The sequence below is a fragment of the Tellurirhabdus bombi genome (genome assembly GCF_021484805.1).
Lineage (GTDB): Bacteria > Bacteroidota > Bacteroidia > Cytophagales > Spirosomataceae > Tellurirhabdus > Tellurirhabdus bombi.
Genome location: NZ_CP090557.1, coordinates 4,670,173 through 4,900,858, shown reverse-complemented (window position 1 = coordinate 4,900,858; position 230,686 = coordinate 4,670,173). Strand labels below are relative to the sequence as shown.

At 48.8% G+C, this 230,686-nt stretch carries 188 protein-coding genes (2 of these 188 running past the window's edge); 101 read left to right on the top strand and 87 right to left on the bottom strand.

Annotated elements, in window-relative coordinates:
* The 10 genes from galE to L0Y31_RS20760 form a co-directional block, all read left to right on the top strand.
* Positions 1 to 186, top strand: the 3' end of a protein-coding gene (galE, locus tag L0Y31_RS20805) for a UDP-glucose 4-epimerase GalE (RefSeq protein ID WP_234735011.1). Its footprint begins 831 nt before the window's first position; 186 of the gene's 1,017 nt are visible here — the last part of the coding sequence; its start codon lies beyond the left edge, outside the window; its stop codon occupies positions 184 to 186.
* Between the two features lie 64 nt (positions 187 to 250).
* On the top strand, positions 251 to 1,309 hold the full coding sequence (rfbB, locus tag L0Y31_RS20800; protein WP_234735010.1) for a dTDP-glucose 4,6-dehydratase: 1,059 nt from the start codon (positions 251 to 253) through the stop codon (positions 1,307 to 1,309).
* 95 nt (positions 1,310 to 1,404) lie between these two features.
* Complete coding sequence (gene rfbA / locus L0Y31_RS20795) at positions 1,405 to 2,265, top strand: glucose-1-phosphate thymidylyltransferase RfbA (protein WP_234735009.1); 861 nt, start codon at positions 1,405 to 1,407, stop codon at positions 2,263 to 2,265.
* A gap of 423 nt (positions 2,266 to 2,688) precedes the next feature.
* Positions 2,689 to 3,114, top strand: a complete 426-nt coding sequence (locus L0Y31_RS20790) for a hypothetical protein (protein WP_234735008.1) — start codon at positions 2,689 to 2,691, stop codon at positions 3,112 to 3,114.
* A 48-nt stretch (positions 3,115 to 3,162) separates the two neighbouring features.
* Complete coding sequence (locus L0Y31_RS20785) at positions 3,163 to 3,783, top strand: hypothetical protein (protein WP_234735007.1); 621 nt, start codon at positions 3,163 to 3,165, stop codon at positions 3,781 to 3,783.
* Positions 3,784 to 3,904: 121 nt separating this feature from the next.
* On the top strand, positions 3,905 to 4,282 hold the full coding sequence (locus tag L0Y31_RS20780) for a hypothetical protein (RefSeq protein WP_234735006.1): 378 nt from the start codon (positions 3,905 to 3,907) through the stop codon (positions 4,280 to 4,282).
* A gap of 26 nt (positions 4,283 to 4,308) precedes the next feature.
* Complete coding sequence (locus L0Y31_RS20775) at positions 4,309 to 5,004, top strand: hypothetical protein (protein WP_234735005.1); 696 nt, start codon at positions 4,309 to 4,311, stop codon at positions 5,002 to 5,004.
* Between the two features lie 37 nt (positions 5,005 to 5,041).
* The gene (locus L0Y31_RS20770) at positions 5,042 to 5,731 is read left to right on the top strand and encodes a hypothetical protein (protein ID WP_234735004.1); all 690 of its coding nucleotides are present in this window, start codon (positions 5,042 to 5,044) and stop codon (positions 5,729 to 5,731) included.
* A gap of 120 nt (positions 5,732 to 5,851) precedes the next feature.
* On the top strand, positions 5,852 to 6,670 hold the full coding sequence (locus L0Y31_RS20765) for a sensor histidine kinase (RefSeq protein ID WP_234735003.1): 819 nt from the start codon (positions 5,852 to 5,854) through the stop codon (positions 6,668 to 6,670).
* A gap of 54 nt (positions 6,671 to 6,724) precedes the next feature.
* Positions 6,725 to 7,381 carry a response regulator transcription factor gene (locus L0Y31_RS20760; RefSeq protein ID WP_234735002.1) on the top strand — a complete coding sequence of 219 codons (657 nt, stop codon included), beginning with the start codon at positions 6,725 to 6,727 and terminating at the stop codon, positions 7,379 to 7,381.
* A 49-nt stretch (positions 7,382 to 7,430) separates the two neighbouring features.
* On the opposite strand, the gene L0Y31_RS20755 is transcribed toward L0Y31_RS20760, so the two are convergent.
* Positions 7,431 to 8,180, bottom strand: a complete 750-nt coding sequence (locus tag L0Y31_RS20755; RefSeq protein WP_234735001.1) for a GLPGLI family protein — start codon at positions 8,178 to 8,180, stop codon at positions 7,431 to 7,433.
* 29 nt (positions 8,181 to 8,209) lie between these two features.
* A complete protein-coding gene (locus L0Y31_RS20750) occupies positions 8,210 to 11,089 on the bottom strand; it encodes an outer membrane beta-barrel protein (protein ID WP_234735000.1) in 2,880 nt (959 codons plus the stop codon).
* A gap of 214 nt (positions 11,090 to 11,303) precedes the next feature.
* Between L0Y31_RS20750 and L0Y31_RS20745 the strand changes: the two genes are divergently transcribed.
* On the top strand, positions 11,304 to 11,630 hold the full coding sequence (locus tag L0Y31_RS20745; protein WP_234734999.1) for a nucleotide pyrophosphohydrolase: 327 nt from the start codon (positions 11,304 to 11,306) through the stop codon (positions 11,628 to 11,630).
* 76 nt (positions 11,631 to 11,706) lie between these two features.
* Here L0Y31_RS20745 and L0Y31_RS20740 read toward each other — a convergent pair whose 3' ends face one another.
* Positions 11,707 to 13,074, bottom strand: coding sequence for a M28 family peptidase (locus L0Y31_RS20740; RefSeq protein WP_234734998.1), 1,368 nt, complete (start codon positions 13,072 to 13,074; stop codon positions 11,707 to 11,709).
* A 267-nt stretch (positions 13,075 to 13,341) separates the two neighbouring features.
* Between L0Y31_RS20740 and L0Y31_RS20735 the strand changes: the two genes are divergently transcribed.
* A complete protein-coding gene (locus L0Y31_RS20735) occupies positions 13,342 to 14,442 on the top strand; it encodes a fatty acid desaturase family protein (RefSeq protein WP_234734997.1) in 1,101 nt (366 codons plus the stop codon).
* A gap of 62 nt (positions 14,443 to 14,504) precedes the next feature.
* Here the strand turns inward: L0Y31_RS20735 and lpdA are convergent, their stop codons facing one another.
* The 6 genes from lpdA to rsmA all read right to left on the bottom strand — a co-directional run bounded on the left by lpdA (position 14,505) and on the right by rsmA (position 23,423).
* Positions 14,505 to 15,905, bottom strand: a complete 1,401-nt coding sequence (gene lpdA / locus L0Y31_RS20730; RefSeq protein ID WP_234734996.1) for a dihydrolipoyl dehydrogenase — start codon at positions 15,903 to 15,905, stop codon at positions 14,505 to 14,507.
* A 136-nt stretch (positions 15,906 to 16,041) separates the two neighbouring features.
* Positions 16,042 to 17,646: a 2-oxoglutarate dehydrogenase complex dihydrolipoyllysine-residue succinyltransferase gene (odhB, locus tag L0Y31_RS20725; RefSeq protein ID WP_234734995.1), complete on the bottom strand. Its 1,605-nt coding sequence runs from the start codon at positions 17,644 to 17,646 to the stop codon at positions 16,042 to 16,044.
* A gap of 110 nt (positions 17,647 to 17,756) precedes the next feature.
* Positions 17,757 to 20,537, bottom strand: coding sequence for a 2-oxoglutarate dehydrogenase E1 component (locus L0Y31_RS20720; protein ID WP_234734994.1), 2,781 nt, complete (start codon positions 20,535 to 20,537; stop codon positions 17,757 to 17,759).
* 228 nt (positions 20,538 to 20,765) lie between these two features.
* The gene (gene dtd, locus L0Y31_RS20715) at positions 20,766 to 21,218 is read right to left on the bottom strand and encodes a D-aminoacyl-tRNA deacylase (RefSeq protein ID WP_234734993.1); all 453 of its coding nucleotides are present in this window, start codon (positions 21,216 to 21,218) and stop codon (positions 20,766 to 20,768) included.
* Positions 21,215 to 22,567 (bottom strand): magnesium transporter, encoded by a 1,353-nt coding sequence (mgtE, locus tag L0Y31_RS20710; protein ID WP_234734992.1) that lies wholly within the window; start codon positions 22,565 to 22,567, stop codon positions 21,215 to 21,217. Before mgtE ends, dtd begins: the two co-directional genes overlap by 4 nt.
* Positions 22,568 to 22,637: 70 nt before the next feature.
* Positions 22,638 to 23,423 (bottom strand): 16S rRNA (adenine(1518)-N(6)/adenine(1519)-N(6))-dimethyltransferase RsmA, encoded by a 786-nt coding sequence (rsmA, locus tag L0Y31_RS20705; protein ID WP_234734991.1) that lies wholly within the window; start codon positions 23,421 to 23,423, stop codon positions 22,638 to 22,640.
* A gap of 98 nt (positions 23,424 to 23,521) precedes the next feature.
* Between rsmA and L0Y31_RS20700 the strand changes: the two genes are divergently transcribed.
* The 7 genes from L0Y31_RS20700 to L0Y31_RS20670 all read left to right on the top strand — a co-directional run bounded on the left by L0Y31_RS20700 (position 23,522) and on the right by L0Y31_RS20670 (position 33,816).
* The gene (locus tag L0Y31_RS20700) at positions 23,522 to 24,169 is read left to right on the top strand and encodes a hypothetical protein (RefSeq protein ID WP_234734990.1); all 648 of its coding nucleotides are present in this window, start codon (positions 23,522 to 23,524) and stop codon (positions 24,167 to 24,169) included.
* Between the two features lie 13 nt (positions 24,170 to 24,182).
* Entirely contained in the window at positions 24,183 to 25,460 is a 1,278-nt protein-coding gene (locus L0Y31_RS20695; RefSeq protein WP_234734989.1) for a hypothetical protein, read from the top strand.
* A 15-nt stretch (positions 25,461 to 25,475) separates the two neighbouring features.
* Positions 25,476 to 25,850 (top strand): hypothetical protein, encoded by a 375-nt coding sequence (locus tag L0Y31_RS20690; RefSeq protein ID WP_234734988.1) that lies wholly within the window; start codon positions 25,476 to 25,478, stop codon positions 25,848 to 25,850.
* Between the two features lie 120 nt (positions 25,851 to 25,970).
* Entirely contained in the window at positions 25,971 to 27,461 is a 1,491-nt protein-coding gene (locus tag L0Y31_RS20685; protein ID WP_234734987.1) for a tubulin-like doman-containing protein, read from the top strand.
* Between the two features lie 70 nt (positions 27,462 to 27,531).
* The gene (locus tag L0Y31_RS20680) at positions 27,532 to 31,068 is read left to right on the top strand and encodes a hypothetical protein (RefSeq protein ID WP_234734986.1); all 3,537 of its coding nucleotides are present in this window, start codon (positions 27,532 to 27,534) and stop codon (positions 31,066 to 31,068) included.
* 21 nt (positions 31,069 to 31,089) lie between these two features.
* Positions 31,090 to 32,505 (top strand): hypothetical protein, encoded by a 1,416-nt coding sequence (locus L0Y31_RS20675; RefSeq protein WP_234734985.1) that lies wholly within the window; start codon positions 31,090 to 31,092, stop codon positions 32,503 to 32,505.
* A gap of 90 nt (positions 32,506 to 32,595) precedes the next feature.
* Positions 32,596 to 33,816, top strand: coding sequence for a hypothetical protein (locus tag L0Y31_RS20670; RefSeq protein ID WP_234734984.1), 1,221 nt, complete (start codon positions 32,596 to 32,598; stop codon positions 33,814 to 33,816).
* A 3-nt stretch (positions 33,817 to 33,819) separates the two neighbouring features.
* Here L0Y31_RS20670 and L0Y31_RS20665 read toward each other — a convergent pair whose 3' ends face one another.
* From L0Y31_RS20665 to L0Y31_RS20655, 3 genes are read right to left on the bottom strand one after another with little or no spacing between them, the layout of a single operon-like run.
* Positions 33,820 to 34,533 carry a hypothetical protein gene (locus L0Y31_RS20665; RefSeq protein ID WP_234734983.1) on the bottom strand — a complete coding sequence of 238 codons (714 nt, stop codon included), beginning with the start codon at positions 34,531 to 34,533 and terminating at the stop codon, positions 33,820 to 33,822.
* 11 nt (positions 34,534 to 34,544) lie between these two features.
* Positions 34,545 to 35,294 (bottom strand): hypothetical protein, encoded by a 750-nt coding sequence (locus tag L0Y31_RS20660; RefSeq protein WP_234734982.1) that lies wholly within the window; start codon positions 35,292 to 35,294, stop codon positions 34,545 to 34,547.
* An 8-nt stretch (positions 35,295 to 35,302) separates the two neighbouring features.
* Positions 35,303 to 35,635: a PKD domain-containing protein gene (locus L0Y31_RS20655; RefSeq protein WP_234734981.1), complete on the bottom strand. Its 333-nt coding sequence runs from the start codon at positions 35,633 to 35,635 to the stop codon at positions 35,303 to 35,305.
* A gap of 246 nt (positions 35,636 to 35,881) precedes the next feature.
* Between L0Y31_RS20655 and L0Y31_RS20650 the strand changes: the two genes are divergently transcribed.
* Positions 35,882 to 39,625, top strand: a complete 3,744-nt coding sequence (locus tag L0Y31_RS20650) for a PAS domain S-box protein (protein WP_234734980.1) — start codon at positions 35,882 to 35,884, stop codon at positions 39,623 to 39,625.
* Between the two features lie 54 nt (positions 39,626 to 39,679).
* On the opposite strand, the gene L0Y31_RS20645 is transcribed toward L0Y31_RS20650, so the two are convergent.
* On the bottom strand, positions 39,680 to 40,114 hold the full coding sequence (locus L0Y31_RS20645) for a WapI family immunity protein (protein ID WP_234734979.1): 435 nt from the start codon (positions 40,112 to 40,114) through the stop codon (positions 39,680 to 39,682).
* A gap of 381 nt (positions 40,115 to 40,495) precedes the next feature.
* Between L0Y31_RS20645 and L0Y31_RS20640 the strand changes: the two genes are divergently transcribed.
* Together L0Y31_RS20640 and L0Y31_RS20635 are read left to right on the top strand one after the other, a co-directional pair.
* A complete protein-coding gene (locus tag L0Y31_RS20640) occupies positions 40,496 to 40,873 on the top strand; it encodes a response regulator (protein WP_234734978.1) in 378 nt (125 codons plus the stop codon).
* Positions 40,874 to 40,974: 101 nt separating this feature from the next.
* A complete protein-coding gene (locus L0Y31_RS20635) occupies positions 40,975 to 41,736 on the top strand; it encodes an MBL fold metallo-hydrolase (RefSeq protein WP_234734977.1) in 762 nt (253 codons plus the stop codon).
* Here the strand turns inward: L0Y31_RS20635 and L0Y31_RS20630 are convergent.
* A complete protein-coding gene (locus L0Y31_RS20630; RefSeq protein WP_234734976.1) occupies positions 41,733 to 42,920 on the bottom strand; it encodes an AGE family epimerase/isomerase in 1,188 nt (395 codons plus the stop codon). The genes L0Y31_RS20635 and L0Y31_RS20630 overlap by 4 nt on opposite strands.
* A gap of 78 nt (positions 42,921 to 42,998) precedes the next feature.
* Positions 42,999 to 43,271, bottom strand: a complete 273-nt coding sequence (locus L0Y31_RS20625) for a hypothetical protein (RefSeq protein WP_234734975.1) — start codon at positions 43,269 to 43,271, stop codon at positions 42,999 to 43,001.
* 94 nt (positions 43,272 to 43,365) lie between these two features.
* Here L0Y31_RS20625 and L0Y31_RS20620 point away from each other — a divergent pair, with 94 nt between their 5' ends.
* Positions 43,366 to 44,967: an NFACT RNA binding domain-containing protein gene (locus L0Y31_RS20620; protein ID WP_234734974.1), complete on the top strand. Its 1,602-nt coding sequence runs from the start codon at positions 43,366 to 43,368 to the stop codon at positions 44,965 to 44,967.
* Positions 44,968 to 44,979: 12 nt separating this feature from the next.
* Here L0Y31_RS20620 and L0Y31_RS20615 read toward each other — a convergent pair whose 3' ends face one another.
* The 3 genes from L0Y31_RS20615 to L0Y31_RS20605 are packed head-to-tail and all read right to left on the bottom strand — an operon-like array spanning position 44,980 to position 48,157.
* Complete coding sequence (locus L0Y31_RS20615) at positions 44,980 to 45,399, bottom strand: VOC family protein (RefSeq protein WP_234734973.1); 420 nt, start codon at positions 45,397 to 45,399, stop codon at positions 44,980 to 44,982.
* A 44-nt stretch (positions 45,400 to 45,443) separates the two neighbouring features.
* Positions 45,444 to 47,444, bottom strand: a complete 2,001-nt coding sequence (locus L0Y31_RS20610) for a M1 family aminopeptidase (protein WP_234734972.1) — start codon at positions 47,442 to 47,444, stop codon at positions 45,444 to 45,446.
* Positions 47,445 to 47,455: 11 nt separating this feature from the next.
* Complete coding sequence (locus tag L0Y31_RS20605; RefSeq protein ID WP_234734971.1) at positions 47,456 to 48,157, bottom strand: DUF4230 domain-containing protein; 702 nt, start codon at positions 48,155 to 48,157, stop codon at positions 47,456 to 47,458.
* An 85-nt stretch (positions 48,158 to 48,242) separates the two neighbouring features.
* Between L0Y31_RS20605 and L0Y31_RS20600 the strand changes: the two genes are divergently transcribed.
* The 3 genes from L0Y31_RS20600 (at position 48,243) to miaA (ending at position 53,184) form a co-directional block, all read left to right on the top strand.
* Complete coding sequence (locus tag L0Y31_RS20600) at positions 48,243 to 49,157, top strand: hypothetical protein (RefSeq protein WP_234734970.1); 915 nt, start codon at positions 48,243 to 48,245, stop codon at positions 49,155 to 49,157.
* Positions 49,158 to 49,232: 75 nt separating this feature from the next.
* Positions 49,233 to 52,190 (top strand): sialate O-acetylesterase, encoded by a 2,958-nt coding sequence (locus tag L0Y31_RS20595; protein WP_234734969.1) that lies wholly within the window; start codon positions 49,233 to 49,235, stop codon positions 52,188 to 52,190.
* A gap of 70 nt (positions 52,191 to 52,260) precedes the next feature.
* Complete coding sequence (miaA, locus tag L0Y31_RS20590) at positions 52,261 to 53,184, top strand: tRNA (adenosine(37)-N6)-dimethylallyltransferase MiaA (RefSeq protein ID WP_234734968.1); 924 nt, start codon at positions 52,261 to 52,263, stop codon at positions 53,182 to 53,184.
* A 22-nt stretch (positions 53,185 to 53,206) separates the two neighbouring features.
* Here miaA and L0Y31_RS20585 read toward each other — a convergent pair whose 3' ends face one another.
* From L0Y31_RS20585 to L0Y31_RS20550, 8 genes are all read right to left on the bottom strand, one after another.
* Complete coding sequence (locus L0Y31_RS20585) at positions 53,207 to 53,500, bottom strand: rhodanese-like domain-containing protein (RefSeq protein ID WP_234737216.1); 294 nt, start codon at positions 53,498 to 53,500, stop codon at positions 53,207 to 53,209.
* A gap of 42 nt (positions 53,501 to 53,542) precedes the next feature.
* A complete protein-coding gene (locus tag L0Y31_RS20580) occupies positions 53,543 to 55,465 on the bottom strand; it encodes a T9SS type A sorting domain-containing protein (protein WP_234734967.1) in 1,923 nt (640 codons plus the stop codon).
* 2 nt (positions 55,466 to 55,467) lie between these two features.
* The gene (locus L0Y31_RS20575; RefSeq protein WP_234734966.1) at positions 55,468 to 56,253 is read right to left on the bottom strand and encodes a PASTA domain-containing protein; all 786 of its coding nucleotides are present in this window, start codon (positions 56,251 to 56,253) and stop codon (positions 55,468 to 55,470) included.
* Between the two features lie 55 nt (positions 56,254 to 56,308).
* Positions 56,309 to 56,899, bottom strand: coding sequence for a riboflavin synthase (locus tag L0Y31_RS20570; RefSeq protein WP_234734965.1), 591 nt, complete (start codon positions 56,897 to 56,899; stop codon positions 56,309 to 56,311).
* Between the two features lie 65 nt (positions 56,900 to 56,964).
* Positions 56,965 to 57,741 carry a class I SAM-dependent DNA methyltransferase gene (locus tag L0Y31_RS20565; RefSeq protein WP_234734964.1) on the bottom strand — a complete coding sequence of 259 codons (777 nt, stop codon included), beginning with the start codon at positions 57,739 to 57,741 and terminating at the stop codon, positions 56,965 to 56,967.
* 77 nt (positions 57,742 to 57,818) lie between these two features.
* Positions 57,819 to 58,748, bottom strand: a complete 930-nt coding sequence (locus tag L0Y31_RS20560) for a glycosyltransferase family 2 protein (protein ID WP_234734963.1) — start codon at positions 58,746 to 58,748, stop codon at positions 57,819 to 57,821.
* Positions 58,749 to 58,759: 11 nt separating this feature from the next.
* The gene (locus L0Y31_RS20555) at positions 58,760 to 59,851 is read right to left on the bottom strand and encodes a DegT/DnrJ/EryC1/StrS family aminotransferase (protein WP_234734962.1); all 1,092 of its coding nucleotides are present in this window, start codon (positions 59,849 to 59,851) and stop codon (positions 58,760 to 58,762) included.
* Positions 59,848 to 60,219, bottom strand: coding sequence for a sugar 3,4-ketoisomerase (locus L0Y31_RS20550; protein ID WP_234734961.1), 372 nt, complete (start codon positions 60,217 to 60,219; stop codon positions 59,848 to 59,850). The genes L0Y31_RS20555 and L0Y31_RS20550 overlap by 4 nt, the downstream gene beginning before the upstream one ends.
* Before the next feature lie 203 nt (positions 60,220 to 60,422).
* On the opposite strand from L0Y31_RS20550, the gene L0Y31_RS20545 reads away from it, so the two are divergent.
* The 5 genes from L0Y31_RS20545 (at position 60,423) to rny (ending at position 66,209) form a co-directional block, all read left to right on the top strand.
* Positions 60,423 to 61,046, top strand: coding sequence for a DUF1684 domain-containing protein (locus tag L0Y31_RS20545; protein ID WP_234734960.1), 624 nt, complete (start codon positions 60,423 to 60,425; stop codon positions 61,044 to 61,046).
* Between the two features lie 140 nt (positions 61,047 to 61,186).
* Positions 61,187 to 63,616 (top strand): phenylalanine--tRNA ligase subunit beta, encoded by a 2,430-nt coding sequence (gene pheT / locus L0Y31_RS20540; RefSeq protein ID WP_234734959.1) that lies wholly within the window; start codon positions 61,187 to 61,189, stop codon positions 63,614 to 63,616.
* 146 nt (positions 63,617 to 63,762) lie between these two features.
* Positions 63,763 to 64,110, top strand: a complete 348-nt coding sequence (locus tag L0Y31_RS20535; protein WP_234734958.1) for a hypothetical protein — start codon at positions 63,763 to 63,765, stop codon at positions 64,108 to 64,110.
* Positions 64,111 to 64,219: 109 nt separating this feature from the next.
* Complete coding sequence (locus tag L0Y31_RS20530) at positions 64,220 to 64,510, top strand: cell division protein ZapA (protein ID WP_234734957.1); 291 nt, start codon at positions 64,220 to 64,222, stop codon at positions 64,508 to 64,510.
* Between the two features lie 130 nt (positions 64,511 to 64,640).
* On the top strand, positions 64,641 to 66,209 hold the full coding sequence (gene rny / locus L0Y31_RS20525; protein WP_234734956.1) for a ribonuclease Y: 1,569 nt from the start codon (positions 64,641 to 64,643) through the stop codon (positions 66,207 to 66,209).
* A gap of 72 nt (positions 66,210 to 66,281) precedes the next feature.
* On the opposite strand, the gene L0Y31_RS20520 is transcribed toward rny, so the two are convergent.
* The 6 genes from L0Y31_RS20520 to fucP form a co-directional block, all read right to left on the bottom strand.
* Complete coding sequence (locus L0Y31_RS20520; protein WP_234734955.1) at positions 66,282 to 68,204, bottom strand: tetratricopeptide repeat protein; 1,923 nt, start codon at positions 68,202 to 68,204, stop codon at positions 66,282 to 66,284.
* 300 nt (positions 68,205 to 68,504) lie between these two features.
* On the bottom strand, positions 68,505 to 68,975 hold the full coding sequence (gene lysM / locus L0Y31_RS20515; RefSeq protein ID WP_234734954.1) for a peptidoglycan-binding protein LysM: 471 nt from the start codon (positions 68,973 to 68,975) through the stop codon (positions 68,505 to 68,507).
* 395 nt (positions 68,976 to 69,370) lie between these two features.
* Positions 69,371 to 69,706, bottom strand: a complete 336-nt coding sequence (locus L0Y31_RS20510) for a winged helix-turn-helix transcriptional regulator (RefSeq protein WP_234734953.1) — start codon at positions 69,704 to 69,706, stop codon at positions 69,371 to 69,373.
* Positions 69,707 to 69,972: 266 nt separating this feature from the next.
* On the bottom strand, positions 69,973 to 72,243 hold the full coding sequence (locus L0Y31_RS20505) for a S41 family peptidase (RefSeq protein ID WP_234734952.1): 2,271 nt from the start codon (positions 72,241 to 72,243) through the stop codon (positions 69,973 to 69,975).
* A 113-nt stretch (positions 72,244 to 72,356) separates the two neighbouring features.
* Positions 72,357 to 74,498, bottom strand: a complete 2,142-nt coding sequence (gene scpA, locus L0Y31_RS20500) for a methylmalonyl-CoA mutase (RefSeq protein ID WP_234734951.1) — start codon at positions 74,496 to 74,498, stop codon at positions 72,357 to 72,359.
* A gap of 176 nt (positions 74,499 to 74,674) precedes the next feature.
* Positions 74,675 to 75,928 carry an L-fucose:H+ symporter permease gene (fucP, locus tag L0Y31_RS20495; RefSeq protein WP_234734950.1) on the bottom strand — a complete coding sequence of 418 codons (1,254 nt, stop codon included), beginning with the start codon at positions 75,926 to 75,928 and terminating at the stop codon, positions 74,675 to 74,677.
* Between the two features lie 285 nt (positions 75,929 to 76,213).
* Here fucP and L0Y31_RS20490 point away from each other — a divergent pair, with 285 nt between their 5' ends.
* The 6 genes from L0Y31_RS20490 to L0Y31_RS20465 all read left to right on the top strand — a co-directional run bounded on the left by L0Y31_RS20490 (position 76,214) and on the right by L0Y31_RS20465 (position 87,274).
* Positions 76,214 to 76,885 (top strand): RNA polymerase sigma-70 factor, encoded by a 672-nt coding sequence (locus L0Y31_RS20490; protein WP_234734949.1) that lies wholly within the window; start codon positions 76,214 to 76,216, stop codon positions 76,883 to 76,885.
* Between the two features lie 55 nt (positions 76,886 to 76,940).
* A complete protein-coding gene (locus tag L0Y31_RS20485) occupies positions 76,941 to 77,957 on the top strand; it encodes a FecR family protein (protein WP_234734948.1) in 1,017 nt (338 codons plus the stop codon).
* Positions 77,958 to 78,043: 86 nt separating this feature from the next.
* Complete coding sequence (locus L0Y31_RS20480) at positions 78,044 to 81,448, top strand: SusC/RagA family TonB-linked outer membrane protein (protein ID WP_234734947.1); 3,405 nt, start codon at positions 78,044 to 78,046, stop codon at positions 81,446 to 81,448.
* 39 nt (positions 81,449 to 81,487) lie between these two features.
* Positions 81,488 to 83,152 (top strand): RagB/SusD family nutrient uptake outer membrane protein, encoded by a 1,665-nt coding sequence (locus L0Y31_RS20475; RefSeq protein ID WP_234734946.1) that lies wholly within the window; start codon positions 81,488 to 81,490, stop codon positions 83,150 to 83,152.
* Between the two features lie 90 nt (positions 83,153 to 83,242).
* Positions 83,243 to 85,264, top strand: a complete 2,022-nt coding sequence (locus tag L0Y31_RS20470) for an FAD-dependent oxidoreductase (RefSeq protein WP_234734945.1) — start codon at positions 83,243 to 83,245, stop codon at positions 85,262 to 85,264.
* 120 nt (positions 85,265 to 85,384) lie between these two features.
* A complete protein-coding gene (locus L0Y31_RS20465; RefSeq protein WP_234734944.1) occupies positions 85,385 to 87,274 on the top strand; it encodes an FAD-dependent oxidoreductase in 1,890 nt (629 codons plus the stop codon).
* Positions 87,275 to 87,281: 7 nt separating this feature from the next.
* Here L0Y31_RS20465 and L0Y31_RS20460 read toward each other — a convergent pair whose 3' ends face one another.
* Positions 87,282 to 88,670: a methylmalonyl-CoA mutase family protein gene (locus L0Y31_RS20460; protein ID WP_234734943.1), complete on the bottom strand. Its 1,389-nt coding sequence runs from the start codon at positions 88,668 to 88,670 to the stop codon at positions 87,282 to 87,284.
* Positions 88,671 to 88,950: 280 nt separating this feature from the next.
* Here L0Y31_RS20460 and dnaA point away from each other — a divergent pair, with 280 nt between their 5' ends.
* From dnaA to L0Y31_RS20445, 3 genes are read left to right on the top strand one after another with little or no spacing between them, the layout of a single operon-like run.
* The gene (dnaA, locus tag L0Y31_RS20455) at positions 88,951 to 90,360 is read left to right on the top strand and encodes a chromosomal replication initiator protein DnaA (protein ID WP_234737215.1); all 1,410 of its coding nucleotides are present in this window, start codon (positions 88,951 to 88,953) and stop codon (positions 90,358 to 90,360) included.
* Positions 90,361 to 90,387: 27 nt separating this feature from the next.
* Entirely contained in the window at positions 90,388 to 91,359 is a 972-nt protein-coding gene (locus L0Y31_RS20450) for a GNAT family N-acetyltransferase (RefSeq protein ID WP_234734942.1), read from the top strand.
* A complete protein-coding gene (locus tag L0Y31_RS20445) occupies positions 91,356 to 92,333 on the top strand; it encodes a hypothetical protein (RefSeq protein ID WP_234734941.1) in 978 nt (325 codons plus the stop codon). The genes L0Y31_RS20450 and L0Y31_RS20445 overlap by 4 nt, the downstream gene beginning before the upstream one ends.
* Positions 92,334 to 92,337: 4 nt before the next feature.
* Here L0Y31_RS20445 and L0Y31_RS20440 read toward each other — a convergent pair whose 3' ends face one another.
* Positions 92,338 to 93,135, bottom strand: coding sequence for a DUF3108 domain-containing protein (locus L0Y31_RS20440; RefSeq protein WP_234734940.1), 798 nt, complete (start codon positions 93,133 to 93,135; stop codon positions 92,338 to 92,340).
* Between the two features lie 21 nt (positions 93,136 to 93,156).
* Entirely contained in the window at positions 93,157 to 94,206 is a 1,050-nt protein-coding gene (locus tag L0Y31_RS20435; RefSeq protein ID WP_234734939.1) for an aminopeptidase, read from the bottom strand.
* 320 nt (positions 94,207 to 94,526) lie between these two features.
* Here L0Y31_RS20435 and recA point away from each other — a divergent pair, with 320 nt between their 5' ends.
* The 7 genes from recA (at position 94,527) to L0Y31_RS20400 (ending at position 101,772) form a co-directional block, all read left to right on the top strand.
* Positions 94,527 to 95,600, top strand: a complete 1,074-nt coding sequence (recA, locus tag L0Y31_RS20430) for a recombinase RecA (RefSeq protein ID WP_234734938.1) — start codon at positions 94,527 to 94,529, stop codon at positions 95,598 to 95,600.
* A gap of 184 nt (positions 95,601 to 95,784) precedes the next feature.
* Positions 95,785 to 96,678 carry an SAM hydrolase/SAM-dependent halogenase family protein gene (locus L0Y31_RS20425; RefSeq protein ID WP_234734937.1) on the top strand — a complete coding sequence of 298 codons (894 nt, stop codon included), beginning with the start codon at positions 95,785 to 95,787 and terminating at the stop codon, positions 96,676 to 96,678.
* Between the two features lie 313 nt (positions 96,679 to 96,991).
* On the top strand, positions 96,992 to 98,107 hold the full coding sequence (locus L0Y31_RS20420; protein WP_234734936.1) for a sensor histidine kinase: 1,116 nt from the start codon (positions 96,992 to 96,994) through the stop codon (positions 98,105 to 98,107).
* A complete protein-coding gene (locus L0Y31_RS20415) occupies positions 98,104 to 98,796 on the top strand; it encodes a LytR/AlgR family response regulator transcription factor (protein ID WP_234734935.1) in 693 nt (230 codons plus the stop codon). The genes L0Y31_RS20420 and L0Y31_RS20415 overlap by 4 nt, the downstream gene beginning before the upstream one ends.
* 79 nt (positions 98,797 to 98,875) lie before the next feature.
* A complete protein-coding gene (locus L0Y31_RS20410) occupies positions 98,876 to 99,808 on the top strand; it encodes a M20/M25/M40 family metallo-hydrolase (protein ID WP_234734934.1) in 933 nt (310 codons plus the stop codon).
* 74 nt (positions 99,809 to 99,882) lie between these two features.
* Positions 99,883 to 100,623: a porin family protein gene (locus L0Y31_RS20405; protein WP_234734933.1), complete on the top strand. Its 741-nt coding sequence runs from the start codon at positions 99,883 to 99,885 to the stop codon at positions 100,621 to 100,623.
* A gap of 681 nt (positions 100,624 to 101,304) precedes the next feature.
* Positions 101,305 to 101,772 carry a response regulator gene (locus tag L0Y31_RS20400; RefSeq protein WP_234734932.1) on the top strand — a complete coding sequence of 156 codons (468 nt, stop codon included), beginning with the start codon at positions 101,305 to 101,307 and terminating at the stop codon, positions 101,770 to 101,772.
* A 16-nt stretch (positions 101,773 to 101,788) separates the two neighbouring features.
* Here the strand turns inward: L0Y31_RS20400 and L0Y31_RS20395 are convergent, their stop codons facing one another.
* Positions 101,789 to 103,867: a tetratricopeptide repeat-containing sensor histidine kinase gene (locus L0Y31_RS20395; RefSeq protein WP_234734931.1), complete on the bottom strand. Its 2,079-nt coding sequence runs from the start codon at positions 103,865 to 103,867 to the stop codon at positions 101,789 to 101,791.
* Positions 103,868 to 104,181: 314 nt separating this feature from the next.
* Here L0Y31_RS20395 and L0Y31_RS21080 point away from each other — a divergent pair, with 314 nt between their 5' ends.
* Positions 104,182 to 104,418, top strand: a complete 237-nt coding sequence (locus L0Y31_RS21080; RefSeq protein ID WP_407084048.1) for a cysteine-rich CWC family protein — start codon at positions 104,182 to 104,184, stop codon at positions 104,416 to 104,418.
* A gap of 19 nt (positions 104,419 to 104,437) precedes the next feature.
* Here L0Y31_RS21080 and L0Y31_RS20390 read toward each other — a convergent pair whose 3' ends face one another.
* Positions 104,438 to 104,923 carry a GNAT family N-acetyltransferase gene (locus L0Y31_RS20390; protein ID WP_234734930.1) on the bottom strand — a complete coding sequence of 162 codons (486 nt, stop codon included), beginning with the start codon at positions 104,921 to 104,923 and terminating at the stop codon, positions 104,438 to 104,440.
* Positions 104,924 to 105,136: 213 nt separating this feature from the next.
* Here L0Y31_RS20390 and L0Y31_RS20385 point away from each other — a divergent pair, with 213 nt between their 5' ends.
* Positions 105,137 to 105,451, top strand: coding sequence for a LytR/AlgR family response regulator transcription factor (locus L0Y31_RS20385; protein WP_234734929.1), 315 nt, complete (start codon positions 105,137 to 105,139; stop codon positions 105,449 to 105,451).
* Positions 105,452 to 105,803: 352 nt separating this feature from the next.
* Here the strand turns inward: L0Y31_RS20385 and L0Y31_RS20380 are convergent, their stop codons facing one another.
* Positions 105,804 to 106,469, bottom strand: coding sequence for an arginine-tRNA-protein transferase (locus L0Y31_RS20380; protein ID WP_234734928.1), 666 nt, complete (start codon positions 106,467 to 106,469; stop codon positions 105,804 to 105,806).
* Positions 106,470 to 106,568: 99 nt separating this feature from the next.
* Complete coding sequence (locus L0Y31_RS20375; RefSeq protein WP_234734927.1) at positions 106,569 to 107,777, bottom strand: DUF6371 domain-containing protein; 1,209 nt, start codon at positions 107,775 to 107,777, stop codon at positions 106,569 to 106,571.
* A gap of 180 nt (positions 107,778 to 107,957) precedes the next feature.
* On the opposite strand from L0Y31_RS20375, the gene L0Y31_RS20370 reads away from it, so the two are divergent.
* Together L0Y31_RS20370 and L0Y31_RS20365 are read left to right on the top strand one after the other, a co-directional pair.
* On the top strand, positions 107,958 to 109,862 hold the full coding sequence (locus L0Y31_RS20370) for a YgiQ family radical SAM protein (RefSeq protein WP_234734926.1): 1,905 nt from the start codon (positions 107,958 to 107,960) through the stop codon (positions 109,860 to 109,862).
* Positions 109,863 to 110,057: 195 nt separating this feature from the next.
* Positions 110,058 to 110,435, top strand: coding sequence for a hypothetical protein (locus tag L0Y31_RS20365; protein WP_234734925.1), 378 nt, complete (start codon positions 110,058 to 110,060; stop codon positions 110,433 to 110,435).
* 476 nt (positions 110,436 to 110,911) lie between these two features.
* On the opposite strand, the gene mnmE is transcribed toward L0Y31_RS20365, so the two are convergent.
* From mnmE to L0Y31_RS20345, 4 genes are all read right to left on the bottom strand, one after another.
* The gene (gene mnmE / locus L0Y31_RS20360) at positions 110,912 to 112,285 is read right to left on the bottom strand and encodes a tRNA uridine-5-carboxymethylaminomethyl(34) synthesis GTPase MnmE (RefSeq protein ID WP_234737214.1); all 1,374 of its coding nucleotides are present in this window, start codon (positions 112,283 to 112,285) and stop codon (positions 110,912 to 110,914) included.
* A 52-nt stretch (positions 112,286 to 112,337) separates the two neighbouring features.
* Positions 112,338 to 113,333 carry an oxygenase MpaB family protein gene (locus L0Y31_RS20355; RefSeq protein WP_234734924.1) on the bottom strand — a complete coding sequence of 332 codons (996 nt, stop codon included), beginning with the start codon at positions 113,331 to 113,333 and terminating at the stop codon, positions 112,338 to 112,340.
* Positions 113,334 to 113,392: 59 nt separating this feature from the next.
* Complete coding sequence (locus L0Y31_RS20350; protein WP_234734923.1) at positions 113,393 to 113,869, bottom strand: hypothetical protein; 477 nt, start codon at positions 113,867 to 113,869, stop codon at positions 113,393 to 113,395.
* 146 nt (positions 113,870 to 114,015) lie between these two features.
* Positions 114,016 to 115,260, bottom strand: coding sequence for an ABC transporter permease (locus L0Y31_RS20345; RefSeq protein ID WP_234734922.1), 1,245 nt, complete (start codon positions 115,258 to 115,260; stop codon positions 114,016 to 114,018).
* 154 nt (positions 115,261 to 115,414) lie between these two features.
* Between L0Y31_RS20345 and ggt the strand changes: the two genes are divergently transcribed.
* Both ggt and L0Y31_RS20335 read left to right on the top strand, forming a co-directional pair.
* Positions 115,415 to 117,211, top strand: coding sequence for a gamma-glutamyltransferase (gene ggt / locus L0Y31_RS20340; RefSeq protein ID WP_234734921.1), 1,797 nt, complete (start codon positions 115,415 to 115,417; stop codon positions 117,209 to 117,211).
* Between the two features lie 70 nt (positions 117,212 to 117,281).
* Positions 117,282 to 117,890: a DUF6624 domain-containing protein gene (locus L0Y31_RS20335; RefSeq protein WP_234734920.1), complete on the top strand. Its 609-nt coding sequence runs from the start codon at positions 117,282 to 117,284 to the stop codon at positions 117,888 to 117,890.
* 57 nt (positions 117,891 to 117,947) lie between these two features.
* Here the strand turns inward: L0Y31_RS20335 and L0Y31_RS20330 are convergent, their stop codons facing one another.
* The 6 genes from L0Y31_RS20330 to L0Y31_RS20305 all read right to left on the bottom strand — a co-directional run bounded on the left by L0Y31_RS20330 (position 117,948) and on the right by L0Y31_RS20305 (position 123,187).
* The gene (locus tag L0Y31_RS20330) at positions 117,948 to 118,307 is read right to left on the bottom strand and encodes a DUF1801 domain-containing protein (RefSeq protein ID WP_234734919.1); all 360 of its coding nucleotides are present in this window, start codon (positions 118,305 to 118,307) and stop codon (positions 117,948 to 117,950) included.
* 91 nt (positions 118,308 to 118,398) lie between these two features.
* Positions 118,399 to 119,577, bottom strand: a complete 1,179-nt coding sequence (fahA, locus tag L0Y31_RS20325; protein ID WP_234734918.1) for a fumarylacetoacetase — start codon at positions 119,575 to 119,577, stop codon at positions 118,399 to 118,401.
* 31 nt (positions 119,578 to 119,608) lie between these two features.
* Entirely contained in the window at positions 119,609 to 120,046 is a 438-nt protein-coding gene (locus L0Y31_RS20320) for a MarR family winged helix-turn-helix transcriptional regulator (RefSeq protein ID WP_234734917.1), read from the bottom strand.
* A 65-nt stretch (positions 120,047 to 120,111) separates the two neighbouring features.
* The gene (phhA, locus tag L0Y31_RS20315; protein ID WP_234734916.1) at positions 120,112 to 120,855 is read right to left on the bottom strand and encodes a phenylalanine 4-monooxygenase; all 744 of its coding nucleotides are present in this window, start codon (positions 120,853 to 120,855) and stop codon (positions 120,112 to 120,114) included.
* Between the two features lie 4 nt (positions 120,856 to 120,859).
* Positions 120,860 to 121,996, bottom strand: coding sequence for a 4-hydroxyphenylpyruvate dioxygenase (gene hppD / locus L0Y31_RS20310; protein WP_234734915.1), 1,137 nt, complete (start codon positions 121,994 to 121,996; stop codon positions 120,860 to 120,862).
* 15 nt (positions 121,997 to 122,011) lie between these two features.
* Complete coding sequence (locus tag L0Y31_RS20305) at positions 122,012 to 123,187, bottom strand: homogentisate 1,2-dioxygenase (protein WP_234734914.1); 1,176 nt, start codon at positions 123,185 to 123,187, stop codon at positions 122,012 to 122,014.
* A gap of 254 nt (positions 123,188 to 123,441) precedes the next feature.
* Here L0Y31_RS20305 and L0Y31_RS20300 point away from each other — a divergent pair, with 254 nt between their 5' ends.
* Positions 123,442 to 124,341: a nucleotidyltransferase family protein gene (locus tag L0Y31_RS20300; protein WP_234734913.1), complete on the top strand. Its 900-nt coding sequence runs from the start codon at positions 123,442 to 123,444 to the stop codon at positions 124,339 to 124,341.
* A gap of 389 nt (positions 124,342 to 124,730) precedes the next feature.
* On the top strand, positions 124,731 to 125,093 hold the full coding sequence (locus L0Y31_RS20295) for a hypothetical protein (protein ID WP_234734912.1): 363 nt from the start codon (positions 124,731 to 124,733) through the stop codon (positions 125,091 to 125,093).
* Between the two features lie 70 nt (positions 125,094 to 125,163).
* On the opposite strand, the gene L0Y31_RS20290 is transcribed toward L0Y31_RS20295, so the two are convergent.
* Positions 125,164 to 126,867 carry an AMP-binding protein gene (locus L0Y31_RS20290; protein WP_234734911.1) on the bottom strand — a complete coding sequence of 568 codons (1,704 nt, stop codon included), beginning with the start codon at positions 126,865 to 126,867 and terminating at the stop codon, positions 125,164 to 125,166.
* A 231-nt stretch (positions 126,868 to 127,098) separates the two neighbouring features.
* On the opposite strand from L0Y31_RS20290, the gene L0Y31_RS20285 reads away from it, so the two are divergent.
* Entirely contained in the window at positions 127,099 to 127,320 is a 222-nt protein-coding gene (locus L0Y31_RS20285) for a hypothetical protein (RefSeq protein WP_234734910.1), read from the top strand.
* A gap of 46 nt (positions 127,321 to 127,366) precedes the next feature.
* Here L0Y31_RS20285 and L0Y31_RS20280 read toward each other — a convergent pair whose 3' ends face one another.
* Both L0Y31_RS20280 and L0Y31_RS20275 read right to left on the bottom strand, forming a co-directional pair.
* Positions 127,367 to 130,975 carry an ABC transporter permease/M1 family aminopeptidase gene (locus L0Y31_RS20280; protein ID WP_234734909.1) on the bottom strand — a complete coding sequence of 1,203 codons (3,609 nt, stop codon included), beginning with the start codon at positions 130,973 to 130,975 and terminating at the stop codon, positions 127,367 to 127,369.
* 5 nt (positions 130,976 to 130,980) lie between these two features.
* A complete protein-coding gene (locus tag L0Y31_RS20275; RefSeq protein ID WP_234734908.1) occupies positions 130,981 to 131,865 on the bottom strand; it encodes an ABC transporter ATP-binding protein in 885 nt (294 codons plus the stop codon).
* 556 nt (positions 131,866 to 132,421) lie between these two features.
* Between L0Y31_RS20275 and L0Y31_RS20270 the strand changes: the two genes are divergently transcribed.
* Positions 132,422 to 133,474, top strand: coding sequence for a FecR family protein (locus L0Y31_RS20270; RefSeq protein WP_234734907.1), 1,053 nt, complete (start codon positions 132,422 to 132,424; stop codon positions 133,472 to 133,474).
* Between the two features lie 126 nt (positions 133,475 to 133,600).
* On the opposite strand, the gene L0Y31_RS20265 is transcribed toward L0Y31_RS20270, so the two are convergent.
* Positions 133,601 to 134,470, bottom strand: a complete 870-nt coding sequence (locus L0Y31_RS20265; RefSeq protein WP_234734906.1) for a mechanosensitive ion channel family protein — start codon at positions 134,468 to 134,470, stop codon at positions 133,601 to 133,603.
* A gap of 287 nt (positions 134,471 to 134,757) precedes the next feature.
* Here L0Y31_RS20265 and L0Y31_RS20260 point away from each other — a divergent pair, with 287 nt between their 5' ends.
* From L0Y31_RS20260 to L0Y31_RS20245, 4 genes are all read left to right on the top strand, one after another.
* On the top strand, positions 134,758 to 135,675 hold the full coding sequence (locus L0Y31_RS20260) for a sugar phosphate isomerase/epimerase family protein (RefSeq protein WP_234737213.1): 918 nt from the start codon (positions 134,758 to 134,760) through the stop codon (positions 135,673 to 135,675).
* Between the two features lie 53 nt (positions 135,676 to 135,728).
* Positions 135,729 to 136,472, top strand: coding sequence for a 3-keto-disaccharide hydrolase (locus L0Y31_RS20255; protein WP_234734905.1), 744 nt, complete (start codon positions 135,729 to 135,731; stop codon positions 136,470 to 136,472).
* 136 nt (positions 136,473 to 136,608) lie between these two features.
* The gene (locus L0Y31_RS20250; RefSeq protein WP_234734904.1) at positions 136,609 to 137,955 is read left to right on the top strand and encodes a Gfo/Idh/MocA family protein; all 1,347 of its coding nucleotides are present in this window, start codon (positions 136,609 to 136,611) and stop codon (positions 137,953 to 137,955) included.
* Positions 137,956 to 138,064: 109 nt separating this feature from the next.
* Complete coding sequence (locus L0Y31_RS20245) at positions 138,065 to 139,093, top strand: DUF6807 domain-containing protein (RefSeq protein ID WP_234734903.1); 1,029 nt, start codon at positions 138,065 to 138,067, stop codon at positions 139,091 to 139,093.
* A gap of 75 nt (positions 139,094 to 139,168) precedes the next feature.
* On the opposite strand, the gene L0Y31_RS20240 is transcribed toward L0Y31_RS20245, so the two are convergent.
* The 3 genes from L0Y31_RS20240 to L0Y31_RS20230 form a co-directional block, all read right to left on the bottom strand.
* Positions 139,169 to 139,576, bottom strand: coding sequence for a hypothetical protein (locus tag L0Y31_RS20240; protein WP_234734902.1), 408 nt, complete (start codon positions 139,574 to 139,576; stop codon positions 139,169 to 139,171).
* Positions 139,577 to 139,809: 233 nt separating this feature from the next.
* Positions 139,810 to 140,634: a serine hydrolase gene (locus L0Y31_RS20235; protein ID WP_234734901.1), complete on the bottom strand. Its 825-nt coding sequence runs from the start codon at positions 140,632 to 140,634 to the stop codon at positions 139,810 to 139,812.
* Complete coding sequence (locus L0Y31_RS20230; protein ID WP_234734900.1) at positions 140,631 to 141,575, bottom strand: NAD(P)-dependent oxidoreductase; 945 nt, start codon at positions 141,573 to 141,575, stop codon at positions 140,631 to 140,633. The genes L0Y31_RS20235 and L0Y31_RS20230 overlap by 4 nt, the downstream gene beginning before the upstream one ends.
* Before the next feature lie 144 nt (positions 141,576 to 141,719).
* On the opposite strand from L0Y31_RS20230, the gene pdxA reads away from it, so the two are divergent.
* Entirely contained in the window at positions 141,720 to 142,901 is a 1,182-nt protein-coding gene (pdxA, locus tag L0Y31_RS20225) for a 4-hydroxythreonine-4-phosphate dehydrogenase PdxA (protein WP_234734899.1), read from the top strand.
* Between the two features lie 17 nt (positions 142,902 to 142,918).
* Complete coding sequence (locus tag L0Y31_RS20220) at positions 142,919 to 143,809, top strand: YicC/YloC family endoribonuclease (RefSeq protein WP_234734898.1); 891 nt, start codon at positions 142,919 to 142,921, stop codon at positions 143,807 to 143,809.
* Between the two features lie 43 nt (positions 143,810 to 143,852).
* Here the strand turns inward: L0Y31_RS20220 and L0Y31_RS20215 are convergent, their stop codons facing one another.
* On the bottom strand, positions 143,853 to 144,929 hold the full coding sequence (locus L0Y31_RS20215) for a saccharopine dehydrogenase family protein (protein ID WP_234734897.1): 1,077 nt from the start codon (positions 144,927 to 144,929) through the stop codon (positions 143,853 to 143,855).
* A 153-nt stretch (positions 144,930 to 145,082) separates the two neighbouring features.
* Here L0Y31_RS20215 and L0Y31_RS20210 point away from each other — a divergent pair, with 153 nt between their 5' ends.
* Positions 145,083 to 145,676 (top strand): DNA-3-methyladenine glycosylase, encoded by a 594-nt coding sequence (locus tag L0Y31_RS20210; protein ID WP_234737212.1) that lies wholly within the window; start codon positions 145,083 to 145,085, stop codon positions 145,674 to 145,676.
* 2 nt (positions 145,677 to 145,678) lie between these two features.
* Here L0Y31_RS20210 and L0Y31_RS20205 read toward each other — a convergent pair whose 3' ends face one another.
* Both L0Y31_RS20205 and L0Y31_RS20200 read right to left on the bottom strand, forming a co-directional pair.
* Entirely contained in the window at positions 145,679 to 146,362 is a 684-nt protein-coding gene (locus tag L0Y31_RS20205; RefSeq protein ID WP_234734896.1) for an START domain-containing protein, read from the bottom strand.
* A 91-nt stretch (positions 146,363 to 146,453) separates the two neighbouring features.
* A complete protein-coding gene (locus L0Y31_RS20200) occupies positions 146,454 to 148,394 on the bottom strand; it encodes a CocE/NonD family hydrolase (protein ID WP_234734895.1) in 1,941 nt (646 codons plus the stop codon).
* A gap of 139 nt (positions 148,395 to 148,533) precedes the next feature.
* Between L0Y31_RS20200 and amaB the strand changes: the two genes are divergently transcribed.
* Positions 148,534 to 150,021: an L-piperidine-6-carboxylate dehydrogenase gene (amaB, locus tag L0Y31_RS20195; RefSeq protein WP_234734894.1), complete on the top strand. Its 1,488-nt coding sequence runs from the start codon at positions 148,534 to 148,536 to the stop codon at positions 150,019 to 150,021.
* 52 nt (positions 150,022 to 150,073) lie between these two features.
* On the opposite strand, the gene L0Y31_RS20190 is transcribed toward amaB, so the two are convergent.
* The 5 genes from L0Y31_RS20190 to L0Y31_RS20170 form a co-directional block, all read right to left on the bottom strand.
* On the bottom strand, positions 150,074 to 151,027 hold the full coding sequence (locus L0Y31_RS20190) for an aldose 1-epimerase (RefSeq protein WP_234734893.1): 954 nt from the start codon (positions 151,025 to 151,027) through the stop codon (positions 150,074 to 150,076).
* A 103-nt stretch (positions 151,028 to 151,130) separates the two neighbouring features.
* Positions 151,131 to 151,901: a TIGR02757 family protein gene (locus L0Y31_RS20185; RefSeq protein WP_234734892.1), complete on the bottom strand. Its 771-nt coding sequence runs from the start codon at positions 151,899 to 151,901 to the stop codon at positions 151,131 to 151,133.
* A 62-nt stretch (positions 151,902 to 151,963) separates the two neighbouring features.
* Complete coding sequence (locus L0Y31_RS20180; RefSeq protein ID WP_234734891.1) at positions 151,964 to 152,188, bottom strand: hypothetical protein; 225 nt, start codon at positions 152,186 to 152,188, stop codon at positions 151,964 to 151,966.
* An 80-nt stretch (positions 152,189 to 152,268) separates the two neighbouring features.
* A complete protein-coding gene (locus tag L0Y31_RS20175; RefSeq protein WP_234734890.1) occupies positions 152,269 to 153,408 on the bottom strand; it encodes a LysM peptidoglycan-binding domain-containing protein in 1,140 nt (379 codons plus the stop codon).
* Between the two features lie 5 nt (positions 153,409 to 153,413).
* Positions 153,414 to 154,238, bottom strand: a complete 825-nt coding sequence (locus tag L0Y31_RS20170; protein ID WP_234734889.1) for a hypothetical protein — start codon at positions 154,236 to 154,238, stop codon at positions 153,414 to 153,416.
* Positions 154,239 to 154,277: 39 nt separating this feature from the next.
* Here L0Y31_RS20170 and kdsB point away from each other — a divergent pair, with 39 nt between their 5' ends.
* Positions 154,278 to 155,015 carry a 3-deoxy-manno-octulosonate cytidylyltransferase gene (gene kdsB, locus L0Y31_RS20165; RefSeq protein ID WP_234734888.1) on the top strand — a complete coding sequence of 246 codons (738 nt, stop codon included), beginning with the start codon at positions 154,278 to 154,280 and terminating at the stop codon, positions 155,013 to 155,015.
* A gap of 173 nt (positions 155,016 to 155,188) precedes the next feature.
* Positions 155,189 to 156,760, top strand: coding sequence for a T9SS response regulator signal transducer PorX (porX, locus tag L0Y31_RS20160; protein WP_234734887.1), 1,572 nt, complete (start codon positions 155,189 to 155,191; stop codon positions 156,758 to 156,760).
* 41 nt (positions 156,761 to 156,801) lie between these two features.
* On the opposite strand, the gene L0Y31_RS20155 is transcribed toward porX, so the two are convergent.
* Both L0Y31_RS20155 and fsa read right to left on the bottom strand, forming a co-directional pair.
* Positions 156,802 to 157,482, bottom strand: coding sequence for a cell division ATP-binding protein FtsE (locus tag L0Y31_RS20155; RefSeq protein ID WP_234734886.1), 681 nt, complete (start codon positions 157,480 to 157,482; stop codon positions 156,802 to 156,804).
* A 76-nt stretch (positions 157,483 to 157,558) separates the two neighbouring features.
* Positions 157,559 to 158,218, bottom strand: a complete 660-nt coding sequence (gene fsa / locus L0Y31_RS20150) for a fructose-6-phosphate aldolase (protein ID WP_234734885.1) — start codon at positions 158,216 to 158,218, stop codon at positions 157,559 to 157,561.
* 278 nt (positions 158,219 to 158,496) lie between these two features.
* On the opposite strand from fsa, the gene L0Y31_RS20145 reads away from it, so the two are divergent.
* Together L0Y31_RS20145 and L0Y31_RS20140 are read left to right on the top strand one after the other, a co-directional pair.
* Positions 158,497 to 159,267 carry a tetratricopeptide repeat protein gene (locus L0Y31_RS20145; RefSeq protein ID WP_234734884.1) on the top strand — a complete coding sequence of 257 codons (771 nt, stop codon included), beginning with the start codon at positions 158,497 to 158,499 and terminating at the stop codon, positions 159,265 to 159,267.
* A gap of 24 nt (positions 159,268 to 159,291) precedes the next feature.
* The gene (locus L0Y31_RS20140; protein WP_234734883.1) at positions 159,292 to 159,645 is read left to right on the top strand and encodes a transmembrane 220 family protein; all 354 of its coding nucleotides are present in this window, start codon (positions 159,292 to 159,294) and stop codon (positions 159,643 to 159,645) included.
* A gap of 66 nt (positions 159,646 to 159,711) precedes the next feature.
* Here L0Y31_RS20140 and L0Y31_RS20135 read toward each other — a convergent pair whose 3' ends face one another.
* Positions 159,712 to 160,227, bottom strand: a complete 516-nt coding sequence (locus L0Y31_RS20135; protein ID WP_234734882.1) for a lipocalin family protein — start codon at positions 160,225 to 160,227, stop codon at positions 159,712 to 159,714.
* A gap of 201 nt (positions 160,228 to 160,428) precedes the next feature.
* Between L0Y31_RS20135 and L0Y31_RS20130 the strand changes: the two genes are divergently transcribed.
* Positions 160,429 to 161,745, top strand: a complete 1,317-nt coding sequence (locus L0Y31_RS20130) for a sensor histidine kinase (RefSeq protein WP_234734881.1) — start codon at positions 160,429 to 160,431, stop codon at positions 161,743 to 161,745.
* Between the two features lie 178 nt (positions 161,746 to 161,923).
* Positions 161,924 to 162,244, top strand: a complete 321-nt coding sequence (locus tag L0Y31_RS20125) for a heavy metal-binding domain-containing protein (RefSeq protein ID WP_234734880.1) — start codon at positions 161,924 to 161,926, stop codon at positions 162,242 to 162,244.
* A 2-nt stretch (positions 162,245 to 162,246) separates the two neighbouring features.
* On the opposite strand, the gene L0Y31_RS20120 is transcribed toward L0Y31_RS20125, so the two are convergent.
* Positions 162,247 to 163,176, bottom strand: a complete 930-nt coding sequence (locus L0Y31_RS20120) for a porin family protein (protein ID WP_234734879.1) — start codon at positions 163,174 to 163,176, stop codon at positions 162,247 to 162,249.
* 191 nt (positions 163,177 to 163,367) lie between these two features.
* On the bottom strand, positions 163,368 to 164,888 hold the full coding sequence (locus L0Y31_RS20115) for a P-loop NTPase family protein (protein ID WP_234734878.1): 1,521 nt from the start codon (positions 164,886 to 164,888) through the stop codon (positions 163,368 to 163,370).
* Between the two features lie 131 nt (positions 164,889 to 165,019).
* Here L0Y31_RS20115 and L0Y31_RS20110 point away from each other — a divergent pair, with 131 nt between their 5' ends.
* Complete coding sequence (locus L0Y31_RS20110) at positions 165,020 to 166,570, top strand: IPT/TIG domain-containing protein (RefSeq protein ID WP_234734877.1); 1,551 nt, start codon at positions 165,020 to 165,022, stop codon at positions 166,568 to 166,570.
* Between the two features lie 35 nt (positions 166,571 to 166,605).
* Here L0Y31_RS20110 and L0Y31_RS20105 read toward each other — a convergent pair whose 3' ends face one another.
* The gene (locus L0Y31_RS20105; RefSeq protein ID WP_234734876.1) at positions 166,606 to 167,709 is read right to left on the bottom strand and encodes a vWA domain-containing protein; all 1,104 of its coding nucleotides are present in this window, start codon (positions 167,707 to 167,709) and stop codon (positions 166,606 to 166,608) included.
* Between the two features lie 207 nt (positions 167,710 to 167,916).
* On the opposite strand from L0Y31_RS20105, the gene L0Y31_RS20100 reads away from it, so the two are divergent.
* Positions 167,917 to 169,254: a sensor histidine kinase gene (locus L0Y31_RS20100; RefSeq protein ID WP_234734875.1), complete on the top strand. Its 1,338-nt coding sequence runs from the start codon at positions 167,917 to 167,919 to the stop codon at positions 169,252 to 169,254.
* Positions 169,255 to 169,359: 105 nt separating this feature from the next.
* Here L0Y31_RS20100 and L0Y31_RS20095 read toward each other — a convergent pair whose 3' ends face one another.
* From L0Y31_RS20095 to L0Y31_RS20080, 4 genes are all read right to left on the bottom strand, one after another.
* Positions 169,360 to 170,643: a citrate synthase gene (locus L0Y31_RS20095; protein ID WP_234734874.1), complete on the bottom strand. Its 1,284-nt coding sequence runs from the start codon at positions 170,641 to 170,643 to the stop codon at positions 169,360 to 169,362.
* 228 nt (positions 170,644 to 170,871) lie between these two features.
* The gene (locus L0Y31_RS20090; protein WP_234734873.1) at positions 170,872 to 171,276 is read right to left on the bottom strand and encodes a hypothetical protein; all 405 of its coding nucleotides are present in this window, start codon (positions 171,274 to 171,276) and stop codon (positions 170,872 to 170,874) included.
* 33 nt (positions 171,277 to 171,309) lie between these two features.
* Positions 171,310 to 171,921 (bottom strand): LysM peptidoglycan-binding domain-containing protein, encoded by a 612-nt coding sequence (locus L0Y31_RS20085; RefSeq protein ID WP_234734872.1) that lies wholly within the window; start codon positions 171,919 to 171,921, stop codon positions 171,310 to 171,312.
* 96 nt (positions 171,922 to 172,017) lie between these two features.
* Positions 172,018 to 172,914 (bottom strand): LysR family transcriptional regulator, encoded by an 897-nt coding sequence (locus L0Y31_RS20080; protein ID WP_234734871.1) that lies wholly within the window; start codon positions 172,912 to 172,914, stop codon positions 172,018 to 172,020.
* Between the two features lie 99 nt (positions 172,915 to 173,013).
* Here L0Y31_RS20080 and L0Y31_RS20075 point away from each other — a divergent pair, with 99 nt between their 5' ends.
* From L0Y31_RS20075 to uvsE, 3 genes are read left to right on the top strand one after another with little or no spacing between them, the layout of a single operon-like run.
* Positions 173,014 to 174,672: a glycerol-3-phosphate dehydrogenase/oxidase gene (locus L0Y31_RS20075; RefSeq protein WP_234734870.1), complete on the top strand. Its 1,659-nt coding sequence runs from the start codon at positions 173,014 to 173,016 to the stop codon at positions 174,670 to 174,672.
* A 20-nt stretch (positions 174,673 to 174,692) separates the two neighbouring features.
* Complete coding sequence (locus L0Y31_RS20070) at positions 174,693 to 175,211, top strand: NADPH-dependent FMN reductase (RefSeq protein WP_234734869.1); 519 nt, start codon at positions 174,693 to 174,695, stop codon at positions 175,209 to 175,211.
* 51 nt (positions 175,212 to 175,262) lie between these two features.
* Complete coding sequence (gene uvsE / locus L0Y31_RS20065) at positions 175,263 to 176,177, top strand: UV DNA damage repair endonuclease UvsE (RefSeq protein ID WP_234734868.1); 915 nt, start codon at positions 175,263 to 175,265, stop codon at positions 176,175 to 176,177.
* A 21-nt stretch (positions 176,178 to 176,198) separates the two neighbouring features.
* On the opposite strand, the gene L0Y31_RS20060 is transcribed toward uvsE, so the two are convergent.
* Positions 176,199 to 177,518: an acetylxylan esterase gene (locus tag L0Y31_RS20060; RefSeq protein ID WP_234734867.1), complete on the bottom strand. Its 1,320-nt coding sequence runs from the start codon at positions 177,516 to 177,518 to the stop codon at positions 176,199 to 176,201.
* Between the two features lie 706 nt (positions 177,519 to 178,224).
* Here L0Y31_RS20060 and L0Y31_RS20055 point away from each other — a divergent pair.
* The 4 genes from L0Y31_RS20055 (at position 178,225) to L0Y31_RS20040 (ending at position 183,380) form a co-directional block, all read left to right on the top strand.
* On the top strand, positions 178,225 to 178,707 hold the full coding sequence (locus L0Y31_RS20055) for a hypothetical protein (RefSeq protein WP_234734866.1): 483 nt from the start codon (positions 178,225 to 178,227) through the stop codon (positions 178,705 to 178,707).
* 360 nt (positions 178,708 to 179,067) lie between these two features.
* Complete coding sequence (locus tag L0Y31_RS20050) at positions 179,068 to 180,990, top strand: glycoside hydrolase family 88 protein (RefSeq protein WP_234734865.1); 1,923 nt, start codon at positions 179,068 to 179,070, stop codon at positions 180,988 to 180,990.
* Positions 180,990 to 182,048 (top strand): pectate lyase, encoded by a 1,059-nt coding sequence (gene pelA, locus L0Y31_RS20045; RefSeq protein ID WP_234734864.1) that lies wholly within the window; start codon positions 180,990 to 180,992, stop codon positions 182,046 to 182,048. Before L0Y31_RS20050 ends, pelA begins: the two co-directional genes overlap by 1 nt.
* 123 nt (positions 182,049 to 182,171) lie before the next feature.
* Entirely contained in the window at positions 182,172 to 183,380 is a 1,209-nt protein-coding gene (locus tag L0Y31_RS20040; protein ID WP_234734863.1) for a hypothetical protein, read from the top strand.
* Positions 183,381 to 183,453: 73 nt separating this feature from the next.
* On the opposite strand, the gene L0Y31_RS20035 is transcribed toward L0Y31_RS20040, so the two are convergent.
* The gene (locus L0Y31_RS20035) at positions 183,454 to 184,479 is read right to left on the bottom strand and encodes a LacI family DNA-binding transcriptional regulator (RefSeq protein WP_234734862.1); all 1,026 of its coding nucleotides are present in this window, start codon (positions 184,477 to 184,479) and stop codon (positions 183,454 to 183,456) included.
* 451 nt (positions 184,480 to 184,930) lie between these two features.
* Here L0Y31_RS20035 and L0Y31_RS20030 point away from each other — a divergent pair, with 451 nt between their 5' ends.
* From L0Y31_RS20030 to rhaM, 12 genes are all read left to right on the top strand, one after another.
* Positions 184,931 to 186,436: a tagaturonate reductase gene (locus tag L0Y31_RS20030; RefSeq protein WP_234734861.1), complete on the top strand. Its 1,506-nt coding sequence runs from the start codon at positions 184,931 to 184,933 to the stop codon at positions 186,434 to 186,436.
* Positions 186,433 to 188,085 (top strand): UxaA family hydrolase, encoded by a 1,653-nt coding sequence (locus L0Y31_RS20025; protein ID WP_234734860.1) that lies wholly within the window; start codon positions 186,433 to 186,435, stop codon positions 188,083 to 188,085. The genes L0Y31_RS20030 and L0Y31_RS20025 overlap by 4 nt, the downstream gene beginning before the upstream one ends.
* Positions 188,086 to 188,105: 20 nt before the next feature.
* A complete protein-coding gene (gene uxaC / locus L0Y31_RS20020; RefSeq protein ID WP_234734859.1) occupies positions 188,106 to 189,599 on the top strand; it encodes a glucuronate isomerase in 1,494 nt (497 codons plus the stop codon).
* Positions 189,514 to 190,524, top strand: a complete 1,011-nt coding sequence (locus L0Y31_RS20015) for a sugar kinase (RefSeq protein WP_234734858.1) — start codon at positions 189,514 to 189,516, stop codon at positions 190,522 to 190,524. The genes uxaC and L0Y31_RS20015 overlap by 86 nt, the downstream gene beginning before the upstream one ends.
* A 125-nt stretch (positions 190,525 to 190,649) precedes the next feature.
* Positions 190,650 to 191,318: a beta/alpha barrel domain-containing protein gene (locus L0Y31_RS20010; RefSeq protein ID WP_234734857.1), complete on the top strand. Its 669-nt coding sequence runs from the start codon at positions 190,650 to 190,652 to the stop codon at positions 191,316 to 191,318.
* On the top strand, positions 191,315 to 192,628 hold the full coding sequence (locus L0Y31_RS20005) for an MFS transporter (RefSeq protein ID WP_234734856.1): 1,314 nt from the start codon (positions 191,315 to 191,317) through the stop codon (positions 192,626 to 192,628). Before L0Y31_RS20010 ends, L0Y31_RS20005 begins: the two co-directional genes overlap by 4 nt.
* A gap of 398 nt (positions 192,629 to 193,026) precedes the next feature.
* Complete coding sequence (locus L0Y31_RS20000; RefSeq protein WP_234737211.1) at positions 193,027 to 194,103, top strand: glycoside hydrolase family 88/105 protein; 1,077 nt, start codon at positions 193,027 to 193,029, stop codon at positions 194,101 to 194,103.
* A 52-nt stretch (positions 194,104 to 194,155) separates the two neighbouring features.
* The gene (locus tag L0Y31_RS19995) at positions 194,156 to 197,005 is read left to right on the top strand and encodes a glycosyl hydrolase (protein WP_234734855.1); all 2,850 of its coding nucleotides are present in this window, start codon (positions 194,156 to 194,158) and stop codon (positions 197,003 to 197,005) included.
* A gap of 177 nt (positions 197,006 to 197,182) precedes the next feature.
* A complete protein-coding gene (locus L0Y31_RS19990) occupies positions 197,183 to 198,724 on the top strand; it encodes a sialate O-acetylesterase (protein WP_234734854.1) in 1,542 nt (513 codons plus the stop codon).
* Between the two features lie 86 nt (positions 198,725 to 198,810).
* Positions 198,811 to 199,758 (top strand): UTP--glucose-1-phosphate uridylyltransferase, encoded by a 948-nt coding sequence (locus L0Y31_RS19985; RefSeq protein ID WP_234734853.1) that lies wholly within the window; start codon positions 198,811 to 198,813, stop codon positions 199,756 to 199,758.
* A gap of 3 nt (positions 199,759 to 199,761) precedes the next feature.
* Entirely contained in the window at positions 199,762 to 203,097 is a 3,336-nt protein-coding gene (locus tag L0Y31_RS19980) for a UTP--glucose-1-phosphate uridylyltransferase (protein ID WP_234734852.1), read from the top strand.
* Between the two features lie 153 nt (positions 203,098 to 203,250).
* Positions 203,251 to 203,565 (top strand): L-rhamnose mutarotase, encoded by a 315-nt coding sequence (rhaM, locus tag L0Y31_RS19975; RefSeq protein WP_234737210.1) that lies wholly within the window; start codon positions 203,251 to 203,253, stop codon positions 203,563 to 203,565.
* A gap of 3 nt (positions 203,566 to 203,568) precedes the next feature.
* Here rhaM and L0Y31_RS19970 read toward each other — a convergent pair whose 3' ends face one another.
* Positions 203,569 to 204,348, bottom strand: a complete 780-nt coding sequence (locus L0Y31_RS19970) for a LytR/AlgR family response regulator transcription factor (RefSeq protein WP_234734851.1) — start codon at positions 204,346 to 204,348, stop codon at positions 203,569 to 203,571.
* Between the two features lie 440 nt (positions 204,349 to 204,788).
* On the opposite strand from L0Y31_RS19970, the gene L0Y31_RS19965 reads away from it, so the two are divergent.
* The 6 genes from L0Y31_RS19965 (at position 204,789) to L0Y31_RS19940 (ending at position 218,480) form a co-directional block, all read left to right on the top strand.
* Entirely contained in the window at positions 204,789 to 205,991 is a 1,203-nt protein-coding gene (locus tag L0Y31_RS19965) for a hypothetical protein (RefSeq protein WP_234734850.1), read from the top strand.
* Positions 205,992 to 206,017: 26 nt separating this feature from the next.
* On the top strand, positions 206,018 to 206,818 hold the full coding sequence (locus L0Y31_RS19960; protein ID WP_234734849.1) for a carboxypeptidase regulatory-like domain-containing protein: 801 nt from the start codon (positions 206,018 to 206,020) through the stop codon (positions 206,816 to 206,818).
* Positions 206,819 to 206,989: 171 nt separating this feature from the next.
* Positions 206,990 to 210,172, top strand: coding sequence for a SusC/RagA family TonB-linked outer membrane protein (locus L0Y31_RS19955; RefSeq protein WP_234734848.1), 3,183 nt, complete (start codon positions 206,990 to 206,992; stop codon positions 210,170 to 210,172).
* A gap of 13 nt (positions 210,173 to 210,185) precedes the next feature.
* On the top strand, positions 210,186 to 211,682 hold the full coding sequence (locus tag L0Y31_RS19950; protein WP_234734847.1) for a RagB/SusD family nutrient uptake outer membrane protein: 1,497 nt from the start codon (positions 210,186 to 210,188) through the stop codon (positions 211,680 to 211,682).
* 72 nt (positions 211,683 to 211,754) lie between these two features.
* On the top strand, positions 211,755 to 215,420 hold the full coding sequence (locus L0Y31_RS19945) for a DUF4450 domain-containing protein (RefSeq protein WP_234734846.1): 3,666 nt from the start codon (positions 211,755 to 211,757) through the stop codon (positions 215,418 to 215,420).
* A 150-nt stretch (positions 215,421 to 215,570) separates the two neighbouring features.
* On the top strand, positions 215,571 to 218,480 hold the full coding sequence (locus L0Y31_RS19940; protein ID WP_234734845.1) for an exo-beta-1,4-galactosidase: 2,910 nt from the start codon (positions 215,571 to 215,573) through the stop codon (positions 218,478 to 218,480).
* 70 nt (positions 218,481 to 218,550) lie between these two features.
* Here the strand turns inward: L0Y31_RS19940 and L0Y31_RS19935 are convergent, their stop codons facing one another.
* The 5 genes from L0Y31_RS19935 to L0Y31_RS19915 are packed head-to-tail and all read right to left on the bottom strand — an operon-like array spanning position 218,551 to position 223,525.
* Positions 218,551 to 219,507 (bottom strand): transketolase family protein, encoded by a 957-nt coding sequence (locus L0Y31_RS19935; RefSeq protein WP_234734844.1) that lies wholly within the window; start codon positions 219,505 to 219,507, stop codon positions 218,551 to 218,553.
* A gap of 45 nt (positions 219,508 to 219,552) precedes the next feature.
* Positions 219,553 to 220,410 (bottom strand): transketolase, encoded by an 858-nt coding sequence (locus L0Y31_RS19930; protein WP_234734843.1) that lies wholly within the window; start codon positions 220,408 to 220,410, stop codon positions 219,553 to 219,555.
* The gene (gene bcp, locus L0Y31_RS19925; protein WP_234734842.1) at positions 220,410 to 220,859 is read right to left on the bottom strand and encodes a thioredoxin-dependent thiol peroxidase; all 450 of its coding nucleotides are present in this window, start codon (positions 220,857 to 220,859) and stop codon (positions 220,410 to 220,412) included. Before bcp ends, L0Y31_RS19930 begins: the two co-directional genes overlap by 1 nt.
* Before the next feature lie 7 nt (positions 220,860 to 220,866).
* Positions 220,867 to 222,864 carry a M23 family metallopeptidase gene (locus L0Y31_RS19920; protein WP_234734841.1) on the bottom strand — a complete coding sequence of 666 codons (1,998 nt, stop codon included), beginning with the start codon at positions 222,862 to 222,864 and terminating at the stop codon, positions 220,867 to 220,869.
* A gap of 49 nt (positions 222,865 to 222,913) precedes the next feature.
* A complete protein-coding gene (locus tag L0Y31_RS19915) occupies positions 222,914 to 223,525 on the bottom strand; it encodes a fumarylacetoacetate hydrolase family protein (RefSeq protein ID WP_234734840.1) in 612 nt (203 codons plus the stop codon).
* A gap of 162 nt (positions 223,526 to 223,687) precedes the next feature.
* Here L0Y31_RS19915 and L0Y31_RS19910 point away from each other — a divergent pair, with 162 nt between their 5' ends.
* Complete coding sequence (locus L0Y31_RS19910) at positions 223,688 to 224,512, top strand: M48 family metallopeptidase (RefSeq protein WP_234734839.1); 825 nt, start codon at positions 223,688 to 223,690, stop codon at positions 224,510 to 224,512.
* A gap of 82 nt (positions 224,513 to 224,594) precedes the next feature.
* Here the strand turns inward: L0Y31_RS19910 and sucC are convergent, their stop codons facing one another.
* Positions 224,595 to 225,818 carry an ADP-forming succinate--CoA ligase subunit beta gene (gene sucC / locus L0Y31_RS19905; protein ID WP_234734838.1) on the bottom strand — a complete coding sequence of 408 codons (1,224 nt, stop codon included), beginning with the start codon at positions 225,816 to 225,818 and terminating at the stop codon, positions 224,595 to 224,597.
* 156 nt (positions 225,819 to 225,974) lie between these two features.
* On the opposite strand from sucC, the gene L0Y31_RS19900 reads away from it, so the two are divergent.
* Positions 225,975 to 226,637 (top strand): ABC transporter ATP-binding protein, encoded by a 663-nt coding sequence (locus L0Y31_RS19900; protein WP_234734837.1) that lies wholly within the window; start codon positions 225,975 to 225,977, stop codon positions 226,635 to 226,637.
* Between the two features lie 316 nt (positions 226,638 to 226,953).
* Here L0Y31_RS19900 and groL read toward each other — a convergent pair whose 3' ends face one another.
* Both groL and L0Y31_RS19890 read right to left on the bottom strand, forming a co-directional pair.
* Complete coding sequence (groL, locus tag L0Y31_RS19895) at positions 226,954 to 228,585, bottom strand: chaperonin GroEL (RefSeq protein ID WP_234734836.1); 1,632 nt, start codon at positions 228,583 to 228,585, stop codon at positions 226,954 to 226,956.
* Between the two features lie 88 nt (positions 228,586 to 228,673).
* On the bottom strand, positions 228,674 to 228,970 hold the full coding sequence (locus L0Y31_RS19890) for a co-chaperone GroES (RefSeq protein ID WP_234734835.1): 297 nt from the start codon (positions 228,968 to 228,970) through the stop codon (positions 228,674 to 228,676).
* Positions 228,971 to 229,231: 261 nt separating this feature from the next.
* On the opposite strand from L0Y31_RS19890, the gene L0Y31_RS19885 reads away from it, so the two are divergent.
* Complete coding sequence (locus L0Y31_RS19885) at positions 229,232 to 229,945, top strand: hypothetical protein (RefSeq protein WP_234734834.1); 714 nt, start codon at positions 229,232 to 229,234, stop codon at positions 229,943 to 229,945.
* A gap of 56 nt (positions 229,946 to 230,001) precedes the next feature.
* Here L0Y31_RS19885 and secG read toward each other — a convergent pair whose 3' ends face one another.
* Together secG and L0Y31_RS19875 are read right to left on the bottom strand one after the other, a co-directional pair.
* The gene (gene secG / locus L0Y31_RS19880; RefSeq protein WP_234734833.1) at positions 230,002 to 230,388 is read right to left on the bottom strand and encodes a preprotein translocase subunit SecG; all 387 of its coding nucleotides are present in this window, start codon (positions 230,386 to 230,388) and stop codon (positions 230,002 to 230,004) included.
* Between the two features lie 40 nt (positions 230,389 to 230,428).
* Positions 230,429 to 230,686 carry the final stretch of a hypothetical protein gene (locus tag L0Y31_RS19875; protein WP_234734832.1) on the bottom strand. 612 nt of this gene lie beyond the right edge of the window, so 258 of the gene's 870 nt are visible here — the last part of the coding sequence; the start codon falls outside the window, past its right edge; the stop codon is at positions 230,429 to 230,431.

Sequence of the window (230,686 nt, the reverse complement as noted above, 5' to 3'; positions counted from 1 at the left end):
ACATTTGAGGAAGTCAACGACCTGAAACTGAATTATTCCCTTGGACCCCGCCGTCCGGGTGACGTTGAGAAAATCTACGCAGAGGTTGATAAAGTAAATAACATCATGGGCTGGAAAGCGGAAAAAACGCTGGCCGATAGCCTGCGCGATGCCTGGCGCTGGCAACAAAAATTAACCTCAAAATAAGGAAGGCCGTTCGGCAGGTTGGTAAAAGCTGCCTCCGCACCGGTCAACTTCAAATCCATACTTTATGAGCAAAAATATTCTGATTACCGGTGGAGCAGGCTTCATCGGTTCCCACGTGGTCCGCTTGTTCGTCCAAAAATACCCGGATTACCAAATTTACAACCTCGACGCGCTGACCTACGCCGGTAACCTGGCCAACCTGACCGATATCGAGCAGGCTTCCAACTATACCTTCGTCAAAGGCGACATCACCGATGCCACGTTCCTGGAGCAACTCTTCGCCCAAACCGCCTTTGATGGTGTGATTCACCTGGCCGCCGAGTCCCACGTCGATCGTTCCATCACTGATCCCATGGCTTTCGTGCTGACCAATGTGGTGGGTACAGTTAACCTGCTTAACGCCGCCAAAAACAGCTGGAAAGGGGCCTTTGAAGGCAAACGCTTCTACCACGTCTCCACCGACGAAGTTTACGGCTCGTTGCATAATCCCGAGGATTTCTTCACCGAAGAGACGCCTTACGATCCACAGTCGCCTTACTCGGCTTCCAAAGCAGCCTCCGACCACTTTGTGCGGGCCTATGGCAACACCTACGGACTGCCCATTGTGCTGTCTAACTGTTCCAATAACTACGGGCCTAATCACTTTCCCGAGAAGCTGATTCCGTTGATGATTCATAACATCCAGAACAACAAGCCACTGCCGGTCTACGGCAAAGGCGAGAATGTGCGCGACTGGCTGTATGTGATTGATCACGCCCGAGCGATTGACACTATTTTCCACGATGGTAAGAACGGAGAAACGTATAACATCGGTGGCTTTAACGAGTGGAAAAACATTGACCTGGTGCACCTGCTGTGCCAGATTATGGACCGCAAGCTAGGTCGGCCCGAAGGGACGTCAGTGCAATTAATTACTTATGTCACCGACCGCGCGGGCCACGATCTGCGGTATGCCATTGACGCGCACAAGATTATGCGGGAGCTGGGCTGGGAGCCTTCGTTGCAATTTGCCGAAGGGTTGGAGAAAACCGTTGACTGGTTCTTAGCCAACCAGGAGTGGATGGACAACGTGACTTCGGGTCATTATCAGCAGTATTATCAGGACATGTACGCCAACCGGTAACTAAAGAGAGAAAGCGGTAAAGAGCGAAAGAGTGAATTGCTGGCGCAACCTGGCATTCGCTCTTTCACTCCTTCGCTCTCTCGCTCATTCAAACTATGAAAGGTATTATTCTGGCCGGGGGCTCCGGCACACGTCTGCACCCGTTGACTCTGGCTGTTTCGAAGCAGTTGATGCCGGTGTATGACAAACCCATGATTTATTACCCGCTGTCAATTCTGATGTTGGCCGGGATTCGGGAGATTCTCGTTATCTCGACACCGCATGATCTGCCGCACTTCAAGAAACTGCTGGGCGATGGCTCAAAGGTGGGCTGTTCGTTCAGCTACGCCGAGCAGCCTGAGCCTAACGGTCTGGCGCAGGCTTTTGTGATTGGGGCTGATTTTATTGGCAATGACAAGGTGGCTCTGATTCTGGGGGACAACATCTTCTACGGTTCGGGCTTGTCGAAGCTGTTGCAAGCCAACAACGACCCCGATGGCGGAGTGGTATTCGCCTACAAGGTGCACGATCCGGAGCGTTACGGAGTGGTGGAATTTGACGACCACAAGAAAGCGTTGTCGATCGAAGAGAAGCCGGCTCAACCTAAATCGAATTATGCCGTGCCGGGTTTGTATTTTTACGACAACGAGGTGGTCGAAATTGCCAAGCAACTCAAGCCTAGCCCGCGCGGGGAGTACGAGATCACGGATGTGAATAAAGTGTACCTGGAGCAAGGTCGGCTGAAGGTCGGCATTCTGGACCGGGGCACGGCGTGGTTGGACACGGGCACGTTTGCTTCGTTGATGCAGGCAGGTCAGTTTGTAGAGGTGATTGAAGAGCGTCAGGGCTTGAAAATTGGCTCAATTGAAGAAGTGGCCTATCGGATGGACTACATCAATGATGAGCAACTGCAAGCCATTGCCCAGCCGCTGGTCAAGAGTGGTTATGGGCAGTATCTGCTCAACTTATTGAAGTAATAGTTTACTAGATTATATAAAAGGCGCCGGGGAAACTTAGGCGCCTTTTCTTATGGATTAAAAATCAAAAAAAGCTCCGACAATCTGTCTGAGCTTTTTCCCTTGACCTAACCTATGAGATAAGAAATAATGGAGTACGCCTTGCGGCGACGATTACAACCAATCCTATTGCAAAATAGCCATCAAAAAAGCACTATCGGTAGCGCATAAACACCTGATTATGCACTAAATTCAAGTGATAAAATACAAGGGTATCTACTTGTGAACCTACGTAGTTTTACGTGTTTTTGAGAATTATTGATCGGTAAAAGTGTTGATTTTTAGGTAGTTATATAATAAATTCTTGGTGTCGCCTGTTTGGGGGCTTGATGTTTGTGGGTAAATTGTAAGGACAAAGAAGGTTTACCGCTTATTGCTCTAGCCATGAAACGCACTAAATACGATGGAAATGTTGGGCGGTTTTTAACCGCAGCTGATGCCAAAGCGCGTACCAAACTATTCCGTAGAACGGCTAGAACGACCCAGCTTTGTCTTGAAAAGGAAGGTATCCAAACAGGGGAGGTGATTCGGGCGGAATTTTTTGGCATCAATCGTATCAACAAGCTGCTGGGCCGTACAGAATGCGTAGGCATACGAATTTACTACGGGAATCGGTGGGAAGATGAAAATGGAGATCCTACATCGGATGGCAAAGGAGAGTTAAAAAATCGCTTGGTTCTTGTGGGTGTTCGCTCAGACGGATCAGATATTTTCGAAGATGGGGAAGGACTTAAGGGCGGTGGTGACGGCGACGCGCTTGGCGATGGGCTACCCTGTCCACAGAATTGCGCTTCTAATCATAAGGTTTAGATGATCGATAGAATCATTGAGATTTACATAAGGTACCCGTTGGAGTTAATGGCAAACCTAGCTACGTTTATGCCATTAGTAATGGGTATCATTTACTATAAATGCCTTCCACTGGGAATAAAATACTTGCCTTATTTTTTCAGTTTTGTTTTAGCCAGAGATATAACTACTTTAATTTACGGCGTCTATCGATTAAATAACCTTTACTTATACAATTTATCAGCCATTTTAGAAGCTATTTTTTTTAGCTATATATTTTATCTTTCAATCAATAAAACTCAATTCAGAAAAGGAATAGCAATCATTTTATTAATTGTTTTAATCACGGATATTTTTTTCTGGATGCCTGATGATTTCTCTCCCATCATTTTAACGCTAACCCGGGTTGTGGAAATAATAGTAACCTTGTTGTATTTCATTGAATTAATTAGTGATTTAAAAGCAAGTAATATATTGGTTCACTCTTATTTCTGGCTCAGTAGCGGTTTAATGTTGCAGGCATCCGGTACTTTTTTTGTTTCCTTATTTTCTAGTGTAGTCTTATCCAAAGTAATCAATCACGCTGATTTTAATTACTACTGGAATGTGAATCTAATAATGTATATACTATTTTGTTTTTTTGCTACAACTTCATTCTGGGTTAGTAAATATGAATACGTAATTAAATAAGTTATCAGCTACTAGATCGTATGTGGCAATGACCGGTAAATCAAAGCCTTAGCTATAAATTGTTAAAATTTCCACATCTTTGCGATGACTATTTTTTTATCTACCATAATCTATACTTAACATGTTTAACGGTAATGAAGGCCGCTTTGTACAAGCAGGTGAAGCAAAAAAATTGAGACAAACTTACCGCGAAAAGAAAACAAATTTATCAGATTATGAATGTGTTACAGCAGAATTTTTCGGAGCTAATAACATAAAAAAGCTGCTGGATCAACCTAACTGTGTGGGTATTCGTATTTACCATGCGAAGCGGGAGGAAGAAATAAATGGCAAAACGCACCTTATACCCCGTTTAGTATTAATAGGTGTAGACGCAAATGGAAAAGATATTCGCACCCAGGACGAAAAGAGACAGATAGGATTAAAAGATATGCCAGGAGAAAGCAACAGGGATGAATTGGCTGATGGTCCAGTTTGTCCGCCTGCGTGCACTCCATAATTTTTACTAAATTGAGCCTTTCTACTATGCTTGAGCCGTACATCCGATTATTTATTAATTACGCGGATTGGTTCATTTCAGATCTGTTCCTTTTGATTGCATTAGGGACAGGTCTAATTTGTTATAGATACGTATACGGTGGTGCCCGTTGGTTATTCTGGTTGCTGGTACTTAGCTTTTTCGTAGAATTACTGCTAATTCATTACGCCGCCTTGAGTAAAAATAATCACTTCTTATTAAATGTAAGTTCGATTATTGAAACTGCCTGTTTAGCGGGAATGTACTACTCTATTATTATGAGAAAATGGAGTAGGATATTTATTGTGGTCTCTTTTTTGATTTACTTATCAATATCTATTTATTCCTTTGAATGGTTGCGTATTGCTGATTACATGCTGGGTGTGCAGCGGCTAATGATGATTGTCTATGTGATTCTTTATTTTCAGTATTTGCTTTCTGAACTCAAAGTTGATTATTTAATGGGGCATTCGTTTTTCTGGATCAGTGCGGGGGCCTTGTTATATGCTTCGGGAACACTATTTATTTTTCTATTCGTTAAAATTACATTTGGCAATCCAAACGACGGCGATTTCAGCTGGTATATGCACTTTGCTCAGGCATTCAATTCATTTTTCTACATAACGCTGGCCGTCGGTTTCTGGCTCCAGCGCCGTGAAATACAGCTTGAGCAAGCAAAACAGGGATATAAGTTAGGGCGTTGATGAAGGAGAAAAGGGATTATTGTGCAACTTGCTACCGATGCTTGATCCGTATCTGAACTTAATTCTGAAATACCCATTCAGCTTCCTGCAGGATTTATGCTTGCTGGTCGGCTTATTATCAGGGATAGTAAACTACCGGAAACTCGATGCCGCAAACCGAACGGTCTTTGGCCTGATTGCCATTACGTTTGGGATTGAGCTTGTTTTGATCCACTACGCGGCCTTTGGGCGTAATAACCATTTTTTAGTTAACATCACATCGCTGGTTACCGTCATTGGTCTAGGGCAGAGTTATGCTTTGGAAATAAAGAAGGCTTCTTATAGCCGGTCCATTTATGCACTTACGGCTGTCTATGCAGCGATTTTTCTATACGCCTTTCAGTGGACCAGGGTAATTGAATACATACTGGCTATCGAGCGTTTGCTACTAATTGGGTTTGTGGCTATGTATTTTCACCGCTTGCTGTCTAGTTTGCTGGTTGAAAACCTGTTGCAACATGCCATGTTTTGGAACAGTGTTGGTGTTGCGCTGTATGCTTCGGCAACCTTGTTTATTTTACTTTTTATTCGCTTTCCTTTTTTTAACGAGGCTCTTTATAGGAAAGAATATGCCTTTTATTGGGAATTGACACAATATGCGTCCTCTTTTTTGTACATGACTCTGGCAACGGGCTTTTGGGTACGGCGTCAGGAAGTATCCCAGTCGGTCGTAAAATCGTTTTCGTAAACGGTATTCAAATAAATTGCAGAAATACAGATCTCTTACTAACTTTCCGATACAGAGGGGCTTCCGGGTTGGATGGGCTGTTCTGGATCGCCTAAGCATCAGGATATAGTGGACGCTTACATGAAATTATACATTGCGGTAGGAACAGCCGTATTGCTGGTTATGGCGATATTTATTATTGTCTTTGTGGCCTATTATCAGCAAAAGCAGATCCGCCAGCAATTGGTCATGAAAGACATGCAGGAGACCTACCGCAAAGAGCTGATGACGGCCACGCTGCAAGGCCAGGAGCAGGAACGGCGGCGCATTGCGCAGGATTTGCACGATGAGATTGGTACAATGCTTTCTGTTACGAAGTTAAGCCTGAATCAGTTGGGGCGTAGCATTGAAAAGACCGATCCCGCTTCGATTATACTGGTACAGAAAACTCGATCGCTGCTCGACGAAACCATCTCCAATGTACGCCGGATTAGCCGTGACCTCGTTCCAACAACCCTCGAACGCTTTGGCTTAGTAGCGGCGCTGGAAGAACTAGCCGAAAAAGTAATCAGTCAGGGGGATATTCACATTGAGATAATTTGCCCCGATACAGTCACTTCGTTGCCATCAAGTTTAAATCTGATGCTGTTCCGAATTGCGCAGGAACTGACCAATAATGCCATTAAACACGCAAAGGCCGAAACCATTCAGATTCAGTTGAGTTGCGAGCCAGGACAATTAAACTTGTCGGTTATTGACGATGGTCATGGCTTTGACCTGGATGAAGTACTGAGTGACAAGCGGCGCGGACTGGGCCTGCGGAACATTGAAAGTCGCCTATCGGTGGTGGATGGCAGCGTGACGTTTGATGTTGCCAAAGGTCGCGGATCCCGGGTATATGTGCAGGTGCGGACACCCCAGTTTGTACCTGAAGAGGTGTTGGAGCCTATACAGGCCTGATAGAAATTACACAATGGATAAGGTAAGCTTTGTCGCTTAGGCCAAGCTCAGACTATGAAAAAGATACGCATTGCCCTAGCCGATGACCATAATCTGTTCCGTAAAGGAATGGCTTCTGTACTAAGTCAAATTCCTGATTTTGAATTAGTCCTGGAAGCCAGTAACGGGCAGGAATTGATTGACAAGTTAACGCGTCGGATTCCGGACGTAGTTTTACTGGATCTCGAAATGCCTGTTATGGATGGCGTAGCCGCCACCGAATACATTCGGGAGCATCATCCCGATATTAAAATCATCATGCTAACTATGCACGATGAAGATCGCTTTGTGCTGCACTTGCTGGAGAAAGGCGTGAGCGGCTATGTACTGAAAGATGCAGATTTGGATGAGGTCGAGAAGGCCGTACACCGCGTTATGCAGGATGGCGTTTACCTGAACGATTTTGTCTCGAAGGTGATGCACCGTAAGATGACAAGCAAAGCAACGGTAGTGAAGCAACCATCGCTCTACAACAGTAAAGTGGTGCTGTCGGAGCGGGAAAAAGAAATTCTAAAACTGATCTGCGAAGGCCTCTCCACGGCGGAAATTAGCGAGAAGGTCTTTCTGAGCCCCCGCACGGTGGAGGGCCACCGGTTGCGCATTCTGGAAAAGACCGCTACGAAGAATACCGCCGGTATGGTGGCGTATGCGTTTAAGAATAATCTGGTATAATAGAACACTGAAACAAAATAAAAAAGGGCCGCTCAGCGGCCCTTTTTGCTTAGTATCGAATTGCCCAGAACGGATTTCGGTGGGCCTTCATGCTATCCCGGATATGCTCCGAAATGAGCTTGTTGTAATCACTGTTCTTGATTTTCTTCCCTTTTAGCTTGGCCGGTAATGCCAGGTCTTTTTTGGCATCTTTGAACTCCACTTTTGTGGCCGTAATAACCACTGCACCGTCATTCAGGTCCAGTTCCATAATTAAACCCGGTAAGCCATACGATTGCTCGGGACCGGCAGGAACCAGAATGTCGCTGGAAAACCAGGCGGTCAGCTTATGCCCTTTGAGGGGATCTTTTGCTTCAGCTTTCATGCAAACATAGCCCGCAATGTCTTTCAACTGGTTCAGTACCTTCCATTTAGGCGTTTGTAACGAGTCTTCAAGAATGTAGGTTCTACCCAGCATTTCAATGATTTCCGTTTTCTTCTCTTTTTCGAAATCGCGTTGGATGATGTAGTCATCCTGCCGCCAGGAATAGGTGCCATCTTCGCTTTGGCCCTGGTCACTTAAATACGTATACAAACTTTGCGTCGGGCTGAAAGCCAGTTTCATCTTTGTTTTATATACCTCGTCGTTCTTCCAGGTTTGCGCCATCCGCTCTTTTTCTTCCTTGCTCAGGAAAGTGAGCTGGGAGTTCATTTTAACCCAGTCGGTAGCGTGTTCGTAGGTGACTACACCCTCGGATTTGTCTTGAGCCAGCGCGGTCAGACTAAGTAGACAGCAGGCTATGAGCAATAGTTTTTTCATTTTGATGACTCTGTTAATGATGACCAATCTTACCGGCGAATCTGGGTTCTCATCCCGCGAATGTTATACGAGAAGCTCAGCATGAAGTACCGGGAAAGCGTTTGTACGCGCTCCGTTGAAACGAAATTTAACGAAGCATTTTGATTAACCCCTAAGTTACGTTTGAAAACATCGTAGGCTGTGAAGCGTAGCTCTCCGCGATTATCTTTCAGGAATATTTTATAAACCGATAAGTTCAGGATGGGCAAACGCTGATCGAAAGCAAAGCGCCGGTTAATGGACACCTGATAGTTGAAATTCCCGTTCAGGTAGAAATTAGAAGGTAGCTTTAAGTTCGCATCGGCACTGTATCGGTAGTTATAGAGACGCTGGTTCTGTGTCGTATTGATCGAGTAGCGCGTGTTCGTAATGTTCCAGTTGGCGTTTGCGTAAAAGGTGAAATTGTCCGTTGGCGTTAAATCCAGTCGTGTACCAAAGCCATAGTTATTGGAATTGGTTTCGTTACGCACGTTGTTCACAAAAACTGGATTCTGCCCAAAGTTTAACGACGAGTTGAAGTTCATCGTAGCTTTGGTTTTTTTCAGCGGGAATCCAAAATTCAGGTACGTTCCGTAGTTCTGACCACCCGACGAAATATTACCGGGTATGACGGTAGTGACCAGTGTTTCGGTGTCGACTAGCTGATTGTAAACAATCTGATTTTGATTGTAGCTATAGTTTAGGCTGGCACTTATGTTCATAAACGTAGCAGGGTTGAACATGTGAAAACCTCCGTAAACCCGGTGCGTCATTTGGGGAAGCAGGTTCGGGTTTCCTTCACGGATGTAGCGCGGATTGCTGTTGTCAATAACTGGTTGCAAATCGCGGGAATTAGGCATCTGAACATCTGCCGAGTAATCTACATAAGTATACCGGTTGTTTTTCAAATCGTAGCTAAATCCAAAACTAGGTACGAAGGTATTGAACGTACGGTCAACTTTCTTAAAATCGGTAGAAGTTTGGTCTGCCGCAAACTGGCCATTGAGGCGGAACTGCTGTCCGGCCAATCCAACCGAAACGTTTAGCCCTTTGTAGCTGTAGCGAAGACCTGTACCTAAGCGGTTGTAGAGGTAATCGTTTGTGTAATAACGGCTTAACGTATCGTTGCGAACGGGGCGCTCACCACCTTGGTTGAACACATCGCGGTCTACTTCGTCATACCGGAGACTAAAATTGTAGAATGACTCCCAGGTAAACCGTTTGGAAAGCGGCTCAATGAACAAAAGGCTTGATTTGAACTCGTTCTGGCGGCTGTCTGTCGCATTGGATTGATTGATATTTGGCAACGTTTCGGTACTCGTTGTTGACCCAATATAACGGCTTCTCGAAATTTGATTGCCTGAACCTTCGGTATTGTTATAGCTGAACGAGCCGCTGGCAGCAAACTGGCGACCTTTTTTCTTGAATTTATGCCGGTAGATGAGCGAGGTAATAAAAGCGAGTGAATTATACTGGTTGTTATTGTTTATCTCCGTCTCACTGGTTTGTCTAGCCAGGCTATCCGGGTTTGCCCGACGGGAGAAAACCTGTTGGCTGCGGTAGGTATCATTCCCATTATTCATCCGGCCATTAGCGATCAGAATCAGCGTGTTGAGCGAATCAATGTTTTGCTCGACCCGTAGGGAAAAACGGTGGTTCGCGCTAAAGTTGATCCGGCTATTGTTATCGTTGGTGCCAAAGGAACTTTTATCAGGCAGGAAATTCTCGCGGTTATTTTCGGCATTGAGCGTCTGGCGCATCTGGTTATAGAAGTAACTCGAACTTGCTTTGAACTTCTTGGTGTCGTAATTGTAGTTGGCACCACCGGCAAAGTTGTTGGAGAAGCCCCGGCCCCGGTTGTACGATTGAGGAATTGAAAAACCACCGTCCCCATCGTCGGAGAAATAGACAACCCGTCCGCCATTGCTGAAACCAAAATCAGCATTATCGCCCCAGTTATAAGATTGGCTACCTCTAAAATCTTGATAATCACCGCCGGACAAGCCCGTTTGGTTGACGTTGTTCCCCATGCCGATCACGGAGAATTGTTCTTTCGTGTTAAATCGGTTGTAGTTTCCGCGAACTTCGGTCCGGGCAACGCTTTGCGCTCCCGCGACTTTTGATTGCGGACCGGCACCCGCCGTAAACTTGCCGAAGCCACCTTTTTTATGGCTTTCTTTCAGTTCCAGGTTGAGCGTCTTTTCGATTTTACCGTCATTAATGCCCGTCAGCTTTGACTGTTCCGTTTTATCATTGAAGACTTGTACGCGGGAAAGAGCTTCGGCGGGCAGGTTTTTTGTGGCTTGTTTGGGGTCGCTGCCGAAGAAAAGTTTTCCATCAACAGTCACTTTATTAACACTCTGGCCCTGCGCCTGAATGTTACCATCCTGGTCAACGCTCACACCCGGTAGCTTCCGAAGCAGATCCTCCACGGTTGCTCCCGGCGGAACTTTGAACGAACTCACGTTATATTCAATTGTATCGCCCCGAATCATCAAAGGTGCTTTGGCAGCCTTGATGACAACCTCAAATAACTCTCTGGTGATGGGCTTTAATTTGATGTTACCCATATCCATGATTTGATCAGAGCCCGGGTGGATTTCCTGTTGGTAGGGTAAATAACCGACAAACGTGATTTTTAACAGGTAAGAGCCTGCTTTCACGTTTCGGAACTCAAAAGTACCTTTGTCGTTTGTGCGGCCAAAATTTACGAGAGTAGAGTCTTTGGGGGTTAGCAACATGACCGTCGCAGCTGGCAAAGCCGCGTTGACGGTGTCTACTACGGTTCCTTTGATGTTTACTCGCGGAGCCGTCGAGACTCGTCCGGCCTGCTGGGCCATGGCCGTACCTATACTGACTGCCAGTAATAGGAGAAGGAGAAGTTTACGCATGATGAATTAAGAGGAAAGAGATTACTGATAGGTATGCAATATGGGATAAATCAAATTAGCTGCTTTAAAATTAACATTTTTTAGCAAAAGCAAACTAGTAGTATAGTTAGATAATTAAAATTTTAGTTGAGCGGTAAATATTCCGAGTTGATTGGCAAATTAAGGATGGACGTTGTTTGTAAATGTTGCACTGAACCTATATAAAATTTTTTGTATGACCATTAATGAAGCACAAACTACGGTTGACCGTTGGATAAAAACCATTGGCGTCCGTTACTTCAATGAGCTAACCAACATGGCGATGCTGACAGAAGAAGTTGGGGAAGTGGCGCGAATCATCGCTCGGCGCTACGGAGAGCAATCGGAGAAAGAGTCAGATAAGGCCAAAGACCTGGGCGACGAGATGGCTGATGTCTTATGGGTATTGATCTGCCTGGCCAACCAGACAGGCGTTGACTTGACGGAAGCATTTCAGAAAAATTTAGAGAAGAAAACCATCCGGGATGCAACCCGCCACCAGGAAAACGAGAAGTTGTTGTAACCAATTCGTCTCCTGCGACAAAGTCGCAGGAGACGAAAACCAGTTGGCAAAAATCACTTTCCTGCAAAGCTCGGACTTAATTCAATCCATGCTGATCAATTAAATACAGGAGGGCTGTCATGGAAGCGGCCCCTAGTTCCAATTCTCGCTTGTTGATCGCTTCGAAGCGGTCGGCGTCGGTATGGTGAAAATCAAAATAGCGCTGGGAATCGGGTTTGAAACCAAAAAGGGCCGTCCCCGACTGCGCCAAGGGGCCAATATCAGCGCCGCCACTGCCGGGTCCAATCTCGTGAAGTCCATAGGGAGCGAGCAGGCTTTTCCAACTCATGGCCTTGGCTTTTTCACTGGCGGTTCCAACGATGCCGAATCCCCGGGGCGTAAAGCCACCGTTATCCGACTCAATGGCCGCAATGTGCTTTTCCCCGCCTTTTTTAGCGTAGTCGGCGTAGCCAATGCCTCCTTTCAGACCGTTTTCCTCGTTCATAAACATCACCGCCCGAATGGTTCGCTTAGGTTTGTAGCCTAAAGCCTTCAAAACCCGCAATACCTCGACGGACTGCATGCAACCCGAACCATCGTCATGGGCACCCTGGCCTAAATCCCAGGAATCCAGGTGGCCACCGACCACAATTATTTCGTCAGGTTTCTCACTTCCCCGAATTTCTCCCACCACATTATACGATTTTGCATCGGGCAGGGTTTCGCAGGACTGCTTAAAAAAGAATGTTAGAGCGGGGTTTTCTTTAAGTAACTGGCTCAATTTCTCCGCGCCCTTTGTGCTGATGGCGGCGGTCGGAATCAAGGGAACGCCCGACGCGTAACGCATGGAACCCGTGTGCGGAATATCGTCTAATCCAACCGCCATCGACCGAACAATGGCACCAACGGCCCCGAACTTGGCGGCAAAGGTAGCTCCATTAGCCCGTTGCTCGACGGCACCTGCGTAGGCTTCAAAGGTGTTTATTTTGGTGGGGTCCATCGGGCGGTTGAAAAAGACAATTTTGCCTTTCACTTTTGCGGCTCCCAATTCTTCCAGCTCTTTAAAGGTTTTTACTTCCACAACGCCAGCTTCAACGCCTTTGGTAGGGGTTGCCACGGAACCACCCAGGGCCGCAATCGGAACGTTGGTTTTTTGTTTGCCAGATTTAATATAGGATTCTTCTTTCGCTCCCCGTACCCAGTGCGGAACCATCACTTCCTGTAAGAAAACGCGGTCGAAGCCTTCTTTTTCCATGAGTTGCTTCGTCCAGTCAACGGCTTTCTGCGCACCGGCGGAGCCACTCAGACGCGGCCCAATCTGCTGGGTTAAATGACGAAGCCACTCATACGCTTTTCCACGGGCCAGGGTTTCGTCATAAATTTGCCGGATAAAAAGAGAGTCGGCATTCTGGGCAAAGACAGGCGCAGAAAAGAGGAGTAATAGAGCGTAAAGAATGTATTTCATAGAGTGGTAGGTTAATTTGTGGTCTTAAGAACGCGGTGTTGATTTAATTCTTAACAGAAAAGTTTTGAAAAGGAAGGCCCTTTTTTCCACGCGAATGCGTTATACTTATGAAAAGAATTCAGAATAGGGCGAGGCAATTTCACTAGTTTTAATCCCTTTTTATTTTCTGAAACCGTAAAATTAGAGTAATAAAGCGGATTTTTGCTAGCTACGAAGGACGGAGTTGCTGAAAAGATTCGCGGCGCTTTTTTTACTTAACCTATACGTATGAAAATACTTGGAGCTATTCATGACCCTGTTTTTGTTGCCAAACCCCAAAACGCGACCGACCGTTTTTTTCTGAAGTACATCAAAGATGAACGAGATTTGCCGTTTGTCTATCTAACCATTCAGATTACCTTCACAATGATTTTGTGCGGTGTTCTGCTTTATATGCCTTTTGTAACGGGCTGGCTTTGGTGGGTTATTGCCTTTATTTATACAGCACTGAATAACGCTCGCTTCAAGGGCCCTTTTGGCTTGATGATGCACTGCACAAGCCACCGACCGTTGTTTAAAAATGAGTATAAGATTTGGAATAAATACCAGCCGTGGGTTGTAGGGCCCTTTTTCGGACAGACACCGGAAACGTATTATAGTCATCATATTGGCATGCACCATGCCGAAAATAACCTTACTGACGATGACAGCAGCACAATGGCTTACCAGCGCGACAGCCTGAAAGATTTCCTGCGTTATTATTTTGACTTTCTGTTTACAGGCTTAGCTGGACTCGTTAGCTACCTGAACTGGAAGAACCGGCGAAAACTGGCGAGTCGGGCTTTCATTGGCGAGATGACTTTTTTTGCGGTTTGTATTGGGCTGAGCTTTGTCAATTTTGCGGCTACCCTGATTGTTTTTATTCTGCCTTTCGTAATTGCCCGAATCATTATGATGCTGGGTAACTGGACGCAACACTCTTTTATCGATGCCAAAGATCCAGGGAATCCCTACAAAAACAGCATTACCTGCATCAATGTAAAGTATAACCATAAGTGCTGGAACGACGGCTACCACATTAGCCACCATGAGCGCCCGGCCATGCACTGGACCGAACACCCTGTTCATTTCCAAAAGACGCTGGCTAAGTATGCCGCTAACAAAGCGGTCGTCTTTGATGGATTGGATTACGGACGAATATTTTTATGTCTGATGCAAAAACGGTATGATGTTCTGGTGAAGCATCTCGTCAATATTGACAGCACGTTTAAAAGCGATGAGGAAGCCATTGCTTTTCTAAAAGAACGGACCCAGCGCATTGGGACGCCAATTCTTCAAGCCCACAGTCGCTCAGAGAAAAATCTAAGGCCCGCTACGGTAAATGCCTAAAAAAAGCCCGGAGAAATAAATTTTCTCCGGGCTTTTTCTTTAAGCTGAGTACAAGCCAGCGCTTACATATGAAGCGCCCGGTTTTCAGTAGCAGCCAGACAAGCTTCCTTGATGGCTTCTGTATAGGTCGGGTGAGCGTGTGAGATCCGGCCAATGTCTTCCGCCGAAGCCCGGAATTCCATCGCCACCACGGCTTCCGCAATCATGTCGGCAGCGCGGGCACCAATGATGTGAACGCCCAGAATTTCGTCGGTTTGTTTGTCGGCTAAGACCTTCACCAGACCATCGGTATCCATCGACGCCCGGGCGCGGCCCAGCGCTTTGTATGGAAATGATCCTGATTTGTAAGCTTTGCCTTCTTGTTTCAATTCTTCTTCAGTGAAACCTACACTAGCCACTTCTGGCCAGGTGTAGACGACGCCCGGGATCAGACGGTAGTTGATGTGTGGTTTCTGACCCGCAATGGTTTCAGCAGCAAAAACGCCTTCTTCTTCCGCTTTGTGGGCTAGCATCGCTCCTCGAATTACATCGCCGATGGCGTAAATATGGGAAACTTTAGTCTGAAGGTGATCATCTACTTCAATCCGACCACGGCTATCGGCTGCCAGACCGGCTGCTTCGAGATTCAGATTGTCGGTGTATGGACGGCGACCAACGGAAACCAGACAGTAGTCGCCTTCCAGCGTGATTTGCTCACCTTTGGGGGTGTCCGCCTTGACGATAACGCCTTCGCCGGTATTTTCAACGCTGGTTACTTTGTGGCTAAAATAGAAGTCAGTACCGAGTTTTTTCACCGCTTTCTGCAACTCCTTACCCATGGTTTTGTCCATCGTCGGAATCATCGAATCAGCAAATTCAACGAACGATACTTTTGATCCAATTCGGGCGTAAACCGAACCCAGCTCAGCGCCGATAACGCCCGCACCAATCACGATCAGGTGCTTCGGTACTTCTGTCAGCGTCAGTGCTTCGGTTGAGGTAATAACCCGTTTTTTGTCGATGGGCATCGACGGAAACGAAGACGGTTTTGACCCCGTTGCAATGATAAAGTTCTTGCCCGTAATCTGCTCATCGCTGCCATCGTCCTTTTTGACGTTCAGGGTATTCGCATCCACAAATGAACCGAACCCCTGATGAACTGTAATTTTGTTCTTTTTCATCAGGAATTGAATACCGGTAACATTCGCTTCGACTACGCCCTCTTTCCGCTTGATCATCTGGGGGAGATCCACTTGCAGATCGGCTAATTTGATGCCGTGTTCAGCGAAGGTATGGGCAGCGTTGTAAAAGTGTTCGGACGAATCAAGTAAAGCTTTAGAAGGAATACAGCCGACGTTTAGGCAAGTACCGCCCAGCGTCTTATATTTTTCAACGATTGCGGTTTTAAGACCAAGTTGGGCACAGCGGATAGCCGCTACGTAACCACCGGGACCTGAACCGATTACAATGACATCGTATTGCATAAAGGCAGGAAGTTTTAATACAAAAGCAAGTTAGGCTTCTATAAAGCGATAGTGCTACCGACTGGCAGCACTATCGCTTTATACAAATGAAGTTATTTTATCAAGTGAGCTTGACCAATAGCCAATCAGTTAACACTTATACATCCAATAAAATTCGGGTTGGATCTTCCAGCAACTGCTTAACGCGTACGAGGAAACTAACCGATTCTTTACCGTCAATAATGCGGTGGTCGTACGATAGGGCAATGTACATCATAGGCCGGGCAACAATTTGACCATTTACCACAACCGGACGCTCAATGATATTGTGCATACCAAGGATGGCCGACTGCGGCGCATTGATGATTGGCGTTGAAAGCATCGAACCGAAAATACCACCGTTTGTGATGGTAAACGTACCGCCCTGCATTTGGTCGATTGTCAGTTTGTTATCCCGCGCTAAACCAGCCAGTCGGATAATTTCCTTCTCGATCTGGGCAAAGTTCATTTGCTCCGCATTCCGAACGACCGGAACGACCAGACCACGCTCCGTAGATACGGCAATCGAAATATCGCAGTAGTCATTGTAAACCAGCGAATCGCCGTCAATCATGGCATTAACTGCCGGGAATTCCTGAAGGGCAATGCAAATGGCTTTGGCAAAGAAAGACATGAATCCAAGACCTACGGCGTGCTTGTCTTTAAATTTATCCTTGTATTTGGCCCGCAAATCCATGATCGGCTTCATATCAACCTCATTAAAGGTTGTTAGCATGGCCGTCTCATTTTTCACGGCTACCAGACGCCGGGCGATGGTTTTGCGCAGGGAAGTCATACGTTCCCGGCGTTGTCCCCGTTCTCCCTGAGCAGGCGCGCTTGGAGCCGGAGCCTGCGGAGCCGCTTTAGCAGCTGCGGGGGCAGGAGCTGGTGCAGGAGCAGATTTTTCAGCCTTCTGAGCGTCCTCTTTGGTGATCCGTCCACCAACACCGCTGCCGTTCACTTCTTTAGGATCAACGCCTTTTTCCGCCAAGATTTTGCCCGCTGCCGGAGATGGGTGGTTGGCTGCGTAGGTAGTTCCTTGCGCTGGAGCTGCCGTTTGAGCAGGTTGCGCGGCCGGAGCTGCTTGAGCCGGAGCAGAGGCGCCCGCAGCCGATTGGCCTACTTCTATTTTACAGATGGTCGCGCCAATGGCTAACGTCGTGCCAGCTTCGGCCACAATGCGCAAAGTGCCCGCTGCTTCGGCAGGCAATTCAAACGTTGCTTTATCAGATTCCAGTTCGCAAAGAACTTCGTCTAACTCTACGTGATCTCCATCTTTTTTGCTCCATGCCGCGATGGTTACTTCCGTAACAGATTCACCAACGGTTGGCACTTTCATTTCAATAACTTTGCTTTCCGCAGCGGCTGGGGCAGCTTCAGCAGCGGGAGTTGGTTCGGCGGCTGGCGCTGGCGCTTCTTCTTTTGCTTCAGGAGCTGGAGCCTTGGCTGGTTCGGCGGCCGGAGCAGGGGCTGCACCATCAGATGAGCCTTCACCATCAATTGAGCAGATCACGGCACCAATCGGAAGAACATCGCCTTCCTGGGCCATAATATGAAGTACGCCGTTGGCTTCGGCAGTTAATTCAAAGGTCGCTTTGTCGGAATCAAGGCCACAAATAACCTCGTCCATCTTTACTGTATCTCCTTCTTTTTTATACCAAGTTCCTACCGTTACTTCGGTAATCGATTCCCCAACGGGGGGCACTTTCATTTCATTTGCCATATCTAGTATGTTTCAAGTTCCGAGTTGACGGGTTTCGTGTTGCAGGCAACGGGTTGTTACTCAGGATAACAACCCGAAACCCATAAATCCAAAACAAAGAAAACTCTTTATTATTCAAATGCGCGACGAATAATGTCGGCTTGTTCCTGCGTATGAATTTTGGCAAAACCAGTTGCCGGCGATGCACTCGATTTCCGGGTAACACCGTGCAATTTAACTTCTGGCAGCGACCGCAACAAGAACGTCCAGGCGCCCATGTTAGCTGGTTCTTCCTGTACCCAGAACAACTCTACGTCTTTGCTGTATTCGGCCAGAAGCGCATTGAGCTGCTTGAGCGGGAACGGATGAAGCTGCTCTACGCGAACAATGGCTACGTCTTCACGCTTGTCAGTTTGCTGTTTTTCGAGCAGTTCGTAGTAAATCTTACCGGTGCAAAGCAGAACGCGTTTTACTTTCTTGGTTTTAGCGTACGCATCGCCCAGCACTTCCTGGAACGAACCTTTGGTCAGGTCTTCCAGCGGGGAAACAACTTGTGGGTGACGAAGCAGCGATTTCGGTGACATCACAACCAGCGGCTTCCGGAATGGCCATGCCAATTGCCGACGCATCAGGTGGAAGAAGTTGGCCGGAGTCGTTACGTTGGCTACAATCATGTTGTATTCCGCGCAAAGTTGCAGGTAGCGTTCTGGACGGGCATTCGAGTGTTCGGGTCCCTGGCCTTCATAACCATGTGGTAATAAAAGAACCACCCCGTTCATCAGTCCCCATTTGGATTCGCCCGCGGAAACAAACTGGTCCATAACGACCTGCGCGCCGTTGGAGAAGTCGCCAAATTGGGCTTCCCAGATGACGAGTGCCTTCGGATTGGCCAGCGCGTACCCGTATTCAAAGCCTAAAACACCGTATTCAGAGAGCAGTGAATTATAGATCTGCAACTTCTGCTGTTCTTCCTGAATGTGGTTCAGGGAGGTATACGAATCGTTGGTCTGGGCATCGTGCAGAACGGCGTGGCGGTGTGAGAATGTACCGCGTTGCACATCCTGACCACTTAAACGAACCACTTCGTTCGACGCCAGAAGAGAGCCATAGGCCAGCAATTCGGCGGTTCCCCAGTTGACCTGCTTCGATTCGAAAATCATCTGCTGGCGGTCTTTCAGCAGCTTGTCAATTTGCTTCAGGGGTTTGAATCCTTCTGGAATAGTCACTAACGCTTTACCGACTTTTTCCAGAACCTCCAGAGGAACCCCCGTTTCCGGCGACTGGTCGAAATCTTCCGGCGTGGCATACCGTAGTTCGGCCCATTCCCGGTCCAAACGCAAGGGTTTGTATGGAATCTCAGCCTTTTGTTTCACCATATCAAGGCGATCCTGAAGCTGCTTTTTGAACTCAGTATCCAGATTAGCGGCCAGCTTGGCATCAACATCACCCCGCTCGATCAACTGCTTGTTATACACTTCGCGTGGGTTGGGGTGCTTATCAATCAGCGCGTATAACGTTGGCTGCGTGAATTTCGGCTCATCCGATTCGTTGTGGCCGTGCCGACGGTAGCAAACCATGTCGATAAACACGTCGCGATTGAACTTCTGACGGAATTCAACGGCCAGTTTGGCCACGAAGAAAACCGCTTCCGGATCGTCGCCATTAACGTGGAAGATAGGCGCATCGATGATTTTGGCTACATCTGAGCAGTAAATCGACGAGCGTGCATCTTCAAAGTCGGTGGTGAAACCAACCTGGTTATTAATGATGAAATGAAGCGTACCGCCCGTGTGATAACCGGCCAGTTTCGCCATTTGGGTTACTTCATAGACAATGCCCTGACCAGCCACGGCGGCATCACCGTGGATGAGAATCGGAACAATTTTATCAAAATTACCCTGATATTCTTCGTCGGCCTGTGCCCGCACAAATCCCTCAATGACGGGGTTTACGGCTTCTAGGTGCGAAGGGTTAGGGGAGAGCTTAACGCTGATTTGTTTTTGCGAAGGCGTTTCGATGAGGCTGGAATAACCAAGGTGGTATTTTACATCACCGTCGCCATAGCCCTGGTTTGGAACGTTGCCTTCGAAGCCGTCAAAAATGCTTTCGTAGGCTTTGCCGAGAATATTGGCGAGTACGTTCAGACGACCCCGGTGGGCCATTCCAATCATAACTTCTTGAACACCCAGTTCAGCCGAGCGGTTAATGATGGCATCCAGAGCAGGAATTGTCGTTTCGCCACCTTCCAGTGAAAAACGTTTCTGTCCTAAAAATTTAGTGTGCAGGAAGTTTTCAAAAACAACGGCTTCATTCAACTTCTCCAGGATGCGTTTTTGCTCCGCAGCGGTAGTTTTGAACGTCAGTGCTTCTTTCTCAATTTTATTCCGCAACCAGTTTTTAACGTCGATTTCGCGGATATACATGTACTCGAAACCGATGGCTCCGGCGTAGATCTTCTCCAGCGACTCCAGGATTTTCCGCAACGAGGAAGCGCCAATACCCAGCAGTTCGCCGGCGTGGAATACCGTGTCGAGATCCGCATCGGACAAACCGTAATCGGACAGTGTTAAGCGGGGATTTCGGTTTTTACGGGGGCGAACAGGGTTCGTTTTGGCCAATAAGTGGCCTCTGGAACGGTAAGCTTTGATTAAACTGGCTACTGAAACCTCTTTTTCTGCGTAGCTGGCATCAACAGTAGATTTACCCGTTGCAGCGTTGCCGTTTGCGCCATTACCGTTGGCTGAGGGAGTAGCCTCACCGCCGGATTCTTCGCTGTATGTTTGTGAAAAATCGAAACCTTCAAAAAATTTTTGCCAGCTTTCATCAACAGAATTAGGGTCTTGTTTATAAGACTTGTATAAGTCGTCAATGTAAGCTGCTTCTGAATTAGCTATATACGAATATTTGTCCATGATGGAAGCATGCCTTGTTTAAAGGACAAAGGTAAGTAAGTCCATAAAAGTTTAGTACAATTTACTAGCAGATTCTCTATTAATTGAGCAAAAAAAAAGCATGCGGGAACTTCCTGCCAAAAACTCTTTAAATCGGCTCTTTTTAGAACGGAGTCTGCGTTAAAATCATACTCTAAAAAGAGCTGTTGATGCGCTTTAGTTCAATAATATCTGGCAACGAGTCAATTCCTACTGCCGGTTTTTGGAGTCAATGAGAATGGTAACGGGTCCGTCGTTGAGCAAGGAAACTTTCATATCAGCACCAAATTCGCCGGTCTGAATGGGTTGACCCAGGTCCAGCGTGAGTTGCTGAATCATCTGTTCGTACAACGGAATAGCTACTTCGGGGCGGGCGGCTTCAATAAAGCTGGGGCGATTTCCTTTCTTCGTGCTGGCGTGAAGCGTAAACTGACTGATGAGAAGAATATGGCCATTGACCGTTTTCAGGTCGAGGTTCATTTTGTCTTCTGCATCACTAAAAATGCGCATACCCACAATTTTCTTGCTCAACCACTCAATGTCTTCGCGGGTATCGGTATGCGTAATTCCCAGTAAAATTAAAAAACCAAGACCGATCTGGCCTTTGATTTGTCCTTCAATGGTAACCGAGGCTTGCGTTACGCGCTGGATAACGGCAATCATAATTCAGAAAGTAAAAGATCTGCAATCAGAAAATAGACACCAATGCCAATTAAGTCGTTGGCGGTGGTAATGAAGGGACCGGAGGCAACGGCGGGATTGATCCCGATTCGGTTTAAGAGCAATGGGGTTACTGTTCCCATGAACGAAGCCAGTAAAACAACGGCCAAGAGTGAGGCTGCCACCACAAAAAAGAGCCTTTGTTCACCAATCAGAAAGGTATAAAGTCCCGCAATCAGGCCAACCACCAGCCCATTAAGCAGCGACACCAGAAGCGTACGCAGCAGCCGCTGGCCGATTGTCGTAGACAGGCCGGAGGTATCAGTCAGACTTTGCAGAATCAGCGAAGACGTTTGAATGCCGACATTGCCACCCGTCGAACCGATGATCGGAATGAAAGCAGCCAGGGCGGCTACTTTACCCAACTCACTCTGAAAACCATTGATCACCGTCGCGGCCAATAGGCTACCGACTGCCCCGGCAATGAGCCACGGCAACTGCACTTTGGCCCGTTCCCAGACGCTGTCGGTTTCTTCCACCTCACCCGACAAACCCGAAATGGCCTGAATGTCTTCTTCGGCCTGTTCGGTAATAACGTCTACAATGTCATCAATGGTGATTCGGCCCAGCAGTCGCCCCTGTACGTTCACGACGGGGATGGTTTCCAGGTCATAACGCTGCATCACTTCGGCTACTTCCTGCGCTGGGCGGTAGGTTTCCACAAAGTGAATGTCTTCTTCGTAGATGTCGGCGATTTTGGCGTTTTTCTGCGAAAGAACTATTTTTTTCAGCGAGACAAAGCCCAGCAGTTTGCTGCTATCGTCCACCACATACACCACGTTGACGTTTTCGACATCCTCGGCCTGCTGCCGGATTTCCTCAATACACTGATTTACGGTGAGGTTGACGTTGATCTTGATTAATTCTTTCTGCATCAAACCGCCAGCCACGTCTTCGTCGTAGTGAAGCAGGTCGAGAATGAAACGGGCCTGTTCGCGGTCTTCCAGCAGGGCAATTACTTCTTCACGCAGTTGAATGGATTGCTCGTTCAAGATATCAACCGCATCATCCGAGTCCATGTTTTCGATGAACGGGGCCAGTTCGGTAGATTGGAAACTCTTCAGAAAATCAACGCGTTCGGACGGGTCGAGATTGGCCAGAATCTCGGCCCCCACTTTTTTATCTAGCACATTGAGCAGATACCGCGCCGACTCGTTATCCAATTCATACAAAATGCTAGAAATATCGGCGGGGTATAGCTCATCCATCTCGGCCAGCAGGGTCGAATCGTCACGGGCTTCGATGGCAAGTTGAAGGCTTTCTAAATATTCTTTAGTTAGTTCGAAAGTCATGATCGTAAGAAGCAACCAATAAGAATGCTGTTCGTGCCCGCTTCCTGGCGGTTGCCGCGCGGTTCATTCCTTATTGTTCGGGGGTCATCAACTGCGTTAGCTTCACAAAATCGGCTACACTTAATTGCTCGGCTCGTTTATCTAACAGCGGGTTGGAAAGCATTGTTTCGGGGGGATTGAGCGGCTTGAGTGCATTGCGCAGCATTTTCCGGCGGTTATTAAACCCCTGTTTGACCACCTGAACAAACTTCTTTTCATCACAGGGAAGCGCCTCGACGCTGTTTCGCTTTAATCGGATCACGCCCGACTGAACCGCTGGAGGTGGTTGAAAAACGCTGGCATCGACCGTAAATTCGTAAGTAATATCGTAGTAAGCCTGTAAAAGCACGCTTAGAATTCCGTAATCTCTATTGCCCGGAGGGGAAGCAATGCGCTGGGCTACCTCTTTCTGAAGCATGCAAACCACTTCTGGAATCTGCGCGCGGTACTCCAATACCCTAAAAAAGATCTGGGAGGAAATATTGTAAGGAAAATTGCCAATGATCGCCACGGGCTCCTGAAACAGTTTGCGCAAATCCATCTGGAGAAAGTCGCCGTCGATAATGCGCCCCCTCAAACTGGGAAAATGCTGCTGCAAATAGGAAATCGATTCGCGGTCAATTTCGATAACATGCGTTTCGAACTGCTCATTGGGGAGGAGATACTGGGTCAAAACGCCCATCCCCGGTCCAATTTCCAGTACCTTTTTATAAGCATTATGACCTGATAACAAGCCCGCGATTTGCTGGGCAATGGACAGATCTTTCAGAAAATGCTGACCCAGGTGTTTTTTGGGCCGTACAGAATGGTTAGACATAGGCTAAAGAATTGCAAAAGCCCAAAGGTACAACCCTGCGTCCATTAATAAGACTTATCGTCAAACCATCCTAAATCTTTAGCAAATATTTGGGTCATTTGCTACTTTTACCCGCTTTCACGGCTATCCATTCCATGCGGGGAACCATTATTCATTATGACGAACTAAGCCAGTGCGGCCTTTTACGGGATGAAACCGGCCAGACGCATTACTTTCGGCACGAAGAATTGACGGCTGGAATGATCATAACAGATAATCAAACGGTCGATATAAACGTTAGAGAAGAAAGCCCGGTGCAGATTTTACCTTATGCCGAAGCGGCCCCCGTAGCGAGAACCGTCGCTTATGTGCCCAGACAAACGGTTGGTGCACCCGTAAAACAGAGTGGCTGGCTAAACTGGCCGGGTGTGCTGATTTCCGGGCTATCCCTGATTGCGCTGTTGCTGGCGGGTGGCGAGGAAAACCGGGTTCGGGGCGGTCAGACACCGAAGCTGATCGAATCCATCTGGGCAATTCTGGCGGCTATATTGCTGGTTATTGAAGCCAATTTTTTTCGTACAGGAGCGAAACGCTGGCGAGTGCGGGCGGTTGTGTGGCAAATCGTTCTTTTTTCGTTAATCGCCTACGGACTACAAAGCTGCGATGGTTTTCAGGCTGACGACGCTACCCGCACGTACGCCTACCTGCTTGGCGCATTGCTCGTAGCGGCTTACTTGTTACCTTACCAGCGAAAAGAAGATAACTGATAGATTACAAAGAATGACTATACGATTATTTCGAGCTGTTTATGGGCTCTTGGTGTTGACGCTTTTGCTGGCTGGTTGCGGCGGCTCACGCGAAAAAAAAGAAGAAAAGAAAACGGCTGCCCCGGCGGCGGCTTCCCTGAAGGAAGTTCATTTCTTTATGGAAACTTCTGCCAGTATGGGGGGGTATCTGCGGGGCGGTACGGAGTTTAAAGACGTGGTTTCCGACGTGGTGACGAAAGCCAATACCATCAAGCCCCTCAAAGTCTGGACCATTACCGAAAAACCGCAAGCCTATACCGGCGATGCCCGCCAGTTTGTGGAAGGCCTCGCCACCACGCCGCTGGCTACCGGGAAAAGCTCCAAACTGCACACCATTTTCGAGCAGGTAGGGCAAAAGGCTGGTACGTCCAACATCGCCATGCTGGTAACCGACGCGATTTTGTCGTTTCCCGATAACGAGATCAAAGCAAATCCTGAAATCAACCGGGAAAATGCGTCCAGCGTGCTGAAAAACCAGATTTACGATCAGTTTTCCAAGCTCTCCCAGAAAGGCGTTGGGGCCACCGTTTACGCCTTTACCTCGCAGTATAACGGAACGTATTACGACTATCGGAATGCCAAGCAGAAGCTTTCCGGCGAACCGCGCCCGTTTTACATCTGGCTAATCGGGAAGCAGGAATTGCTCAATGATTTTAATCAGAAGCTTCAGGGCATGCTGTCGGTGCAACCCGCCAAGGTTTTGAATTTCGGTACGGGTACGGCACTAACCGATTATGAGTTATTTTTCTCGCTGAACAAAAAAGGCAAGTGGCGGGCCGAGCGGGGCAGCCTGGCCGACATGCGGGCGCGCAGCGGAAATCCCGAAGAATTTGCCATTGGGCTGGATTTGGGAAATCTGCCCGCTTACGCCCAGTCGGAAGACTATTTGCGGAAAAATCTGACAGTCAATGCGAAGGAAGCCGCCGTTAAACTGGCGACCGTTCAGCGCAAAGACGACCTCTCGAACACGGCAAAGCTGAGTGAGCGCGAGGAGAAAATCCTCAATGGAGTCACGCATGTTCTAACATTTCGGGTCGATAACTTGTATGGTAATGAAGCAACCGTAGCGATCAAATTGCCCGTGCGGTTCGACAACTGGTACGAGAAAGACTGGACTACCCTGGATGACCGGACTGCTGCCGGGCGGCGGGGCAAAACATTTGCCCTGCAATACCTGATGAGCGGGGTCAAGGAAGCCTACCAGTCATCGACCAACGATTTTCTGAATCTGACCATTAAACTGAAAAAATAAACCACCGCACTCCGCATGTTTACTTCCCTGTATGAATTGATTTTAGGCCAGAATAACGACCCCATTTATAGTGAAGAAATTTTTGGTCCCGTTGGATTCATGACGTTGATGCTGGCGCTCGTCGTGGCGGCGGTGTTTTATGTCTTGCTGGGGCGCTGGAAGCCGGTTTTCGATAACATTGTGCATTGGGTCATTACGCTGATTGCCGTGGGTATTTTTGGGTTTGGCTATGCACTCTGGTTTGCGCTGGACCGGACGGGAGCCGACGAAACAGATGGGTACATGCAGGGATTTGGCGCCGTAAATGCGTTGTACGCCCTTATTTTCTTTTTCGCATTTTCCGTCATTCTGAAGCGGTTTTCCATCTTTGCCAAACGGACTCCGTTTTGATTTTAGGCGCTAGATAAATGTTGGGATAGGGGCGAAAGGTGCTGTTATTAAAGAACTAAAAAAGAATCTCAAGACGCCTCGGCTTCATATGCAGGAGCCGGGCTGAGGGAATCAAAGCTTATGAAATTATTTCTTTTCGGTATAGGGGGAACGGGTGCTCGGGTGCTGCGTTCGCTGACAATGTTGCTGGCGGCTGGCGCGAAAGCCCCCGCCGATTTAACCATTATTCCGATTCTGCTGGACATGGACATGCAGAACGGCGATACCGAACGGGCATTGCGATTGGTGGAACAATACCGAACCATCCGACGCATTGCCTACAAAGATACGGCAGCCAGCCAGGGTACGCAGACGGAACGACGGACGTTTTTTGCCACGCCGCTGCAACCGCTCGGCACCCTACAGGCCGAAAATGCGCAGGAACGAATCGGCGATTCGGTATTGCCTAAACTGACCGAGCACCAGGGAACTTTCGAGGAGTTTTTGCAGGTCAGTAGCATGGAAGAAATTGACCGCGAGTTTCTGAAACTATTTTACGACAACTCGGCCAAGCCAACCAGTACGGAGCTAAAGCTGAATCTGTCGGTTGGCTTCAAAGGAAATCCCAATATCGGAAGTGTGGTGTTTAACTCGCTAGAGGATTCGGCGGTTTACAAATACTTCACGGGGGCGTTCAACAATGAAACGGATCGGGTCTTTATCATCAGTTCTATTTTTGGCGGAACGGGTTCATCGGGCTTTCCGCAACTGGTGAAGCTGTTGCAGCATCCCAGCCAGAAAATGCACATCCGCAATGCCCGTAAAGGGGCCGTGACGGTGATGCCTTATTTCGCGCTGGAAGAAAATACCCAGAGTTCGATTGATCAGAACCGCTTCCTGTCGAAAACCAAAGCGGCGCTGTCTTACTACCAGAACCAGATTGACCTCGACGCCTTATATTATATTGGTGATAAACCGGGCAGCAAGCTTTACCCGAACGTAGAAGGCGGCTCGCAGCAGTTGAACAACGCCCACGTGGTGGAACTGCTGGCGGCGGAATCGATTCTGCATTTTGCCAGCAAACACAACGACGATTTTACGGAAAACAAGCGCTTCTACGAATACGGCCTTAAACGCAACGACCGGCGTCTGGATTTGCCTCATTTTCACGATTCAACCTACCACGGCGTGCTGGAGCCCTTGATTCGGTTTACCTACGCAACGAAGTTATTTACCGATTTTGTCCCGGCGAACTTGGGAGAAGCGTTTGCGAAAAATCTGGCGTTGCCGCAAAACCTGAATACCAGCACATTCTACCAGGCATTACGGAACTTCCTGGGCCACCATTATAAAGAGTGGTTGCGCGAAATGGCGGAGAATGACCGCAGTTTCCACCCCTTTGACCTGGGCGCTGAATTCAATTCAGTAGTGCGGGCCAAACGCATCGAAACCAGCTTTTTCGATAAGGGCATAAGCGACCGTTTCCTCCGCGAACAGGCGGGTCGGATTGAACATAACCTGCAAGGCTCCTTTCCGCAAACAGAGCAGCGCTTCATGCAACTGCTGATTGACATGGCGGAGAAATGCCGCGATAAACTCGGTGCATTGAACCGCGAATTAACGGATGTTTAGCCTCCGCTTGTTCGTGAAAATTCTATTTATTCATTGACGTTAAGCGAATTAAGTTCGCAGATACATACATATGGCGCATATCCTTCGTATTGATAACGACCCCAACGTTAGCCAGCAGAACCACCAGGGTTGGACGGGTTCTCACAGTGGTCTGGTTGGTAACCGCATTGAACACATTCCGGATACGCTTTCGGGAACCATGAGTGCGGCGGTGGCAGCCAAGGCCGGAACCTCTATTCCGTCGCCGTTTGCCCGCCTGTATTTGTTCGATACGGCGTTTCGGATGGTGAAAAATAACCTGATTCCCCGCGAGCTTTCCCTCTATCATGTGCTGGTATCGCACTGTCTGGATATGCTGGAACTGCTTTTTCAGGCGGGTAACAGCAACGATCTGACGTACCGGGTATGGAATCGGGCGGAACGTTTGGGGGCGTTGAACCAGCGCAATAACGGGGGCACGACGGCGGGTCGGCATCCGCACCAGATTCTGGCCAAAGCGCTGGAACTGGATATGCGGAACGAATTGACGGGGATTCAGCAATTTACCCTGATTTATTACAAAGGGGCGCTTCTGGGTAGTACGTCGCCGCTGACACTCGTATTTACGTCGCCAAACTGGGAACAGGAACGGCAGAGCAAATACATTGATCCGCCAAAAAGTACGACGGGCCGAATTCTGTTCCAGAACGAATACGTTCCGCTTTCGGAGCGCGACGAGGCTTTTGTGACCTACCTGCGACGGCTCTACGACCAATATGGTAGTTCTCTACTGTCGGGGGGCTTCAAAGAATATTTATACCGCGTTTTCTTCGATAGCCAAACCAATCTGCCCATTGCGGGAGGGACAACGCTGGAAAGCTTCGAGCCCATCCAGACCGGCGGCGAAGGCAATTCGACCCTACAGGTTATGCCCGGGTTGATGCTCTACAAAGTACGCGAAGCCGACGTGCTGGAAGACATTGAAACGAACAGCGATTTCGTCATTCAGCCAACGGTTTTCTATTACCAGCAGGAAGCACGCGCTGGGGCCTCTACCAACATGCGGCGTCCGCTGGTGTTGGCTTCCCGTATGGATATACCCGGTCGTTACGTCAAAAGCACCAACTGGAATCCGCAAACGGTGGTATTTAAAACCTCGCTGACTCCTTTGCTGGTCGAGCGGTTTTTGCCGGGCGTCGACAACGTGCGTTATCCGTTCGTAACTACCGACGATTTTCTGGAAGATTTTCTGATCCGTCTGCCGTTTGTGGTCAATAACGACCGATTCATGACCGGCATGAGTGGTGACAGTGAGTTTATGCTGCCCATTCGGAAAGAGTATTTTAATTTTTTCCGTCCGGAAGATTTGCAGCAGTACCTCACCATGCGGGAAGATGTTCGCGGGATGGGACGGGTTATCACGGCGACATTGCGGGTTCCGATTCGGAACAATCGGTTTGTGGAATTTCGGAAAGAATACGATTTGTCGAAGCCCGAAACGGTGTTGGATTTCCGGTCGGGAATGGCCTTTTTCCCGTTCTACCGCACCACGGTGCCCGATCCTTACTGGCAGAGTCTGAACCAATATACGGTGATGCTGGCCGACGAAAGTGATCCGCAGTGCAATTTCCGCCCTGACTCGGTGAGCTTTTTTGAATACGCCAACATCATTCATAACAAACCCATTATTGTACCAACGCCGGAGGGCCGCTCGCCAAAAGCATCGCCTTTTGTAGGTACGTATTATTACAAAGTGCCCCAGGCATTTGACCTGATCGAACTGCGGCTCGAACGAAATGGAATTCCGTACCGGGGTTTGGTGGTGCCTAAGTTTACGGTGATAAGCCAGCCCGGTTACAAAGCGTTTACATTTGGGATTGACTTTGGTACATCCAACACGCACATTGCCTACATGGAAGCCGGTCCGGGGAGCATCGAACCGCAGGCACTGACCATCAGCGATCAGAAAATTGTGCTGAACCAGGACGAGTTGCAGATGGTGTCGCTGAACAAGCCCTACACGGGTTACGAAGTGAAATCCATGTACGACAAGTACGAAAAGCGGGTGAGCTTCGGGCAACTGATCCAGATGGAATCGCACATCCGTCGGGAATTTATGCCGCCTATCATTGGTAAAGAGTTTGGCTCTCCCTTCTCGTTTCCGCTGCGGACCACCGTTTACGAGAAAAGTGGCTTCTCCGACAGTGGCGACAACCTGTTCACCAAAGTCAATTTAGGGTTCAATATTGACCTGGAAGAAGGCGATACGGGTGTTAACCACTACATCACCAACCTGAAGTGGCTGTTCGAAAACCAGCCGGGAGATTCGCTGAACCGCCCCCGCGTAAGGGCTTTCTTTGAAACCCTGATGCTGATGATTCGGAATAAAATTCTGCTGAATCAGGGCGATATTCAGAAGGCTAAAATTGTCTGGCTGGCTCCATCAAGCATGCGGGCTGTCAACCTGGAAAAGCTGGAAGATGAGTTTAGAAAGGCTGTCCAGTCAGTGTTTCAAACGACGCGGAACTTTGAGCCAAACCCCATACCAGAATCGCTGGCGCCTTATTTTTATCTGGTTCGAAACGGCGTGATGGCCTTTGCTGACACGGTGAACGTGGATATTGGCGGTGGCACAACGGACATCATGATGTTCATGAAGCAGCAGAATCGGTACTTAAATACGTCTTTCCGGTTTGCTGGCTACGACATCTGGGGCGGTGGGCTGGACCAGTACGGGCATCCGTCGCACAGCAAAGACAACGGCTTCCTGAAAAATTACTGGCAGTATCGTCGCTCGCTCAACCAGGTGCCGACGCGGGAGGACAACATTCTGGAAACCTTCCGGGCCAAGCAGGAATTAACGGCGGAAGACATCGTTAGTTTGCTGTTCAAATACAACGATCATTTCAAGTTTGTTCAGTCGATTCAGGATGGTCGCCCGACGCTTCGGTTGGTGCTCTACCTGCATTACAGCGCGATTGTTTACCACCTGGTGCAGCTCATTGAACACCACGGTCTGACGTTGCCGCGCTTCCTGACTTTTACGGGTCGTGGTAGCCAGTACCTGCGGTTGATGTGCTCAGAATCAAGGCTTAATGAGTTTACCCGGCTTTTGTTCAAAGCGTATTCAAACCTGCCTGTGCCAAGTGATTTCCGGGTGTTACTGACCCCGAATCCAAAAGAAACGACAGCTAACGGCGCCGTTTTATTTGCGCAGGAAAGCACGGACCGAACCCCGTATGAGCGGCGGGAAACCACGGCTTATTGGGGAAATGAACCCGATAAACCAACCACGCTGGAATTTAAACGAACAGAGATTGGCGAAACCCGGACCCAGAATGAGTTCCATGAGTCGGTGCTGCACAATGTCGAGACTTTCCTGAAAAAGACACTGCAAGACCGGGACATTGCCTATTTCCTGAGTGAGTACAACATCACAACGCCGGAAAAATACCTCGAATTTCTCCTGGGTTCTGACGTAACGCGGGGCGGTCGCCTATTCGATAGTTACATGCTGGCTCGGGTCGGGTTGGAACAGAATGCCAACGAGCGACTGTCGGAAACGTTCTTTTTCCTACCGCTAAAAAATGCATTGTACGAACTTTCAAAGCATATTGCCGAATCATAGCGATTATTTATTGGGTAGCTTATGAGATATCGCAATTGGGGTATAGTTGTTCTGGTTTATGGATTGATGCTGGCGCAGCCAGCATCGGCTCAGTCCAGTGAAGAGGTTGTTAGCGCGGTCAATGGAGGGACGTTGCAAATGTTGAAGGCCACCGTTGAGTTTTTGGCAACGGACCGGCAAACATTTCCCAACGCCCGGCAGACCAAATGCGCCGATTGTCAGACAGAGGCGCAATTACGGGCTTTCATTTCGGCCAACAGGCTGGAAGGTGCTGACGGCTTGGTAGGACGCGTTCAGAAAAGCAAAGTAGATTTACTGGCCTCTTACCGGAAGAAAAAAGCACTGAATCGGCAGGCTACGAAGTTAATTCTGAATGATTTACAGAAATACATTCAGAAGGAGATAATTCAAAACCGAAATCGGGCTTACCGCGCTCAGTTGCCTGCCTACGCTACCTTCACGCAGCAGTTGAATCAGATTGAAGCGGCCCCAGTAGCGCAGGCTGCGGCGGCCTCAGAACCTGCTGGAAGTTACCAGGAGGCCGGTATAGGCCCGCTTCCGGCGGATGAAGTCGGCGCGGATTCATCTGCTTATAATGCTGATAGTTTACAATCGAGAGATGCTGTTCCCCCCCAAGAAACCATGACAAACGAATCAACTTTTCCGTACGATATAGTGGCGCTTATTCTGGCGGTAATCAGCCTGTTGTTTGGTATCTATCTGTACCTACGCGGTCGGCGGCAGGGCGTTCCAGCGCCAAGCTTTAACGCACCATCCGTGGATCATACGTCGTCGATCAGGGATTTGGAGCGGCAAGTTCGGGCATTGCAAACAGAAGTGAAACGCTTGCAGGGTGTTGAACAGGCAGCTTCGGCGTCAACCTGGAATCCGCAGCCAAATGTTTTGGAGCAGATGCCCCACAGCGTTCCTAAGCCCGCGCCAGCTCCACCAACTGTGTCGGTGAATCCACCGCCATCCGCTTACCCAACCCACGCGGTTCCGCTGGACACGGCTGAAAACCCTCAACCGCAGGCGGCACCACCAACGCCACCACAACCTCGTCAGGAACCTGTGCCTGCGCCCGTATCGGCCCCAACACAAGCACCAGCCCAGCCCCGGCAGTTGGCAACGTTGTATGGTCGGACGGCTGACTTAGGCGATGGATTTAGCACGCGGGGTCTCTCGCCATCACCTGATCGGGATACTGTGTTTGAAATCGCCCGCCATAGCGACGTGTTAGCCGTGTTTCGGGTGAGCGATAATCCCGAACTACAGCGGCTGGCCTTGTCAGACCCTTATTCGTATCTGAACGATACCTGTACTTATCTGACGCAGCCTCGGCCCGGTAGCCGCATCGTAACCACACAGCCAGGGCGGTTGGTTTTGCAGGGAGAAAAGTGGGTAATTACCGAAAAAGCGCAGATTAATTTTCAGTAATAAGTTTTAAAGTCTACGCGCTAAGAAATTTTATGATTCCTATGTCGATACATCAGTAGATCGACAAGCCAGCCTGTTATATTTGCAATTATGACGCTGGAAGAATTACGGGAACGGGTTAAGGAAGAAATAATTCTACATGAGGGCGATGTAGCTGATTGGGAGTGGCAGAAAAAAGGCTTAACGACCGAAGCGACTCAGTTGGGCTTGTCAGCTGACGCCTTTGCGCGACTGGTTCATCAGGTAAGCTACAGCGTGCAGCCAGATTTTGGCCGTATTCTTGATCTAAAAGAGCGCGTCATCGAGTTAGCTACCAGCCAGCAAAACCAGCTATCGCCGCAGGACATTCGCCGCCTGACTGAAGAAGGAGAACGAATACAGATGTCCCGGGCCTTCATGACGGAAAAGTGGATTCCAGATATTCTGGCTGATTTACCCCAGTCGGCCCCGGTTCCCGCCATTACGCCGCCCGCTCCGGCAACGGTAGCCACACCCGTAGCTACGCCGGTTACGCCAGTCAGCACGAGCGAGTCGACTGAGAAAGTTCGTCGGAAAATTAAAGAGATTCTGGATGATTATGATCGGCATATTCCGGCGCAGAATCTACGCTTCCTGTTCAAAGCCATTGATTACGACGAGCAGGGGTTGGCCCGGGAAATTCTGGCTTACTTATCCGAGCATTTTTATGCTTCCGTAAAACCTCCAAAAGGAGCTAGCTTGAAAGAAAAGTTACTGTCAACCGATTGGCGGCACTTAAGCTGGTGGGAAAAAGAAACAAACGAAAGCGAAGCCGCGCCAAAACCGTCCTTGCCGTTAGGGCCTGTCTTGCAGGATTTTAAGGCGGTTCCGTCGGAGATTCGGCAGGGCGAAACCGTCCGATTACATTGGAAAGTAGCCAACGCAACCGCCGTAACGATAGTGGGTGTTGGGCAAAACCTGCCGCCGGAAGGCAGCCGAATGGTGGTGCCGAACAAAAGCAATACGTATACGCTGAACGACGCCAACGGGAATCGGCTTGGTGTGGCTGCGGTAGAGGTTTCTCACTCCCGCCTGAGAGATTGGTCGGGCTTTTGGGGGATTTTACTCGCTATTCTAATGCTGGCCCTGACGATCTGGGTAATTTATTACGAACCGGAGTCGGAGCAACCTGTCAAAAAGTCCCAGAAGACCGAGGAAGTCCAGAAGCAAACCCCTACCGAAAAAAAAGCGACCAAGAAGAAGCGTCCGACTAAAAAATCAAAGCCAAAAAAGGAGGAGACCGAAGACGAAGCATTCCGGGAAGAGGACATACCCGCTTCGGAGGAAGTTTAACTGTTACCGATTCGGAGTTACAATAACCGACAAGTTCCGAAAGGCAGTCCAGACACCCGAGGAAATAAAGCCAATTCCATCTCCTGAAAAAGGGCGGAAAGGATACGGACTACTCTCTACTTCTTTGCCGTTGATGTAAAAATGCAGGCGCTCTTCCCGCTTCTCGAGCCGAAGCCTGTTGTGACCCGACTGAATAAAACCACCCATGTCGATGCTCTGACCAGGCATGTAGTTGGCGTAAGTTGTGTTGTTAATGAGCGCTTTAATAATAACTTCCCGGCGACTGGTCAGCATGAACTGCGTATAGTTAAGCGAATCTTTGACACCAAGCAGTAAGCCAGCATCCGGAACAACGCCGGGGTCAGTGAAAACATCTACTTGAATAACGAACGTTTTAGCCAGATTCAGACTAATGGCCGTGGGCAGTGGAATGTAGCTCAGAGCGGGTTGCATGGTGTTCGTGCGTCTACGGAATTGGTAACTATTGCCCCCAACCTCATACGCGTAGGCGCCAACATCGCCGGATTTCCACTGATTCTGATTATCTCTAAAGGTATCTGTAAAGCTAAAATCAGCTTTTGGACTGATTGGCGCAGCAGGTGGCTTGGCCGTTCGAATGCGTGTCCAGGCGCTACTGGCGGAGGAGGCAGCGCCTTTGCGTTGTGCAAAACCTGATTGATATCCTGCTAGAAGGAAAATAAGCACTATAAAACGCATAATCATTATACTTAAAACGTATACCGAACAACGGCTACGGGCTGACCAATCTGATAATCCATTCGCACGGCCAGCGCTCGGTTTTGCCGTTGGTTACGCGCCCCTTTCAGAAAAGTGGCTACTACATCGGAGGCCCAAATGACGGCTGCGAGCCGAGTGGCGATGTAATACCGCTGATGCGCCTTATTCGCTCGTTCGTAATACGGTTGCGCATCCGTAGTATTTTTTTGATCGAGGTACAAATCGTATTCTTTCCGGGAATCCCGGTGCTGGTTGATGCCGTAAATTATGAGGCCATAAGTCGCAACAGTCAGTAAAGGCCGCACGCCTATTTTGGGGCTTGGGTTTTGGACAAAAATATTTCCAATGCCGGGAGCAAGTGCCGATAAAAGAGCATAACCCGGTCCGCCGGGGCGTTTCAGGCGGCTGGTCCAGGCATGAACGGTCACCTGAATCTCATCGGTCAGTTCAAAGCCTTCCGCAAAAATATTCCAGCGTATACGCCGATTGGTTCCGTCCGTTATGCCCTTGCCATAGTCACCGGAAACCGCTTTTCGGCGGGGATAAAGTATGCTGCCATTGCGCTGTTTTACAGCAAAATAAACCGAGTCCGTTGGGGAAGCTCCGGTGATATCGTATAGAATTTCCAGCGAGGTATCGTCAATTGGTTGAACGCGAACATTGCTTACCTGTACCTGCGCCCAACTGGAAGATTGAAGTAAAAGCAACGATAAAAAGAGTGGCCAGAAAAAGTGTTTCATCCTAGCAATTAATTGGTTACGGTTATGGTACGGGTGGTTGTGAAGGTATCGTTGCACTGATTGGCCAGCGTAAGATTGACGGTGTATGTGCCAGGTTTAGTATAGATGTAGGTGAAGCGATTGCCAATTTTGCGTTGCCCATCGCCTAGGTCCCAGCCAACGGCGCCAATGTCGCCCTGCGGATCTTCCACGAAAAATTCAACTTGCAGACGAAACGCATTTTGGCCGATTTTGGCCGTCGGTTTTGTACAGGTTGCAAACTCTTTTTTCTCCAGATTAAAAGGCTCGCAGGAGGTACAAATCAATAAAAGAATAGAGAAAATAGGTACAATTTTAAGCATCACGGAGGGTTTTACGCAAGACTAAATTACGAAACTATTCCTGGATTTTAAACGCAGCTTCCAATAAAAGGAATCGCTGAAAACGGTTACTTAACCCTGAAAAAGCAAATTTTTATTCGATTCAGGCTATTTTTTGTATCTTCACTAGATGCATCAATGAGTAAGTGAATCGTTGGAAAGGCTGGGTTGCAAAGCTGGGTTTTTTACTTACTCGTTGAACTCATATTAAATTGAAAATTAGAAAACGTGCGCTGGTCTGCTAAAACAAAGGAAGAACTAGTCACCGAAATTCGGCGACTAAGTAAAGAACTTGATATTTTGAATACGCTGGATGAGTCAGCCCGGGCGCAGAACTTGCCTTTGTTTGATGTCCGAAAAACAGTTGACCAACTGAATTTGATTGGGTTAACCATCGAGCGGGACGGTACCGTTACGTTTGCCAATCAATATACCCTGCGCATTACGGGCTGGTCGAAGGAAGACATCGTTGGGACAAACTTCTTTGAAACGTTTATTCCAGACAGTGAACGGCTTCAAATCGAGCAGGACTTTGATGAAGCCATTGAACGGGGGGGCTTGCTGGAACAAAAGGAAATGAACCTGCTGGCTAAAAGTGGTGCGCTGCGGCATGTCCACTTGAACTCCTTCATTATCAATAATGTGGCCGGTGTTATTGCGTCATTTACGCTCATTGCGGAGGACGTGACCAACAAAAAGCGTGTAGCCTCGGCGCTGTCTTACTCCAACGCCCAACTTCAGGATTTGGTGGATAATACCAGTGACCTGATTCAACTGGTGACGTTGGATGGCAAATTTGTGTTTGTTAACCGCGCCTGGCGTGAAGTTTTAGGATACAGTTCGGAGGAAATTGCTTCGTTGACGTTAACCGACGTCCTGCACCCGGATTTTGCCGAAAGCACCTTGCAGCGGCTCAAGCGCGTGCAGGCGGGCGAAAAATTTCCTTATTTCGAGACGGTTTTTCGAAGCAAAAGCGGTAAAGTTATTTTTCTGTCGGGCTCAGTCAACTGTCGCTATGACCAAGGAAAACCGACCGTCTTTCGGTGTATTTTACACAATATTACGAGTCGGATTCGGGCCGAAAAAGCGCAGAAACTGTATTATAGCATCGCCAACTGGACCCTCAACACCCCTGATCTCGACGACCTTTACCAGAAAATTCACGACGAACTGGCTAATATCATCGACGCTCAGAATTTTTTCATCGCGTTGTATGACCAGGGCAAAAGTTACCTTTATTTTCCCTACTACGTTGACGAATATTTCCGGGGAAATGTGCGCTTTACGAAGCGTCGGCTTGGCAATGGATTAACGGAATATACCATCCGTGAAAACAGACCTCTGTTTCTGTATGAGCAGGATATTCAGAAGCTGGCCGATACGCACAACATCTATTTATACGGGCAGATTCCAAAAGTAATGCTCTGCGCACCGCTGCGGATTGGCGACCGGATTACGGGAATTATTGGCGTTAAGTCCTACGACAACGTAACGGCTTACAACACCCGCGATCTTGAACTGCTGGAATTTATCTCGGGACAGGTGGCACTGGCCATCGCCCGGAAGCAGGACGAAGCGGCACTGGGTAAGCAAACGGCCCGTCTGAATGCCATTTTCGATAGCAGTTCGCACTTGATCTGGTCGGTAAACAAAAGCTACCAGCTCACCTCTTTTAACCGAAATTATTCCCGGCTCATTGAAACGCGTTTGGGTGAAGTTCCGCAACTCAATATCACGACGGAAAAGCTGGGCTGGCGACTCATCGGTACCGCTAACCGGAAACTGCTAGAAGAGCGGTACCGCATGGCGTTCAGGGGATTACCGCAGAGCGTGGAGCTTCATTTCGACAGCTCAAAGAACGGTCGACACAATGGAAATGATGGGGAAATATGGCTGGAAGTAAACCTGAATCCGATCCTGCTGTCGGGTGGAATCATTGAGGAAGTATCGGGAATTGCCCGGGACATAACGGTGCGGAAGCGGACAGAACTGGAGCTGCGGGAAAGTGAAGAAAAATTCCGAGGCATCTTTGTTAACCTGCAGGATATTTACTGCCGTGTTGACCGTCATGGCCGGATCACAATGATTAGTCAGTCGGTTCTGAAACGGACCGGATATAGACCCGAGGAAGTAATGGGCCAGCCGATTATTAACTACGTTGACAAGCACGACGTTAAGCGGGCTTTGCTACGGGTTATTCGGCACAAAAGTTTACGGAATTTTGAAGCAACCATTCGCCGGAAAGACGGCACGGAGCGGCAATTCATGTTCAACATGCTCACCCTTTCAGACAACGGAGGGCGGGTTACGGAAGTGGCAACGCTGGCGCGTGATATCACCGAGTTGAAGCGGAATGCACAAGAGTTGATGCTGGCCAAAGAAGATGCCGAGCGTTCATTGAAGGTAAAAGAGCGGTTCCTGGCCAACATGAGCCACGAAATCCGCACGCCCATGAACGGCGTTATCGGTATGATTGATTTGCTAAATGACACACCTCTGGATCAAGAGCAGAAAGATTACGTCCAGACCATCAAACGCTCGTCGGAAACACTGCTTAATATTCTGAACGATATTCTGGACTTATCGAAAATCGAAGCCGGAAAAATGCAGTTGCACGAAGCACCGTTGCCTTTGCAGGAAATTCTGGATAAGCTGGTCGCTTTATTTGGGCAGCAGGCAAATGCCAAAGGCAATAAACTGATCTACAAGCTCGGACCTGACCTGCCCCAGTATGTCATTGCCGACCAGACGCGGCTTTTGCAAATTCTCTCAAATTTAACTTCAAACGCGATCAAGTTTACCGAAAACGGTGCTGTTACCATCCATGTATCGTTGCAGGAAAAACGGGGCAAGTTCAACCGCATCAAGTTTAGTGTGCAGGATACGGGGATTGGAATTGCGAAAGAAGACTTAGGGTTGCTCTTTAATTCTTTTAGTCAGGTAGATACGTCTTCGCGGAAATCTTTTGGTGGAACGGGGCTTGGCCTGGCCATTTCGAAAGAACTGGCGGCGCTCATGAAAGGCTCCATTGGGGTGGACTCGGCGGCGGGCCAGGGCAGTGTGTTCTGGTTTACCATTGAGGTGAAAGAAACGGCTATCAGCCCGTCGGCCAACATGGCGAACGAAGTGGATGTGCCCCTGCAAAACGTTTTCTCGACGTATAAGCCAGCTATTCTGCTTGTTGATGATAATGCCGTGAACCGGAAGGTAGCCAGCGAAATTCTCAAAAAATCGGGCTGTCGCGTCGATACCGCCTCCAGTGGTATGGAAGCCATCGAGCGGGTGGCGGCTTCGCTGGCGGTCCAGGGAATGGCCTACGATGTCGTCTTTATGGATATTCAGATGCCGGATATGGATGGCGTTGAAACCACGAAGCGATTGCGCGAGCAGTTTGGGAAGGAATTGCCGCCCATTGTAGCCATGACGGCCTACTCCATGCGCGAAGACCGCGACCGCTTTTTAAGCCAGGGGCTGGATGATTACATTGCCAAGCCAATTCGGGCCCAAAGCCTGATTGCCAAAGTCAAAGAAATTGCGGAGGCAGGAAAAACATTCCGGGAAGCGGCCGAGCTTCGATCCGCCCAGCAGCAATTTGTGCAGGAACTGGTGGTTCCTATGATTGATGCGGACACAATTGCTCAGTTAGCTCAGTTGGGCGGCCCAGACCTGGTCCTGTCGATTTACGAAGATTTTCAGGAAGAAGCAACGATGCTGGTGCAAGGTTCGCTGGATGCCTTTGCCATTGGTGATATCGCAACGGTTAAAAGTAACCTACATACGCTCAAAGGAAGCGCAGGAACGATTGGCGTCACCCGTGTTGCCGATGTAGCGCGGATTGCGGAAGCAAAACTGAAAACCAACGATACGAATACACTGGCCGAAGACCTGATCCAGTTGGAAAAAACGTACAAAGAGTTTTTAAGGGATTATAGCCCCGTCCTGAACGAATTACTGGCCACCGAAAAGTCGTAGCCGGAAAGAAACGGGCTCATCGGCCAACCGGTGCCGGTGGGTCCGTTTAAAAAATTACTCCCGAACCGGAAATTGCTGGAGCTGATTTTCCAGATCGTGAATGGCCATTTCTAATTCTTCGGGACAAGGGGAGACGGGAAGGACAAAAGGGCCTCCGTCTGACCAGTCCGGCGTCGCTTCACAGTCCAGTTTGATGTTTAGAATACGGGTTGGCTGTTCAGTGGTGACGGCGCTAAAACCCAGACAAGGTTCGGTAAAGGTCAATTTAGTCAGGGATTTGCACTGGTTCGCAATGGAGCGCATCCACTTGATGAGCATCTCAACTTCCCAGGTGGATAGGAGGGGTGCCGTTGTTGTGCTTTCCTGGTTTTGGAAGCGGGTTTTCAGGCTGACGTGTAGCCAGTTACGATCCAGAAAATGCTTGGCGTCGTTATACTCGTAATCCAGTATATCCAGCTCAAAGTAAGTGTTTGGTCCAGTTAGTTTCATAACGCGTAGAAGAAGGTTCAAGAGGATTTTTTAGACTTCGCGCTGATGAATTCTCTCTTCTGAAAACCGGGCGGAGTCGTTGTTACGAGGCTTGGGTTTCTAGGGGCGAATTACTTCCTGCGATTCAGTGCCAAAAAATAAATATACACATCCTTTCCCTAAATTGTTAATATTTAATATTAAATTTTTAAGAATAAATTGTGATATTGTCTTTTTGATAAGGAGTACCTTTAAATAGCTTCCTGCGTAAGTAGCAAAGTTTTTTTTGTCTTTCTGGAATAGTGACTAATTTCACCTGCTCAAACAATCTAAACCCATTGAGTTGCTCCCAGCGAGCCAAGGAAATGGGGACGGACCTACATAACATTACTGATAGCCGACATGTCAGCCAAACGCGTACTAATTGCCGAAGATAGCTCTGTTATTCAGAACCTAGCCCGCAAAATTCTGGAATTCCAAAACTACGACATCACCTCTGTAAAGAACGGTGAGCAGGTTTTGCAGATTCTGGACAAAGAAGATTTCAGCATTTTGCTTCTGGACATTAACATGCCCATTATGGACGGTATGGAGTGCGTTCGTCGTGTACGGGCCTTACCAGATAGCAAAAAAGCCAATGTGCCCATCGTGGCCATCACGGGCAATGCTAAGAATTACACAGAAGAAGAATTTAAATCTGCTGGCTTCAACGATGTGCTGGTAAAACCATTAAACTTCGATCGTTTGGTTGAAGTAGTCAATCAGTTGACAGATAAGTAGCTAAAGAAAAGAACTGAAACACCGGAGTAAGGGTACACGAACAGGTCGTTGTCCGTTGCTCCGGTGAGTCAGGTTGCTACTTTATCCTTTTGCCACTCATTATGCTCGTCACGCTGCTTGGAACCGGTACTTCATCCGGGGTGCCACAGATTGGCTGCGACTGCGTCGTTTGCCGGTCCGTTGATTTTCGGGATAAACGCCTGCGGACATCTATCCATGTTTCGGTGGATGGCAAAAGTTTTATCATTGATACGGGTCCCGACTTTCGTCAGCAAGTCCTGCGCGAAGGCATTCGGCACTTGGACGCGGTGATTTTTACGCACGAGCATAAAGACCACACCGCTGGCCTGGATGATATACGGGCTTATAATTTTCGGCAGGGATACGACATTCCGATCTACGCGCGTAAGCGGGTGCTTGATCAAATTCAAACCGAGTTTGCCTATGTATTCGCCGAAAAAAGATACCCCGGCATTCCCAGTGTTCGGCTGAACGAGATTGATACCGAGCCTTTTGAGGTGGCGGGTGTCCGTTTTACGCCTATCGATGTGCTGCATCATCGGTTGCCCGTACTGGGCTTTCGCATCCATGATTTTACGTACCTGACCGACCTCAATTATATTTCTGATCAAGAGTTAGAAAAAGTGTATGGAACGCGGGTTCTGGTGCTGGATGCGCTGCAACGTCAGCCGCATTTATCCCATTTTACGCTGGACCAGGCGGTTGCCCTCGTAGAACGGATTCGGCCAGAAATGACTTATTTCACGCACATTAGCCATAAACTAGGGTTGCACCGCGAAGTAGAACAGGAACTACCACCTTACATTCGTTTGGGCTTCGATGGGCTGAGAATCAAACTCTAACTCATCCGGTCGAGCAACTCCATGCAGGCTCTTGAGTTATGGTACGGACACTTCCACATGCTGATTTTCGCATCACCCAGCACGGCGTGATTGGCATCCACTCCGCTGAACCATTCGCCTTTTTTTGTGTCCAGTAAATATTTCTTGGTGAACTCCCAGCTTTGCAGCGCCTTATCAAGAAATTGCTTTTCGTTGGTTAATTGGTACGCGTTGTAAAACCCGACCATCGCTTCGGCCATCACCCACCACGACCGTTCCCGGTTGACATGACCCGTTTTCGGATCGTATTCATAATTTAAACCACCGTCGGCTTCGAGGCCAGTTGCTGCCGCCCGTGCCATCTTGATCGAAAGGTCTTTTATTTGCTTGATGAGCTTTTCATCGTGTAAAACCTCCGCCGACTCAAGCAGGAGCCAGGAGGCCTCAATGTCATGCCCGTAGGAAACCGCCGTGCGGCGCACGCGCCAGTCATCGTCCATAAATAAATTCATGCGGTAGGTTTTTGGATCGATGATATGCGTCAAAAACGAATCGATCAGGCCACGCACCTGTTTTCGCAGCCCCTCGTCAGGCCAAACGCGGTACAAGTTTGTAAACGCTTCCAGAATGTGCAGGTGCGTGTTCATGGTTTTCGTCTCCCGCTCGGCCTTATTACTTAAAATATAGTCGTCTGCTTCCGACCAGTCGCGGGCAAAAGCCTCGTGAAAGCCGCCTTTTTTGGCGTCAAACCCGTGTTTTACCATGAGTCCGTAAATTTCTTTGGCAAAATCAAGCGCTGGCTGGTGCTTGGCAACGCGGTAATATTCGCTCAGTCCATAAACCGCAAATGCCTGACCATAAAGCTGTTTTACAGGTACGAAAGGGCTGCCTTTGGCATCAACCAGCCAGTAGACGCCGCCAAATTGCGGATCTCTAAAATACGTTGTCAAGTATTTGAAAGCGCGTTCGGCGTGGGGGAGGTATTGATCGTGGTGCTGCGTATGCCGGGCGGCAGCCGCAAACGTCCAGACGATTCGGCTATTCAAAACTATGCCTTTGGGCGCGTCAATTTTGGGGGCATTCTGATAATCGACCTGGCCGTAGTAACCACCATTTGGGTCAGGGCCGTAGGTCTGCCAGTAAGCCAGAATATCCTTTAGCTCCTGGTTGAGCTCCTGGCGGATAAGGCGTAAATCGGGAAGCATGAAGGATTAAGGTTTAGCGTTTGAAAGCAAATGTATGAATTGCCTGGTTCAAACGTTAAACCCTGACGCTGGAATTGATTACTTACCGCCACCGCTATCACTGCCACTGCGTGAGCTGCTGTGTCCGCTTCGGCCATGCCCGCCACGTTCGTGTTCTAGCTCAGTCTTCGTTTTGCCCTCTGCACTATCTGGCTCATTATCACCCTGCACGGTTTTATCTCGGTTGGAACGCTCTTGCTCCATGTTCGGCTTTTGGCCGGATGTATCTCGTGCGTCAACGTTGCGATTGCGGTCCGAATTTGGTTGCTTGTTGTCCGAACCAGGTTGGTTCGTGGTTTTGTTGTTTGCCATAACGTTGTGCGAAAATGGTTATGGGAAATAAACGGTTAGCGGACTGAATTGTTCGGGATAGTGTACCTTTGCTGCCAGTAAAACGCTTACCTCTGTGCACACCAATTATTATTTTCTTCGTCAGTTGGCTCCAGCGCTGCAAACGCAACTGGTTGGTTTAAAATTGATGGAATGTTTCAGCCAGGATCGCGACGAACTGGTGATGGTATTTGCTCAGGCGAGAGGAAAACTGAATTATTACCGACCTTTCTACCTCAAAGCAACCTTACGGCCTGATTTTTCGGGGCTATTTTTTCCGGAGCAGGTTCAGCGAGCGCGTACCAACAGTGTCGATTTATTCGATGAGCTAACCGGCATGGCGGAACGGGGCGAAGAAGTTGATGGGAAGGTTGTAACGGGAGTGCGATCCTTTTTAAATGAGCGCTGTCTGGCCATTGAACTGGAAGACGGGTTTTCTATTCTGTTTAAATTTTTCGGTAACCGGCCCAATCTGGCCATTTTTCAGGGCGACAAGGTGATCGATTTGTTTAACAGCAAATTGGTGGAAGATAACAACCTGGTTTTATCCCACCTGGATCGGCCAATCGATCAGTCGTGGGAGGCATATGTGCAGGCCGGATATGATCACCGCAAGTTGTTCCCGACGTTTGGTAAAGTGGTTAACGCACACGTGCAGGCCCATCTGGGAAAAGACGAAGCGGAGCGTTGGGGCCTGATTCAGCGGACGGTGCAGCAGCTTGAACAACCGCGCTATTACCTCGTTCGCTTCGAACATAAGCCTACCCTGTCTTTACTTCTCCCGGATGACCCGGCGGCAATCAGTCAGGAATTTGACAATCCACTGGAGGCAACAAATCGCTTTTATTCGACCTTCATGGGGCGCAATACCCTGGATCGCGAAAAAGGAGAAGCCTTGCGGTTATTGGAAAAGCGGCTCAAACGCACGCAAGCCTATATTGACACCAACATGGACAGGCTTGTTGGCTTGGACGAAGCAGGGAAGAACGAGCAAATTGCGAATATTTTGATGGCCAATCTGCACCAGATTCCTGAGCGGGCTGATAAAGTGGAACTGTATGATTTTTACCGCGATCAACCCATCGTTATCAAGCTGAAACCTGATTTAAACCCGCAGAAAAATGCCGAGTCTTACTACCGGAAGGCTAAAAACGAAAAAATAGAACTGGAAAAAATCCAGGAGGGTATCGAGCGTCGGGAACAGGAATTGGCCGAAATTCAAGAACAGATTGCGGCGCTTCAGGCCATTGAGAACCTGCGGGAGTTGCGTAAATACCTGAAGAATACCAAGATTCTGAATGAGAAAGCGGCTACGGCTCCCAATCAACTTTTCAAACTAGTGGAAGTCGAAAACTTTGTCATTCTGATCGGGCGCAATGCCAAGAACAACGATTTACTAACCCAGCAATACAGTTTTAAAGAAGACCTTTGGCTGCACGCCCGCGACGTGTCGGGTTCGCACGTGCTGATCAAGTACCAGGCGGGTAAAAAGTTTCCGAAAACGGTTATCGAACGGGCGGCACAACTCGCGGCCTGGTACTCAAAACGGCGGACTGATACGCTTTGTCCGGTTATTGTGACGCCCAAAAAGTTTGTTCGAAAACCAAAAGGACTGGCTGAAGGCCAGGTTGTGGTTGATAAAGAAGAGGTTGTTCTGGTTGAGCCTAAAGGCGAATAAACACAGTGCTTGTTACTTCCCTCCCTGATTCAGCTCAATAAGGTAACCGTCGGGATCAGGAAAGTAAATTTGAACAACGCCGTCGAAACGAACCTGTTTGTGGAAGGTTACATTTTGCGCTTTCAAAAACTGCTCGGATTTGTCGATTGATTCCACAAAGAGCGCGATGTGGCTCCCGTTACGGTCGTGAAAAATAGGCTGAGTCCGTCCGGCCAGGAGGTGAACTTGCTGACCGTTGCCAATGCTAAACCAGGAGCGGATGGCTTTCAGATTGTCCGGAACCGGAATGGGTGCCAGCCCGACAATATCGCGGTAAAATGCAGTACTCGCCTGAATGTCTTTTACTTGCAAAGCCAGGTGGTTGTGGCCAGTGATGCCTAACTTGGCGGGTGCCGTTTGCGAAAAAGACACCGTCGCTGTAAGTGTACTCAAAAGAAAGAGGCAAAAAACTTTTTTCATCGAAAAGGAAAATAGGGTTATTTAACAACTAATACAGTTTGGGTCAGGCGTTTTTCGCCATTGTTAATCAGGAGCGTATACCGTCCCGTGGGTAAATGCATTACGTCCCAGTCGACCAATTTGCGGCCCGTGGGAAATGTTTGTTCTGGTAAGGCTGCCACTTCACGACCCAATATATCAACCAGAGCCAGCCGGGATTTGAACGTTTGGGTAGCCGCTACCTCAACACGAAGTAGACCAGTAACCGGATTGGGCAAAACTGTTATCGCAGTAGCCAAAACAGGCTCATTCGTATTGGTAACCAATGGGGGTGAGGCGTCTGTAACGGATGCGACACGCTTCAAAATCCAGTTGTTGGGATCCAGAACGATGGCCCTAGGCTGGGCTTTTACGGTAAAGTTGAAAGTCTGGTCGGCGCTGGCGTTGAAAACCGTCATGGTTGTGTCGCCTGCGGTGGTTGCAACCCGGACCTGAATGGGCATCATAAAGGCGGTTGGGTTGGTAGTATTGGTTGTTTGTTCCAACCGCAACTGCAAAGCCCATTGGTTGGGGTCTCCGGTGGGGGTGCCACTCCAGGTGACGCGGTAGGTTGGGTAGCTTTCGCCGTAAATCCATTGCTTGAAAAAATAGTCAAGTGACCGCCCATATACCTGAAAGACAATACCAGCAAAGTCTTCTGTAGTAGCCGTACTATAGGCACGTGACGATCTGGAATAGCTCTTTAGGATCTCTTTGAACTTGATGTCACCAACCATACCCCGAAGCATGTGGAGCACCACGGCCCCTTTGGCATACGTGCGGTTGGAGTTAAAGATTTCGTTCACGCTATTGATATTCTGCACATACAGCGTTCCCCGCGCGTTGTAAGCCTGGTTCATAAAACTATTAATGGTGGCCTGGTAGCCAGCCTGTCCGCGCACCGACTCCTGGTACAACGCTTCGGCGTAGGAAGCAAAGCCTTCGTTGAGCCAGATGTGTTCCCAGGTCTGGCAGGTGATTTTGTCGCCAAACCACTGGTGAGCAAGTTCATGCGCGATCAAGTTTTGCGTAAATCCGCCCATGGAGCTGATCGTCTGGTGTTCCATTCCACCGCCAAAACCGCATTGCGCATGGCCATACTTTTCTTTCAGAAAGGGGTAAGGGCCAAAATAATCGGAGAAAAAACTCAGCATACGCGTTGTTTCTTCCACGCTGGTCCGCAGCAGGGCAGTCGCTGCTTCCGGGTAAACATAATGCGTCACCGGCATCGAGTCTGTAGGCGTAGGACGAAACGTTTGGTCGATGCGGGTGTAATTACTCATGGCAACCGAAATCAGGTAGGGCGCGATGGGGTAGCGGTTGCGCCAGCGGTAAGTTCGGCTACTGTCGGCGTTGTTGATGATGCCTTCCAGCGTGCCGTTGGAGACCGACGTAAAGAAGCGCGGAGCCGTAATCCAGATATCGGAGGAGTCCGCTTTGTCGGCGGGGGTATCTTTGCAGGGAAACCAGTCGCGGGCACCGTAAGGCTCACTCAGGCTCCAGATTACCGGGTCGTTGTTGGGGCCGTGCGTTCCGAATGAAAAACTGCCCTGGCTGTTGTCGGGTTTCCCCTGATAATAAACAACCACGGTTACAAACTCGTCTTTAGCCAGAGGACGTGTCGGCGTGATAAGAAGCTGGCCTTTGTCTACTTGGTAAGTCAATTTTGCAGTCCCGGATTTTACGGAATCAACGCGCAGTACATTATTGAAATCCAGGTAAAAATAGGTGAGGTTGGCGTTAAGAGACTTGATCTTGACGGTGGCTACGCCCCGCAGGTATTGGGGAGTATACGTAATGTTAAGATCTAGTTTATAGTAATTAACATCAATGCTTGCATCGCCGGGATACTGCATTCGGGCGCCCTGTGCCCCTTTTTGCAAACTTCCAAAGCTACGTACTTTAGCTTCGCGACAGGCCTCTATGGCATCACTGGGCGTTTGGGCGCTGGTGACGAAAGGAATAACAAGAAAAAGAAATAAGTAAAGATAAGTACGCATAATCTGATCCGTTATTCAGGTGTCAATGTATTGTCGGGCAGCGCCTTTGGGTGAGCCTTGAGTTCATCGTAATGCTCGGTGAGGCTGTCAAGCTTTTGTTGTTCAGCAGGAGGAAGTTCAATCTGCCAGCCCATTGAATCAGCCAACTGGTAAATCATATATTGAATCTGATTGTTTGCAATGCGGGGCAGATCGCTTTGCATGGCCCGTTCGTACATGGTTTTTTTGGCTTCGTCGAGGAGGCGGGTGTAGTCTTCGCTCTTGAAATAATTCAGGTAACCCGGATCGATGTCGTAAAATTTATAGTCGGTATCAATGGACAGAATTTCGGGCTCGGGAAAATACTCAATAATGAGTTTTTTTGAATCGGAATTAGGGTCTACTTGCCGAAAGCGCATTTTCCCGAAATCATACCCAACCAATACCTTGGCTTTGGCAATGATCAGCGCTTTTTTTTCATCGTTCAGAATACCAAGAATTTTCTTGACATCCTGGTAACTCAAGATCTCCGAAAAGTAGCCTTCAGCCATTACTACCTTAAAAACTTTTTCGATACGTTCCAGCAAAAGGGTGGCTTCAATACGGGTTTCACGGGTCTGTAAGCCACTTTTCAGAGTCGATTTCTTTTGCTGAAGCCAATTATTGACCGCTATACCACCAACGCTTCCTAAAGCTAGCGCGAGTAGTATAACTAGAAAATTCGATGATTCCATTGAAAGATGGTAGGATAGTTGACGAAAGGTACTGAGATTTGCAGTTCTACCCAATACAGAAGTAGGGTTTTATAAACGTTTGCCTATGCGCTTATCAATCTATACGTCTCTATTACTGGCGGTGCTTATTTCATTGGCTTGCAAGCGTGATCGGGATCGGACACCACCCGAAGACCGTCTGGTTAGCGATCCAACCAATTTACCGCACCCATCTGCAACCTGCCGGATTGTGAAGGAAACGTTCAAAATGGCCATGAAAGATGGTGACAATTGGCCTGATGCCGAAACAATTACCCTGGATGGAGGTCAGAAAATAAAGGTTGGCCGGGTTCATACATTCACGTACCGCTACGACAGCCAGGGCAGAATCAGTGAGATTCGGACGGAAAGCAGTGGCGTTAACGAAGTCCTGAGTTTTGGTTATACTGCTACGACAGTTTCGCAACACCTGGTTTCCAAGCGCACCGATGGAACTGTTTTGACCGACGAAACTACAGTTGCGCCAATTAACAGCAAAAGTCACGTGACCGCCATGCCCAAAAGAGCGGGCGAAGCGCAGGATGTTTTTTATGAATACAACGCACGGGGCCAACGGACCAAAACGTATTATGGGAGTGTCAGTCTGCCAACGGGGCGCTTATACGAACACAATTTATACGAAGCGGGTAACCAAACGCAACAGATTTGGCTGTCAACGTATGCCACTGGCGATTCGCTGATTCGGTCGTATATCTACAACACGAGCCGGCCTAACCTGCCCTCAATCAATACAACCAATGGAAATAGTAGCCAGAATCTGCCCATGAGCGTTTTGCTAAGTAGCAAAGGCAATGGCTTTGGAGATGGCCTTCTTTTCGAAACGCATTACCACTACCTGTTTGATCAAAAAGGGTTAGTTCGCCGACAGATTACCACTGGTCTGGTGCGCAATCCGCAGTATCTGATCGAAGAAGTAAGGGGTGGGGTCAACGTGAGGGGTTTTGAATACGAGTGTCCGTAGCGTTTAATAAGTTTTAAATGACCTAATCGCCAGAGTCCGGTCATTTCAACAATCTTTGCAATTTAACTTAGTACTATGAAGCACATTTTACGAACCTTATTTTTCGTATCGTTTATCTGTCTGATAAGGCCACTTCAGGCCCAGACCCTTACCGTTAGCTCCCCTATTGAAGGCGCTGTTTATCAGCGTAATGCGCAGGATCAAGGCAAAATCATTGTGCAGGGAGACTTAAATTCACTTTCTTTCTCGCAGGGTTCTTATACAGCTACTGCCTCGCTTCGGAAATTGAGTCTTGATAACGGAGCGCCAACCGGCGATGCACCCATTACCATTACTTTAACCCAGCAGGGAACAATCTTTACCGGCGAGCGAACCGTAGCGAAAGGCTGGTATGAGCTTACAGTTCGGGCAGAACCAGGCTCGGGCAACCCTTGTAACAAACCCATCTACGAGAACAAACGGAAAGTGGGCGTTGGGGAAGTGTTTATCATTGCGGGCCAGTCCAATGCGCAGGGACTTAACGGCATGATGGCTCCCAGTACGCAGCTGCTGGATGCGGTTCGGGTATCGCCCGACCAGATTCCAGATTTTGAAAAAGAAGATCCGACGCGCCTGCGAGAATCCTACCGACGCATTAGCCGGATGGTTTCGGTGAAAGAGGCGGGAAAAATAGGACCTTTGGGCAACTCACTTTGGTATTGGGCGGCTGTGGGCGCTAAGGTTGCCCAGGCTTGTCAGGTACCGGTTGCTTTCCTTAATTCTGCTTACTACGGAACAACCATCACGAATTGGGCTACTTCAACAGACCCCAAAGCCCGTACGTCCGGTTTTGGTCAATCGGCAGACAATACGGTTGAGTCCAGAGGGTTTCAGCGTTACCGGCCTGGTGCGCCTTTCCACTTTTTTTCAAGTTTGTTCCAGGTTTATGCCTCGACGTATGGGCTACGGGCAGTGCTCTGGATGCAGGGCGAAACAGACACAAAGGCCGCTCAGGAAAAAGAACCTAGCTGGGCAGATCGCATCCTTTACGACGAAGCGTTGACAACGCCGCTGGCACCGTTGCCCCTGGGTTCAGGAAATGGCAATGCAGAGAAACGTTACATTCGCAACGCTAGCGAATACCAGCAGAAATTCAAATGGGTAATTGAGAAAACCCGCCAATTATTACCTAATCATCCCGTCCCTTGGGTAGTAGCCCGGACATCTTATATTGAAGGCAATGCCTCAGCAAGTGTAATTGGTGGCCAAAATGCGGTTTTAACCTCATCGGGTCTTAGCCAGATTTACGCCGGTCCCGAAACGGACGTATTTGGTCCTGCCTATCGCCGTACTGGTGGTGGTGAACCGACGCACTTCAACGAGCTTGGACTGGATTCAGTAGCAGCACGCTGGGCCAGGCCGATCATCAGTTTGTGTACCAATCCAGGCAGCGGTCTGGTTACGGTGCAAGATTTAGGGACTGAGCCCAGAAGCCTGCGCATTGCTGATAACGGAAAAACAGTGGAAGCGCCAGCAGGTTTCTCCTCTTATACGTGGGGAAGGGATTTCGATGTATTTGATGGGGATGCTCCCGTTCGGGCCAGCGCCACGTTTACCAGTCAGGCTAGTGATCCGCAGCAAACCGGCTTTTTAAAGGGTAAATACCGCGCCCTCTTGCGAAATAGAGAAGGGAACTATGTCCTGACGCAGTCAATAAATTACCCTTATGTTATTATGAATGATACGGGCGGTTGTACGCCTGTAAGTACGATGGGCCACGTGGACGGGGCTAACTGTGATGCCGTCAGTGGCTGGTCATTTACTTCTGGAGGAGGCTACTCCAACCTGGATATCTACATCAATAATCAGAAGGTGGCGACCATTACCGCTAATCAGACCAATCGGGCGGATGTGCGGGCTGCGTTTGGTAATGATGCGGGTATTCCCATCAATTGCGGGTTCCTCTGGCAGATTCCAGCGCAATACAAAACGGGTCAGCCATTGACTATTCTGGTTCGGCCAACGGGCAGCACGACAGCTCAACTAGGCGGCTCCAACCCAACGACAACGGCAGCTTGTCCGGGTACAAGCACACCACCGCCGCCAACGCCAGAACCACCAACACCGCAGCCACCGACAACAACTCCGGTTCCAACGACGGGTCATGTGGACGGGGCGAACTGTGATGCCGTGAGTGGCTGGGCATTTAAGAACGGCGGAGGCTATGTAGACCTTGATATTTATATCAATAATCAGAAAGCCGCTACGATCAAATCCAATCAGGTTAGTCGGGCAGACGTGCGGGCGGCCTTTGGTAACGATGCCGGAATTCCAATCGATTGCGGATTCCTCTGGCAAATTCCAGCACAATACAAAACGGGCCAGCCGATTACCATTGTCGTACGTCCGGCAGGAAATACGTCGGCTCAACTGGGCGGCTCTAATCCAATGACAACGGCAGCCTGTCCGGGTACAAGCACACCACCAACGCCACAGCCGCCGACTCCGCAACCACCAACGCCGCAGCCACCGACTCCAGAACCGCCAACGCCGCAGCCGCCAACCACGCCGAGCTGTAACTTTACGCATGGTCAATACCTGTTGACGACGAGTTGGGGTGAAGCAATTTATGCTCATGTTCACAACGGAATTCTGTTTGCGGCTCTACAGGGTGGCCAGAGTTTCAAGCCGCCTCATTGGTTGCAAGCGGTTGGTTTTGCGCAATATGCCTGTTTTGCTGCCAGCGATCCGCGGGCGCGCCGTGCCGCAGCGGGTGCAAGCGTTGAGATGCCATTCGCTGCCGACGAATTAAGTGTGTCGCCAAATCCGTCCAATGGTCGATTTACGGTGCAGTTCTTTGCGCCACGCAATCAGAAAATGACGGTTCGGGTGGTTGATCTAATGAGTCACCTGCTCTGGAAGCAAGAGCTAACGGGCGACGGAACGTACCACAAGCAGGAAATCCAGTTGGGTGAGTCCGTTACGGGTGTGGTGCTCGTACAGGTACAAACCGAAACAGATTCAGGAACGCGCCGTGTAATCATTGTGCGCTAAGCTTCGGTTGAATATTGCCTGCAAACCCCGCCTTTTCAAAAGGCGGGGTTTTGTATTTTTGTCCTCACGTATGACTAAGACCTTACTTGTTGTTGCCGGCCCCACGGCGGTCGGAAAAACGGCGCTCTGTGTTCAACTGGCGAAAGATTTACAGACTGCTGTTGTTTCGGCGGATTCGCGGCAGCTTTACCGGGAACTAACGATTGGCACGGCCAAGCCAAGTCCAGAAGAAATGCAGGGCGTACCGCATTATTTTATCAATTCACACAGTATCACGGATTTGGTGGGGGCGGGGCATTACGAACGGGAAGCGTTGGCCGTATTGGATCAATTGTTCCAGGAAAAAGAGATTGTTATCCTCTCTGGCGGGACAGGATTGTATATCAATGCGGTTTGCTTTGGCCTGGACGATATGCCGCAGGTTGACCCGGCAATTCGGCAAGAGTTGATGCAACGTCTCGAAAAGGAGGGACTAGAGCCACTCCAGCAGCAATTGCGCGAGCTAGACCCGACGTATGCGCAAACCGCCGATCTGCAAAACACGCAACGAGTGATTAGAGCGCTGGAAGTCGGGTTGGCTGCCGGAAAACCCTTTTCCTCTTTCCGGCGAAAGGAATCAGATAACCAACAGGGATCTACCCGACCTTTCAGAGCCATTTTTATTGCCCTTGACCGGCCGCGAGAAGAATTGTACGCCCGGATTGATCACCGGATGAACATCATGCTGGCGAATGGACTCGTTGATGAAGTCCGCTCCTTAACGCCTTACCGGCATTTAAACGCGCTACAAACGGTGGGCTACAAAGAAGTATTTGATTATTTAGATGGGACGTATGACGAACAGAAAATGGTTGAATTGCTCAAACGCAATTCCCGACGTTACGCCAAACGCCAACTTACCTGGTTTCGTCATCAGGGAGATTACCGGTGGTTTCAAGCCGACCACTACCAGGAAATTCTAGATTTTGTGGAAAAAAGCAGGACAGAATCATGAGCAATTCTGTCCTGTTAAAGGCTTAGAGCGCCCGGTAAGCCAAAATGCCGCCCGTTAGGTTACGAACATTGGTAAATCCGTTTTGCTCCAGGATTTGCTGGGCCATGGCGCTCCGTTTTCCCGAGCGACACTGAACGATAACTTCTTCGTTCTGAAGGTTTTCCAGCTCATCGATGCGGCTGGGGAGATCGCCTAGCGGAATGAGTTGGCCTCCCAGATTATCCTCATCATATTCGTAATCTTCCCGCACGTCAATAAGGTTCACCTGTTCTCCTTTGTCGAGGCGTTCTTTAAGTTCTTGCACCGTAATATCCATAGCTAGTTCTTTTATCGTTGCGTTGTAAAGGCAAAAATACATTTACTTTCTAATTATCAACTTCTGCACAACTGCCCTTTTTCCATCCGACAGCCGAAGCAGGTAAAATCCATCCGCCAGTTGGCTGAGGTCGGCCTGCTGCTGGCCGGCATGTGGGCGTATATCAAGCATCCTGCGACCGCTTAAATCCAGCACCTCCAGTTGATTTAAAAACTGATTATTCCAGGAGACTAGCCCTGTACTAGGGTTGGGGTAAACCTCCAATTGGGAAGCCGCATCTTCAACACCCGTAATAATTTCAGTGGCAGTGCCTCCCATAACCGGACGAATCATGGGCACGCCCCGAATGCCTTGCCGATCCGTTCCATACCAACCGGAGCCTTCATTGAACAAAAACTGGTTGGAAAAAGAACTATTTTTATCAAAACCGACCGCAAAGCCTTCGTTTCCCACCTGGATCTGCGTCCAGCCTACAAAAAAAGTGTCACTTACCGCCACTCTCGCATTAAGCGGAAATTCAACAAACTGGTTTCTGCCCGCTGGATACTGAAGCAGAACGGACTGCTGCGTTAATACCGTTCCGGGTTGGCCCTGATTGTTAGACATAACGGCAATCGCAAAAGGCTGATTTGCCGCGTCGGTTAGGTAAGGCACCAGATACATCCGAATGGCCGAAACAACATCAGGTTTATTTAGAACAAAGCGCATCATGAAACGCGTGTATTGGCGACCGCTCTGAATCGCGTATTCGGCCGTTCCGTCGTCATAAGCGTAGTAATTATCCAGAACAGTTACACCCGAGATGGTATCATTCCGGCGCAGGTTGATGGTTGGAATCGAAGGATTCTGGTCGTCCGTGGTCAGAATATCAAATTTGGAGCGTAAGACCGCCCGTTCACCCGAAAAAGTAGCGGGCAAAGGCGTCGGTTTAACAACCATTTTGGGCTGTGAGCTCAACGAACCAATACTTTGGGAGGCTGGCTCCTGAAAATTCTGAATAACCTGACCACTCACTTCATCCCGAACCGAAAACCGCAAGGTTGTAAAGTTGAAGTTGTTGAAGAGGTTGACAATATCGGTGCGAATGGTATCGGTCGTTTCAGCCGCTGGATTGACGAGGTATTGCTTCAGCGGCATGGCCGAATACCGCTTCAAATAAGGCGTAACTGCCTGACGGACGGCAATATCTTTGATGTAAATATCCCGCATGGAACGACCCTGGTTGAGGTAGATATAATCCAGGTGCCACATATCGAACGGACCGGAAGCCCGCCCAAAGGCCTCAAATCGAAACTGAAAACCCGCGTGGAAAAAAGCTGGATCGCGAACAGGTATAAACGTTTGGGTAAAGGTCGTGGTCGAGGTGCTGTCGGGGCCTTTCCAAACGGTTACCCACTGGTTCCGGTCGTTCAAAAATTGCAGCCGGAGCGAATCTTCTTCGTCGGGAAGTTCACCCAGGCCACGGCGTTGCCAGTAAAAACTGATGTAAATGGAGTCACGGGCAGCTCGACCCGCCAAATTGATCGGGAGCGAGGTTAAGGTATCGGTCGCCTGGTTACCCAGCGGCGTTCCCAACCCGTAAGGAACCCCATTGCCATTCAGCCCGTCAAAAGTAGCCACGTTAACCGACGGATGGTTGAGAGGTAACGTATTGTTGATGTAGACGCCACCGCCACTTTGCCAGAGAGCAGGGTCTGGGCGGTTGGTTGCTGTCGAAAAATCATCGAAAAAAGGAAGTCCCAGCGCAGCAGGACGCGCCGAAGCGGCCGGCGAATGTTTGTAATCTAGGGGGGGAGTAACCGGCACAAGCCGCAGCTGGGCGAAGGCTGCGTTGTTACCGATTATAAGCAGGAAAAAACTAAGCAGGCTCCAGCCAACAAATCCATAAAAACGGACAACCCGCGCCAGACTAGTTGGGTGTGGCGCGGGTTGTCTATGTAGAGTTAACGTAAAAAAATGTTTCATCCTTACTGGGTGTCATCGTTTTCCGCCGGACCGACGATCCATATATCAATGGTTTCACCGACACGGATCGTAGCTCCCGAACGGGCTTCAGGGTTTTGTCGAACCACGGTGCCGACTTCCTTGTCTGGAGCATCTACCGACAAAACACTGCCGAGTTGCAGGTTCGATCCTTTAATGACAGCGGTGGCTTCGTCACGTGGCATACCTACAACGTTAGGAACCGGGAACTTAGTATTCCCCAATCCATCACCAATATCCAGATCAATGTACGAACCTTTAGCGATGGGCGTTCCGGGAAGAACCTCATTGCCTTTGTGGAATTGTTTGATCACCGTTCCTTCGGCAATATCGGGTACATAACGAATCTTGCCAGGAAGTAACCCGCTGCTTTTGAGCACGTACTGCGCACTTACGTACGTCTGGTCAACCAGCTTGGGCATTGGGATACTAGGTGGATTCTTGGCAATGATGGTAACGTAAATCTTGCGCCCTTCTTTGACTTTCGTCCCCATTCTGGGATACTGGGAATAGACCGTCAACGGCTCTGCATTGACAACATACGTACAATCACTTTCCACTTCGAAACGCAGATTATGATCACTTAAAAAATCACCCAGCTCGGCAGTACTCATACCCTTCAGGTCGGGTACGGTAATGGTTTGGCCGTGATTGGTGGTGTAAGGTAACCAGACAAAGAAGAAGCCTAAAAAGAGAACTGCTATTAAACTAACAACAATCCCGATATGTATGAATAAGTCGGTTTTGGTCCGCGTGCTGATCTTCGCCATGCAATTTTAAAATGGGGGTACTTTTTGACCCGCAAAATTAACGGATTCAGAGGGTTTACTGGTATTGATTTAGCATTTTTTTTATATACTTCCCAACAATGTCAAACTCCAGATTAACCTGATCGCCCGGTTGAAGATCCCGAAATGTCGTGTGCTCATACGTATACGGAATGATTGCCACCCGAAACGAATCAGGCTGAGAATTGAAAACGGTCAGGCTAACGCCATTAATGCAAATCGAGCCTTTTTCAACGGTAATGTTATTTTGGGCAGGATCATACTGAAAATCAAAAAGCCAGCTCCCGTCCTGATCCGCTACGGCGGTGCAAATTCCGGTCTGGTCTACGTGCCCCTGCACGATGTGTCCGTCGAAGCGTCCGTTGGCCGACATGCAGCGTTCCAGATTGACGCGGCGGCCAATGGCTAGCTGGCCAAGATTGGTTTTTTTTAAGGTTTCTTCCACAGCCGTCACTGTATACGTGTCGTTTGCTACCTCCGTAACGGTCAGGCAAACGCCGTTGTGGCTCAGACTTTGGTCCACTTTCAATTCGGGAGCCAACTGGGAGCGGAGGCGAAACGTCAGATTCGTGCCTTCTGCCGTTGTTTCAATCACTTCGCCAATGGCTTCAATAATTCCGGTAAACATAGCTAATGCGTGAATGGGGCCACTGCGTGTTGCCTTATATTTCAAACAATTACAGCGTTGGCCAACTAGTGGTTAAAGACAGTAAACAAGGAACTTCCGAAAGGGGTTCGGGGAAGCAGGGTTTGCTCTGTCCGAACGATGCGGTAAAGCGTTTCGTTGACGAAGTTACCGGGAAAATAAACGTCCGAAGCGGGTTTGTCTGCCGATTGAAGCCCAACCTTAAGCTGGAACGATTGCCAAAGCCGAATGCCCAGAATCAAGGGCGAAAGAGCTAGACTCCAGTAGGTCGAATCTTTGATACGAAGGTTTGCTTTAGGGGCGAGATTTTCAAAGTCAGCCCGGACAAAGCGGCGCTGGCTGCCGATGGCCTGGTCGTGCGAGCCCCGAAAAATGTCGAAGGCGTTGTTGTTAGAGATGAGAAGGCCACCGGGACGAAGCCGCCGGGCGAGCTCCTGCATCAGCCGAATCAGGCCCGGATCGTCAAAATAGCAGAAGACATCGTTGCAAATGATCACATCAAATGTCTGGCCGGGCTGGAAATTAACCAGATTGTTCAAATTAAGCAGGCTTACGTCCAGGCCCCGCTCTCTGGAAAAGGCAACGGCATCTTCCGAACCGTCGATTCCCCGGAGGTCGGTATAGCCCGCATTGCGCAGGTAGAACAGTAAGCCGCCTGTGCCGCAGCCAGCATCCAGAATGCGAAGCGGCGCGCCTTGGCGGGTAAATTGTTTCCCAAACTGCCGCTGAATAGCCTGTAAAACCCGACCGTGCAGAATGCGATACCACCACAGCCGTTGCTCCAGCCGAAACATTTTTTCGTATTCGTCGCGCTTTCCAATCATTTTTCTCTTGTCTCTGATCGCCGTTCACCGGGCAACGAATTATAAGCTGCCGATGCTGAGGTTGGGTTATTTTGCGGCTAGGCGCCGCTTTTAGACTGAGTTACTACTTTTTTAACTACGTAAGGCGGTAAGCCGCTCTGCATCATAAAGAGCTTTCCTAGATACTCACTCATTACGCCTAAAAAGACGCTGAGGAAACCCGTTAGCAGAAACAGAGCCGCCAGGATAATTGCCCAGCCCGCCACTGGAAAGCCGCTCAAAGCGGTAATGGCAAGCCCGATCATGGCCATTATACCTAACCCAAACAACAACAAACCTAAAATCGTAAACAAGCGTAGAGGCAAAGGAGAATAACAGACCAATACGTTAATAAACAGGGAAATAAGCTTGTTGAGTGTGTAGTTAGATTGCCCTTCCTGTCGTTTTTGGTGCACCACTTCAATCGTACCAACATTGCGGGTAACCCGAAAAATGAGTCCATCAATGTAGGGGTAAGGCCCGGTATATTTTCGAATCTCGTCAATCACCTCGCGGCGAATCAACTTGAAACTGGATAAATAAAGATCCTTTGGCTTTTTAAGTAAGTAAGTGGCTAGTGCGTTGGTCAGGTCGCTGCCTAAATTGCGAAACCAGTGGTGCTGTTTGGAGGCATAATAGCTGTAAACAACGTCGTAATTGCCTTGCTGGGCAGCCTGAACCAGTTTCAGAATTTCTTCCGGCGGGTTTTGGAAATCATCGTCAATAACAACGGCAAAATCCCCGCTCGTGTGATTCAACCCGCACAAAACGGCATTGAACTCCCCGAAATTTTTTCGTAGCGCCACAAAAACGACATTTGTATAGCGATTGGCCAACTCTTCGCCGACCTGCTCGGAGCGGTCACGGCTGCCATCATTCACCAAAATTACTTCAAAAGAATACCCCGCCAACGCTGTCTGGAGTTTGTCAACGAGAGGAGCCAGCGTTGTTTCACTGTTATAAACGGGTATGACGACAGAAAGCAGCAAATAAGTATGGATTAGACAGAAAAACGGTTAATTGCTTCGATGACCTGAAGAATTTCCTCATCACGATGAACGGGGCTAAGCGGCAGGCTAATGACTTCCTGGTGGATTTTCTCCGTGATGGGGAGCGAAAAATCCCGCCACTCGGCATAGGCCTTTTGCTGGTGCGGGGGCACCGGATAATGAACAACAGTCTGGATTCCAAGCTCTTTCAGGTAATCAATCAGTTGTTCGCGTTTTGGATGACGAATCACAAAGATATGCCAGGCGTCCTGATCCAGGGTAGTGCGGGCAGGGAGCGTAACATCAGGGTGGTTGATTCCATCCAGATACAACCGGGCCTGCTGCTGGCGCCGTTGATTTTCGGCTTCTAAAAACGGCAGTTTAGCGGATAGAATGGCGGCCTGAATCTCGTCCAGACGGCTATTCAAACCGATATAATCATTAAAATACTTGACGTTGGACCCGTAATTGCGGAGGTAACTCAGCCGTTCGGCCAGCGCCGGGTCATTGGTCGTAATGGCCCCGCCGTCGCCTAACGCGCCCAGATTTTTACTCGGATAAAAACTAAATCCGGCGGCATCTCCCAGGTTGCCAGCTTTCTTACCCGCGTAGCGAGCACCGTGGGCCTGGGCGGCATCCTCGATTATTTTTAGACCATATTTTTGCGCCAACTGCTGGATTGGCTGCATGTCGCAGCATTTTCCGTACAGATGTACAGCCAGGATGGCTTTGGTTTTAGGCGTAATTTTGGCTTCAATTAACGCCGGGTCAATCAGGTACGTGCTTAGATCCGGTTCCACCAGAACGGGGGTCAGACCCGCGTGCGTCACGGCCAGAATGGAAGCAATATAGGTATTGGCAGGGACAATGACTTCACTCTCCGGCGGAAACTCGTAGGCTTTTAAAATTAGCGTCAGGGCATCAAGGCCATTGGCAACGCCAACACAATACTGGGTCTCGCAATAAGCGGCGAAGGCCTCTTCAAAAGCCTTTCCTTCTTTGCCTAAAATGTACCACCCCGATTGCACTACCCGTTCAATAGACCCATCGATGCGTTCCCGATGGGGCGCATTGACCTGATACAAATCCAGAAAGGAAATCATGCGTTTTCGTATTTCTCGTAAATATAATCGGCTTTGTCATAGACTTCGTTTGACAAAACCAGAAGGATAGAACCTTCACTGAAATTATCCATGAAGTGCCAGTCTTTGGGTTCTAGAATTAAACATTTGTGCGGTTTATCCAACCAGATGTGTTCATCGGTTTGGCCGTCGTTGACGTAGACGCGGCAGCTGCCATTGAGGCAAATCAGGGCATTCCAGGTCTTGTGGTGTCGGTGCCCGGCCCGGACGCAATCGTCAGCTCCGTAGATGTAAAAGGCTCGTTTGATAGCACCCGGAATGATCTTTTCAAATACGGTTAAATTACCAGAGTCAGACGAAAAAGTACTTAATTCTAGAAGTTGAGCCATAAGCAAGGAAGTGGCCGAAGAAGATTACAAAGTTAGACTAAGAGTGGAAATTAGCACGAAAGTCACTAAAATCAGCGCGTTGGCTACTTTTTTACCTAATGGCCCAAGGTCAACGCTACGGATAATGTAGTTAACTTGCAGGCGAAAAAAACAGTTAATCAGGTTTATTTTCCTAGTAATAATTTGTCAATCAATGCTCTGCTATGTTTCGAAAGTCGTCAATCATCGTATTACTACTCATTGTTGGGGGGCTTCTTTATTTTTTTGTTATCCAGCCGAAAGGCACTGCCGACTCAGGTGTTGATCCCCAAAAATATAAACAGGAGCTAACCCAGCAGCGCGTCGAAAAAGATGAATTTTATCGTACCAGTGCCGAATCCCCAATTATTGACAAAGCCAAATTTACAGGGTTGACTTATTTTGAGGGAGATCCGGCGTACCGGGTCACGGCAAGGCTGGAGCTTTTCGCCGATAAAACGCAAAAAATGGTTGTCACGCTGACCGATGGCAGTGAAGAAGTATACGAAAAATACGCCCATGCGGTTTTTAGCCTGCAAGGCGAAATCTGTCGGTTGCTGCTGCTGAAGCACGATAATACGCTGTCGATTCTCTTCAAAGATGAAACGAGCGGAAAAGAAACCTACGGCGGGGGCCGCTACGTAGACATTCCGGTCGATAAGGTGGAAGGCAACAGCCTGGTTATTGATTTTAACACGGCTTATAACCCCTATTGTGTCTTCAATCATGAATACGCCTGCCCGTTGCCACCCGCCGAGAATAAACTGCCGATTGCGGTACGAGCCGGAGAAAAATACGTTGAACGTTGATTTTAGCAGTAAAAGCAGAATTTATTCGCTTCATATTGTGGCATAGTTCGTTCATTAATCAGCAGAATCCCAGTTCAAGAATTATCTTTGCACCCTAATTCATTAAGCCGCCCGCTGGCGGTTATTACTTTGCCTATTTTATGGAAATCTCGTATAAATGGTTGCAAGACCTGATTGATCTGCCAGAATCGCCCGAAGAAGTGGGCAAAATTCTGACAGGTACAGGCCTTGAAGTAGAAGGAATCGAACCAATTGAAGCGATTCCGGGCGGCCTGCAAGGAGTTGTCATTGGGGAAGTCCTAACGTGTGAAAAGCATCCCGAAGCCGATAAATTAAGCCTGACTACCGTCGATGTTGGACAGCCAGCGCCCCTAAACATTGTCTGCGGTGCTTCAAACGTAGCCGCTGGTCAGAAAGTGATTGTTGCCCTGGTAGGTGCTACCCTGCGTCCAACGGGGGGCGAGCCATTTACGATTAAGAAAGCAAAAATCCGGGGGGCAGCCTCCGAAGGCATGATTTGCGCTGAAGACGAGATCGGGGTAGGAACTTCGCATGCCGGGATTCTGGTGCTGGACACAGACCTGCCAAATGGAACGCCAGCGGCTAACTACTTTGGTCTGGAAGATGACTACGGAATCGAAATAGGACTAACACCCAACCGGGCGGATGCGGCCTCGCACATCGGCGTCGCGCGGGATTTAAAAGCCGTTTTAGGCCGGGAAATTCGTTGGCCGTCGGTAGACGCATTCAAGGTTGACAATCAGGATTTTTCGTTGTCGGTAACGGTAGAAAATGCCGAAGCTTGTCCCCGTTACGCGGGTCTGACCATGACTGGTTTGACCGTGAAAGAGTCGCCGGACTGGTTGAAGAAACGCCTGCAAGCCATTGGCCTTAGCCCAATCAACAACGTAGTGGATGTCACGAATTACGTCCTGCATGAACTGGGCCAGCCTCTTCATGCATTCGATGGGGACGCCATTGCGGGCCGCCAGGTGATTGTCAAAACGGTTGCCGAAGGAACGCCTTTTTTTACTCTGGATGGGGTGGAGCGCAAGCTGGCGGCTACGGACCTAATGATCTGTAATGCCGAAGAGCCTATGTGTATTGGCGGCGTATTTGGTGGGCAAAATTCGGGTGTTTCTGAAAAAACGACTCGTCTGTTTCTGGAGTCGGCTTATTTCTCACCGGCCTGGATTCGGAAAACGTCCCAGCGTCATGGATTGAAAACAGATGCGTCTTTCCGGTTTGAACGGGGAACGGATCCGAACATGCCCCTTTACGCTTTGAAGCGGGCTGCCCTGTTGATTCAGGAAGTGGCCGGTGGACAGGTTAGCTCGGATATTGTAGATCTCTATCCAACGCCCATTTCCGATCGCACGGTAGCCGTTCGTTACCGCAACATTGATTGGCTGATTGGTATTCAGATTGACCGCGCGGAAATTCAGCGTATTCTGGAAAGCCTGGATGTTCAACTGACCGATCGTACAGAAGAAGGCTTCTCAGCCCAGATCCCGCCCTACCGCGTAGATGTAGAGCGGGAGGTGGATATTATTGAGGAGATCTTACGCATTTACGGTCTTGACAATGTGCCGCTGTCTGATTCCTTGAAAACGGATTTCTTGTCGGAATTTCCCGAAACCGATCCGGATCAGTTGCAGGCACGAGCCAGCCAGGTGTTGGCCGCGAATGGTTTTTACGAGACAATTACCAACTCTCTGACACGCCCCGCGCTGCACGACGCCATTCGTCCGGCCTTGGCAGGTCAGGACGTAACCATCCTGAATCCCTTAAGCGAGGAATTGTCGGTTATGCGGCAAACGTTGCTGTTTTCGGGCCTGGAAACGTTGGCTTATAACCTGAACCGGCGGCAGAAAGACCTGAAAATTTTCGAATTTGGGAAGATTTATTCCCGCGCAGAGGAAAAATACGTTGAGAAGAAGCGCCTGGGCTTGTGGCTGGTAGGAAATGAGCAAAGCGAAACCTGGCTCGAGAAAGGACGCCCGGTTCAGTTCCACGATCTGGCCATGGCGGTTCAGAAAATACTGGCATCGTTGCGAATTAAAGTAACCGATTCGGAACCGGTTGAGGATCGCCCGGAAGTGAGCGCCTTGTTTCAATATGGGTTGACCTACCGGGTTAACAAAAAACCGGTGGTAACGTTAGGTTTGGTAAAGCGTAATCTGACCAAGTTAGCCGATTTGAAGCTTCCGGTTTTCTATGCCGATTTTGATTGGCAGTATATCCTGAAACTTTACAGCAGCAAAGTTGTATTTGAGGAAGTTCCGCGCTTCCCGGAAGTACGCCGGGATTTGTCGCTGGTGCTGGACAAAAGTGTCACCTACGACAAAATCAGCCGGCTGGCGTACCAAACTGAGCGGAAGCTGTTGCGTGATATTAATGTGTTTGATGTCTACGAAGGAGAAAACTTAGGGAATGGTAAAAAGTCATACTCAGTGAGTTTTACTCTCCAGGACCAGGGTCAAACACTCAACGACACAGTTATTGATAAAACAATGCAGCGTTTGATTGCTACTTTTGAGCGTGATTTAGGCGCCATCATTCGTAAATAAGTGATCGTGTTAAGGAGTAAGGGCGACGAATGAGAGGCCTAACAGCTCAATTTTTTCAGTAGTATACACTACATAATTGACACAGAATGACTAATTTATGCATCTGTAAGGAAATGATTTCTGGTTTATCCTAACGCAATGGGTTTATGGCTAATAACCTTCCTTTACTCTCTCAGTTGGATTTTTTCGAGAGCAAAATCGCCCGCTTGGTGGTAGAGGTACAGGTTGCCCGTGCGCGTGTTCTGGAACTAGAGCAGGAAAATGCAGTTTTATCTGAGAAAAATTCTGAACATTTGCAGCTCATAAAACAGTTGCAGAAGAAAGCAGAAAAAGAGGCGACTGTGTCTCCTTCTTTTTCTAAGTCAACAAATTTTGTTAAGATTGTAAATAACAATCGTAACGACACAGAGACGATTGCCGAATTGAAGCAAAAATTGACGGTATATATTGACGAACTGGATCGGTGTATTACGTATCTGGGAAATTTGTCATAACGCGCAGTTACACCAATAGATCAGCTATTTTGGCTTTTTTAATGCTGTAAATATGTTGACATACCGAACCGTCGGAATATCCGATTGGTCACTATCATGAGCCGTACAAATGGAAGACGTGCTGTCCATAAAAGTCCGGATTGCCGGGCGTGACTATCCGGCCAAAGTATCGGCCGAGGAGGAAAGTTATTTGCGGGAAGCTGGCCGTTTAATAAACGAGCGAATGCGGCTGTATCGTGAAAGAGGCTTCCGGGAAGATCAGGATATTCTGACTATGGTTGCTATTGATAGTATTGTAGCCCAATTAAAAGGGGATGAGTATAAAGACCAGTTACAAACCATGGTCACCGAGCGTATTTCGCGTTTGGATAAACTTGTAACTTCTGTTATAACTCCCTGAATGAAAGGCTAATGCCATAACAGAGTGCATAGCCAGAAACAAGGGTACATGCGGGCCGCAGTATCGTGCTTCATGTTCGGCATATTAGTCGTCTGTGATAACTATATGTTTCACACAAACAGATACTAAGATGCAGATCAACTATTGGATGATTATTTTGTCCGATGTAATTGCTGTTGGGGTTGGCATCTTTATCGGCTGGAAGCTCCTGATCCGGACATTCAGCAGACGAGAAGAAGATGCTAGGTCTAGGGCGGCTGACATAATAAAAAATGCGGAACAAACGGCCGAAAACATTAAAAAAGACCGGATTCTGGAGGCAAAGGAGAAATACCTGAGGCTAAAGGGTGAATTTGAGGAAGAAGTAAACAAAAAGAAAAACATCCTCATCACGAACGAATCGAAGCTGAAACAACGGGAACAGCAGCTTCAGCAGATGGGCGATCAGCAGAAACGGAAAGAACAGGAACTCGACCAACTCAAAAACCAACTCGCTCAGCAACAGGAAGCCATTACTAAACGGCGGGAAGAAGCGGAGCGTATGCGCCAGCAGCAGGTAGAAGCCCTCGAAAAAATTGCTAACCTGACCGCCGAGCAGGCACGCGATCAACTCATCGATGCACTAAAGGCTGAAGCCGATTCAAGAGCGTCTTCGTACGTGAAAAGCATCGTTGAAGAAGCCAAGCTGACCGCGACGAAAGAAGCCAAAAAAGTGGTAATTGAAACCATTCAGCGGACGGCTACTGAACACGCTATCGAAAACTGCGTGTCGGTGTTTAACATCGAATCCGACGATATTAAAGGGAAAGTTATCGGCCGGGAAGGCCGCAACATCCGGGCGCTGGAAGCCGCTACCGGCGTTGAGATCATCGTCGATGATACGCCCGAAGCCATCATTATTTCAGGTTTTGATCCGGTTCGTCGCGAAATTGCGCGTCTATCACTGCACCGTCTCGTTCAGGATGGCCGTATTCACCCAGCCCGAATTGAGGAAGTTGTTGCCAAAACCCGCAAAAATATTGAAGATGAGATTGTCGAAATCGGTGAACGAACTGTCATTGATTTAGGCATTCACGGCCTTCATCCTGAACTGATTAAGATGATTGGCCGGATGCGTTTCCGGTCTTCCTACGGCCAGAACCTACTCCAGCACTCCCGGGAAGTGGCTAAGCTTTGCGCCACAATGGCTGCCGAGCTAGGATTAAATGCGAAGCTGGCTAAACGCGCCGGATTGTTGCACGATATTGGTAAAGTCTGGCACGAAGAGGCTGAGCTTCCCCACGCCATTCTGGGGATGGAAATGGCGAAAAAGTACAAAGAGCATCCGGAAGTGTGTAACGCCATCGGTGCTCACCACGACGAGATCGAGATGACGAGCATGATTTCGCCGCTTGTGCAGGTTTGTGATGCCATTTCTGGTTCACGTCCCGGAGCGCGGCGTGAGATGATGGAATCGTATATCAAACGTTTGAAAGAACTGGAAGAATTGGCTTTGAATTTCCCCGGTGTGACGAAGTGTTATGCCATTCAGGCGGGCCGTGAACTACGGGTTATGGTGGATGCCGAGAACGTAACGGACGAAAAAGCCAATACGCTTTCATTCGATATTTCTCAAAAAATTGAGAAAGAAATGCAGTACCCCGGACAAATTAAAGTAACGGTGATTCGCGAAATGCGCGCGGTAGCTTATGCGAAATAAGCACTAACGCAGTAAATTATGCTATCAAAAAAGGGCCTGAAAAGGCCCTTTTTTGATGAATCAGGTGTACGACTAGAATTTAGGCAATTGCACTGTTGGTATAGGTGTCGGCGAATTGGCCATAATTTGATTTACTCCTTCATATTGTAAGCTATCGGGCAAAATCTGTACATCAAGTTTGAGCTGATTTTTAAGCGCTAGATAGTTATTCATGCCATCCTGATAAGCCGGATTAACGCGGGTAGACATAAAGAAATAGTGCGAGGCCAGATGATAACGACGTCGATCCTGGTAGATAACCCCTAAATTATTGTAAGCAGGCGCGTAGGCCGATGAAGCCCGGATCGTTTGTTTATAGAAGTAAATCGCCGAGTCGATATTAGGAATTAGTCGCTGGTACGAATAAGCCATCGAAAAATAAGCTTCACCGAAGCCGGGGTAAATCTCGGTCGAGCGGCGTAGGTGCCCAATAGCCAGATCAAAGTATTTACGCTTTAGTTTCGGGTCTTTTTCGCTCTGGCATTTATTGATCCACTCGTTGGCCACGTGTCGGTGAACCTGGCAACTGTTATCCGCGTATTTCAGGCCGCTATTAAACAAAGTAAAATTGTCTTTCCAGTCTTCATTCCGGGAAATAGTTCGAAAGCTAAACAGAGCCGTAACGGCAATGCATAGACCAATCATAACGCCATAGCGCTTTAAAACGGGCGTTTCTTCCGCAAAGTTCATGCGCTTTTCCAGGAGTAAATCCAGTGCGGCCAGCGCGGCAAGCACGAACCCCAACACGGGTGAATACAGAAAGCGTTCGGCCAAAATACCGCCCCGAGAAAAAACAAAACCCAGTCCAGGGGCCATCGTAATAAACATCCAGGCTAGCCCGAAGCCCCATATGCTTCGTTTCCAGAAACCTTTCCAGGCTAACCAAACCAATCCGGCAAAAGAAAGCAAACCAAACCAGGTTACCCCATCGTTCCAGCGGCCAGACGGAATGACGTTGTAGGAGTAGTCATAAGACAGATTAAAGGGAACAAGAAGTAACTGGAGGTAATGCGCAAAAAATTTGAACGTAGTCAGGAATTTCGTTTGCTCAATGGCGTATGGGTAGTTGGCCCAATCGACAGGCGGATTGCCACTCAGCGTGCCGATCATGAGTTTTTTCTGCCAGAAGAACAAAGCGGTTACCAGGATGTAAGGCCAGATATTCAGCAAAGAGATCCAGAAATTTTTGCGGGCAAAGGTGTATTGCATGATCACAATCAAGCCCAGACCAACCAGGGAGGATTCCTTAGACAAGTAGGTCAGGTACATCCAGAAGGCAGAAAAAATAACCCAGCCGATTTGTTTGGTTTCCAGGTACTTCCAGTAGGTCAGGAGCACAAATGTCATAAACAGGAAACTAAGCATTTCGTCGCGGCTTTTTATGTTAGCCACCACTTCCGTATGAATAGGGTGGGCCACAAATAACAAGGCGATGAGCGTTGTAAACACCGTGCGGCCAGGTAACCATTTCTGCAAAAGGATAATCAGTGAAAACCCCGTCAACGCATAAATAACGGCGTTGATGATGTGGCTAATGTGCGGGTCTGCGTTAAAATACTCTTTTTCAAGTGCAAAGGAAATCAGGGCTAGGGGCCGGTAGTAGCCGAGCGAAATATTGCTGAAGTGCCAGAATTCGGTTCGAAGCAGATCGGGAATGCCTTCAATTCCTTTTTGAACAAACAGATTCTGAGTGATCGCCGCAATATCGTCTAGCGCAAGCCCATTCTGAAACGTATTGATATACAACGCGAAAGCTACGGCAGCCACCAACGTTCCCCATAAGGGTTGGATGGGGCGCGGATCGAGTGGCTCCGGCGGGGCCACGGGAGCTTGGCGTTTTAGCGTTTCAGAGGGTGAGGAAATTGGATTTACCGTCCGGCTTTTCGGCGCTGTGCCATTCGGCGTAGCACGGACAATCGGTTTATTGACCGATGGTTTGGGTGTTTTTTTAGCCATAATAACTCGTCTGGCGACTTTTTTCTAACAATTTTTACAAGCTTATAGAGGGGTAGGCTTTCCAGGAGAAAGTCCTTCCGTAAAATTGCTAAGATTACGCTAAAAATCCATGCGTAGTAATTACCAGATTGCAAACCTTTTCGGTGATTTACGGCCTATTCAAAGCAGAAAGAATGAGTTCGCGTTTGAAAATTACTTTTGATTTGTGCCAGGCGGCATCGAGAAAGTGAAAGCACAAAAAAAGGTTGTTTTGCAGAGGCCATACGCTGCAAAACAACCCTCCTACTAAAAACAATTGTCTTACAACTGCGGAATACGCAGGATTTGACCCGGATAAATCAGGTCAGGATCTTTCAACATTGGTTTGTTGGCTTCGAAAATAATACCGTATTTCATGGGGTCGCCATAAACTTGCTTGGCAATGGCCGATAGGGTATCACCAGATTTAACTTCGTGGTAGCGGGCTTCTGGCTCAGGCGCATCAACTTGCAGGTTGTTATCTACTTCATGAACGCCTTCTACGTTCCCAACGGCTAACGCAATTTTCTCCGCATCTTCCTGTTTGGCTACTTGTCCTTCCAGGGTCACTTTATCGCCTTGGGTTTTCACCGTCAGTTTTTTAAATGGCAAACCCAGTGACTGAATGTGTTTTAACAAAGCACTTGCTTTTAGTGGCTCTACCTCGGCAGCTTTGGCGGGTTCAGTTGGAGTCTGGTGCTCTGCACCGAAAACTTTCTCCCCTACGCCTTTAAAGAAACTTAACAGTCCCATTGTATGATTTTGGTTGGTTAATGTGAAACATGAAACGAATAGAGGCCTAAAAAAGATAAATCAGATAAGCAATCCAACTGTTTAAACTATTTAATATTTCTGCTCTTAAAAAACTCTTATTTTAAGAGTAAATATCTAGTTTACAGTCTGTTATTTAAAGTAACAACTCGTGCTTATTAAACGATACTAGTAACGTAAATTACCTGGGTGGTAGGCCTGAAACTAATTAAAGAATTGAGTTCGGGAAGGCAAGAAAGCGGAGAGCATTCGGAAAGGAAGAAAACGTAGCAACGGACTAGAAAGCTAACTTAGGCTAATGGGTTGGTCAATAGCTTTTTAACGAATTCTAACGTCGAAAGTCAGTAACTTGCTGTCACTGACTTTCGACGTTAGAATTAAATAATTTTTGGGCCTATTTGGATAAGCAAGTCAATAACGGGTAAAATTCTACGTCCTTTCTCGGTTATTGTATATTCAACACGGGGTGGAATTTCACTGAATGACTTTTTTGTAAGTATTCCTACTTCTACCAAATTTTTTAGCTCCTGCACGAGAACTTTCTCACTGATATCTGGGATAAGGCGCTTGATTTCGCCATAACGCAGTGTATCTCTTCTAAGCAAATTTATAACGGCCAGGCGCCATTTGCCACAGATTAAATCAACAGATTTTTTGATAATCTGTTGATTAGCAATAGCTTCAAGATTAGTACTGTTCTGCTTTTCTATCATTCGGGGTTTACTTACTATTTGGTAGGTAATTGGCTGATTAGTAGGTTGTTATGATTAGGGAATGACAAAAATAAAACTTTGTATGAAAAGTCATAACAAGAACCTTAAAGATTCCAGAACAATTACCTTGAACAGAAATTATTATTAGATTTTAATTAAAAGATGAATGATAGATGTGTGCAAATAAAATCCCCTTTTTTAATGCCGAATAATGAGAAAATCAGACCGTGCGTAAACAGAAATTTATAGGGTAAACGTAAAATGAGTTACTTTGCTTTATGCTGGGCCGTTTCTTTTGGCTGATTAAGTAAATCAAGTGCTTTTTCAAGTAACTCATCGCGCCCTTCCTGAATGCCCTTGATCGTTGGCTTTACCTCTACATCAGGCACAATGCCAATGCGCTGTGTTTCACGTCCATCGGGATAATAAACGCCAATACCACTAAACATCGTATACAATCCGCCAGGTAATTGAAAACCGGATACGTTCCCATCTGCACCAGCCGTTTGACTGCCTATAACGGTAACGTTTGGAGCCGCCCTGAACGCCATCGTCGTGTATTCTGCCTGACTTTGGGTTAATTCATTAATCAGGATCACCACCTTTCGGTCAAAATTCGGTACGCCCCGGGAGCCTACTTTTAACTCAGGACCCCACGTAAACAAACCTGGATTAGCCACGTCACCCGCTGTGAACTTAACAAAAGGCGTTGGACTCGTGTGAAAAAAGCTCCCCAAAGTAAAAACGATAAATTCAGACGGATAACAGCGTAAATCGACTACTATTCCTTTTACGTTTTTAAAGGCATTTCGGATTTTTGGAACTTGAGTATTTTTAATTTTTCCGGGAAAAACATAGCCAATCGAATCGCTAAGTATCCGATAACTGCTGTCTTGTGGGTAACTGGAATAATCGCTGGCATTGTTTAGGGCAATGCTTCCCATTTTTGCCCGCTTTAATTCGACAGTCAACGGCTGTCCATTTCGTGTGCCTTCTATTTGTACAGTTGGGTTGTTGCCACGCAGCAAACTACGGGCAATATCACGCAGCTGGGTAGGACGGTTGGATGCAGGGTAAAACGGAAAAAGTTCGTCTAGCAGCGCTGGAACTGGCTTGCCGTCAATTTTTGCAATAACATCGCCGCGTTGCAGGCCCGATATACGGCCCAATGAATCGTTGTAGTAACCCGTCACCACGGCCTTCCCCTCGGCAAATTTCACCTGAACAGGCGACACGTAGGCTCCCCGCCAGCGCTCCAAAGCGTCATTCTTACCCCAGATGTTGGCGTGTGTATCGTGGATACGGCCTATAAGTTGCAGATTGGCCAAGGTGTATTCCTGTACATTGCCAGCAGTCGAAAATTTAGGAATAAACTCAGTTAAGACGGCATTCCAATCTTCTTTTATCAAATGCCGGTACGGGAAGAAATACGTAATCAAGTTCCAGTATCGGTAAAGGCTGAGCAAGCGAAAACCAGCATCTGGGTAGGTCATTTTGGCGTAACTCTCCTCGTTTTTGATCACCGGATTGCCAATATTTTTGTCCATGCTGATGTAATAATTCGCACCTTGGTTGCGGGCTTTGTAAACCGAGCTGAGCCGTTGAGCCAGCGCATCCGACACCACTTTCCGGTCGGCAATCCAGCGTAAATCCGGTTTCAGGAATGCCTTTTTTACCGATGCCGTGTCGAGCCTCTTACCCGACGGCAAAGGTCCTAATTGATCAATCCATTGCGACAAAGTAGTGCTTCGTTCATTGACAGAGCGGGCGTTCAGAACTTTAGGCAGCACGCGGAACAACTCAAAGTCCCAGTTGTAATTGCCGTCGGCCACGGCCGGATGGTGGTATTTCAGAAACCCCCAAATGTGTCCCAAAGCGGTTAAATTGTCAATCTGCTGCGCGGTTAGCGTGGAAAAAGAAAGGCCCGAGCCATTGCGAAAGGTAGTATCCAGTTGCGCTTTCGTTAACTTTTCGATTTTAGGTTTTGTCTTACTTAAGTCTTCGCCATCAATCATCAGCGTTAAATCATCAATCCACATCGTTCCGTTAGCCGCCAGAATTCCACCAAACACAATTTTTTTGGCTTCATCGGGAAGTTTTAGTTTGATGCTGTATTGTTTCCAGTCGGTGCTGCCGGTGATGCCTCGCTTTTCCATGTTGTCGAATTCCAGTGCCCGATCGTCGCCATCAATGCGCAGCCACAAGCCTGCCCAGCCATCAGTAACATTCTCGGTTTTAACGTAGCCCTTCAACTCAATTTCTTTACCCGCGTATTTAGCCGGAACCAGAAAAGTAGGTGCCGAGAAGTGGCCTTTCTGCATTTTGGCAGGCGATTGAACCCGGTAAGCGTATTTGCCTCCGTGTTTGACGGTGGAGTCGAGCGTCGTGGAAAAGCCATCGGAACCAGACTTATGCCAGTCGGCAGGTTTGCCGGTTTGAGAGTCGAGGCGTTCAAAATTTAAGTTTAGTGCTTCCTGGCCGTGCGTGGCTATGGAAATGCAAATGGCACTCAACAATAGAGAGACGATTCTTTTCATAAGTGAAAGGATTGGGTATGAGGAAATTACTTTTGACTTTATTGACTAGATCAGACGAAAAAAGCGGTTGCCAAGCTAGCGTTTGGAGGAAAAGGGAAGCGCAAAAAAGGGGATCAATCTAAATTTACCTTGGCCAGTTCGGGCATTAGCTCTCTCAATATTTTCTGAGCGGCTACGGAAATAATGGTTCCCGGACCAAAAATGCCTTTTACGCCAGCCTTATACAAAAAATCATAATCCTGCGCCGGAATAACCCCTCCGGCAATGACCATAATGTCGCTTCGGCCCAGTTTTTCAAGCTCCGCAATCAACTGGGGAACCAGCGTTTTATGCCCCGCCGCCAGGCTTGAAACTCCGACCAAGTGCACGTCATTTTCTGCGGCCTGTCGGGCCACTTCTTCCGGCGTTTGGAAAAGCGGTCCCATGTCGACGTCAAAACCCAGATCGGCAAAACTAGTAGCGATAATTTTTGCCCCGCGATCATGGCCGTCCTGTCCCATTTTGGCAACCAGAATACGGGGTTGGCGGCCCTCCAGATCAGCAAAGCGGTCGGTGAGTTTGCGAGCCAGCCGGAAGTTTTCATCATCGGATACTTCCGCCGAATAAATGCCTGACACAGCGCGGATGGTTGCCTTATGGCGGCCAAAAGCTTTTTCCATAGCGTATGAAATTTCACCCAACGTGGCTCGGTGGCGGGCGGCTTCAACCGCCAGGGCCAATAAATTTTCGGCGGGTATTGCGCAGTCAGCAGTTGGCTGTTGTGCTAACTGCGTGATGGCCTGCAAGGCTTCTTCGACTTTGGCAGCATCGCGGCTGGCTTTGACTTCAGTTAGGCGCTTGATCTGCGTCTCGCGAACAGCTTGGTTATCAACCTCCAACAGCTCCAGAACCTGCTCCGAATCGGGACGGTATTTATTGATGCCAACAATAATGTCTTTCCCAGAATCGATACGGGCTTGCTTGCGGGCGGCGGCTTCTTCAATCCGTAGTTTGGGAAGACCCGTTTCGATGGCTTTGGTCATTCCGCCCAGCCGTTCCACTTCGTCAATTAAATCCCAGGCTTTATGAATAAGCTCGTTGGTCAGCGCCTCAACGTAGTAGGAGCCTCCCCAGGGGTCAACCACCCGGGTAACGTCCGTTTCGTGTTGCAGGTACAGCTGGGTATTTCGGGCAATACGCGCCGAAAAATCGGTGGGTAGCGCAATAGCTTCATCCAGCGAATTGGTGTGCAGCGACTGGGTGTGTCCCAGTACGGCGGCCAGCGCTTCAATGCAGGTACGGGCTACATTATTGAAGGGGTCTTGTTCGGTAAGGCTATAGCCACTGGTTTGGCAATGCGTTCGTAAAGCCAGTGATTTTACATTTTTTGGGGTAAACTGTTTCACCAACGTTGCCCAGAGTACGCGAGCCGCCCGCATCTTGGCAATTTCCATAAAATGATTCATGCCAATGCCCCAGAAAAAAGAAAGACGCGGCGCAAAATCATCAATACTCATACCCGCTTTCAGACCCGTACGGATGTACTCCAGACCATCAGCCAGCGTATAAGCCAGTTCAAGGTGAGCCGGTGCACCGGCTTCGTGCATGTGGTAACCGCTGATGCTGATGGAATTGAATCGAGGCATGTGACGGCTGGTATAGGCAAAAATGTCGCCAATAAGCCGCATGGAAGGCTCAGGTGGGTAGATGTAGGTATTCCGCACCATGAACTCTTTCAAAATATCGTTTTGAATGGTTCCGGATAACTTTTCGGGCGAGACTCCCTGTTCTTGCGCCGCTACAATGTAGAATGCCATAATGGGAATGACCGCGCCATTCATGGTCATTGACACCGACATCTGGTCGAGCGGAATCTGATCGAACAGAATTTTCATGTCCTCCACCGTATCGATGGCTACTCCCGCCTTGCCAACGTCGCCTACTACGCGAGGGTGGTCGGAATCGTAGCCACGGTGGGTGGCCAGATCAAAAGCAACCGAAAGCCCCTTCTGACCGGCAGCTAAATTGCGGCGGTAGAAGGCATTAGACGCCTCAGCCGTTGAAAAGCCCGCATACTGACGGATGGTCCACGGCTGGGTAACATACATGCTGCTGTAAGGTCCGCGCAGGAAAGGAGGGATGCCTGCCACATACTTCAGGTGCGTCGCATTGTCGATATCTTCCGCTTCATAATGCGTTTTTAGCCGGATGCCTTCGGCGGTAACAAAAGGGCGGCTGGCGGCAGCGGATGACTGCCCAGCCTCAGGCGAAGGCATTGGTTGAGTATCGAAGTTGGGACGCATTGCTGAATCGAATAAATGGTCCTATCAAAGTACGAATAAGTCCATAATTCGCAAAAAAGAAGTAAAGGCCATCGGGAAATGGCCCTTGGAGAAACTGAGTAGAAGGTCCGAAAATAGCCTTTGCAGCTTCCTTTTCGGACCTGTAGATTTTAATCGTGTACCTTGTAAAATTTGGCCCCGAACATAAAAATGACCACGTAGCAAATAATGGGCAGGTAATAGGCTGATGCTACGTCGTAGTCAGCAACAGCACCCATCGCAAAGGGGAAAAACGCACCCCCGCAGACACCCATCGAAATAAACGACGAAGCTTGTTGCGTCTTCGAGCCCAGATTTTTCAGACCAAGACTAAAGATGGTCGGGAACATAATGCTGAAGAAGAAATTCAGCATCAGCAGGGCGATGAACGAAGGCCATCCCCAGCTTTGCGCCACAATGAGGCACATAAGAATATTACCGGCCGCAAAAATGGCTAGTAGGGAATGAGGAGCGATGAAGCGCATCAGGAACGTACCGACGAAGCGTCCGGCCAGTAATAATCCCATGAAAATGATCATGTAATCTGCGGCGGTAGTGTCGGAGAAACCCATTTTTTCGTGGCCGTAGTTGATGAAGAAGGCCCAGGTGCCGCCCTGTGCCGCTACGTTGAAGAACTGAGCAATGACAGCCCAAACGAAATGGCGGTGCTGGAAGAGACTTTTCTGAGGTTCAGAATCGACATTGACAGCATCCGAATTGGCGGTGGAAACGTGCGGATCGGTTAGGGCCGGAACTTTAACCAGGGCGAATAACACGGCAATAGTGGCGATTACGCTACCAATGACAATATAGAGTGTTTTAACGGAGGTCAGGTCTGTTCCTCCCTCTACATGACCGCCAAGTAGAAAACGAGAGCCGACATACGGACCGATCATGGCTCCTAACGCGTTGAAAGCCTGAGCAAAGTTAATGCGCTGGTCGCTGGTGCGCTGGTCGCCCAACGAAGCCACAAAAGGGTGAGCAACGGTTTCAAGCGTGGAAAGTCCGCAACCTAAAATGAATAATGCCATTCCGAAATAAGGGAACGAAGCAGCGTTAGCGGCGGGCACAAACAGAAAAGCTCCGGTAGCAAAAAGGCCTAATCCAAGCAGTACGCCCATTTTGTAACCAAAACGTTTCATGAACAAACCGGCTGGAATCCCCATCACAAAATAGGCTCCGAAAATGGCAAATTGCACGAAAGCGGACTGCGTTTTAGTCAGGCTAAGTACGTCCTGAAAATGTTTGTTGAGTACATCACCCATTGTGATGGCAATGCCCCAGAACATAAATAAAGAAGTAACAAAGACCAGCGTAATAAGGTATTTTTTGTCGGTAAACGACGCTGGTTTTGCCGGATCAACGGCGGCTGTTGGTTGAGCCATTGTTAGGTAAGGTTTAGATAATTGGTTAAGTGAACAATTCAGTAATGCAGTTCTAGTAATGCCTGTCTGCTCTGTGGTGCATTTTTCTGATTTGAAACCGAAATATACTTCGTTTTTGCGGCACTTGCGTCGGTTGGAAAGCGGAAAACACGCGGCTAGCCGATAAATAACGCCTAACTGGGGAAGGAGAATTAAGGAACCACGAAAAAAAGTAAATAAAAACCAAAAACCGCTGGGGGATATTTTGTCCAAACTTGTCTTTAGATTGTTATACTGCAAATCTCCATGTCATCTGATCTATATCCTGACCGACAAGCGGACGAATCATACCTCTTCAAGCGCAACTACCAGGCCTCTTCGGAGACGGAACCCGTGGAGATTGACCGTGAGTTTTTTATCCGGCAAGCGTTTGAGCGGGATGCCCGTCAAGCTTGTGAGTTACTATTCCGATTGTATTATGCTCCTTTATGTAGCCATGCCGTGCGGTTTGTGCACAATCGGCAGGTGGCCGAAGACCTGGTAGCTGATGTATTTTATTCGCTGCTGGCACAGGAGCTTTACCGCCATATAACCACTTCTTTCCGGGCTTATCTGTTCCGGGCCGTTCGGAACCGGGCCTACAATTACATTCGCTGGGAACTGGGTCGACAGGAAGCTATTCCGGATGGAGTGGACCGCCCCGACACGGATACCGCCCAACCCGACCGGCTAATGCAACAGGATGAGCTTCAACTAGCTGTAGAAGAGGCTGTTCGACAACTGAGTCCGCAGCAGCAGCGCGTGTTTGTGTTGAGTCGTTTTGAAGGCAAAAAATACAAAGAAATCGCGGATGAGCTGAGTCTAACTCCCAAAACAGTCGAAAACCACTTGCTGCGGGCCCTGGCGGCTCTGCGGAATATGCTGGTGCAAAAACACATCCTGCTACTAGGAGCAATCACCACCTGGTTTTCTGAATAAAAATTGCGCTGGGGGATAGGCCCGCCAAGCTTGTCGTTACGATAAATGCACAGAAATGACGGTTAAGAAAGAATTAATTCACACCTACTTAGCAGGACTGGCTACACCAATTCAAAAGAAAATGATTGCGGAATGGCTAGAACAACCGGCTAACCAGGAGCTATACTTCCAATGGATTGAAGAATGGGAGCGCCAGACACCGCAATATGTACCCAATATGGAAGCGGCTACCGAACGCTTTCAGCAACGGCTGGATGCCATGAACTCGGGAAAGCCAACCGTCGAAAATACGCTTGTAAATGAGCCAATTGAGCCTCGTTCCTGGTTTCGCTTTCCCTGGACGTGGGCGGCCTCGGCCATTCTAATTATTGGTTTAGTTGGCTATCTGGCCTCTGATCTGATTCGCTATAAAACCTACGAAACAAATTATGGACAGACCTATACATTTAAGCTTTCGGATGGTTCCTCGGTAACCTTAAATGGCCATTCCGAATTGAAAGTCCCGCGCTTTGGCTTCGGAAAATCGACCCGAAATGTGACGCTGAACGGAGAGGCCGTATTTGACGTAAAGCATACCCAAACCAATCAGCGTTTTGTGGTGCAGACACCCAAAAAACTTGAAATTGAAGTTCTGGGAACGGAATTTTCGGTAACGGCTCGTCCGCAGGCGACGCAGGTTGCCCTGAACCGGGGAAAAGTGAAACTACACTACCAGGCTACCAACCAGCAGCGGCACCAACTGGTGATGAAACCCGGCGATTGGGTGACCTTGAGCCAGCAGGGAAACATGAAACGGGGTAGACACAAAGACCCGCAGGCATTTGCTGCCTGGCGCGACCAGCGTTTCGTATTCGACAATACGCCGCTACGGGAAGTAGTGGCCATGCTGAACGATACCTACGGCATGAAAGTCGAACTGTCTGATGACGAATTGGCCCTCCGCACCTTAACGGGCACCTTCCGGGCGCGAACGGCTGACGCCCTGCTTGAGGCGCTGGCCGAACTGCTGGAACTGCGCATCACCCACCCTGGTCGCTCCATCGTGCTTTCTTCCAAAACAACAACCAGTTAATACCAAGGCAGCGAGAGGCTGATTCGTCCGGATTTGGTCTGTTCTGCCTTACCAATTGATCTACCCTAGAACTTTTAACTCCATCTATGATGAAAAAACTGATACCCCTAACCTTGGTGACCGGTTTACTGCTCACGGGTTTTCCGCACTGCGCAGATGCCCAGATCTGGGCATCTGCGCAAGGGAAAAAGCGCCCCGCCAGCACCAAAAGCGCACAACCTACCGAAACGCATTCCCTGAAAAAAGTACTGCTGGACTTAAAAAATCACTACGGGGTTGACATCCTGTTTGAAGAAAAAGTGGTTGCCGACCGGCAAACTTCGGGCGCTGTCAACCTGAAAGGAAAACTGGAAACGAACCTGATTCAGCTATTGAAGCCACACGGTTTGCGCTTCAAAAAACTCCATTCGGAAGCTTATTTAATTGTTGTCAATAAAGCGAATGATAAAACAACTACCCAGTTATCCAACCCTAAAAATAGCCTGAATTTTGATGCGATAGCTGAGCCAATGGCTGTCGCTCCCGCCATTGTCGAAAGTGCGCAGGCCATCGTAACCGCTGATGTAACGGTTAGCGGAACCGTAATTGATGAGTCCGGGGCCGGGCTGCCGGGGGTAAGTGTCGTTCTGAAAGGCACAACGCGGGGAACAACCACGGATAATAAAGGGGCCTATCAGTTAAATGTGCCCGATAAGAGCGCCGTTCTGGTATTCAGTTTCGTGGGGTATTTATCCCAGGAAGTAACCGTCGGAAATCAGGCAGCGATTGACATCAAACTGCAAGCCGACACAAAATCGCTGTCGGAGGTAGTCGTGGTTGGTTTTGGTACGCAGAAAAAAGTGAACCTCACGGGAGCCGTATCATCCGTATCAAGCGAAGAAATTAGCCGGAGACCCGTAGGGCAGACTTCGTCGGCCTTGCAGGGGCTGATGCCGGGCGTGACCGTAACGCAGCGTTCGGGGCGTCCGGGTGGTGACGGTGGTACGATCCGGATTCGAGGCATTGGAACACTTGGCGGTAGTAGTGCAGATCCATTGGTACTGATTGACAATATCGAAGGATCGATGAACAGCATTGACCCAAACCTGATCGAATCCGTATCAATTCTAAAAGATGCGGCTTCGGCTTCTATCTATGGTTCCCGAGCAGCCAATGGGGTTATTCTGATCACTACTAAACGGGCGAAGGGCAACCGTATTTCGGTCAATTACAACAATTACATCGGCTGGCAAACGCCTACCAATTTGCCAAAAATGACCAATGCCATCGACCACATGCTGCTGACCAACGAAGCCTATGTGAACGTCGGGCGGGCACCACTTTATGGCGATGATCTAATTCAGAAATACCGGACGGAAGGCCCTGGCAACCGGGATTTATACCCGGATACGGACTGGCAGAAAGAAGTACTAACTGGCTCCGGTTTGCAGCAAAGTCACTTTTTCAGCATCAACGGGGGCAGCGATAAAATCCGCTTTCTAACATCGGCAGGTTATCTGGATCAAAAAGGAATTATTGAAAACTCCAGCTTTCGGCGGTATACCCTGCGGAATAATACGGATATTCAGTTTTCGAAGAAATTCAGTGCGCGGGCTGACTTACAATTAGTTGCGGCAACTACCTTGGAGCCAGGTCGTGGTTCCGAAGATGTGTTTCACTGGATGAACCGAATTCCAGCCAATCAGGTTGGCATTAATTCAAACGGAACCTGGGGTGATGGCTGGAACGGGGATAATCCAATTGCTATGTCAAGGGAGGGGGGGACTCGGAGAAGAAATGATCCGTATGTTCTCTTAAATGCGGCTCTGGTTTATAAACCCGCCGAATGGCTAACAGCGGAGGTTGCTTATGCACCGAAATACGCCCTGGGGATTGAAAAAAACTTTAATAAATCCGTACAAACGTATAAACCGGACGGCGCACTAAGCTTTCTGGCTCCGGCCCGGACTAGCTTGAATGAGGTCACCAATCGGTCGCTATACACCACGTTGCGAAGTACGGTTACGTTCGATAAAACGTATGGCGATCATGGGGTGAAAGTCTTGGGCGGTTTCTCCCGCGAGGACTTCCGAAATGACAACGTAACGGCTTACCGGGAAGGCTTCCTACTTCCTGCTTATGATGTATTGAATGCCGGAAATTCGGATATTCAGCGGTCTTCGGGTGGAGCGTCTGAATGGGCCTTACAGTCGTTTTTTGGTCGGGTGAACTACGATTACAAACAGAAGTATTTGTTTGAGGCCAACGCCCGCTACGACGGATCTTCCCGATTTGCCAAAGGAAATAAATACGGCTTTTTCCCTTCTGTATCGGGAGGATGGCGTATTTCGCAGGAATCCTTCATGTTGCCCATCAATAATGTGGTGAATGAATTGAAGCTGCGCGCTTCGTGGGGGCGTTTAGGAAATCAGAATATTCCGGGTGGTAACTATCCGTTCATGTCGTCTCTGCAATTTGGTCCCTATACGCTGGGTAAACAGATTGTTAACGTGGTAGCGCTGAATACGTTGGCTAATGCAGACATATCGTGGGAAGCCACCGAAATGACCAATATTGGATTGGATGCTACCTTATTTTCCAAGCTGTCGATTACGGCCGATTATTATACCAAAAAGACACGGGATATTTTGTTGCAGCTGGATGTGCCTGCCATCATCGGATTAGGAGCGCCTTTTCAAAATGCGGGAATTGTTGACAATAAAGGCTGGGAACTTGGGGTAAACTATCGCGGCAATGTGCGCGATTTCCGCTACGATGTTGGCTTCAACATTTCGGACGTAATAAACCGGGTAGTTGATTTGCGGGGTGTAAACGGAGTCTCCTTGCAGGCAAATCGGGAGGGGTATCCCATTGGTTCGCTTTTTGGTCTAGAGGCGGAAGGCTTCTTCCAGACGGCGGACGAGGTTGCTGCGCACGCTCAGCAATTTGGAACCGTTAAGCCCGGCGATATTAAATACAAAGACCAGAACGGCGATGGCCTCATCAACGGCGATGATAACGTCGTGTTTGGTAGCACCGTTCCCCGCTTCACCTACGGCAGCACCCTGAATGCCTACTACAAAGGTTTCAGCCTGAATATTGTCCTGCAAGGGGTTGGCAAAGCCGACGGCTACCTGAATGAGCAGGGAATTATGCCCTTCTTCCTGGGCGGTACCGTTCAGGAGCAGCACAAAGACCACTGGACACCCGAAAATCCGAATGCTACATTTCCCCGTCTGGCGTTCAGCGAATCGAACAACGAGAGGGGCTCTAGTTTCTGGATGCGCAACGCGGCTTACCTACGGCTAAAGAATATCCAGTTTGGCTATCAACTGCCAAGTGCTTTGACCCAACGCGCGGGAATCAACAGTGTGCGCGTATTTGCCAATGGGCAGAATATCTGGACATTAGATAAGTTCTGGGATGGCTACGATGTGGAGTCGCCAGTAGGAACGGGTCGTAGTTATCCGCAGGTTAAAATGTTCAGCTTTGGTTTGGATGTCAGCTTCTAAACATACCCTCCGTTCACCTTTTCAATTGATTTCAGAAGCATGAAAAAGATAAAATACTTAGTTCTGGCTGTTGGCTTGATGTTCAGCACGACCTCCTGCGAAGATTACCTGGAGCGTTATCCGCTGGAAGGCCCCGCCGACCAGTCTTATTTTACCAACGCCAGCGAACTGGAACTGGCCGTCAACGGCTGTTACAAAGGCATGAACTTCCACGTCAGCGATGGAATGCCGCTGCCGCTTTTGCTGGACAACTGCACCGACATTAGCTGGGACCGCAACAATAGCGCCTGGCAGCAAATCGGAAAGGGTGCGCACGATAGCAACAATGGCTTTACGCGTTCGGTCTGGAATGAATCGTACAAAATTATCGGTCGTTGTAACTTCATTCTGGATAACATGAACAAGCTGGAAGGCAAAATGGACGCTACGCTATATGCGCGCTACCAGGCCGAAGCGCGTTTTGTGCGGGCATTTATGTACCACTACCTGATCGAGTTGTTTGGCGGTGTTCCACTGGTGACCAAGACGATCGGTATTGCCGAGTCGCAGATTCCGAAAAGCACAAAAGAAGAATGCGCCACGTTCATTATGAATGAGTTGGACGAAGCCGCCAAGAATTTACCCAACAGCTACGATGCTAAAAACAACGGGCGGGCGGTGAAGGCGGCCGCGCTGGCAACTAAAGCCCGCACGGCGCTGTTCAACGCGAAGTGGGATGTGGCGGCGAAGGCAGCCAAGGATGTCATGGACTTGAATACCCATAAACTGCACGCTAACTTTGGGGAATTGTTTTCGTACAGAGGCCAGACATCGAGCGAAATCATTTTTGCGCTGCAATACCTGAAAGGAACGCTGACGCACGGTACGCCGCAGAACTTCCTGTCGCGGAATGCTCAGGGCGCTTCCAACAAAGTGCCGGGTCAGGCATTGGTGGATTCCTACGAGTGTACAGACGGCTTATCCATCGATAAATCACCGCTTTATAATTCAAGAGATCCGTTTAAAAACCGCGATCCGCGTCTGGATCTTTCACTGGCTGTGCCGGGTTCGAATTACTTTAATTTCAAGTTCGAAACCCATAAGGACAGCGTCAAAACGATCAACTATACAACGGGTGCCCGCATTGACAACCAGGATGCTATCCATGCGTTTGCTACCTACACGGGATACTGCTGGCGGAAATACACCGACTTGACGGACAAGGACGACCGCAGTAACTCTGAACTGAACGTGATTCTGCTTCGCTATGCTGAGGTACTGCTAACGTACGCTGAGGCCAAGATTGAAGCCAATCAAATTGACCAGTCGGTATACGATGCCATCAACGCGGTGCGCCAGCGCCCAACGGTGAATATGCCCGCTATCAAGGCGGGTAAAACCCAGGCTGAACTGCGCTCCATCGTTCGGAAGGAACGGAAATATGAGCTGGCTAACGAAGGCGTTCGGTTGATAGACATTCGCCGCTGGAAAATTGCCGAAAAAGTAATGAGTGGCAACTTCCTCGGTCGCATTCCGAAAGGACTACTGGCCGCCGCTCCGGCCATCGACGAAAATGGAACCCCAGATTACAGTAAAGTGCCAAACCGGGCCGATATGCGCGTTGTGGAACTACGCATTTTCAATCCAAACCGGGATTATTTGTGGCCAATTCCATACATCGAGACTGTAACAAACAAAGCTTTAGTCCAAAATACAGGCTATTAATGGGTGTTCTCCCTTGTTGATTTTTTTGTAACGACACTAGCTCCTCTCAAATGCAGGAGCTAGTATCCTAACTCCCTAAATCTTTTTTCCATGACTAAAACGATTTCCTGTAAAGCGGCTATCGGGCTTATCTGTTTCGTAGCCTTTCTATTTCCGGCGGCGGCGCAATCAGTCAGCGAGGTAGATATTTGTGTTTACGGTGGTACTTCAGGCGGGGTAATTGCCGCTTATACCGCCAAAAAACAAGGCAAGACGGTTCTATTAATTGAACCCGGCAAGCATTTGGGCGGCATGACTACGGGCGGTCTGGGCTTGACAGATATTGGCAATAAATACGCCATTACCGGACTAGCGCGCGATTATTACCGGCGCATCGGCCAGCATTACGGCAAATTTGAACAGTGGATTTTTGAGCCGCACGTGGCCGAAGATCTTTTCAAAGATTACGTTAAGCGGGGTAATGTTGATGTTTTGTTTACTCATCGTCTCAACAGCGTCCGTAAAAAAGGGGCTCAGATTCAGGAGATTGTGCTGGAACGATCTGACAAACCATCGGAGCGCAGAACCGTGCGGGCCAAGATGTTCATTGATTGCTCCTACGAAGGCGACCTGATGGCGAAAGCGGGCGTTTCGTACATCGTTGGACGCGAGGATAACAAACAATACAACGAAACCATCAGCGGGGTTCAATTGATGAAAGGGCACCAGTTGCCAGATGGCATTGACCCGTACAAAACACCCGGAAACCCAAATTCTGGGCTGGTTTGGGGCGTTAGCCCAGCCAAGCTGGACCCGGACGGCACAGGCGACCGCAAGGTACAGGCCTACAATTACCGCATTTGTTTGTCTTCCGATCCGGCCAACCAGGTAGCTATTACGCGCCCGGCGGGGTACGATTCCACGAAATTTGAACTGCTTGTCCGGCTAATCAACGCGCAGCCGCAGAAACGCTCGCTCAACGATTATTTTATCTGGAGCGGCATGCCCAACAAAAAGACGGACATCAACAACCGGAATGGCTTTTCAACCGATATGATCGGCATGAATTATGATTATCCGGACGCCAGTTATGAAAAGCGGGAGCAGATTATTCGGGATCACGAACTGTATACCAAGGGCTTGCTGTATTTCTTTGGCCATGATTCACGCGTGCCACAGGAGCTTCGGGAGCAAATGCTGAAGTGGGGCTACCCTAAGGATGAATACATGGATTCGGGAAACTGGTCGCCGCAGCTGTACATCCGGGAGGCCCGCCGCATGATCGGCAGCTACGTGATGACGCAGGCGAATTGCCAAGGCAAAGAAGTTGTAAAGGATGGCGTCGGAATGGCGGCCTATACGATGGATTCGCACAATTGCCAGCGGATTGTGGTCGAAAAAGATGGCAAGATGATGGCTAAAAACGAAGGCAACGTAGAAATCGGCGGCTTCGGTCCGTACCCGATTGCGTATCGTTCGCTAATACCAAAAGAAGCCGAATGTACCAACCTGCTGGTGCCGGTTTGTATGTCGGCAACGCACATTGCCTATGGTTCGATTCGGATGGAGCCTGTCTTTATGGTGCTGGGCCAGTCGTCCGCCCAGGCAGCCGTTATGGCCATTGATGCGAAAACCAGCGTGCAGAAGGTGGACATAGCCAAGCTGCAAAACACGTTGAAAGTCAATCCGCTGGCTGACGGAAGCATACCGGAAATTCTGGTAGACAATGATGATAAAGGAGCCGTAATGGTTTCTGGTGAATGGAAGGATAGCAAAAGCAAAGGCGGCTACGGCCCCTCTTTTCTAGTGAACGACGGACAAAGCAAAAGCCACGTCCGGTTTACGCCTACCATTCAAAAGGCCGGTAAGTATCAGGTATTTACTTACTTCCCGCGCGTTGAAAAGCCAACGTCTCAGTTAGGCATCACGGTTTCGGATGGCAAAACCAGCAAAGAGATCACGGTGAAGCCAAATGATGTGGTGGTTGTAGGCCAGACATCGGGTGAGTGGGTATCACTGGGCGAATATACCCTCGCACCGGGAAAGACAGGTTACGTCGAAATTGCTACAAAAGAAGCCGATGGTTCGGCGGTGGCGGATGCTGTTCTGTTCGTGCCTGTGTCGAGAAATTGATTGTCTGATCCAAAAGAATTTTCCGGGTAATCCCGGCTCTATTTTATGAAGTTATCACGCCGAGAATATTTAAAACTTTCCAGTCTGAGCGGGCTGGGTATATCGACGGGCCTGTCTACAATGAATCCTGCGACTTTCGCCGGAACGGCAGCCGATCCATCGTATGACCTGGTTATTATCGGAGGCACGCCCGCCGGTATCATGGCCGCCGTAGCCGCCGCCCGCATGGGTAAAAAGTCACTTTTGCTGGAGCGCACCGGTCATATTGGGGGCTTGCCCGCCAACGGATTAGGGGCTACCGATATCGCTACCCGAGGAGCAACAGGTGGCCTTTTTCTGGAATTCATTCAACGCATTCAACAATACTACGTTAAAAAGTACGGAGCTGATTCCCAGCAGGTAAAAGACTGTTCAGATGGCTATCATTTTGAGCCTTCAATCGCGGAACAGGTTTTTACGGAGATGCTGAAGGAACAACCCAATGTGACGGTGTTAACGATGCGGCAGTTTGATGCATTTCCCGAGAATCTGGTTATTGAATCAGGCGGGATTCGGCAGGCCAAAATCCTGAACCGCACAACCAATCAGGTGGAAAGCTATACGGGCTCGTTCTTCCTGGACGCAACGTATGAAGGCGATCTGATCGCGGCGGCGGGTGTGCCGTATGTAATTGGTCGTGAGGGAAAAAGCGACTTTAACGAACACGGAGCGGGCCAGTTGTACAAGTACTGGGCGGGCGAAGAAGGCCCCGGCACAACGTATCAGGGCGATAATTCGATTCAATCGTTTAATTACCGGGTTTGTATTACGGAAAACCCCGCCAACCGGGTGCCCATCCAAAAGCCAAAAACATACAACCGGGACGAATACGTTTCGTTTATCGAAGACACCTGGACGGGTAATTTTACAGGCGTAGCCATCAAAAAGTTAACACCCGCCCAGCGCGAAGAAAACAAGAAACGGCGGCAGCAGGGATTACCGCCCATCGTGACGGGAACGCCGGAAGGCATCCTCCGAATCACCAATATCGTGAAGTTGCCAAATGGAAAAACAGACGGCAACAACCAGCATTTTGCGTTTCTTTCCACCGACTTACCGGAAGAAAACTGGCCCTGGCCCGCTTCGGGTTGGGAGTGGCGGGATCGCTTCGCGGACCGGCTGCGGGATTACATTCTCGGCCTGTTTTATTTTGCGCAAAACGACCCCGAAATGCCGGAATGGTACCGCAAATCCATTGCTAACTGGGGGTTGGCCAAAGACGAATATACCGATAACAACAACTTCCCGCGTCAGGTATACGTGCGGGAAGGGCGGCGCATGAAAGGGCAATACTGGTTTACCACGCACGATGCGCAGCCCGCCACGCCCGGAGCCCGACCACCCATTCACGCCGACAGCATAACCGCCAGCCATTACGCCATTGATTCCCACGCCGTTCGGAAGCGGGAAACGGGGCGCATTCACCTGGATGGTTTTTTGAGTTACCCGACCCGACCCTATACCGTTCCCTTTGGAACAATTGTGCCAACGAAAGGAACTGCCGGTCAGATTGAAAACTTGCTGGCGCCGGTTCCTGTCTCGGGAACCCACCTCGGTTTTTCAACCCTGCGGATGGAGCCGTGCTGGATGGCTTTGGGGCACGCGGCGGGCGTGGCGGCCAGTCTTTGTTTAAGTAAAAAGCAGAAAGTTAGTCAGTTGTCCAGGCGGCTGTTGCAGGAAGAACTCATTAAGCAGAAAGGCATTCTGATGTATTTCTCGGATGTAAAGCCAAACCATCCGCAGTTTGAAGCCTTGCAGTTTTTTGCCCTGCGTGGTTTTTTACCCGACTGGAAAGCCGAGCTGGACCGCCCCGCTACAGCGACTGAACTAGCTGATTGGAAGCGCCGGATTGATAAAACCATCCCGTTTGCGGCGAAAGAAGGCCAGACACGCGGGCAGGTTCTACAGGCTTTGTATGAGTCGGCGCGCAAGCTGCCCGATGGTGCCTTAGCCGGATTAAACACGAAATAAAGGGTACTTATTCAAAACCTTCCGCCAACCGTCTGTCTGGTAAAATGGCTGCTGACTCGTTCGGGTCGGGTACTTTTACGGATGGGATGGTTGGCGTTTCGTCAACCCGGAATTTGGTGACACCCACTAGGATTTTGCCCTGGTGTATGGCCTCTTTTTTAGCCTCATACGCCTTATTGATTTCTTCCTGAACGAAACCCGTTTCGACAGCTTGCTGCAAGCCACCTAATTGCTCCACCTGGCGAAAAAGCTGCCATGCCTTGTCGACTAACTGGGTCGTTAGATGCTCCAGATAATACGAACCGGCGGCGGGGTCACTGACTTTATTCAGGTAAGACTCTTCTTTCAAAAGCGTAGAAATATTGAGGGCAATCCGGTCGGAGAACGAAGAGGTAGCCCCAAGAACGGCATCGTAAGGCCGAACGGTGATGGCATCGCAACCCCCGATAACGGCAGACATGGTTTCGGTGGTGGCACGAAGTAGATTCGTATAGGGAATGGCTGCGGCCTCGTAAAAAGGGGATGTTTGGCTGTGGATCATGAAAAAAGAAGTGGGGTCCAGGGGCGAATTGAACGCCTGGATAAAACGGCTCAGCAAAATACGCAGGGCACGAAGCTTGGCGATCTCCATAAAATAACTCGTTCCTACCGAAAGTGACACCAGAGTTTTGGGAACAAGTTGTTTCAGCGTTAGGCCCGTCTCGGTCAGGTAATCGTAAAGATCCGTCAGCGCACTAAGCGTAAAGGCCAGTTCCTGCGTGGCTGTGGCCCCGGCGTTGTGAAAAGCGTGGCTGCTAACGGTCGCGGTCCTGAACTGCCCTGAATCCAGCGTCTGGTGCGTAGCGGCGGCAATGGCTTCCAGGGCGGTATCCGGCTTTATGCCTGTTTGTAACCAATGCGCGAACGCATCGTCAATAATTCCTCCTTTGAGCTGATAAGGTAAAAGTAAACCAAGTGCCTGGGCTAGTTCGCCGGCTTGTGCATTTCCGCGAAACCAAAGAGGCGTTTCGCTCATTTTTAACCCATTGAGCAGGTGGGACAGGTCCGTTAGGGATAAATCGGGGTTAGAACGTATGTCAATCAAAGCGCCATCTGCCCCTTTAGTGAACCACTCGTGCAGTCTTCTGTTTGTGGCTTTGGCTTCGTCGAAGCTGATTTCTGGTAGTGTGAGCCAGCCAGGAGACTGCTTAGTAAGTAATCCTCTCTGGTGTTCGGGCGGTGTCGCATCAACGTCGGTGGCGGTATAGAAAGGTTCCAGCGAAAAGCCCTCCAGGGTTTGCCAACGGAGCGTATCCCATTCGCGGTCTTTCAAATCAGCAATAATCTGCTGCTTCCATTGGGCAGCGTCAGCGGCGGAAAAAGCCTCCGAAAGAATTGAGTCGATAGATGAAGACATTCGTTTACAGGCGCTCGTTTACAGGGCTAAAGGTAGGTCTTTTTAAAGCAAACTATACAGGGCAAAGGGAAGTTGCTCATATGGGTTGGATTATTTCAATGAACTATCCTAGTGTATTGACACCCTCCCGGGTACAATGTATTTTTGATGAAACAGTTAAACGGCAGAGACCTTGAAGGTATCGGTTTTTTTTCTACTTTTGTCTCCCTTTTTCGCGCTTAATCTTTTAGAAATGGGTTTTTGAGATGCCGTAATAGTGAACGTAACCGTGCAAAATAGTATCCAACGAGAAGCCGTAACGGTCTGGAACCGGTGTGTGCAGATTATCAGAGAGAGCATCCCCGACCAGAGCTTCCGCACCTGGTTCGAGCCGATTGTGCCTCTGCGTCTGCACGAGAAGGAACTGACCATTCAGGTGCCAAGCCAGTTTTTCTATGAATGGCTGGAGGAAAACTATGTGCACGTACTGCGAAAAGCCCTTGATTTTGCCATCGGGCCGGAAGGGCAATTGCAATATTCCATTATTGTTGATCAGGGAGATGAGCGCAGCCGTCCGTTGACGGTGAATGTGCCAACCACCAAAACAACCCAAAGCGCCAAGCCGGATAACGTCAACGCCGATATTCTGCGGAGTCCCTTCGAAATGAAGGACCTGGACTCGCTGCAACTGGATTCCTACCTCAACCCGACGTATACGTTTGACAATTTCGTGGAAGGCGATTGCAACCGACTGGGCCGGTCGGCGGGCTTTGCCGTGGCGCAACGTCCGGGCGTAACCTCGTTTAATCCATTGATGATTTACGGCGGCGTTGGACTGGGAAAAACGCACCTGGTGCAGGCCATCGGCAATCACATCAAAAATACCAATCAGGATAAATTCGTCCTGTATGTTTCTTCCGAAAAATTTACGAATCAGTTCATCAATGCCATCCGAACGGATACGCTGCGTGATTTTACGAATTTTTACATGCAGGTTGGCGTCCTGATTATCGACGATATTCAGTTTCTGGCGGGAAAGGAAAAAACGCAGGAAACGTTTTTCCACGTTTTTAATCATCTGCACCAGTCGGGTAAGCAAATCATCATGACTTCCGACCGCGCACCCCGTGATTTGCAGGGGTTACAGGATCGCCTTTTGTCGCGATTTAAATGGGGACTTTCGGCTGATTTACAAACGCCCGACCTGGAAACCCGGATCGCCATTATTCAAAAAAAATTACTTTCTGAAGGCGTTTATATCGATTATAGCGTCATTGAATATCTGGCGCACAGCATCAATACCAACGTTCGTGAACTGGAAGGCGTCATTGTTTCGTTGATGGCGCAGGCTTCGCTCGCCCGGCGGGACATTGACCTGGAACTGGCACGGAGTGTGCTGCGCAACATTGTGATTGATGTCGATAAGGAAGTGACGATTGATTCGGTGCAGGAGGCCGTCGCCGATTACTTCAAAGTGACCATTATTGATCTGAAAAGTAAGAGCCGGAAGAAAGAACTGGTATACCCCCGGCAGATTGCGATGTTTCTGGCCAAAGAAAAAACTGAATTGTCGCTGAAATCCATTGGGTATCATTTCGGGGGACGCGACCACAGTACGGTTATTCACGCGATTCAGACCATTAGCGACCTGATTGGAAACGACGCCCATGCGCGTGACGCCGTAGAAAAGTTAAAAGCAATTCTCAAGTGATTTAAGCTTCTTTCCCCCTCGCTACCGATGCGCTATCTGACCCGTACCCAAATCGACGATGACGCATACGACCGCTGCGTGGCTGCTTCGCCCGAGCGAATGATTTACGCGTTTTCGTGGTATCTGGATATCGTCTCACCGGGTTGGGAGGTCCTTGTGGAAGGCGATTATGAAGCCGTGATGCCGTTGCCAGTTCGGAGGCGCTACGGTGTAAAAGCACTTATCCAGCCTTTGTTTTGCCATCAGTTAGGCGTTTTTACGGCGGAAAAGCCAACCGATGCGACTCGCTTGTATGCTTTCCTTCAGACCCTTTCTCGGCATATTCGCTACGCTCCCTCGTATCAGCTGCATACGGGAAACGAAAAGGTGCTTTCCGCCGCCAGTCCATTTACAGAAAGTCTGCACGTGCGTCCGCTAACCAATCACGTTTTGCGCTTAGAAGAACCGTATACGTTGCTGGCCGCCCAGTATTCCCGCGACCGACGCCTGAATCTGCGGCGGGGTTTGCAGGCTGATTGGACTTACTCGGATACGGATGATATTGAGCCTTTGATTGCGCATTTCCAAAGCTATAACACGGGCGGAATTGGTCGGGTGGCCTCCAATGCTTACCCCATGCTGCGGCAACTGGTTCGAACGCTTCTGGAACGCGGGCACGCCCGGCTTCGGGTGGCACACCGGCAGGGGGCCGTCGAAGCGGGTTGTCTGCTGGTGACGGACGTGAATCGGGTCATTCACTTGTTTTGCGCGGCCAGTCCCGCCGGACGAAAAGGAAACGCCCGAACCGTTATTCTGGATGGATTTATTCAGGAATACGCCGGAAAACCAATGCTTTTTGATTTTGAAAGTCCCGAGGTAGAGAGCTTAGCGAGCTTTAACCAAAGCTTTGGCGCGGTGAACGAAGCCTTTGTGCGGGTATCTTATTCGCAGCTACCGGGAGCGATTCAATGGATGCATAAACTGAAAAAACGGCTTCATCTGGCCATCCGAAACGCATGAAGATCCGCTACCTGCGTCGGGACGAAATTGATGCCGAAAAATGGGATGACTGCGTGGCCCAATCGACGCAACAACTAGTCTACGCCTTTTCGTGGTATCTCGACGCCATTGCCCATCATTGGGGGGGAATCGTTGCGGAAGAAAATGGTATCTACCAGGCTGTGATGCCACTGCCTTACCGGAAGAAATATGGTATTTCTTTTGTTCATCAGCCCGTATTTTGTCAGCAATTGGGGTTTTTCAGCCGGAAGGGAATTCAGACTGAAACCTTATTTCCGGCTTTCTGGAAAGAAGTAAATCGCCGTTTTCGGTGGGTAGCGTCTTATTGTTTCAATGAGCAGAACGAGCAGGAATTGGTTTTTCCAGAGAAAATAAGCCGTGTTCAACGAGAGAATCACGTGTTGGCGTTGGAAAACCCTTATGCCGACATTTACCAGCAGTATGCAACGGATCGGAAAATCAATTTGAATCGCGCCCGAAACACAAACTGGCAAATTGCGACTCATCCCGACATGCGTACCTTGATTCAATTACATCGGGAGCATAACGAAGCGAAAGCAACCAGTGATTACAAACGCCTGGATTTAACGCTGTATGACCGGCTGGTGCAGGCTACCGACGAACTATTAAGGCGAAATCTGGCCGACATTCGACTGGCGTACAAGGACGAGCATCTGGAAGCGGGCGGACTTTTTGTGTACGACCAAAGCCGGATTATTTACCTCTTTAACGCGGCTACGCTGAAAGGCCGGAAGCAGCAGGCCCGCCTTTGGATAATCAACGAGCTGATTGAGCGCTTTGCGGGTCAGAAAATGGCGTTTGATTTTGAGAGTCCGGCCATCGGTGCCGACTCCGTGAAGGCGTATTATCAGAGTTTTGGAGCTATCACCCGGGTCTATTCCGAAATCGCCTACAACCGGCTTGGATGGGCCATTAAAGCCTTGCAGCGACTAAAGCAGTTGCTGGCGAAATAAAGCCCTAAAAAAACTTAGGTTCGTTGCGAAGACCTTTGTGCTTTTTGAGGTCCATTTCCATCGAACCAACCCAAAGCTCAACTTCAACTTTTACCGGAATTTTGTTGGCGTCGTCCGAAACCCAGATCCGGATAGAATCTTCGCCTTTGAAGAGTTTGTTTTCCGGCAAAACCGGGTTGAGCTTGATGACGTTAATGCGCCCAAACTTCGTTTTAATAATCTCTTTACCCCGGTAGCGGACTTTCATGTTGTAAGTCTCGTCACCAAAAAAAGCGGGCAATTCGATCATTTGGCCAACCGCCAGCCGGTTAAAATCAATGGTGCGCAGGAAGTAATAACCACTAATTACATCGTGCACATTGTCAGGTACTTTGAACGATTCTTTATCATTCTTTTCCTCCGACTTAACCGTGTTTGCTGCGTGGTTGAACGTTATGTTTTCTTCTTTTCGGTAATTACCTTCCTGAATGTTGCGGTAGAATTTCTGGGGCAAAATAGCAGACGTATCCACATACGAGCGCCAGGTATCCCGGATGCGGGTAATAAGGTCAAAAGCACCCACTGTACGGCCGTAAACATTCACCCGATAGCATGTCCGGTCGTTGACTTTGTAGTAACTAGGAGCCACGTCAACCGTTGCCTCGGCGGCGTTGAAAATGCCGTAGTGGACTTTGTATTCCAGGTGTTCGCCTGCGCCAAAGCTCGTGTTGACAATCCGTCGGTACGTATGCTGAGGAGCAAAGGCAGAATTTGTTAAAGTAAGTATGCCAAGAAACAATAGGGTTGCAATAACTCTCTTCATAGTACGCTTAATATCGCTCCATTACAAAGATGGATAAGTCTTTTTCAGGTATGTTAAATATTTTCTGAAATCTTGCTGAAACCGTTCTTCAAATTCCCGCCGAAACTGATTCTGTTGCTGGCGGTAGGTAGTATACCCGATAAAGTACGCATTATTGGGTAGGTTTTGTTTGGTAATTCGGCGTTTTTTAGTGAATGGCTGCCGACCGGCCCCGTTCTGTTTCACCTCCAAAGTATCAATAGTAACCACAATCTGATCGATCAGTTGACACTTTAACGAATCTTTTTCAGCCGTAACCGTTTGATCCTTAAACGTTGTATAAAGGCTATCTAGTTTCCGAGTGCCCCGCAAAATATGTTCATCGTATTGTTCATTGTATTTTTTGTCAGCCAAATAAGTCTGATAAGGTAGGGAATTATTGCCGTATTTATAAGCTAAAAACCGCAAGGCTCCGTATTCCCCAACAAAGTCAGCCAGGTTTTCATTATACTCCAGATTATCCTTGATAAACAGCGTTCCATGCGTTAGTTCGTGGATAATCAGTTCAGCGAGCTGGCCTTCTTTCCGCCTCAGCATGGACGAAAGAATCGGATCGTTGAAAAAACCCAGCGTCGACCAGGCAGACACTTCGTTCAAGCGCGTGTCATACCCTTCTTTCGTTAGCGCCTTTAGTTCACTATCAGCCCGATCTTTCTCAAAATAGCCTTTGTAAGCAAACGTGCCAATCACCGGGAACGTCCATTCTTTGGCGGCGAGTTTGTAGCGCTCGGAGGCGAGAACCACCCATAGGATCGGTTTGCCGTTCTGGTTGTAAAAGCTCGTGTAACTCTCGGAAGGATTCAGGCCAATGGAATCAATGGCAAAGCGCCTGATTTCCTGAATTAGGTTGATTTTTTGTTTAAGCGAATCGGGAAACGTGGGGTCAGCCAGCACCTTGTCGACGGGTTGGGTGTTCCAGAGAATATTGATCTGGCCTTTTGCCTGCATCCAGCCGTAGCTGAGTAATTCGCGTTGCCAGATGCCCACGAAAACGGCGATTACCAATAAAGCGAGAAGAATTTTACGAAGCATAGACAAAGGTACGGGGTAGGATATAAATTGAAAATTTTGCGATCTGCTGGCCCGTTACTTACCACCGTCGGCCCCGTCTAACAGGAACAGTTGCAGCCTTGGCGCCGGGCTCTCTGTACTGACCAAAAAGGATGAAAATATACCTCGGATATAACAGGGAAAAAGGAACGGAAAGTGCCTGTTTTCAGTTCTATTTTAGATGCATACAACGCCCTTTTCGCGTGGGGATTATTTAGCCAAATGTCATTGGAAATCTGGCTTATAATTCTTAAATTTAAACTCTATTACAACAAATCAAATCTGTCAGAATTAGCACAAACATGGCACAAGCAACAGCTAGTACGACTACTGAAAGTAAGTTAAAAGCCCTGCAAACCACCATTGAAAAACTGGACAAGGCATACGGTAAAGGAACCGTCATGCGGCTGAGCGAAAGTAAAGTCGTTGACGTTCCGGTGATTTCAACGGGTTCGCTTGGTTTGGACTTGGCATTGGGTATCGGTGGCGTGCCGCGCGGTCGGGTCGTGGAGATCTACGGACCAGAATCGTCGGGTAAAACAACGCTGACCCTGCACTGTATCGCCGAAGCGCAGAAACAGGGTGGACTGGCTGCTTTTATCGACGCAGAACACGCTTTCGACCGGGTCTACGCCGAAAAGCTCGGTATTGATACCAAGAACTTATTAATTGCTCAGCCGGACAATGGTGAGCAGGCTCTTGAAATTGCGGAACATCTGATTTCGTCAGGTGCTATCGATATTATTGTCATTGACTCGGTTGCTGCCCTGGTTCCTAAAGCGGAATTGGAAGGCGACATGGGTGAAAGCAAAATGGGTTTACAGGCTCGTTTGATGTCGCAGGCGTTGCGGAAATTGACGGGTGTGATCAACAAGACCCAGTGTTGCTGCATTTTCATCAACCAGCTTCGCGAGAAGATTGGGGTGATGTTTGGTAACCCAGAGACAACAACCGGGGGTAATGCCCTGAAATTCTACGCTTCGGTGCGTCTGGATATTCGTCGGATTGGTCAAATTAAAGACGGCGACGAAATCAAAGGGAACCGCACCAAAGTGAAAGTGGTAAAAAACAAACTGGCGGCTCCGTTCAAAGTCATTGAATTTGACATCATGTACGGCGAGGGTGTCTCTAAAGTAGGTGAAATTCTGGACTTAGCGGTAGAAATGGAAATCGTGAAGAAATCAGGTTCCTGGTTCTCCTACGAAGGAAATCGCCTGTCACAAGGTCGCGACGCCGTGAAAGAATTGATTCTGGACAATCCAGAATTGATGGCTGAGCTGGAAGAGCGTATCCGTACTAAAGTGAAAGCTGATGAAAATGCGCTGCTTGACCCTGTGGCAGAAGTCGCAGAAGAAAGCGACGAAGCACTGAGCTAAGATTATTTCAAATAGCGATTATTGTTTGATAAATTGAAGAGGTGGTTGGAAATTTCCAACCACCTCTTTTGCTTCGTGGCAATCTGATTCAGATGAGTGCTGAAAAAAACAGGAGAGAATCAAAGCATTGAACAATCCTCCCTATTTTTGGCCATCAAATCGCTTACGAAAAATTGAATCAACCATGTTGAAAAGATTGGCCATTGGGTTTTGCTGTTGGTTAGGAAGTTTAACCTTGTACGCGCAAAATGGGGTGTTGGTTTTCCAATCAGATTTTGGTCTGAAAGACGGAGCCGTTTCAGCCATGAAAGGCGTGGCGCTTGGGGTTTCAACCAACCTTCATCTGGTTGACCTTACGCACGATATCCCGGCTTTCAATATTTGGGAGGCCGCTTATCGCTTGCTGCAAACAGCTCCTTATTATCCAAAAGGCACCGTCTTTGTCTCCGTCTGTGATCCTGGGGTGGGAACGGAGCGTAAATCGGTGGTTTTGCTAACGAAAACAGGGCATTATTTCGTTACGCCAGACAACGGCACTCTCACATTAATCGCCGAAAAAATGGGTGTTCAGGAAGTGCGGCAAATCAACGAGGCCATTAACCGACTGAAAAGCTCCGAAGAATCATACACCTTTCACGGTCGTGACGTATATGCCTACACGGCGGCTCGTCTCGCGGCCAGGGCTATCTCGTTTGAACAGGTAGGTAAAAAACTGCCGGCTTCTGTAACTAAGATAACTTACCAGAAACCAACGCTTGAGAAAGGGCTTCTAAAAGGCAATATTCCTATACTGGATGTGCAATATGGTAATATCTGGACTAATATTCCGAAAGACCTGATAAATCAACTTGGGGCAAAAACGGGTGATCGCTTGCAGGTAGAGATTTTCAACGAAACCGAAAAAGTATTCAGCGAAAAAATTCAACTGGTAAATACCTTTGGTGAGGCAGCAACAGGCGAGAATGTGGCTTATTTCAACAGCTTACTAAACTTTTCCGTTGCAGTTAATATGGGAAATTTTGCGGAAAAATACCACGTGAGTAGCGGTCCATCCTGGCGGATTGAGATCAAAAAATAGCAACCTGCCGGATGAGAACTCATTTTAGAAGAGATTGTTAGTAGCCAAAAGCTTTTCTGGAAAAGGTGCGGGCGGCTGATCCGGGGAATGTGGCGTAGGGATGTGTCGTTTGTCACGCAGTGCCTGCCTTGTCTGGATGTGAGGTGATTGGGTGCGTTGGGAAAAGGAGCGCACAGCATCGAGGTACCATTGATTTTAAAAAATATCCTGTCCTCATTTAACGGGCTGCCTTTACCGCAAGAATCGGTCTTTTTACCGCAATCATTTTTGTTGATTGATGCGCTTTTGTAGCTTTCAATGAAAATGCATAGCAATGACGAGTAAGCTGTCTCAAGTTGGAATTCATGTCTTCTTCTGCCTGGCCTTTCTGGCTTTGCCTTACATCTTTGCGCCCAAAGGATTCTCCCTGCTGAGTGAGTTAACGACCAACCTGCATGAGCGTACCAATTTGTTAGCTTATCTGCTGATGCTGGCCTTTTTTTACGTCAATTACTACATCCTGATTCCAAGGCTTTATTTTTCAGGCAGATATGTGATTTTTGCGGGTAGCTTGCTAGGCTGTTTTGTCGTAATTATTGGCCTGTTGCTGACGGTAGATCGGCAGGACGTGTTTCAGCAATCGCCACCCCTAACTCCTTATGAACTGCCTGACCGACGGCCATCACCCCTAGACCACCCCGGTTCTGAGCCAATACCCGACAGCTTCTCAGATGGCTCGGCACCGGGTAGAAGGCAGCCTAAACCACCCTTTGGCTTTGAACTGAGTCATGCCCTTTTCCTTTTTTTGGTCGGAGTCTTTGTTTCGCTTTCGTTGCGCATTAATAATCGGTTGCGAAAAGCTGAGCAGGAAAAGCTGGCTACGGAGCTGTCATACCTGAAAGCACAGATTAATCCACACTTTTTGTTTAACACCCTGAATAGCATTTATTCGCTAGCTATTGAGCAGTCAGATCGTACCGCTGAAGCCATCGTAAAGCTATCAGCGTTAATGCGTTATGTCATCAGAGATGCTCATTCAGACCTGGTGCCCGTAACAAAGGAACTGGAATACATTAGTCACTATATTTCGCTACAAAAGATACGTCTGGACGACACAGCCCAGATCTTTTTTACAACGGAAGGGCTACCCAATGGAAAACAAATTGCACCGCTCATCCTGATTTCATTCATCGAAAATGCTTTTAAATACGGCGTTAATCCCGAAGAAGATTCGGTCATAGAGGTTGCTATTTCGCTGAATGAAAAAGAACTTCATCTTTACGTATTTAACAAAAAGGTGCGCGTTGTCCACAATGAAGGCTCAACGAGCGGCATTGGAATTGAAAATACCAAAGCAAGGCTACAATTGTTGTATCCTAATCAGCACCAATTGACGATTCAGGATACCGATTTTACTTTTACAGTTGATTTAACTTTACGTCTCTCATGATTCGTGCCCTTGCTTTGGACGATGAACCACCTGCGCTGCGGGTTTTGGCGCATTTTTGTAGCCAGGTCGATTTTATCGATCTACAGAAGACTTTTTCCAAAACGGGGGAGGCGCTGAATTATTTGCAGCAGTTTCCGGTCGATTTATTGTTTCTGGATATTAATATGCCCTCCATGTCGGGCATTGAATTTTACTGGGCTATTCCGCAGCAGGCCATGGTCATTTTTACCACTGCTTACGCGGAATACGCGGTAGAAGGATTCAACCTGAATGCAATCGATTACTTGTTGAAACCGTTTACGTTTGAGCGGTTTCAGCAGGCGGCTAACAAAGCATTCGATTATCACAAACTGCTTCACAAGGCTGAGGCAGATAAACCGGCTTATCTATATATTCGGGCGGACTACAGTTTGTATAAAATTGCCCTTGCAGATATTCTATTCATCGAAGGACTAGACGATTATCTCAAAATTCATATTCAAAATATGAAGCCTGTAGTCGCCAGAATGACAATGAAAGCCATGTTGGAGAAACTGCCAGAAACAGAATTTATTCGCGTACATCGGTCCTACATTGTTCCTTTTAGTCGCATTGAAGCGGTACGAAACCGCATAATTATGCTCGGTGGCGAAGAAATTCCAATTGGTGCCAGCTACGAAGCCGCATTCTTCAAGCGGTTTAGTCTGTAGCATCGAAACCAATAAGCAGGAGTGGAGGCAGAACCTATTTTATACCTGGAAGCGGTTCAATCTGCTATATTTGCTCGCTATGAAGAATATTCTCTTTTTAGCTCTATTTTTAGGCAGCCAGCCACTTTTTTCGCAGGAACCTGCGGCCAAACGCATCACCAAACACATTAATTTTCTTGCTTCGGACAAGATGAAGGGACGCGGAACGGGAAGCCCCGAAAACGCGAAAGCCGCCGCCTATATCGCCAGACATTTTAAGAAATACGGACTGAAACCGCTGGGTGTTAAGGGCTATTATCAGAATTTTACGGCCAAGGTAAGGCGGGTAGTCGTCTCGGATAGCCTCCGGGAAACAACAAACGTGATTGGCTTTCTGGATAACGGCGCTCCTCATACCATCGTGATTGGGGCACACTATGACCATCTGGGCCTTGGCCGGCAGGGAAGTTCGCTGGAGAAGCAACCAGAAGGGCAAATTCACAATGGGGCCGATGACAATGCCTCGGGTGTGGCGGGTTTGCTGGAATTGGCGCAGTATTACGCAAAAAACAAAATAAAAGAGCCTTATAATCTGCTGTTTATGGCTTTTGGAGCGGAGGAACTGGGTTTGTTGGGCTCACGCTTTTTTCTGAATAATCCGACAATTCCGCTCGAAAAACTAAATTTTATGATCTGTATGGACATGATCGGGCGTTACGATCCAAGTCGGGGAGTGGGAGTTGGCGGCTACGGAACCAGTGACGCCTGGCCAGAAATCTTCAAAGGCGTCGAAAGTAGTATAAAATTCTTTACCGACCGGGCGGGCAATGGCGGTTCCGACAACGCGGCCTTTTATGCCAAGCAAATTCCGGTTTTATTCTTCCATACCGGCGGGCATCCCGATTACCACAAACCCAGCGACGATCCAGAAAAGATCGATGCAAAAGCCGAAGAAGAAATTCTGCGTCTGGAAATAAAACTGCTCGACAGAGCAATGCAAAAACCCAAAATGACATTCACGCCCGTCAAATAGAACTTTAGGAGAGCAAAACTATCTGCTTTGGCGCTTGTTTATGCGTCATGCATACTCAACTACTTTCTAAAAAAATGGCCCTAATCCGAGGACTGATGTTGGCGGTTCTGTGGCTGACGAGTTTTTCGCTGCGGGCGCAGTGGCGGCTCGATCTTGAATCAGGTTTGGTGCTGGGCACGAATTACAACGAGGTTCGTATTCCCAACCAGGGCGGAACACTGGTCGATCTGGCGGACGAGTTGTCGATAAAGCCAAAGGTGTTTTACCGGGCTCGTTTGGGGTATACCATCGCGAATCGGCACACTATATCGGCATTGTATGCTCCGCTAACGGTGCGCTATGAAGGTGCGTTTGCCCAGCCGGTGAATTATAACAATCAACTCTTTGATGCCAGTCGGCCAGTGACGGTTCATTATCAGTTTAATTCGTACCGACTGACTTACCGCTATGACTTCATTGCGCGCAATCAGTGGCGGGTTGGAGCTGGTCTGACGGGCAAAATCCGGGATGCGAACGTGCGGTTTGTAAACGAATCGGCAGACACGAATTTCGATGATTTAGGATTTGTGCCTTTGCTAAATTTTTACGTCTCTTACAAACCCACGGATCGTTGGTCTTTACTTGCTGAGGGCGACGCCTTGGGCTCTCGTTTTGGCCGGGCGGAGGACATTTTTGTGGGGGCGGCTTATCATTTTACCCCAAATGCAGGCCTTAAACTCGGCTATCGGGTTGTTGAAGGGGGTGCCGACGTTGACCAGATTTACAATTTTACCTGGATCAATTACGCGTCCGTAGGCTTATTGATTGCTTTTTAAATTGACTTTTGGATAAGTGCATCGTCTAAACTCAAACAGCTGACTGGCGGTTAGTTGAGTTTAGACGGCTTGCGTCTGCGCACGTATATCCGGCCTAAAACTTCCTACAGAGACAGCTTGTTTTGCCAGCAAAGAAATGTTACTCGGACTAAAATTTGTCTGATTAATTAAGGGATAAATAATAGTTTGTTATTATTATTCAGCTATTTAGATTTGCGAATTGGATCATTTTGTTTTCTTTAACTCAACGGTGTTCTTTTTATGAGATTGATTGTGGTCTATCTATTTTGGGGCCATTACAAATCTTTAGAGTGTATCTCTGAAGCAGCAGGATTAGAGATACTCTCTGATCTGGCTACACACGAAGATATAACGCCGGTTGGTGTCTATAATCCCAAAACTAGAATACTAGTCTGGCACCCTGAAAACCCCTATTGCCACCTTCAGGAAAAAGATCCGCTTCTAATCAAATTTCTGCTAAAAACTCAGTTGACGCAGCTAATGAATAGTTACTCGTAGGCTGCTATTCCTGAGTAACTACGAAATATCCTTTGCTTGTTTCATTTTTGTACCCAGTTGGATACACGCTAAGTAATTGAAATTTCAATTTTGATATTTCTTATTTTTCACTAAATATTACAACTTTTTTTCTGTTTCCTTAATCTAAAAGATAATACTACAATGGAAATGTATAGCCAGGCTGATGGGACCAAGGGCAGCCCATCAACCGCTATTCCGTATTCGGCTCAATCCAGTATTCTTGTTGTCGAAGATAATGTAAATGAGCACCTTATCATGCAGTACTTAATGCGGAAGCAGTTTCAAAACGCGCTGCATGTGGGAGCTACCTCAGCCGGCCAGGCCCTGACTTATCTGGAAAACTGTCGGCTCCGGCAGCAGGCGATGCCCAAACTTATTCTGCTCGATTTATATTTGCCCACCCAGGGAGAAGGATGGGGGCTGCTGCGTCACCTGCGTTGTCAGGCAGTCTACCAACGGATTCCAATTGTGATCATTAGTCATTCGGCAGATGCAGAAGACATTGAACTTTCGTACTACTGGGGTGCCGACTTTTACATCACTAAACCCGTCACGATTGAAGGCTGGCTGGATACTTTTCAGACGCTGAGCAATTACTCGCTAGAGTAAGTACGGCGGTTTTATACTAGTGATTCTCTCCTGAACTGGTTGCTACTAGATCAGGAGAGAATTGAGTAAGAGGTAGTTCGACGTAAAAAGTGGTTCCTGTAACAGGCGAACTTTCAAACCATAATTTTCCCTGATGCGCTTCAACAATTTGTTTGGAAATGGCCAGCCCTAATCCAAAAGGCTGTTCGCCCGCCGTTCCAGGTCTTTTTGCTTCGGTGAACATGTCGAAAACCTTTTCCTTCAACTCGTTGGGAATGCCAATGCCGTGGTCTTCTACCGCAACCTGAATAGAATTGTCCAGGCAAGTCAGGCGTATGTTGATTGTTGTCCCAGTAGGGCTGAATTTAATGGCATTAGCAATGAGGTTACTTAGGACCCGCCAGATTTTTTCCCGATCAACGAAAATAGTAACGGGTTCTATTTGTAACTCAAGAGATTGCCGTTTTTCGTCTGCCTTAAATTTCAGCAGATTAACGCAGTAAGCCAGTAATAAATGAAACTCTACCCACTCCTTATGGCCTTTATCCGCTTTTTTATTAGTCTGTAATAAATTGTTAATCAGGCTCATTGAGTCCGTTGTGGACGCTTTAATCATTTCCAGAAATTCCCGTTGTTCAGCCGTATAATTATGGTGTTCAAGCAGCAGGAGCGAAGCCATATTGATAGCAGCAATAGGACTGCGTAAGTCATGAGCCACTACTTTCATAACGTGTGTATTTTCGGTATGACTTTGCTCCAAGGCGGCCAGCGCTTTTTGCATATGGGCATTCTGAAGCGTAACCTTTTGGTTCAAGGCCTTAAGTTCCAGAATATTATCCTGGGATCGCTTCCAGTTTTTCCAAATCAGAAAGGCAATGGTAAGCGCCATCACAGAAAGCATAATGGTGGCCAGGAGGTAAAGCCTGTTTAACTTCTCTTCTTCGGCAAATAATTCAAGCTGGTGCTGGTTGTCCAGCCGCTGTAGCGTCTGGTCGATGCTTCCTTCCCGGTCTTTTTCGCGTTCAAGCGTATCCTTCAGGGCCAGGTAGCTTTTTAAGTACCGATGTGATTGGCCTATGTCGTGCATCCTGTCGAAATACTGCCATTGCAAGTTAGTCCATTGCAGTTTTGCCTGCGAATTGGGTAGGGTATCCAGCGCGGTTTTTAAGTCCTGAAGCGCTAGTCGAGCCTGATCAAACTTTTTTTGTTGGAAGTATACTTCGACAAGTTTGGCCTGCGAAAACTGGGCGTCCCGGTTATCATGTTTCTTTTGCGAATTAATACGGATGCTGGTTTTCAGCAGGGCTTCGGCACGCTTAAGATCGCCTTTGGTCTGGTAAATTTTTGCCTGATTTCCCAGAATTACCGCTCTGGCCGTAGCCACAAATTCCTTGTCATTTGGAAACTTATGCGCGTTTTTGTCAATAAAGGTCAAGGCGGCGTTGTAATAATACATGGCGCTGTCAGCCATGCCCCGGGCGGCATAACAAAGTCCAATATTATCCAGTGTTCCTTGGGGGTAAACAAAAGCATACTCAAAGTCGGAGCTTCCACGGCAATGCTTTAACTCCTGCATAGCCTGCTTGTAATAAACCGTTGCTTTTGCATAGTCGGCCTGCGCGTAATATATAACCGCAATGCGATTTGTATACTGGCTGCTCTGACACGTATCCAGCAAACCTTCCATGAGGATTTTGCCCTTGTGGTAATACGAATACGCCTCTTTGTATCTTTTTTGCGTACGTAAAACGTCACCTTTGTACAAATGCGTTAGCGCATACTCTTGCTGGTATTGCTCCATCGCTCCCGGCTGACTACGAATAAGCCTAAAAATACTGTCCGCATAGCTCTCACTAAGGATATGATCTGCTGGTTTGTTACTTTGTTGGTGAGATTGGAGCAAGTATCTGTATTTTAGGTACTTGTCCAGGACGCTGGCCGCCGGAAAGTGTTCGTAAGCTGAATCCAGAAAGGAAGTAGCCTGTTTTAGACCTGTGGTGTGTTTCAGGCTATCGGCTTTATTGATTAATTGCTGGGTGTAAGCCGCGTGGTCAGCATTCTTGTTCGTTGTCTGACAGGCAAACAGACAGGCACTTACGTGGAGAAGCAGCGCCATTGATCTGTTTCGATAGCCTGCCCAAAGGCGATGATCCCTACGTAAAGCGAAACCAGAATGAGATGCCATTTTTCTAAAGTTGGGGCCTAAATCTTGCAACTAGCAAAACCCTCCATCCAGCATACGAATGTCACTCAATAATAATAAAATAAGCTATAAGCGTGGGTAAATCTGTTAATTTAAATCAGGGTGTCTGGTAATGAGTCCGTAAGGGCAGACATTAAAGGACTTTATCGCTTTGGCGGAAGCAGAAGCTATTTCAACCTGTGTAATTGTGCCGTATCTTGTATAAAGATCCCTTAACTGTCGAAAAAATGACCAAACATGCTGCTGAAAGTTGCTCTCGGTGCAACCAGCTTTTTACCTGCAAAGTCAATTCGATCCTCAAGTGCGACTGTTTAGCAATTAATCTGACGCGGCAGGAAACCGAATACATCCGGGAACTGACCACGCTGGACTATGATGGCGAGTGCTTGTGCCTCCAATGTTTGTATGAGCTAAAAGCAGCTTATCAACAAGCTGCTGAGAGTGCAAATTTGCTGCGTAAGTAACTATAAAATAAGTATTTAGCTAGTTAAGTTGCTTGCTAGGCATCTCCAAATGTAGCAAGGGATACGGTTTGCCCATACCATCCAACGAGGAACGGCTTTTTACCAAAAAACCCAGACGCAGGTAAAAATCAAGCGCCTGCTGGTTTTGCTCATTCACGTCTACTTTACTCAACTTCAGTGTATCAACGGCGTAATTAGCCAGAGCTTTTCCGATCCCCTGTCGAAAAAAAGCCGGATGCACGAACAGCATTTCAATTTTGTCGTCGGCAACGCCCAAAAAACCGAGAATCTGCCCTTTTTCCTCCCGAATACAGGTTAAATCAACTTGAAAAAGGTATTGCTCACGAATTAGCCGCTTGAAAAGTAGCAAATCGTCCTCTGTCAGAAAATGATGGGTAGCCCGCACAGACGCTTCCCAGACATCTGTAAGCTTTTGAAAATCATTGGGGTTTACCGGGCCCATCCGCAGGCCAGCTTTGGGAAGAAGCGTACTCGTTGAATGCATGTTTCTCTTTTAATCTGTGGTGTTCAAATCACCTGCGGCAAAAATAAGAAAGGCATTACAGGAAGTTTTCAATTATTTACTATACGTCATTCACTTACTAAAATTAGTCTTTGACACTGCTAGAACTGACGTTTACCAACATTTTTCAATTTATCAGACAGAAGAATGGTTAATTTGATGTACTTAAATGACGCCTATAATCCTTAAGCCTTCATGAAAAAAGATATACTAGTTTATTTGACCGGCGAGGGCAACTATACGTGGCTGCATTATTTGGACGGTAATAAACACCTGACCGCTCAGACGTTAAAGTTCCTCCAGACTCTTCTGCCAAATTACATTCGCATCCACAAAAGTATTCTGGTAAATCCGGCTTGCATTCGCATGATTCGTGCGTTTCCGGATAGCCTGTCAGGTGCGGTTGTGCTACACGACGGCACGGAGCTTCCGGTAAGCCGCCGCCGCTGGGCATCCATGCGGGGGCAATTGATGCGAACGCATTATTCCATGAAACCTGCTTATTCCTGAGGTCTGCTGTGGCCTTATATCGTTATCACAATTTCGTTAATCAAACAAAAACCCCGCCTCGAATCTAGCCAGGGCGGGGTGGTTTCTTGAGTGTTGATGAATATGAGCTGTAAAAGTAGCTTGTCTACGCTGATTGGACTTTACTAATTTTGCCTATTTCTGGTACATAATGGTTCTGTTTTCTACAGTCCCTCAATTAATGCTGTCCCCTTTGCATTTTTCTAATAAACTTTCTAAAAGTAGTTTCCAAAAAAGGGGACCTCGCCGCTAATCGGGTGTATGCTAGTCTTTCTGTGATCGAATTGAAACTAGCTGATTTGTGGAAATTAGTTGAAGATTTCGGACACTACGTTTAAATCTGACTCATGATGTCGGCTGAATGAATAGTTACCGTTTCCCAGTTAAAAGGTACCCAGCTAAAATGACGATTGTCGAAGACTTCAGTAGCTTCCTCGCTGGCGAAGAGCTTATAGTTGAACTTAGGGTTGTTATTGGCTAAGTAACCAGGGTAGTAATAGACTTTCTGCTGATCGCGGGCGTAATTGATTTTCTGGAGCATCAGGTATTTTCCCAGGCTGTATTTACGATACGCCGGATGGTAAAAATTCATGATGCCAGCGATGCTTCGAGCGCCGTTGTCAAAGATGCCCACCGCAATTAATTTGGTATCATCCCGAACTTCAACCGCATACGTATCAAACAGGTTATAGTCTGCCTCTCCAAACAAACAGGCTTCGACAGATTCGGGAGCGTCAAACGTGATGGCGCTTTTGTATTCGGCGTAAAGCGCTTCCACCTGTTCCGTCAGAACGAAAGGCTTGACTGTTACCAAAAATTGTTGATTTTTTCTCAGCAATTGCAGTTGATCCTTGCCGTAATTTACCCGCGACAGGGCAATGCGCAGCCAATGAACCGTACAAACTGTATTGTCAAAAAGCACAGCGCAACAGGTAAACACTTTTTGCTGCATGCGAAAATACCCCATACTTAGGTATAAATCCAATTCACTCCCTTTCATCTTTATAAGGCGCCGATAGTCTTAATCCAAAATAAAGCAGCACGACTACTTTATTACAAACTAATTTGGCGTTTTAAATACTGGTAATTTTCTACTTATTTATTCTTCCCAATCCGGTGGGTAGCCTTCCCATTGTTCCAGCAGGAAATCGGCCAGGTCTAAACCGGCTGCTTTTTCGTCCTGGGTCGCGTTGTCCTCCAGATAGGTAGAAACGGTAATCTGAAAACCATGTCCTAGCAGTTCGCCAGCGATGCGATTCCAGCGGTCAAAGGCGCTGCGGTCTTTAGACAGGTCGGGAAACAATTCAATCCGGCGACCTCGCAGTGGTGCCATGCGGTCGGCATTCAGGTACGATAAAGCACCTACCGCCATCCAGATAAAATCAGGAAAATAAGGCGTGCTGATTACCGCTGTTTTGGGAGCTTCCACAATCGCTACGGGTTTGTCTATCGGAGCGGTTGCGAGCTGGGGCAAGCCAAACAGACAGGGTGACTTCTGCACATCGTTCTGCTCATCCAGATAAGCCGTCAACCAGGCCGGATAAGGCGTTTGCTGCTGGTCGAGTCGGCGGGCATAGGCCGAATGAACCCAACTGGTACGGCTTCGTTTTTCACCGTTCCTGATGACGTATTTGACGGTATGGAAGAACTCATCGAACAGTTTAATCTGCCCGCCCCGGATGCGGTTTTGCTCGTCAATATACCAGAAAACACAGGCTCCCGGCCAACGCCCGGACGTGCCAATGTTGAACCGTTTCAATAAGTCATCAGCGACATTTGTGCCGAAATGACGCCGTAGTAAAATGGCAAACTGATTGCGTTCGTAGTGGCCTAGCGATTGCTTGAGCAACTCGTCAGGAATTGTGAAAACAGGGGTTGGTCCAGCAGGCGGTGTTGGTCCACTTGAAGACGCCACCGGCCCGTCAAAGAGAAAATTGGCCACCCGTTCGGCTTGTTCGGGTGTGGCGTGTTGAAGTCGGATCAGGTTGGTAATGATGCGCTGCTTCGTTTCTCCGTTGTGCTTCTGGCGGGCGGCGGTCCTGAACCAGTCTTTAGGAATTGGTTCCTGGCGCTCCCGGTTCTTCATCTCATCGTGATAAGACAAACCGGATGGCCCTTTGTGGTACGGGTTAAGGTGATAGCCGCAGTTACTTTCGCGGTCGCAGCGTCCATAAATGTCGGGCAAAGGCTCGCCCGTCAGCGAATCAATGTACCGACTTAACGTTTTGCGATGTTTAGGGCCGCAGTCCGGACAATCCGATTTGATTGCCTTTTTTGGTAAATGATAGCGAAACGAAGTAGCCGTCATAGCATGTAAAGATACGGATTTGTTTTAGCTATTCTTTGAGTAGACCTTATCAACAGGCGCGATCTGCTAGCTAACAAATAGTTCGTAAACCAGGAGGAGCGTAGATCAACGGTGGATTCGTGACAAGAAGGAATTATTTCGTAATTTCGGTGTTTTACCAGAAAGACAATTTACTTTCTCATGATTGAAAGACCCCTTACCGACTGGTTGCCTCTAACAATGAAAGAAGTTGAGAAGAGAGGCTGGGATGAAGTTGATGTTGTGCTGGTGTCGGGGGATGCCTACGTAGATCACCCGGCTTTTGGAACTGCCGTGATTGGTCGCATTATGGAAAGTGAAGGCTTTCGCGTGGCCATTATCGCTCAACCCAACTGGAAGGATGACCTGCGCGATTTCAAAAAATTTGGTAAACCGAAATATTTCTTTGGTGTGACAGCGGGCTGTATGGATTCAATGGTGAATCACTACACGGCCAACAAACGCCTGCGCTCCAACGATTCCTATACACCGGGTGGAGAAGCCGGCTTCCGGCCCGATTACGCTACAATTGTTTACACCAATATCCTGAAACAACTGTATCCCGATGTGCCGGTTTTGCTTGGTGGTATCGAAGCTTCGCTGCGCCGGGTGACGCACTACGACTACTGGAAAGACCAGTTGATGCCGTCGATTCTGGTGGATGCTAAGGCCGACATGCTGGTATACGGCATGGGCGAGCAGCCCTTGCGCGAGATCCTGAAGCTAGCGCGGAAAGGGGTGCCTTTTTCGTCCATGCGGAACATCAATCAAGTGGCTTATCTGCACGATGCCAGTACGGAATTGCGCGATTACAACAACTGGAGTACAGTTGAACTGGCGAGCCATGAAGTCTGTCTGGAAGATAAAATTAAATATGCGGCTAACTTCAAAATCGTTGAGGTTGAGTCAAATAAGTGGCAAGCCAATCGGATTACCCAAAATGTAGGTAATCAGGTATTGGTGATTAATCCGCCGTTCAAGACGATGGAGGAAGCCGAAATTGACAAATCGTTTGATTTGCCGTACACGCGGTTGCCGCACCCGAAATACAAAAAACGTGGTCCGATCCCGGCCTACGATATGATCAAATTCTCGGTCAACATGCACCGGGGTTGTTTTGGAGGTTGTAGTTTCTGTACGATTTCGGCGCACCAGGGCAAGTTCATTGCGTCACGAAGCGAGGAATCAGTACTGAAAGAAGTTGACGAAATTACGAAACATCCGGAGTTTAAAGGGTACATCTCCGACTTGGGCGGTCCGTCGGCCAATATGTACAAAATGAAGGGAAAGGACGAATCGATCTGTGCCCGTTGTCAAAGCCCAAGCTGTATTCATCCGGTTATCTGCTCAAATCTGGATACTTCGCATAAGCCGCTGACAGAGCTGTACCGGAAAGTGGACGCCAACCCTGCTATTAAAAAAGCGTTTGTAGGTTCGGGAGTTCGGTACGACTTGCTGGTGGATGACTTCAACAAGAATAACCAGGACGGCAACCACGACGAATACATGGAACAGCTCACAACGCGCCACGTGTCGGGGCGGTTGAAAGTAGCGCCTGAGCATACGTCGGACGATACGCTACGGATTATGCGGAAGCCATCGTTCAAGTATTTCAAGTTATTTAAAAAGAAGTACGACCAGATCCAGGAGAAATACAACCTGAAGCAGCCGCTGATTCCGTATTTCATTTCGTCTCATCCCGGCTGCGAGGAGCAGGACATGGCTAATCTGGCCGCCGAAACCAAGGACTTAGGCTTCCAACTCGAACAGGTACAGGACTTTACGCCTACACCGATGACGGTGGCCGAGGTGATTTATTATTCGGGAGTGCATCCTTATACGCTGAAGCCAGTTAAAACAGCGAAAACCCGGGAAGAAAAGCTGGCTCAAAACCGCTATTTCTTCTGGTACAAGTCCGAGCACAAAGACTGGATTCGGAACCGACTGAACAAGCTCAAACGCCCGGATTTAGTGGAGCGGTTGCTGGGTAGTTCAAAGAAAGAACATACAGGGGGCAAGCCTAAATTCTCGAACAACTATTCGGGCAATAAAAAAAATAAGTTTTAGGATACTGCACGTTAGTTAAGAAGTCTTAAGCATTGATTATTTTAGAGTAGCTTCCTATAGGGAACAAGTACTCTAAAGCTCTCCGTGCTTAAGACTTCGCGCTTAAATTCTAAGTGTTTAGGGCTTTGGTTTGGAGAAAGTGCTTTGCAACCCCTTTCTGTTTTTCTGGATCATATGGGCTAAAGCCTTAAGCCCATGAAATTTTCCGCTCTACTATCGCTTGTAGTTGTCCTGTTGATTGCCTGCCATAAAGAAGATACCTCGCCCAGTTGTGGTTGTGAGGCGAAACCCTACCGGGAGTTAGTCAATGAAAAGGTTGCCTATCTGGGCGGAGGCTATTTTATAGGCCCTCATGGTAATTCTCGCACGTTTTTCCGGCTTTGTGATACAACTCTGATTGATCCGGCGTGGAAAGCTGATACGGCTGTGATGGGTGCAACAGGGCAAATCGATACAACCAAGTTCGTATTTAGAATTACTGGACAGCTTAAGGCTGAATGTAGCCCGCCCGGGGCAACTTCGTTTTTTCCTGAGGTTTCTGTATTTACAGCGTTGCGCATTGTGAGGGAGTAATATATTCTCCCGCCGGTATGAACATCGATATTATGGAATCAGACTTGGTTATCGATTGTTAAGTCGGGATAACCCTCATCAACTTCAATTATCAGCAGGGGTGAACTATTTACAAATTAGCGATCCTAACATTACGCAGAAAGGTAAGTACGATTATATTGAACACTACCTTCTAAATATTCCTCTTCAAGCGGATTTTTACTTCAAGCCTTTTTATAAAAACTCGCAAGCCAGAGTCTTTTTAAGTGGTCGATTTAATGTGAATAGCTATCACCCTTTTGCCTCTGGCAGCATCAATCTTAATATTCCGATTGTATTCCGTTCTGTGAAGACTCAACAAGAATAAGGAGAGTCAATTAGTAGGCTTTGTAGTATTCAATAGTTGTCTCGGCAATAGGTCTTGGGCAACAAAAAAGGCCCATTTTAAGGGCCTAAAAGCGATTTATTAAGCAGTCGCGTGTATGTGTTTGTATTACTTACTTCCCAATACAGAATCTACTGAAAATTGTTTCCAGTAAATCATCCGTAGTAATTTCGCCGGTTAGTTCGCCTAGATGCCGGAGGGCATCGCGGATATCCATGACGAGCCAGTCGGGGCTAACGTCCGTGTCAAGGCCATCAAGCACGCGGCTGAGTGCGGCTTCCGTTTGACTCAGGTGCTCAAAATGACGCATATTGGTAACCACCGTATTGCTGCTGGTTTGGGCGTTCGTTTTAACGAAACGAACCAGCTGCTGGGTCATCTCAGGAATATTTTTGCCCGTATTTGCTTGAATAGGAACGAGCTGATCACCAAAGTGAAGCTGCCAGTTATGTAGTTCATCCTGAGCTAATTTATCGGTTTTATTAGCAACTAACAGGTAGGGAACCGCCCTCTGTTGTAGGTCTTGCTCAATCTCGGATAACTCCGACAGTTCCATTTCTGCCGCATCGAAAAGATAGATAACAATTGATGCTTTGGCAAGTTGCTGTTTAGTCCGTTCGACCCCGATGGCTTCGATAGCATCGGTGGCCTCCCGAAGGCCGGCTGTATCAATAAAGCGGAACCGGATTCCGTCGATAAATAACTCATCTTCAATTAAATCCCGTGTTGTGCCCGGAATGTTGGATACGATAGCTTTCTCCTCGTTAAGTAAGGCATTCAAAAGCGTTGATTTGCCCGCATTGGGCTTTCCAACGATTACGGTTGGAACCCCGTTTTTGATGGCATTACCAACCGAAAAAGAGTCAATCAAAGGCCGTAAAACGCGTTGAATAGCCAGCACCAAACGGCGCAGGTCGTCACGACGGGCAAATTCAACATCTTCTTCCCCGAAATCCAGCTCCAATTCAATAAGAGCCGCAAAATCAATGAGTTGCTGACGAAGCTCTTTTAGTTTTTTCGAGAAACCGCCCCGCAATTGTGTCAAGGCTGTCCGGTGCGTCGCTTCCGAATCGGCAGCAATCAGGTCGGCAACAGCTTCGGCCTGCACCAAATCAAACTGCCCATTCAAAAAGGCGCGTTGCGTAAATTCCCCCGGCTGGGCCATCCGAACGCCTTCTTTCAGGAGCAAACGCAGAATCTGCCGAATAATATAGTCTGAGCCGTGACACGAAATTTCGACCACATCTTCTTTGGTAAACGAAGCTGGACTACGGAAAACAGCTACTAAAACTTCATCAATAATAACATTCTCAGTATCCCGAATTGTACCAAAATGAACGGTATGCGAAGGCTGTTCAAGTAAATTTTTACCGCGAAAAATTCGGTTGGTAACCTCAATAGCTTTATCGCCCGAGACACGAATAACGGCAATGGCACCAATGCCCGGCGCGGTAGCAAGCGCAGCAATGGGCTCTTGTTGGAGAATAGTCAACGGTTATAAATTAAGGCTGATAGTCTGTGATATGACTCCACATCCCTCAGACAGTGAGTAACTTCGAAAAAAATGGGAGCGAGTTAGCCAAGCCAACCAGCCGCTTTTCGAGCGGAACAGCCGGTATACCGAGCAAGTCGGCCAACGCGTCGCCGAGGAAGAAACGCATTTGAGCCGCCGGGAGGTTCCGCAAGGCGGGCGGAGAAAGATTTTCAATGGTGGTCAACAACGATTTTGTCAGGGCTTGTCCCTGTTCTGAAGCCTGGAAATTGCGCCGGGCGATGGCTCGATCCAGGTGAAAAGCCTCCCGCAAGTTCTGCGGCAACAGATTTTCCTGAACACCCATAAAATAACCAACCACATTGAGGTGATGCAGGTAGGCTTCTTCTTCCTCCTCGGTCGTTGAAATACCCGATTTGCGCAGGCCACGGATAACAATGTACGAGAATGCGCCATTCGTGCCAGCCATGTCTTCCTGATTGATTGGATAACCCCAGTCCATGTCCCACTGTCCGCTATGCAGGGTAAACCAACGTACGGCAGCGTGCAACAAGCGCACTTTTAGGGTATAAATAATGGCTACATTACTATCCCAGTTTCGCCGTTTGGTAACCGCCGAGAGCCACTCACCTGTTTCTTCAAGCCGTTTTTGCGTATCGTTGTAAATCCGTTGGGAAAGCCATAAGACGCGGGCACCATCAGCACCCGCATAGCAGTAAGGCAGGGAATAACAACCCAGTGTAAGGCCAATTGCTGCGGCATGGCGCTCAAAAAAACGCATGCCCCGCTCCATCTGCTGCCGGTTGGCCCAGGGGGGAAGAACGCTATGCTGCTGCATGAATTCAGCGACAAGTTGGGGCTGTTGTTCCAAAGATAAATCCTTGGTATTTCCTAACCAGCGCATGAATTCAGCTACACCTCCACGGCCTTGCGCGGAGGCTATGGCTGCAATAAGCGTATCAGCGGTTGCATCACCCGAGAGGCGGGAGGCTGTTAATACTTTATCCGGAAAAATACGGCTGGACTTGACCGCTGTAGACATAAAAAAAGCCGTTAGTCTGGAAAAGATACAACGGCTTGACGAGCAATTTAGTTTGTTAGCTACAGGGAGTTTACGGTATCTAACGGCGTTGGCTCAGGAGCAATGTTTGGCTCAGCCTGTGGGCTGGGTTGTCGATACTGCTGGCCTGGAAAACCGTTCCCATTTCCATAAGAATTATCAATTAACTCAACTTCGGTAACAAAATATTTAGTTTCGCCATTCCAGGGTAAGCGAACCAGTTTTTCCTCGTAATGAAGTGTAACGCGCTTGCCTGTTCGAATGGCATCGTTGATTTTGGTAGCTACCGAATCATCTTCTACAGAAAAGCTGAAATACTGCGGCGTTAAGGAACCAGTTTCGCCCGAAAAACCGCCTACGTTTAAAACACCCTCGTAGGTTTTAAAGACGTAGCCCCGCCGACTAAACGTAGAGACAGTCCCGGCCCGTTCTCCATCGCTGTAACTCCAGACCGTGAGGTAATAAAAAACGCCAAAAACAAGCAGAAAAAAAATGGCCAAAATAGTAAATAAGCGCATTGTCGGTGGAATCGTTAAGTGTCCCTAAGGCACAAATGAACAAAAAAGTAAGGAATTTTCTGTGCTATCAATCGAAATCCTAATTACAATCTAGGAACCACGAAAACAGCCTGGTATACCTTAAAAACTCCTTACTTCCGACTTTGTTATTTTGACCGAATGGCAATTACAGGGTCCAGGCGGGCAGCTACCAACGCGGGGAGAATGCCCGATACAATGCCAATAATGCTGGCTACGCCTAAACCTAAGGCGACATTCCCCGGCAACAGCAGGATTTCCAGACTACCCAGTTTAATGAACGAGAGCAAATAAACCAGAAAGATCCCAACACCGCCTCCAATCAGACTGAGGAAAATGGCTTCGAAGAGAAACTGGAACAGGATTACGTAATTTTTAGCGCCGAGCGATTTCTGAATACCGATCAAGTTCGTCCGTTCTTTCACGGATACAAACATGATGTTGGCAATGCCAAAGCCCCCGACCAGAATGGAAAAGCTACCAATTACCCAGCCTGCGAGGGTCAGAACGGCAAAAAGACCCGAAATAGCCTGGGCCGCGGCATCAGGACGGTTAATGGCAAAGTTGTCTTCTTCGAGTGGTTTAATGCCGCGGCGGGTGCGCATCAGTCCGCGAATTTCCCCCTCCAGTTCAGCCAGTCCCTCATCCCACTGGTAACCTTTTATGGCAATATCGATGCCCGACCCAGCCGAATGAAACATTTTGGCGAAAGCACTGATGGGAATCAGGCATTTGTTATCGGGATTGCCACCAAAGTTAAGCAAACTAGCTCCTTTTCGTTCCTGAACGCCAATGACAATGTATTTTAGGCCGTTGAGTTTAAATTCCTTACCCACCGCACTTTGGTTCGGAAATAAGCCATCGGCTATGTCGGCACCAATAACCGTTACATTGCGGGCCGCATCGATTTCCTGCGGCGAAAAATAGCGGCCATCGATAATGGGCACTTCCGAAATTTTGTTGTAGTCAAGAGATATGCCCTGAATGAGACACTGAAGGCTATTGTTGCCATTCTTGACCGTAATACCTCCTTTAAAATCCATAGCAACAACTGCTTCGGCATTTTCCATGCGGTTGGCCAAAAAACGGTATTCGTTTACGGTAGGCTCAGGGCGCTGAAAATATTTCCACCACTGGAATTCGCCATCCCCAAAGATCCACGGCCATTTCTGGACATAAACTACTTTGTCGCCAATACCGGCCAGACTGGTTCGGATGTTCTGCTCCAGGGAGTCAACGATTGTGAAGACGGCAATGATGGAGAAGATACCAATGGTCACACCCAGCAGGGATAAGGTGGTGCGGAGCAAGTTCGAGCGCAGGGCCTGCCAGGCGAACCGGAGACTTTCGTATGTCTGACGTAGGAATTTCAAGGGTTGCTAGATTAAGCAGGTGAACGAACTAAGCCTATTTATTTCTAAAAATAGAAAATATTGCGTTTAATGCCTAAACGAACTGGATGGAAGTAGGCTTTCTGCGGATGTTTGGCCCTTTTTTGTAGATTAGTGGTTTAAGAATCTTCATCCCATGAAACAAACCCTACGCTTAGCCAGCTCTTCACTGCTTTTTGGTTTTAGCTTTTTGCTTTCCTGCCGTAGTGGGCAGCAACCTTCCCAAACAGTTCGGGAAACTGCCGGCTTCTATCAGTACGATAATGAAAAGCTAACCGGTCGGCGGGGAAGTAAATTTTTCTCGGATCGCAAAGGCGTTATCGGGCGAAACGGCATGGTGGCTTCGGCTCATCCGGAAGCCTCACGGGTAGGGCTGGAAATTTTGAAAGCGGGCGGAAATGCTGTAGATGCGGCAGTGGCCGTACAGTTTGCGCTGGCCGTTGTTTATCCGGCTGCCGGTAATATTGGCGGTGGTGGTTTTATGGTGTATCGGGATAAAAGCAGTGCCGTATATACGCTGGATTACCGCGAAAAAGCGCCGGAGAAGGCCCATAAGGACATGTATCTGGACAGTTTGGCTAATCCGATTCCAAGCCTGAGTACAACAGGGCATCTGGCTTCGGGCGTGCCAGGGTCGGTAGACGGCATGGTGGAAGCACACAAACGCTTCGGACGGCTGCCTTGGGCGCAGGTTATTCAACCAGCCGTTACGCTGGCCGAAAAAGGTGTGGTGCTGACAGAACGCGAGGCGCTAGGACTCAACCGGGTGCGAAAGGCACTCCAGGATGTAAACCCGGGCAAATCGTATTTTATGAAGCCAGATACGGCGAGCTGGAAAACCGGCGAATTGTTGGTTCAGCCCGATCTGGCGGCCACTTTGCGGCGGATACAAACGTTGGGGCGGGCTGGTTTTTACGAAGGCGAGACAGCCCGTTTGCTGGTGACGGAGATGCAGAAGGGGGGGGGTATCATCACCGAAAATGACTTAAAGAATTACCATTCCTCGTGGCGGGAGCCGTTGATTGGCGATTATAAAAACTACCGCATTATCACCATGCCGCCCACATCCAGTGGCGGCGTGGCTTTGCTGCAATTGTTACGTCTGGTAGAGCCATATCCGTTAAAGCGCTGGGGCTGGAACTCAGACTCGACCGTGCAGGTCATGATCGAAGCCGAACGGCGGGTTTATGCCGACCGGGCAAAGTTTCTGGGCGATCCGGATTTTGTGAAAGTGCCGGTTGCACAACTTACTGACCGCCAATACCTGAACGAACGCTGGAAGGATTTTAACTGGGCTAAAGCAACCGATAGCCAGGCCATAAAAGGGGGAATGTTACCCGGTTACGAAAGTCTGGAAACAACGCACTTTTCGGTCGTTGATAAAGAAGGCAACGCAGTTTCAATTACGACAACGCTGAACGGAGGCTACGGCAGCAGAGTCGTTGTCGGCGGAGCTGGCTTTTTCATGAACAATGAAATGGACGATTTCAGCATTAAGCCGGGAGTGCCAAACATGTTTGGCTTGATAGGAAACCAGGCCAACGCCATTGCCCCCGGCAAACGCATGCTTTCGTCGATGACACCGACCATTGTTGAAAAGGACGGTAAGCTTTTCTTCGTGGTGGGTACACCAGGCGGATCGACTATTATCACTTCGGTATACCAAACCATTCTGAACGTTCTGGAGCATGGCATGACCATGCAGGAGTCGGTGAATGCTCTGAAGTTTCACCACCAGTGGCTGCCCGACAAAACAACTTTTGAAACCGGGGCCTTTTCGGACGAAACAACTCAAAAGCTGCAAAATCGCGGTTATATCCTTGAACGTTTGACCAATTCGCTGGGTCGTATGGACTGCATTATGGTTCGTCCTGATGGCACTCTGGAAGGGGCTTCCGACCCGCGCGCTGACAATACGTCGGTAGGCTATTAGGCGTAGAATTTTTAAACAATCTCATTATAAGCCTGTTAAAGCAACACACCGAATTCATAAAAATTAACCCATGAAAAAGATTCTTTCACTGTTGGCTTTTTTTAGTCTGTTGACGGGCAGTTTACAGGCGCAGCAAGCATCCAATAACACGGAGATAAGGAATAAACTTTCCAAAATTTACGATATAGATCAGAAGGAACGGGCAAAATACGATGAGTTGGAGCGCCAGTATGGCTGGGGTGCCAAAGAATCGCAGGATGCACGTCAGAAAATAAAAGAAATGGATCAGCAACACCTGAAAGAGGTGGAGGATATCATCCAGAAAGTAGGGAAATACCCCGGAAAAGATGTGGTTGGGCAACCGTTGGACCAGGTAGCTTTTCTGATCATTCAGCACAGCACTGATCGGGCGGTTCACGAAAAATACCTGCCCATCATCACCGAAGCAGCTCAAAAAGGGAATATCGATAAAGCCAGTGCGGCGGTATTGACTGATTTGGTGAAAGTGCAGAAAAAAGAGAAGCAGGTTTACGGGACGCAAATTCACATCAACAACAAAGGCGAAAAAGATTTGTATCCAGTTGAGGATTTAGCCAATATCAACCAACGCCGGAAAGAAATGGACCTTGAACCGCTGGAAAACTTCCTGCGGCGCATGGGTGTAGGCGCAAAGCCTTAAGAAGTTGACAGGTACGCGGTATTCTTGAAGCTTCGGGAATACCGCGTACCCCACTTATTAGAAGCTGGCGTGCGTCTTGGCCGCTTCCAGCAAAACTTTAACCGCCGGATTATTTACTTCTTCCGGTGACTCCAGTTTCAGGTGTCGCATGAGTTTGCCCGTACCGCGCAGAAGTCCGTTCGGGTCGGGGAGTTGGGTGCCAAAATGAAACCCAAGATTGACGGACGATGAAAGGGGGGCAATGTAACATACTTCATCGGCCATTTTAGAAGAGCTGCCGTAGGCAATCGTTCGGTAGGTTGGGCGCAATTCTTCGCTGGCTTCAGGAAAGACACTTCGTACCAAGGTCCGCACTTTCAATGCAGTTTCTCGTACTTCTGGTTTAAAATCGTCCAAGAAAGATTCAACGGTGCTCATCGTGTAAAGGTTTAGTTTTTGGGAAATATAACTTTAGCCAAAGAAAAAGGCAATAATTTCGCAAAAGGAAATTAAAAAGTTGGCATAAAGGTTAAGGAACAACCGTTCCGCTTACTTCCCCAAAATCTACTCTTTGCTCACTTTTACCCGCCCAGCCACGTATTGTCAGCGTGTCGCCGTCTTCCAGAAAGGTGCGGCTCGTGTTATCAGATAACTGGAGTGGTTGAGTTCCGTTCCAGCTCAATTCAAGCAGGGAGCCATACGTGTTTGCCTCTGTCCCGGATATTGTTCCCGTAGCTAGCAAATCACCAACATTAAGGTTACAGCCGTTGCTGGTATGATGAGCAATCATCTGGGCAATTGACCAGTACAAATGGCGGCTACTGGTGCGACTAATAACTGTTTCGATACCCTCCGCCGTTTTAAGGCTTACTTCAAAATCAATGGCAAAGTGCTTCTGTTCAGGAGCTTGTAAATAAGGCAGTGGCGTCGGGGATTGAATAGGGCCTTCGATCTGGTGAGGGACCAGCGCTTCCAGGGGTACTACCCAAGGCGAGATGGAAGAGGCAAAATTTTTCCCCAAAAAAGGACCCAAAGGCTGGTACTCCCAGCGTTGAACGTCGCGCGCTGACCAGTCGTTAAACAACACAAAGCCAAAAACATAGTCGTCAGCCTGATCCACTGAAACGGGCTGACTCAGTTCGGAGGCTTTGCCAATGACGATGCCCAGTTCCAACTCAAAATCAAGCGCCTTTGTCGGCCCGAAAACCGGCTGTTGGTCAGTGTTTAAATACTGGCCGTGAGGGCGTTTGATGGGCGTACCGGAAACAACAATGGACGATGCCCGACCATGATAGGCAATGGGCATGTGCCGATAGTTGGGGAGCAGCGGGTCACTGTCAGGCCGGAACATTTGGCCAACGTGGCGGGCGTGTTCTATCCCTGCGTAAAAATCAGTGTAATCGCCAATCCGAATAGGCAAGTGCATCGTCACCTGCGGATAGGGTATAAAAATGGTTTCGTCGCTTACTTCAAAGCTGCCAGACGAAAGCATAGACTGCAAACGCTGCTGAACAGCCTGATGAGTATCCTTTCCCAACGCCATAAAATCATTGAGAAAAGGCTGTTCAAAAACGACCGTATCCAGCATAATGCCTTCAAAAAAACCTTGCGAAGCCGCCACCTTAAGATCGAGAACGGAATCTCCGACCAAAACGCCCATTCGTGGAGGTGCGTTGTTGTAACTGAAAATGCCGTAGGGAAGACTCATAGGTTAAAACAAAAGCTACACTGACTCCTGACTACTCGTTAAAATTACGGTAGATTGAATCCATAATCCGGACAAAATGCTGGTAATCTTCTTCGCTTAAATCACCCCAGCCACGCCGCCGGATTTCAATCACAAGCGGTAGGATTTCATTGTATTTCTGGTCGCCGATATCCGTCAGATGAATCAGGAATTTCCGCCGGTCGTCTTCTGCCATGCGCCGCTCGACGAGTTTCTTTTTAGTCAACAAATCAATGATCCGCGTTACCGTTGGGGCATCCTTGGTGGTAAGCTCGGACAATGTATTCTGACTAATCCCGGGATTACGCGCAACATGATCCATTAAAACCCACTGATCAACCGTCAGATCAAAACCTGCCTCATTGAAACGCTTTTGGAGGGCGTTCCGAATCTTTTTAATGGTTGTATCAATCTTGAAAAAATACGCGCGCTGATCGGACGGGTGGGTCATCTACCAATGAAATTAAGAGTGCAAGCTGCAAAATTAATCTTCATAATGAAGCAAACGACATAAAATTAACCACCGACGAGCAACTCTTCCAGTGTCGCTTCAATTTCGGGAATCGAATGATAGAGCTGCTCGTACGAATCAATGACAAAATACCGATCCTGATAGCGGTCAATGATATACGGCGTCTTCAGCAGAGTCTCGACCTGATAAGGAAGCCGCTGCGGCTCGGCGCTGTACAAGCTGTAGGTTGTTTCGCCCAACGATGAAAGAATGCCGCCGCCGTAGATGCGAAGCTGGTTGCCCTGCTGCCCCGTGGGTTCCTGAATCAAGCCAAACTCGACGGTATACCAGTAAAGCCGCGAAATCATGTTGATGGCTTCTTCGTTTTCCACATGATCCAGCGCGATGCGGCTCAGCGCAGCCAGAAAATCGCAGAACGCCTGGTTGGACAGCATTGGAACGTGGCCGAACGTGTCGTGGAACATATCGGGCTCCTGCAAATAGTCGAGCTGTTCGCGCCGACGAAGCCAGGTAGTCGCCGGAAAATTGCGGTTAGCCATCAATTCAAAAAAAGTACGGTTGTCAATCAGGCCCGGAACCGCCGAGACGCGCCAGCCCGTTAGTTTCTCCAAACGTGGGTTTAATTCCCGCTCAAAATCTGGGATATGATCGGCAACAAAACCAACTTTATCGATGCCGGCCAGATAATCCTGGCTGGCTTTATCCGGCAGTTGAGCCAGCTGTCGGGCAAACAGCAGCTGCCAAACTTCCTGGTCTTCAGACGTATATTTAGAATAGTGCTGGTGCATGGCCTTAGAGCGTTCCGCGTAGTTCCTGTTCTCGTTCAATGGCTTCAAACAAGGCTTTGAAATTACCCTTACCGAATGATTTAGCGCCTTTGCGTTGAATGATCTCGAAGAAAAGGGTAGGACGCGGGCAAACGGGCTTGGTGAAAATTTGCAGCAAATACCCCTCGTCGTCACGGTCGACCAGAATGCCCAGTGCTTGTAGCGCTGCCATTTCCTCGTCAATTTTTCCCACTCGCTCTTGTAAATCGGAATAATATACGTCGGGTACTTGCAAAAACTCAACGCCCCGGTTGCGCAGGGCCGTTACCGTCTCCACAATATCATCGGTTGCGACGGCGATGTGCTGAATGCCCGCGCCGCCGTAGAAGTCCAGGTATTCTTCCACCTGCGATTTTTTCTTGCCGTCGGCGGGTTCATTAATGGGGAATTTGATCCGTCCATTGCCGTTGCTCATTACCTTGCTCATCAGCGCCGTGTAGTCGGTGGAAATATCGTTGTCATCAAAGGAAACAAGCTGCTTGAAACCCATGACATTGGCGTAGAAATCCACCCAACTGTTCATTTCATTCCAGCCCACGTTTCCAACCATGTGATCGACGTATTTCAGGCCCGCCGGTGCTGGGCAATAATGCGGATTCCAGGCGGCGTAACCAGGTAAGAAAATGCCTTTATATGCCTTTCGTTCAACAAAAATATGGACCGTATCGCCGTAGGTTCGTATGCCTGAGCGAACCACATAACCGTGATCATCTTCCTCGCGCGTTGGCTTTAAGTACGCCATAGCGCCCCGGCGGGTGGTTTCTTCAAAGGCTTTGGTGGCATCGTCTACCCACAGAGCCACCACGCGAACGCCGTCGCCGTGTTTGTCGATATGCTGCCCGATCTCGGTGCCGCCGTGGAGCGGAGACGTTAACACCAAGCGGATTTTATCTTGTACCAGTACATACGATTCGCGATCCCGCAAGCCCGTTTCCAGGCCCGCGTGGGCCAGCGGCTGAAAGCCAAACGCGCTCTGAAAATAGTGCGCAGATTGCCGGGCGTTACTGACGTATAGTTCAATGTAATCGGTGCCGTTGAGCGGGAGAAAATCCGCTGTTTCGGGTGAAGTATTTTCTGTTTTTAGAATTTCTAAAGTTTCCATAGCTTGTTGATTTCGTTATTCTAACCAAGATTTATAGTATTTGCCATCATCGAGTTGCATGGCCTGCTCAGTCAGCATAAACGGCCGGAACGTATCGACCATGACGGCGTATTCAGCGGTTTCTTTCTTGCCAATGCTCCGTTCCATCGCACCGGGATGTGGTCCGTGCGGGATGCCTCCTGGGTGTAGCGTAATGTGGCCCGGCGCAATGTCGTTCCGACTCATAAAATCGCCATCGACATAATAGATAACTTCGTCCGAATCAATGTTTGAATGATTGTAAGGAGCCGGAATGGCTTTCGGATGGTAGTCGTAGAGGCGCGGGCAAAACGAACAAACCACAAACGAATCGGTCTGAAAAGTCTGGTGAACGGGCGGTGGCTGGTGAATACGTCCGGTAATAGGCTCGAAGTTGAAAATGGAAAAACCGTACGGGTAATTGTAGCCATCCCAGCCTACGACATCAAACGGGTGCGAGGCGTACACCAGCGAATGTAAAGCCCCCTGCTTTTTAATCTTCAGTAGAAAATCGCCTTTTTCATCGTGCGTTTCCAAATCCTGCGGTCGTTTGATATCGCGTTCGCAGAAAGGTGCGTGCTCCAAAAGCTGGCCAAAGTGATTTCGGTAGCGCTTGGGCGTATAAATAGGGGAGTGCGATTCCAGATAAAGTAACCGATTGTCCGCTTCTCTCCCGGTAGGTTGATCAAATTCAATCTGGTAAATCATACCTCGTGGAATGATCAGGTAATCCCCGTACTCAAAAGGAATAGTACCCACGAGTGTTCGCAAACGACCGGAGCCCCGATGGATAAAAAGCAACTCGTCGGCATCGGCATTTTTATAGAAGTAATCCGTCATCGACTGGCGGGGAGCCGCCAAACCCATAACAAGGTCTTTATTGACCAGCAACGGAACCCGGCTTTCCAGAAAATCATCCTTGGAATCGATTTGAAAGCCAAGCAATTTGCGGGATAACAGATTCTTCTCAACGGCCAATTTAGGCGTCATGTCCACGCTCTCCAGTACCTCTTTCACCATGGTAGGCCGATGCGTATGGTAAAGCAGGGAAGACATGCCGTCAAAACCGATAGTGCCAAATAATTGCTCATAGTACAAGCCTGTACCAGTTGGTTTCTCAAACTGTGTATGCCGTTTAGGAGGAATCTGTCCGAGTGTATGGTAAAAAGGCATAGTTGCTTTGACAATTATTGCTTTGATTACAATTATAAAAACAAATTATATATTTATAACATTTTATAGAAAAAATTTTCCGAAAACATGATTAAGTGGTTCGGAGATAGAAAGAGATCGAACATAAATCTTTTAATAAAGCCGTAACTCGACTAAAAGGGTATTCCGCAAGTGAAACCTTTCAGTAACTTTGGCGCGTGTTAAAAGCCAGACATGGGCTTTGTCGCACAGCTAATTGATTAAACCAAAGACGAATGCAACCGACGCTCCTTATCTTAGCTGCTGGAATGGGTAGCCGCTACGGCGGAATCAAACAACTCGATCAATTCGGGCCAAACGGAGAAACAATTATCGACTATTCGCTGTACGACGCCATCCGGGCGGGATTCGGCAAAATTGTTTTTATCATTCGCGAAGAACTGCGCGAAGATTTTGAAGAAATATTCCGGCCCAAGCTGGAAGGCAAAGTCGAGTTCGACTACGCTATCCAAAGCTTGGACTCGTATGTTCCCGAAGATCTGGGAACGGTGAGCCGAACAAAACCCTGGGGAACCGGCCATGCTACTTTGTGCGCCCAGGAGCAGACCCAGACGCCCTTTGCCGTAATCAATGCCGATGATTTTTATGGCTACGAAGCTTTTAAAATCATGGCCGACTTCCTGACTAATGATACGAATGATACGCTACACGCGATGGTAGGCTACGAAGTGCAGAATACCCTGTCCGAATTTGGATCTGTATCGCGGGGTGTTTGTGAAGTAGACGAAGAAGGAAACCTAACATCGGTAATTGAGCGGACAAAAATATACCGTCAGGAAGATGGGACCATCGTTTATGAAGAGGCCGACACCACAACACCCTTGTCGCCAGAAACTCCCGTTTCCATGAATTTTTGGGGCTTTAAGCCATCGGTATTCCCCATTATTCAGGAGTTGTTCGAAGAATATGCCCGTGCTAACATCGATTCGCCCAAGGCTGAGTTCTATATTCCAACCATTGTGATGCATTTAATTCAGAACAACCAGGGGGCTTGTAAGGTATTTCGGAGCCGCTCGGAGTGGTTCGGTGTTACCTATCCAGAAGACAAACCCCTGGTGCAGGCTTCGCTGAAGCGTCTGCACGAAAACAACAGCTATCCAGAGAAACTTTGGTAAAAAGCCAATATTACCTAAATATTAACACCCAATCCCGGCCAAAACCGGGATTTTTGCTTTTTCTAGGTTTAGTATAATAATGCCGGCAAGCGACTAGAAAATGGTGTTTTTTGGATATTTCACTATTTAAAGTATTTGCGGTAATGTAGCGAGAATCATTGTACTTTTTAAAGATGAAGGGTTGTGAAATAAACAACTTTCACTGAAGGGCTTGATAGGTAATTGACTTTAAATCAGCCTTGTTTACCTTTGTATTGACTAAGGGATTAAACAACGCTTTCGGAAGAGAGATAATGCCTTTAATTGAACTATATCAAGTCTGAATACAATCTGAAAAAGTCATGAATACAACTCGTAATTTTTATAAAAATGTGAAACTAGGCTTAGCTATGCTAGCCGTAGTAGGTTTAGTGTCTGTATCACCTGTTTCTGCCTTCGCAAAAGGGGAAGAACCAGTAAATGTTGAATCAAAACTGAACGTTTCGATTCAGCAGCTGAAAGACATGAAATTCCGTGTGGCCCTAACGCAGCCAACTTCTTCCCGCGTGTTTGTTTCTATCGTGGATGCAACGGTGGGCGGGTCTCTGTACAAAGGGACATTTACAGCGAAAGATGATAACAGCCGTATCTTCGACCTGTCGCAATTGGCCGATGGTAAATACGTTTTCGAGGTCGTAGTTGGTGACCAGAAGTTTACGCAATCATTCGAGCTGAAAACACAAGTTAGTCGTGTGGTATTGGCAAGTAACTAATAATAACGTGCGCTTCTAGAAGCGTTGACCTTTGTCAAAGCCTGCAAGTGATCACTTGCAGGCTATTTTTTTAGGCCTCCCAGATCACCTTTTCAGTCTCTTCATACCAGCCAGCGATTTTTGCTTCGTAGCGGTCTTCAACAACGTTTCGTTTGATTTTGAGGGTAGGCGTAACTAGGTTATTATCCACTGTCCAAGGGTCTTTAACGATCACCACTTTTTTTACTTGCTCGTGCCTTTGCAGGTTACCATTAAGTCGCTCAACAGTTTCCTCCAGAAATTGCTTGACCAATCGACGGTCATTCTGGCGACCTAGATCAGACAACACAACTAAGGCAATTGGCTGTGGCAACGTCTGTCCCATAACACAAACTTGTTCGATCAGGTGGTTGTCGGCAAAACCAGCTTCGATCTGCGTAGGGATAACGTATTCACCCTTAGACGTTTTGTATAAATCCCGAAGCCGTCCCCTGACCTGTAGATAGCCTTCCTGGTCAAGGTGTCCAACGTCGCCTGTGTGCAGCCAGCCATCGTGGAGAACCTCGTTTGTCATGGCGGGGTCGTGGTAATAGCCGCTCATGAGCCATTCGGCGCGGGTTAGAATTTCGCTCGTCGCGGCGTCAATCTTGATGTCCATTCCCGGGTAGGCTTTCCCAACAGTTCCGTCCTTGATTTTATCGCTGGGCATCATCGAAACAACACCCAGGTTTTCGGTCATTCCATAAGCTTCCTGAATAGCTATGCCCAAACGGCGAAACCATTGGATGAGCGAAACAGGCATGGGGGCTGCTCCGGTTAGAATTAGTTTTGCTTCGCTCAATCCCAGCCTTTGTCGAATTTGCGTTTTCAGAATTTGTGACAAAATGGGAAGCCGGAGCAAACGATCGATGGTTTTCTGCGAAATTTTAGCCAGAATAGCCTGCTGGAATTTATGCCAGATACGCGGTACAGCCAGAAAATGCGTTGGACGGGCGGCGGTCAGGTTTTTTGTAAACGTTTCGAGTGATTCCGTAAAGTAGATGGTGCCACCTGTAATGATGCTGGTTGCTTCAACGAAATTTCGTTCGGCAACGTGGCAAAGGGGTAAATACGAGAAAAAACGGGCGTTCTGAACATCGTGCCGCATCATGGGCTTTGTGTTTTCGATGGCGCTGGCCATAGCCCGGTAGTTCATCATCACGCCTTTGGGGTTGCCGGTAGTTCCCGATGTATAAATAATGGTAAACAAATCTTCCGGCCACGGACGTGGGTTGTCCGTCATGGGTTCATACTGGGCCAGAATATCATCCCATTGAATCAACGATAAATCCGCTAAGGCACAATAATCTGGAAAAGCAACGCATTGTGTATCAGCCGGAACAGCAGGCTTCTGATTTTGCCAGTTATCCAGCTTTCCCGCAAACAAAACCGCGCAACCGCTGTGATGAAGCACATGACCTAATTGGTTGCGGGTCAAAGTAGGGTAAAAAGGAACTGAAACGTGTCCACTCAGCAGAATAGCGATGTCGGCAATGATCCAATGAGCGCAGTTTTTCGATAAAATACCAATATTACTTTTAGGAGGCAGTCCAATTGAATTCAGATAGTTCGCGACAATGCGCGCTTGCCGTCCCACTTCACCCCAGGTAAAGTCAATATAGCGATCGCCCACGGGCTGGCGAAGAAAAAGCTTATCGGGATGTTGTTTTTCGCGGTAATAGAAAAAATCCGTTAGCGTCTGCAACGGTTGCAAATCAGCCCGTATTGAATCCATCGTGTCAAATGAAGGGTTCATAGCCGGAAAGAGAGTTAATTATAAGACTAGTCTGATTATTAAAAATAGTATTTAAGTTGGGAAAAATTTAATATTTTCCATTAAAAAAGCTATTATCTGAGGTAGAGGGAATAATAAAAGAATCGCAGCGGGGTGATTCAGTGTCTTGGCAGCGTAGGTGTATCGATAAGCAGTGATTTTGACAACATTATCACGCACACAAAGTTGTACCAGAAAATAATGATCAACGTCATGAAAAAATCAGAAGGAAATTATACGGATCCCAAACTGAGGGAGAAATTGAAAGAGGAGATCAAAGAGGGAGACAAAGGAGGAGATCCGGGGCAGTGGAGCGCCCGAAAAGCGCAACTGTTAACGCATGAATACGAAAAAGAAGGTGGTGAATACAAGAGCAGTAAAAAGACTGAATCCCAAAAAGACTTGGAGAAGTGGGGTGAGGAAAATAAGAAATAAATCAAAAGTGTTTGGGGAGTCGTAAATTCCCCAAACACGCTTATAATCACAAGGTTGTTACTTTTTTCAGGTTGTCATCCGGGATACGGTCAACCAGTAAGTTGATGGGGTCGATTCCGGCTTCGTAAGGTTCTTCCTTGACCAAGAATGTATACTTACCCGTCTTATTCCGAATGCGTTCCCGGCGGATAGCCAGCAATTTACCCAGCTTTTTGCCATCGGCAGGCTTGCCGTATACGCCAACATCAATCCAGTCGTTGAGGGCAATGGGCGTTTCAACACCCAGGGAATCGGCCCGAAATTTCTCACTTTGAACATCAATCTGGACTTCAAATTGTCCATTGGGCAATTTTTTGGAAGTAGCCGTTAAGGCCCGGTTATTGAAAATAGTAATCTCCTTGAACAGATCGGTTATGATGTATTGCAGCGAATCCGGTGTATTCTGCTGAAACCGGTCGACGAGCGCATAGGAGGTTGGATAGGGGGGACGGCGGTAGCCATAATTCTGCACCACATCCTGCAATACCCGGTTAACTACTTGTTCCCCAATCATCTCTTTTAGGTAATACATCACTACGCTGCCTTTTCTGTAGTGAATGTAACCTTGATTCTCCACTTTTTCGAGCGGTACCTCCTTGAGCGATTCTGCACCACGGGAAGACAGGTAATTATCCATCTCGTACTTCAGAAACTTTTGCATCCGGTTGCGGCCATATTCTTTTTCCATCACCATCAGGGCGGAGTACTGCGCCAGGGTTTCCGAAAGCAGTGTGGCTCCCTGCATGAATGCGCCAACGACCTGGTGCGCCCACCACTGGTGGCCCATTTCGTGCGCAACGATGTAATACACCATGTCGATGTCTTCTTCCGGATCGATTTTCGAAATAAAACCAATCCCTTCCGAATAAGGCATGGTGCCGGGAAAGGCCTGAGCGAAAGACGCATACCGTGGAAACTCAATGATCCTGACCTGCTTATGGTAATAAGGTCCGAAATTCTGGGTGTAGTAGGCCAGCGATTTCTTCATTGAATTCTGCATGTTTTTGATGTTGTACGGATGCTTCTTATCGTAGTAAACCTCAACATCGATGCCCTTCCATTTTTCGCGGGCGACTTCGTATTTGGCCGAAATGAACGAATAGAAGTTCATCGACGGATGGTCGAGTTTGTAATGGAAATACGTGCGTCCATCCCGACTCCACTGCTTAAGCAGCGAGCCCGGTGCTACGGCAATCTGATCGTCCGAAGTGCTAATCACGGTTTCCACCATCACCCAGTCGGAGTTGTTGCTCAGGTAGTTATTCATGCAGGCATCGGTGCAGTTACGGGCCAGACGCGGGGCGCGGTCTTTCTCTTTCAGGTCGTACTTCTTGCGGGTATTTCGATCCGATAACTCGTAATTCTCCTGGTAACCAATCTGGGGAGCAATATCTTGGTTATTGAAGAATGAACCGTTTTGGTTGATTTGACTCGTAAAAGTGACTTCGTTTTCAAAGCCGCTTTTGACGCGCTTGGCCGAAAAATGAAATTTTATCGAATCGCCGGGGGCCAGAGCAGGCGTCAATCGGTGGATTTGGTACCGTAAATCTTCATCGTTCAAAACCAATTTCGCCCGGTCAATTTTTAAAGTATACTCAAGCTGGTCGGACAGGATTAGGTGTAGTGAATCAATGGGATAGCTCGACCGATTCACCAGGATTAAATTGCCTTCAACCTGTAAATCCCGGCGTTCTGGAAAAACATCGATCTTATATTTCGCGTCGGTAATACGCGGCTGCGGACGGTGCTGGTATTTCTTGTACGTATTTTCATAGGCAACTTGCCGCTTCTCCTGTACTTTACTAGTTGTATACGTATTGAGGATATGCGTATTATAAAAAATAAAACCGCCACAAAACACAAAAACGCCCAGTAAGCCAAAGGTCAAGGAGCGCTGCGGACCGGTAAAAGCAAGCCGGGCATTGTGCAGGCGACCTTTCCAGACGCTGTCTTTTCCACGCATCCAGAAGAAGATGGTAAGCATCCCTAACAAGGCGGTAAAGAGCAGCCAATAGACCCGGAACCAGACGTATGAAGTAATAAAAGGCCCGTAGCCATTCATATCCGAATACGTATAATCGGGCGAGGCGTTGAACTGAACCAGGTTTGTTTCTACATCCATTGGACCCCAAATGTTCGTGTTGGCAATCAGTAGGGCGATGTAAATGAAAAACGCCAGATACTTATTGTTTACCAGCGTATGCACCAACATCGACAGCACGATTAAGGGGATAAAGCGGAGCAGATCAATCAGGAAAAATTCCGTAAAATACAGTCCCAATTCGAAATTGGTATACCCCTGCGCCGCCTGTGCAACAATACCCGCCCCGATACAAAGCAGTTGAATAACAGCAATAACACCGATCATGGCCAGGAGCTTGCCAACGAAAACAGTCCAGGTTTTGTGCGGCATTGAATCATAAATCTGGTCAAAATCCGCTTCACGCTCTTTCCAGATGATCGCTCCCGAATAAAAAACAATGATGGCAATCAGGAAGAGGTACATAGTGCCCCGGATGAGGTCAATTACATTATAAGTAACCGGATAAGCACTGAGGCCATAGGTTCGACCCGCGTAACGCAATTGAAAGCCCATGTTCAAGACTCCCAGAACCAGGATGGCGATAAAGGCCGTACCAGTGATAACTCCTTTGAAATCAGTGCGAGTCATTCGCCAAAGCTGGGTCCAGGTGGCACTGCTACCAAAATACTGATTGACTTTAGGCAGAGTTTGAAGGGGGGAGAAAATCATTTTTTCGGCTACATCCTGGCGCAGTCGAAGCAATTTGCGGCGGGAGATCTGTCGTTCTGCAAAAGAGAACCGAATATACGTAAAGGCAAGAACCACAAAGCCTACACCCATCCAGATCAGGCGGTTCAAGAGCATCTGAGGATGGGTAAGGCCAATCGAAAGAGTATTTTTCTCGCTGACTGTCCAATATTTTGTAATAAGGGAAAAAGGCCGAGCGCCAAATGTATCGACGTAAAAAGCCAGTTTTTCGTTATCAATGTCACTCAGAAAGCTATTGGCAATCAAATAAGCAACCAATATGCCGATAGCGCCAACAAATGCGATCAAGGTAGAACGAGTAAGAGCAGCCAGCGCAAAAACGATAGAGCCTGTGATAAAGGTATTCGGAATGGCAAAGACCAGAAAACCATTCAGGTGGGCCATCCAGTTGATGGAACCGTAGCGGTCGGCATCGATTAGGTCAAAAGTTGTTCCGATAAACGAACCTAGAATAATGCCCAGGGAAATGCCCAGAAAAGGAATCAGGGCGACGATAAACGACCCAAAAAAGCGCCCGGCCAGGTAAGCCAGTTTATGGATGGGCGAAGCAAAAATGATCTGGTTGGTTTTGTAGCTAAAATCCCGGATGGCGGCATTCTGCACAAAAGCTGTGGTCATCAGGAGGGCAAAAACGCACCAGGTAACAAATTGATTTTGAATGACAAACGGTGCATTTTTGTAAATGTTGCCAAATGAACCACCTACGCTAACGTTATCATCAGCCGCCGCCCAGGCAAACATCAGGACGTTAATAAGTGTGAAAATATACACCATCGGTTGCCGAAGCCAATAGCGAATTTCGAACGTAAAAATATGTCTGAACATGGTGGTTACTTGTCGATAGTGGTAAATCCGTCGATGGTCGAAAAGAAAACATCCTCTAAATCTGGTTGCGCGGGCTGAAAACCTTCGCCGGGAATGGATTCGCTATAGACGTGGATAAGGGGTTTGCCCGCCACCAGCTTATTAGAAATAATACGGTATTGCTGCTGATAATCAGCGAGTTCATTTTTTGAAATGGATTTCTCCCAGATGTTACCCTGGAGCTGCGATACCGCATTTTGGGGCGAACCACTGTATAAAACCTGGCCTTTGTGAATGATGGCCATGTTGCTGCAAAGCTCCATCACATCCTGCACAATGTGGGTCGATAGAATAACAATCACGTTCTCGCCAATCTCGGACAGGAGGTTATAGAAGCGGTTGCGTTCGCCGGGGTCAAGCCCCGCCGTTGGTTCGTCCACAATGATCAATTGGGGAGAGCCAATTAAAGCTTGGGCAATGCCAAAGCGTTGTTTCATCCCGCCTGAATAGCTGCTGACAGCCTTTTTGCGATGTTCGTATAAGTTTACACGTTGGAGTAATGCGTCTACTAATTCTTTCCGTTCCCGACCGTTGGTAACGCCTTTCAAAATGGCTAAATGGTCGAGCATGTCCGCCGCTGTCACCTTGGGATATACTCCAAACTCTTGGGGTAGATAGCCTAAGATGCGCCGAACGGCATCTTTTTGATTTAATACATCTATGTTTCCCAATGAAATCGAGCCGCTATCCGCATCCTGCAAGGTGGCAAGCGTTCGCATAAGCGTTGATTTTCCGGCACCATTCTGTCCCAGCAAGCCATACATGCCCGTGGGGATGGTAAGAGAAACATGATCGAGCGCTTTGACGCCGTTAGGATAAGTTTTGGAAAGGTCCTGAATAAGTAGTTGCATAGTGACAAATAGGAGAGGTTCGGTAACACCAAATATAATCGGATGCTTTTCTCTGAATAATGATTTTTGGATAGATGGTAAATAAGCTCAAAAGATTCTTTCGACGAGGGACTTGGTAACGAGTAAATGAGAAATATTGAATTTAATACTGTGTTTTTAGGAGAAAATAAAGTGAACAGAGCACTAAATGAAGCAATACACGTTAACTAAGATAAGACCGTTTAATAAGTGAGTTAAGATTAAATAATTTTTTTAAAATATACTGTAGCTTTTAAACGGGAAAATCAGACAAAAAAACGGCTAATTAGTTGTAAGAATATACGAGAAGGCTAGTTGATGCTTAACTTTGGGCTAAGTAATTTAGCTCATTGGTAAATTAAGTATAAATACAGTTCTGTAAAATAGTCTTTTAAGTATTTTATACGATCGCTAGTTGAGTGCTAATCGTAGTTTATTTATGTTAGATCTCCGCCGGATTTTAAAGAGCTGAGTAAGTAGAAGATAACGAAAGTGCTCTTTTATTGGAAAATCTAAAATCATCTGCAAATAATACCAAATGAAATACTTCTCCGCCTATACTGCCGAGGAGTTGGCCATTGACGACTTATTTATAAAGTGGGTACAACATCCGGATGATGCTGAAATCGCGTCATTTTGGGAAGGTTGGTTAGCAAATCATCCCCACAAGTTTAGAACTGTTGAAATGGCTCGACAAATCGTACTGGAAGCCTCCCAGCCAATTGGAGAGGCTATGGATGGCGATGAAGCGCAGTCATTGTGGGGTCGTATCCGGTCGTCTATTCAGGAGATGCCGGAGGTTCAGCCGTTGCAGCCCGAAGTACAAAGCATCGTTGCGCGTTGGTACTTTTTCCGCTGGTTGGGTGCCGCCGTGGCTATCGTTTTTTTTATTGGCTGGGTGCTCTGGAGCCAGTGGTCGCAGACAATGGTGACCATACGAACGGCATACGGCACATCGAAAAACGTTAAGTTACCGGATGGCTCCGAAATCATGATGACGGGGAATAGTCAGATTCGGTATGCCCGCGTCTGGGCCGAAGACATGCCGCGCGCCGTTTGGCTGGAAGGGGATGCCTACTTTGACGTTGCCCACCGGGGCGGGGTCGGATCGAACAATCGCTTTCGGGTGCATACCAGCAACCTGACCGTAGAAGTTGAAGGAACTCAGTTTAATGTATCGCAACGCCGGGCAGGTACAAAAGTCGTGCTGTCAACCGGAAAAATTCGGCTCATGCTCAATGACCGCCCGCAGGTCATTGAAATGAAACCTGGCGAATCAATCGAAGTTAAGGCCGATACGGCCCAGCACCCGAAAAATAAGTTGGTGGCCAAGCAGTTAGATTCGCAGGTAAGAGCTGACGGAACTGGCCAAAAATTAGTAATCAAGGAGATTTCTCTTTCCGAGATAGCAACCCTTATTCAGGATACGTACGGACTTACTGTCCACTTCCAGAATCCGGCGCTGGCGGATATCTGTATCAGCGGAATTGTACCCAATAGCAGCATCAATGTCCTCCTGGCGGCACTGGCCCGCTTGTCGGAGCTGAACATTGACCGCTACGATTCGATGGTTGTTATTACTTCTATATGAATATAAATCAGTGCTTTAATGAGGTACGGGTAATTGAAAAGTAGCGGTTCTGATGTATCACTTATCTGTAAAATAAAAGGCTGCCAAAACTTGGCAGCCTTTCTTGTTAAATACAAGGTGGGTTAATTAAGCGTTCGCTTTGTCTTCCGTAACAATCCGAACGGGCTGTGCATTGGGTGATACTGGAATTGTTTGCCCAATAAGCGAAATGTCCATAGCCGGCTTAGGCCCTTTAACGCTATGCTGTTCAAAGGCGCGTTTTACGTTCTCCTGCATGAAGTAATAAACATCCCAGTAATGCTCGCTTTTGCACCAGGGGCGAATGTCATACGTAGTGTAACCGATTTGTGAAGAATTGACCAGGATATCGATAGCGGGTGCTTTTAAAACCTTAGGGTTGCTGTCTGCCACCTGTTGAATCACCTGCCGCACCTTATCGATGCTCTCAGTAGCAGCCACGTTGAACTGAAGATCAACCCGAATGGTACCCTGGCCAGAAATGTTGGTAATTGGTCCCGAAGTGATGGAGCCATTTGGAATAATAATGCGCTTATTATCCAAAGTTTTCAGGATGGTATTAAACACCTGCACGGATTCGACTTCGCCGGTAAAGGCCCCTACATTGATTAAGTCACCAACACGGTATGGCTTGAAAATCAACACCATAACGCCGCTGGCAAAATGAGATAAACTACCCTGTAAGGCTAAACCAACGGCCAGCGTCGCCGTACCCAGAATAGCTACGAAAGAAGTTGTTTCTACTCCAAAGATGCCCGCAATGCTTACCAATAAAACAACTTTAAGAGTTACCTCAACAACCGAGCGTAGAAAAGGAATAATGGTTTCATCGACGTGCCGGGAGCGGAGGGCTTTTGATAAAAGCGTACTCAGTCGGTTAATCAGCCAGAAACCAATGACTAAGGTGAAAATGGCAAGCAACACACGGCTGCCGTAAAGTTGGATTAGAGGAGCGTACTTGGTGACGAAAGAGTCCATAGGGTAAAAGTTGATTGTTTGCGCACGGAATGGAAAAAAGTAAACTTGCCAAAGTCTTATGGAACCAGGTTCCTTACTTCTTTTCAGAGAAAGCCAATTGGGGACATAAGTTATTAGGAGTTAGTAGTCAGTTACTTTGTTCTAGTTGTATTGACGTTCAACTTTGCACTAAGTAACGGTTGGATACTTTTAAGTTTCTGTTAAATTTATTGGTGAATCAGTAGATAGATGGTCTCTTTTTGCTTTAGTCAGGTAAGACAATTCGTATCGATACTGACCAATTCATGATGATCAAGATTTCAAATAGACGCCAATTCCTTCAGTCAGCAGGTTTATCTGCGCTCGCGTTAACCGTGGGGGGTGAGTTACTGGCTAAATCGCTGGTAAAAAAATCAGGTCTTAAAATTGGTTATTCATCCATAACCTGGGGTGGCAAAGATGAGCAGGCCATTAAAGACCTGGCGTCGCTCGGCTACAAGGGTATTCAGCTACGGGCCAATACATTTACGCCTTATAAGACAAAGCCTTCCGAGCTTCGGGAGCAGCTGAAAAGCAACGGCCTGACGCTGGCTATGTTCTCCAGCGGCAACGTGGAAATCGACCCCGCCAAAGAACAAAGCACAATCGATATGCACGTAGCGCACGCTAGTTTTGTCAAGGCGCTGGGTGGTTCATCGCTTCAGCTGACCAACAACGTTCGCCCAAAAGACCGGAAGCCAACGACCGAAGAACTGAAGCGACTGGCAGCCGTCATGAACGAAATTGGCAAGCAAACTGCCGACATGGGTGTTCAGGCAACCTACCACAACCACATGCACCAACTGGGCGAAACACCCGAAGAGGTCGATATTATTGTGCAGGAAATGAATCCCAAATACGTAAAATTGCTGCTCGATATTGCGCACTATAAACAAGGCGGCGGCGATCCGGCCAAGGCAGTGAAACAGTATAAAGACATGCTGCACGCCCTGCACTTGAAAGATACCATGAGCCCGGTTCCAAATGGCAATCGTCCGTATAAGTTTGTTGAACTAGGCCGGGGGAATGTGGACGTTCCGGCGGTATTTGCGGCTTTGGAGGATATTAACTTCAAAGGCTGGGGCGTTATTGAGCTGGATGGTGTACCTGATCCAGACAAGACACCCTTGGAGTGCGCCCAGATCAACAAGGATTACATCACGAAAACCTTAAAATTCCCTCTTTAACTAAATGACTGAAAGAGCGCGTTAAGTTGGCTCCTCTCAGTTCTTTACACTGTATGAAAACGCTCATTTTATCCGGTTTGCTACTGATTGGTTTGGTGGCTGCCGAGAAACCCCAGGCCCCTAATACGCTGACAGCCAAAGAAAAAAAGGAAGGCTGGAAATTACTTTTTGACGGAAAGACAACCACGGGCTGGCGCGGTGCTTACAAAGATAAGTTTCCGGAAAAAGGCTGGACGGTGGAAGATGGGATGCTTACCATCATTAAATCAGATGGCTCAGAATCACAAAGCTACGGCGACATCGTAACGGATGGCGAATACAGCAATTTCGACCTGATGTTTGATTTTAAATTAACGGAGGGTGCCAATAGCGGCGTCAAATATTTTGTGGTGGAAGAGAATCCAAAACCCAAAGGTTCTGCCTTTGGCCTGGAATTCCAGGTACTGGACGATGAAAAACACCCGGATGCAAAAATGGGACGGGATGGCAACCGGACAATCGGCTCTTTGTACGACATGATTACTGCCAAAAATAAGGTTGTAAACCCAATCGGGGAGTGGAACCAGGGCCGCGTTGTGGTGAAAGGAAGTCACGTTGAACATTGGCTAAACGGGAAGAAAGTAGTAGAATACGAGCGTGGCAGTGACGCCTTTCGGGAACTGGTGGCTATGAGTAAATACAAGGCGCCGAGCTACAACGCCCACGGTCGTTTTGGCGAGGCTCCGAAAGGACACCTCCTGTTACAGGATCATGGGGATCGCGTTTCTTATCGGAATATGAAAATCAAGACCCTCTAGTAGAATTGCGTAAGGGCATACCGGGACACCAGCAAATGAGTAGAAATTGTTACAATATTTCTTTAAATTCTATTGCTATCGTCCTTCTTTGGGATAAACTTTGTTACATTGCTACTTTAAAATCTTATCTAAAAATATGGATAATCGCAGAGACTTTATAAAAAAATCTGCCCTGGCTGGCTTAGGTATGAGCTTTTCGGCTTCTAGCTACGCTCGTATTCTCGGATCAGCTGACCGTGTTCGAGTTGGGGTTGTAGGCTTCTCGGACCGTTTTCGGAGTTCATTGGCTCCTAGTTTTGCCGGTCATGCTAAAGAAATGAACTTTGAGTTTGTGGCTGTATCGGACATCTGGAGCCGCCGCCGCGAAGAGGCTGAAAAATACCTGAAAGACAAAGGCTGGGCGACGGATAATTTTGTAAAGTGTCGCAACAACGAAGAACTCTACGACCGCAAAGATGTCGATGCGGTTATCATCAGTACGGCTGATTTCCAGCACGCACTGCACTGCGCGGAAGCGGTTGAAGCAGGTCGGGATGTATACGTTGAAAAACCATTTGCTGAGTCGCTGGAAGATGCCCGTAAAGCATTGAAGGCCGTTGAAAAAAGCAAGAAAATCGTTCAGGTAGGTTCGCAGCGCCGCAGCGCACCCAACTACTGGGCCGCTAACGAATTCATCCGGTCAGGAAAATTTGGTGACATCAACATGGTTGAAATGACCTGGAACGTGAACCAACCGGGTCGCTGGCGCCGGGCAAAATTGGTTTCCGAAATCAAGAAAGAAGAGACCGACTGGAAACGCTACCTGATGAACCGCCCAATGGTGGAATGGGATCCGCGTAAATACTTAGAATTCCGCTTGTTCTACCCGTATTCGTCGGGTATTCCAGGACAGTGGATGTCGCACCAGATCGATACCGTTCACTGGTTCAGCGGTTATGACCACCCACGCAGCGTTGTTGCTAACGGAGGGATTTACATGTGGAAAGATGGCCGTACCAACGCCGACACGTTTTCGGCGGCTTTTGATTACGGCCCTGATAACGATAAATCAAAAGGCTTCCAGGTATTGTACCACTCCCGCATGACGAACGAAGCAGGTGGTACCAAAGAGTATTACTACTCGAACGGGGGAATGATCAACCTGGATACCAACAAAATTACGCCAGAAGGCGGTTTGGCAGCCCGGTATGCGAAAGAAATGAACATGCCTGCTAATCTGCTTCAGGAGCAAACGCTGGCCGTTGTCGGTGAAAAACAGGAGACAGGCGCTAATACAGGTGCCGATCCGATGACATCGCGTCACATGCGGAACTGGATGGATTGTGTTCGGAGCCGCAAAGAGCCGAATGCACCAGCACGGGCGGGCTATAACCACGCATTGGCTGGTATCATGGCCACCACGGCCCTGCATACGGGTGAGCGCGTTACGTACGATAACACCAAGCAGGAAGTACTAGCCGGTGGTAAGGTATACAAGGTTTAACTAGAAAAATAAGCGCGGATTAAGCGAATGGTACGGATTTGACACAATGCTTTTGTGCCTAAAATCGGTTTCGTTCGTTTAATTCGCGTTTTTGTTAACAGACCAGTCTATGAAAAAAATTATCTTGTTTTGCCTGATTGCTTCGTATGCCATGGCTCAGAAAAAGCCTGTTCAGGTAACCCATAATGAAGCCCAGAAGCGCGTTGAAGTAACCGTTGATGGAAAGCCGTTTACCGCTTATATCTACCCCGGACCCGATGTGCTGAAAAAGCCCGTCCTTTATCCCATCCAGACTGCGGGCGGAAACTTTATCACCCGGGGCTGGCCCATGGACCCGCGTCCCGGCGAGCGGGTTGACCATCCGCACCACGTGGGAATGTGGTTCAATTATGGGGATGTAAACGGCCACGATTTCTGGAACAACTCCAACGAAGTGAAAGGCCATGCCGGACCCTTCGGAACGATTGTACACACGGGCGTGAAGTCAGCGAAGAGTGGCAAGGACAAAGGCGAACTGACCGTAACGGCCAACTGGCTGGATAAAGACGGAAAACCGTTGTTGCAGGAAACGACAACGTTTGTTTTTCAGGGCCAAGGCAACGAGCGCAGCATTGATCGCACAACAACCTTGAAAGCATTGGACAAAGATGTGACCTTTAAAGACAACAAGGAAGGCATGATTGCGGTACGTCTGGCCCGGCAGCTAGAGCACCCATCGAATAAGCCTGAGGTCTTTACGGATGCGAGCGGGGTAGCTACCAAGGTAACCAAAATGGATAATACCGGCGTAACTGGACTATACAAAAGCAGCGAAGGCATTGAAGGAGAAAATGTCTGGGGAACGCGTGCCAAATGGATGAACCTGACGGGTAACATCAATGGCGAAGCGGTTTCAGTTGTTATTATGGACCATCCCAAAAACGTAGGCTATCCAACGTATTGGCACTCAAGAGGATATGGACTGTATGCAGCCAATCCTATGGCACCCAGCGTAATGAGCCAGGGCAAAGACAAAGCCATGAACTATGTTTTGCCAGCGGGTAAGTCTGTTACTTTCCAGTATCGGATGCTGATTGCCTCGGGATCAACTACGGATGCAACGCTAAGCCAGCAGGTGAGCCAATTTATCGGTCGTTAATCACGCCGTTACCATACAGAAATAACACACAAAAAGCCGGGAATCCGGCTTTTTGTCGTACTTATATCCAACAAACTAATTCATATATATCGAGGTGGCTTTCAGCGGGGTTGTTCTGCGACTCATAATTCTTTTTTCGCGCCACTGCCGGAAATCCGAGCTTTGGCGACCACACTGTAACAGCTGATCGTCGATTTGTTTTAACAGATAATGGAGTTGGTGCACCACCATCCATTGCCGTTGCACCTGCTGCGCCTGCGATTTCGCCGGTTTCATGGATGATGTTTCCTGCACCAGATCCCGAACAGTTGACCGTAAATGATATTGCAGAATAACCAGGCGGCTGGCTAGCTTGTGATCAACCGGGTGCTTTTCCAAAAAACGGATACCGGCAGACAGAAAATCATTGCGGCGTTGTAGGTTCTGGGAGGCAATTGACCAGGCATGGTCGGCTCGCAGAGAATTATACGTTACGGTTAACATGTTAAGCTGGTTAATTACAAGTTCACTAATAGGTTAATTCAAAAATAAATAAATTATCAAAATTTTGTATCGGTAACTATAGAATTAATAAAATTTTAATTGGGCACAAATAAGTATCCCTGTACAACTTTTCATAAGCTATACAGGGATAAAATACCGGGCTAGAAGAGTAAGGATTTAAAAACCCTCCAATCAAAGGGTAGCGCTAAGGCAATAAAGGGCGTTAAGCTTGTTTAATTAAAGTGCTTGAAGCAAATTTCAGCCAGTCGGCCAATGATCAGGTTGGCTTCTTCAGTGGTAGTACCCCGAACAAAAACAGATAAGACAAAAGGCTTGCGGGCGTAGACGATCCCTACATCCCCGCGCACGTAAGTCAACGTGCCGGTTTTGTGTGCGATAGCCGTTGTGGCGGGCAATAGGCTAGCAATGGCTTTGGTGTCTTTGTTCTGCTTAAGTATGTCAATCATTTGCTCACAAAGCGAGGGCGTCACCAGCTTTTTTTTGTAAATCTTCGTAAGGATGGTGTTCATCTCGCGCGTAGTAACGTAGTTCTCGATGCCTCGCTTCACGGCTGCGGTGTCAATCATGACGCGGTTTAGCTGGCTTTGCGACAAACCCATCGCCCGGATGCGCTGGTTGATTTGGTCCATGCCGAGTTTCCGAATGAGGATATTGGTGGCCATGTTGTCACTATGCGTCATCATCAGGGTAACGAGTTCGCGGTAAGTAACGCGGCTGTTTGGCGGGTAGGTATGCAAAATTCCGGACCCACCTACTTTTTCCGATTCCAGTAATAAGTGCAGACTATCCAGCGCCAGACGACCGTTTTTAACCCATTCCATCGCTTCGACCATAATCGGAAGTTTAATGACACTGGCCGCCGGAATGCGCTCATCGGCCTGGTGAAAAAACGACTGATTACGGCCTTTCAGCGATTCTACCGCGATGTTGACCTGAACCTTAGTGGGCAGCTCCTGCAAATAAGGCGTCAAAACATCAGAAAGAGATTGGGCCGCTAGCTCGGTAGACAAAAGCAAAAAAAAGATAAGGAACCTCATGAAAGAATAGCCAATAATTGCCGCACCAATACCTCATTAATTCGCACGTAACTCTCATGCGTCCAGCCCGCTATGTGCGGAGTCAGGACAACGTTATTGGCGGTTCGTAGGTAATCGAAAGCAGTTTGTTGCTCTGGAGTCAGTTTTGACAGCTTCTCGTTTTCCAGAACATCCAGACAGGCACCGCGAATTTTTCCACTTTGCAGTCCGCGAACAACGGCAGACAAAGAGGCAATTTCACCCCGCGCAACATTGACCAGATAGAACGGCTTCGCAAATCGATCAACAAAGAAATCATTGATCATCAGTTTGGTCTCGCTGGTAAGCGGAATATGCAGGCTTAAAACGTCAGCCTGCGCCATAATCTGCTCCAACGTGGCTTCCTGTGCGTAGGCATCACCGTAATGAGTCAGGTACTTATCGTAGCAAAGCACCGGGCAGCCAAAACCACTTAGTCGGCGGGCGGTGGCCCGGCCATTGTTTCCGTAACCAATCAGGCCGACGGTCAGGTTACCCAGCTCATAACCCCGGTTTTCTTCGCGGTGCCAAATGCCCTGACGAACTTCACGGTCGGCCTTGCTGATGTTAGCCAGCAGGTTTAGCAGCATTCCGACCATGTGTTCTCCTACCGCATCGCGATTTCCTTCGCCCGCGTGAAAAACCGGAATACCCCGCTTCTGGGTCGCGTCAAGATCAATCAGATCCAGACCCGCGCCAGCCCGGCCAATAAATTGCAGGGCAGGAGCAGCGTCCAGAATTGCCTGATCGACATTTGTTTTACTGCGAATAAATAATCCGTCGAACGCATGAATTTGCGCTAAAAGCTCCTGTCGGGTCATGTTAGGCGCATAGTGGTAGCCGATCTTCGCCTCATCAAGCATGGGAAAGAGGGACGGGTGCATCTCATCGGCAATGAGAATGGTGATCTGTTTTTCGGACATCCGTAGGGTTTTCGTAACTTGCAACAAAAACCTCAGTTTCTGGCTCCTTTCTTCTAACTAGGGAAGGGGTGGCAAATACCACACGTTCTCTTCAAGTCAGGGAGTACGCCTAGAACGAGGTAACGGCGAAACTAATAAAAGTAGATGGAACAACGCCAATCGGAGAAGAAAAACGAACGTCATTCTGACCCGCAACAACCCGAAAAGCCGCAGCCCGACCGATTGGTGATCGGTATTACGCTGGGCGATTATAATGGTATTGGGCCCGAAGTGATTCTGAAGGCCTTGCAGCACAATCGGCTAAACAAGATTTGTACGCCCGTAGTTTACGGCTCGATGCGCGTACTAAATCGTTACCGGAACATGCTTCAGCAGAGTGGCTTACAACTAAAAGACTGGAATCTGAACGGAATTCAGCACATTGGTCAGGCCAACCCGAAATTCACCAACGTCATTACGTGTTGGGGCGATCAGTCCGGCCAGAATGGAACCGCCGAAAAGGAAAAGCCAAATCAGGAAGTTCAGCCAGGAAAAGTAACGGAAGAAGCTGGTCAGGCAGCACTGGCCTGTTTGGTGCGGGCAACGGAAGACCTGAAAGCCGGGCACCTGGACGCCATCGTGACAGCGCCCATCAATAAGCACAACATCCAGACTGAAACGTTTAGCTTTCCGGGTCATACCGAATATTTCGCCGATGCGTTTGAGGTGAAAGATAACCTGATGTTTCTGGTAAGCAGCACGTTGCGAGTTGGCGTTGTTACGGGCCATATTCCGCTGGGGCGGGTTCGGTCGAACATTACCCGGGAGCGGGTACAGCAGAAACTGCACCTGATGTATCAGTCGTTGCGCAATGATTTCGGCATTCAAAAACCCCGCATTGCCGTGTTGGGTGTCAATCCGCACGCGGGCGAAGAAGGCTTGCTGGGCAATGAAGAGCAGGAAATTTTAAAGCCGCTTATTCAGGATTTGCGCAACAAAGGGCTGTTGATCTACGGCCCGTATGCGTCCGACGGGTTCTTTGGGACGCAAAGTTACCGCAAGTATGATGCCGTGCTGGCCATGTACCACGACCAGGGTTTGATTCCGTTCAAGACACTGGCTTTTGACGAAGGCGTTAACTTCACGGCTGGGATGCCCGTTGTGCGCACGTCTCCCGACCACGGTACGGCTTACGACATTGCGGGGAAAAATATGGCGGACGAAAATTCGATGCTACAAGCCATTTACCTGGCCTGCGATGTAGCGCGTTATCGGAAAGAAATGGCAGAAATCAATAAAAATGCCTTAACAACAACCCCGGAAGTAGCTAAAAATAGCCAGCTATAGCCAAGACACATTTAGTTATGCTCAAATCCATGACCGGGTTCGGCAGCGCAACGCATGAGGTAGATGGCCTCACGGTTACTGTAGAACTGAAGACCCTCAATTCCAAGTTTCTGGACATTTATTGCCGGATTCCCAAGCATTATTCGGATAAAGAAATAGAACTTCGGAATTTGTTGACCCAAAAGCTGGAACGCGGTAAGGTAGAATTTACCCTGACGATTAATCGCCTGGCGAACACGCGTCCCGGTGTGGCCGTAAACCGTCCGCTGGTCGAAGCTTACGTAACTGATTTTCGGGAAACCAGCGTCGGTTTAGGGCTGGCCGTTTCAGACAGCGACCTCTTTAAGCTGGCTTTGCAACAGCCCAATGCGTATAATTCAGAATCGGTAGCCATGCCCGACACCCAGGCGCAGGATTGGGAGCTAATCTCGACTACGGTTCTGGAAGCCATTCGGAAATGCGATGAGTTCCGGCGGCAGGAGGGCAATGCCCTGGAAATCAAATTTCGGGAGTACATCATTGCCATCCGGGAGCGGCTCATTCTCGTTGAGACGCAGGATGTGAAACGGATTCCGGCGGTGCGGGAGCGGCTTCGGAATATGGTCACGGAATTGTTGGCCGGAGAGGAAATCGACCAGAACCGGTTTGAGCAGGAATTGATTTACTACGTCGAAAAATTCGAAATTTCCGAAGAAAAAGTCCGCCTCAAAAATCACCTGGATTATTTCCTGGAAGTTCTGTCAACCGAAGAGGCGAACGGGAAAAAGCTCAATTTTATCTCGCAGGAAATCGGTCGGGAGATCAATACCATCGGCTCCAAAGCAAACGATGTGGTGATTCAGCGCCTGGTGGTTCAGATGAAAGACGAGCTGGAGAAGATCAAAGAACAGACCATGAACGTGATCTGATTTAAAGTCGATTGGGGCGGTACATGGCCGCCCCAATCGGTATTTACGCTTCAGTTATTATTAGTTCTTTTCGGAAAGCCTGCCCGTTTCTCGTCTCCAGAAACGCATCAAAAGGGATCTCTTCCTGCTTGATAAAACCTTTTTGCGGTAATAACCCGTCGGCAACCAGTTCAACGACGGCGGCTACGGAACCAGCCGTGGTCCAGGAAATAGCCCGCCAGTGCTGCCCGTCAATCTGGCGTGGATGATAAGCGCGGTAAAATTCTTCGCGAGCCAGCTCCGTGCCATTCCAGCCTTCTACTACAGCATAGACATAAACAACATCTTCCTGCACGGGCGGCTTTGCTTCGGTCAGTATCTGCTCAACCAGAGCACGTTTTTCTTTCAAAATCAGCTCATACAACAGAAAGCGCATGAGTTTAGCGTGTCCAGGGTAACGAATGGTTTTGTAATTCAAGGTATCGACCTGACCCGCGTACGTCTCGCACATAGTTCCCAAGCCCCCCGACGTACTGAAAGCCTCAAATTCCTGGCCTTCGATGTTGATTACCTCGATGCCGTCCAGGGCCGGAACCATTTTCTGCACGCCATTCGCAATTACTTCGCAATCATTGAGGTATTCGTTAATCACGCCAGCGGGCGACCAGGTAAAGGAATAACCCAGCAAACCGTTTGGATAACGCGGAAGCGCGCCGACCCGCAGTTCAATATCCCGGAGTTTTGTGAAGCGCTTGGCCAGATCGGCCCCGGCAATGCCAATTAGTCCCGGTGCCAGTCCGCATTGGGGGGCCATGACCGATTGCGCCGTAGCCGCCATTTCGCGGATGGCCGTCGTGGTTGGTACGTCTTCCGTTAGATCGAAATAATGAACCCCTAGCTCGTAAGCTGCTTTGGCGATGGGCAGGTTCAAATTATAAGGGAGGCAGGAAACTACGCCGTCGAAAGCGTCTAGGGTTTTCGTTAAGGTTGCTTCATCCGATACGTCGCCCAAAATAACCGGAAAGGGAAGTTTTTGGGCCGGTTGACGTTGATCGAAACCCGTAACCGAAAACCGTTTGTTGAGCAGAATGCCGACGAGCGAGCCAACTTTACCTAATCCAACAACAAGGATGTTTTTCATACGGTGGGATCAGTTAAGGTGAATGGTTTTGTTGTAACTCTAGTTACGCAAGTTTCCCAAGAAGCGCAACTGTTGTTTTCTGTTTCCAGCGAACGGATATTCTCAAACCGACCCGTTGTTTTTGGGTTATGAAGAAGAATAAATTGGAAAATGATGACAAAATTGCCCCTTGAGTTTTACGAGAAGCACGATACGCTGACACTTTCCCAGCTTTTACTGGGCTGCGAACTGGTTCACGAAAGTAGGGAAGGCACCGCCGCCGGGATTATCGTCGAAACCGAAGCTTACTTGACAGGCGACCCTGCCTGCCATGCTTACCGGCGAAAAACAGTTCGTAACGCCGCCATGTTTGGGCCAGCCGGAACGCTGTATGTCTATCAGATTTACGGTTTCCACCACTGCATCAACGTCGTTAGCGCCGCCGAAGGGCTGGGCGAAGCTGTCCTGATTCGCGCGCTGGAACCTACCCAAGGGCTTGATCTGATGGGGCTACGCCGAGGCCTTGACCCAGCAACCAAAGTTGGTTTACGCGGTTTGTGTAGCGGTCCCGGTAAGTTGGTGAGCGCCATGGGCATTGATCGGCAGGAGCACAACTTTTCGTCGTTAGTAACGGGGCCACTTACAATCCGGGGGCCTGTGTTGCACGATTTTGAGATGGTAACCACCACCCGAATTGGCATCACGCAGGGTGCCGATTTACCGTATCGTTTTTATGTAAAAGGCAATCCGTTTATCAGCCGGAAATAAGTTCAGCTCTCCAGAAAGGGATACTTTTTGTTTTGATACTTAGGATTTTTAATCAACTCCCGGAGCTTTTGGAAGGTCTGCATAGGACCCGTCGAAGCGACCAGATTAACCAACCAGGCCGGTAACTTTCCGCCCGGATCGACGCGAAAGATGTATTCCACGTGCATTTGCTCGTTAGACAAAGGTTTTACGGTCCAATGGGCCAGTGAATACGGCACCCGCACAATTCCGTCCTGTAGGGGCACTTGATTCCCAACTGATTCAGATCGAATCGTTAGCACCTTCGTTTGTGGGTCCTGCTGGGCGTGAAACCGGATCGATACGTCGCGGTTGCTGGCGGGCCAGGGGAGATTCATTTCGGTATGGTAATAAAATTCGGATGGACTGACCCGGCGGATAACGTACGACTTCCGAGTCCCGTAAACCCAATCGGGCAGGTGATCGGCATCGGACAAAACGGCAAGAAGATCCGACAACTGACCCGACAATTCGAAGACGACTTTCAGCTCCTTTAGTTTGGTGTCCGATAAATTTCTGGAATAAACCTGAATTCCGTGCTTGTCTTTTTCCAATCGCCAGTTGCTGGTTTGCTGGGCCTGTGCCGTTTCCAGTGTAAATCCGTAAATGATTAACAACGAAAAGACATAATGTTTAATCGCTTCAGTCGCCGAGTTTGTTAGTACCATAGACAGTCTTTTTAGATATAAACGAAAGCCCATACCGTTCCGATTGTGTTAGGAAGCAGGTATGAGCTTTTTTTCTACGAGTTACGAATGTTTATTTCAAAATCTGCACCTCAATCGCGGAGTTAGCGTAAACCCGGTGCGTTGCTTTTTGGAAGTCAGACGCATCGGCTTTGTAGATGTTGTCTACGTATTTCTGCGGATTACGGTCGATGAGCGGAAACCAGGTGCTTTGGACCTGAATCATAACTCGGTGCCCTTTTTTGAATGTGTGCAACACATCCTGTAAACGAAACGTCACATCGGTAACTTTGTTTGCCTCAAACGGCTCGGGCTTTTCGAATGAATTTCGAAAACGCCCCCGCATGGCTTCCGAGCGCACCATTTGCTGGTAATTGCTCAGAATAATGTTTTTGTTGGGCATATAAGGGTGATTCGGCTCGTCGGGCGGGTAAACATCAATGAGCTTCACAATCCAGTCGGCATCGGTGCCCGTGGTGCTCACTTTGAGTTTAGCCGTAATTTCACCGCCAAGCGTAATGTCCTCCGTCAGCGGTTCGGTCTGGAACGTCAGCACATCCGGACGCCGCGACGCAAATCGTTGATCTTCCGACATGTAGTTGAAAGGCGTAAATCCAATGGTGGTCGTGTTGTCTTCCGTGTAGGGCACCGGCTTCATCGGATCGCTGATAAACTCGCTAAAACCCTGGTCCGCTGGCGCTTGCTGAGTAAGCTGGCCGGTATTTGATAGATAAAAAGAAAGATTCTGGGCGCTGGGAGCGGGCCACTTATCAAACGTTTTCCACTCTTTGCGACCTGTATCAAACAGGTAGGCATCGGGTAAGCCCGTTTTGCCATCGCCGGGACCTTTCAGGAAATGATTGAAAAATTTGGCTTCGATGTTCTTTTGATAAAATGTCGCGATGCTGTCGCCGAAATAAATGTTGTTGTGCAGCGTATGGCCCGTTTCCTGCGCCCAACGACCGTGGCCGAACGGCCCCATCACCAGCGTGTTATACGTGCCAGGATTGTTCTTTTCCAGATTTTTGTAAATCGTGAGTGGGCCATACAAGTCCTCCGCGTCAAACCAGCCACCAACGGTCATGATGGCGTGTTTCACGTTTTTCAGGTGTGGGACAATGCTGCGTTTCTGCCAGAACTCGTCGTAGTTTGGGTGGTTTATCGTTTCCTGCCAGTAGAAATTATCTTTGTAATATTTATCCGCATTTTTCAACGGACCCAGGTCGTACTGCCACTGAAATCCGTCCCGGGTGCCCGTTTTAATCATCTGGTCATTGTACCACGCTTCGGAAGTCGGCTTTGGGTGTTGCACACCAAAGACCGGAAACGTAAAGAGATACGCCTGAATAAAAGTACCGTTGTGGTGGAAGTCATCGAAGAAAAAATCGGCGATGGGCGCTTGCGGGGACGAAGCTTTTAGGGCCGGATGCGCATCAATAGCGCCCGCAATGGTGTAAAAACCGGGGTAGGAGCCGCCCCATTGCCCAACGCGTCCGTTGTTAAACTTGACGTTATGCAGCAGCCAGTCGATTGTGTCGTAGGTATCCGAACTTTCGTCGGGGGAGCCGGCCAACGGAGCTGCCGAAGGCCGGGCGGGTGCTTTGCCTTTTCGGGCAACCGCCTTGGCCGGAGCTGGGTCAGGAATATTGGGCGTCATGTTGGTCCAGGTGCCTTCCGACATCCACCGTCCCCGAACGTCCTGATACACAAAGATGTATTTGTCGCGCATCAGGGTCGTTGATGGGCCAAGGCGGGCGGGGTAGGCGTCTGGGCCATAAGGAGCTACACTGTAGCAGGTTCGCTGCATCATAAAAGGGTACTGAACCGATTCGGAAGCGTCTTTCGGGACATACACCGCTGTGTGTAATTTGGTCCCGTCGCGCATTGGGATTTTATATTCGTATTTCTGAAAATTTTGCTTGATGAATTCCGCTCCTGGGTTGGGCGGTGGCGTCTGCGCCAGAGAAATCAGCGCAAAGAATAAGCTGAGCGAAGTCAGAAGAATACTTTTCATGGAAATTGACAAAGCGATTGTGAACTGCGAAATTGGCTTTCAGCTACAAATTAGTAAATAATGTATATTCACCACATTTAAAACCACACATCTAACAGGTATGCAGCAATTCCTTCAAAAACTAAAAAACCAGCCGATTATGTCAGGGACAAGTACTGGCGTGGCTTTTTGGCATTCTACGGATCGTCTGATTGATTCCTACTCACCAGTGGATGGCAAATTAATGGCCCAGATCCATCCAACAACGGAAGATGATTATAACAAAGTGGTAGAAACGGCCCGGGAAGCTTTTCTGGAATGGCGCACCATTCCGGCTCCTAAACGGGGTGAGATTGTCCGGCAAATGGGCGATCAGTTTCGGCAATATAAGAAAGAGCTAGGCGCGCTTGTCAGCTATGAAATGGGCAAATCGCTTCAGGAAGGGCTGGGCGAAGTGCAGGAAATTATTGATATCTGCGATTTTGCGGTCGGGCTGTCGCGGCAACTGTACGGATTAAGCATGCACAGCGAACGTCCGGCGCACCGGATGTATGAGCAGTGGCATCCGCTGGGCGTGGTTGGCATTATCTCGGCCTTTAATTTTCCGGTGGCAGTCTGGTCGTGGAATGCCATGATTGCGTGGGTGTGCGGGAACGTATGTATTTGGAAACCATCCGAAAAAACGCCAATGACGGCGCTGGCCTGCCAACAAATCATCAAAGAAGTACTGGAACAAAACGAGATTCCCGAAGGCGTTTCCTGCCTCATCACGGGTGGACGCGAAGCAGGCGAATGGCTTGCTACCGACGAGCGGGTGGCGCTGGTTTCGGCGACAGGTTCAACGCGCATGGGAAAGGCCGTGGCGCAGGCCGTTTCCAGCCGCTTGGGGCGCTATTTGCTAGAACTGGGTGGAAACAACGCCATCATTGTAACGCCCCACGCCGATCTCAACGTTGCGATTCCGGCCATTGTGTTTGGTGCCGTCGGAACGGCGGGACAGCGTTGCACAACCACCCGGCGACTGATTATTCACGACTCGATTTACGATGACGTAAAAACGCGCTTAGTGCGTGCTTACGGACAACTTCGGATTGGAAACCCACTGGACGAGAAGGTGCATGTTGGTCCGTTGATTGATAAAGAGGCAGTACAGGGTTATCAGAAGGCTATTTTTCAGATCAAAGAACAGGGCGGTCGGATGCTGATTGATGGCGATGTTTTAAGCGGATCAGAATTTGAATCAGGATGCTATGTCCAGCCTTGCATTGCCGAAATGCCCGAGCAAACCGCCATTGTCCAGCACGAAACGTTTGCTCCCATTCTTTATCTGTTGAAATACAGCACGATAGAAGAAGCCATTGCGTTACAAAATGGCGTACCACAGGGCTTATCGTCCGCTATTTTTACGCTTAACCTACGCGAAGCCGAGCAATTTCTGTCCGTAGCCGGTTCAGATTGCGGGATTGCAAACGTCAATATTGGTACATCAGGTGCTGAGATTGGCGGCGCTTTTGGGGGCGAAAAAGAAACGGGTGGCGGGCGTGAATCCGGTTCGGATGCCTGGAAAGCGTACATGCGTCGCCAAACCAATACCATCAACTACGGCACTCATTTGCCTTTGGCACAAGGGATTAAATTTGAGCTGTAAAAGCGAGAGGCCAATTAAAGAGGTTGGCAGCTCTTTAATTGGCCGATTTTAGTTAAGACAACCAGACTTTAATCTGTCCCGACTTCGATTCATTAGGAGACAGGATTTGAAGACCTTCTTCATTGTTAAAGGCGTTGACGTTGCAGGTCAGCGCTTCGATGGCTATGCTATGGCGGCTTACGGGCGTATAAACAACGAGGTAATTAAACTTATTGAAGCCCGTTTCCTGCCAGACATTCAGACTTAAAGCCTGCTGGGGCGAGTGTAATACAGTTGTTACGCCCAACTCTGGACTGTCGGCAACGGTAAAAACGGCATCTATTTTCTGATCGCCAATTGGAATATTTCCCGTCAGGGCAAATAACTCTTCCCTCACCGGCAACAGGTTATCATCCAGAATAACCTGTTTGCTTACCGGTAAATTCATGGATAAATTATCAATGGGCTCTTCTCCTAACGTAAAGTAGGGGTGCCAGCCAAAACCAACCGGGCAATTTCCAGTACCCGTGTTTCGCACGTCGTAGCTTAAGGAAAACTGACCGTTGGCGGTTAGTAAATAGGTGATCCGAAAATCAAACGGGAAAGGGTAACCCGCATAATCTCCTTTGTAATCATATTGTAAGGTAATGGAAGCTTCCGTGTCGGTAGTAACCTGGCCAACTACGTCAAAAGGGCGGTTGTACAGAAAGCCATGAAGGGCATGGTGCCGCGCCGACTCGTTCATGGGAAGCGTGTAAGCAGTTCCTTCAAACGTATAAATGCCGTGGCGGACGCGGCTCGGGAACGGAAACATCAAGGCGCTGGCATACGTTTCATCCGCCATCAGCGCCTGGGTTGACTCAGGGGCTTTCAGGACTGAAACGGGGGTGCCATTATGGCGCAAAACCAGGCGACGTAATAAGGCTCCGTGGGTAGGCAAGACACTGAAATACTCGCCAGTTTCGGTATTTTGGATAATGTACTCAGTCAGAAGACCGAAGGCATGGTGATGAATTTCGAAAGGCATATGATGATGGATTAGCTACGATAAATGTAAATCTTAGTTGTTTAGATTAACCCTATTCAGGGCGAATTGATCAACTTTTTTATTTACTCGTACCTAACGGGGCTTACATCTCACCTTCAACGCCTAAGCCAAATAAGGCAAAGTCGTACTTCACGGGGTCATTTGGATCAAACAAACAGAGCTTTTCGGTCAATTCAACGGCCGCTTTCCAGTCGGTCTGCTCCCGGGTAAGCAAACCCAGTTTGCGCGCTACGCGACCAACGTGTACATCGATGGGAATGACCAACTGACGTGGCTGAATCCGCGTCCACAAACCAAAATCAACGCCTTTTAGATCTTGCCGAACCATCCAGCGCAGAAACATATTGAGCCGTTTGCACGACGAATTCCGGGCGGGTGTAGCAATGTGCTTGCGGGTTCGTTCGGGGAAAAAATCGTAGTTGCAGAAACGGTCATGAAAGGTTTCCAGTGCCGGCTGAACATTGGATGAGTCCGGAGATAAGCCCGCCAGAAAGGCATCTTCGAGCGATTCGTGCTGGTTATAATACTGCCGAAAAAAATGCAGAAAATAAAGCGCGTCGGTGGCGTTGAAAGTCCGGTGCTTAAAAGCCAGAAAGCGTCTTAGATCGGTATCCTGATGATTTAAAATAAAATCGCAGGGGGCACCATCCATGTGCTGAATTAGCTCAGTTGCTTTCTTGATGATGACCGGACGCTGGCCCCAGGCCAATACCGCCGCCCAGAATCCCATAATTTCAATGTCCTGTTTTAGGGTAAACCGATGCGGAATACTGATGGGGTCTTTCTCAATAAACGAAGGCTGATTATACTGCTCAACTTTCTGATCCAGCAGGTCTTTTAGGGGGTAATTCATGGGAAAATAAATGAAAAAAGCAGGAAAAGTGGCTGGCTTCCGGCTTTTTCAGGCAGCATTCTTCAGTGTTCATTGGATTTGCCACCGCTCAACATCCAGACAAAAGCGTTGGAAATAGTCGAGAAAACGGAAAGCAAGCCCGTGAAAAGAGCCGTGAATACGGCAACAAAGGGATACATGATCGTAAACGCAACGCTCCAGACTTTATAACCCGGCGTTGCTTTCATTTTGTCTTCGCGCTCTTTCCGTCTACGCGCAATCCGTTCCGCTTTTGATTCGTTCTGCATTGTTGAGTGAACATCGACTAATGAATGCTTTTCAGGGAGCAGGCTAACTCACCGATTTTGATTCACTAATCCATTTAATTTTAGGGTGCTAAATAACTGGCCTCTGCTCTGAAACGTCGGTCGGCGGGAGAAAGTTTCTCGAAGGCCCGGGCAGATATCTTAATAATTACCCGATCATTGATGCTGGTATCGGGCAGTCGGCCAATTACCTTAACCCAGATACCCTGGTTGTTCATCGAGTTGCGAACAAGCACGAGTGTTCCGATGGGGGCTGAGCGGTGCAACGCCAGGTATTTATTGGAATTATCGTTTTCGTCGATAATTTCCGCAATGCCAATTTCTGATATTTTACGGGCATTGGCTCCCGGATTCGGAAGCGGACCCGTGTCGCCGGGGCGAATGATGCGTGGTTCAACAGGCTCGGCAGCAGGCTCCGGAGCTGTTTCCGGGCGGCGTTCAGCGGTGGCTGTTTCTTCGCGGGGGGCATCATTCCGGGCCGTGGCTTCACGTTCTGGCTTGGGCAGTTCGTTTTTCGCCAGTTGACGGGGCGGGGCGGGACGTTCGGTTTTGGGCGAATCAGGGCGGGAAACGGTCTTCGGCGATTCTGCCTGCGCCGCTTCCACTTTCGAGGTGGCAGCTAGCTGGGCTTTGGACGGTTCCCGTTCACGCCAGGCTTTTTCCGAGACAATCAGCGCCTGTCCAGATACCACCTTATCTGCCGGTAAATTATTCCATTTGCGCAGGTTATCCATGGAAACACCGTAGCGTGCCGCCAGGCTATAAAGCGTCTGTCCAGCTTCAATTTGGTGAATGCCGCTGTTGGGGTTTACCGTTTTGCCGGTACGCTTGGCTTCTTCTTCTTCGCGCTTGCTATCTTTTTCAACTTTCTTGTGTTCTTTTTCCTCTTTTTTAATGGCTTTCTCAATGGCCTTTTCTTCTTTGCGGGCCAGGTTAGTCACCGGAACACGAACAAGCTGGTCGTAGCGTACATTGTCATTCAGGCCCGGATTAGCATCCCGAATGTTCTGAATGGATGTTTTATAGCGGCGAACCAACGAATAAAGGGTTTGCCCCTGACCAACGCGGTGGAGTACAAAAAGCTTCCCGTCTTTTTTTTCGACGCCGATGGAGTCCAGGCGAACGGAAGAAGGGCGAGCGGCGTTGGCCGTGGCGGTCAGGCCAGTCAGCCCACCCAGTAAAACCAACAGCAGGTGTTTCATGGTATTCAGGTCAAAAAGTAACTAACAAGTTGGGTCGGTTGTGCGAGCGCCAGAATCTGATTTTGCCAGACGCAAAACGCTCCGGCTAACCCATCGGATCGTTCAGAATCCTTGTCGCTAGCCGTTTGTTCCAGTAAGGGTTGATGCAGCCAGACCGTTTGCTGGCGATCGGTAATCAACAAATAGGACTGCTTTTTACCCGTATTCCCGTAAACATAATACGAAAAGATAATCTTATCTGCAACTTCCAGGTAGTCTATGGCCTGAATTGCGAGATGGTTGGTATATTTTTCTACAAAACGGTTAAGCAAGGGCCAATATTGGCTGGTTTCGGGATAATGCGTCGGAAATTGCAGGGAAGGATTGGGGGCAGGCAGAATGGATTTAACGCCATCAACCGGCTGGCCCTCGAGGAGCGAAAACCAAACGGGCTGGCGCATTTCGCCGGCTGCCAGACTGGTTCGGGTTGCTTCTACAAGTTGGCCGTCCGAAGCCGACAACATGTGTCCCGGCCATTCCCAGCGTATTTCGCCACGTCGAACGTCAAGGCAACCCAGCGCCGTTGGAACGGGGAGGCGTTCGTTGTCGAGTCGGTGGTAGAGCGCGTAGCCATTCCAGATACCCAGCACCGCCGCCGACCAGGGTAGTTCCAGCGAATGAGTCAGTAATTCGCCGTTAGGAAGCTGCAAGGTGCTTACCTGAAGGCTACGTTTGGAGCCATCCCGAAGTTCGGCAAGCAATAAGCCGGGAGCGCCGGGAACCTGTTCAAAAAGGAGCCGCCAAACCGGAGTCGCGAAATTGTGTACGAACGCTGTTTTTAATAAAGCCATATGCCGCTTACTTTGCAGCAAAAATAGAACAATCCATTGGTGAAAATACTTGGAATTATTCCGGCGCGTTACGCATCAACCCGTTTTCCGGCCAAAGCCCTGGCCACTATTGCGGGCAAAACAATGATTCAGAGAGTAGTCGAACAGGCGTGGCAGGCAGAAACGCTCAGTGGCGTGGTGGTTGCCACGGACGACGAGCGCATTGCGAGTCACGTCCGGTCGTTTGGCGGCGAAGTGGTCCTGACGGGCACGCACCACCAAAGTGGAACGGACCGCTGCTTTGAGGCGCTCCAGAAAAGCGGCACTACAGTCGATTATGTGATGAATATCCAAGGCGATGAGCCGTTTATCCAACCCGCTCAGATTAACCTGCTGGCGTCGGTACTGGATGGAAAAACGGAATTAGCCACGTTGGTCAAAGTCATTGATGATGCCGTAACGCTGAGCAATCCGAGCACCCCGAAAGTGGTGTTGAATACGCGGGGGGAAGCCCTGTATTTCAGCCGACAAACCATTCCTTATCAGCGCGATAAGTCCCCCGACGAATGGCTACAGCACCACCAGTATTACAAACACATTGGTATCTATGCCTACCGAAGCGATGTGTTGGCGGCTATCACGGAGCTACCCCCGTCACCCCTCGAAAAAGCCGAGGCGCTGGAACAACTGCGCTGGCTGGAAAACGGCTATCGCATTCAGGCCGTGGTGACAGAATATGACAGCCACGGAATCGATACGCCGGAAGATCTGGAGCGCGTTGCCGAGCGATTTCTTTAAGCGTACAACTGTTTTTTCGGAGCGTAAATGGCTATCATTGAGCCGATCGTTAAAAAAACTTAATTGTTGACATTCAAGGATGAAACAAACAGTTTCCGGCGTTCTGTGTTAAAATAAGTTATGGGCTTGCTTCGGCGGGCCCGCCTTTCCAATCCATATTTAAGACATTAATCATGCAAAACTATTCAATCCTCTGGGCCGACGATGAAATTGATTTACTGAAGCCCCATATACTTTTTCTTAAAAATAAAGGGTACCAAGTAACACCGGTTAATAGTGGAGCTGATGCACTGGAGAAAGTTGATGAAGAGAACTTTGACCTGGTTTTTCTGGACGAAATGATGCCGGGGATGACAGGCCTGGAAACGCTTCAGCAAATTAAGCAAATGCGGCCTAACCTGCCCGTGGTAATGATTACCAAGAGCGAAGAGGAACACATTATGGAGGAGGCAATCGGCTCTAAAATCGCTGATTATCTAATTAAGCCCCTGAATCCGAACCAAATACTTCTATCCGTCAAGAAAATATTAGACAATCGCCGCCTGGTTACGGAGCGTACCAACATCGGTTATCAGCAGGATTTCCGGAACCTGGCCATGCAGTATAACGACCGCATCGGGCATGAAGAATGGGCGGATATTTACCGAAAATTGATTTTCTGGGAACTGGAACTGGACGGAGCGCAGGATCGCAGCATGGCCGAGGTGTTTGGCATGCAGAAAAGCGAAGCCAACGCCACCTTCTGTAAGTTCATCATGAATAATTACGAGGACTGGCTCAACGATCCGAAGGCTGATAAACCCATTATGTCGCACCAGCTCATGCGGAAAAAAGTTTTTCCATTGGTGGAAGAAGGGGTGGGCTCGCCAGCGGGTCCGCTGTTTTTCGTACTGATCGATAACCTGCGTTATGACCAGTGGAAAGTAATCGAACCGATTCTGACTGAATTCTTTACGGTTGAAGAAGAGTCGATGTATTACTCTATTTTGCCCACGACAACGGCTTTTGCCCGGAATTCGATTTTTGCGGGAATGATGCCCAGCGAAATGGAAAAGCAGACGCCTGATCTTTGGGTGAACGATGAAAATGACGAGGAGGGGCTCAACAACAATGAAGACCAGTTTCTGAAACGGCAGATTGACCGGGCGCGCCTGAACGCTAAGTTTTCGTACAACAAGATTGTGAATACCAACCAGGGTAAAGCGCTGGTCGATAACTTCAGCAATCTGATGCAGAACCAGTTAAACGTGGTTGTGTATAACTTCGTGGATATGCTTTCGCACGCCCGAACGGATATGGCGATGATCAAAGAGCTGGCACCGGATGAGCGCGCATACCGCTCCATTACGCGGTCCTGGTTCTTGCACTCCCCACTGCTTGAATTTATTCGGAAGATCGCCGAGAAAGGTGGACGCCTGATTATCACCACCGACCACGGCATGATTCGGGTGCAGAAACCGGCTAAGATTGTGGGTTACCGCGAAACGAACACCAATTTACGGTACAAACAAGGCAAAAACCTGGGCTTCGACGAGAACCATTTGTTCGTGTGTCGCAAGCCGGAGCGGTTCTTCTTGCCCCGCATCAACGTGTCAACGGCCTATGTTTTCACGCTGGAGGATTACTTCTTCGCCTATCCCAATAACTACAATTATTACGTGAATTATTACCGTGATACGTTCCAGCACGGCGGTGTCTCGTTGGAAGAGGTAATTATTCCGTTTGTATACCTGAAAGCGAAATAAGCAGTTTGAGTCATGACCAGCGTGCTGGTCATGACTTGCTTTTACAAGCCTTGTTCCCGCACTTGCCCCTCTTCGCATTTCAAGATGCGGGCGGGGTATTTTTTTAGAAAGTCGTAGTTGTGGGTGGCCATCAAAATGGCCGTGCCCGCGTTGCCGATGGTCTGAAAAACCTGCATAATCTGCTCACTAACAACGGGATCAAGGTTTCCGGTTGGCTCATCGGCAATCAGGAACATGGGTTCGTTGAGCATGGCGCGGGCAATGACAATCCGCTGCTGCTCGCCACCCGAAAGCTGGTGGGGCATCTTTCGGTTTACGGCGCTGAGGCCGACCTGCATCAAGACATCCGAGATGCGGTTTTTCATTTTCGTTTTGTCTTTCCAGCCCGTGGCCTGCAACACAAACTTGAGGTTGTCTTCCACGTTCCGATCCATGAACAACTGAAAATCCTGAAAGACAATGCCAATCTTGCGGCGCAGGTAAGGAACGTCTTTGGGCTTCAGTTTTTCCAGCGCATACCCAGCCACCATTCCTTTACCCGATTGGAGCCACAGGTCTGCGTAAAGCGTTTTCAGCAGCGAACTTTTTCCGCTCCCTGTCCGGCCAATCAAAAACACAAAATCGCCCTTGTGGACGTCAAACGTTACATCGGACAGGACAATCTTGGTGCCCTGAAAAATATCAGCGTTCTGGAGAGAAAGGACCGGTTCGTTCGAAAACATATTGGAATGTATAATTTAATCGTTAACGCTTGTGTATCAGTACGATATTTTTCTGTTAGGATACACAATGTTTAACTTATTTTGCGCCCGCTTTTTGGTGATCGGCCAGAAATTTAGCCAGACCGCTATCCGTCAGTGGGTGATTCAGAAGGGCCGTTATGGCGCTCAAGGGTCCCGTCATGACATCCGCTCCAATTTCAGCGCATTGGATAATGTGCATGGGGTGACGAACCGAAGCCGCCAAAACTTCCGTCTCGTAATTATAGTTGCGGTAGATGGTAACAATCTGCTCAATCAGGGCAATGCCATCGGTCGAAATATCGTCCAGACGACCCACGAAAGGGGACACATACGTGGCGCCCGCTTTGGCAGCCAGGAGCGCCTGACCCGCTGAGAAAATAAGGGTGCAATTGGTTTTAATGCCTTTCTCGGAAAAATACTTCAGCGCCTTGACGCCTTCTTTAATCATTGGGACTTTCACGACAATTTTGTCATCCAGCTCCGCGAGTTCTTCGCCTTCACGAATCATGTCATGAAGTGTAACGCCAATCACTTCGGCACTTACATCGCCGTCGACTAGATCGCAGATGGCTTTGTAGTGGTGCAAAATGTTTGCTTTACCCGTAATGCCTTCTTTAGCCATTAGGGAAGGGTTGGTCGTAACGCCATCCAGGACGCCTAATTCCTGAGCTTCGCGAATTTCAGCCAAGTTGGCTGTGTCAATGAAAAATTTCATGTAAGACGGAAAAGCGGTTTCTGCAAAAATAGCTAATTAACCGAAATAGTTGTGAGGAACCCGTGAGGCTGGGGGAAGCAGCAAGAAGAACTTATGGAAAGGGCAAAAAAAATGGCAAATCAAGTGTCTCACCGCTACGACCACCTACCCTTGCTTCGGTCAAGACCTGGGGGATTCAGCAGGAGCTGGTAGCACCGATTTGCCGATGCAAAAGTAAGGATTAATGCACGTAAATCAAACTTTGCGGTCTAATTTTGCAGGATAATATTAAAAATACAATGAGAAAAATAGCGTTAAAACTAGAGATACTAAAGACAATCAAGGAGTTCCGGGTAAAATCTGCCCCTTTTGTTAGCCTTTCGCTGCTGGTAATAAGAAGTTTGCTGATTCAGTCTTGCTCATCTTCAGAAGGTAAATTAGACGAGGGACGTGCGTTAATGAAGCAGGGGAAATTTCGGGAAGCCATCCCCGCCCTGAATCAGGCCATCGAAGCCGATGCGGGCAATTACCAGGCTTTCAACACACGGGGCGTGGCTTATTTTGAATTGAAAGAGTTTCCGAATGCCCTGCTGGATTACGAACAGGCGATGAAGCTAAAGCCGGAGTTTTACCAGCCGTATTACAACCGGGGAAAGTTGAAAGTGCTCCAGGGAAATTCTGATGATGCCTTGAAAGATTTTGCCCGCGCCATCCGGATGGCACCCGACACGTCCGACATTTACCTGGACCGGGGGCAACTGTTTGCTTCGTTGGGGAACCTTACTTCTGCGCTGGTTGATTTTGATAAAGCCATTCAGCTGGATGCGAAAAGCACGTTTGCGTATTATAACCGGGGTAATATTCGATTCCAGCAGGAAGAATACGAAGCAGCCTTGCAGGATTTTACGAAGGCGGTTGAGTTGGATCCGAAGTTCGGAAAGGCATTTTACGCCCTGGGTATTACCCAGATAATGAGTACTAAAGCGGATGCAGGTTGTTTAAGCTTAAAACAGGCGCAACGTCTGGGTTATGCCGACGCAGCAGCGGCGATTCAACAATATTGTCAGTAGATAAAAACCATAAGTTAGTTTGCCATGCGAAAATGGATTTCAATCATATTCGGTTTACTTTTTATTCTGTTTGCCGTATTTCAATACAACGACCCCGATCCGGGCCTTTGGATTTCTATTTATCTTTTTGCGGCGGCGGCCTGTTTCATGGCACTTTCGCAGGCCGTGAAGCCCTGGTTCTACCTCATTGCGGGCGGAATCTATCTAGTTGCTGCTTACCTGCAATGGCCGCCTGTCTTTGAAGGGTTTACCCTGGATGAACTGGGCATGAAAACAATAAATATTGAGCTGGCCCGCGAGTCAGGGGGGCTGGCAATTTGCAGTTTGGTCATGTTCGTTATGGCGGTATTAACCCGGGGAGGGAGAGCCAGGTATTGAGAAGACCAAAAAAAAGTCGCTGCTCTACAATTAGAGCAGCGACCAAAAAATCGTCAGGATGCCAACTTACTGGCGGGTGAAAACGAGGGTATAATTATAGTTGGAAGGTTTACCATCATTATCCCAGTCAGCATCTTTGCTGAAGGTTAACTGCATCGTTTTATTGTTCACCGAGACGCCGTATTCCTGCTTGACCCCGTCGGTGGTGGTGAGCGTCAGTTTGTCGCCTGTATGAACCCAAGCGCTGTTCGTCTCAATTCCGGTTGCGTTGGCAATGACCTTTGGATTGATTTTATCGCAGGAAGCGGGATTATCTAATTGCAATTTCCCATCGGCTTTGAATGAAACAGTAAGGTCCGTCAGGCACGTCGATTGATTGTACGTATTGCCTATTAGAACAAAATCTGAAAAGCCCGAAACACTAGGGTCAATTTTCCCCGAAGTGACTTTCCAATTTCCCTCCACGGTGCCGGGGCCATCTTCTTCTTTATCTTTCTTACAACTGCCAAACCAGAGAGGGAGTGCTAATAAAAGGAGAAACGTCCAGCCACTAAAACGGTATTGGATAGGTTTTGCGAACATATTGCGTAAATGAAAAAAAGTAAAGAATATTTTATGATAGATTGGGGCAAAGTTATTTAGAAATAAAATGACTACCGTATACCTACTTTACTAAACAAAAGAAATAATCTATTGGTAAACAAATATATAAAGCTACTTATTTCGTAAGTATACCGTATACTCAACAAACAGCAGCTTCATCAAACCTGTTAATGATTCCTTATGCAGTGGAAAGATTTTCACCAACAATTCCACGAATTTGCTGTCAATTCGAAAAAAGAACCTGACTTGACTTCCTATGTGTCGTTAATCCGGCAATACATGGGTGCCCGACTATGCTGTGTTATCAGACAATATAACGCAACTTTAGCGGACCTGTTGTATGTGTCGCCAACCATTACGATACCGGGGCTTTTTCCTTTTAAAATTGCTTGTGCCGCTCCCCAGAATATCGCTCTGGAAGCGTTACCAAGGGCTTTGCAACTGTATTTCCAAGATACCCAACGCATCTATTGTTTTCCCCTTCGGCACGCTAGTATGAGCGGCTATATTTTACTGGCCTGGGATCAATCCTGTCCTTTATCAGACGAAGATATTAACGAAGCGTTGTTTTTTCTACAGGATAAGATCCTTTTACAGATGGTTTCGTTGCAAGTGGCCGATTTAAAACGCCAGATAGCGTCGCGTTTTCCGGCTGCTTCAGAAGGACTGTCAGAACTTAACAATCTTTCGGCCTTGTACCGGATTAACCAGCAACTTTTGGATGAGCATAATACGCTCGAACGAAAAAATGAGGAGCTAGCCGAGGTAAATCGCGAAATTGAAAGCCTGATCAGTGTGATCGCGCACGACCTGAAATCACCGCTTGCCACCATCAATGCCATTTTTCAACACCTGAATACTATCCCGGAATTGAGCGAAGAGCAGCGGGAAAACATCGATTATGGCATGAAGACCGTGCGGCGCGGCGTGGACCTGATCAATAGCATTGTATTTTACAATTCGCTGGTGTACGCCGAGCAACCCCTGCAAATTACAGAAATAGAGCTGGATGACCTGATCGAAGCGCTGGCAGCAGGTTACGAAGTACAGGCACGTCAAAAATCAATTGGTTTGCACCTGTCCATGCCAAGCCAGCCCATCGTTATTCATTCTGACTTTGAACTGGTGGTTCGGATTCTGGATAATCTGATTAGTAATGCGCTGAAATTCACACCGATGGGACGGAATGTATACATCAGTGTCTATCAGCAGGCGGATCGGTGTTACATTGCGATTCGGGACGAAGGCCCCGGCATTCAGCCCAACGAACGGGCGCAGCTTTTCAAACGCTTTCAGCGGCTGTCGGCCCGGCCAACCAACAGCGAAAGCTCGTCTGGATTGGGTTTGTCGATTGTCAAAGCGCTAGCGGATAAACTGGGCGCTACCATTGATTTCACGGAAGCTGAAACGGGAGGTAGCATTTTCCGCTTGGGTTTGGCGATGGATGAGGGGCGGAAATCAATTCCAACCGAAGCGGCTACCAGAGAACAGAAGTAGAAAAGCAAGCCTATTGCGGAAAGTGCCGGGTAGAGTGTAAAAAGTAGGTATAATGCGAATATAGTTAGAAAAACGATTGATTTGCGTAGTCTGCCGCGGCATAAAGGGATAAAATTCGGTCTTTTTTCATAAAGAAAGCTTATAATTTTGTTACTTTGGGCTTTGCCATTCTGCAACTATGCTAATAACTACTACTCCTAACATCGAAGGTAAACGGATCATCAAATATTTAGGCTTGGCCAATGGTGAAGCAATTATAGGCTCTAATCTGATTAAAGACTTTCTGGCTAGTGTCCGCGATGTTGTCGGGGGGCGGTCGAGTGCTTATGAGCAAGCCCTCCGCGAAGCCAAAGGAATTGCTATCTCCGAAATGATTGAACAGGCGCAGCGATTAGGGGCAAACGCCATTATCGCCATTGATCTTGACTACCAGACCGTTGGCAATAATGGCGGTTTATTGATGGTGAGCGCGAACGGAACCGCTGTTGTGGTGGAGTAAGCCTATAGACCCAACGGAATGATGTAACCGATTGAGACTGTCGCTAATTTGAAGTATTCACTGACGTCTGATTGCTCCTTGGAATTAGTGCCCAGCGCGTGGGTATACCGACCTTCGACCATTAACGAACCCGGACCAACGGGCAGCATAACACCCGCCCCTCCCGTTACACCATATTCCAGACGAGCATCGCCTTTGCCAAATTTTTGTTTCTCCGATTCTGACTGTCCGTTAATGGTAATTTTCAGGCGGGCGTTCAAGTTATAATTTACGTACGGGCCAGCATTAACAAATACCCGAACTTGCTTTCCAAAGGATCCTTTAAGTAAGAGCGGAACTTCGACCGAGTTGATATCTACCTGGGTCGAGAACGTAATTCCAGCGTCGCTACCCGAGGCTTTAATGGTGCGTCGGGTATACAGAATTTCGGGTTGAATCGAGAATGAATTGCTAATGCCATAATTCAGCACAACTCCTCCCGTAAATCCTGGTACACGTTTGATAACACCAGCGCTCTGATCGTCTTCTGTAAATTTATTCAATACCACGTTAGCACCTGCCCGAAAACCAACCGATAATCCTTTTCCGGTATTGGTCGGGGATGCTACTTTAGTGGGCTTGGCTGCCGCTGAACGAGCTGGAGCCGCTGCTGTTTTGGCAGATGCTGGAGTTGTTGTTCTGTTTTCGGCAATTTCTGTTTGGGCAGAGGCAGTGGCCGATGTAGCGGCTGGTGCTGTTTGAGTAGCCGATGCTTTGGCTACTGGACGGGCAGTGGCGGTGGGTTGTGCGGAAGCCGTTTTTGGCTTTGCTGCCGTTGTTTTCTTGGCTACGGCTACTGGTTTTTTGGCGGCAGTCGTTTTGGGTTTTGCTGTTTGAGCCTGAGTCAAAAGACTCGCTGCCAGCAGACAGCAAGTCAGGAAATACGTTTTCATTAGTGTTATTTGTTGTTTATCTGTTGTTGTTTACCCAAATAGGTGCTGCAAAACTAGGGGCATCGGTTGGGTTAAACTAGCGCAGAACTACGTAATTTATCAATACGTAGTTTCCCGTATAAACAAAAAGTACACTTCCGGTCAGAAAGTGTACTTTTATTGTAACTCGTTAAGGTCAAAAGGATACAACCTTATTCGTCGTCTTCCTCTTCTTCAAAACCTTGGCTGGAGCCCAGCATCGAGCCTAGCAGGTCTTTAAATTGCAAGCCGGTATCCAGCGATTTTTTTCCAATCATGGAGTGTTCCGCCAGGCCGTGAAGCGCAAATTCCATCATAAACAACTTCTCTTGCTTGCTCAGGCGCGAATGGGATTGATCAACCAGATCGTCGAGGCCATCAATGGTGCGAAGGCGGTTTTCGTAATCCCGGTTAGGCAAATCGCTCAGGATTTCCATCACGTTTCCGTCGCCGAACCAATCCGTAATTTTCTTGTACGGATTAACCCGTTTCCGGTCTTTTTTCGCTTTTTCCGGATTCGGGAAATAATTCAGAAACTGATTTCGAATGGCTTTACCGATCAGGCTTTGCGCCACAATAACGGGGCCTTCGACCTCGCCTTCATACACCAGCTCTACCTTTCCGCAGATGGAAGCAATGACGCCATAAAGGTCGGCAATGCGGATGTACGTATCTTTTTCGCTGTTAATCAAAACCCGCCGCTCAGCCGCCGAAAGCAAGTTTTCGTAAGCCGAAATGGTCAGACGGGCCGAAACGCCACTTTTGGCATCCACGTATTCACTTTCGCGGGCTTCAATGGCAATTTGTTCGATCAGGTCGGCAATCAGGTCATTGGTTTTAATCATGCCTTTTTGCTCGGTCTTCACAATAGCCTCCTGCTGCGTGATTTTCTTCCCGATCTCGATCGATTTCGGATAGTGCGTTACAATCTGGCTATCAATCCGGTCTTTCAGTGGCGTCACGATGCTTCCCCGGTTGGTATAATCTTCCGGATTGGCCGTAAACACAAATTGAATATCCAGCGGCAGACGCAGTTTGAAACCCCGAATCTGAATATCGCCTTCCTGCAAAATATTGAATAGCGATACCTGAATCCGTGCCTGCAAATCGGGTAATTCGTTGATGACAAAAATGCAACGGTGCGAACGAGGAATCAAACCAAAATGGATGGTCCGTTCGTCCGAATAGGGTAACTTAAGCGTAGCTGCTTTAATGGGGTCTACATCGCCCACCAGGTCGGCGACGGAAACATCCGGCGTAGCTAGTTTTTCGGTATAGCGATCATTGCGGTGCAGCCAGGCAATCGGCGTTGAATCACCCCGCTCGTTGATCAGATCGTGGGCGAAACGCGACAGTGGCTGAAGCGGATCATCATTCAATTCCGACCCTTCAACAACCGGAATATATTCGTCCAGTAAATTGACCATCAAGCGGGCAATCCGGGTTTTTGCCTGCCCCCGTAAGCCCAGCAAATTGATATGGTGCATCGACAGAATAGCGCGCTCAACTTCAGGAATAACGGTCTCTTCGTATCCCCAGATACCCGGGAAAACAACTTCTTTGGCCTTTATTTTTTCAATGAGATTTGCTCGTAATTCCTGTTTGATGGATTTTGACTGATAGCCAGCCGCCCGCAATTCGCCCAAGGTTTTGATCTGTAGCAATTCTTTTGACTTCAGGTTTTGATAACTCATTCAGTAACTCAGTTGGATTGTGGTCGAGTGTTTGTTGAATAACAGGCATTTCAGGAAAATGGTTTTTGCTGGCAGAATTTGGTTAATTTTACCCTGCCTCCCAGTTCACACCATGCACTTTTTGAAAAGTTATGAAAAATACGTTACCATTTTTATGGTGTATTTTATTGGCTGTTTTTGTGGCTGCTTGCCGCGTTAGCAGTTACCCGCCCGAAGTCTGGAGCGTAGAGCCCGACCGGGCACGCATCGGAACCGAAATTACCATAAGCGGTGCTAAATTCGGGAACAGTCCGGTCGTTACTTTTGGCCAATCGGGAACGAAGGTAGCCGCCACCCTCAAAAGCGTTTACAGCCAGTCCATCACCGCCGTTGTCCCGCACTTGCCCGTTGGCCAGACCTCCCTTCAGGTTTCCACCGATGAAGGCGTATCTGAACCACATTCGTTTACGGTATTGCAACCCGGCCCGCTTCTGACGGCTGTCCAGCCTATGAATGGGCTGCCCGGTAGCGTGCTCAGAATTTCAGGAAATTACCTCGATCAGATAAAAGGCGTTCGAATAGGTGCTATCTCCGTGAAAACTTTCAGCGACACGACACAAACTACCATGGCGTTTGCTATTCCTGCCGGTGTGCCGTTGGGACCTACCAGCCTGATTATTGAAACAGCGGGCGGCACGTCCAGTACTGATTTTCTAGTAGCGGGCCAACCTGAAATTACTTCTTTTTCGCCTCGTCAGGTTCGTTCCGGCACGGAATTAATCATTCAGGGACGCAATTTATCCAGCGGTCTGGTGCGATTAGGTGGGGTGCCAGTAGATCCCGCGAGAACAACCGTAAAAGATACCGAAATTCGTACCTATGTACCTGCCAACGTACTGTCGGGACGCATTACGGTTACCGTTTATGACAAGCTTACGGCCACAAGTGCAGACAGCCTGTTGGTGGTATCGGCTCCTTCGATTAGCAATTTAAGCCTTGCGGAAGGCATTAAAGGCGACAAGGTTCTAATTACCGGCCAGAACCTGAAAGACATAAATCGGGTTTTGTTCGGCACCATTGAAGCGCCTTTTAAAATTCGGAGCGATACGCAGGTAGAGGCAACAGTGCCGGAACTGACTCAGGCGGGTACTGTAACCATTACTGTAAGCAGCGTGGGTGGGGCGGCAACTAGTCCAGTCCCGTTTTTCATGATCCTGCCTCCCGCATCGCTAATGGCTAGCCCAGTAAGGCAGATTAGAGGGGGCGAGGTTACGGTAAGTGGCGTCAATTTGCACCGAATTTCTGGCGTGAAGCTGGGCAACTATCCTGCCACCGTTTCCGCGCGAGCGGAAGGAGCCAGCCTGCGAATTACCATTCCAACGGATGCTACGAGTGGAACGGTTACCGTTACCAATCGGGCGGGCAGCGCCACTACTTCACAACCCATCGTGGTCATACAAAAACCCGTTATTGCTTCATTCACTAATAAAATTCCAGTTGGTGGGCGGGTCGTGCTGAAAGGAGAATTCTTGCTGAATGCGCAGGTTCTTTTCGCGGGCAGCACCGTCGCGGCAGCGTTCGACGGAAGAAATACCGATGAAGAAATCTGGGTTAAAGTACCCGCTACGGCAAAAGAAGGTCCCATTTGTGTAACCAATGAGGCCGGAACGGTTTGTACAACGATTGATTTTACGCTGAAATAAAAAAAGAGCCAACCCGAATGAGTTGGCTCTGAACATTATTTAATATTTTTCCGGCGATTGCGTTGGAAGTCCTCAAACATCATGTTGCCCAGGCCCTGTAAACCACTGTAATAAGCCCGACCATTGTTCACTTTCGTAAATTCATGAACAAACTGTTTCAGGTAAGGATCAGAGGCAATCATAAACGTGGTGATGGGAATATCCAGGCGGCGGCACTGGGCGGCCAGCGTCAGCGTTTTGCTAACCACTTTCCGGTCGAGGCCAAAACTATTTTTGTAATACTTGATGCCTTCTTTCAAACAGGTTGGCTTTCCGTCCGTAATCATAAAAATCTGCTTATTCTTATTCTTCCGGCGTCGGAGCAGGTCCATCGCCAGTTCCAGCCCGGCAACCGTGTTGGTGTGGTACGGACCCACTTCCAGATAAGGCAAATCCTTCACCTGAATCTGCCAGGAATCGTTGCCGAATACCACAATATCCAGCGTGTCTTTCGGGTATTTCTGCTTCACCAGTTCCACAAGGGCCATCGCCACTTTCTTAGCCGGTGTAATGCGGTCTTCCCCGTACAAAATCATGGAATGGCTAATGTCAATCATCAAGACCGTGGAAGTCTGCGATTTCTGCTCTTTTTCGACCACTTCCAAATCACTTTCCATGAGGCGAAAATCGTCGACACCGCTGTTGATCTGCGCGTTGCGAATGGATTCGGTCATGGAAATCTGTTCCAGCGTATCGCCAAACTGATAGGAGCGCAGGTCGCTGGATAATTCATCGCCAACGCCCGAATACGGCGTGTGGTGGTTACCACCTGATTTAGAGCGCTTGAGTTTGCCGAAAATTTCTTCCAGCGCCGACTGCCGGATGGATTGCTCCGACTTAGGCGTCATGCTCATCTGGCCTTCTTCGTTCTGCTCGGTCAGGTAGCCTTTTTGCTTCATTTCGTCCACGAAGTCACCAATGCCATACTGGTCGTCCGTCAGGCTGTAGCGGCGGTCAAGGTCATTGAGCCACGCCAACGCTTCTTCGACGTTGCCGGATGTCATCAACAGCAGCTGTTGGAAAACATTAAGCAGTTGGTCGAATTTGTTGCCTGATTTTTGTTCGGGGGGCGTATATTGAGAAAATGCAAAACCTCTCATGGGAATATCGTCAAAGTCTAAAGGATGACCACCGAATTAGCCGTCTACCTATGCTGAGAACAGCGTAGTAAAGAGATTTGTTCGTTTAGTGAATTTACGAATTATTGCTATTTTTCACTAAAAATTACCGACTAATAACAGGCTGTGCATCTTCTGCGTGCTTTTTTTTATCTTCGTCGTGACTTTCTGATGAGGTAGAAAAGCTGGATGAATTACGACGCTTGGTTTTTGTTTTTCTTGGGAATGGTGTCCTCCATTCTTCTGGTAAACGTAGTCCAGTGGATTATGTACGGCGAGCGCGTCTACGGCTTGTATGTTCTGTATACACTGGCCTGGATCACGTACTTTGTGGTGAGGCACCTGCCCCTGCCGGACAATGTTTTGTCGTTTGCCCGAGTTGCCGGTCCCATTACGGCCTACATGTTTTATTTTGCCCTGGTTGCCGATTTTCTGCACGTCTGGAAACAACGGCCCAAACTGCATCGACCTTACCAGATTCTGCAAATTTCGTTGTTACTGTACTGCCTGGTTAAGGCATATATGTGTTTTGTCCAGGATCATTGGACACCTGCCACGCATGATTTGGTCCAGAATATATTTCGTTTTATCCTGATTGCAGTAGCTATCTACGTAACAGCGTTATTTTTCCGGTCAAAAGATACAGTTTCCCGCTTTTTTGTTGTGGGAACTACTCTAATGGTTGTTACGCACCTGGTTACCGTCTCGCTCAGCGTACGGATTACAGACATGAACTACGTCTGGAATTCCTGGCGAAATCCTTATCCTTATATGCAGGCGGGTATCGTACTTGACCTGATGGTGTTTTCGATTGGTTTGTCGTACCGCCACCGCCGGGAAGCCATCCGAAAGGCAACGGTAGAGCGGGAGCTGGATTACGAACGGGAGCAGCGCCACCGCGAACACTTGCAAGCGGAACTGACCATGCAGCAGCTAAAACATGAAAAAACCGAAATGCACATGCGAGCGCTGCAAAGCCAGATTAACCCGCATTTTCTCTTCAACAGCTTAAATTCCCTATCGGCCCTGATTGGCGACAACCCCCAGAAAGCAGAGCAGTTTGTGGACCAGATGTCGGTCGTTTATCGGTATTTGTTGCAGGCTGGCGACCGGGAGCTAACCACCGTTGCCAGCGAACTGGCTTTTATTCATGCTTATGGTAATTTGCTGACGACTCGTTTTGGTCGGGGCATTAGCATCGAACTGGCGGTGAGCGAAGCAAGCCGGGACTGGTTATTGCCGCCTTTGACGCTTCAGTTGCTGGTAGAAAATGCGGTTAAACACAACGTGGTCCACAGTGGAAAACCCCTGCGCATCGAGATCCGGACCGACCAAGCGAACCGGCTCATTGTTAGTAATAATCTCCAAAGAAAACCCATTCGGCAAGTGCTTTCCAGCGGAAAAGGCTTAGCCAACATCAGTGAAAAATACCGCCTGCTGAATTTGCCCGGTATCAAAGTATCAGAGTCTGCCGATGTATTTAGCGTTGAAATACCCTTGATTGAATCCGTGTTGAAAGCGGCTTAGCGCATAAATCTGGGCGGCGCTATAACGCCGCCCAGCTCCCCACCGACAAAAGAAAACCCTGACCAGATTGGCCAGGGTTTGGTATGATAAGCTTGGTAGGTCGGTTTACCGATCAGCCAGCGCTTTGAAATCGCGGAGGGTAGAACCCACGTAAATTTGCCGTGGACGGCCAATTGGTTCTTTCGTCGCGCGCATTTCCTTCCACTGAGCAATCCAGCCCGGCAGACGGCCAATGGCAAACAAGACCGTGAACATATTGGTCGGAATACCCAGCGCCCGGTAGATGATACCCGAATAGAAATCGACATTTGGATAAAGCTTCCGCGAAACGAAATAGTCGTCGTTCAGAGCAGCTTCTTCCAGTCCTTTAGCGATTTCCAGTACGGGGTCGTTAACACCTAATTTGCTCAGAACGTCGTCAGCCGCTTTTTTAATGATTTTCGCGCGCGGATCGAAGTTTTTGTAAACGCGGTGGCCAAAACCAAACAACCGGAAACCCGTCTGTTTCGCGTTTTTCGCCATGTCTACGTATTTTGCCACATCGCCGCCATCGGCTTTGATGTCTTCCAGCATTTCAATCACTTCCTGGTTGGCACCACCGTGCAGCGGACCCCACAGGGCGTTGATTCCCGCCGAAATCGATGCATATAAATTGGCCTGCGACGAACCAACCAGACGAACGGTTGACGTTGAGCAGTTTTGCTCGTGATCGGCGTGTAGAATCAATAAAGTATTCAGGGCTTCGGCAACTACCGGATCTACTTTATACTCCTCACCAGCCTGACCAAACATCATGCTTAGGAAGTTAGAGCAATAATCAAGGTTGTTGTTGGGCTGAACAGTGGCTTGGCCCTTCGCTTTTTTGTACGACCAGGCCGCGATGGTTGGAAGCTGCGCAAGCAACCGGGCAACGTGTTCTTCCGTATCGCCCGCTTTTTCGTTGTATGAATCAGGGTAAAAGGCACTCAACGCATTCACCAGAGACGACAGCTCAATCATCGGGTGCGTGTCTTGTGGGAAACCATTCAGAATAGTCTGCATGCCTTCTTTAACCTGGCTGTGCGACTGGATACTTTTCTCAAATTCCTGATACTGCTGTTGGTTGGGTAACTCCCCATAAATCAGCAAATAAGCGACTCCGAGGAAATTGGCTTTAGCCGCCAGATCTTCAATGGAATAGCCCCGGTAGCGCAGAATACCTTGCTCTCCATCCAGGAAAGTAATGGCACTTTGAGTTGCTCCGGTGTTTTTGTATCCTTTGTCTAGTGTAACGTAGCCCGTCTGATCGCGGAGATTAGATATATCAATGGCTTTTTCTTGTTCGCTACCTTCGACAATAGGAAACTGGTAGGTTTTGCCATCAACAGACAGTTCGGCAGTGTTTGACATACGTATTCAGAATAGAGTGAATCGGTTTTATGAAAATGGATTCAGGTTAGTATATCTGGCGAAATTAGCCAAAAAGCAATAACGACGTATGATTGCTTTGGTAAAAACACAGTTTTTATCCTAAATCTACTTGTATAAACACGAATAAAATAGTTTGAAAGTTCGTTGTTTAGCCGCTCAATAGAAAGAAAACCAGCATTAAACGCTCTCCAAAAGCCAATTCGTGCCTTATTTTTTATGGCTTATAATATCGACGCTCGTTTTCCCAAAGATGATGGTTAGAATGACGGGCAGTAAAATAGCTCCAGTTTTAAAGCCCGAGCCAGTAAACTGGTAAACGCCCGAAGTAAACTTCACATACGTTTGAAACAGGGCGAAAATACAGGCAGCGCTGGCCGCAACGGCAATCCCAATGCCAACCGGACGACTCAGCTTCGTTAGCCCCCAGCCAATCAGCAACGCAACCAGTACCGTTATGCCAACCGTTAGTAAAGCTCTGGGAACAGTTTCGATGTATTCATACTCATAGATGAAAATACCGACCCGCCCAACCAAATTCGGGTGAGCCAGCAACCAGCCATCCACCAGGACCAGAATGAGCAAAACAAGGTAATAAAACAAATTGGAACGCATGAAGAACGAGTAATGAATAAGGTTGAAAAATGATCAGGGACGGATTTTCAGCAATTGCCCCTGTCGGATGCTGTTGTTTCGCAGCTTATTCCAGGTGCGCAGATTATCCTCACTGACTTGATACAACTGGGCTATACGGAAAAGGGTTTCGCCTTCTTTGACAGTATGATAATCGGCGGGGTTGGTAACGGCCGTCTGCGCGTCTGATTTTACGGCTTCTGGTTGCGAGCTTGTTGCTGGTGGGGTTATTGTCGGAGCCGTTGCGGTGGCGGGCGGCGCACTTTCCATCTTTTCTTCCAGTTCCTCGGCAGTATCGATCAGGAGGCGCTGGCCCGTGTGCAGTGGCTTTTTAAAGGTTAGTTTATTCCAGAACAACACCTGACCAACGGTAACGTCATACAGCCGAGCGATGGATTGGTACGTTTCGCCCTGCCGCACGATATGGGTTAAGACCGAGCTTTCTTTGGTAGCGCTGGAATCCGGCCTAGTCGAGGCAGCAGTTGTATCCGTAGAGGCTGGCTTTTTGCGAAGCTTGGAGAGAAAAGAAGACTCGTTTTTTTTCGGAGCGGGCTTTTTATCCGCAACCTGAGCCGTTGCCGAAGCAATGCCCAAAAGCCACAGCCCTAAGATCAATGTTTTATTCATGGTGAAATTGTCAATTGTAGTATAAGAGGCGGGCGCAAAATACGACAAAAGAACTTAGGTTGGCCTAAATAGAGGTTCCCTTTTGATTTTAACAAATTATGATTTCTGGTAATGCCGACCGGCAAAGGTCATAAATGTAGAGGCCAAACCTTCGGGCTGGCCCTGCATATGCACAAAACTAAAGGTGCGGGTCATGCGGAGGTTGGTTATTTTAATGACCTTGATCTCACCGGCAGCAACCTCTTTTTTGATGGCCCAGGTTGAGACAAATGAAAGGCAATTGGCATGCTCCAGAAATGACTTTATGCTTTCGGTACTGCCCAGGTGCATCACGATGGGCAGGTTGTCAAGGCGCAGGCCGTGGTCGCGCAAAGCACTTTCAATAACCTCCAGGGTGCCGGAACCGCGTTCGCGCAGAACCAGCGGAATCGTACTCAACTCGGTGAGGGAAATTTCGTTCAGGTGGGCAAAGCGACTGTTTTTATAGACGACTGCCACCAGCTCATCTTCCATAAAATCGTAATACTTCAGGGAAGCGTTGTGCTTTTTCCCTTCGACAATGCCCAGTTCAATTTCTTTGGTCAGCAGGGCGTTTTCAATTTGTTCGGTATTTCCCGTCAAAAGGCTCAGCTCAATCTGCGGCGATTTTTCGTAAAAAGAAGCCAAAAGCGGCGAGATCAAATACTGCGCAATGGTCGAGCTGGCACCCAGCCGCAGGTGTCCCGCCAGTTCTTTCTTGAAGCGATTGAGTTCAAAAAGGGCTTCTTGGTATAAGTCAAAAATGCGGGCCGCATACTCAAAAAGAACCTCGCCCGGCTGGGTCAGAAGGATGGTATTGCCTCTTCGCTCAAACAGCCGCAATCCCAGGGCGTCTTCCAGCGCTTTGATGTGTTTGGTAACCGCCGGTTGAGTGATGAATAATTCGGAGGATGCTTTAGTAAAGCTTCGGTTGCGGGCAACGCTGTAAAATACTTTGAGGCGGAAATCTTCCATTAAAAATGGGCTACTTTTAATACTTTTTTATAGCCGAAAATAACAAAAAAGCCGGTTAAACTTAGCGACATTTGTGAAGAAACAAACCACTGCATGCCCATGCATCGCCTTAACCAGCTTCAGCAGGCCGAAAACGAGGAGTTTGATATTTGTATTATTGGGGGAGGAGCCACGGGCGCGGGGTGCCTGCTCGATGCGCAAAGTCGGGGACTAAAAGCCATCTTGGTCGAAAAGCACGATTTTGCCTCCGAAACATCCAGCAAGTCCACGAAGCTGATTCACGGCGGGGTGCGGTATCTGGAACAGGCCGTCAAACAGGCCGATCTGAACCAGTACCACATGGTTAAAAAGGCCCTGCGTGAACGCCTAACGCTGATTCACAACGCCCCGCACCTGGCGCATCCGTTGGCGTTGCTGACGCCCTGCATGAGTTGGTTTGAGGGCGTTTATTACACGGCGGGCCTGAAAATGTACGATGCGCTCTCGGGCGAATTGAGCTTAGGCAAGAGCGAGTGGTTGAATAAAGAAGAAGCCTTGAAACGCAATCCGGCGCTAACGCACAACATCCACAGTGCCGTTCTCTATTACGATGGCCAGCTAAACGACGCGCGCTACAATTATTCACTGGTTAAAACCGCAATCCGCTACGGCGCTGTAGCTCTGAATCACACGGAAGCCATGACGTTTGAAAAAGACCGGGCGGGGCAATTGACGGTTCTGCACGTTCGCGATCGGCTGACGGGGCGGCTCCTGCGGGTGCGCGCGCGTCTATTCATTAATGCAACCGGCCCGTTTGCCGACCGGATTCGGCTGATGGCCAACCCGGAAACACCGCGACGGATGCGCGTTAGCAAAGGCGTGCACATCATTATTTCGGCGGATAACATGCAGTCTGATGCGGCCATCTTGGTGCCCAAAACCGACGATGGACGGGTGGTGTTTATCATTCCTTACAACGGTAAACTCATGATTGGAACCACGGAAACCGAAACTGATCTGACTGATTCGGAGCCGGTGGTCGAGCGGGCCGAAGTTGATTATCTGATTGATTATGTCAATCGCTATTTCAACAAACCCGTTAGCCGCGAGCAGGTTATTGCTGGATTTGCGGGCCTGCGTCCTCTGTTGCAGGCTAATCCCAACGCGGATTCCAAAGAGCTGGTTCGTGATCACGAAGTAGAAGTAGATAAAACCACCGGCCTGGTGAGCATTCTGGGTGGGAAATGGACCACGTACCGGTTGATGGCGAAAGATACCATCGATACCTGCTGTGAACTGCTCAACCTGGACCAAAAACCTTGCCTGACCGAGCATATCAAGCTAGTTGGAGCCGAAGGATACGCCGAGGATTTCTGGAAAATATTGGTGCATAAGTACGGTATTTCAGAGCCGGTAGCCCGCCATCTCAACCGCCAATACGGGTCGGAGAGCCTCGAAATTGCGCAATTGATGCATACTCGGCCCGAGTGGAAGGAAACATTATCCAGCCAGACGCAGCACACCAAAGCCGAGGTGGTGTTTGTTGTTCGGGCCGAGATGGCGCAGACGCTTAAAGATGTGCTGGCTCGTCGCTTCGGGCTGGAACTAACGGATTGGGATACGACTTATCAGATTACGGATACCGTGGCAGACCTGATGGCTGCCGAATTGGACTGGACGACCGAGCAGCGCCAGCAAGCTGTTCAGGATTACCATGCCGAAATCGAATGGTTTCGTAAATCCGCCGCATTGAATGCCCGCTCGTTGGCGGCGAGCTAACCAATTTTGAAAATTCAGTAATGATAACGATCGTTTCCTCTACCAACCGTCGTGATAACAAATCGATTCAGGTTGCCTATTATTACCAAAATCTGCTGAGTCAGAAAGGGGTTGAATCCCGCATTCTTGACCTGACGGAACTGCCTTCCGATTTTATCGAAACGGCGCTTTACGGTAGCAAAAATGAGCGTTTCAACGAACTCCGGTATATCATGGAGACGGCAGAAAAATACGTTTTTGTGATTCCGGAATATAACAACTCGTTTCCGGGCGTTCTGAAAGCGTTTATCGATGGCTTAAGTTATCCAAACGCGCTGGCGCATAAAAAATGTGCCTTAGTAGGTATTTCAGACGGTGTGCAGGGAAATGCCTTGGGGCTGAGCCATATAACCGACGTTTTCAACTACCTTGGCATGCACGTAATGGCGCAGAAAGTTCGAATTCCGCTCATGAAGAAAAACTTCCTGGACCATGAAATTCAGGATGCCTTTATCCGGAAGCTGGTTGATGAGCAAGCGGAGCTGTTTCTGCATTTTTAGGCTGTTTCATCCGCTCTGGTAACTTTTCGGTTAGGCAGGTAGTTTCCTACAATGAACGAATCGGAAACAACCAGAATGAATATCGGGTATGCCTGCATAAACTTGACGCTGCACACAGAAGGAATCACCACCAATCGGGGGATGATCAAGCGGACGTACAGCGAAAAAGGAATTCAATACGCCTCTGAACTGGCTCTGAAGAATGTTCAGGATTTACTGCGGATTGTTAACTGGAACATCGAAAACGATATAAAGATCTTTCGCGTAACGTCTGATCTTTTCCCCTGGGCGTCAGAATATAAGCTGGCGCAGTTACCCGATTTTACGGAAATTCGGAATTTGCTGGAAGAAATTGGCAAACGTCCCATTCGACTAACGACGCATCCGGGGCCGTTCAACAAGCTGGCGGGAGAAGGCACCACGCTGGCCAATACCATTGTCGATCTGGAAACGCATTCGGAGATTTTTGACTGGATGGGCTTACCCGCCTCGCACTGGAATAAAATCAACATCCACGTGGGCGGTGCTTACGGCGATAAAGCCGCGACGCTGCAAAAATTCATCCGAAATTTTAGTCTTTTATCCGCAAATCTGCAAAAGCGCCTGACCGTCGAAAACGACGATAAGGCGGGTTTGTACACCATTGGAGAGCTTTATCCGCTGCACGAGGCCGTCGGCATACCGCTGGTTTTCGATTATTTCCACCACCGCCTTTATCCAGGCAACCAAACCCAACAGGAAGCTTTCGAAATGGCTTATTCAACCTGGGATGTTCGCCCTATTTTCCATTATTCCGATTCGCGAAAAGACAACGAAGACCCAAGCTGCAAGCGGGAAGCGCATTCCGATTGGGTTTATGGGGAGATCAATACATACGGAAAAGATGTGGATATCATGCTGGAAACCAAGATGAAAGATCTGTCCGTCCGGCAATATTGGGAAAAATTCGGGCAGCCCCAACTCTAATGTCGAATTGGGGCCAGGCCCTTAGCGCGTTGAAAGCGTCTGAATATGCATCTGATCCAACAGCCAGGACGCCATTTTCTGTTGCTGTTCGGGATAGGTCCAGTGGCCCGTATCTTGCGCTAAATAAAGCGTTTTTGGGGCAGAAATGACATTATAAGCCGCGTACATAGAGGTTGGCGGGCAGGTCTCGTCGTTAAAACCCCAGGAATAATAGCCGGGAACCTTCACGCGCCGCGCAAAATTTACCACGTCATAATAAGTCGCCGTCTGGATTTTATCCGGTTTGTTGTTGAACGACAGATTAGCTGGTGCAAATAAGTGCGGCCAGCCGCCCGCCCGGCCTTTCAGGTAGCCCGTTAGATCACACAGGGCGGGGTAAAAAGCGCCGAGAAATTTCACCCGGCTGTCAAGAGCCGCAGTAATGACCGAAAGGGCACCGCCCTGGCTGCCGCCGGTTACGCCCAGCGTGCTCCCATCATACTGCGGCAAACTGGTCAGGTAGTCAAGAGCGCGCACACAGCCGAGGTAAACGCGTTTGTAGTAATACCGATCCCGGTCGTCGAGGTTGCTATGCATATAGCCAGACAGCGCACCGGTCACTAAGTTGTTGTAAACGATGGGGTCCATTGTAACCGGGACGCCGTGAATACCAATTTCCAGGGTTATAATGCCCCGCTCAGCCGTGCCAATATCCCCGTTATAAGCCCGAATTCCCGCGCCCGGAACCCGCAAAAGCGCCGGATATTTGCCTTCTTTTTTAGGGACACACAGAATTCCATAGAGGCGCGAGCCGCCATAATTCTGAATATTTGCCTGATACACATTTACTTTTTCGGTGCAGCGCTCGGGGAGGAGGGTAAGCCGTGCGTCGAGCGGAATTTTGGCGAGTTCTTCTTTGGCGGTATTCCAGAACGTATCAAAATCGGTTGGATTATCGACGGTAGGTGTTAGGGCCAGCGGCTCGTAGGCAGTCGTAGCCAAGTGTCGGTATTCTTTACCGTCGATTTCTGCCTTAGCCGAACACCGCAGAAAACCGGCTGTTTTCAAGGTTCCACCGTCGATGGTTGCCGTGCCATTGGGCAGCGGTAGAGTGCCCTTTTTGGTCGGGGTCATTTTTTCGGGGCCGATCTCATAACTAACCGTCGCATTCTTCACGGGTACGCCATTTCGCAGTAAGGTAATGGTAAAGCGGCTTGTCTCTCCTGTTCTGTAAGTCCAATCGGAGTGGTCGGGTGCTACCACCACCCTGACCATTTGTTCGGGCGGTTGCGCCAGCAATAAAGTGGTAGCAAAAAGCCACACCAAAAAGACAGGAATAGCCTGGGCTAAGTATTTTTTCATGCTGAAAGTAAATTAAGGGGTATAAGAGTCTAGATTATGGCTACTGGTTAAAAAAGATTATCAGTCAAAAATTATACTGAAAGAGAAGCCAGTGAACGAATCAAAAGGCATACTTTTTGATTGAAAAATGCGTACACAGTTGTTCAATAAAAGGCGTAATCAGTAAATCCCTTAGTTGCACATATTTAGAAGCAAAGTGACTTTGAAAGCCGTAAAAAAAATTGACATTTTTGGAGGGGTAGAGAGCGAAGTATCAGAGAAAGAGCACAATAAATTATGTAACTGAATTAGGTAATTTGAAAATTAGTATCTATTATAGTGCGCTGTTAGGGCCAAATTGGGTCTGTTAGTTAACAAATCCGGGTATTCCTTAACAAAAAGCCAATTTTATTTTTGTGTCTGGCTAGTCTGAGAAAAGGGATAATTGCAGGACAAGGTCAGTAAGAAATATTCAACAAAATGAAACTTGACCTAAGGTTTGTATACGTACTTTTACTAGGTATCGAAGTCTGATAAATAGGGGTGCGCTTATGGGCAGGTACTATTAAATAAAATAGCTGAGGAAAATTTATAAGACAAAAGAATCTGGATTAGATAGTCCTTCGTATGTATGCAAAAATGAAAATCTGAGACCTATTTCATATTAGTTAAAAATCGCAAAACTCGTACTATATCCGATTCATTTTACCTGAAAGACGCAAACGTTATGAAAGAACAACCTTTACAATTAACCTTACAAAATCTGCATCAAATACTACCGTCTTACATTAATTTATACCATTCTTTACTGTTTAAGATCCAAGACAGTGGTTTGACAACGCTCGAAATTGCCGAGCAATCAAATATTCGTCTTCATGCAGTTGCATTACGTAAGCGAAAACCTGAACTTTGGAGCGTCGGAGAGATCCGGTTGCTGGCTAAAGGCTTCGGAATGTCCGAAACGGTTTGTATTCGTTTAGAAAAAGAGCTTGATCAATTGACTATTATTTTAGAAGCGCTCCCAGTTCGTCAACGGAAACAGTTTTTTATGGACTGTGGGTTACCAACCAGACGGTCGAGTAGCTGGCCGGGCCATCGTTGGGTGATTAACGACCTAAAGCGCTTTTACCAATATATCGGAAGCACAAAAGGGTTTATGCCGGTACTCAAAAGCAGAACCCGTGTTGCAATTCCAGTCTCTTATCCCTGAAACGGATTTGAGTTTAAGAATTTACTAAGTGAAAATGGTGTGAGCGCTGGCGCTTGATCAGATGCTCCATAGAATGTATTACAATATAATCGGGTAGGGTCTGGCGTTTGAACAGATTCCTCCTTCGGAGGCAACAAAGGCTAGCATTCGTGTTAGTCTTTGTTTTTTTTAAGCAGTTTATGGCAACGTTCCCGATAACGATTGCGTAAAAAAAATCGTATTTTTACTGGTAATTGCCCTGTTTTTCCCCTCTTTTTACTCTATCAAGTAAGGCTGACTCAGCGCCTTGGTTCGGCATTGACCAATAGAAACAAGCCGTAATCTGCTTTTAGTCCTATAACCGAAATTAATTAAGCCCCTATGGTATTTCGCATTCTGACTGGCTTGCTGTTGCTGAGCCAGGTGGTGGCCGCACAGCCCTGGTCGCAGCGCATGGCCGATTCGTTCATCGCCCAGAACAAAGATTCTATTCTCGTTGGCGTAAACAAACGAACTAACTGGAACTACGAGCAGGGGCTGATGTTAAAAGCCCTGGAACGCGTCTGGTATCGGACTGCGGACGGCAAATATTTTAACTACATCCTGAACGATCTGAACCAGTTTGTATCGGCCGATGGAGCCATTCGAAGCTACAAAGAGGCTGATTATAACCTGGATAACATTTCTCCCGGTCGTGCTTTAATGATGCTCGTCCAGCAGTCGCAGCCCGGCAAGGAGAAATTCCAGAAGGCCGCTTTTCAACTGCATAAACAATTAGAGAGCCAGCCGCGCACAAAAGAAGGGGGTTACTGGCATAAGAAACGGTACCCTAGTCAAATGTGGCTGGATGGTCTATACATGGCTGAGCCATTCCACGCGGAATTTAGCAAGGTTTTCAACCAACCGGAAAACTTCAACGACATCGCCAAGCAGTTTGCTCTGATCGAAAAAAACCTGATTGACCCGAAAACAGGCTTGCTTTACCACGGTTACGACGAAAGCCGTGAGCAGGCTTGGGCTAACAAGCAAACGGGGCAATCACCTCATTTCTGGGGACGGGCCATTGGCTGGTACGCGATGGCGCTGGTGGATGTGCTGGACTATTTCCCGGCAGATCATCCCGAAAGAGCCAAATTGATTAGCTATTTGCAACGATTGGCGCCGCCAATTGCGAAGTTTCAGGATGCAAAAACAGGCTGCTGGTGGCAAATGACTACGCAAGGCAACCGCAAGGGCAACTACATCGAGGCTTCATCTTCGTGTATGTTCGTGTATGCCCTAGCCAAGGGCGTCCGTCTGGGTTATCTGGATTCTAAATTCGGGCCGGTAGCGCAAAAAGGGTATCAGGGTATTCTGAAAAACTTTATTGAAGTAGATGCCAATAAGCTGGTGCACCTCAACGGAACGGTCAGCGTTGGTGGATTGGGTGGAAACCCATACCGCGATGGGAGCTACGAATATTACCTGAGCGAACCGATTCGCAAGAACGACCTCAAAGGCGTCGGACCGTTTATCATGGCCAGCGTAGAAATGGAAATTGCTAACGAACTTGCCGTTGGCAAAGGAAAAACGGTAGGTGTCGATTATTACTTCAACAACGAATACCGCAAGGACCTGACGGGCAAAACAGAACGCTTTCACTATACTTTAGAAGATCGGCAGCACTCTGGTTTCTGGCACTGGGGCAATACGTTCCGGGAGCTGGGCGCATCAACCCGGGCCGTTCCGGCAGCGCCCACGGCGGAAACGTTGAAAGGACTTGATGTTTACATTATTGTTGATCCAGATACACCCAAAGAAACAGCCAAACCCAATTACATCGCCGAGAAGGATATCAAAGCCATTACGGACTGGGTAAAAGCAGGTGGCGTTTTGGTCATGATGGCGAACGACACGGCCAACTGCGAAATCAAGCACTTTAATGAACTGGCAAAAGAGTTCGGTATCCAGTTTACGAGCAAAAACCGGAACATGGTGCAGGGGACTAAATTCGAACAGGGAAAAGTAACGATTCCGACAAACAATCCTGTATTCAAGAATACTAAAACCGTTTACATTAAGGAATTAGCGGTATTGGACGTAAAAGCACCCGCGAAAGTGCTCATCAGTGAAGAAAACGACCCAATCATCGCGACGGCCAAACTGGGTAAAGGAACCGTTTTTGCGGTGGGTGACCCCTGGCTGTACAACGAATACACCGACGGGCGGCGCATTCCGGTAGTTTACCAAAACTACCAGGCCGGAAAAGAAATCGCCACCTGGCTACTGGAACAAGTCTCTTCCCGTGCCATTGCTCGCCCATAATGAAACAGCAAGGACGATTTGCGTGGTTGGTTATTTCCTTGTGGGTGCTTTCATTAGCCAGTGCGTTGGCAGGAACGAATGCAGGCGAGGCGGTTAAAGATTCCGTGGCGGAGCGGATGCTTTTGTACCAGCGCGACAATGGGGGATGGCCGCAGCCGGGAGGAAATGCCATTAACTATAAGTTACCCATAGCTGCTGCCCTGAAAACTCGTTTGGTTGCCGAAAAAGGAAAACTGGATACAACCATTGACGACCAAGCTACGACCAACGAAATTAAGTACCTGGTAAAAGCCTATCAGGAGACGGGGAATGAGGCTTATCGGGAAGCTGCCGAACGTGGGATCCGTTACCTGCTCGCGGCCCAGAATGCAGCAGGTGGGTGGCCCCAGTCTTACCCCGATTCCAGCAGCTACCACAAGCACATTACGTATAACGACCACGCTATGACTGATGTACTATGGGTACTGACCTATCTGGCTGAAGGATCGAACGGATTTTCGGTAGTGGATAAAACCTTGTTGCCCAGAGCACAACGGGCAATCCAGCGCGGCGTGGACTGCATACTAAAAACGCAGGTCCGGCAAAACGGAAAGCTGACCGCCTGGTGCGCTCAGCACGACAGCCACACGCTAAAGCCCGCCAACGCCCGTAAGTTTGAGCTAGCCTCCTTGAGTGGAAACGAGAGCGTTAGTATTTTGAACTATCTGATGCATCTGCCTAACCCATCGCCCGAAATCAAACGAGCCATAGAGGCGGGAGCCGCGTGGCTGGAATCAGTGAAATTGACGGGTATTGCCATTAAAACCGTTGAGGATGCGAACCAGCCTAAGGGAAAAGATCGCGTTGTTGTGGCGTCATCGGGAGCCGTAACCTGGGCACGCTTTTACGAACTAGATACCGACAAGCCTATTTTCTGCGGTCGCGATGGCATTAAGCGGTATGCATTAGCTGAAATTGAAAATGAAAGACGCGTTGGCTACGCCTGGTATGGCAATTGGCCCGCTCAGTTTTTAATGAATGATTACCCGGCCTGGGTAGTAAAATGGAAAGATAAGTAAGGGGATAAGTTTAGTAAGTGAAATAGCCTCGGTTATACGGAGGCTATTTTTTTATTTCCCAAATGCAACGATGATGCAATAATGTTTCTATATTTGCATCATCGTTGCATTTAAATAATAAAGATGAAAGCTCCCTTTTACAAAATTGCCCTTTTGCTGGGCGGAGTAGCCGTGATGACGGCCTGCCAGGATGACAAAAATGAACCAGCGCCAAACGAACCTGCTGGTGAATACAAACACATTCGGTTGCTGGTTTCGGATGGTACCAGCAATAAAATTACGCAAGTAAGCCCCGTCGATGGCGTGGTAAATACGTTTGACGCGCAGTTTCCGAACGCAACATTGTACACTACGGCATCAGGCCGATTTGCCGCCATGCTCTACGGTACACAAAATTATGTCCAGTATTTTGACAGCGGACTGGAATACCACGGCGATCACGTTGACATCAAAGGAACGCCAAAACTGGCCGCGATCACCAGTGACCGGCCTAAGCCAACGCACTTTAAAAGCCGGGGCAGTGAGTCCATCATTTTCAATGATGGGGATGGCACTTTGAGCGTAGGCCAGGAAGCCGATTTCCATACATCGGGGGCCAAAATGAAGGTGATCAACGCCGGTTTATTGCCTCACCACGGAGCAATGGCAAAATTTGACAACGGCACGTATGCTGTGACGGTTGCGAATGCCTCTTCGACCCTGGCGGGTCCGCACGGGGTTAAAGTAATTGATGCTACCGGAAAGGAAATCCACGGCACAAAATTAGCCGTGAGCCGACTACATGGAAACGCGACGGATGGCACAAATGCCGTATTTGGCGTCGAAGGAGGGGCTTTGGTCGTGACGCAGACCGGTGAGCAGCGCCTTATTCCAAATCCCGATGGCTTCGGTACTATCCGTCTGGGAACCATTCTCGAAGCCCCCGCAGCCCGGAAATTTGTTGGCTTCGTTGCAACCAAAGGCGCTTATTTTATCGACATCACAGGAAATAAAATCATACCGATTCTGGAAAGCACCGACATCATGCAGTGCAAGGTAGACCGGGCGGGTAAAAACCTGCTGGTGCTGCTGTCAAATGGTACGCTGAAAACGTATGACCTGACAAACGGAAGTTTGAAGAAAGAAGGTAGTGTCATTGGCGCTACGGCTTCAAGCGATACGTATAAGCCAGTTTTGGAGGCTACTGAAAAATACGCCTATATCGCCGTTCCGTCCTTGGGTGAGGTACATCAGGTTGATTTGCGCGATTTTAGCAAGATCGTTAAACACAAAGTGTCAACGCAACCTACTCGCCTGGTTATTTTGGGACACGAAACCAACGAATCGCACTAATAATAATGTCAGCATTCATAAAAAAAGCACTGAGGAATCAGTGCTTTTTTTGTGGGCAAAACTCAGATATTGGTTAAATGCCCTTGATCAAAACCGGCTGCGTAGACTCCCTTACAATCAAGCGTGTCGGTATTTTGACGGTTCCGGTCCAGGACGCTTTCTGTTTTCGTTCAATCATTTCCAACAGGCGTTCCACCGCTACCTGTCCAATCTCCTGTGCGGGTTGAACCACGGTACTCATGGAAGGCGATAGCAGATCGGCAACGGTCAGGTTGGTAAAGCCAATGAGCGAAACCTCTTCTGGAATAGACACATTGCGTTTGCGTAACGCCGCCAGACAGCCCAGCGCGAGTCGGTCGCTGGCCGTAAAAAAAGCGTCCGGGCTCTGGGCCAGTAAATCATCGACGAGCGGAGAAATTTCATATTGTTCAAAGCCGCTGTAACGCACCAGATTTTCGTCGAACGGAATGTCGTATTTTTCCAGCGCCGCGCGGTAACCCGCCAACCGTTCCTGGGTGATGGATAGCCAGCTTGGAATGGTCATGTGCGCAATGCGGCGGCGGCCCTGCTGAATGAGGTGCTCCGTAGCGGCAAAGGCGCCCGCGAAATTGTCGGCAACCACCTTGGGCGTATCGATTTCTTCCGAAGTTCGGTCGAACATCACAAACGGAAGCCCTTTCTGCTGAATCTCGCGCAGGTGCGACAGATCGGACGTTTCGCTAGCCAGCGAAATCAAAAGTCCATCCACTTTGCGGGCAAAGGATTGCTGCACCGTAACAACCTCACGTTCATACGATTCGTGGCTTTGAAAAATAATAACGTGGTAGCCCCGATTATAGGCGATGGCTTCAATGCCGTTAATGGCCTGCGAAAAAAAGTTGTTGGCAATCTGGGGCACAATGACACCAATCGCCCGGCTGCGGTTTTCCTTCAGGCTGAGGGCAATCGGGTTAGGACGGTAGTGCATCCGTTCGGCATATTCAAGCACTAACCGTTTGGTTTCCAGATTTATTTCGTAACTGCCTCGTAATGCTCTTGACACCGTCGAAGTCGAGAGGTTGAGCGCGCGGGCAATGTCTTTTATGGTTACCGAATCCACAAGCTTATATTGCTAAAGTACAAAAACTAAGTAAGACCTTGGGAAGACAATTTGTTGCTTCAGTAAGGAAAGAATAATTACAAATCTACTCGTTTTGGAAGGGTTTGCCAGAAACCTTTTAATTGGCAACGTTCCCGATAACGTTTGCGCGAATAAATATCCCGAAAAATTTCAACTACTCCGGTTGCTTCGTTAATCTTATGTTGTTGCCTCTGGGCTCACAACAGGATCTAATTTATATCTTTCCTTGGAAAAAGTAAATTTTATTTTTCTCCAAACAGAAAAAATGCCTCGTTACTAACACTGAATTATTGGGAAAAGTGGGTGGCTAAGTGCATGAGAGCTACTATTTACCACTCAGTCAATTTAATCAACAGACGAAAGGAAATTGAGCTGAACCTAACTCTTTAGCAAACTTTAAAATAGCCTCTTCTAAGGCGTAAAAAATACGATGAGCGAACTGTATATTAATTCATTACGGAACGGCGAATTGCCCACCGAAGAGACTATTCCAGAACGCGTGCTTCAGTTTGGTACAGGCGTATTGTTGCGAGGCTTGCCTGATTACCTGATTGATAAAGCCAACCGACAAGGGCATTTCAATGGCCGGATCGTCGTGGTCAAATCCACGGACGGAGGCGACATGACGGCTTTCGGACGGCAGGATAATTTATACACGCTTTGCATTCGTGGCGTAGAAGATGGCCGTTTGGTGGAGCAAAATGTGGTTTGTTCGGCCATTAGCCGGGTTTTGTCCGCCAAGAGCCAGTGGGACGAAATCCTGCGCTTTGCCACGAGTCCAGATTTACAAATTGTGATCTCAAATACCACGGAAGTGGGTATTCAACTGGTGCAGGATGACATTCGGCAGGCACCGCCTAAATCGTTTCCGGGTAAGCTACTGGCCGTTCTGTACGCTCGCTACCAAGCGTTTAGCGGCGATCGCACAAAAGGACTGGTAATTGTACCGACAGAACTCATTCCTGAAAACGGAACGAAACTGGAAGGCATTTTGCTGGAACTGGCCCATCGAAACGAACTGGAAAGCGAGTTTATCGATTGGCTGGAATCCGCCAATACTTGTTGCAACTCCTTGGTAGACCGCATTGTACCGGGACACCCGGATCCGGCCACCTACCATGCTCTGACGGAGCAGCTGGGCTACGAAGATGAATTATTGACCATTTCGGAAGTATACAAGCTTTGGGCCATCGAAGGCGATGAGCGCATTCGGGAAATTCTGTCGTTCCACAAGGCGGACGATGGCGTGATTATTCGCCCCAACATAGATCAGTTTCGGGAGCTGAAACTTCGGTTGCTCAACGGAACCCACACCCTGAGTTGCGGGCTGGCGTATCTGGCGGGTTTTGAAACCGTTCGGGAGGCGATGGAGAATGAGGTAATGGCGGCTTTTATTAGCAATTTAATGCTGGCTGAACTGGTCCCCGGCATTCCTTATCATGTGGATGATAAAGTGGCTCAACGCTTTGCTTATCAGGTTCTTGACCGGTTCAGGAACCCATACATCGAGCACCGGTGGTTATCCATCACGATGAATTATTCGGCCAAGCTGCAAATGCGGAACGTGGCCACGCTGCTTCATTACTACAAGGAGTTGGAAGTGGTACCGGAATATTCGGCGCTTGGTTTTGCGGCCTACCTGCTTTTTATGCGCGGTACGCATCAGGAAGAGGGCTTGTGGTACGGCGAACTAAACGGCGAAGCCTACCCGATTCAGGACGAAAAAGCGGCCTATTTTGCGGATCTCTGGGAGCGTCTTTCGCCGGAAGAACTGGTGTACACCGTGCTGAAAAACAAAGCGTTGTGGGGCCATGATTTAAGCCAGTTACCCGTTTTGGCCCCGACGATTAGCGGCTACCTGTTGCAGATGCTCGAAAATGGTGCTTTCGCAACGGTGTCGGCTTATTTCAACAAGAATGTATTGGTAGATAAATGAAACAAAAGGTATTAAAGATACATCCGGACGACTCGGTTTTGGTCGCGCTGACCGATTTGCAAGCCGGAGAAACGGTAGAGTGGCAGGGACTGACCCTCACCCTAAAGGAAGCTATTCAGGCCAAACACAAACTGGCCATCCGGGATTTTGAACCGGGTGATGCCGTGACCATGTACGGCGTTCTGGTTGGCAAGATGAAGCACGCCATTCCGGCGGGCGGCCTGTTAACCACCTTCAACGTACAGCACGCCACGAACAGCTACGACCTGGCTGCTTCGAATTATACCTGGACGCCTCCCTCGGTCGAACGGTGGGAAAACAGAACCTTTAAGGGCTATCATCGCTCCGATGGCAGCGTTGGAACGGGCAATTACTGGCTGGTTATTCCCTTGGTTTTCTGCGAAAACCGGAACATTCAGGTGCTGGAAGAAGCGCTGGTGCATGATCTAGGCTACGCGCGTCGCCATGCCTACCAGCACCAAACCCACGAGCTGATGGCCTTGGTTCAAGCGGGGCATACAATTGAGGAAGTCTTGCAGGCCGATCTGCAACAGGCGGTTACGGAACATGCCCGTCCGAAGCTATTCCCGAACGTAGACGGCGTTAAGTTTCTGGCGCACGAAGGCGGTTGCGGCGGCACCCGACAGGATGCGCAGGCGCTCTGCGGAATGCTGGCCGGATACATTACCAATTCGAATGTGGCCGGAGCAACGGTTCTGAGTTTAGGTTGTCAGAATGCACAGGTGGCGATTTTGCAGGAAGAGATTCAAAAGCGCAGTCCGCAGTTTGACAAGCCGTTGTACATTCTGGAACAGCAAAAAATTGGTACGGAAGAGTCACTCATCAGTCAGGCGCTGCGGCAGACGTTTGCGGGACTGATGCAAGCAAATGCCTTTACCCGGCAACCGGCTCCGCTAAGCAAGCTGACGCTCGGACTGGAATGTGGCGGATCGGACGGATTTTCCGGTATATCGGCTAATCCGGCGCTGGGCCACGCGTCTGACCTGCTCATAGCGATGGGCGGAAAAGTAATTCTGGCCGAATTTCCCGAGCTCTGCGGCGTTGAGCAGGAGCTTTGCGACCGGAGCGTAGACACCGCAACGGCTACCCGTTTTCGGGAGCTGATGAATACCTATGCCCAGCGGGCCCAGGAGGCTGGTTCGGGTTTTGACATGAATCCTTCACCGGGGAACATCCGCGACGGGCTGATTACGGACGCCATGAAATCGGCGGGAGCGGCCAAGAAAGGCGGAAATTCCCCCGTGGTGGCCGTCCTCGATTATCCCGAACTGGTAACAAAACCGGGTTTGAATTTGCTCTGTACACCCGGTAACGACGTGGAGTCGACCACGGCGGAAGTCGCTTCGGGAGCCACGGTGGTGGTGTTCACCACGGGGTTGGGAACGCCCACTGGGAATCCAATTACGCCGGTTATCAAAGTGTCCAGCAACACAGCTTTGGCGCGGCGCATGCCGGATATTATCGATCTAAATACGGGAACGGTGATCGACGGAGAAGAAACCATCGAACAGGCCGGAGAGCGGATTCTGGAATACATCATTCGCGTGGCTAGTGGCGAAGAGGAAGTGGCCGCTGTTCGCCACGGACAAAATGATTTTATCCCCTGGAAGCGAGGCGTTTCGCTCTAGGTAATAATTGCTCAATGCCCATGAAAAAGGACTTTCTGAACGACGATTTTCTGCTTCAAACCCCCACGGCTCAGCAACTTTACCATGAGTTTGCGAAGCCCATGCCCATCATCGATTACCATTGCCACTTGCCCCCCGATCAGATTGCGGCGGATACCCAGTTTGATAACCTGACGCAGGTTTGGCTCTACGGGGATCACTACAAATGGCGGGCCATGCGAACCAATGGCATTGATGAAAGCTATTGCACGGGGAATCAGTCAGACATCGCCAAGTTTATGCGGTGGGCTGAAACCGTTCCTTATACGGTTCGGAATCCGCTGTATCACTGGACACATCTGGAATTGCGTCGTTATTTTGGCGTAACGGAAATCCTGAATCCGTCCAGTGCCCAGCGCATCTACGACATCTGTAGCGAAAAGCTCTGGTCGAAAGAATATTCGGTTCGGAATCTGCTGCGTCGGATGAACGTCGAGACCGTTTGTACAACCGACGACCCAATTGATTCGCTGGAACACCACCAGAAAATTCAGAACGACAACAGCTTTGAGATCGCCGTATTGCCAACCTTTCGGCCCGACAAGGCCATGGCGGTAGACGATCCCAAAAGCTTCAATCAGTACGTTGCCCGTCTGGAAGTTGTGTCAGAAATTGCCATCAGTACGCTGGATGATTTTCTGACGGCGTTGCGCAAGCGGCATGATTATTTTGCTGCTATGGGGTGTAAGCTATCCGATCACGGATTGGAACAGATTTACGCCGAAGACTATCGGGAAAGCGAAATTCAGGCTATTTTTGGCAAAATCCGCTCAAATCAAACGCTGGACGGGCCGGAAATTCTGAAATTTAAATCGGCCATGCTGGTCTATTTGGCCGAAATGGATTGGGAAAAAGGCTGGACGCAGCAGTTTCACCTGGGGGCTTTGCGGAACAATAATTCCCGGATGCTGCACCGCTTAGGACCCGATACGGGCTGGGATAGCATTGGTGACTTCTCGCAGGGGCGCGCTCTGGCCAAGTTTCTGAACCGACTCGATATCAACAACCGGCTAACGAAAACCATCCTGTATAACCTGAATCCAGCAGACAATGAACTTATGGCCACCATGATCGGCAATTTTAACGACGGATCGGTGGCGGGTAAGGTACAATTTGGATCAGGCTGGTGGTTTTTGGATCAAAAAGACGGTATGGAAAAGCAAATGAATGCTTTGTCCAATATGGGCCTCATCAGTCGATTTGTCGGCATGCTCACCGATTCGCGGAGTTTTCTGTCGTATCCGCGTCACGAGTACTTCCGCCGGATTTTGTGCAATCTGTTTGGGAACGACATTGAAAACGGCGAACTTCCCGACGACATTGAGTGGATGGGTCAACTTATTCAAAACATCTGCTACGGTAACGCGAAAGCGTTTTTTGGTTTTACGCATGAGAAAAGTAGTAACCTTCGGCGAAATCATGATGCGATTATCGCCGCCTCTGAATTACCGGCTAGTACAAACGGACGGCCTTGATATTACCTACGGCGGGGGAGAAGCCAACGTGTCGGCTTCCCTGGCCCGGATGGGTCAGCCAACGGCGCACATTACCTGCTTTCCAGACAATGAACTAGGCCATGCCGCCGTGGGCTCATTTCAACGCTACGGGGTTGATATGAGCCACACTGTTTTTAGCGGTGCTCGCCTGGGCTTGTATTTTCTGGAAGTAGGCGCTTCTGTACGCGCCAGTAAAATCGTGTATGATAGGGCGGGGTCATCCTTTTCTACCCTCGATCCGGCGGCGTTCAATTGGGAGAAAATTTTCCAGAACGTAGCCTGGTTCCACTGGACTGGCATTACGCCCGCTATTTCGGCGGAGGCGGCAGAAGCGTGCCAACAGGCCATTACCACGGCTCGGCGCATGGGCGTAACGGTCAGCGCTGACGTGAATTATCGGCGCAATCTCTGGCAATACGGAAAAAAAGCGCAGGAAGTAATGCCCGATCTGGTAGCCGGTTGCGATGTGGTGGTGTGCGCCGAAAATGACGCCGAAGACCTGTTTTCGATTGTGCCCGAACAAGGAGCCGAAGATAGCTTTACGTCGATGAGCAACCAGTTGATGCAGCGCTTTCCGAACATCCGGCAGGTCATCACAACCCGGCGAGAGACGATCAGTGCCTCGCATAACCGGCTGACCGGCGTGCTGTATAACGGACAATCCCGCATCGAGACGCCGACCTACGACATGAACCCAATCATCGACCGAATTGGCGGTGGGGATGCTTTCATGGCCGGATTTATCTATGGTTCACTGAATTACACAAAAGCCGACGAAGCGTTAAGCTGTGGGGTAGCCGCTTCCGTATTGAAGCACACCATTCCCGGCGATGTGAACCTGGCAACTGTAGCCGAAGTCGAAGAAGTGATGCGTGGAAACACGTCAGGACGATTACTGCGGTAAGCCAAGCCTAGTTTTGACACAGTCGTTTTTTGTCATTCTGCCGGCAGAAGAGTAAAGTAGTTCTATAAACTACTTCTTAGTAAAAATAAGTTTGACTGGTACTAAATGACCCACTCTATTCTACTATGTCACGATTTTCATCTGAAGAAATAGTAACCAAATGCCGTCGGTCGCCCATCGTCCCGGTATTCTACCATGCTGATGCGGCACACGCCAAGACGCTGGTCGGCGCTTGCTACGAAGGCGGTTTGCGCGTATTTGAATTTACAAACCGGGGCGAAGCGGCGCTGTCGGTTTTCAAAGAACTGGTTGCGTTCGCCAAAGAATCCTGCCCTGATTTGGCCCTGGGAATTGGCACAATCCTGACCCCCGAAGATGCCGAGCTTTTCATCGAAGCAGGCGCTGATTTCGTGGTGCAGCCAGTGACGACCATTGCCGTAGGTGAAGTGTGTCACAAACACGGTATTCCCTGGATGCCCGCCGGTTCAACCTTAAATGAGATTTACCAGGCGACATTGCTGGGGGCTAAGCTGGTTAAGGTATTTCCAGGAAATGTAGTTGGTCCAGGCTTCATCCGGGCGATAAAAGGACCCATGCCGCAGTTGCAACTGATGGTAACGGGGGGCGTAGAACCCACGGCTGATAGTCTTAATTCTTGGTTCCGGGCGGGCGTCACCTGCGTAGGCATCGGCTCCCAACTGTTTGCCGGGCCTAATCTAACACCCGAAACACTGCGGCAACAGGTCGCACACCTCCTCGAAGTCGTTACACCTTACATTTCTGAACCTGTATGAACAAGCCAAACGGTAACTACCGCTGGACCATTGTAGCCCTCTTGTTTTTCGCTACCACCATCAACTACCTGGATCGGCAGGTAATAGGTCTGTTAAAACCAGCGCTAGAGGTAGAATTCGATTGGACCGAGACGGATTATAGCCGAATTGTTATGGCCTTCTCGGCGTCCTATGCCATTGGTTTGCTCTTGTTCGGGCGCGTCATTGACCGCATCGGGACCAAGATGGGCTATATCATCTCAATTATTGTTTGGAGTATTGCCGCGATCTTACACGCCGCCGTCAACAGCACATTTGGGTTTGGCGTTGTCAGAGCCTTGTTGGGTTTAGGAGAGGCCGGGAACTTTCCGGCAGCCATCAAGTCCGTGGCGGAATGGTTTCCCAAGAAAGAACGTGCCCTGGCTACCGGGATTTTCAACTCTGGTGCGAACATTGGCGCCGTCGTTGCACCTGTCATGGTCCCCTGGATTTTAGGGGCTTACGGATGGGAAGAAGCGTTTATTATTACGGGCGCTATCGGTTTTATCTGGCTGATTTTCTGGTGGATTTTCTACGAGGTTCCTGCCCGGCAACCACGCGTCACTAAAGAAGAATTTGCCTACATCCACAGCGATAACGAACCGGAGGCCGCCGCAGGCGAACCCCCGATCAGCTGGGGCCGCTTGTTTGGTATTCGGCAGACCTGGGCGTTTATCATGGGTAAATTCCTGACGGACCCGATCTGGTGGTTTTTCCTTTTCTGGTTGCCTTCTTACTTCTCGACAACCTTTAATCTTGACCTGAAAAAGCCAAGTCTGCCGTTGGTCGTTGTGTATACCGCAACCACAATCGGAAGTATTGGTGGAGGTTATCTGTCAGGCTATTTTATCAAGCTGGGATGGCCGGTATTCAGAGCCCGGAAAACAGCCATGTTTATCTTTGCCCTGGCCGTAATGCCCATTATGGCGGCTCAGTTCGCCACGAACATCTGGGAGGCAGTAGCACTAATCAGTCTGGCGGCGGCAGCGCACCAGGCCTGGAGTGCTAACATCTTCACCACGGCTTCGGATATGTTCCCCAAACGGGCGGTTAGTTCAGTCGTTGGTATTGGCGGTATGGCTGGCTCGATCGGTGGGCTGCTGTTCCCGATTCTGGTGGGCTGGCTGCTGGATACCTACAAAGCGGCTGGTAACATCACCGGTGGATACAATGTCTTGTTTGTCATCTGCGGTTGCGCTTACCTTTTAGGCTGGGGAATGATGCACCTTTTTGCGCCACGCATGGAAGTGGTAGATGTATCAATGCCGCCCAAAGAAAAAGTGACGCTTTAGTAACTATTTTCCGAAATAGACAAAATAGACCGTAGAGTACAGGAAAGTTAGGGGGGATAATCTTTATTTATTGCCACTAATTCCCAAACCTGTACTGTAATGGTCTTATGGAAGCGCCAGTTTTTAATCAGTTTATACAGATAACCACTATCTTGACGGTAGCCGAAGCACAACTTGTGCGGACGCTCATCCCGGTAAGGTAGTGGTTTTTGATTGTAGAGCGGTCCGCTTTTTAAAGGCGATTATACAGGCTTCATTGGCTCAAAGTAAATTTAGGGCAATAGTTTTGATTGAAAAGTTGCATTTACTATCTCATTTTATCCATGACTCACAGACTTAATCGGGTTTTCAAATCGAATTTACGTTGGATTAGCCTGCTGCTGGCGATTTCAGCGACAATGGCTCAGGCGCAGAAACTCCCCAAAAAGAAAGATATTCTGGCAAAAATGACCGTCACAAATGATTATTTCATGAAGACGTGGCCAGATCCCGGTAAGGAAATTACAACCAACATTACCCGGCCAAGCAACATCTGGACCCGGGCCGTCTATTACGAAGGATTGATGGCGCTCCATGGCATCGACAAGCAGAAACGCTACTACGATTATGCCGTTGAGTGGGGCGACAAACACAAGTGGGGCCTGCGCGGGGGCGTCAAAACCCGGAATGCCGATAACCAGTGCTGCGGCCAAACATACCTGGATCTTTACGAGATTGACCCGAAGCCCGAGCGCATCCGCGACATCAAAGAGTCCATTGACCTGATGGTGCAAAGCGACAAAATTGACGATTGGAACTGGATTGACGCCCTGCAAATGGCCATGCCCGTTTTTGCAAAATTGGGTGTGATATACAAAGACGACAAGTATTTCGAGAAGATGTATCAGATTTACAATTACTCGAAACTAACGCACGGCGGAAAAGGACTTTACAACCCGCAAGACGCTTTGTGGTGGCGGGACAAGGACTTCGTTCCACCGTATAAAGAACCGAATGGCGAAGATTGCTATTGGTCGCGGGGAAATGGCTGGGTCGTAGCAGCGCTGGTTCGGGTACTGGAAATCATGCCGAAAAATGCGCCTCACCGGGACGAATACCAGAAAACCTATCTGGAAATGATCAAAGCACTGCCGCCACTGCAACGGGAAGACGGCTTCTGGAACGTGAGTTTGCACGATCCGACGAACTTCGGGGGTAAAGAAACGAGCGGAACGGCTTTGTTTGTCTATGGTATGGCCTGGGGAATTAACAATGGTCTTCTGGAGGCAAAAGTGTACAAGCCCGTTATCACGAAAGCCTGGAATGCCATGAGCAAAGAAGCCGTGCATCCCAACGGATTCCTGGGTTTTGTGCAAGGCACTGGCAAAGAACCTAAAGATGGTCAGCCGGTGACATTTACCAGCAAACCGGATTTTGAAGATTACGGCCTGGGCTGCTTCCTGCTGGCAGGAACGGAATTATACAAAATGAAATAAATCGAACCCGTGCCCCCGCTACCTGTAGTGGGGGCATCATGCATAGATCAGAATGAAGAAACATACGCTATCGGCCTTGCTTATCGCAGCTTTGATGAGCGGCTCGACGCTTTCGTTTGCACAGGCAAAATGGCCGGCCATTACGCAGCAAACCAAACCCTGGACGCGCTGGTGGTGGATGGGTAGCGCCGTCAACGACAAAGACCTGACCCGGCTGATGGAGCAATACCAGAAAGCCGGTCTGGGCGGCGTCGAAATTACGCCCATCTATGGCGTGAAAGGTGAGGAAAAGCAGTTTATTAATTTCCTGTCGCCCAAGTGGATGGACGCCCTGACGCACACGCTGAAGGAAGCTGATCGTTTGGGCATGGGCGTTGACATGGCGCAGGCTTCGGGATGGCCCTTTGGCGGCCCGTGGGTTACGTCGGCGGATGCCTGTAAGTACGTGGCCTACAAAACCTATAACCTGAAAGAAGGCGACAAGCTGAAAGAAGCGGTTACGTACACGCAGGAGCCGTTGATGCGGATTATTGGGGAGAAAATTGACATCAAAAAACTAGTCGAGCCAATTACGAAAAACCCGAATCTGCAACTCCACGCGTTCGATCAGGTGCGTTTTGAAAAGCCGTTGCCCCTACAGGCGTTGATGGCTTATTCGGACAAAGGCCAAAGCCTTGACTTAACTACCAAAGTGGACGCCAAAGGTAACCTGAACTGGACCGCTCCGGCAGGCTCCTGGACGCTGTATGCAGTGTTTGAAGGCTGGCACGGCAAGATGGTAGAACGGGCCGGTCCGGGTGGCGAAGGCGATGTAATCGACCACTTTTCGAAGAAGGCTACCCAGAATTACCTGGCGCGTTTTGATCAGGCGTTTAAAGGCTACAACCTGAAATCGCTGCGGGCGTTTTTCAATGATTCCTATGAAGTAGATGATGCGAACGGCGAAAGCAACTGGACGCCCGCCATGTTCGAAGAGTTTAAAAAACGGCGCGGCTACGACTTAGAAGCCAATTTGCCGGCGCTTTTCGGCAAAGATTCGGAAGATAAAAACAAGCGGGTGCTGAGCGATTACCGCGAGACAATTTCGGAGTTGTTACTGGAAAATTACACCAAAACCTGGAGCGAATGGGCGAAAGGAAAAGGGAAAATTATTCGAAATCAGGCGCATGGATCACCGGCTAACATCCTGGATTTGTATGCCATTACCGACATCCCCGAAATTGAAGGAACCGACATTCTGCGCATCAAATTTGCTTCGTCGGCGGCCAACGTAACGGGCAAAAAACTAACTTCTTCGGAGTCGGCTACCTGGGACAATGAGCACTTCCTGTCAAAGCTGAGCGACATTAAGAAAGACATGGACCTGTTCATGCTGGGAGGCGTTAACCACACGTTTTACCACGGCACCAACTATTCGCCCCAGAGTGCAAAATGGCCGGGTTGGTTGTTCTACGCGGCGGTTCATTTTAACCCCAACAACTCGTTCTGGACCGATTTCAGCAAGTTGAACCAGTACGTGGCGCGTAGCCAGTCGTTCCTGCAAGCGGGAAAACCGAACAACGACGTGCTGGTTTATCTGCCAATTTACGACTCATTTACCCGGAAGGGGAAAGTGCTGCTCCAACATTTTGACGGTATCGACCACGGCTTCAAAGGCTTACCAGTTGAGAAACACGCCGAAAAATTGTGGGAGAAAGGCTACGGATTTGATTTTATTTCGGACAAACAATTGCTGGGCGTAACGGCGGCGAACAAGGCGTTGCAGACCGGCGGCAATACCTACCAAACCGTTTTTGTTCCGGAAGCGCAGTACATGCCGCTGGCTACCTTCCAGCAGTTGGTGAAGCTGGCCGAGGCGGGGGCTAACGTGGTTTTTGCCGGTAGTCTACCGGAAGATGTGCCGGGCCTGAGCAGTCTGGATAGCCGTCGCGCCACGTTTAAACAGGCAGTTTCCGGTCTGAAATTTACGGATGCCGGGAAAGGTGTACAAAAGGCGACAGTCGGTAAAGGCGCGTTCTGGGTTGGTAAGGACGCCGACGAGGTGCTGGCATCGGCGGGAATCAAGCGGGAATCGCTGGTGGACAACGGCCTTCAGTTTGTGCGTCGGAGCCACGCCAAAGGGCACTATTATTTTATGGCCAACTGGGGCGATAAAGCCGTAGATGGCTGGGTGCCCATCCAGACCGCTGCTCAATCGGTGGCGCTTTACGATCCGATGACGGAGAAGCTGGGCATGGCTTCGGTGCGTACCAACAATGGCGTGAACGAAGTGTACCTGCAACTAGCGCCGGGTGAATCCTGCGTTCTGGAAACGTTTACGAATCTGGTCAATGGTCCGGCGTATACCTATGCCAAGCCTGTTGGCTCCAAGCAGGATATCAAAGGCACCTGGGACGTGAGTTTTATCTCCGGTGGACCTACTTTACCCGCTAAAAAACAGACCGAAAAGCTAGGCTCCTGGACGGATTTAGGCGGCGATGACGTGAAGAAATTCTCCGGTACGGCTGACTATACCATTTCCTTTCCTATGCCGGATGGCAACGCCGAAGGCTGGCTGCTGGATTTAGGCAAAGTCGCCGAAAGCGCCAAAATAATGCTGAATGGCAAGGAGGTAGGCACATTGCTGGGACCAACGTATCAGATTTTTATTCCGAAAAGCCAGTTTAAAGGCACCAATACCTTGTCGGTTAAAGTTTCCAATTCGATGGCCAACCGCATTTCGGACATGGATCGGAATAAGGAAATCTGGAAGAAGTTTTACAACATCAATATGTCGCCACGGCTGAAAGAAAACCGGGGGGATGATGGAAACTTCACGGCGGAAAAATGGGACACTAAAGACTCTGGCTTGCTAGGGCCAGTAACATTAACGCCCGCAACAACCTCCGCAAAGGCACAATAGATCAATGAGCGAATGAATGATTGAGTGAATGAGCGAATAATTAGCCGATCGTCGTTTTATACACTCATTCACTCTCTAGCTCATTAAAAAAGGTCGCTGGATTTATGGAAAGAAGACAAAATGTTTTCTAATTCGTAAATCCAGCGACCTTTGTGTCTGTTAAAAGCTATTCTCGTTATGACCATCCTAAACCGTTTCTCTAAAATTCTTTGCCTCTGGCTGGTCGTTGCTGCCGCCAAAGCCGACATTTCCTTACCCACTCTGATTACCGATAACATGGTGCTGCAACAGAAAACCGATGTGGCATTATGGGGCTGGGCCCGACCCGGCGAAACCGTCAAGGTGAAAGCTAGCTGGCTGCGCTCGTCGGTCAAAACTGAGGCGGATCAGCAGGGGAACTGGCTGGTTCGCATTCCAACTGGCAAGGCGGGCGGCCCCTACAAATTAACTTTCTCGGGTGACAATTCGATTGAGGTAAACAACGTGCTTTTGGGCGAAGTCTGGCTCTGTTCGGGCCAGTCGAACATGCATTTCCCCGTAGCCAAAGGGAAATCAAGCTGGGAAACGGGAGTGACCAACGCGGATGAAGCGATTCCGAAAGCGAATTATCCCGGTATTCGGATGTTCACGGTGGAGCGTAAAGTGGCCGAAACACCTCAAAAAAACGTCAAAGGAGCCTGGATCGAGTGCAGTCCGCAGACGGTCGGCGACTTCTCGGCGGTGGCTTATTTTTTTGCGCGGGATGTGTACGAAAAAACGGGTTTCCCCATCGGGCTGATCAATTCGTCCTGGGGTGGAACGCCCGCCGAATCCTGGACGCAACGGGAGGTGTTGGAGTCCTATTCCAGCTTTCTGCCGATCCTGAGACGTTATGAACAGGGCCTGACCACCTACGAAAAGGACTACGCAGCTTACAAAGAGCAAGTAGCCATTTACCAGAAAGAACGCGCCGAAAATCCAAAACTAACCCGCTCGGCCCCGCGCGAACCCATCGGTGTCAACAGCAATAAATCGCCCTATAAACTCTACAATGCCATGATTCACCCGCTGGCGCCTTATACGCTGAAAGGCGTCATCTGGTACCAGGGGGAGTCCAACGCCGACCGGGCCTACCAATACCGAAGATTATTCCCAATGATGATTGATAACTGGCGGACAGTCTGGAACCAGCCGTTATTGCCGTTTTATTTCGTGCAGATTGCCCCTCACCGTTCTCAAAATCCCGAAATTCGGGAGTCGCAGTTGGTGACGATGCAAACGGTATCCAACACCGGCATGGCCGTAACGACCGATTGGGGCGATTCGCTGGACATTCACCCGCGCAACAAAGAGGTCGTGGGTGAGCGGCTAGCCCGTTGGGCACTGGCAAAGCAGTACGGCCAGAAAAAGCTGCCTTATTCGGGACCAATTTACCGCTCCATGAAAACGGAGGGCAACAAAATCCGTCTGCAATTTGACCATGTCGATAAAGGGCTGGTCGCTAAAGACGGCACGTTGCGCGAGTTTACCATTGCCGGAGCTGACAGCGTGTTTGTGCCTGCCCAGGCGACCATTGATGGAAAGCAGATTGTTGTTTGGAGCAATCAGGTAGCCAAGCCCGTTGCCGTTCGCTTTGCCTGGCGGTATGTGCCTGATCCGAACTTGTTTAATGGGGCCGGTTTGCCCGCAAGTCCTTTCCGTACCGATCAATGGCGGCTGATTACTGAGGGTAAAAATTAAGATTCCAAGAAAATACAGCGCATTATCAATCCGATTTAGGACTTGTTTTGTCCAATGATTAATTTCCCGCATAGCCAACCTAACGAATGAAAATCAAGAAAGCTGTCATTACCGCTGCCGCCCGGGGAGAGCGGTTGTATCCAGTTGCCGATACGATTCAAAAAGCCATGTTGCCGGCCATCGATGTTGATGGATTATATAAGCCAGTACTCCAGATTATTGTTGAAGAAGCTTTTTCCAGCGGCATTGAAGAAATCTGCGTGGTTTGCGCCCCCGGTGACGAAGAGCGGTATAGCAAAGCCTTTGCCTCGCTGCGGGATAATCTGGTCAACTCGTTTAAAGGCGTCGAATGGGCCAAAAACGAAGCGGAGAAAATTGATCAGTTTCTAAGCCGGACTCAGTTTGTAGAACAAAAAGAACCGCTGGGCTACGGGCACGCGGTTTACTGCGCCAAGGAGTTTGTTAATGATGAGCCGTTTCTGCTGCTGCTGGGTGATTACCTCTACATCTCGGAATTGAGCCAGAAGCGTTGTGCTGCCCAACTCATTGAGCTGGCTTCGCAGGAAGAATGTTCGGTGTCGGCGGTTAATCCGACCATTGAGCATCAGATTGGTCGATACGGGACGCTGACGGGCAAGCAGTTGCCGAGTCGGTCGGGTGTCTACCAGATCGAAAAATTGATTGAAAAACCGTCTCTGAGTGTGGCCGAACTGGAACTGCAAACGCCGGGTCTGCGGATTGGTTATTACCTCTGTTTCTTCGGAATGCACGTTTTTACGCCTTCGGTTTTCGCTATTCTGGAAAAGCACATCGCCGAAAAAGGGGCACCGACGCTGCTGACCCCTGCCTTGCAGGAATTGGCCGATACGGAAAAATACCTGGCGCTGGAAGTGAAAGGCCGCCGCTACGACCTAAGCCGGAAACACGGCTTGCTGCGTGCCCAGATTGCGCTGGGGCTGGCGGGTGATGCCCACGGTGAGACCCTGTCTACCCTGGTTGAATTATTAGCAGAAGCCAATAGCCGAAATTCGTAGCCGATGAACATTTTTATAGAGACAATTACCTCAACAGACCCGGAAAAACGCAACCGATCTTTTTTTGACCTCAGCCAGCGCCTGTCGTCGCGAGAACTGCTGACGGGCCTGCGCGAACTGGACGGCTTTCGGAAATCGACCCCTAATTTATACGACAAAGTACGGGCTATTCTGTTCCTGTATGCGGGCTTTCGCTTTTTCCTGATGGAGGCGAAGGATACACCATCGACGGGAAAAGTACCGTATGCGGGTTTCGAAGATTTGCTGGCGCGTCGCTTTGAACAGGCCATCAGCACGTTCTTGCAGGAATTGGATAAAAACGGGCCTAATGCTTCCTTGTACAGCGCCCTGGCCGAGAGTTATCATCACCTGTCTTTCCAGATTCTGGCCGATCAGGTGCGCAAAAGCGTGCGGTCGAGCAAGGGAAATCAGTGGATGTTTCGGGTTGGGCACCGCGAGGAGCACCCGATTCGCATCCATCCGAAGCTGCTGGAACGGCCTTCTAATTCGCTTTTTTACCCGATTCTGCACGAAAATACGTCCGTTCGGATGGACCTCACGCACAGCGGCTGGTCGGATATTTTCTTCTTGGGAATGGATTATCCGGAAGGGGCGCGGGTCATCAACTTATCGATTGATCTGGGCGTTTTTGGTCGGGATAAAGACATTCGGCCCCCGTTGCATAGCTACGTGCGGGTCATTCCCGATCCAGTTTTGCGCATCACCAGCATCGACCTGAACACTACGAAAGACATTCACGATCTGGCGGATCTGTTCAATTTCGGGAACGATTATCTCAGTCTGGTTAAGGCTGGTATCATCGCTTCGGGCCTCATTCCGCCTTCATTCGAAGGAACAAATCAGCCCCTGACCGATATTCTGTCGCGGATTGTGGCGCCGGGCATGGGGATCGAGCTGGTAACGCGCGTAAACGATATTCCCAAAGGCTCCCGATTTGCCGTATCGACGAATTTGCTGGGCTCAATCATCAGTTTGCTCATGCGGGCAACCGGACAAACCAAAAATCTGGAAGGCGGTCTGGATGAAACCGAGCGGCGTCTGGTTGCATCACGGGCGATTCTGGGCGAATGGATTGGCGGCTCCGGCGGTGGCTGGCAGGATTCGGGCGGGGTCTGGCCAAGCATCAAAGCCATTCAGGGCACGTTTGCCCAGGAAGGCGATCCCGAATGGGGCATTAGCCGGGGAACGCTGTTGCCGCGTCACCGCGTTTTGCAGGGCGAGGCTATCGACCCGCAAATGGGCGAAAAAATCATGAACTCGCTGGTGCTGATGCACGGCGGGATGGCATCGAACGTCGGGCCGATTCTGGAAATGGTGACGGAAAAATACCTGCTCCGGGGCGGGAAAGAGTGGGCTGCACGGCAGCAAACCAACCAGATTTTCGACAACATTCTGGCGGCCATCAAGGAAGGCGATATTCAAAAGCTGGGAACCAACACGGCCAACAACTGGGGCGGACCCATCAAAACGATCATTCCCTGGGCGTCGACTTATTTTACGGAGCAGATTATCGCCAAAGCTAAAAAGCGCTTCGGTGACGACTATTACGGCTTCCTGATGCTGGGCGGCATGTCCGGCGGCGGGATGGGCATGTTCGTGAACCCGGAACGCTACGAAGCGCATAAGGAAGCGGTACTGGATATTCTGCGGGAAACCAAGCAAGAGTTATCGGCTTCGCTGCCGTTTGCGATGGAGCCGGTGGTTTACAATTGGAGCATCAACCAGCGGGGAACCTGGGCAACGCTGCACCAGGGCAACGACGCCCTGATGCCGGAGTCGTATTACGGCATTCACGTGTCGGAACTGGTGCGCAAAGATCCAACCACGATCTCGTATATCCGGCGGGCCGAAATCGACTTTTTTACGACCTACTGCGAACGGAACAACCAGGCTTATCCCTTGCTCCGAACCATCGTCAGCAACCTCTTCAACGTGTCGGATCCAAGCTCGCAGGGCAACCGGAGCGCGGAAGACGAAAAGGCGTACCGGATCAAAAAAGAAAATGGTTTCGACTTTATTCAGCACGAAGAAATTCGGGAAGATTTGCAGAAAGGGCGGATTGGGCTTTCGCGGAACCGCCTGTCTGCCGAAACGGCCATCGATGATGTGCGCCCCGGCGATACGGTCCAACTTGAAGAACTAACGGCTTCGGTTCAAACCGGCGAGGCAGCCATTCGGGGCGGAAAAGTGGCTGTGATGAGTCTGGCGGCGGGTGTCGGAAGTCGCTGGACCAAAGGAGCGGGGGTCATCAAGGCGCTCAATCCATTTGTTGAGATTAACGGCGTTCACCGGAGTTTCCTGGAAATCCACTTAGCCAAAACGCGCAAGGTAGCTGAGCAGTATAACACGATGCTTCCGCACCTGATTGCAACCAGCTATCTGACGCACGAACCTATTCGGCAAACGCTGGAAAAAACCGGCAACTTCGGGTATTCGGGCGCTACGTATCTGTCGCCGGGCCGCTCAATTGGTCAACGTTTCGTACCGATGGAACGCGATTTACGCTTCATGTGGGAGGAAATGCCGCAGGAAACCCTCGACGAAAACAAGCAGAAAGTGCGCGATGCCGTCCGCCAGACGATGATTGGCTGGGCAAAAGGCAAGGGCGAAGGTTCTGATTATGTGGACAATATTGCCGCTCAGCGCTTCTCGCCGCTGGGTCACTGGTACGAAGTATCGAACCTGTTGCGCAACGGAACGCTGGCGACCATGCTGGCCGAACAGCCACAACTGGAAACGATCATGCTCCACAACATTGATACGTTGGGGGCCGACATAGATCCGGCTGCGCTGGGGCATCACCTCGCATCGGGCAACGTGCTGACGTTTGAAGTCGTGCCCCGCCGCATCGAAGATCGTGGGGGAGGATTGGCCCGCGTGAATGGGCATCTGCGCTTACTGGAAGGGCTGGCCCAACCGCGTGAAGAAGATGAGCTGGCGCTGAGCTATTACAACACCATGACCACCTGGATACAGATCGATCCGCTACTGAATCTGTTCGGGCTAACCCGGCAGGACCTGCAAGCGGGTGATGAGGCACAACTGGCGAAAGCGGTGCGGAGCGTGGCCCACCGGATTCCGACCTACGTGACCATCAAGGATGTAAAATACCGCTGGGGACACGGGCAGGAAGACATTTATCCGGTTGCCCAGATTGAAAAATTATGGAGCGATATGTCGGCGCTAACCGACGTTAAAACGGGTTACATTGTGGTTCCACGCGTGCGGGGTCAGCAAATGAAAGATCCGGCCCAACTGGACGCCTGGGTGACCGACGGGAGCAAAGACCATATTTCGTCCCTGTGCGTTTTTGAATGAGCGAATGAATGATTGAGCGAATGAGTGAATAACTAGCTGACCTTCGACGAATTGAGCTTACAGATCGTCTAAATTAATGGGCTGAAAATCGGTTAGATACTCGCTCATTCGCTCATTGCCTCTTTTACTCATTAAATCAAACCCCTAATAATGATGCAGGAAATTGCTTTTACGATGAAACTGAAACCGGGTGTCGAAGCGGAATACCAGCGGCGGCACGACGAAATCTGGCCGGAATTGTCCCAGGCGCTGACGCAGGCCGGTATACGCGATTATTCTATTTTTCTGGACCGAGCCAGCGGTACCCTTTTTGGCATTCAAAAGCGGCTGGACGATCACACGGCGGATGGGCTCCCCAACTTACCCATCATGAAAAAATGGTGGGCCTACATGGCTGACTTGATGGAAACAAATCCAGATAACTCGCCGGTAAGCAGTTCGCTGGAACGAGTCTTTCACATGGAGTAAGCGCTAGGTTGTCCGGGCGTAAAAGGCTTTGATGTTATCCCGGTAGTTGCGGGTCCATTTCAGTTGCTGGCCAGAAGTCATCCGGACGATGTACTCTCCGTTAAAGTGCGTTTCAATTTCGGAGATGTAATTCAGATTAATGATGTGCGAGCGGTGAATGCGGACAAAATCCGTTGGATTTAGCTTGGCCTCCAGATTGGTCAGGCTATCGTAGATAAGGTGTTGTTTATGAGCCGTATGCAGCGTTATGTAATTGCCATCGGCATCGAGATATTGAATATCTTCGGTATTAACGAGGCACATTCGTCCGGTCTCTTTAACAAGAATGCGGCGTAGGTAAGCATCTCCCGGCACGGAAACTTCGGCGCGCAGTAACTGCCCCATCAGCGCTTCCACGTGCGGTTGAGGCCGCTGCTGGTTCAACCGTTCCTGAACGCGGTTAAGCGCCTGAAAAAAGCGCACTTCGTTGAAGGGTTTTAGCAGGTAATCAATGGCGTTGACTTCGAAAGCGCGGAGGGCATACTGGTCATAAGCGGTGGTAAAAACCACAATCGGCTGATGATACGCCCAGATTTCCTTCATAACCTCAAAACCATCCATTTCAGGCATTTGAATGTCTAGAAAAATCAGGTCGGGTTTGTGCTGGAGAATCTTCAGCACGGCCTCCGACCCATTGGCTGCTTCGTCAACAACCTGAATGGCCGATTCGTGCTGTAAAAGCGTACGGATGGCCTGTCGGGCCAGAATTTCATCGTCAATGATAAGTGAACGGTAAACCATCATCGTATTTTGTTGTTGTAAGGTGGCAATTACAGGGCAGTTCAGGCAACAGGGGTGCCATTGCCGGGCGGCAAAGCGAATAAGAGCACCTTTCGGCAGTTTGACAATACCGTGGGTGATCGCGCTCTCAACGAGCAGTTACAAAATTAACCGCAGAACCTGACAATTTTCTGCCGTTTGCGAAATATCAAGCTCCATTTGCAGGCGATCCTGAAACCGAATCTACTGAATCGTCAAATACCGTTGCTTGGATGGACCGATCTATTTGTGTCCTAACTGATGATTTCCTGAAGCAAAAGCCGCGTCAGCTGGATCCACCGTTCGATTTTTTAGAGATTAGGGTAAGCCGTTTAGATAATGGCCCTGTCGGTTCGCATAAACAAGCTTCGTTCAGCGAGGTGGGAGGCATAGTTTCGCTGTATTAAGTAACTATATCCTATCGTATGAATAACAACAAATTACTCTTGATCTTCGCGGCCACCACCCTGTTTGCTTCTAGTTGTAAAAAAGAGAATGACCCCACACCCGATGAGCCGGCTATTCTGCCGCTTGCCTTGAGCGAGCAAATCACAACGAAAACCATTCTGGAGGATCGGGTTTCCAATCCTACACTGCCTGATTATATAGTAGATAAGAGTGTGCTGGTTAAGTCAGAACTGACCATTAAGCCGGGAGTAACCATTGCTTTTGCCCGCGATACCCGCTTTGATGTGAGTTCGGGCGGCGGGGTTTTGATTGCCCGGGGAGAGGCCGCTAAAAAGATTCGTTTCGTGGGGGCGGAACCGACAAAAGGGTTTTGGCAAGGGATTGTTATTTCGTCGGAAAGCAACGCCAACGAGTTAGACCAGGTTGAAATTTTGAACGCCGGAAGCCGTGCTACCTACAGTACCGTAAAAGCCGGATTAGCCTTGCTCGGCAAAGCCCAGAGTTCGCTGAAAAACAGCCTGATCAGCCTTTCCGATGGCTACGGGCTGCACGTGTTCGATGGCGCTTCATTAAATGCATTTGCCACCAATACATTCAGCAAAAACACCGAGGCGGGCGTTTACGTATCGGCGGAGAACGTGAAAAAGCTGGATGCTGCCTCTGTTTTTTCGAGCGAGAACGGACGCAATGTGGTCGAAATAACCAAGTCCAGTCTGAGCGAAAGCGCTACCGAAGACGTTTGGGCAGGTTTTGCCGACAAAACGCCTTACCGAATCACCAGCGATTTGTCTGTACACCGGGGCCTCAAACTGAGTCCGGGCGTGACACTGCAAATGGGGCGGGACGTTGTATTTCGGATTGAAGGAAAAGGCTATCTGAACGCCGTTGGAACCGCTGACAAACGGATTACATTGACCGGAGCTGAAGCCCAAGCTGGTTTCTGGCGCGGCCTGAATTTTAGCTTTACGCCCAGTCCGCAAAACGTTCTCGACCACGTTACCATCAGCAATGGCGGAAGTATAACGATGGTTTCGGGACAGAAGGCCAATGTGGGTGTGAACGGAACCAACGCCGTGGCCACCATTAAAAACTGCACCATAACCGGCAGCGGAGGCTACGGAATTTTTCTGGACTTCTACGCGAAAGAAAAGGTCAACAAAGACATCGCAACGGCTAATTCGTTCGAAGCGAATGCACAGGGCAACATGAAGGCCGAGTAAAAATGAATAATTGAACAACAAATACGATGAACTTGAACAGAGAGTTAAGAATCGCAGCCACCAACGTCTTGATTGGCATTTCACTCGCCAGCCTGCTGGCGAGTGGAGGCTGTTCCAAAAATGGGGGCGGACCGGAACCCGATGACGCTAATGGTGGCAAACTAACCCCCGGCTATACCGTTGGAAAAGCGGTTGACGCCAGGGGAAATCCGTTGGAAGGGGTATCGATTATTCTGGATAATACCCTTTTGTACAATTCGAATCTAGTAGGAACAACTGATAAAAACGGGACTTACCGAATTAAAACCTCAGGCAGCACGTGGAAAGCCCTTGCGGAAATACGCCGTACGTATAATGGCAAAAGTTACCGCTTGAGCTTAACGCCGGACAACATCGATGGGTATGCCGGAGCCGACGGGGCCGTGCGTAATTTTCAGTGGAACCTGTCGGGCGAGCAACCCGATAATCCGGGTCTTTTTTACGGGGGATCAGTCTCCGTGAATAAGGATATTGAAAGCCAGCTTTATGACGTAGAAAATCTTGAGTTTACGTTTACACCTGTTGGCGAGCTGATTGACGGCTCTACCGGAAAAATACTCACTCTTCGGACGGGGGATCCGCATACCGAGCATTACGGCTCAATACCGGATGTGCCTATCGGACGGTATAAGATCACAGCCGTGCATAAGCCCACTGGCCAAAAGGTAAAAGTGCGAAATCGCAACGGAACGTACACCGGTGATGGTGCGGCAACCCTGGATTTCTACGGGGAAACCGGCCCCTGGGCTTGTACAAATTGCATGGTACTGGATTATAAGGAGCAATAACCGCGCTTCGGTTAGCCTGATTTATAAATTACAAAAAATACTCAAAAAAATAGTAATGGCAGGACGGTGCGGGAATGTTAAGTTGATTTTTTAGATCAAATTTGGGTTGATTTTGGATTATTCCGATAGTCGGAGTTGAACAATAACCCATTTGCACTTAACATTTCCCTTATGTCTAGCTTAATACAAACTGTCAAAGCCGCACTTTTTTTGAGTGCGCTTTTGCTTGTCCAGGGAGCACTTGGGCAGACGATATCCGGTGTGGTGACTGCCTCGGAGAATAACGAAGGACTTCCTGGCGTCAATGTCGTTGTGAAAGGAACCAGCAACGGGGCCGTCACCAACGCCAATGGAGAATACACGCTGAACGGAGCCGACAAGACCGGGACGCTCGTTTTCTCGTTCATCGGCTACCTGTCCAAAGAAGTACCCATCGGTGGTCAATCGGTTATATCGGTCAAATTAGATTTGGATAACCGGTCGTTGGACGAAGTAGTCGTGATCGGCTACGGAACCGCCAAAAAAGCAGACATCACCGGCGCTGTTGCTTCCTTCGACGCCAAAAACATCGACCAGCGTCCGCTGCTTCGGGTCGACCAGGCGCTGGTTGGCCAATTGGCCGGGGTGCAGGTAAAGCAAACCAGCGGAGGGCTTGGAAAAGGCTTTAGTGTGCAGGTGCGGGGTTCGGGTTCCATCACGGCGGGAAACGAACCTTTGTATGTTATTGACGGGTTTCCGCTCGCCACGGCAGCGCCGAACGGGTCCGGAAATTTTGGTTCCGGTAATCCGCTGGACAACATGAACCCCAATGATATTGAGTCGGTACAGGTCCTGAAAGATGCCGCTGCCGCCGCTATTTATGGTTCGCGGGCTTCTAACGGGGTGGTGCTGATTACAACCAAGCGGGGACGTTCGGGGAAAGCCCAGATTACGCTCAATACCTACGCCGGTTTTATGGAGCGTACCCGTAAACTCGACATGCTAAACGCGGAAGAGTGGATTGACCGGGCTACCGAAATGATCAACGCCCAGTGGGTCGCTTCGGCACCGGGGCGCACAGCTGTACAAACCAACGAACAACGCCGCACTATTTTAGGCTTACCGGCGGGGCAGGTCAATACAACCTACATGACCGACGATCGCTGGACGCAACCGGGTCATCCAGGCTTGCGGTTTATCGACTGGCAGGACGAAGCGTTTCGGAAAGGATTGGTGCAAAACCACCAGATTTCGGCGAGCGGGGGCAATGATTTTGTGAAGTATTACGTATCGGGAAACTACGTCCGCCAGGAGGGCATGGTCATCAACACAGACTATACAGCCTATTCGGCGCGGGCAAACGTGGAAGTATCGGCAAGCAAGAACCTGAAATTAGGCTTAAACATTGCACCGACCTATTCCATTAACAACGATCCCGGTATTGAAGGAAAAGACAATATTCTGCACCAGATGGTGAGCTATTCGCCGGTGCAGGAGGATACGATGGGCCTTTACCCGAACACGGGTCTTTATGGTCAGTATCGCTGGAGCACGTCGGCCAACAGCCCCATCGGCAAGTTGCAGAATGTCATTGGCGAGACCAAGCGTTTCCGGACGCTGGGATCGATGTTTGCCGAATACCAACTGGCAAAAGGACTTTTCTTCAAGACAACCATTAACCTGGATAATACCGACAATTCGGCAAAATCCTATACGCCGTATTCGGTAACCAGTTCCCTGCCAACGCGTTTAGCCCAACTTACTGTTTTAACATCGGGGTCGTTCAATAGCTACCGCAAACGCACTTTCGTCAACGAGAATACGCTCTCATACTCAAAGGTTTTTGCAGATAAGCACGATCTGTCTTTGTTGGGTGGGTTATCCTACAACAGCGACAAACAGGAGTCGGCCACGCTGAATTCCAACGGAGGTTTCAGCAGCAACGCCATTACAACGCTGAATGCCGCCAATGGCCTAACGGGAAATACGCAGGAGAGCCGTAACGTATTAATTTCTTACTTCGGACGGGTCCAATATAATTTTGATAACAAATACCTGTTTTCGGCCAGCTTGCGCCGCGACGGTTCATCCCGCTTCGGTGCCAATACCAAATGGGGCCTTTTCCCTTCTGCGTCCGTGGGCTGGCGACTTTCGGAAGAAGAATTCCTGAAAAGCGTCACATTTGTAAACGATCTGAAAGTCCGGGCTAGCTGGGGGCGATCAGGGAACTACAACATTGGTAACTATTCTACCATCCCAACGCTGGGAACGAGCAATTATACCTTCAATGGCGTCTCGGTAGTTGGGCAGGCACCCAATGGGATCACAAACCCGGATTTAGGCTGGGAACAGTCGGAGACATTCGACGTTGGTTTCGACGCAACGGTTCTCAACAACCGCATCAGTGCTTCGTTTGATTACTACAATAAACTTAATACAGATTTATTGCTAAACGTGCCGATTCCGGGCGCAACTGGTTTTGGTTCGTACCTGAGCAATGCCGGAAGCGTACGAAATACAGGTTGGGAAGTTGAATTGAGTACCCGCAACACGGTTGGTGCCGTGAAGTGGAATACGTCGATTAATTTTAGCCACAACGCCAACAAAGTGGTGGCGCTAGCCGGTGGTCAGGAGCAGATTCTGATTCCTTCTTCGTTTGATATTTCGCACTCGATCCTGCGCGTTGGTGATCCGTTGAACAGCATTTATGTGGTTCGTCAGATTGGTATCCTCAGCCAGCAGGACATTGACAGCAAAGCGGCGTTGAACGGCACCCAGACGGTTGGTGATCCAAAATATTTTGATGCCAATGGAGACGGTGTGATTGATGCCAACGACCGCGTTATTGTTGGTCATCCAAACCCCAATTATATCTGGGGAATCACAAACTCAGTTCGTTACAAAGGGTTTGATTTAAATGTGCTGGTGCAAGGCCAGACGGGCGGTTCGATCTATTCGCTGCTGGGTCGGGCGTTGGGACGTACGGGACAGGGCGTAATTGATAATGCACTTGGTTTCTACCGGGATCGGTGGCGGTCACCCGAAAATCCAGGCGAGGGCATCGTAGGAAAAGCGTATTCAACGTTTGGGCGGATTAAAAACACAGACTGGTTGTATTCATCTGATTATGTTCGCGTTAGAAACATAACCGTAGGCTACGATTTAGGCAGTTTGATCAAAGTTCGGGGTATTCAGGGAGCGCGAATTTACGTGACGGCGGAAAACTATTTCGGGTTTGATAAGTACACCGGTGGATTCAACCCGGAAGCAGCCAACACAGACCTGAGCGGCAGTTCTTCTTATCCTGAGCCGGGCGATTACGGCGGATTGCCCTTGCCGAAGTCACTCATTTTTGGCTTAAATCTCAGCTTCTAACCAGACCTTACCCATGAAAAATAAAAAGCTATTAATACCCGCACTGATGCTTTTACTGGCATCCTGCACTGACGACTTAAACCAGATACCGTTATCGTCGGCAACAACAGCGACTTTTTACACGCAAACGAATGATTTCATTCAGGGAGCGAATGCCATTTATAACGATTTGCGGGGTTACCCGGACCGGCAATTAAATTTATCGGAAACACGTTCAGATAACCTGTACGCCGTTTCGGAGGGAGGCGTACGCGATTGGGAAGGCATCAACAGTTTCCACAAAACCATTTCGGCTAACCCCTACATTTCGGATGCCTGGTCGGCGAACTACAACGGCATTTACCGGGCGAACGTTCTGCTGGAGCAACTTCAGACGAATGGGGCCATCGTTACCGATGCCGTATTGCGCAACCGGCTCCAGGGAGAAGCGCGGTTTCTGCGGGCGTTCTTCTACTTTGATCTGGTTCGCTGGTTTGGGAAGGTGCCTCTTATCGATAAACCCGTAACGGCCAACGAAGCCCAGAACATTTCGCGGAGCCCGGTAGCAGACGTTTATGCGTTAATCTTAAGCGATCTGCAATTTGCAGCGGCTAACCTGCCAGATACTTACGCGGCGGCTGATCGCGGACGACCGACCAAATGGGCGGCCAAAGCGGCGCAGGCCCTCGTGCACATGACCCGCTCCGGCCCGACTTACGACATCGAAGGACCAGGGCTTGGCCTGAGCGAATGGTCGCAGGCGCTGACGCTCCTGAACGAAATCATTGCCAGCGGTCGTCATTCGTTTTTGCCTAGCTACGCGAATATTTTCTCGTATACCAATGAAAATAATGCTGAAGTTGTCTTCGACATCCAGTACGCTACTGGCTTAAATCCGGTGGTTGGGTCAACGTTCGCGTGGTTACTGGCTCCCGATACCTGGTTTCAGGCGAATGGAAAAGCCATTCAGGGTGGCTTGCAGATTCGGCCTATTTCGAACGATCTGTTGAGGTCTTACGCCGCTACCGATACGCGGAAAGCATTCTCGATCCAGAGCGGTTACGTGTTCAACGGTGTAGCTGAAACGCAGTCTTTTTTCAAAAAATACGTCGATCTAACCAGAGTTCCACCCAACCGCGTTGACTGGCCGATCAATTTTATTGTATACCGCTATACGGATATTCTGATGTTAAAAGCAGAGTGTATCTTGCGCGGCGCTACGGGGGGAACCCAGGCTGAAGTGGATGCGATCGTGAATCAGGTGCGAACTCGGGCTGGTTTAACGCCGTTGACTAACGTTACGTTTGCGCAACTGCTGGAAGAGCGCCGGAAAGAGTTTGCGGGCGAAGGCCTGCGCTGGCACGATCTGGTTCGGAGCGGTCAGGTTGAAACCATCATTAACGCCTGGGTTGCCGCCGAGGACGTGCAGAAGAAAATGCAGCCATTCCAGAAAAATTACATTATTTATCCAATTCCCCAGGCCGAACTGGACGTAAAACCTGGATTGTATACACAGAATGCAGGCTACTAACAGTGCTAGCTGCTTCTAGTGAATTGTAGGAATAAACGTCACCCCGATCCTTGGGTCGGGGTGCTATTTTTTATGCGTAAAACGACATCCATCATCAGCCTGTTGTTACTTTCTACCCTAACAACATTTAGCCAAAGTACCAAGCCAAGCCCTGTCTGGCACAATCAGGAGAGGACGTTGCATTACCGCCCTGATGGCGAAGATTTTGTTACCATTAACGGCAAACGTCGCTTCAACCGCGCCCTATACGGAACCAATACGGCATTTCGGGCCGAGGCGGGTGATTTGCCGGAGTTCGCGCTGTATTTGCCGGGCGTGGGCGGTACGCTTCGTTTTGGTCTGGCGGCCGGCGGGCGAAGCAAATGGCTGATGGATGCCGAAAAAATAACGGCTCGCTACCGTCCCGGCTCCATGCTCTACGAAATTGAGGATGCAATGCTGGGCAAAGGCAAGCTCCATCTGACGGTGCTGGCGATGGCCGACGCCGAGGGTTTGCTGGTCAAAGCGGCTTTCGAAGGCGTTCCGACGGAGACGGTAAAACTCGTCTGGGGCTTTGGTGGAATAACGGGTAAAAAACTAAACCGCGACGGCGATATTGGGGCAGATCCAGAATCCAGCTTTTACCTTAAACCCGAAAATTGCGTCACGAATAACTATGAACTGAATAAAAACTCGTTTCGGGTCTTCTTTGGCGCAGCACCCACCAACCAGGTGGCCAGCGCGTCGGGGCAGCGCAAAAGTCTGATTGGCGTTATGCCTCCGTCAAGTCAATTGCACGTGGCTGATGCCAGCCGGCAGGAGACACCGCAAGCCTTTGCCTTGTCAGATTCATCCAAAACGCTCGCCTTGGCCGGAAGTCTCTCGATTCGAAGCCAGGAGCCGTTGTATTTTGCGATTCAGGTTCCCGGCGAGCGCCAGATTCTAAGCTACGAAGCCTTGCCCGATTTACTTCAGAAAGCAGAACAAGCCCGCAAGACCTTGGCCGGGCAGGTGAAACTGAAAACGCCGGACCCGTACATCAATACGCTGGGTGGTGCCTTGAGCGTTGCCGCCGATGCCATTTGGGAATCGCCTACATTTCTGCATGGGTCGGTGGCGTGGCGGATGCGGCTCAACGGCTGGCGCGGACCTTACGCGGGAGATCCGCTGGGCTGGCACGACCGTTCGCGGGCGCACTTCCGGGCCTACGCCAAGTCGCAGTTAACCAGCCCAGAAGTGGGTCCAATCGTGGCGGATACGGCGCTGAATATGGCCCGGCATCTCGAAAAATTAGGGACGGCGGTGTTTAGCAGCGGTTATATCTGCCGTAACCCGAACGGCGATTTTCGTCCGCATCATTATGACATGAACCTCGTTTACATCGATGAACTGTTGTGGCATTTCAACTGGACGGGCGACGTGGAATTTATCCGGGAAATGTGGCCGGTTCTGAAACGACATTTAGACTGGGAAAAACGCAATTTTGACATCGATGGAGATGGGTTGTACGACGCGTATTGCTGCATCTGGGCCAGTGACGCGTTGCAGTACAGTGGTGGCGGCGTAACGCACTCGTCCGCTTACAATTACCGGGCGAATAAAATGGCGGCTCGGCTGGCAGCGATGATCGGTGAAGACCCCGAACCCTACCGAAAAGAAGCCGATAAGATTTTACAAGCACTGAATAACCAGCTTTGGATGCCCAAGAAAGGCTGGTACGCTGAGTTCAAGGATTTGCTGGGCTTGAAGCAGTTGCATCCCTCGGCGGGGCTTTGGACGGTCTATCACGCCATCGATTCCGACGTGCCCGATGCGTTCCGGGCTTATCAGACATTGCGGTATGTGGATACCGAAATCCCCCGCATTCCCATTCAGGCGAAAGGCTTAGCCGATGAAGGCTATTACACCATTTCGACCACGAACTGGATGCCGTACGACTGGTCGCTCAATAACGTCGCGCTGGCGGAGGTGCTGCACACGAGTCTGGCTTACTGGCAGGCGGGTCAGACTGAGGAAGCTTATAAACTTTGGAAAAGCGCGCTGGTGGAAAGCATGTACGTCGGCAGCAGTCCCGGAAATTTTCAGCAATTATCGTTTTACGATGCGAACCGGGGCGAGTTGTACCGGGACTTTGCCGATCCGATTGGCGTGGCTTCCCGAACCGTTGTGGAAGGACTTTTCGGAATTATACCGAACGCCACCGAGGGCAAACTAACCATTAAGCCGGGTTTCCCGGATTCCTGGAACGAAGCCTCCCTACATATTACGGACGTCGCTATTGACTTCCAGCGACAGCAAAAAAAGGATCGCTACACCATTATTCCCCGCTTCGGAAAGGCGTTGCAACTGACTTTTCAGGTGAAGGCGCAGGCGGAAGGCGTGAAGAGTGTAACAATTAATGGGGAAAAAGTCAGTTGGCAGAACGTCCCCTCGGCCATTGGTAAGCCGATTTTGGAAATAAAACCCGGTTCGGCAGAAAAATACGAGATTGAAATTGAGTGGGAGGGAACTGCTCTTCAAACGCCTGTGCTGAAAAATAGCTACGCTCAAGGCGCATCCCTGACCGCCAACTTCCCGAAGGCGACACTTGAAGATGTTTTTGACCCGCAGGAAACGCTCCAAAACGTCAAAAAAGGCAAGAACAACCTTCAGGCGCAGGTCGCAGGCGAACGGGGCAACCGCACGGCTTTTGTGCAATTGCGCCAGGGCGCTTTCACGTGGTGGGCACCGCTGGCTTTTGAGGTTGACGACGCCGTGGCCGTACTGGCTGATACAGAACCAAGCGGCAATGAGCTAATATTTCGGGTGCAAAACCATACCGACGAACCGATTCAGGGCCACGTTACGGTCAATACGGGTAAGAACGCGTTCAATACATCGTTGACGATCCCGGCGCGGGGTGTCTCCTCGGAAATTCGGGTGCCTGCCCAGCAGGTTCGCTTCGGTAGCAACCGCGTTGTCGTTGAGTGGGCGAAGGGTAAAACGGCGCAGCACGATCTGATCAACTGGAACGTTACCAGCAAAGCCGCCAGTAAGCTGGAAAAGCTGGCGATAACGAATTACTTTAACGACCGCGTAACCAATTTATTTAAGAACGATTACGTGTCGCCGCGCCCGACTTCGCCAACGCTGCAACTGCCGGAACAGGGGATTGGCAACTGGTGTTATCCGCTCACCGACGCTGTGCTGGATGATTCGGGGTTACGGAGACTGGCGGGTACGCAGAATGAAATCAAGCTTCCCTCAGGCGTGCCGCTGCAAACGCCGAACGCTGCTGGGTCGTCAAATATTTTGTTTGTTTCACAATGGGATAACTATCCGGCGGAGGCAGCCATCCCGCTGTCGGGTCGGGCTTCGCACGCGTATTTCCTGATGGCGGGTTCGTCGAATACCATGCAAAGCCAGTTTACGAATGGCGAGTTGCTCGTTGCATATACCGACGGAACCGAAGAAGTCCTGACATTGCGGAATCCAGAAACGTGGTGGCCCATCGAACAGGATTATTACACGGATGGGTTTGCCTTCCAGTTGAAGAAACCGGTGCCTTATCGAGTGCATTTGAAAACGGGTTTAATAACGCGCCAGTTTGATCAGTATACCAGCATCAAAGGCTTCTCGACCCGAGCCATCGAAGGCGGGGCGGCCACGGTACTGGATTTGCCCCTTAATCCGACAAAAACGTTAAAAGCCCTGACATTGAAAGCGTTGGCTAATGACGTCGTGATTGGTTTAATGAGTGTTACCCTGGTCCGTGAGTAAACAAGTTGTAGAAGATTAGCCCTCGGATCGCGCCAAGCGACAGGTGAGTGCGGGAGAGTTGGGGGGGATTGGTATTGGAAATTTGACAGGATTCTACTTAGGGACTACATTCGAAAAAGGGAGGTAGCCCAAAATCAATTCATTTTTGCCATGTGTCAACCACTCTCCCGTTTGCTTGCTTTAGTATTCAGTCTCTTCCTGGTGGTCGCAGGAGCGCAAGCGGCCAAGCCCATCATTGATCTGAAAGGAACTTGGCGATTTCAGGCCGACCCGGCTGATAAAGGCATTTCGGAGCGTTGGTTTTCTGCCAAATTGCGAGAGACTATCAAGTTGCCGGGTTCTATGCTCGAAAATGGCAAAGGCGATCCGGTGACGCTGCAAACAAAATGGACCGGCAGTATCTACGACAGTTCGTGGTATTTTAACCCGAGAATGGAAAAATTCCGGCGGGCTGATAACCTGAAATTTCCGTTCTGGTTAACGCCCGACAAGCACTACGTTGGTGCGGCCTGGTACCAGAAAGAGGTCAATATTCCTAAAAGTTGGAAAGGGCAGCGTATCAGTCTTTACCTCGAACGACCTCATACCGAAACGCGCGTTTGGGTGGATGACAAGGAGATTGGTATGGAAAATAGCATGGTCGTGGCGCACGAATTTGATCTAAGTGCTGCACTCTCTCCCGGTAAGCACGTCATTACGCTCCGCATCGACAACCGCATCAAGGAAATAAACGTAGGCAAAGACTCCCACAGCCTGACTGATCATACGCAGGGTAACTGGAACGGCGTGGTTGGTAAATTGGAATTACAGGCTACGGCGCCGATCTGGCTCGACGATGTGCAGGTTTACCCGGATATAGCGCGGAAGATGGCGAAGGTGAAAATGACCGTACACAGTTCTTTAGAAAAGCCAGTGACGGGAAATATTACCTTAAATGCAAACAGTTTTAACACGTCAGTCAAACAGCAAGTAAAGCCACTGACCGCGCCGTTTACCCTGGAAGGCACAAAAATAACGCTGGAACTGGAGTATCCGATGGGCGATAACATCCAAACCTGGGACGAATTCGACCCGGCTTTGTACCGCCTTACCGCTAACCTAAGCACTAGTACCGGCTTGCAGAGCGAAAAAAACGTGCAGTTTGGTATGCGCGATTTTGGGATTGATGGCACCCGGTTCTCCATCAACGGGCGACCCATCCACTTGCGCGGAACGGTTGAAAATTGCCAGTTTCCGTTGACGGGCTATGCGCCAATGGATGTAGCCGGCTGGGAACGCGTGTTTAAAATCGCCAAAAAATACGGCCTGAACCACATGCGTTTTCATTCGTATTGTCCGCCCGAAGCGGCGTTTGTGGCGGCGGATTTGGTAGGCTTTTACTTGCAACCGGAAGGGCCAAGCTGGTGCAACCACGGCACATCACTGGGCGATGGCAAGCCCGTCGATCAGTTCATTTATGAGGAAACTGACCGCATGGCGAAGGTATACGGCAACTACGCTTCCTTTTGCATGTTGGCCTACGGGAACGAGCCTGCTGGCCGAAATCAGGCGAAATACCTCGCGGAATTTATCAAGTATTGGCAAGCAAAAGACACGCGCCGGAAATACACGGGCGCTTCGGTTGGTATGAGTTGGCCGCTGGTGCCGGAGAATGAGTTTATGGTGAAATCCGGGCCGCGGAACCTGCCGTGGGACAAACGTCCAGCCAGTACAGAAAACTACCGCGCAAAAATCGCCGATTTCAACGTGCCTTATCTGGCGCATGAGATGGGTCAGTGGTGTGCTTTCCCGAATTTCAAGGAAATCAAAAAATATACAGGGGTTTATAAAGCCAAAAATTTTGAATTATTCCAGGAAGATCTGGCCGATCGGGGCATGGCCGATCTGGGTGAACGTTTCCTGATGGCTTCGGGCAAATTGCAGGTGCTGAGCTACAAAAATGAAATGGAAATGTCGCTACGTACGCCCGGCGCGGCTGGTTTTCAGTTGCTCTCACTGAACGATTACTCGGGGCAGGGCACGGCGCTAGTTGGTTTGCTGGATGCGTTTTGGGAGGAGAAAGGTTACCTGAATGAGCAGGAATTCACGCGCTTCTGTAACCAGACCGTTCCGTTGGCGCGGCTGCCCAAATTCGTTTACCGCAATAACGAAACCTTGCAGGCTGAAGTCGAACTGTATCATTTTGGAAAAGCTCCATTAACAAAGGCCAAGACTTCCTGGACGCTTACCGATGAAAAGGGCAAAAAGATAGCTAGCGGCGCATTTGAGCCGAAAGACGTACCCATTGGCAGCAACTTCGCGCTTGGCTCGATTAATACGGCATTGGCCAGTATTCAGAAAGCGAGTAAGTTGACATTAACCGTTTCGCTGGATGGTACCTTGTTTGGCAACGATTGGGAAATCTGGGTTTATCCGGCCAATTTACCCGACACACGTTCCAATGACATCCATTTTACGACCGCGCTGGATGCTAAAGCCGAAGAGGTTTTGAAAGCGGGTGGCAGTGTCTTTTTGCAGGCGGCGGGCAAGATTGAAAAAGGCAAAGAAGTGGTACAGCATTTCGCACCGGTTTTCTGGAATACGTCCTGGTTCAAGATGCGGCCTCCCCACACGCTGGGCATTGTGGTAGATCCGAAAGCTCCCGCCTTCGCCGATTTTCCGACCGATTATCACAGCAATTTGCAGTGGTGGGAAATTTTAAACCGTGCGCAGGTAATGAATCTGGAAGATTTTCCGGCTAGCTTCCGGCCACTGGTGCAGCCCATCGATACGTGGTTTTTAAATCGTAAGCTGGGTCTTCTGCTGGAAACGAAAGTAGGGGACGGGAAATTGATGTTGTGCAGTGCGGATCTGACGAGCGATGCCGAAAACCGTCCGGTAGCGCAGCAACTTCTGCACAGCCTGACGCAATACATGCAATCGGACCGGTTTAACCCGAAAGAAACGGTTAATCTATCCGTCATTCAGGCTCTTTTTACCACGCCGTCGCGGGATACGTTTAAGGCTTATTCGAACGACAGTCCCGACGAATTGAAAACCAAGGCGCAGTTGAAGCACTAGGGTAGGGCCTACAACAAGAAGGGCGGGAATCACCTCGATTCCCGCCCTTCTTAGTTTAAAAAAGTGACAGTTAAGCACGGCGGCTCATGGCCTTTTTAGCTGCTTCAACGATTTTGTCGGCAGTCAGGCCGTATTTCTGCATCAACTGGTCGGGCGTACCACTTTCGCCAAAGGAGTCGTTTACTCCGATCATTTCCAACGGAGCGGGGTTATTACGTGCCAGAAGCTGCGCGATGCTATCACCAAGACCACCGTTCAACTGGTGCTCTTCGGCAGAAACGGCACAACCCGTTTTCTTAACCGAGGCCAGAATGGCTTCCGAATCCAGCGGTTTGATGGTATGAATGTTAATCAGATCGACTTCAATACCTTCTTCGGCCAGGATTTCACCAGCTTTGATGGCTTCCCAAACCAGGTGACCTGTCGCGAAAATCGACACATCGGCGCCTTCGTTCAGACTAATGGCCTTACCAATTTCAAATTTCTGATCGGCAGGCGTGAAAATAGGGATAACCGGACGACCGAAACGCAGGTAAACAGGCCCTTCATGCTCCGCAATGGCAATAGTAGCCGCTTTCGTCTGGTTGAAATCACACGGATTGATAACCACCATGTTAGGCAGCATTTTCATCATGCCAAGATCTTCCAGAATCTGGTGCGTAGCGCCGTCTTCGCCCAACGTTAAGCCGGCGTGGGATACGCAGATTTTTACGTTTTTATTGGAATAGGCCACCGATTGACGAATCTGGTCATAAACCCGACCCGATCCAAAGTTGGCAAAAGTCGTGGCGAATGGAATTTTACCGCCAATGGTCAGACCAGCCGAGACGCCAATCATGTTTGCTTCGGCAATCCCGCACTGGATGTAGCGCTCGGGAAATTCTTTAATAAAACCTTCCAACTTCAGGGAGCCGGCCAAGTCAGCCGTCAGAGCAACGACATTTGGGTTGGTACGTCCTAGTTCTAAAATTCCCGCGCCAAAACCAGAGCGAGTGTCTTTTTTCTCGGTGTATGTGTATTTTTTCATTGAGTCAAAAATTGAAAGAGACGAATATTGCGAAGATTTCAGGCATTAATAATCTTCGATTCCTACCGTTTGCGGCAATTGGTTCAGCGCAACGGCCAGTTGCTCGTCGTTCGGAGCAACGCCGTGCCATTTGTGGCTACCCATCATGTAGTCGATGCCAAAGCCCATTTCGGTCTTCATCAGAATCAGCGTGGGTACTTCCGGGTCAGACTGGGATTCGTGCAGCACTTTGCTCAAATCGGCCAAATCATTGCCGTTGGTTTCGACTACGTTCCAGCCAAATGCGCGGTATTTTTCGCCCAGATCACGGTTGTTCATCACGAGTTTAGTCGGGCCGTCAATTTGCTGGCCATTGAAGTCGATGATGGCCGTCAGATTACCCAGTTTGTGGTGCGGTGCAAAGGTAGCGGCTTCCCAGACCTGGCCTTCCTGTTGTTCGCCATCGCCCATCAAGACATAAACCTGATTATCGTCACCGTTCAATTTTTTAGCCAAAGCGGCGCCACAAGCTACCGACAAACCTTGTCCCAATGAACCGGAAGCAATCCGAACGCCCGGCAGGTGCTCTGCCGTGGTTGGGTGGCCCTGCAAACGACTGTCCAGCTTCCGGAAGGTGGCCAGCTCGGAAATGGGAAAATAACCCGCCCGCGCTAGCACCGAATAAAAAACCGGCGAGATATGCCCGTTGGAAAGGAAAAACAGGTCTTCATCGCGACCATCCATGTCGAAAATGACCTTGCCTTCTCCGTCCCGCTTTAGCTTCATAACGTCAAAATAAAGCGTAACCAGTAAATCGGTACAGCCGAGTGAACCGCCGGGGTGGCCTGAATTGACAGCGTGAACCATCCGTACGATGTCGCGCCGGACCTGCGTAGCAATGTGTGCTAATTCTTGAATCTCCATTATTTTAAAATCTGTTCCGTGTGTTTTTTTGTATCAACTTTTTCGATGATGTCGGTAATAATTCCGTTTTCATCAATAACGAACGTCGTCCGGACGGTGCCCATGTATTTGCGGCCATACATTGATTTTTCTTTCCAGACATCATACGCTTCAACGACCTGCTTATCCGTATCGGAAACCAGACCGAATGGTAAATCATATTTGCCGATGAACTTCTGATGCGATTTTTCATCATCGACACTCACGCCCAACACGTCATAACCCGCTTGGCGCAGGTCGGCATAATTGTCGCGGAGGTCGCAGGCCTGGGCCGTACAACCAGAGGTATCGTCTTTAGGATAAAAGTACAGAACAACCTTCCGCCCCCGGAAATCCGAGAGCCGAATGGGTTGGCCATTCTGGTCTTTTGATTCAAAATCAGGGGCTTGATCGCCAATTTTAAGTGCCATAGCTGGACTATTGTTTTACAGTAGAAGGGGGTACGTTAGAGACAGAATCCGCCTGCGCGGTAACCATTGGCAGGTTGGCGGTCAATAACGTTTTATTGCCCGCACGATCTTTGACCTCCAGGACTACCTCTCCTTCGAATGGCTTGGTACGATCGAGGCGGTCTGACCAGATAAGGGCCCGTTTGTAGTCATATTGCATCAAGACCCATTCCCCATTGACCAGCATCCGAAAGCTCTCAAGACCCGATAAGTCGTCTTTGATGGTTGCTACTAAACCCTCCGAATCCTTCCGTATCCATTTTGCTACCGGAGCGTTTGTATCGGTTAACAACTTAAACGTGCCCAGTTCACGAGGCCGGAAATGAAACCGATCATCTTTCCAGAAGCCACCAATGTATTTTCGACGCCCACCGCTGACCTGATAAATTTGGGTTCGTTGTTTATCTTCTACCGGTTCTGAAGGGGCAAAGTTAACACCAATGTTATCATTTAAAGGGACCGTAAGCTGATTTATCGCGATCATATTACCCGTACGCTTGACCGTTAAGTGCAAGGTGTCCAGCAAACTACTTGGCGCAAAGGCAATCGATACATCTTCCTGCTTATAGGTCTCCTCCCGTCCGGGGTGAATGCGTTTTCTATAATTTAACGGCAAAATGGCTTTTCCAACTTGCACCGAATCCGGCAGATACTGATTCAGGTCCACCACATAAACCGCTTCGTTGCCCCGCACATACGCTACTGGAACTTCTATCTTCGCACTGCTGGTGTGCAGAATGGCCGGGGGAGCATCGGCAGTCGGTAGATTGCGGGCGCGGATCAGCAGCGTATTCTCCTCGGCGGCGCTGGTCAGTACGGTAGGCAGGTTACTTGGCTTCAGCCTCGCAATGGGGGCGGACTCTGACGTATCGGCTTTTACCGTAAAGCGCAAATGCGTTGAGTTCTGGTAACTGTCAAACAGGGTGATGGTAACTTCGTGCGACTCGCCATCAAATAGAGGAAGTTTCCCTTTGGTGGCATCGGTTTGGTACAGAGGAAGATTGTTCCCATCGGCGATGTAGCAGCGGTGATAGCGCTGTCCGGTTAACTGCTCCGTCGCGTAATCCATGTGGACGTTGATCAGGCGCGTTTGGTCATTCGGAAAATTATCCATGTTATAGGCAAACACTTCACGGTCATCGAGTTGAATCTCGATGCATCCCAAACCGTTCTTATAAGGTGTCCCGTTGGTGCGGTCATAAGCCAGAATTTCTAGCCCGATCAGGCCCGAAGCTGTAACCGGTTGCGTAAGCACATAATCGCCGTTGGGCCGCTTGACAGGCTGCAACACGACGCGTGATGCTTGCCCATTGATGCGGGAAGTGGGTGTTAAAGGGCGAAGGGCAATTTTATCGAAAAAGGGCGGCGTAGTGTCTTCAAGTTCCTGAAAACCAAAGAGCAATGGATTTAATAAGTTGTTTTTCTCATCCCGAATTTCGAAGTGCAGGTGAGGCCCACCCGACCCGCCCGTATTGCCCGATAAGGCAATTACGCCTCCTTTTTTGACGATAAATTGACCGGGTTCGGGCCGTAAATCGATTTCAAAGGTTTGTTTTTTGTATTGGTTTTCGCGTAAATAAGTGGCTAGCGGATCACTTAGGCTTTTCAGGTGACCATACACGGTAGTTAGGCCGTTGGGGTGTTTAACGAAAAGAACGTTGCCGTACCCACCTGTAAAAACAGCAATGCGGGAAATATACCCATCGGCGGCGGCGTGAACCGCAAGACCTTCGCGTTGCTGGGTTCGGATGTCGATGCCCGCGTGAAAGTGATTAGCCCGCAAATCGCCCATAGCACCCGAAAGGGAGTTAATATCTCCCGGCATAATAGGAAACATGAAATAACCCGGCTGAATTGCTTTCAACACCTCTTTACCCGGACGGGGTGCCTGTTGGGCCTGCGTGGCACTAATTGCGATCAGTAAAAGGAAAATAAGAGAAATATAACTACGTTTCTTCCGCCTCATAATTGCTAAAATCCCGACGTATGCTCATTACAAACGCCTTTCTGTATACTTATTTTACCGAGCACTCCAGCATTTTCTGGCCTTCGATGGAAGCCGTTAATACATCGCCAACCTGAACGGGGCCAACGCCTTTGGGCGTACCCGTGAAAATAATATCGCCCTGTTGTAACAGGAAGTATCTGGAAACGAACGAAATAAGGTAATCAATCTTAAACAGCATCAATGACGTATTGCCCTGCTGCCGGGTTTCGCCATTAAGGTCTAACTGGAAGTTTAGATTTTGTAAGTCGGGAAACTGCGATTTGGGAACAAATGCTGAAATGGGTGCCGATCCGTTGAAGCCTTTGGCTAAATCCCAGGGCAACCCCTTGGCTTTGAGCTTCGACTGAAGGTCGCGGGCCGTAAAATCGATGCCAATCCCGATTTCGTCGTAATATTTGTGCGCGAATTTTTCCTCAATATTTTTCCCTGCCCGGTTGATCCGAATCAGGATTTCTACCTCAAAATGAACGTCCGTTGAAAAGTCTGGATAATAAAATGGATCGTTGTTTCGTAGAATAGCTGTTTCGGGCTTGGTAAAAATGACCGGATCTTCCGGTTGCTCGTTATTTAGTTCTTTTATGTGCTCAACGTAGTTTCTGCCAACAGCAATAATCTTCATGAATCTTATTTGTCTACGTGGTTAAACCTCAGGTGCTGGCACAAATCTAAGGACTAATGACTGACTATGCTTAAAAAAATTAAACAAACAACAAGGGGAAACAGTCATATATGATACTTTTGAGCCAAATCAAGTCTTTTAGAAAACTAACTTATTAAGTCAATGAAACGTACTGTCATAGCCACGCTGCTGATCGGTTTAATCATCGGATGCCAAAAGGTTCCGCTGAGTGGCCGAAGTCAGTTACGGCTCGTTCCAAGTTCGCAGTTGTTACCCCTCAGTTTCTCCAATTATAAAGAAGTATTGGATACGAGCCGGGTTGTTCGGTCGGGAGAGCAGGCGGAGATGGTAAGACGAGTAGGGGCACGCATTCAACGAGCCGTTGAGTCCTACATGAATGCCAATAATTTTGCGAGCCGTCTGAATGGTTTTCAGTGGGAATTTAACTTAATCCAGAGCCCGCAGGTGAACGCCTGGTGTATGCCCGGTGGAAAAGTTGCTTTCTATACGGGGATTATGCCCATTTGCCAGAATGAAGCGGGGATTGCTACCGTTATGGGTCACGAAGTATCGCACGCCATTGCTGAGCACGGCAACGAACGAATGAGTGAAGGACTGCTCGCCAACGGACTGATTCAGGGCGGACAACTGGTGTTGGGAACCCTATCGCAATCGCAACGCAGCCAGACCAATGCCTTGTTGCTGCAAGCCGTTGGGGCAGCGGCCCCGGTGGGTTATCAAGTGCTACGGGCCTTGCCGCATAGCCGCAGCCAGGAATCGGAAGCCGATAAGCTGGGACTGATCTTTATGTCCATTGCCGGTTACGATCCAAAGGAAGCCGTTGGTTTCTGGACCCGCATGTCGCAAGCCAGTGGCGGTAAAAAACCAGCTGAGTTTCTGTCAACGCACCCCTCTGACCAGCGCCGTATCCGCGATATCCAGAGTCAGATTCCGGATGCAATGAAATACTTCAACAAAAAATACTAAGACAAACGTCTTCCAAACTAAAAAGCGAAAGGACCCAATCGGGTCCTTTCGCTTTTTAACAGAATGATATATAGCTTAAGGTTTAAAGACCTAATTCTTCCAGAACTTCGGTAACCTTTTTAGCTGCATCTTTCAACTGAACGGCTGAGTAAACTTTCAGTCCAGATTCGTCGATAATGCGGGCACCTTCTTCGGCGTTTGTTCCTTGTAGACGCACAATGATCGGTACTTTGATGTCGCCAATGGCTTTGTAAGCCTCCACAACGCCCGTTGCTACGCGGTCGCAACGAACGATACCACCGAAAATATTGATCAGGATGGCTTTTACATTCGGATCTTTCAGGATAATCCGGAAACCGGCCTCAACGGTCTTGGCGTTAGCTCCACCCCCTACGTCCAGGAAGTTAGCCGGCTCACCGCCTGACAGCTTGATGATATCCATCGTGGCCATCGCTAAACCAGCGCCGTTTACCATACAACCCACGTTTCCGTCGAGCTTAACGTAATTCAGGTCGCTAGCCGTTGCTTCAACCTCCAGGGGATCTTCTTCGGCTACATCACGTAGGCCAGCCAGATCACCGTGGCGGAAAAGGGCGTTATCATCCAGGTTTACTTTGGCATCAACCGCCAGAATTTTGTTGTCTGAGGTTTTCAGTACTGGGTTGATTTCAAACATAGACGAGTCCGTTTCAACGTACGCTTTGTACAGAGAAGTCACGAACTTCACCATTTCTTTGAACGCTTCGCCTTCCAAACCGAGTGCAAAAGCTACTTTCCGGGCCTGGAATGGTTGCAAGCCAACGCGTGGATCGATCCACTCTTTGACAATTTTTTCGGGCGTATGTTCAGCAACTTCTTCAATGTCCATACCGCCTTCGGTGCTGGCCATGATGACATTGCATCCTTTGGCACGATCCAGCAGAATACCGATGTAATATTCTTTCGGTTCTGATGCGCCTGGGTAATAAACATCCTGAGCTACCAGAACTTTATTTACTTTTCTACCTTCTGGCCCGGTTTGGTGCGTAACAAGTACGTTACCAATGAGGTTTTTACTAATATCGCGTACATCATCGACTGACTTGGCGAGTTGAACGCCGCGTTGTTCGCTGCCTACGATTTTACCTTTTCCGCGACCACCAGCGTGAATTTGCGATTTTACAACAACAAACTTGGAATTGGTCTGAGCCATGATTTGTTTGGCTGCCTCCACCGCTTTCTCTGGCGACTCGGCAACAAGGCCTTCCTGAACCCGAACGCCGTAGCGTTTCAGTATTTCTTTACCTTGGTACTCATGTATATTCATACGGAACAGAACAAGGAATAATGAAAAATGTCAAATTTTTGGGCAAATTAGCGACAAACTACGGAGGGACAAAGTTTCAGCGTGACAAAGTGGCGAAGAGATTTGCAAAAGTCCACTTTGGCGCTCTGTAACAACTCCCTTAGTTACTAAAAAAATATGCAACCATTACTTCAAGCAAACAATATTACGCGTAATTACGGCAGTCTGCCGGTTCTGAAAGGAATCAATTTAAGCATTCAGGCGAGCGAAGTCGTTTCAATCGTGGGTGCGTCCGGAGCTGGAAAAAGTACCCTGCTTCATATTCTGGGAACGCTGGATCGACCTGATACGGGCGAGGTGAGTCTGGACGGAAATGATGTTTTCCGATTAAATGAGAAAGAATTGGCTCGTTTCCGAAATAGCAAAATTGGGTTTGTTTTTCAATTTCACAATCTGCTGGCCGAATTTACGGCCCTGGAAAATGTCTGTTTGCCGGGCTTTATGAGCGGAAACGACGAACAACAAGTACGGAAGCGGGCGGAAGAAATACTGTCCATTCTGGGGCTGGGCCACCGTAAAGATCATTTGCCGTCGCATTTGTCAGGGGGCGAGCAGCAACGCACGGCGGTGGCGCGGGCGCTGGTCAATTCGCCAGCTATTGTGTTTGCCGACGAACCAAGCGGTAATCTGGACTCTAAAAATGCGGAGGATTTACACCAACTATTCTTTCGCCTTCGGGACGAACTTGGACAAACGTTCGTTATTGTTACACACAATGAATCACTGGCGGACATGGCTGATCGGAAACTAGTGATCCATGATGGGGTGATTTCCGTCTGATAAAAGAGGAAATTATTTCTGACAGTCAGAAAGTATTTTTTTGTGAATCACTAGTTAAAGTTTTGATATACAGAAAATTAATGATTTTTGATTTCTGATTAAGCGCGTTTTTTTTGGTGAATTTTTTTTGTATAAAAAGCGTTTTTTTATCATACTTATATATATTTGCATTGAAAAGAAAAGTTTTTCATAACGTTGAGTAAATCAGAAAGCCGTGCGGGAATCTCGCAGGGCTTTTTTGTTGGTAGTGGTATAGAAAGCAAAAAGCCTCTAACATTAGTCAGAGGCTTTTTGCTTTCTATAGGGAAGGGGCTGATTACATCATGCCGCCCATGCCACCTGGGTGGCCGGCACCAGCACCAGCCGGAGCTTCTTCTGGTTCGTCAGCAATCACACACTCGGTTGTCAATAACAGACCGGCGATTGACGCGGCGTTTTCCAGTGCCAGACGAGCTACTTTCGTTGGGTCAATGATACCAGCAGCAATCAGGTTTTCGAAACGGTCTTCGCGGGCGTTGTAGCCGAAGTCACCTTCGCCATCTTTCACCTTGTTAACCACGACAGAACCTTCGCCACCAGCGTTAGCCACAATCGTACGCAGCGGTGACTCCAGCGCTACACGAATAATGTTAACCCCTGTTTTCTCGTCTTCGTTGTTAGACTGGATGCTATCCAATCCTTTGATTGCGCGGATGAAAGCAACACCACCACCGGAGATGATTCCTTCTTCAACGGCAGCGCGAGTTGCGTGCAAAGCATCATCAACACGGTCTTTCTTCTCTTTCATCTCAACCTCCGTAGCGGCACCGATGTAAAGAATAGCAACCCCACCTGACAATTTCGCCAGACGCTCTTGCAGCTTCTCACGATCGTAGTCAGACGTTGTGTTTTCGATTTGTGCTTTGATTTGGTTAACCCGTCCTTGAATGTTTTCTGTCTGACCCGCACCGTTAACAATAGTTGTATTGTCTTTGTCAATGAGGATCTTCTCAGCTGTTCCTAGGTATTCGATCGAAGCGTTTTCCAGTTTGAAGCCACGCTCTTCGCTGATCACCTGTCCACCCGTCAGGATCGCGATGTCTTCCAGCATAGCTTTCCGACGATCACCGAAACCTGGAGCTTTCACGGCCGCTACTTTCAGAGCGCCACGGATTTTGTTCACAACCAGCGTAGCCAGTGCTTCTCCGTCAACATCTTCAGCGATGATCAACAGAGGACGACCAGTTTGCGCTACTTGCTCTAACACAGGCAACAGTTCTTTCATCGAAGAAACTTTCTTCTCAGAGATCAGGATGAACGGACGGTCCAGATCGGCCTCCATTTTCTCCGTGTTTGTCACGAAGTAAGGAGACAGGTAACCGCGGTCGAACTGCATCCCTTCCACCGTTTTAACTTCGGTTTCCGTTCCACGCGCTTCTTCAACCGTGATAACACCTTCTTTACCAACTTTCTCCATCGCGTTAGCGATCATCTGGCCAATTTCTTCGTCGCTGTTCGCCGAGATTGTTGCTACCTGCGCGATTTCTTTTGACGTTTCGATCGTCCGTGATTGTGACTTCAGCTCGTTAACGATAGTGATAACGGCTTTGTCGATACCACGTTTCAGGTCCATTGGGTTAGCACCTGCCGCTACGTTTTTCGCACCGATTGAGTAAATCGCCTGGGCTAGAACAGTAGCTGTAGTTGTACCGTCACCGGCAGAATCAGCTGTTTTAGAAGCAACTTCTTTCACGAGTTGAGCGCCCATGTTTTCGATGGCATCTTTCAACTCAATTTCTTTAGCTACCGTTACACCATCTTTTGTGATGGCTGGTGAACCGAATTTCTTGTCAATAACAACGTTACGACCTTTTGGTCCCAGCGTTACCTTAACGGCATCAGCCAGTGTATCGACGCCCTTTTTTATCTTATCGCGGGCTTCTGTATCGAAAAATATTTTCTTAGGCATTGTTTTAATGATTAAATGAGTGAACGATTGTGAAAAGAAACGACCGTAGTTTCTAGTTTCCTGTTGTTACAGGACGAAACCTCAACGATTAGATGATCGCAAAGATGTCAGACTCACGCATGATGAGGTACTCTTTGCCTTCCACAGTGATTTCTGTACCAGCATATTTGCCATACAGTACTGTGTCGCCTACTTTCACTGTCAACGGCTCATCTTTCTTGCCATTACCAACGGCAACGATCGTTCCACGCTGGGGCTTTTCTTTTGCAGTGTCTGGAATGATGATACCGAATGCAGTTTTTTCTTCGGCAGGAGCCGGTTCTACCAGCACCCGATCAGCCAACGGCTTTACGTTTACTTCTACACTTTCCGTTACTGTTGCCATAATTGGGTTTGTGTTTTAGGTTTTATTTAACTGTGTTCTTTAGGAAGAATTGTACTCCGCCACTGTCACTTTCTATGCCAATCAGAGCCGTGGCAGACGAAACTGACATTTTTTCAGGTTGAGGGCCTAATTGTTGCAAAATGCTCATTTAGTAAAACAAAATGCCTGTCAGAATCTTTTTGGGGAAAGGCCATTTGGAAATTGTCACTTTTTGCTAACTTATGACTTGCTCGACCGACCGTATCAATTCTGAAAATGCCTATGAAGCGACTACAAAAAGACTGGTTGACTCAAGAGTGGATTGATTTTGAGTATAAAAAATTTGTTGTACTGGCTTACCTGCAAGAGGTTCGTCAACATTTTTCTGACAAAAAGTTATATCCTGACCTGACGGATTTGCATGACCACTACGAGAATGGCGTCCAATTCCGAAGCCGCAAAGGTACGCTTTCGAGGCGCTTTCCCAAGGATGTAACCGGTTTTGATTTAGAAAAGCTTACGCTACGGTACGAACCCCGTACGGTTGACGATACCTACCTGCAACAAGTGGATGCCATCGTGGATTTTGCCTTGCCGCGTTTTCGGGAAGCACGCGATGAAGGCCAGCAGATGGCGCAGGAAATCGAAGCGGAGTTGAAACTGCAACCGATTGGCGTATTGCCTCTTCGGAAAGAGGAAGGATACCTGTTTCTGCACTGGACGAGTAAGCCCGAAACCTATATCTACCAGTTCAATACAACCTTGTATACCGGTTTGAGAACAACGGGGAGAAGGGTACGCATGCAGTACCTCGAATCGGTTCGGAAAGGAATTGGGAAAACTTTTGAAGGCTTAAAGCTGGAACTCATCCGCCGACAGCCCCATTTGCCCAATCCGGCTACATACTTAATTGAAGCTAAACAAACAGTGCCTCTGGAGGAAACGCTCCTGCCAATGGCACAGCGGTTGGTAGAACAACAGGGTAAGGCCCGATAATTAAAAAAGCTCTTCTGGCTAGAAGAGCTTTTTTAATGCAGTAAGGATTCGCGCCATTATTTTGTCGCTGAACCACTTTGTGGCGTTGTAGCCGGGGCCGGAGCATTGCCCGCGGGTTGCTGCTGACCAGGTGTAGGCAAGGCAGCGCCCGGAATTGTTTTGGTCGCTGCTTTTTCAACATTAACGCTGTTGATAGGAGCACCTGCTGGCGTTCTATCAATCACCATGTAGGATGCCAAAACCAATGCCATAATACCGAGACCCAGACCCCAAGTGATTTGTTCCAATACATCGGTTGTTTTCTTGACGCCCATCAGCTGATTGGAGCCCAATCCGCCGAATTCGCCAGCTAGCCCGCCACCTTTTGAGTTTTGAACCAATACAATCAAGATCAACAAAACCGCTAGAATACAAATTAGAACGACTAATACAGAAACAGCCATAATAATGATTAGGTGATAATATGCCTTTTAGACGAAATGGTTACTTCTTTTTCTGCGCTTCCAGTTCGTTTATTTTTCCCGCAAAATAAGTATTTTTTTCCGGATTTTTCACCATTAGTTTTTGGTAAATGTCAATCGCTTTATCCAGTTTCCCTTGCTGGACAAGAATTTTGGCGAAACTTTCGGTGGCCAATCCGCCTCCGATGCTGCTCCCGGTGCGTCGGGAAAGATCTTCCTGGGGCGTTTCTTCGCCTAATTTTAGCCGCACACGCGAGATTTGAGGCTCGTTGCGAATGAA

What these genes read in the sequence shown, in the direction of transcription:
- L0Y31_RS19980 (WP_234734852.1), top strand. Translation starts at nt 199,762, where the DNA reads ATGAACATTTTTATAGAGACAATTACCTCAACAGACCCGGAAAAACGC.
- L0Y31_RS20335 (WP_234734920.1), top strand. Translation starts at nt 117,282, where the DNA reads ATGAAAAAGATTCTTTCACTGTTGGCTTTTTTTAGTCTGTTGACGGGC.
- L0Y31_RS20270 (WP_234734907.1), top strand. Translation starts at nt 132,422, where the DNA reads ATGAAATACTTCTCCGCCTATACTGCCGAGGAGTTGGCCATTGACGAC.
- L0Y31_RS20680 (WP_234734986.1), top strand. Translation starts at nt 27,532, where the DNA reads ATGGCGCATATCCTTCGTATTGATAACGACCCCAACGTTAGCCAGCAG.
- L0Y31_RS20015 (WP_234734858.1), top strand. Translation starts at nt 189,514, where the DNA reads ATGAGAAAAGTAGTAACCTTCGGCGAAATCATGATGCGATTATCGCCG.
- L0Y31_RS20115 (WP_234734878.1), bottom strand. Translation starts at nt 164,888, where the DNA reads ATGAGTTATCAAAACCTGAAGTCAAAAGAATTGCTACAGATCAAAACC.
- L0Y31_RS20000 (WP_234737211.1), top strand. Translation starts at nt 193,027, where the DNA reads ATGGCTCAGGCGCAGAAACTCCCCAAAAAGAAAGATATTCTGGCAAAA.
- L0Y31_RS20375 (WP_234734927.1), bottom strand. Translation starts at nt 107,777, where the DNA reads ATGACGGCTACTTCGTTTCGCTATCATTTACCAAAAAAGGCAATCAAA.
- L0Y31_RS20130 (WP_234734881.1), top strand. Translation starts at nt 160,429, where the DNA reads ATGCAGTGGAAAGATTTTCACCAACAATTCCACGAATTTGCTGTCAAT.
- L0Y31_RS20030 (WP_234734861.1), top strand. Translation starts at nt 184,931, where the DNA reads ATGAGCGAACTGTATATTAATTCATTACGGAACGGCGAATTGCCCACC.
- L0Y31_RS20630 (WP_234734976.1), bottom strand. Translation starts at nt 42,920, where the DNA reads ATGCTTCCCGATTTACGCCTTATCCGCCAGGAGCTCAACCAGGAGCTA.
- L0Y31_RS20260 (WP_234737213.1), top strand. Translation starts at nt 134,758, where the DNA reads ATGATCAAGATTTCAAATAGACGCCAATTCCTTCAGTCAGCAGGTTTA.
- groL (WP_234734836.1), bottom strand. Translation starts at nt 228,585, where the DNA reads ATGCCTAAGAAAATATTTTTCGATACAGAAGCCCGCGATAAGATAAAA.
- L0Y31_RS20545 (WP_234734960.1), top strand. Translation starts at nt 60,423, where the DNA reads ATGTTTCGAAAGTCGTCAATCATCGTATTACTACTCATTGTTGGGGGG.
- L0Y31_RS20625 (WP_234734975.1), bottom strand. Translation starts at nt 43,271, where the DNA reads ATGGCAAACAACAAAACCACGAACCAACCTGGTTCGGACAACAAGCAA.
- L0Y31_RS19950 (WP_234734847.1), top strand. Translation starts at nt 210,186, where the DNA reads ATGAAAAATAAAAAGCTATTAATACCCGCACTGATGCTTTTACTGGCA.
- L0Y31_RS20485 (WP_234734948.1), top strand. Translation starts at nt 76,941, where the DNA reads ATGACGGTTAAGAAAGAATTAATTCACACCTACTTAGCAGGACTGGCT.
- L0Y31_RS20190 (WP_234734893.1), bottom strand. Translation starts at nt 151,027, where the DNA reads ATGCCTTTCGAAATTCATCACCATGCCTTCGGTCTTCTGACTGAGTAC.
- amaB (WP_234734894.1), top strand. Translation starts at nt 148,534, where the DNA reads ATGTCAGGGACAAGTACTGGCGTGGCTTTTTGGCATTCTACGGATCGT.
- L0Y31_RS20305 (WP_234734914.1), bottom strand. Translation starts at nt 123,187, where the DNA reads ATGCCTTTTTACCATACACTCGGACAGATTCCTCCTAAACGGCATACA.
- L0Y31_RS20330 (WP_234734919.1), bottom strand. Translation starts at nt 118,307, where the DNA reads ATGAGCACCGTTGAATCTTTCTTGGACGATTTTAAACCAGAAGTACGA.
- L0Y31_RS20720 (WP_234734994.1), bottom strand. Translation starts at nt 20,537, where the DNA reads ATGGACAAATATTCGTATATAGCTAATTCAGAAGCAGCTTACATTGAC.
- L0Y31_RS20365 (WP_234734925.1), top strand. Translation starts at nt 110,058, where the DNA reads ATGAAATTTTCCGCTCTACTATCGCTTGTAGTTGTCCTGTTGATTGCC.
- L0Y31_RS20060 (WP_234734867.1), bottom strand. Translation starts at nt 177,518, where the DNA reads ATGAAAAAATACTTAGCCCAGGCTATTCCTGTCTTTTTGGTGTGGCTT.
- L0Y31_RS20105 (WP_234734876.1), bottom strand. Translation starts at nt 167,709, where the DNA reads ATGAGAGGTTTTGCATTTTCTCAATATACGCCCCCCGAACAAAAATCA.
- odhB (WP_234734995.1), bottom strand. Translation starts at nt 17,646, where the DNA reads ATGGCAAATGAAATGAAAGTGCCCCCCGTTGGGGAATCGATTACCGAA.
- L0Y31_RS20355 (WP_234734924.1), bottom strand. Translation starts at nt 113,333, where the DNA reads ATGTCTACAGCGGTCAAGTCCAGCCGTATTTTTCCGGATAAAGTATTA.
- L0Y31_RS20445 (WP_234734941.1), top strand. Translation starts at nt 91,356, where the DNA reads ATGAAGATCCGCTACCTGCGTCGGGACGAAATTGATGCCGAAAAATGG.
- L0Y31_RS20370 (WP_234734926.1), top strand. Translation starts at nt 107,958, where the DNA reads ATGATTGAAAGACCCCTTACCGACTGGTTGCCTCTAACAATGAAAGAA.
- L0Y31_RS20385 (WP_234734929.1), top strand. Translation starts at nt 105,137, where the DNA reads ATGAAAAAAGATATACTAGTTTATTTGACCGGCGAGGGCAACTATACG.
- lpdA (WP_234734996.1), bottom strand. Translation starts at nt 15,905, where the DNA reads ATGCAATACGATGTCATTGTAATCGGTTCAGGTCCCGGTGGTTACGTA.
- L0Y31_RS20585 (WP_234737216.1), bottom strand. Translation starts at nt 53,500, where the DNA reads ATGGATATTACGGTGCAAGAACTTAAAGAACGCCTCGACAAAGGAGAA.
- L0Y31_RS21080 (WP_407084048.1), top strand. Translation starts at nt 104,182, where the DNA reads ATGACCAAACATGCTGCTGAAAGTTGCTCTCGGTGCAACCAGCTTTTT.
- L0Y31_RS19900 (WP_234734837.1), top strand. Translation starts at nt 225,975, where the DNA reads ATGCAACCATTACTTCAAGCAAACAATATTACGCGTAATTACGGCAGT.
- L0Y31_RS19965 (WP_234734850.1), top strand. Translation starts at nt 204,789, where the DNA reads ATGAATAACAACAAATTACTCTTGATCTTCGCGGCCACCACCCTGTTT.
- L0Y31_RS20110 (WP_234734877.1), top strand. Translation starts at nt 165,020, where the DNA reads ATGAAAAATACGTTACCATTTTTATGGTGTATTTTATTGGCTGTTTTT.
- L0Y31_RS20275 (WP_234734908.1), bottom strand. Translation starts at nt 131,865, where the DNA reads ATGCAACTACTTATTCAGGACCTTTCCAAAACTTATCCTAACGGCGTC.
- L0Y31_RS20245 (WP_234734903.1), top strand. Translation starts at nt 138,065, where the DNA reads ATGAAAAAAATTATCTTGTTTTGCCTGATTGCTTCGTATGCCATGGCT.
- L0Y31_RS20140 (WP_234734883.1), top strand. Translation starts at nt 159,292, where the DNA reads ATGCGAAAATGGATTTCAATCATATTCGGTTTACTTTTTATTCTGTTT.
- L0Y31_RS20300 (WP_234734913.1), top strand. Translation starts at nt 123,442, where the DNA reads ATGCAACCGACGCTCCTTATCTTAGCTGCTGGAATGGGTAGCCGCTAC.
- L0Y31_RS20480 (WP_234734947.1), top strand. Translation starts at nt 78,044, where the DNA reads ATGATGAAAAAACTGATACCCCTAACCTTGGTGACCGGTTTACTGCTC.
- scpA (WP_234734951.1), bottom strand. Translation starts at nt 74,498, where the DNA reads ATGCCTTCGCCTGAGGCTGGGCAGTCATCCGCTGCCGCCAGCCGCCCT.
- L0Y31_RS20090 (WP_234734873.1), bottom strand. Translation starts at nt 171,276, where the DNA reads ATGCGTTCCAATTTGTTTTATTACCTTGTTTTGCTCATTCTGGTCCTG.
- L0Y31_RS20770 (WP_234735004.1), top strand. Translation starts at nt 5,042, where the DNA reads ATGCTTGATCCGTATCTGAACTTAATTCTGAAATACCCATTCAGCTTC.
- L0Y31_RS20565 (WP_234734964.1), bottom strand. Translation starts at nt 57,741, where the DNA reads ATGATTGGAAAGCGCGACGAATACGAAAAAATGTTTCGGCTGGAGCAA.
- L0Y31_RS20425 (WP_234734937.1), top strand. Translation starts at nt 95,785, where the DNA reads ATGTTGAAAAGATTGGCCATTGGGTTTTGCTGTTGGTTAGGAAGTTTA.
- L0Y31_RS20410 (WP_234734934.1), top strand. Translation starts at nt 98,876, where the DNA reads ATGAAGAATATTCTCTTTTTAGCTCTATTTTTAGGCAGCCAGCCACTT.
- L0Y31_RS19960 (WP_234734849.1), top strand. Translation starts at nt 206,018, where the DNA reads ATGAACTTGAACAGAGAGTTAAGAATCGCAGCCACCAACGTCTTGATT.
- L0Y31_RS20075 (WP_234734870.1), top strand. Translation starts at nt 173,014, where the DNA reads ATGCATCGCCTTAACCAGCTTCAGCAGGCCGAAAACGAGGAGTTTGAT.
- L0Y31_RS19930 (WP_234734843.1), bottom strand. Translation starts at nt 220,410, where the DNA reads ATGGAGATTCAAGAATTAGCACACATTGCTACGCAGGTCCGGCGCGAC.
- pheT (WP_234734959.1), top strand. Translation starts at nt 61,187, where the DNA reads ATGGAAATCTCGTATAAATGGTTGCAAGACCTGATTGATCTGCCAGAA.
- L0Y31_RS19890 (WP_234734835.1), bottom strand. Translation starts at nt 228,970, where the DNA reads ATGGCAACAGTAACGGAAAGTGTAGAAGTAAACGTAAAGCCGTTGGCT.
- secG (WP_234734833.1), bottom strand. Translation starts at nt 230,388, where the DNA reads ATGGCTGTTTCTGTATTAGTCGTTCTAATTTGTATTCTAGCGGTTTTG.
- L0Y31_RS20550 (WP_234734961.1), bottom strand. Translation starts at nt 60,219, where the DNA reads ATGGCTCAACTTCTAGAATTAAGTACTTTTTCGTCTGACTCTGGTAAT.
- pdxA (WP_234734899.1), top strand. Translation starts at nt 141,720, where the DNA reads ATGGAACAACGCCAATCGGAGAAGAAAAACGAACGTCATTCTGACCCG.
- fsa (WP_234734885.1), bottom strand. Translation starts at nt 158,218, where the DNA reads ATGAAATTTTTCATTGACACAGCCAACTTGGCTGAAATTCGCGAAGCT.
- L0Y31_RS20780 (WP_234735006.1), top strand. Translation starts at nt 3,905, where the DNA reads ATGTTTAACGGTAATGAAGGCCGCTTTGTACAAGCAGGTGAAGCAAAA.
- L0Y31_RS20220 (WP_234734898.1), top strand. Translation starts at nt 142,919, where the DNA reads ATGCTCAAATCCATGACCGGGTTCGGCAGCGCAACGCATGAGGTAGAT.
- L0Y31_RS20765 (WP_234735003.1), top strand. Translation starts at nt 5,852, where the DNA reads ATGAAATTATACATTGCGGTAGGAACAGCCGTATTGCTGGTTATGGCG.
- L0Y31_RS19985 (WP_234734853.1), top strand. Translation starts at nt 198,811, where the DNA reads ATGAAAATCAAGAAAGCTGTCATTACCGCTGCCGCCCGGGGAGAGCGG.
- L0Y31_RS20395 (WP_234734931.1), bottom strand. Translation starts at nt 103,867, where the DNA reads ATGGCGCTGCTTCTCCACGTAAGTGCCTGTCTGTTTGCCTGTCAGACA.
- L0Y31_RS20750 (WP_234735000.1), bottom strand. Translation starts at nt 11,089, where the DNA reads ATGCGTAAACTTCTCCTTCTCCTATTACTGGCAGTCAGTATAGGTACG.
- rny (WP_234734956.1), top strand. Translation starts at nt 64,641, where the DNA reads ATGCAGATCAACTATTGGATGATTATTTTGTCCGATGTAATTGCTGTT.
- L0Y31_RS20755 (WP_234735001.1), bottom strand. Translation starts at nt 8,180, where the DNA reads ATGAAAAAACTATTGCTCATAGCCTGCTGTCTACTTAGTCTGACCGCG.
- dtd (WP_234734993.1), bottom strand. Translation starts at nt 21,218, where the DNA reads ATGATTGCCGTTATCCAGCGCGTAACGCAAGCCTCGGTTACCATTGAA.
- L0Y31_RS20070 (WP_234734869.1), top strand. Translation starts at nt 174,693, where the DNA reads ATGATAACGATCGTTTCCTCTACCAACCGTCGTGATAACAAATCGATT.
- L0Y31_RS20775 (WP_234735005.1), top strand. Translation starts at nt 4,309, where the DNA reads ATGCTTGAGCCGTACATCCGATTATTTATTAATTACGCGGATTGGTTC.
- L0Y31_RS20215 (WP_234734897.1), bottom strand. Translation starts at nt 144,929, where the DNA reads ATGAAAAACATCCTTGTTGTTGGATTAGGTAAAGTTGGCTCGCTCGTC.
- rhaM (WP_234737210.1), top strand. Translation starts at nt 203,251, where the DNA reads ATGCAGGAAATTGCTTTTACGATGAAACTGAAACCGGGTGTCGAAGCG.
- L0Y31_RS19935 (WP_234734844.1), bottom strand. Translation starts at nt 219,507, where the DNA reads ATGAAAAAATACACATACACCGAGAAAAAAGACACTCGCTCTGGTTTT.
- mgtE (WP_234734992.1), bottom strand. Translation starts at nt 22,567, where the DNA reads ATGACTTTCGAACTAACTAAAGAATATTTAGAAAGCCTTCAACTTGCC.
- hppD (WP_234734915.1), bottom strand. Translation starts at nt 121,996, where the DNA reads ATGGAAACTTTAGAAATTCTAAAAACAGAAAATACTTCACCCGAAACA.
- L0Y31_RS20435 (WP_234734939.1), bottom strand. Translation starts at nt 94,206, where the DNA reads ATGCTTCGTAAAATTCTTCTCGCTTTATTGGTAATCGCCGTTTTCGTG.
- L0Y31_RS20740 (WP_234734998.1), bottom strand. Translation starts at nt 13,074, where the DNA reads ATGAAATACATTCTTTACGCTCTATTACTCCTCTTTTCTGCGCCTGTC.
- L0Y31_RS19945 (WP_234734846.1), top strand. Translation starts at nt 211,755, where the DNA reads ATGCGTAAAACGACATCCATCATCAGCCTGTTGTTACTTTCTACCCTA.
- L0Y31_RS20670 (WP_234734984.1), top strand. Translation starts at nt 32,596, where the DNA reads ATGACGCTGGAAGAATTACGGGAACGGGTTAAGGAAGAAATAATTCTA.
- L0Y31_RS20685 (WP_234734987.1), top strand. Translation starts at nt 25,971, where the DNA reads ATGAAATTATTTCTTTTCGGTATAGGGGGAACGGGTGCTCGGGTGCTG.
- L0Y31_RS19910 (WP_234734839.1), top strand. Translation starts at nt 223,688, where the DNA reads ATGAAACGTACTGTCATAGCCACGCTGCTGATCGGTTTAATCATCGGA.
- L0Y31_RS20040 (WP_234734863.1), top strand. Translation starts at nt 182,172, where the DNA reads ATGAAAGCTCCCTTTTACAAAATTGCCCTTTTGCTGGGCGGAGTAGCC.
- L0Y31_RS20760 (WP_234735002.1), top strand. Translation starts at nt 6,725, where the DNA reads ATGAAAAAGATACGCATTGCCCTAGCCGATGACCATAATCTGTTCCGT.
- ggt (WP_234734921.1), top strand. Translation starts at nt 115,415, where the DNA reads ATGAAACAAACCCTACGCTTAGCCAGCTCTTCACTGCTTTTTGGTTTT.
- bcp (WP_234734842.1), bottom strand. Translation starts at nt 220,859, where the DNA reads ATGGCACTTAAAATTGGCGATCAAGCCCCTGATTTTGAATCAAAAGAC.
- L0Y31_RS20575 (WP_234734966.1), bottom strand. Translation starts at nt 56,253, where the DNA reads ATGGCGAAGATCAGCACGCGGACCAAAACCGACTTATTCATACATATC.
- L0Y31_RS20415 (WP_234734935.1), top strand. Translation starts at nt 98,104, where the DNA reads ATGATTCGTGCCCTTGCTTTGGACGATGAACCACCTGCGCTGCGGGTT.
- L0Y31_RS20230 (WP_234734900.1), bottom strand. Translation starts at nt 141,575, where the DNA reads ATGTCCGAAAAACAGATCACCATTCTCATTGCCGATGAGATGCACCCG.
- L0Y31_RS20400 (WP_234734932.1), top strand. Translation starts at nt 101,305, where the DNA reads ATGGAAATGTATAGCCAGGCTGATGGGACCAAGGGCAGCCCATCAACC.
- fahA (WP_234734918.1), bottom strand. Translation starts at nt 119,577, where the DNA reads ATGAGTCTTCCCTACGGCATTTTCAGTTACAACAACGCACCTCCACGA.
- L0Y31_RS20390 (WP_234734930.1), bottom strand. Translation starts at nt 104,923, where the DNA reads ATGCATTCAACGAGTACGCTTCTTCCCAAAGCTGGCCTGCGGATGGGC.
- L0Y31_RS20080 (WP_234734871.1), bottom strand. Translation starts at nt 172,914, where the DNA reads ATGGAAGATTTCCGCCTCAAAGTATTTTACAGCGTTGCCCGCAACCGA.
- L0Y31_RS20285 (WP_234734910.1), top strand. Translation starts at nt 127,099, where the DNA reads ATGAAAAAATCAGAAGGAAATTATACGGATCCCAAACTGAGGGAGAAA.
- L0Y31_RS20490 (WP_234734949.1), top strand. Translation starts at nt 76,214, where the DNA reads ATGTCATCTGATCTATATCCTGACCGACAAGCGGACGAATCATACCTC.
- L0Y31_RS20205 (WP_234734896.1), bottom strand. Translation starts at nt 146,362, where the DNA reads ATGGTACTAACAAACTCGGCGACTGAAGCGATTAAACATTATGTCTTT.
- rfbA (WP_234735009.1), top strand. Translation starts at nt 1,405, where the DNA reads ATGAAAGGTATTATTCTGGCCGGGGGCTCCGGCACACGTCTGCACCCG.
- L0Y31_RS20405 (WP_234734933.1), top strand. Translation starts at nt 99,883, where the DNA reads ATGGCCCTAATCCGAGGACTGATGTTGGCGGTTCTGTGGCTGACGAGT.
- L0Y31_RS20250 (WP_234734904.1), top strand. Translation starts at nt 136,609, where the DNA reads ATGGATAATCGCAGAGACTTTATAAAAAAATCTGCCCTGGCTGGCTTA.
- L0Y31_RS20660 (WP_234734982.1), bottom strand. Translation starts at nt 35,294, where the DNA reads ATGAAACACTTTTTCTGGCCACTCTTTTTATCGTTGCTTTTACTTCAA.
- L0Y31_RS20010 (WP_234734857.1), top strand. Translation starts at nt 190,650, where the DNA reads ATGTCACGATTTTCATCTGAAGAAATAGTAACCAAATGCCGTCGGTCG.
- L0Y31_RS20085 (WP_234734872.1), bottom strand. Translation starts at nt 171,921, where the DNA reads ATGAATAAAACATTGATCTTAGGGCTGTGGCTTTTGGGCATTGCTTCG.
- L0Y31_RS20645 (WP_234734979.1), bottom strand. Translation starts at nt 40,114, where the DNA reads ATGAAACTAACTGGACCAAACACTTACTTTGAGCTGGATATACTGGAT.
- L0Y31_RS20790 (WP_234735008.1), top strand. Translation starts at nt 2,689, where the DNA reads ATGAAACGCACTAAATACGATGGAAATGTTGGGCGGTTTTTAACCGCA.
- fucP (WP_234734950.1), bottom strand. Translation starts at nt 75,928, where the DNA reads ATGGCTCAACCAACAGCCGCCGTTGATCCGGCAAAACCAGCGTCGTTT.
- L0Y31_RS20595 (WP_234734969.1), top strand. Translation starts at nt 49,233, where the DNA reads ATGAAGCACATTTTACGAACCTTATTTTTCGTATCGTTTATCTGTCTG.
- L0Y31_RS20580 (WP_234734967.1), bottom strand. Translation starts at nt 55,465, where the DNA reads ATGAAACATTTTTTTACGTTAACTCTACATAGACAACCCGCGCCACAC.
- L0Y31_RS20420 (WP_234734936.1), top strand. Translation starts at nt 96,992, where the DNA reads ATGACGAGTAAGCTGTCTCAAGTTGGAATTCATGTCTTCTTCTGCCTG.
- L0Y31_RS20095 (WP_234734874.1), bottom strand. Translation starts at nt 170,643, where the DNA reads ATGTCAAACACTGCCGAACTGTCTGTTGATGGCAAAACCTACCAGTTT.
- L0Y31_RS20600 (WP_234734970.1), top strand. Translation starts at nt 48,243, where the DNA reads ATGCGCTTATCAATCTATACGTCTCTATTACTGGCGGTGCTTATTTCA.
- L0Y31_RS20200 (WP_234734895.1), bottom strand. Translation starts at nt 148,394, where the DNA reads ATGAAAAGTATTCTTCTGACTTCGCTCAGCTTATTCTTTGCGCTGATT.
- L0Y31_RS20280 (WP_234734909.1), bottom strand. Translation starts at nt 130,975, where the DNA reads ATGTTCAGACATATTTTTACGTTCGAAATTCGCTATTGGCTTCGGCAA.
- L0Y31_RS20470 (WP_234734945.1), top strand. Translation starts at nt 83,243, where the DNA reads ATGACTAAAACGATTTCCTGTAAAGCGGCTATCGGGCTTATCTGTTTC.
- L0Y31_RS20640 (WP_234734978.1), top strand. Translation starts at nt 40,496, where the DNA reads ATGTCAGCCAAACGCGTACTAATTGCCGAAGATAGCTCTGTTATTCAG.
- L0Y31_RS20460 (WP_234734943.1), bottom strand. Translation starts at nt 88,670, where the DNA reads ATGTCTTCATCTATCGACTCAATTCTTTCGGAGGCTTTTTCCGCCGCT.
- sucC (WP_234734838.1), bottom strand. Translation starts at nt 225,818, where the DNA reads ATGAATATACATGAGTACCAAGGTAAAGAAATACTGAAACGCTACGGC.
- L0Y31_RS20510 (WP_234734953.1), bottom strand. Translation starts at nt 69,706, where the DNA reads ATGATAGAAAAGCAGAACAGTACTAATCTTGAAGCTATTGCTAATCAA.
- L0Y31_RS20320 (WP_234734917.1), bottom strand. Translation starts at nt 120,046, where the DNA reads ATGACCCACCCGTCCGATCAGCGCGCGTATTTTTTCAAGATTGATACA.
- L0Y31_RS20235 (WP_234734901.1), bottom strand. Translation starts at nt 140,634, where the DNA reads ATGAGGTTCCTTATCTTTTTTTTGCTTTTGTCTACCGAGCTAGCGGCC.
- L0Y31_RS19970 (WP_234734851.1), bottom strand. Translation starts at nt 204,348, where the DNA reads ATGATGGTTTACCGTTCACTTATCATTGACGATGAAATTCTGGCCCGA.
- L0Y31_RS20655 (WP_234734981.1), bottom strand. Translation starts at nt 35,635, where the DNA reads ATGCTTAAAATTGTACCTATTTTCTCTATTCTTTTATTGATTTGTACC.
- L0Y31_RS20675 (WP_234734985.1), top strand. Translation starts at nt 31,090, where the DNA reads ATGAGATATCGCAATTGGGGTATAGTTGTTCTGGTTTATGGATTGATG.
- L0Y31_RS20295 (WP_234734912.1), top strand. Translation starts at nt 124,731, where the DNA reads ATGCTAGCCGTAGTAGGTTTAGTGTCTGTATCACCTGTTTCTGCCTTC.
- L0Y31_RS19920 (WP_234734841.1), bottom strand. Translation starts at nt 222,864, where the DNA reads ATGAGGCGGAAGAAACGTAGTTATATTTCTCTTATTTTCCTTTTACTG.
- L0Y31_RS20465 (WP_234734944.1), top strand. Translation starts at nt 85,385, where the DNA reads ATGAATCCTGCGACTTTCGCCGGAACGGCAGCCGATCCATCGTATGAC.
- L0Y31_RS20610 (WP_234734972.1), bottom strand. Translation starts at nt 47,444, where the DNA reads ATGCGTACTTATCTTTACTTATTTCTTTTTCTTGTTATTCCTTTCGTC.
- L0Y31_RS19915 (WP_234734840.1), bottom strand. Translation starts at nt 223,525, where the DNA reads ATGAAGATTATTGCTGTTGGCAGAAACTACGTTGAGCACATAAAAGAA.
- L0Y31_RS19955 (WP_234734848.1), top strand. Translation starts at nt 206,990, where the DNA reads ATGTCTAGCTTAATACAAACTGTCAAAGCCGCACTTTTTTTGAGTGCG.
- porX (WP_234734887.1), top strand. Translation starts at nt 155,189, where the DNA reads ATGCAAAACTATTCAATCCTCTGGGCCGACGATGAAATTGATTTACTG.
- L0Y31_RS20785 (WP_234735007.1), top strand. Translation starts at nt 3,163, where the DNA reads ATGGCAAACCTAGCTACGTTTATGCCATTAGTAATGGGTATCATTTAC.
- miaA (WP_234734968.1), top strand. Translation starts at nt 52,261, where the DNA reads ATGACTAAGACCTTACTTGTTGTTGCCGGCCCCACGGCGGTCGGAAAA.
- rsmA (WP_234734991.1), bottom strand. Translation starts at nt 23,423, where the DNA reads ATGTCTAACCATTCTGTACGGCCCAAAAAACACCTGGGTCAGCATTTT.
- L0Y31_RS20240 (WP_234734902.1), bottom strand. Translation starts at nt 139,576, where the DNA reads ATGTTAACCGTAACGTATAATTCTCTGCGAGCCGACCATGCCTGGTCA.
- pelA (WP_234734864.1), top strand. Translation starts at nt 180,990, where the DNA reads ATGAAACAGCAAGGACGATTTGCGTGGTTGGTTATTTCCTTGTGGGTG.
- L0Y31_RS20005 (WP_234734856.1), top strand. Translation starts at nt 191,315, where the DNA reads ATGAACAAGCCAAACGGTAACTACCGCTGGACCATTGTAGCCCTCTTG.
- L0Y31_RS20665 (WP_234734983.1), bottom strand. Translation starts at nt 34,533, where the DNA reads ATGCGTTTTATAGTGCTTATTTTCCTTCTAGCAGGATATCAATCAGGT.
- L0Y31_RS20570 (WP_234734965.1), bottom strand. Translation starts at nt 56,899, where the DNA reads ATGTTTACCGGAATTATTGAAGCCATTGGCGAAGTGATTGAAACAACG.
- L0Y31_RS20025 (WP_234734860.1), top strand. Translation starts at nt 186,433, where the DNA reads ATGAAACAAAAGGTATTAAAGATACATCCGGACGACTCGGTTTTGGTC.
- L0Y31_RS20055 (WP_234734866.1), top strand. Translation starts at nt 178,225, where the DNA reads ATGAAAGAACAACCTTTACAATTAACCTTACAAAATCTGCATCAAATA.
- L0Y31_RS20100 (WP_234734875.1), top strand. Translation starts at nt 167,917, where the DNA reads ATGAATTACGACGCTTGGTTTTTGTTTTTCTTGGGAATGGTGTCCTCC.
- uvsE (WP_234734868.1), top strand. Translation starts at nt 175,263, where the DNA reads ATGAACGAATCGGAAACAACCAGAATGAATATCGGGTATGCCTGCATA.
- L0Y31_RS20505 (WP_234734952.1), bottom strand. Translation starts at nt 72,243, where the DNA reads ATGAAAAGAATCGTCTCTCTATTGTTGAGTGCCATTTGCATTTCCATA.
- L0Y31_RS19940 (WP_234734845.1), top strand. Translation starts at nt 215,571, where the DNA reads ATGTGTCAACCACTCTCCCGTTTGCTTGCTTTAGTATTCAGTCTCTTC.
- L0Y31_RS20185 (WP_234734892.1), bottom strand. Translation starts at nt 151,901, where the DNA reads ATGAATTACCCCCTAAAAGACCTGCTGGATCAGAAAGTTGAGCAGTAT.
- L0Y31_RS19885 (WP_234734834.1), top strand. Translation starts at nt 229,232, where the DNA reads ATGAAGCGACTACAAAAAGACTGGTTGACTCAAGAGTGGATTGATTTT.
- L0Y31_RS20535 (WP_234734958.1), top strand. Translation starts at nt 63,763, where the DNA reads ATGGCTAATAACCTTCCTTTACTCTCTCAGTTGGATTTTTTCGAGAGC.
- rfbB (WP_234735010.1), top strand. Translation starts at nt 251, where the DNA reads ATGAGCAAAAATATTCTGATTACCGGTGGAGCAGGCTTCATCGGTTCC.
- L0Y31_RS20380 (WP_234734928.1), bottom strand. Translation starts at nt 106,469, where the DNA reads ATGAAAGGGAGTGAATTGGATTTATACCTAAGTATGGGGTATTTTCGC.
- L0Y31_RS20145 (WP_234734884.1), top strand. Translation starts at nt 158,497, where the DNA reads ATGAGAAAAATAGCGTTAAAACTAGAGATACTAAAGACAATCAAGGAG.
- uxaC (WP_234734859.1), top strand. Translation starts at nt 188,106, where the DNA reads ATGAAAAAGGACTTTCTGAACGACGATTTTCTGCTTCAAACCCCCACG.
- L0Y31_RS20170 (WP_234734889.1), bottom strand. Translation starts at nt 154,238, where the DNA reads ATGGCTTTATTAAAAACAGCGTTCGTACACAATTTCGCGACTCCGGTT.
- L0Y31_RS20180 (WP_234734891.1), bottom strand. Translation starts at nt 152,188, where the DNA reads ATGCAGAACGAATCAAAAGCGGAACGGATTGCGCGTAGACGGAAAGAG.
- L0Y31_RS20635 (WP_234734977.1), top strand. Translation starts at nt 40,975, where the DNA reads ATGCTCGTCACGCTGCTTGGAACCGGTACTTCATCCGGGGTGCCACAG.
- L0Y31_RS20135 (WP_234734882.1), bottom strand. Translation starts at nt 160,227, where the DNA reads ATGTTCGCAAAACCTATCCAATACCGTTTTAGTGGCTGGACGTTTCTC.
- L0Y31_RS20265 (WP_234734906.1), bottom strand. Translation starts at nt 134,470, where the DNA reads ATGGACTCTTTCGTCACCAAGTACGCTCCTCTAATCCAACTTTACGGC.
- L0Y31_RS20695 (WP_234734989.1), top strand. Translation starts at nt 24,183, where the DNA reads ATGACTATACGATTATTTCGAGCTGTTTATGGGCTCTTGGTGTTGACG.
- L0Y31_RS20255 (WP_234734905.1), top strand. Translation starts at nt 135,729, where the DNA reads ATGAAAACGCTCATTTTATCCGGTTTGCTACTGATTGGTTTGGTGGCT.
- L0Y31_RS20745 (WP_234734999.1), top strand. Translation starts at nt 11,304, where the DNA reads ATGACCATTAATGAAGCACAAACTACGGTTGACCGTTGGATAAAAACC.
- phhA (WP_234734916.1), bottom strand. Translation starts at nt 120,855, where the DNA reads ATGCACCAGCACTATTCTAAATATACGTCTGAAGACCAGGAAGTTTGG.
- L0Y31_RS20450 (WP_234734942.1), top strand. Translation starts at nt 90,388, where the DNA reads ATGCGCTATCTGACCCGTACCCAAATCGACGATGACGCATACGACCGC.
- L0Y31_RS20530 (WP_234734957.1), top strand. Translation starts at nt 64,220, where the DNA reads ATGGAAGACGTGCTGTCCATAAAAGTCCGGATTGCCGGGCGTGACTAT.
- L0Y31_RS20440 (WP_234734940.1), bottom strand. Translation starts at nt 93,135, where the DNA reads ATGAAGAGAGTTATTGCAACCCTATTGTTTCTTGGCATACTTACTTTA.
- L0Y31_RS20350 (WP_234734923.1), bottom strand. Translation starts at nt 113,869, where the DNA reads ATGCGCTTATTTACTATTTTGGCCATTTTTTTTCTGCTTGTTTTTGGC.
- L0Y31_RS20120 (WP_234734879.1), bottom strand. Translation starts at nt 163,176, where the DNA reads ATGAAAACGTATTTCCTGACTTGCTGTCTGCTGGCAGCGAGTCTTTTG.
- L0Y31_RS20290 (WP_234734911.1), bottom strand. Translation starts at nt 126,867, where the DNA reads ATGAACCCTTCATTTGACACGATGGATTCAATACGGGCTGATTTGCAA.
- L0Y31_RS20155 (WP_234734886.1), bottom strand. Translation starts at nt 157,482, where the DNA reads ATGTTTTCGAACGAACCGGTCCTTTCTCTCCAGAACGCTGATATTTTT.
- lysM (WP_234734954.1), bottom strand. Translation starts at nt 68,975, where the DNA reads ATGGGACTGTTAAGTTTCTTTAAAGGCGTAGGGGAGAAAGTTTTCGGT.
- L0Y31_RS20690 (WP_234734988.1), top strand. Translation starts at nt 25,476, where the DNA reads ATGTTTACTTCCCTGTATGAATTGATTTTAGGCCAGAATAACGACCCC.
- L0Y31_RS20175 (WP_234734890.1), bottom strand. Translation starts at nt 153,408, where the DNA reads ATGAAACACCTGCTGTTGGTTTTACTGGGTGGGCTGACTGGCCTGACC.
- L0Y31_RS20125 (WP_234734880.1), top strand. Translation starts at nt 161,924, where the DNA reads ATGCTAATAACTACTACTCCTAACATCGAAGGTAAACGGATCATCAAA.
- L0Y31_RS20210 (WP_234737212.1), top strand. Translation starts at nt 145,083, where the DNA reads ATGACAAAATTGCCCCTTGAGTTTTACGAGAAGCACGATACGCTGACA.
- L0Y31_RS20520 (WP_234734955.1), bottom strand. Translation starts at nt 68,204, where the DNA reads ATGGCTAAAAAAACACCCAAACCATCGGTCAATAAACCGATTGTCCGT.
- recA (WP_234734938.1), top strand. Translation starts at nt 94,527, where the DNA reads ATGGCACAAGCAACAGCTAGTACGACTACTGAAAGTAAGTTAAAAGCC.
- L0Y31_RS20555 (WP_234734962.1), bottom strand. Translation starts at nt 59,851, where the DNA reads ATGATTTCCTTTCTGGATTTGTATCAGGTCAATGCGCCCCATCGGGAA.
- L0Y31_RS19990 (WP_234734854.1), top strand. Translation starts at nt 197,183, where the DNA reads ATGACCATCCTAAACCGTTTCTCTAAAATTCTTTGCCTCTGGCTGGTC.
- L0Y31_RS20050 (WP_234734865.1), top strand. Translation starts at nt 179,068, where the DNA reads ATGGTATTTCGCATTCTGACTGGCTTGCTGTTGCTGAGCCAGGTGGTG.
- L0Y31_RS20735 (WP_234734997.1), top strand. Translation starts at nt 13,342, where the DNA reads ATGAAAATACTTGGAGCTATTCATGACCCTGTTTTTGTTGCCAAACCC.
- L0Y31_RS20475 (WP_234734946.1), top strand. Translation starts at nt 81,488, where the DNA reads ATGAAAAAGATAAAATACTTAGTTCTGGCTGTTGGCTTGATGTTCAGC.
- L0Y31_RS19995 (WP_234734855.1), top strand. Translation starts at nt 194,156, where the DNA reads ATGAAGAAACATACGCTATCGGCCTTGCTTATCGCAGCTTTGATGAGC.
- L0Y31_RS20605 (WP_234734971.1), bottom strand. Translation starts at nt 48,157, where the DNA reads ATGGAATCATCGAATTTTCTAGTTATACTACTCGCGCTAGCTTTAGGA.